At 63.2% G+C, this 230,686-nt stretch carries 212 protein-coding genes and 2 pseudogenes (2 of these 214 only partly in view); 94 read left to right on the top strand and 120 right to left on the bottom strand.

Annotated features, from left to right (window positions below):
* The 6 genes in view from M1D74_RS04355 to M1D74_RS04330 are tightly spaced (at most 10 nt apart) and all read right to left on the bottom strand, a layout consistent with a single transcriptional unit that may run on beyond the window.
* Nucleotides 1-485, bottom strand: partial view of a GntR family transcriptional regulator gene (locus M1D74_RS04355; protein WP_458116630.1) — the 5' portion only. Its footprint begins 256 nt before the window's first position; only the first 485 of its 741 coding nucleotides appear in the window; it begins with the start codon at nt 483-485; the stop codon falls past the left edge of the window.
* On the bottom strand, nt 451-2,091 hold the full coding sequence (locus M1D74_RS04350) for a dipeptide ABC transporter ATP-binding protein (protein WP_458116629.1): 1,641 nt from the start codon (nt 2,089-2,091) through the stop codon (nt 451-453). Before M1D74_RS04350 ends, M1D74_RS04355 begins: the two co-directional genes overlap by 35 nt.
* On the bottom strand, nt 2,075-3,895 hold the full coding sequence (locus M1D74_RS04345; protein ID WP_458116628.1) for a gamma-glutamyltransferase family protein: 1,821 nt from the start codon (nt 3,893-3,895) through the stop codon (nt 2,075-2,077). The genes M1D74_RS04350 and M1D74_RS04345 overlap by 17 nt, the downstream gene beginning before the upstream one ends.
* Before the next feature lie 10 nt (nt 3,896-3,905).
* Entirely contained in the window at nt 3,906-4,799 is an 894-nt protein-coding gene (locus M1D74_RS04340) for an ABC transporter permease (protein WP_458116627.1), read from the bottom strand.
* Between the two features lie 5 nt (nt 4,800-4,804).
* A complete protein-coding gene (locus M1D74_RS04335; RefSeq protein WP_458116626.1) occupies nt 4,805-5,758 on the bottom strand; it encodes an ABC transporter permease in 954 nt (317 codons plus the stop codon).
* A gap of 2 nt (nt 5,759-5,760) precedes the next feature.
* Nucleotides 5,761-7,428 (bottom strand): ABC transporter substrate-binding protein, encoded by a 1,668-nt coding sequence (locus tag M1D74_RS04330; RefSeq protein WP_458116625.1) that lies wholly within the window; start codon nt 7,426-7,428, stop codon nt 5,761-5,763.
* Nucleotides 7,429-7,587: 159 nt separating this feature from the next.
* Between M1D74_RS04330 and M1D74_RS04325 the strand changes: the two genes are divergently transcribed.
* Nucleotides 7,588-8,307: a YoaK family protein gene (locus tag M1D74_RS04325; protein ID WP_458116624.1), complete on the top strand. Its 720-nt coding sequence runs from the start codon at nt 7,588-7,590 to the stop codon at nt 8,305-8,307.
* A 10-nt stretch (nt 8,308-8,317) separates the two neighbouring features.
* Here M1D74_RS04325 and M1D74_RS04320 read toward each other — a convergent pair whose 3' ends face one another.
* On the bottom strand, nt 8,318-9,055 hold the full coding sequence (locus M1D74_RS04320; protein ID WP_458116623.1) for an ANTAR domain-containing protein: 738 nt from the start codon (nt 9,053-9,055) through the stop codon (nt 8,318-8,320).
* A gap of 154 nt (nt 9,056-9,209) precedes the next feature.
* On the opposite strand from M1D74_RS04320, the gene M1D74_RS04315 reads away from it, so the two are divergent.
* Nucleotides 9,210-9,449 (top strand): hypothetical protein, encoded by a 240-nt coding sequence (locus tag M1D74_RS04315; RefSeq protein WP_458116622.1) that lies wholly within the window; start codon nt 9,210-9,212, stop codon nt 9,447-9,449.
* Between the two features lie 3 nt (nt 9,450-9,452).
* On the top strand, nt 9,453-9,740 hold the full coding sequence (locus tag M1D74_RS04310) for a GNAT family N-acetyltransferase (RefSeq protein ID WP_458116621.1): 288 nt from the start codon (nt 9,453-9,455) through the stop codon (nt 9,738-9,740).
* A 48-nt stretch (nt 9,741-9,788) separates the two neighbouring features.
* On the opposite strand, the gene M1D74_RS04305 is transcribed toward M1D74_RS04310, so the two are convergent.
* The 3 genes from M1D74_RS04305 to M1D74_RS04295 all read right to left on the bottom strand — a co-directional run bounded on the left by M1D74_RS04305 (nt 9,789) and on the right by M1D74_RS04295 (nt 12,849).
* Nucleotides 9,789-10,382 (bottom strand): DnaJ family domain-containing protein, encoded by a 594-nt coding sequence (locus tag M1D74_RS04305; protein WP_458116620.1) that lies wholly within the window; start codon nt 10,380-10,382, stop codon nt 9,789-9,791.
* An 82-nt stretch (nt 10,383-10,464) separates the two neighbouring features.
* The gene (locus M1D74_RS04300; RefSeq protein WP_458116619.1) at nt 10,465-11,478 is read right to left on the bottom strand and encodes a GTP pyrophosphokinase; all 1,014 of its coding nucleotides are present in this window, start codon (nt 11,476-11,478) and stop codon (nt 10,465-10,467) included.
* Nucleotides 11,479-11,604: 126 nt separating this feature from the next.
* Nucleotides 11,605-12,849: a GmrSD restriction endonuclease domain-containing protein gene (locus M1D74_RS04295; RefSeq protein ID WP_458116618.1), complete on the bottom strand. Its 1,245-nt coding sequence runs from the start codon at nt 12,847-12,849 to the stop codon at nt 11,605-11,607.
* A 261-nt stretch (nt 12,850-13,110) separates the two neighbouring features.
* Between M1D74_RS04295 and M1D74_RS04290 the strand changes: the two genes are divergently transcribed.
* The 4 genes from M1D74_RS04290 to M1D74_RS04275 all read left to right on the top strand — a co-directional run bounded on the left by M1D74_RS04290 (nt 13,111) and on the right by M1D74_RS04275 (nt 16,022).
* Complete coding sequence (locus M1D74_RS04290) at nt 13,111-13,512, top strand: excalibur calcium-binding domain-containing protein (protein WP_458116617.1); 402 nt, start codon at nt 13,111-13,113, stop codon at nt 13,510-13,512.
* Nucleotides 13,513-13,533: 21 nt separating this feature from the next.
* Entirely contained in the window at nt 13,534-14,283 is a 750-nt protein-coding gene (locus M1D74_RS04285; protein WP_458116616.1) for a class F sortase, read from the top strand.
* Nucleotides 14,284-14,431: 148 nt separating this feature from the next.
* Nucleotides 14,432-15,280 carry an endonuclease/exonuclease/phosphatase family protein gene (locus M1D74_RS04280; RefSeq protein ID WP_309071128.1) on the top strand — a complete coding sequence of 283 codons (849 nt, stop codon included), beginning with the start codon at nt 14,432-14,434 and terminating at the stop codon, nt 15,278-15,280.
* A gap of 67 nt (nt 15,281-15,347) precedes the next feature.
* Complete coding sequence (locus M1D74_RS04275; RefSeq protein ID WP_458116615.1) at nt 15,348-16,022, top strand: NADPH-dependent F420 reductase; 675 nt, start codon at nt 15,348-15,350, stop codon at nt 16,020-16,022.
* A gap of 28 nt (nt 16,023-16,050) precedes the next feature.
* Here M1D74_RS04275 and M1D74_RS04270 read toward each other — a convergent pair whose 3' ends face one another.
* On the bottom strand, nt 16,051-16,842 hold the full coding sequence (locus M1D74_RS04270; protein ID WP_458116614.1) for a nitrilase-related carbon-nitrogen hydrolase: 792 nt from the start codon (nt 16,840-16,842) through the stop codon (nt 16,051-16,053).
* A gap of 113 nt (nt 16,843-16,955) precedes the next feature.
* Here M1D74_RS04270 and M1D74_RS04265 point away from each other — a divergent pair, with 113 nt between their 5' ends.
* From M1D74_RS04265 to M1D74_RS04250, 4 genes are read left to right on the top strand one after another with little or no spacing between them, the layout of a single operon-like run.
* Nucleotides 16,956-17,132, top strand: coding sequence for a hypothetical protein (locus M1D74_RS04265; protein WP_458116613.1), 177 nt, complete (start codon nt 16,956-16,958; stop codon nt 17,130-17,132).
* Complete coding sequence (locus M1D74_RS04260; RefSeq protein ID WP_458116612.1) at nt 17,129-18,592, top strand: purine-cytosine permease family protein; 1,464 nt, start codon at nt 17,129-17,131, stop codon at nt 18,590-18,592. The genes M1D74_RS04265 and M1D74_RS04260 overlap by 4 nt, the downstream gene beginning before the upstream one ends.
* A complete protein-coding gene (locus M1D74_RS04255; protein WP_458116611.1) occupies nt 18,589-19,683 on the top strand; it encodes an alcohol dehydrogenase catalytic domain-containing protein in 1,095 nt (364 codons plus the stop codon). Before M1D74_RS04260 ends, M1D74_RS04255 begins: the two co-directional genes overlap by 4 nt.
* 24 nt (nt 19,684-19,707) lie before the next feature.
* Nucleotides 19,708-20,373 carry a TetR/AcrR family transcriptional regulator gene (locus tag M1D74_RS04250; protein WP_458116610.1) on the top strand — a complete coding sequence of 222 codons (666 nt, stop codon included), beginning with the start codon at nt 19,708-19,710 and terminating at the stop codon, nt 20,371-20,373.
* A 43-nt stretch (nt 20,374-20,416) separates the two neighbouring features.
* On the opposite strand, the gene M1D74_RS04245 is transcribed toward M1D74_RS04250, so the two are convergent.
* Together M1D74_RS04245 and M1D74_RS04240 are read right to left on the bottom strand one after the other, a co-directional pair.
* On the bottom strand, nt 20,417-21,520 hold the full coding sequence (locus M1D74_RS04245; RefSeq protein ID WP_458116609.1) for a carboxylate-amine ligase: 1,104 nt from the start codon (nt 21,518-21,520) through the stop codon (nt 20,417-20,419).
* Between the two features lie 144 nt (nt 21,521-21,664).
* On the bottom strand, nt 21,665-22,918 hold the full coding sequence (locus M1D74_RS04240) for an MFS transporter (RefSeq protein ID WP_309071132.1): 1,254 nt from the start codon (nt 22,916-22,918) through the stop codon (nt 21,665-21,667).
* An 88-nt stretch (nt 22,919-23,006) separates the two neighbouring features.
* Here M1D74_RS04240 and M1D74_RS04235 point away from each other — a divergent pair, with 88 nt between their 5' ends.
* Entirely contained in the window at nt 23,007-23,462 is a 456-nt protein-coding gene (locus tag M1D74_RS04235; RefSeq protein ID WP_309124491.1) for a hypothetical protein, read from the top strand.
* Nucleotides 23,463-23,485: 23 nt separating this feature from the next.
* Entirely contained in the window at nt 23,486-23,740 is a 255-nt protein-coding gene (locus M1D74_RS04230) for a DUF3072 domain-containing protein (protein WP_309071134.1), read from the top strand.
* A gap of 72 nt (nt 23,741-23,812) precedes the next feature.
* Here M1D74_RS04230 and M1D74_RS04225 read toward each other — a convergent pair whose 3' ends face one another.
* Genes M1D74_RS04225 through M1D74_RS04190 form a run of 8 tightly spaced genes read right to left on the bottom strand, consistent with a single transcriptional unit; the run spans nt 23,813 to nt 36,343 of the window.
* On the bottom strand, nt 23,813-25,285 hold the full coding sequence (locus M1D74_RS04225) for a GH1 family beta-glucosidase (protein WP_458116608.1): 1,473 nt from the start codon (nt 25,283-25,285) through the stop codon (nt 23,813-23,815).
* Nucleotides 25,282-27,630, bottom strand: a complete 2,349-nt coding sequence (gene yicI, locus M1D74_RS04220; RefSeq protein WP_458116607.1) for an alpha-xylosidase — start codon at nt 27,628-27,630, stop codon at nt 25,282-25,284. The genes M1D74_RS04225 and yicI overlap by 4 nt, the downstream gene beginning before the upstream one ends.
* Nucleotides 27,627-30,023 (bottom strand): glycosyl hydrolase family 95 catalytic domain-containing protein, encoded by a 2,397-nt coding sequence (locus M1D74_RS04215; RefSeq protein ID WP_458116606.1) that lies wholly within the window; start codon nt 30,021-30,023, stop codon nt 27,627-27,629. The genes yicI and M1D74_RS04215 overlap by 4 nt, the downstream gene beginning before the upstream one ends.
* Entirely contained in the window at nt 30,024-30,950 is a 927-nt protein-coding gene (locus M1D74_RS04210) for a carbohydrate ABC transporter permease (protein WP_458116605.1), read from the bottom strand. It lies immediately after the preceding gene.
* A complete protein-coding gene (locus M1D74_RS04205) occupies nt 30,947-31,924 on the bottom strand; it encodes a carbohydrate ABC transporter permease (RefSeq protein WP_458116604.1) in 978 nt (325 codons plus the stop codon). The genes M1D74_RS04210 and M1D74_RS04205 overlap by 4 nt, the downstream gene beginning before the upstream one ends.
* On the bottom strand, nt 31,921-33,216 hold the full coding sequence (locus M1D74_RS04200; RefSeq protein WP_458116603.1) for an ABC transporter substrate-binding protein: 1,296 nt from the start codon (nt 33,214-33,216) through the stop codon (nt 31,921-31,923). Before M1D74_RS04200 ends, M1D74_RS04205 begins: the two co-directional genes overlap by 4 nt.
* Nucleotides 33,217-33,249: 33 nt before the next feature.
* Entirely contained in the window at nt 33,250-35,277 is a 2,028-nt protein-coding gene (locus tag M1D74_RS04195; protein ID WP_458116602.1) for a beta-galactosidase, read from the bottom strand.
* Nucleotides 35,278-35,311: 34 nt separating this feature from the next.
* Nucleotides 35,312-36,343, bottom strand: a complete 1,032-nt coding sequence (locus tag M1D74_RS04190; protein WP_458116601.1) for a LacI family DNA-binding transcriptional regulator — start codon at nt 36,341-36,343, stop codon at nt 35,312-35,314.
* Nucleotides 36,344-36,705: 362 nt separating this feature from the next.
* Between M1D74_RS04190 and M1D74_RS04185 the strand changes: the two genes are divergently transcribed.
* Both M1D74_RS04185 and M1D74_RS04180 read left to right on the top strand, forming a co-directional pair.
* Complete coding sequence (locus M1D74_RS04185) at nt 36,706-37,197, top strand: FBP domain-containing protein (protein ID WP_309072734.1); 492 nt, start codon at nt 36,706-36,708, stop codon at nt 37,195-37,197.
* A 26-nt stretch (nt 37,198-37,223) separates the two neighbouring features.
* Nucleotides 37,224-37,778, top strand: coding sequence for a hypothetical protein (locus M1D74_RS04180; RefSeq protein ID WP_458116600.1), 555 nt, complete (start codon nt 37,224-37,226; stop codon nt 37,776-37,778).
* Here the strand turns inward: M1D74_RS04180 and M1D74_RS04175 are convergent.
* The 5 genes from M1D74_RS04175 to M1D74_RS04155 all read right to left on the bottom strand — a co-directional run bounded on the left by M1D74_RS04175 (nt 37,775) and on the right by M1D74_RS04155 (nt 42,381).
* Nucleotides 37,775-38,767 carry a threonine ammonia-lyase gene (locus tag M1D74_RS04175; RefSeq protein ID WP_458116599.1) on the bottom strand — a complete coding sequence of 331 codons (993 nt, stop codon included), beginning with the start codon at nt 38,765-38,767 and terminating at the stop codon, nt 37,775-37,777. The two genes, M1D74_RS04180 and M1D74_RS04175, sit on opposite strands and share 4 nt — an antisense overlap.
* A gap of 50 nt (nt 38,768-38,817) precedes the next feature.
* A complete protein-coding gene (locus M1D74_RS04170; protein WP_458116598.1) occupies nt 38,818-39,792 on the bottom strand; it encodes an AEC family transporter in 975 nt (324 codons plus the stop codon).
* Nucleotides 39,793-39,844: 52 nt separating this feature from the next.
* Nucleotides 39,845-40,282, bottom strand: a complete 438-nt coding sequence (locus M1D74_RS04165; RefSeq protein ID WP_309124686.1) for a DoxX family protein — start codon at nt 40,280-40,282, stop codon at nt 39,845-39,847.
* Nucleotides 40,283-40,412: 130 nt separating this feature from the next.
* Nucleotides 40,413-41,804, bottom strand: a complete 1,392-nt coding sequence (locus M1D74_RS04160) for a DUF222 domain-containing protein (RefSeq protein WP_458116597.1) — start codon at nt 41,802-41,804, stop codon at nt 40,413-40,415.
* 100 nt (nt 41,805-41,904) lie between these two features.
* Nucleotides 41,905-42,381, bottom strand: coding sequence for a MarR family winged helix-turn-helix transcriptional regulator (locus tag M1D74_RS04155; RefSeq protein WP_458116596.1), 477 nt, complete (start codon nt 42,379-42,381; stop codon nt 41,905-41,907).
* 92 nt (nt 42,382-42,473) lie between these two features.
* Here M1D74_RS04155 and M1D74_RS04150 point away from each other — a divergent pair, with 92 nt between their 5' ends.
* The 8 genes from M1D74_RS04150 (at nt 42,474) to M1D74_RS04115 (ending at nt 50,956) form a co-directional block, all read left to right on the top strand.
* Complete coding sequence (locus tag M1D74_RS04150) at nt 42,474-43,049, top strand: NADPH-dependent F420 reductase (RefSeq protein WP_458116595.1); 576 nt, start codon at nt 42,474-42,476, stop codon at nt 43,047-43,049.
* A 128-nt stretch (nt 43,050-43,177) separates the two neighbouring features.
* Nucleotides 43,178-43,612, top strand: coding sequence for a DoxX family protein (locus tag M1D74_RS04145; protein WP_458116594.1), 435 nt, complete (start codon nt 43,178-43,180; stop codon nt 43,610-43,612).
* A 75-nt stretch (nt 43,613-43,687) separates the two neighbouring features.
* Nucleotides 43,688-44,584, top strand: coding sequence for an alpha/beta fold hydrolase (locus M1D74_RS04140; protein WP_458116593.1), 897 nt, complete (start codon nt 43,688-43,690; stop codon nt 44,582-44,584).
* Between the two features lie 94 nt (nt 44,585-44,678).
* The gene (locus tag M1D74_RS04135) at nt 44,679-45,437 is read left to right on the top strand and encodes a LamB/YcsF family protein (protein ID WP_309124662.1); all 759 of its coding nucleotides are present in this window, start codon (nt 44,679-44,681) and stop codon (nt 45,435-45,437) included.
* Nucleotides 45,434-47,089 (top strand): 5-oxoprolinase subunit B/C family protein, encoded by a 1,656-nt coding sequence (locus M1D74_RS04130; RefSeq protein ID WP_458116592.1) that lies wholly within the window; start codon nt 45,434-45,436, stop codon nt 47,087-47,089. The genes M1D74_RS04135 and M1D74_RS04130 overlap by 4 nt, the downstream gene beginning before the upstream one ends.
* Nucleotides 47,086-47,760, top strand: a complete 675-nt coding sequence (locus tag M1D74_RS04125) for a GntR family transcriptional regulator (protein WP_458116591.1) — start codon at nt 47,086-47,088, stop codon at nt 47,758-47,760. Before M1D74_RS04130 ends, M1D74_RS04125 begins: the two co-directional genes overlap by 4 nt.
* A 179-nt stretch (nt 47,761-47,939) precedes the next feature.
* On the top strand, nt 47,940-49,181 hold the full coding sequence (locus tag M1D74_RS04120; RefSeq protein WP_458116590.1) for a M14 family zinc carboxypeptidase: 1,242 nt from the start codon (nt 47,940-47,942) through the stop codon (nt 49,179-49,181).
* A 128-nt stretch (nt 49,182-49,309) separates the two neighbouring features.
* Nucleotides 49,310-50,956 carry an ABC-F family ATP-binding cassette domain-containing protein gene (locus M1D74_RS04115; RefSeq protein ID WP_458116589.1) on the top strand — a complete coding sequence of 549 codons (1,647 nt, stop codon included), beginning with the start codon at nt 49,310-49,312 and terminating at the stop codon, nt 50,954-50,956.
* Here M1D74_RS04115 and M1D74_RS04110 read toward each other — a convergent pair.
* From M1D74_RS04110 to M1D74_RS04080, 7 genes are all read right to left on the bottom strand, one after another.
* The gene (locus M1D74_RS04110) at nt 50,949-52,232 is read right to left on the bottom strand and encodes a sensor histidine kinase (protein ID WP_458116588.1); all 1,284 of its coding nucleotides are present in this window, start codon (nt 52,230-52,232) and stop codon (nt 50,949-50,951) included. The genes M1D74_RS04115 and M1D74_RS04110 overlap by 8 nt on opposite strands.
* Nucleotides 52,225-52,953: a response regulator transcription factor gene (locus tag M1D74_RS04105; RefSeq protein WP_458116587.1), complete on the bottom strand. Its 729-nt coding sequence runs from the start codon at nt 52,951-52,953 to the stop codon at nt 52,225-52,227. Before M1D74_RS04105 ends, M1D74_RS04110 begins: the two co-directional genes overlap by 8 nt.
* Nucleotides 52,954-52,961: 8 nt before the next feature.
* Nucleotides 52,962-53,357, bottom strand: a complete 396-nt coding sequence (locus M1D74_RS04100) for a hypothetical protein (RefSeq protein WP_458116586.1) — start codon at nt 53,355-53,357, stop codon at nt 52,962-52,964.
* Nucleotides 53,357-55,144, bottom strand: a complete 1,788-nt coding sequence (locus tag M1D74_RS04095; protein ID WP_458116585.1) for an Ig-like domain-containing protein — start codon at nt 55,142-55,144, stop codon at nt 53,357-53,359. The genes M1D74_RS04100 and M1D74_RS04095 overlap by 1 nt, the downstream gene beginning before the upstream one ends.
* Nucleotides 55,145-55,301: 157 nt before the next feature.
* On the bottom strand, nt 55,302-55,886 hold the full coding sequence (locus M1D74_RS04090) for a signal peptidase I (protein ID WP_309124542.1): 585 nt from the start codon (nt 55,884-55,886) through the stop codon (nt 55,302-55,304).
* A 107-nt stretch (nt 55,887-55,993) separates the two neighbouring features.
* Entirely contained in the window at nt 55,994-56,545 is a 552-nt protein-coding gene (locus tag M1D74_RS04085) for a TasA family protein (RefSeq protein ID WP_458116584.1), read from the bottom strand.
* Between the two features lie 206 nt (nt 56,546-56,751).
* Entirely contained in the window at nt 56,752-57,573 is an 822-nt protein-coding gene (locus M1D74_RS04080) for a phosphotransferase (protein ID WP_458116583.1), read from the bottom strand.
* A 107-nt stretch (nt 57,574-57,680) separates the two neighbouring features.
* Between M1D74_RS04080 and M1D74_RS04075 the strand changes: the two genes are divergently transcribed.
* Nucleotides 57,681-58,958 (top strand): class I SAM-dependent methyltransferase, encoded by a 1,278-nt coding sequence (locus M1D74_RS04075; protein WP_458116582.1) that lies wholly within the window; start codon nt 57,681-57,683, stop codon nt 58,956-58,958.
* A gap of 9 nt (nt 58,959-58,967) precedes the next feature.
* On the top strand, nt 58,968-60,212 hold the full coding sequence (locus tag M1D74_RS04070) for an amidohydrolase family protein (RefSeq protein WP_458116581.1): 1,245 nt from the start codon (nt 58,968-58,970) through the stop codon (nt 60,210-60,212).
* A gap of 32 nt (nt 60,213-60,244) precedes the next feature.
* On the opposite strand, the gene rlmN is transcribed toward M1D74_RS04070, so the two are convergent.
* Nucleotides 60,245-61,471 (bottom strand): 23S rRNA (adenine(2503)-C(2))-methyltransferase RlmN, encoded by a 1,227-nt coding sequence (gene rlmN / locus M1D74_RS04065; RefSeq protein WP_458116580.1) that lies wholly within the window; start codon nt 61,469-61,471, stop codon nt 60,245-60,247.
* A gap of 179 nt (nt 61,472-61,650) precedes the next feature.
* On the opposite strand from rlmN, the gene M1D74_RS04060 reads away from it, so the two are divergent.
* Nucleotides 61,651-63,087: a GAF domain-containing serine/threonine-protein kinase gene (locus M1D74_RS04060; RefSeq protein ID WP_458116579.1), complete on the top strand. Its 1,437-nt coding sequence runs from the start codon at nt 61,651-61,653 to the stop codon at nt 63,085-63,087.
* Nucleotides 63,088-63,100: 13 nt separating this feature from the next.
* Here the strand turns inward: M1D74_RS04060 and M1D74_RS04055 are convergent, their stop codons facing one another.
* From M1D74_RS04055 to M1D74_RS04035, 5 genes are all read right to left on the bottom strand, one after another.
* The gene (locus tag M1D74_RS04055) at nt 63,101-64,060 is read right to left on the bottom strand and encodes an IS481 family transposase (RefSeq protein ID WP_458117132.1); all 960 of its coding nucleotides are present in this window, start codon (nt 64,058-64,060) and stop codon (nt 63,101-63,103) included.
* Nucleotides 64,061-64,213: 153 nt separating this feature from the next.
* Nucleotides 64,214-64,993 (bottom strand): maleylpyruvate isomerase family mycothiol-dependent enzyme, encoded by a 780-nt coding sequence (locus M1D74_RS04050; protein WP_458116578.1) that lies wholly within the window; start codon nt 64,991-64,993, stop codon nt 64,214-64,216.
* A 29-nt stretch (nt 64,994-65,022) separates the two neighbouring features.
* Nucleotides 65,023-65,622 (bottom strand): TetR/AcrR family transcriptional regulator, encoded by a 600-nt coding sequence (locus tag M1D74_RS04045; RefSeq protein WP_458116577.1) that lies wholly within the window; start codon nt 65,620-65,622, stop codon nt 65,023-65,025.
* A 99-nt stretch (nt 65,623-65,721) separates the two neighbouring features.
* On the bottom strand, nt 65,722-66,927 hold the full coding sequence (locus M1D74_RS04040) for an MFS transporter (RefSeq protein WP_458116576.1): 1,206 nt from the start codon (nt 66,925-66,927) through the stop codon (nt 65,722-65,724).
* Entirely contained in the window at nt 66,924-67,811 is an 888-nt protein-coding gene (locus M1D74_RS04035) for a dihydrodipicolinate synthase family protein (protein ID WP_458116575.1), read from the bottom strand. Before M1D74_RS04035 ends, M1D74_RS04040 begins: the two co-directional genes overlap by 4 nt.
* A 135-nt stretch (nt 67,812-67,946) precedes the next feature.
* Between M1D74_RS04035 and pdxR the strand changes: the two genes are divergently transcribed.
* Nucleotides 67,947-69,335 carry a MocR-like pyridoxine biosynthesis transcription factor PdxR gene (pdxR, locus tag M1D74_RS04030; RefSeq protein WP_458116574.1) on the top strand — a complete coding sequence of 463 codons (1,389 nt, stop codon included), beginning with the start codon at nt 67,947-67,949 and terminating at the stop codon, nt 69,333-69,335.
* A 125-nt stretch (nt 69,336-69,460) separates the two neighbouring features.
* Here the strand turns inward: pdxR and M1D74_RS04025 are convergent, their stop codons facing one another.
* Nucleotides 69,461-71,263 carry a bifunctional metallophosphatase/5'-nucleotidase gene (locus M1D74_RS04025; RefSeq protein ID WP_458116573.1) on the bottom strand — a complete coding sequence of 601 codons (1,803 nt, stop codon included), beginning with the start codon at nt 71,261-71,263 and terminating at the stop codon, nt 69,461-69,463.
* Between the two features lie 266 nt (nt 71,264-71,529).
* Between M1D74_RS04025 and M1D74_RS04020 the strand changes: the two genes are divergently transcribed.
* The 3 genes from M1D74_RS04020 (at nt 71,530) to M1D74_RS04010 (ending at nt 73,867) form a co-directional block, all read left to right on the top strand.
* The gene (locus M1D74_RS04020; RefSeq protein ID WP_458116572.1) at nt 71,530-73,035 is read left to right on the top strand and encodes an MFS transporter; all 1,506 of its coding nucleotides are present in this window, start codon (nt 71,530-71,532) and stop codon (nt 73,033-73,035) included.
* Nucleotides 73,036-73,092: 57 nt separating this feature from the next.
* Complete coding sequence (locus tag M1D74_RS04015; RefSeq protein WP_458116571.1) at nt 73,093-73,464, top strand: UBP-type zinc finger domain-containing protein; 372 nt, start codon at nt 73,093-73,095, stop codon at nt 73,462-73,464.
* A 94-nt stretch (nt 73,465-73,558) separates the two neighbouring features.
* On the top strand, nt 73,559-73,867 hold the full coding sequence (locus M1D74_RS04010; RefSeq protein WP_458116570.1) for a hypothetical protein: 309 nt from the start codon (nt 73,559-73,561) through the stop codon (nt 73,865-73,867).
* A gap of 42 nt (nt 73,868-73,909) precedes the next feature.
* On the opposite strand, the gene M1D74_RS04005 is transcribed toward M1D74_RS04010, so the two are convergent.
* The 3 genes from M1D74_RS04005 to M1D74_RS03995 all read right to left on the bottom strand — a co-directional run bounded on the left by M1D74_RS04005 (nt 73,910) and on the right by M1D74_RS03995 (nt 78,690).
* Nucleotides 73,910-75,688: an N-acetylglutaminylglutamine amidotransferase gene (locus M1D74_RS04005; protein WP_458116569.1), complete on the bottom strand. Its 1,779-nt coding sequence runs from the start codon at nt 75,686-75,688 to the stop codon at nt 73,910-73,912.
* 274 nt (nt 75,689-75,962) lie between these two features.
* Complete coding sequence (locus tag M1D74_RS04000) at nt 75,963-76,802, bottom strand: gamma-glutamyl-gamma-aminobutyrate hydrolase family protein (RefSeq protein WP_458116568.1); 840 nt, start codon at nt 76,800-76,802, stop codon at nt 75,963-75,965.
* 190 nt (nt 76,803-76,992) lie between these two features.
* Complete coding sequence (locus tag M1D74_RS03995; RefSeq protein ID WP_458116567.1) at nt 76,993-78,690, bottom strand: ribonuclease J; 1,698 nt, start codon at nt 78,688-78,690, stop codon at nt 76,993-76,995.
* A 331-nt stretch (nt 78,691-79,021) separates the two neighbouring features.
* Between M1D74_RS03995 and M1D74_RS03990 the strand changes: the two genes are divergently transcribed.
* Nucleotides 79,022-80,578: an alanine/glycine:cation symporter family protein gene (locus tag M1D74_RS03990; protein WP_458116566.1), complete on the top strand. Its 1,557-nt coding sequence runs from the start codon at nt 79,022-79,024 to the stop codon at nt 80,576-80,578.
* A gap of 103 nt (nt 80,579-80,681) precedes the next feature.
* On the opposite strand, the gene M1D74_RS03985 is transcribed toward M1D74_RS03990, so the two are convergent.
* The 3 genes from M1D74_RS03985 to M1D74_RS03975 all read right to left on the bottom strand — a co-directional run bounded on the left by M1D74_RS03985 (nt 80,682) and on the right by M1D74_RS03975 (nt 83,453).
* Nucleotides 80,682-81,446, bottom strand: coding sequence for a class I SAM-dependent methyltransferase (locus M1D74_RS03985; RefSeq protein ID WP_458116565.1), 765 nt, complete (start codon nt 81,444-81,446; stop codon nt 80,682-80,684).
* Nucleotides 81,447-81,524: 78 nt separating this feature from the next.
* Complete coding sequence (locus M1D74_RS03980) at nt 81,525-81,893, bottom strand: DoxX family protein (RefSeq protein WP_458116564.1); 369 nt, start codon at nt 81,891-81,893, stop codon at nt 81,525-81,527.
* A gap of 87 nt (nt 81,894-81,980) precedes the next feature.
* Nucleotides 81,981-83,453, bottom strand: a complete 1,473-nt coding sequence (locus tag M1D74_RS03975; protein WP_458116563.1) for an MDR family MFS transporter — start codon at nt 83,451-83,453, stop codon at nt 81,981-81,983.
* A gap of 102 nt (nt 83,454-83,555) precedes the next feature.
* On the opposite strand from M1D74_RS03975, the gene M1D74_RS03970 reads away from it, so the two are divergent.
* Nucleotides 83,556-84,164: a TetR family transcriptional regulator gene (locus M1D74_RS03970; RefSeq protein ID WP_458116562.1), complete on the top strand. Its 609-nt coding sequence runs from the start codon at nt 83,556-83,558 to the stop codon at nt 84,162-84,164.
* A gap of 350 nt (nt 84,165-84,514) precedes the next feature.
* Here M1D74_RS03970 and M1D74_RS03965 read toward each other — a convergent pair whose 3' ends face one another.
* A complete protein-coding gene (locus tag M1D74_RS03965; RefSeq protein ID WP_458117217.1) occupies nt 84,515-84,655 on the bottom strand; it encodes a hypothetical protein in 141 nt (46 codons plus the stop codon).
* Between M1D74_RS03965 and M1D74_RS03960 the strand changes: the two genes are divergently transcribed.
* Complete coding sequence (locus tag M1D74_RS03960; RefSeq protein WP_458117131.1) at nt 84,611-84,838, top strand: HNH endonuclease signature motif containing protein; 228 nt, start codon at nt 84,611-84,613, stop codon at nt 84,836-84,838. The two genes, M1D74_RS03965 and M1D74_RS03960, sit on opposite strands and share 45 nt — an antisense overlap.
* A 91-nt stretch (nt 84,839-84,929) precedes the next feature.
* Here the strand turns inward: M1D74_RS03960 and M1D74_RS03955 are convergent, their stop codons facing one another.
* From M1D74_RS03955 to M1D74_RS03940, 4 genes are all read right to left on the bottom strand, one after another.
* Nucleotides 84,930-87,077 (bottom strand): GmrSD restriction endonuclease domain-containing protein, encoded by a 2,148-nt coding sequence (locus tag M1D74_RS03955; protein WP_458116561.1) that lies wholly within the window; start codon nt 87,075-87,077, stop codon nt 84,930-84,932.
* A gap of 67 nt (nt 87,078-87,144) precedes the next feature.
* Entirely contained in the window at nt 87,145-87,813 is a 669-nt protein-coding gene (locus M1D74_RS03950; protein WP_458116560.1) for a hypothetical protein, read from the bottom strand.
* Between the two features lie 101 nt (nt 87,814-87,914).
* Nucleotides 87,915-89,213, bottom strand: coding sequence for a glycosyltransferase (locus M1D74_RS03945; RefSeq protein WP_458116559.1), 1,299 nt, complete (start codon nt 89,211-89,213; stop codon nt 87,915-87,917).
* A gap of 405 nt (nt 89,214-89,618) precedes the next feature.
* Complete coding sequence (locus M1D74_RS03940; protein ID WP_458116558.1) at nt 89,619-91,181, bottom strand: amino acid permease; 1,563 nt, start codon at nt 91,179-91,181, stop codon at nt 89,619-89,621.
* 178 nt (nt 91,182-91,359) lie between these two features.
* Between M1D74_RS03940 and M1D74_RS03935 the strand changes: the two are divergent.
* The 4 genes and pseudogenes from M1D74_RS03935 to M1D74_RS03920 all read left to right on the top strand — a co-directional run.
* A pseudogene (locus M1D74_RS03935) lies at nt 91,360-92,342 on the top strand (FAD-dependent monooxygenase); the annotation flags it as partial.
* A gap of 66 nt (nt 92,343-92,408) precedes the next feature.
* Entirely contained in the window at nt 92,409-92,882 is a 474-nt protein-coding gene (locus M1D74_RS03930; protein WP_458117130.1) for an aromatic-ring hydroxylase C-terminal domain-containing protein, read from the top strand.
* A 407-nt stretch (nt 92,883-93,289) separates the two neighbouring features.
* The gene (locus M1D74_RS03925) at nt 93,290-94,282 is read left to right on the top strand and encodes a hypothetical protein (protein WP_458116557.1); all 993 of its coding nucleotides are present in this window, start codon (nt 93,290-93,292) and stop codon (nt 94,280-94,282) included.
* Nucleotides 94,257-95,735, top strand: coding sequence for a hypothetical protein (locus tag M1D74_RS03920; protein WP_458116556.1), 1,479 nt, complete (start codon nt 94,257-94,259; stop codon nt 95,733-95,735). The genes M1D74_RS03925 and M1D74_RS03920 overlap by 26 nt, the downstream gene beginning before the upstream one ends.
* A 325-nt stretch (nt 95,736-96,060) precedes the next feature.
* On the opposite strand, the gene M1D74_RS03915 is transcribed toward M1D74_RS03920, so the two are convergent.
* Nucleotides 96,061-97,017, bottom strand: coding sequence for an HNH endonuclease (locus M1D74_RS03915; RefSeq protein WP_458116555.1), 957 nt, complete (start codon nt 97,015-97,017; stop codon nt 96,061-96,063).
* A gap of 815 nt (nt 97,018-97,832) precedes the next feature.
* On the bottom strand, nt 97,833-98,072 hold the full coding sequence (locus tag M1D74_RS03910) for a helix-turn-helix transcriptional regulator (protein WP_458117129.1): 240 nt from the start codon (nt 98,070-98,072) through the stop codon (nt 97,833-97,835).
* A 62-nt stretch (nt 98,073-98,134) separates the two neighbouring features.
* On the opposite strand from M1D74_RS03910, the gene M1D74_RS03905 reads away from it, so the two are divergent.
* A complete protein-coding gene (locus M1D74_RS03905; protein WP_458116554.1) occupies nt 98,135-98,668 on the top strand; it encodes a hypothetical protein in 534 nt (177 codons plus the stop codon).
* 31 nt (nt 98,669-98,699) lie between these two features.
* On the opposite strand, the gene hsdR is transcribed toward M1D74_RS03905, so the two are convergent.
* The 3 genes from hsdR to M1D74_RS03890 form a co-directional block, all read right to left on the bottom strand.
* Entirely contained in the window at nt 98,700-101,021 is a 2,322-nt protein-coding gene (gene hsdR, locus M1D74_RS03900; protein WP_458116553.1) for an EcoAI/FtnUII family type I restriction enzme subunit R, read from the bottom strand.
* A gap of 15 nt (nt 101,022-101,036) precedes the next feature.
* Nucleotides 101,037-101,951 carry a restriction endonuclease subunit S gene (locus M1D74_RS03895; RefSeq protein ID WP_458116552.1) on the bottom strand — a complete coding sequence of 305 codons (915 nt, stop codon included), beginning with the start codon at nt 101,949-101,951 and terminating at the stop codon, nt 101,037-101,039.
* Nucleotides 101,952-102,157: 206 nt separating this feature from the next.
* Nucleotides 102,158-103,609, bottom strand: coding sequence for an N-6 DNA methylase (locus M1D74_RS03890; protein WP_458116551.1), 1,452 nt, complete (start codon nt 103,607-103,609; stop codon nt 102,158-102,160).
* Between the two features lie 171 nt (nt 103,610-103,780).
* Between M1D74_RS03890 and M1D74_RS03885 the strand changes: the two are divergent.
* Nucleotides 103,781-104,068 (top strand): annotated as a pseudogene (locus M1D74_RS03885) (integrase core domain-containing protein); the annotation flags it as partial.
* Here the strand turns inward: M1D74_RS03885 and M1D74_RS03880 are convergent.
* The 10 genes from M1D74_RS03880 to M1D74_RS03835 all read right to left on the bottom strand — a co-directional run bounded on the left by M1D74_RS03880 (nt 104,055) and on the right by M1D74_RS03835 (nt 115,109).
* Complete coding sequence (locus tag M1D74_RS03880) at nt 104,055-104,561, bottom strand: hypothetical protein (protein WP_458116550.1); 507 nt, start codon at nt 104,559-104,561, stop codon at nt 104,055-104,057. The pseudogene M1D74_RS03885 and the gene M1D74_RS03880 overlap by 14 nt on opposite strands.
* The gene (locus M1D74_RS03875; protein ID WP_458116549.1) at nt 104,554-104,784 is read right to left on the bottom strand and encodes a hypothetical protein; all 231 of its coding nucleotides are present in this window, start codon (nt 104,782-104,784) and stop codon (nt 104,554-104,556) included. The genes M1D74_RS03880 and M1D74_RS03875 overlap by 8 nt, the downstream gene beginning before the upstream one ends.
* A 192-nt stretch (nt 104,785-104,976) precedes the next feature.
* Nucleotides 104,977-106,464: a hypothetical protein gene (locus M1D74_RS03870; protein ID WP_458116548.1), complete on the bottom strand. Its 1,488-nt coding sequence runs from the start codon at nt 106,462-106,464 to the stop codon at nt 104,977-104,979.
* Nucleotides 106,465-106,596: 132 nt separating this feature from the next.
* On the bottom strand, nt 106,597-108,048 hold the full coding sequence (locus M1D74_RS03865) for a serine/threonine-protein kinase (protein WP_458116547.1): 1,452 nt from the start codon (nt 108,046-108,048) through the stop codon (nt 106,597-106,599).
* Nucleotides 108,049-108,895: 847 nt separating this feature from the next.
* Complete coding sequence (locus M1D74_RS03860) at nt 108,896-109,972, bottom strand: Gfo/Idh/MocA family protein (protein WP_458117128.1); 1,077 nt, start codon at nt 109,970-109,972, stop codon at nt 108,896-108,898.
* Complete coding sequence (locus tag M1D74_RS03855) at nt 109,972-110,751, bottom strand: ThuA domain-containing protein (protein WP_458116546.1); 780 nt, start codon at nt 110,749-110,751, stop codon at nt 109,972-109,974. Before M1D74_RS03855 ends, M1D74_RS03860 begins: the two co-directional genes overlap by 1 nt.
* Before the next feature lie 26 nt (nt 110,752-110,777).
* Entirely contained in the window at nt 110,778-111,530 is a 753-nt protein-coding gene (locus M1D74_RS03850) for a carbohydrate ABC transporter permease (protein ID WP_458117127.1), read from the bottom strand.
* Between the two features lie 121 nt (nt 111,531-111,651).
* The gene (locus M1D74_RS03845; protein ID WP_458117126.1) at nt 111,652-112,626 is read right to left on the bottom strand and encodes a carbohydrate ABC transporter permease; all 975 of its coding nucleotides are present in this window, start codon (nt 112,624-112,626) and stop codon (nt 111,652-111,654) included.
* A gap of 8 nt (nt 112,627-112,634) precedes the next feature.
* Nucleotides 112,635-113,867: a sugar ABC transporter substrate-binding protein gene (locus M1D74_RS03840; RefSeq protein ID WP_458116545.1), complete on the bottom strand. Its 1,233-nt coding sequence runs from the start codon at nt 113,865-113,867 to the stop codon at nt 112,635-112,637.
* 27 nt (nt 113,868-113,894) lie between these two features.
* A complete protein-coding gene (locus tag M1D74_RS03835; RefSeq protein WP_458116544.1) occupies nt 113,895-115,109 on the bottom strand; it encodes a Gfo/Idh/MocA family protein in 1,215 nt (404 codons plus the stop codon).
* A 196-nt stretch (nt 115,110-115,305) separates the two neighbouring features.
* On the opposite strand from M1D74_RS03835, the gene M1D74_RS03830 reads away from it, so the two are divergent.
* The gene (locus M1D74_RS03830; RefSeq protein ID WP_458116543.1) at nt 115,306-116,334 is read left to right on the top strand and encodes a LacI family DNA-binding transcriptional regulator; all 1,029 of its coding nucleotides are present in this window, start codon (nt 115,306-115,308) and stop codon (nt 116,332-116,334) included.
* Here the strand turns inward: M1D74_RS03830 and M1D74_RS03825 are convergent.
* Nucleotides 116,315-116,863, bottom strand: coding sequence for a hypothetical protein (locus tag M1D74_RS03825; protein ID WP_458116542.1), 549 nt, complete (start codon nt 116,861-116,863; stop codon nt 116,315-116,317). The two genes, M1D74_RS03830 and M1D74_RS03825, sit on opposite strands and share 20 nt — an antisense overlap.
* A gap of 9 nt (nt 116,864-116,872) precedes the next feature.
* Entirely contained in the window at nt 116,873-118,048 is a 1,176-nt protein-coding gene (locus M1D74_RS03820; RefSeq protein WP_458116541.1) for an MFS transporter, read from the bottom strand.
* Between the two features lie 55 nt (nt 118,049-118,103).
* Between M1D74_RS03820 and M1D74_RS03815 the strand changes: the two genes are divergently transcribed.
* The gene (locus M1D74_RS03815; protein ID WP_458116540.1) at nt 118,104-118,682 is read left to right on the top strand and encodes a TetR/AcrR family transcriptional regulator; all 579 of its coding nucleotides are present in this window, start codon (nt 118,104-118,106) and stop codon (nt 118,680-118,682) included.
* A gap of 99 nt (nt 118,683-118,781) precedes the next feature.
* Nucleotides 118,782-119,564, top strand: a complete 783-nt coding sequence (locus M1D74_RS03810) for an alpha/beta fold hydrolase (protein WP_458116539.1) — start codon at nt 118,782-118,784, stop codon at nt 119,562-119,564.
* A gap of 70 nt (nt 119,565-119,634) precedes the next feature.
* Here M1D74_RS03810 and M1D74_RS03805 read toward each other — a convergent pair whose 3' ends face one another.
* The 5 genes from M1D74_RS03805 to M1D74_RS03785 all read right to left on the bottom strand — a co-directional run bounded on the left by M1D74_RS03805 (nt 119,635) and on the right by M1D74_RS03785 (nt 124,493).
* The gene (locus M1D74_RS03805; RefSeq protein WP_458116538.1) at nt 119,635-120,813 is read right to left on the bottom strand and encodes an NAD(P)/FAD-dependent oxidoreductase; all 1,179 of its coding nucleotides are present in this window, start codon (nt 120,811-120,813) and stop codon (nt 119,635-119,637) included.
* Between the two features lie 79 nt (nt 120,814-120,892).
* Nucleotides 120,893-121,936 (bottom strand): Gfo/Idh/MocA family protein, encoded by a 1,044-nt coding sequence (locus M1D74_RS03800; protein ID WP_458116537.1) that lies wholly within the window; start codon nt 121,934-121,936, stop codon nt 120,893-120,895.
* Nucleotides 121,936-122,733, bottom strand: a complete 798-nt coding sequence (locus M1D74_RS03795; protein ID WP_458117125.1) for an amino acid ABC transporter ATP-binding protein — start codon at nt 122,731-122,733, stop codon at nt 121,936-121,938. Before M1D74_RS03795 ends, M1D74_RS03800 begins: the two co-directional genes overlap by 1 nt.
* Nucleotides 122,734-122,735: 2 nt before the next feature.
* Nucleotides 122,736-123,524: an amino acid ABC transporter permease gene (locus M1D74_RS03790; protein WP_309124703.1), complete on the bottom strand. Its 789-nt coding sequence runs from the start codon at nt 123,522-123,524 to the stop codon at nt 122,736-122,738.
* A gap of 111 nt (nt 123,525-123,635) precedes the next feature.
* A complete protein-coding gene (locus M1D74_RS03785; protein ID WP_458116536.1) occupies nt 123,636-124,493 on the bottom strand; it encodes an ABC transporter substrate-binding protein in 858 nt (285 codons plus the stop codon).
* A gap of 164 nt (nt 124,494-124,657) precedes the next feature.
* Here M1D74_RS03785 and M1D74_RS03780 point away from each other — a divergent pair, with 164 nt between their 5' ends.
* The 4 genes from M1D74_RS03780 to M1D74_RS03765 all read left to right on the top strand — a co-directional run bounded on the left by M1D74_RS03780 (nt 124,658) and on the right by M1D74_RS03765 (nt 128,876).
* Nucleotides 124,658-125,770, top strand: a complete 1,113-nt coding sequence (locus M1D74_RS03780; protein ID WP_458116535.1) for a LacI family DNA-binding transcriptional regulator — start codon at nt 124,658-124,660, stop codon at nt 125,768-125,770.
* Nucleotides 125,771-125,924: 154 nt separating this feature from the next.
* The gene (locus M1D74_RS03775) at nt 125,925-126,662 is read left to right on the top strand and encodes an alpha/beta fold hydrolase (RefSeq protein WP_458116534.1); all 738 of its coding nucleotides are present in this window, start codon (nt 125,925-125,927) and stop codon (nt 126,660-126,662) included.
* 35 nt (nt 126,663-126,697) lie between these two features.
* Nucleotides 126,698-127,054: a hypothetical protein gene (locus tag M1D74_RS03770; RefSeq protein ID WP_458116533.1), complete on the top strand. Its 357-nt coding sequence runs from the start codon at nt 126,698-126,700 to the stop codon at nt 127,052-127,054.
* Between the two features lie 136 nt (nt 127,055-127,190).
* Nucleotides 127,191-128,876 (top strand): metallophosphoesterase family protein, encoded by a 1,686-nt coding sequence (locus M1D74_RS03765; protein ID WP_458116532.1) that lies wholly within the window; start codon nt 127,191-127,193, stop codon nt 128,874-128,876.
* A gap of 78 nt (nt 128,877-128,954) precedes the next feature.
* Here the strand turns inward: M1D74_RS03765 and M1D74_RS03760 are convergent, their stop codons facing one another.
* Nucleotides 128,955-130,301 carry an MFS transporter gene (locus M1D74_RS03760; protein ID WP_458116531.1) on the bottom strand — a complete coding sequence of 449 codons (1,347 nt, stop codon included), beginning with the start codon at nt 130,299-130,301 and terminating at the stop codon, nt 128,955-128,957.
* Nucleotides 130,302-130,580: 279 nt separating this feature from the next.
* Between M1D74_RS03760 and M1D74_RS03755 the strand changes: the two genes are divergently transcribed.
* The gene (locus tag M1D74_RS03755; protein WP_458116530.1) at nt 130,581-131,840 is read left to right on the top strand and encodes a multidrug effflux MFS transporter; all 1,260 of its coding nucleotides are present in this window, start codon (nt 130,581-130,583) and stop codon (nt 131,838-131,840) included.
* A 48-nt stretch (nt 131,841-131,888) separates the two neighbouring features.
* Here the strand turns inward: M1D74_RS03755 and M1D74_RS03750 are convergent, their stop codons facing one another.
* Both M1D74_RS03750 and M1D74_RS03745 read right to left on the bottom strand, forming a co-directional pair.
* Nucleotides 131,889-133,301 carry an NAD-dependent succinate-semialdehyde dehydrogenase gene (locus M1D74_RS03750; protein ID WP_458116529.1) on the bottom strand — a complete coding sequence of 471 codons (1,413 nt, stop codon included), beginning with the start codon at nt 133,299-133,301 and terminating at the stop codon, nt 131,889-131,891.
* A 194-nt stretch (nt 133,302-133,495) separates the two neighbouring features.
* Complete coding sequence (locus M1D74_RS03745; RefSeq protein WP_458116528.1) at nt 133,496-133,858, bottom strand: hypothetical protein; 363 nt, start codon at nt 133,856-133,858, stop codon at nt 133,496-133,498.
* Between the two features lie 113 nt (nt 133,859-133,971).
* On the opposite strand from M1D74_RS03745, the gene M1D74_RS03740 reads away from it, so the two are divergent.
* The 6 genes from M1D74_RS03740 to M1D74_RS03715 all read left to right on the top strand — a co-directional run bounded on the left by M1D74_RS03740 (nt 133,972) and on the right by M1D74_RS03715 (nt 142,528).
* On the top strand, nt 133,972-134,673 hold the full coding sequence (locus tag M1D74_RS03740; protein ID WP_458116527.1) for an HAD family hydrolase: 702 nt from the start codon (nt 133,972-133,974) through the stop codon (nt 134,671-134,673).
* Nucleotides 134,670-135,443, top strand: coding sequence for a maleylpyruvate isomerase family mycothiol-dependent enzyme (locus M1D74_RS03735; protein ID WP_458116526.1), 774 nt, complete (start codon nt 134,670-134,672; stop codon nt 135,441-135,443). The genes M1D74_RS03740 and M1D74_RS03735 overlap by 4 nt, the downstream gene beginning before the upstream one ends.
* Nucleotides 135,444-135,465: 22 nt before the next feature.
* Nucleotides 135,466-136,578 carry an alcohol dehydrogenase catalytic domain-containing protein gene (locus tag M1D74_RS03730; protein ID WP_458116525.1) on the top strand — a complete coding sequence of 371 codons (1,113 nt, stop codon included), beginning with the start codon at nt 135,466-135,468 and terminating at the stop codon, nt 136,576-136,578.
* A gap of 54 nt (nt 136,579-136,632) precedes the next feature.
* A complete protein-coding gene (locus M1D74_RS03725; protein WP_309072722.1) occupies nt 136,633-137,367 on the top strand; it encodes an endonuclease/exonuclease/phosphatase family protein in 735 nt (244 codons plus the stop codon).
* Nucleotides 137,368-137,463: 96 nt separating this feature from the next.
* Nucleotides 137,464-140,979, top strand: coding sequence for a TM0106 family RecB-like putative nuclease (locus M1D74_RS03720; protein ID WP_458116524.1), 3,516 nt, complete (start codon nt 137,464-137,466; stop codon nt 140,977-140,979).
* A 136-nt stretch (nt 140,980-141,115) separates the two neighbouring features.
* Entirely contained in the window at nt 141,116-142,528 is a 1,413-nt protein-coding gene (locus M1D74_RS03715; RefSeq protein ID WP_458117124.1) for an MFS transporter, read from the top strand.
* Here M1D74_RS03715 and M1D74_RS03710 read toward each other — a convergent pair.
* Genes M1D74_RS03710 through M1D74_RS03695 form a run of 4 tightly spaced genes read right to left on the bottom strand, consistent with a single transcriptional unit; the run spans nt 142,525 to nt 147,217 of the window.
* Nucleotides 142,525-143,544: an ABC transporter permease gene (locus M1D74_RS03710; RefSeq protein ID WP_458116523.1), complete on the bottom strand. Its 1,020-nt coding sequence runs from the start codon at nt 143,542-143,544 to the stop codon at nt 142,525-142,527. The genes M1D74_RS03715 and M1D74_RS03710 overlap by 4 nt on opposite strands.
* A complete protein-coding gene (locus M1D74_RS03705; protein ID WP_458116522.1) occupies nt 143,541-144,560 on the bottom strand; it encodes an ABC transporter permease in 1,020 nt (339 codons plus the stop codon). Before M1D74_RS03705 ends, M1D74_RS03710 begins: the two co-directional genes overlap by 4 nt.
* Complete coding sequence (locus M1D74_RS03700; RefSeq protein ID WP_309071940.1) at nt 144,557-146,125, bottom strand: sugar ABC transporter ATP-binding protein; 1,569 nt, start codon at nt 146,123-146,125, stop codon at nt 144,557-144,559. Before M1D74_RS03700 ends, M1D74_RS03705 begins: the two co-directional genes overlap by 4 nt.
* Nucleotides 146,126-146,134: 9 nt before the next feature.
* Entirely contained in the window at nt 146,135-147,217 is a 1,083-nt protein-coding gene (locus M1D74_RS03695) for an ABC transporter substrate-binding protein (RefSeq protein ID WP_309071939.1), read from the bottom strand.
* Nucleotides 147,218-147,442: 225 nt separating this feature from the next.
* Here M1D74_RS03695 and M1D74_RS03690 point away from each other — a divergent pair, with 225 nt between their 5' ends.
* From M1D74_RS03690 to M1D74_RS03645, 10 genes are all read left to right on the top strand, one after another.
* Nucleotides 147,443-148,549 (top strand): Gfo/Idh/MocA family protein, encoded by a 1,107-nt coding sequence (locus M1D74_RS03690; RefSeq protein ID WP_458116521.1) that lies wholly within the window; start codon nt 147,443-147,445, stop codon nt 148,547-148,549.
* A 70-nt stretch (nt 148,550-148,619) separates the two neighbouring features.
* The gene (locus M1D74_RS03685; RefSeq protein ID WP_309071937.1) at nt 148,620-149,534 is read left to right on the top strand and encodes a sugar phosphate isomerase/epimerase family protein; all 915 of its coding nucleotides are present in this window, start codon (nt 148,620-148,622) and stop codon (nt 149,532-149,534) included.
* Between the two features lie 2 nt (nt 149,535-149,536).
* Nucleotides 149,537-150,298, top strand: coding sequence for an SDR family NAD(P)-dependent oxidoreductase (locus M1D74_RS03680; protein ID WP_309071936.1), 762 nt, complete (start codon nt 149,537-149,539; stop codon nt 150,296-150,298).
* A 10-nt stretch (nt 150,299-150,308) separates the two neighbouring features.
* On the top strand, nt 150,309-151,430 hold the full coding sequence (locus M1D74_RS03675) for an aldose 1-epimerase family protein (protein WP_309071935.1): 1,122 nt from the start codon (nt 150,309-150,311) through the stop codon (nt 151,428-151,430).
* Between the two features lie 99 nt (nt 151,431-151,529).
* On the top strand, nt 151,530-152,798 hold the full coding sequence (locus M1D74_RS03670; protein ID WP_309071934.1) for a CaiB/BaiF CoA transferase family protein: 1,269 nt from the start codon (nt 151,530-151,532) through the stop codon (nt 152,796-152,798).
* The gene (locus tag M1D74_RS03665; protein WP_309071933.1) at nt 152,795-153,949 is read left to right on the top strand and encodes a hypothetical protein; all 1,155 of its coding nucleotides are present in this window, start codon (nt 152,795-152,797) and stop codon (nt 153,947-153,949) included. Before M1D74_RS03670 ends, M1D74_RS03665 begins: the two co-directional genes overlap by 4 nt.
* Nucleotides 153,950-153,951: 2 nt before the next feature.
* Entirely contained in the window at nt 153,952-154,743 is a 792-nt protein-coding gene (locus tag M1D74_RS03660; protein ID WP_309071932.1) for an enoyl-CoA hydratase/isomerase family protein, read from the top strand.
* A gap of 54 nt (nt 154,744-154,797) precedes the next feature.
* Nucleotides 154,798-156,021, top strand: coding sequence for a fumarylacetoacetate hydrolase family protein (locus M1D74_RS03655; RefSeq protein WP_458116520.1), 1,224 nt, complete (start codon nt 154,798-154,800; stop codon nt 156,019-156,021).
* A complete protein-coding gene (locus tag M1D74_RS03650) occupies nt 156,018-157,133 on the top strand; it encodes a LacI family DNA-binding transcriptional regulator (RefSeq protein WP_458116519.1) in 1,116 nt (371 codons plus the stop codon). The genes M1D74_RS03655 and M1D74_RS03650 overlap by 4 nt, the downstream gene beginning before the upstream one ends.
* Before the next feature lie 48 nt (nt 157,134-157,181).
* On the top strand, nt 157,182-158,744 hold the full coding sequence (locus M1D74_RS03645) for an aldehyde dehydrogenase family protein (RefSeq protein ID WP_458116518.1): 1,563 nt from the start codon (nt 157,182-157,184) through the stop codon (nt 158,742-158,744).
* A 63-nt stretch (nt 158,745-158,807) separates the two neighbouring features.
* Here M1D74_RS03645 and M1D74_RS03640 read toward each other — a convergent pair whose 3' ends face one another.
* On the bottom strand, nt 158,808-159,458 hold the full coding sequence (locus M1D74_RS03640; RefSeq protein WP_309072384.1) for an SDR family oxidoreductase: 651 nt from the start codon (nt 159,456-159,458) through the stop codon (nt 158,808-158,810).
* Nucleotides 159,459-159,663: 205 nt separating this feature from the next.
* On the opposite strand from M1D74_RS03640, the gene M1D74_RS03635 reads away from it, so the two are divergent.
* Nucleotides 159,664-160,704, top strand: a complete 1,041-nt coding sequence (locus M1D74_RS03635; RefSeq protein WP_458116517.1) for a matrixin family metalloprotease — start codon at nt 159,664-159,666, stop codon at nt 160,702-160,704.
* 10 nt (nt 160,705-160,714) lie between these two features.
* Here M1D74_RS03635 and M1D74_RS03630 read toward each other — a convergent pair whose 3' ends face one another.
* Nucleotides 160,715-161,653 carry a LysR substrate-binding domain-containing protein gene (locus M1D74_RS03630; protein WP_458116516.1) on the bottom strand — a complete coding sequence of 313 codons (939 nt, stop codon included), beginning with the start codon at nt 161,651-161,653 and terminating at the stop codon, nt 160,715-160,717.
* A gap of 267 nt (nt 161,654-161,920) precedes the next feature.
* Here M1D74_RS03630 and M1D74_RS03625 point away from each other — a divergent pair, with 267 nt between their 5' ends.
* The 3 genes from M1D74_RS03625 (at nt 161,921) to M1D74_RS03615 (ending at nt 166,677) form a co-directional block, all read left to right on the top strand.
* Nucleotides 161,921-165,499 (top strand): proline dehydrogenase family protein, encoded by a 3,579-nt coding sequence (locus M1D74_RS03625; RefSeq protein WP_458116515.1) that lies wholly within the window; start codon nt 161,921-161,923, stop codon nt 165,497-165,499.
* A gap of 118 nt (nt 165,500-165,617) precedes the next feature.
* On the top strand, nt 165,618-165,881 hold the full coding sequence (locus tag M1D74_RS03620; protein ID WP_309123971.1) for a hypothetical protein: 264 nt from the start codon (nt 165,618-165,620) through the stop codon (nt 165,879-165,881).
* Nucleotides 165,882-166,014: 133 nt separating this feature from the next.
* A complete protein-coding gene (locus M1D74_RS03615; protein ID WP_458116514.1) occupies nt 166,015-166,677 on the top strand; it encodes a class I SAM-dependent methyltransferase in 663 nt (220 codons plus the stop codon).
* A gap of 41 nt (nt 166,678-166,718) precedes the next feature.
* Here M1D74_RS03615 and M1D74_RS03610 read toward each other — a convergent pair whose 3' ends face one another.
* The 5 genes from M1D74_RS03610 to aztB form a co-directional block, all read right to left on the bottom strand.
* The gene (locus M1D74_RS03610) at nt 166,719-167,717 is read right to left on the bottom strand and encodes a copper resistance D family protein (protein ID WP_458116513.1); all 999 of its coding nucleotides are present in this window, start codon (nt 167,715-167,717) and stop codon (nt 166,719-166,721) included.
* Nucleotides 167,718-167,881: 164 nt separating this feature from the next.
* Nucleotides 167,882-169,111, bottom strand: coding sequence for a zinc metallochaperone AztD (gene aztD, locus M1D74_RS03605; RefSeq protein WP_458116512.1), 1,230 nt, complete (start codon nt 169,109-169,111; stop codon nt 167,882-167,884).
* A 32-nt stretch (nt 169,112-169,143) separates the two neighbouring features.
* Complete coding sequence (gene aztC / locus M1D74_RS03600; RefSeq protein WP_458116511.1) at nt 169,144-170,064, bottom strand: zinc ABC transporter substrate-binding protein AztC; 921 nt, start codon at nt 170,062-170,064, stop codon at nt 169,144-169,146.
* Complete coding sequence (locus M1D74_RS03595) at nt 170,061-171,239, bottom strand: hypothetical protein (protein ID WP_458116510.1); 1,179 nt, start codon at nt 171,237-171,239, stop codon at nt 170,061-170,063. Before M1D74_RS03595 ends, aztC begins: the two co-directional genes overlap by 4 nt.
* A gap of 16 nt (nt 171,240-171,255) precedes the next feature.
* On the bottom strand, nt 171,256-172,134 hold the full coding sequence (gene aztB / locus M1D74_RS03590) for a zinc ABC transporter permease AztB (protein WP_458116509.1): 879 nt from the start codon (nt 172,132-172,134) through the stop codon (nt 171,256-171,258).
* 55 nt (nt 172,135-172,189) lie between these two features.
* Here aztB and aztA point away from each other — a divergent pair, with 55 nt between their 5' ends.
* The 3 genes from aztA to M1D74_RS03575 all read left to right on the top strand — a co-directional run bounded on the left by aztA (nt 172,190) and on the right by M1D74_RS03575 (nt 175,162).
* The gene (gene aztA, locus M1D74_RS03585; protein ID WP_458116508.1) at nt 172,190-172,894 is read left to right on the top strand and encodes a zinc ABC transporter ATP-binding protein AztA; all 705 of its coding nucleotides are present in this window, start codon (nt 172,190-172,192) and stop codon (nt 172,892-172,894) included.
* Complete coding sequence (locus M1D74_RS03580) at nt 172,891-173,427, top strand: GNAT family N-acetyltransferase (RefSeq protein ID WP_458116507.1); 537 nt, start codon at nt 172,891-172,893, stop codon at nt 173,425-173,427. The genes aztA and M1D74_RS03580 overlap by 4 nt, the downstream gene beginning before the upstream one ends.
* A gap of 190 nt (nt 173,428-173,617) precedes the next feature.
* The gene (locus M1D74_RS03575; protein ID WP_458116506.1) at nt 173,618-175,162 is read left to right on the top strand and encodes a DUF222 domain-containing protein; all 1,545 of its coding nucleotides are present in this window, start codon (nt 173,618-173,620) and stop codon (nt 175,160-175,162) included.
* Here M1D74_RS03575 and M1D74_RS03570 read toward each other — a convergent pair.
* Nucleotides 175,107-175,685 (bottom strand): helix-turn-helix domain-containing protein, encoded by a 579-nt coding sequence (locus M1D74_RS03570; protein WP_309124604.1) that lies wholly within the window; start codon nt 175,683-175,685, stop codon nt 175,107-175,109. The two genes, M1D74_RS03575 and M1D74_RS03570, sit on opposite strands and share 56 nt — an antisense overlap.
* Nucleotides 175,686-175,750: 65 nt before the next feature.
* Here M1D74_RS03570 and M1D74_RS03565 point away from each other — a divergent pair, with 65 nt between their 5' ends.
* Complete coding sequence (locus tag M1D74_RS03565; RefSeq protein WP_458116505.1) at nt 175,751-176,794, top strand: NAD(P)/FAD-dependent oxidoreductase; 1,044 nt, start codon at nt 175,751-175,753, stop codon at nt 176,792-176,794.
* Nucleotides 176,794-177,453: a class I SAM-dependent methyltransferase gene (locus M1D74_RS03560; protein ID WP_309072837.1), complete on the top strand. Its 660-nt coding sequence runs from the start codon at nt 176,794-176,796 to the stop codon at nt 177,451-177,453. Before M1D74_RS03565 ends, M1D74_RS03560 begins: the two co-directional genes overlap by 1 nt.
* Before the next feature lie 10 nt (nt 177,454-177,463).
* Here M1D74_RS03560 and M1D74_RS03555 read toward each other — a convergent pair whose 3' ends face one another.
* The 6 genes from M1D74_RS03555 to M1D74_RS03530 form a co-directional block, all read right to left on the bottom strand.
* Nucleotides 177,464-177,898 (bottom strand): SRPBCC family protein, encoded by a 435-nt coding sequence (locus M1D74_RS03555; protein ID WP_309072838.1) that lies wholly within the window; start codon nt 177,896-177,898, stop codon nt 177,464-177,466.
* 62 nt (nt 177,899-177,960) lie between these two features.
* Nucleotides 177,961-179,184: an NAD(P)/FAD-dependent oxidoreductase gene (locus M1D74_RS03550; RefSeq protein ID WP_458116504.1), complete on the bottom strand. Its 1,224-nt coding sequence runs from the start codon at nt 179,182-179,184 to the stop codon at nt 177,961-177,963.
* 67 nt (nt 179,185-179,251) lie between these two features.
* Nucleotides 179,252-179,572, bottom strand: coding sequence for a putative quinol monooxygenase (locus M1D74_RS03545; RefSeq protein WP_309072490.1), 321 nt, complete (start codon nt 179,570-179,572; stop codon nt 179,252-179,254).
* 74 nt (nt 179,573-179,646) lie between these two features.
* Nucleotides 179,647-180,321 (bottom strand): haloacid dehalogenase type II, encoded by a 675-nt coding sequence (locus M1D74_RS03540; RefSeq protein WP_458116503.1) that lies wholly within the window; start codon nt 180,319-180,321, stop codon nt 179,647-179,649.
* Nucleotides 180,322-180,465: 144 nt separating this feature from the next.
* Entirely contained in the window at nt 180,466-181,674 is a 1,209-nt protein-coding gene (locus M1D74_RS03535) for a glycerophosphodiester phosphodiesterase family protein (protein WP_309072492.1), read from the bottom strand.
* Nucleotides 181,675-181,796: 122 nt separating this feature from the next.
* Complete coding sequence (locus M1D74_RS03530; protein WP_458117123.1) at nt 181,797-182,531, bottom strand: glutamine amidotransferase; 735 nt, start codon at nt 182,529-182,531, stop codon at nt 181,797-181,799.
* Between the two features lie 138 nt (nt 182,532-182,669).
* Between M1D74_RS03530 and M1D74_RS03525 the strand changes: the two genes are divergently transcribed.
* The 3 genes from M1D74_RS03525 (at nt 182,670) to M1D74_RS03515 (ending at nt 185,285) form a co-directional block, all read left to right on the top strand.
* Nucleotides 182,670-183,209: a hypothetical protein gene (locus M1D74_RS03525; RefSeq protein WP_309072493.1), complete on the top strand. Its 540-nt coding sequence runs from the start codon at nt 182,670-182,672 to the stop codon at nt 183,207-183,209.
* 94 nt (nt 183,210-183,303) lie between these two features.
* Nucleotides 183,304-184,143, top strand: coding sequence for an SDR family oxidoreductase (locus tag M1D74_RS03520; protein WP_458116502.1), 840 nt, complete (start codon nt 183,304-183,306; stop codon nt 184,141-184,143).
* 77 nt (nt 184,144-184,220) lie between these two features.
* Nucleotides 184,221-185,285 carry a spore photoproduct lyase family protein gene (locus M1D74_RS03515; protein WP_458116501.1) on the top strand — a complete coding sequence of 355 codons (1,065 nt, stop codon included), beginning with the start codon at nt 184,221-184,223 and terminating at the stop codon, nt 185,283-185,285.
* 23 nt (nt 185,286-185,308) lie between these two features.
* On the opposite strand, the gene M1D74_RS03510 is transcribed toward M1D74_RS03515, so the two are convergent.
* Entirely contained in the window at nt 185,309-186,181 is an 873-nt protein-coding gene (locus tag M1D74_RS03510) for a serine/threonine-protein kinase (RefSeq protein WP_458116500.1), read from the bottom strand.
* On the bottom strand, nt 186,178-186,513 hold the full coding sequence (locus M1D74_RS03505) for a hypothetical protein (protein ID WP_458116499.1): 336 nt from the start codon (nt 186,511-186,513) through the stop codon (nt 186,178-186,180). Before M1D74_RS03505 ends, M1D74_RS03510 begins: the two co-directional genes overlap by 4 nt.
* A gap of 186 nt (nt 186,514-186,699) precedes the next feature.
* Here M1D74_RS03505 and M1D74_RS03500 point away from each other — a divergent pair, with 186 nt between their 5' ends.
* Both M1D74_RS03500 and M1D74_RS03495 read left to right on the top strand, forming a co-directional pair.
* A complete protein-coding gene (locus M1D74_RS03500; RefSeq protein WP_458116498.1) occupies nt 186,700-187,206 on the top strand; it encodes a MarR family winged helix-turn-helix transcriptional regulator in 507 nt (168 codons plus the stop codon).
* Nucleotides 187,207-187,314: 108 nt separating this feature from the next.
* Complete coding sequence (locus M1D74_RS03495) at nt 187,315-187,782, top strand: MarR family winged helix-turn-helix transcriptional regulator (RefSeq protein ID WP_458116497.1); 468 nt, start codon at nt 187,315-187,317, stop codon at nt 187,780-187,782.
* Here the strand turns inward: M1D74_RS03495 and M1D74_RS03490 are convergent, their stop codons facing one another.
* The 3 genes from M1D74_RS03490 to M1D74_RS03480 form a co-directional block, all read right to left on the bottom strand.
* Complete coding sequence (locus tag M1D74_RS03490; protein WP_458116496.1) at nt 187,783-188,079, bottom strand: hypothetical protein; 297 nt, start codon at nt 188,077-188,079, stop codon at nt 187,783-187,785. It abuts the gene before it with no gap.
* A 63-nt stretch (nt 188,080-188,142) separates the two neighbouring features.
* Nucleotides 188,143-188,601, bottom strand: a complete 459-nt coding sequence (locus M1D74_RS03485) for a DUF3817 domain-containing protein (protein WP_309072222.1) — start codon at nt 188,599-188,601, stop codon at nt 188,143-188,145.
* 37 nt (nt 188,602-188,638) lie between these two features.
* Nucleotides 188,639-189,556: an EamA family transporter gene (locus M1D74_RS03480; RefSeq protein ID WP_458116495.1), complete on the bottom strand. Its 918-nt coding sequence runs from the start codon at nt 189,554-189,556 to the stop codon at nt 188,639-188,641.
* A 58-nt stretch (nt 189,557-189,614) separates the two neighbouring features.
* On the opposite strand from M1D74_RS03480, the gene M1D74_RS03475 reads away from it, so the two are divergent.
* Nucleotides 189,615-190,103 carry a MarR family winged helix-turn-helix transcriptional regulator gene (locus M1D74_RS03475; protein ID WP_309072224.1) on the top strand — a complete coding sequence of 163 codons (489 nt, stop codon included), beginning with the start codon at nt 189,615-189,617 and terminating at the stop codon, nt 190,101-190,103.
* Here M1D74_RS03475 and M1D74_RS03470 read toward each other — a convergent pair.
* Entirely contained in the window at nt 190,100-190,627 is a 528-nt protein-coding gene (locus M1D74_RS03470; protein WP_458116494.1) for a DUF488 domain-containing protein, read from the bottom strand. The genes M1D74_RS03475 and M1D74_RS03470 overlap by 4 nt on opposite strands.
* A 38-nt stretch (nt 190,628-190,665) precedes the next feature.
* Between M1D74_RS03470 and M1D74_RS03465 the strand changes: the two genes are divergently transcribed.
* Together M1D74_RS03465 and M1D74_RS03460 are read left to right on the top strand one after the other, a co-directional pair.
* Nucleotides 190,666-193,914, top strand: coding sequence for a DEAD/DEAH box helicase (locus M1D74_RS03465; protein ID WP_458116493.1), 3,249 nt, complete (start codon nt 190,666-190,668; stop codon nt 193,912-193,914).
* A gap of 245 nt (nt 193,915-194,159) precedes the next feature.
* Nucleotides 194,160-195,623: a fibronectin type III domain-containing protein gene (locus M1D74_RS03460; RefSeq protein ID WP_458116492.1), complete on the top strand. Its 1,464-nt coding sequence runs from the start codon at nt 194,160-194,162 to the stop codon at nt 195,621-195,623.
* A 61-nt stretch (nt 195,624-195,684) separates the two neighbouring features.
* Here the strand turns inward: M1D74_RS03460 and M1D74_RS03455 are convergent, their stop codons facing one another.
* Nucleotides 195,685-196,290, bottom strand: coding sequence for a malonic semialdehyde reductase (locus tag M1D74_RS03455; RefSeq protein ID WP_458116491.1), 606 nt, complete (start codon nt 196,288-196,290; stop codon nt 195,685-195,687).
* A gap of 184 nt (nt 196,291-196,474) precedes the next feature.
* Between M1D74_RS03455 and M1D74_RS03450 the strand changes: the two genes are divergently transcribed.
* Nucleotides 196,475-197,143: a ThuA domain-containing protein gene (locus M1D74_RS03450; RefSeq protein WP_458116490.1), complete on the top strand. Its 669-nt coding sequence runs from the start codon at nt 196,475-196,477 to the stop codon at nt 197,141-197,143.
* 4 nt (nt 197,144-197,147) lie between these two features.
* Here the strand turns inward: M1D74_RS03450 and M1D74_RS03445 are convergent, their stop codons facing one another.
* Complete coding sequence (locus M1D74_RS03445) at nt 197,148-198,257, bottom strand: substrate-binding domain-containing protein (RefSeq protein ID WP_458116489.1); 1,110 nt, start codon at nt 198,255-198,257, stop codon at nt 197,148-197,150.
* 296 nt (nt 198,258-198,553) lie between these two features.
* On the opposite strand from M1D74_RS03445, the gene M1D74_RS03440 reads away from it, so the two are divergent.
* The 8 genes from M1D74_RS03440 to M1D74_RS03405 all read left to right on the top strand — a co-directional run bounded on the left by M1D74_RS03440 (nt 198,554) and on the right by M1D74_RS03405 (nt 209,592).
* The gene (locus tag M1D74_RS03440; RefSeq protein WP_458116488.1) at nt 198,554-201,490 is read left to right on the top strand and encodes a hypothetical protein; all 2,937 of its coding nucleotides are present in this window, start codon (nt 198,554-198,556) and stop codon (nt 201,488-201,490) included.
* Between the two features lie 140 nt (nt 201,491-201,630).
* Entirely contained in the window at nt 201,631-202,938 is a 1,308-nt protein-coding gene (locus tag M1D74_RS03435) for an ABC transporter substrate-binding protein (RefSeq protein ID WP_458116487.1), read from the top strand.
* A gap of 75 nt (nt 202,939-203,013) precedes the next feature.
* Nucleotides 203,014-203,940 (top strand): carbohydrate ABC transporter permease, encoded by a 927-nt coding sequence (locus M1D74_RS03430; protein WP_458116486.1) that lies wholly within the window; start codon nt 203,014-203,016, stop codon nt 203,938-203,940.
* Nucleotides 203,937-204,866 carry a carbohydrate ABC transporter permease gene (locus M1D74_RS03425; RefSeq protein WP_458116485.1) on the top strand — a complete coding sequence of 310 codons (930 nt, stop codon included), beginning with the start codon at nt 203,937-203,939 and terminating at the stop codon, nt 204,864-204,866. The genes M1D74_RS03430 and M1D74_RS03425 overlap by 4 nt, the downstream gene beginning before the upstream one ends.
* A gap of 2 nt (nt 204,867-204,868) precedes the next feature.
* The gene (locus M1D74_RS03420) at nt 204,869-205,879 is read left to right on the top strand and encodes a hydroxyacid dehydrogenase (RefSeq protein ID WP_458116484.1); all 1,011 of its coding nucleotides are present in this window, start codon (nt 204,869-204,871) and stop codon (nt 205,877-205,879) included.
* Nucleotides 205,880-205,909: 30 nt separating this feature from the next.
* The gene (locus M1D74_RS03415; RefSeq protein WP_458116483.1) at nt 205,910-207,706 is read left to right on the top strand and encodes a glycoside hydrolase family 35 protein; all 1,797 of its coding nucleotides are present in this window, start codon (nt 205,910-205,912) and stop codon (nt 207,704-207,706) included.
* A 10-nt stretch (nt 207,707-207,716) separates the two neighbouring features.
* Entirely contained in the window at nt 207,717-208,769 is a 1,053-nt protein-coding gene (locus tag M1D74_RS03410) for an ROK family protein (protein WP_458116482.1), read from the top strand.
* Nucleotides 208,770-208,821: 52 nt separating this feature from the next.
* On the top strand, nt 208,822-209,592 hold the full coding sequence (locus tag M1D74_RS03405) for a D-hexose-6-phosphate mutarotase (RefSeq protein ID WP_458116481.1): 771 nt from the start codon (nt 208,822-208,824) through the stop codon (nt 209,590-209,592).
* Here the strand turns inward: M1D74_RS03405 and M1D74_RS03400 are convergent.
* The 16 genes from M1D74_RS03400 to M1D74_RS03325 form a co-directional block, all read right to left on the bottom strand.
* Nucleotides 209,563-211,002 carry an ABC transporter ATP-binding protein gene (locus tag M1D74_RS03400; RefSeq protein ID WP_458116480.1) on the bottom strand — a complete coding sequence of 480 codons (1,440 nt, stop codon included), beginning with the start codon at nt 211,000-211,002 and terminating at the stop codon, nt 209,563-209,565. The genes M1D74_RS03405 and M1D74_RS03400 overlap by 30 nt on opposite strands.
* Nucleotides 210,999-211,754, bottom strand: coding sequence for an energy-coupling factor transporter transmembrane component T (locus M1D74_RS03395; RefSeq protein WP_458116479.1), 756 nt, complete (start codon nt 211,752-211,754; stop codon nt 210,999-211,001). Before M1D74_RS03395 ends, M1D74_RS03400 begins: the two co-directional genes overlap by 4 nt.
* A 3-nt stretch (nt 211,755-211,757) precedes the next feature.
* Entirely contained in the window at nt 211,758-212,615 is an 858-nt protein-coding gene (locus M1D74_RS03390) for an ECF transporter S component (protein WP_458116478.1), read from the bottom strand.
* 101 nt (nt 212,616-212,716) lie between these two features.
* Nucleotides 212,717-213,757: a nucleoside hydrolase gene (locus tag M1D74_RS03385; protein ID WP_458116477.1), complete on the bottom strand. Its 1,041-nt coding sequence runs from the start codon at nt 213,755-213,757 to the stop codon at nt 212,717-212,719.
* 207 nt (nt 213,758-213,964) lie between these two features.
* On the bottom strand, nt 213,965-214,723 hold the full coding sequence (locus tag M1D74_RS03380) for a triose-phosphate isomerase family protein (protein ID WP_458116476.1): 759 nt from the start codon (nt 214,721-214,723) through the stop codon (nt 213,965-213,967).
* Between the two features lie 4 nt (nt 214,724-214,727).
* A complete protein-coding gene (locus M1D74_RS03375; RefSeq protein WP_458116475.1) occupies nt 214,728-215,738 on the bottom strand; it encodes a 4-hydroxythreonine-4-phosphate dehydrogenase PdxA in 1,011 nt (336 codons plus the stop codon).
* A 5-nt stretch (nt 215,739-215,743) separates the two neighbouring features.
* Nucleotides 215,744-216,205, bottom strand: coding sequence for a ribose-5-phosphate isomerase (locus M1D74_RS03370; RefSeq protein WP_309070980.1), 462 nt, complete (start codon nt 216,203-216,205; stop codon nt 215,744-215,746).
* Nucleotides 216,202-217,935: a dihydroxyacetone kinase family protein gene (locus tag M1D74_RS03365; protein WP_458116474.1), complete on the bottom strand. Its 1,734-nt coding sequence runs from the start codon at nt 217,933-217,935 to the stop codon at nt 216,202-216,204. The genes M1D74_RS03370 and M1D74_RS03365 overlap by 4 nt, the downstream gene beginning before the upstream one ends.
* Nucleotides 217,932-218,927, bottom strand: a complete 996-nt coding sequence (locus M1D74_RS03360; RefSeq protein WP_458116473.1) for a sugar phosphate isomerase/epimerase family protein — start codon at nt 218,925-218,927, stop codon at nt 217,932-217,934. The genes M1D74_RS03365 and M1D74_RS03360 overlap by 4 nt, the downstream gene beginning before the upstream one ends.
* On the bottom strand, nt 218,920-220,425 hold the full coding sequence (locus M1D74_RS03355) for a tripartite tricarboxylate transporter permease (RefSeq protein ID WP_309070983.1): 1,506 nt from the start codon (nt 220,423-220,425) through the stop codon (nt 218,920-218,922). The genes M1D74_RS03360 and M1D74_RS03355 overlap by 8 nt, the downstream gene beginning before the upstream one ends.
* A 10-nt stretch (nt 220,426-220,435) precedes the next feature.
* Entirely contained in the window at nt 220,436-220,987 is a 552-nt protein-coding gene (locus M1D74_RS03350; protein ID WP_458116472.1) for a tripartite tricarboxylate transporter TctB family protein, read from the bottom strand.
* Entirely contained in the window at nt 220,987-221,961 is a 975-nt protein-coding gene (locus M1D74_RS03345; protein WP_309070985.1) for a tripartite tricarboxylate transporter substrate binding protein, read from the bottom strand. Before M1D74_RS03345 ends, M1D74_RS03350 begins: the two co-directional genes overlap by 1 nt.
* Before the next feature lie 168 nt (nt 221,962-222,129).
* A complete protein-coding gene (locus M1D74_RS03340) occupies nt 222,130-222,834 on the bottom strand; it encodes a GntR family transcriptional regulator (protein ID WP_309124052.1) in 705 nt (234 codons plus the stop codon).
* A 65-nt stretch (nt 222,835-222,899) separates the two neighbouring features.
* Nucleotides 222,900-223,157: a DUF1508 domain-containing protein gene (locus M1D74_RS03335; RefSeq protein WP_309070987.1), complete on the bottom strand. Its 258-nt coding sequence runs from the start codon at nt 223,155-223,157 to the stop codon at nt 222,900-222,902.
* A 63-nt stretch (nt 223,158-223,220) separates the two neighbouring features.
* A complete protein-coding gene (locus tag M1D74_RS03330) occupies nt 223,221-223,514 on the bottom strand; it encodes a DUF503 domain-containing protein (protein WP_309070988.1) in 294 nt (97 codons plus the stop codon).
* Nucleotides 223,515-223,520: 6 nt separating this feature from the next.
* Complete coding sequence (locus tag M1D74_RS03325) at nt 223,521-224,279, bottom strand: SDR family NAD(P)-dependent oxidoreductase (RefSeq protein WP_309070989.1); 759 nt, start codon at nt 224,277-224,279, stop codon at nt 223,521-223,523.
* 150 nt (nt 224,280-224,429) lie between these two features.
* On the opposite strand from M1D74_RS03325, the gene M1D74_RS03320 reads away from it, so the two are divergent.
* Together M1D74_RS03320 and fdhA are read left to right on the top strand one after the other, a co-directional pair.
* Nucleotides 224,430-224,888, top strand: coding sequence for a DUF4383 domain-containing protein (locus M1D74_RS03320; RefSeq protein ID WP_309070990.1), 459 nt, complete (start codon nt 224,430-224,432; stop codon nt 224,886-224,888).
* Between the two features lie 202 nt (nt 224,889-225,090).
* Nucleotides 225,091-226,308, top strand: coding sequence for a formaldehyde dehydrogenase, glutathione-independent (gene fdhA, locus M1D74_RS03315; RefSeq protein WP_309070991.1), 1,218 nt, complete (start codon nt 225,091-225,093; stop codon nt 226,306-226,308).
* A 73-nt stretch (nt 226,309-226,381) separates the two neighbouring features.
* Here fdhA and M1D74_RS03310 read toward each other — a convergent pair whose 3' ends face one another.
* Nucleotides 226,382-226,849, bottom strand: a complete 468-nt coding sequence (locus tag M1D74_RS03310; RefSeq protein WP_458116471.1) for an acyl-CoA thioesterase — start codon at nt 226,847-226,849, stop codon at nt 226,382-226,384.
* Nucleotides 226,850-227,172: 323 nt separating this feature from the next.
* Between M1D74_RS03310 and M1D74_RS03305 the strand changes: the two genes are divergently transcribed.
* The gene (locus M1D74_RS03305) at nt 227,173-227,853 is read left to right on the top strand and encodes a transglycosylase family protein (RefSeq protein ID WP_458116470.1); all 681 of its coding nucleotides are present in this window, start codon (nt 227,173-227,175) and stop codon (nt 227,851-227,853) included.
* An 88-nt stretch (nt 227,854-227,941) separates the two neighbouring features.
* On the opposite strand, the gene M1D74_RS03300 is transcribed toward M1D74_RS03305, so the two are convergent.
* Complete coding sequence (locus M1D74_RS03300; protein WP_458116469.1) at nt 227,942-230,335, bottom strand: Tex family protein; 2,394 nt, start codon at nt 230,333-230,335, stop codon at nt 227,942-227,944.
* A 172-nt stretch (nt 230,336-230,507) separates the two neighbouring features.
* Between M1D74_RS03300 and M1D74_RS03295 the strand changes: the two genes are divergently transcribed.
* Together M1D74_RS03295 and M1D74_RS03290 are read left to right on the top strand one after the other, a co-directional pair.
* On the top strand, nt 230,508-230,678 hold the full coding sequence (locus M1D74_RS03295; protein ID WP_458116468.1) for a maleylpyruvate isomerase N-terminal domain-containing protein: 171 nt from the start codon (nt 230,508-230,510) through the stop codon (nt 230,676-230,678).
* A gap of 5 nt (nt 230,679-230,683) precedes the next feature.
* A protein-coding gene (locus tag M1D74_RS03290) for a maleylpyruvate isomerase family mycothiol-dependent enzyme (protein ID WP_458116467.1) crosses the window boundary here: on the top strand, nt 230,684-230,686 show its beginning. 501 nt of this gene lie beyond the right edge of the window; only the first 3 of its 504 coding nucleotides appear in the window; its start codon is at nt 230,684-230,686; its stop codon lies off the right edge, out of view.

The following is a 230,686-nucleotide window of genomic DNA, read 5'->3' as shown; positions in this document are numbered from 1 at the left end:
ATGTTCAGTTCCGGCAGCAGTTCCAACCGGTTCTGCGCGACGGCGGCGTCCCCCTCATCGAGGATGCCCGCCAGCGCCTTCCGCGCCTGCCACCACTCCACGCTTGGAGCACCCGCGTTGAACTGCGATGCAGCCCGCCGGGCCGCCCGCCGGGCGGTAGCCGATTCGAGGGCTTCACGCACGAAGAAGAGGTCTTCGGCATCATCCACCGGAATTTTCGACACTGTTGATCCGGCGTAGGGCCTGGACTCGACGAAGCCCTCGGCCTCCAGCGCGCGCAGCGCCTCACGGACGGGCACCCGGGAGATGCCGTACTTGGTAGCAAGGGCTGTCTCCGTCACGCGCGTGCCGGGAGGCAGCGCTCCGAAGATGATGTCCCGGCGGATCTCGTCCTGGACGCGCTGCTTCGGCGGCGCGTCCTCGTCGTCGCTCCGCTGATGTGAGGAATTCTCAGGCTGCAAAGGCTGCCCCGGGAATGGCTCCAAGTAGCTCCTCGGTGTATTGGGCTTCGGGATGAAGGAACACTTTGTCCACGCTGCCCTCCTCGACTACCGCTCCGGACTTCATGACCAGCACGTTGTGGGCGATCTGACGGACAACCGCCAGGTCATGCGTGATGAACAGGTAGGTCAATCCCAGCCTATCCTGCAGGTCGGCCAGCAGGTTCAAGATCTGGTCCTGCACCAGCACGTCCAGGGCGGAGACCGCCTCGTCGCAGATGATGAGCTCCGGCTCCAGCGTGAGGGCACGTGCGATGGCCACACGCTGCCGCTGACCGCCGGACAACTCGTTCGGGCGCCGCTGAGCGACGGAGTGCGGCAGTGCCACCTGGTCGAGCAACTCGCCCACGCGCCGTCGTCGGCTGTGCTTGTCACCGACCTTGAAGATGCGCAACGGCTCATCGATCAAGCGCTCGATGCTGTGTGTCGGGTCAAGTGACCCATACGGGTCCTGAAAGACCGGCTGCACCATGCGGCGCAGCGCCCGCCGCTCGGCCCCGCGACTCGCAGTAATGCTCTTGCCGTCGATAAGTGCCTGGCCCGCTGTCGCCGTTTCGAGCCCGAGGATGATCCGCGCAACGGTGGTCTTTCCCGAACCTGATTCGCCGACGACGGCAGTGGTCGTCCCCCGGTTTACCGTGAAGGACACGTTGTCGACGGCGCGCACGGTACCGCCGCGCTGGCCGCGAAGGGTGAACTCCTTGCACAGGTCCTGGACCACCAGAATCGGTGTCGGGCCGGCAGGCAAGGCGGCATTCGATCCCGGTTCCTCCACCTGCAGAGCGGCGGTCACCGACGGAGCGGCCGCCACCAGCTTCCGGGTGTACTCCTCCTGCGGGTTCAGGAGGATCTCGTGCGGTGTGCCGACCTCGACGATCCGTCCCTCAGCCATCACGATGATGCGGTCGGTCCGGTCGGCAGCAAGCCCGAGGTCGTGTGTCACGAACAGCAACGACGTTCCGCGGGCGTCGACGAGTGTCTGCAGATGGTTGAGGATTTGCCGCTGCACCGTGACGTCGAGGGCCGACGTCGGCTCATCGGCGATCAGCAGGTCCGGCTCACCGGCGAGGGCGACGGCGATGAGTACGCGTTGGCGCATGCCGCCTGAGAACTCATGCGGGTACTGCCCGTAGCGGCGTTCGGCGTCGGGAATGCCGGCCTCCGCCATGAGTTCGATGGCCCGGCGCTTGATCTCCGTCCTTCCGCGCAGTCCGTTGCTCATCAGCGCATCGGCGATCTGCGATCCGACTTTCATGGAGGGGTTGAGGTTCGACATCGGATCCTGCGGCACCAGCCCGAGGCGCTTGCCGCGGATGGACCTCATATGAGCCTCCGAGGCGTTGGACAGTTCCACCTGCTCTCCGGTTCCGTCACCGAGCCGAATGGATCCGCCCGTGATGTGCCCGAGGCCCGGCAGCAAGCGCAGGACGGCGGCGATGGTCGTCGACTTGCCCGAGCCGGATTGGCCCACGATCGCCACCCGCTCGCCCTTCTTCAGATCGAAGCTGACGTTGTGCAGCACCGGCGTGCCGCCGAAGCTGACCTCGAGATTCCGGATGCTCAGAATCACTTCGTTAACGTCCTGCTGCATAGCCCTGTGCTCCTCGGGGATTGGCGGCGGCCATGAGGACGCCGGTGGTTGGGTCGCTCACAACAGAAGACAGGCGTCCCAGCGCCCAGTCCCCTGCACGCGTGATGACGTGGCCGCGCTGTTCGAGGTCGGTGATCACATCTTCGCCGAGCCTGTCCTCGACGACGGCGCCGCCGGGCTCCCAGGTGCGTGGGAAGAAGGAGCCGGGTATCGACGTCGTATGCAGCGACGGAGCGTCAATGGCCTGCTGCGGTGAATAGCCGCCCACGATGGTGCGGAGGATGTAGAGCAGCTGCCACTGGTCCTGCTGGTCGCCGCCGGGCGAACCGAGCGCAACAACCGGTTTGCCGTCCTTGAGGATGAGGGTCGGTGTCAGCGTGGTGCGGGGACGCTTGCCCGGTTCAAGGGATGACGGTGCACCTTCCTCGAGCCAGGTCATCTGCAGGCGGGAGCCCAGGCAGAAGCCCAGCTCCGGGATGGTGGGCGATGACTGCAGCCATCCGCCCGATGGGGTGGCGGACACCATGTTGCCCCACTGGTCGACGACGTCGATGTGGCAGGTGTCGCCGCGGGTCTCACCGTCGCGGGACACCGTGGGCTCCCCCACTCCCGCGAATCCGCCAGCGCCGGCGAGGGCAGGCGGGGTGTACTCGGTGCGCAGCGGCGGAGTGAACGGCGTGTGGCCCGGTACGGTGCCGGGACGGAACTCCGTCGATGCCCGATCGGTGATCAACGCCCGGCGCTGGGCGGAGTACTCCTCGGACAAAAGGTACTCCATGGGGACAGAAGCGTCGCCGTAGTACGCTTCACGGTCCGCGATCGCAAGCTTTTGGGCCTCAAGGATGGTGTGTGCGCCGAGTGCCGTCGACGGGTCCAGCCGGTCGTCGTCGAATCCGTCCAGGATCGCGAGCGTCTGCAGCAGGGCAGGGCCCTGACCCCAGGGACCGGTCTTGGCAATGGTGTAGCCGCGGAACTCGAGCGTGGTGGCTTCCTCGTAGCCGGCCTCGAAGGAGGCGAAGTCCTCGAGACTGATGACGCCTGCGTGGTCCTGTCCGGAGGAGTGCCGGTGGGGAGTCTGAACGAATTCGACCGCGGCCCGGGCAACGGACCCTTCGCGCCATTCCCGGCGGGCAGCATCAATGCGTTCCCCGCGGGACTGCGCCGCGTCACCGGCGGTACCCGCCGCCACCAGCCGGTCCAGCACTGCTGCGTAGGCCTCGTTCTTGACGATGTCACCCTCTGCAGGGATCGAGCCGTCCCGCATCCACAGGGCGGCCGACGTCGGCCAATGCTCGGTGAAGAGGTCCTTGACCGCATTGATGGTGGCGCCCACGCGACCCACGATGGGGTGCCCGTTCCGTGCGTACCCGATGGCGAAGGCCAGCACATCGCCCAGTTCCCACGTTCCGTGGTCGCGCAGCAGCAGGAGCCAGGCGTCCACGGCGGCGGGAACCGCGGCGGCGAGTGCACCTGCTCCCGGTACGAGTTCAAGGCCCTCGGACAGGTAGTGCTCCCGGGTCGCGGCGGCCGGTGCGGGTCCCTGCCCCATCAGCACCACGGGCTCGGAAGGGTTCTCGGCGGTTGCGAAGACGCCGGTCATGTCACCGCCGGGACCGTTGAGGTGCGGTTCGACAACGTGGAGCACGAAGGCACCCGCAACGGCGGCGTCGAACGCGTTGCCGCCGCGTTCCAGGACGGCCTGGGCTGACGCCGTTGCCAGCCAGTGGGTCGATGCCGTCATGCCGAAGCTGCCCTGCAGGGTGGGTCGCGTGGTGAAGGGATCCGGGGTTGTGAAGGAGGTCATGTAGGCCAATCTACTTTCGGCGGGTGTTGGTCGGGTCCAGGGCGTCGCGGAGAGCGTCCCCGAAGAGGTTGAAAGCCAGGCAAATCACGGCGATTCCGATGCCGGGGAAGATCGCGGCCGAGGGCGAGCGAAAGATGTACTGCTGGGCGTCGGAGAGCATGATTCCGAGGCTCGGCGTCGGCGGCTGGATGCCGAGGCCGAGGAAGGACAGCAGCGCTTCACCGATCACGGCAACCGGCATAATCACCGTGGCCTGCACGATGATCGCCGAGGTGGCGTTCGGCAGCACATGCTGGGCCATGATCCTCAGGCCGGAGGCGTCCATGGTCTTGGCGCCAAGCACGAAGTCGCTCTCCTTGATCCGCAGCGTCTCACCGCGGACCACGCGGATCATGGTCGGAATCTGCGCGATGCCCAGAGCGACGGCGGCGTTGGCCAGGCTCGGTCCGCTGATTGCGGCAAGGCCCACCGCAATGATCAGGAACGGGAACGCCAGGGTGACGTCAGTGAGCCGGGAGATGACGGCGTCAAACGCTTTCCAGTAGCCGGCCAGCAGGCCCAGCGGAGTGCCGATCAGCACTGCAAGCAGTACCGACAGCACACCGACCTGGAGCGAGGCCTGGATGCCGTACAGCATGCGCGAGAAGGTGTCGCGCCCCAGGTCGTCGGTGCCGAGGAGATACCCGACGGTGAACGGCTGCTGGAACGGGGTATCGAAATGAACCTCCGCCGGGTCGTACGGAGCGATCACCGGCGCCAGAACCGCGGCGAGGACGACGACGGCGAGCAGCACCGCTCCTGTCATGCCGAGGGGGTTGGAACGGAGCCTGCGCCAGACCCGGCCGCGGCCGGTGCCGAGTGTGGGCTCCGAGGTGTTGGCCGTCGTCGTGACGGTTTCGGTCATGGCCATCAGTTGCTTCCTCCGACTCGGATTTTCGGGTTGACCACGGAGTAGAGAATGTCCACGGCGAGGTTGATGACGATGTAGCTGAGGGTAATGATGAGGACCACTGCCTGGATAACGGGGTAGTCGCGGGTAAAGACTGCGTCGAGGGTGAGCTTGCCGAAGCCGGGAAGGGCGAAGATCCGTTCGGTGACCACGGCGCCGGAAATCAGTCCGCCCAGTTGCAGCCCCACTATGGTGACCACCACGATCAGCGAGTTCCGCAACCCGTAGCGGACCAGCACCCGCCCGCGGCCGAGGCCCTTGGCGCGGGCGGTCCGGACGTAGTCGGTGCTCATGGTCTCGATCATCGATGCCCGGGTCTGACGCATGATGACGGCCGCCAGCCCGGTGCCGAGGATGATCGCCGGCAGCGTCAGATAATAGAGGCCGCGTAGGGGTTCAGCCATGACGTCGACGTAGCCCGAGGCAGGGAACCAGCCCAGGAACACCGCCAGGTACAGGATTGCGAGGATGCCCAACCAGAAGTTCGGCACCGACAGGCCGATCAACGCGAAGCCGTTGGCCATCCACTCGGGCCACCGGCCGCGGTAGCGCTCGGCGATCACTCCGAAGACGATGCCGACGACAACGGCCACCACGATTGCGTAGGCCGAAAGCCAGAGGGTGACGGGGAGTGTGGTGGCAATCAGCTCAGTCACCGGTGTGCCGGTGCGGGTTGATTCGCCGAAGTCTCCGCGGAATAGGTTGCCGAGGAACGTGAAGTACTGGACAACCAGGGGCTGGTCGAGCCCCATTTCGGTGCGGATGGCGGCGACCTGTTCGGGCGTCGCTTCCTCGCCCGCCATGGCGAGTGCGGGGTCGCCGGGAAGCTGGCGGACGCCGATGAACACGACGACCGATGCGAGTACCAGGGTAAGCGCGGACTGCCAGAGCCGGGTGAACAGATAACGGCCCATGGTCAGTCCTCTTCCTTGATTTCCTGGGGATCCGCGAGGAACGCGGCGTTGCTCAGGTGAACCACTCCGTCTGCGAACGTCTCGATGCCGGCGATGTCCGTGGTGTACGCGGTCAGGCTGCGCTGCCGGTACAGGTAAATGAGCGGGTTGTCCTTTTGCAACTGCTCGACCACCTGGCCGTAGAGTTCGGCGCGCTCGCCGTCGTCGTTGACCTGGGCTGCGCTCTTGAGCAGCTGATCGACCTCCGGGTTGTTGTAGCCCGCGTAGTTGTTGCCTCCGCCGGTGGAGAGGAAGTTGAACATGTTGCCGTGCGGGTCGACGCGGCCGGACCAGCCGAGCTGGAGCATGTCGAAGTCACCGCGGGACTGCACGTCGAGGAGCGTGGAGTATTCGACCGGAAGGATCGTGAGCTTGAACCCTCCGTCGGCTACTGCCGCCTGCAACGCCTGCGCAAATCGCAGTGTGTCCGGGGTGTTGCTGACCTGCATCTCAATGGCATAGGGCGTTTCGATGCCGGCTTCCTCGAGGAGCGCCTTAGCGCCGTCGGGGTCATAGGGTGGGCAGTCTTCGCTGAGTTCCGAGCTGAACGGGCTGGTCGGTGAGATCGGCGAGCATGCGGGCTGGAACCAGCTGTTGAAGACTGTGTTCACCAGGGCTTCGCGGTCGATCGACATGGATAGCGCCATGCGGACGGCCGATTCCTGGGCCAGCGGAGTGTCGATCTCTCCGACCGGTTCTCCCACACCCTCGGTGTTGCCGAGGTTGATGGTCAGGCCCTGGTAGCCGAGGGAGCCCACCTGCAGTACGCCAACGCCGTCTTCCTGCATCAGGGCGTCAACGTCCTGCGGGGAAATCGTGTCGGCCACCTGTACGTCGCCGGAGCGGAGGTTGGCTGCGCGGATGTTCGCATCGGTGATGATCCGGTAGGTAATCGTGTCGAGATGGACGTTGTCGGCGTCGTAATAGAGGGGATCCCGCTCGACCTTGATGGAGGTCTGGGGCACGCGCTCGACGAACTTGAACGGGCCGACGCAGACGGGGTTGTCACCGAAGTTGTCACCTGTTTCCTTGAGCGCCTTGGGTGAAAGCATCATTCCGGCCCGGTCTGCCAGCGCAGCAGTGAGGGGCGCGAAGGGTGTCTCGTAGGTGATGCGGACGTGGGTATCGTCCACCGCCTCGATGCTGCTGATCGGCCCCAGCTCACTCTTGCGGGACGACTCCTCCAGCGTGAGGTGCCGCTCCAGCGTTGTTCGCACCGCCTCGGCATTGAACTCGGCTCCGTCGGCGAAGACAGCGTCTCCGCGGAGCGGGATAGTGACCGTCAGGCCGTCGTCGGACACTTTCGGAAGCTCCGTCGCCAACTGCGGAACGAGCTTGCCCTCAGCGTCGATGTCGTAGAGCTTCTGGCACATCGTCTGCATGACGTAGCGCGTATAGAGAGAGGACGAGGTGGTCGGGTCCAGACGGTCGGGTTCGGCCGACAGCGCCATCACCAGGTCACCGCCCTCCCGGACCTCGCGGTCTCCGATCGGGAGGGAGGTGATCTCTTCGCGTTCCGGGGCCGGTTCCAGTGCCTGAATCGGTTGGCAGGCGGTGGCCGCAAGGACGACGACGGCGCCCGCCGCTGCGGTATGGAGCAACCTTGTGCCGAGCTGGCTGCTGGTTTTCATGCAAATCCTCTGGTCGAGTCACGGCTTTGTGCGTCGGTGAACTGTGTTCGATCCTTCAAGTTCTGTAAGGATTGAATACAATTGCCTGAACGAGCCTAAGCTTCGTATACATTCATTACAAGATTGTTTCCGATTTTTTTGAGTGCGAAGGGACCCCGCATGGCAGCCACCCGGCTCACCACTGACCGCCTGCATCTGACGCTGATGCTGATGCTCACCTTTTCCACCGGTGTCATCGACGCGGTGGGCTACCTCGGGCTCGACAGGGTCTTCACGGGGAACATGACGGGCAACGTGGTGCTTCTCGGCATGGCGGTCGCCGGGGGAGATGACCTTCCCGTGCTTCGGCCGGCCCTGGCGCTCATCTTCTTCATGGTCGGCGCGATACTTGCCGGACGGTTGTTGCGCACGGCCCCTGAGGGATGGTCGGGGCGAACCTCGCTGGCTTTCGGTGTTGTGGCCGCGGGCGCCGCGGCGCTTGCCGTCGTCGTCGGCGTGGTCGATGTCCATGCCGACGAGACACTCGGCAGTGTGATCACGTCCGGGCTGGCCGCGGTGATGGGCATTCAGGCAGCCACAGCAAAGCGGCTGAAGGTCGCGGAAATTACCACCGTCGTCGTAACCTCGACAATCACGGGCCTGGCCTCCGATTCCCGGCTCGCGGGAGGCAAGGGGAAGTTCTGGGCCCGGCGGGCGCTGGCCATTCTTCTGATCGGCCTGGGCGCCGTAGCGGGCGGATTCGCCCTACTGATCGACCTGTGGGTAGGGATCTCGATCTCCGCCGGCCTATCGGCGGTCGTGACCGTTCTCGGCCATCTTCGATACCGGCAGGATCGGGAGACTGAAGTGAAGAAGGAACCGGCCGCCGTAGCGCGCTAGCGGCGGAATCCTAGGCGTCGAAGTGCGTGCTGGGACTCTTCTGGTTCACGGATTCCACCACGGCGGCCGCGACGTCGTGAAGTTTGACGTTCCGGGCGCTCGACGCTGCCTTGAGGATGTTTATGGCCTCGTCCTGGCTGCAGCGGTTCTGGCCCATGACGATCCCCACGGCAAGGTCGATGGTTGTTCGGGTTTCCATCGCCGCAGTGAGGTTCGCGCGGTGGTCCATGAGGCCCGCGATTTTAACGGCGAGCCGAAGGGAGTTCGACGCGTTGGCTGCAAAGCCCTCGGCTGCTTCAATCACCTCGGGCGTGAAAACCATCGGTTTCTCGCAGTACAAGTCGAGTCCAGCGTCGGCGTTGTCGGTCAGGAGGATCGGTACGCCGAGGGTTGACCGGATGCCGAACTGTTCGATCGCCTTCCTGTAGTCGCCGAAGCGGTCCTCCATTTCATAATCCTGGATCACCACGGTGTAGTGCTCGCGGGCCGCTCGTAGGCAGGGGCCGTCGTCGAACGCGTACTGGACTTCATCCATGTTCCGCGCCTGCTCGCTGCTGCTGGCGACGGTTGCGGCACGTCTGGGACGCAGCAGGGTCACCGCGGAGAACATTTGGGTGCCGGTGACTTCGCTGAGCTCACGGGAAGCAATCTCGACCATTCCATTCAGGAAGACATCAATCTCTTCGCTGTTGAGGATCAGGTCCTGCAATTTGCTGCGAACCGAATGCTCGCCGATATCACTGCTCATACTCAAACCGCCCCTGTACTTGTGCTGCCATTGCCCAACCACCTCACGAAGATTACGATCAATCCTCCTCTGACAGGATGAGCGGGTTGTGGCGCCACGTCCACCCCCGTAGCCTGAAGGTGAAAAACAGTCTACTTACTATTGGAGATCAGCTGTGGACATCAGCGACATCAAGTGGAACGACCAGGCGCGCGAGAAGATTCTTTCGGATGCGGACAAGGCGCTGCAGGAAGCTGTGAAAGAGGCGGCGGCCTCGCACTCCGGGAGCGACCGGGACAAAGTGTACAAATTCCTGTTCGAGAAGCTTCAGCCGCAGTTCATCGATTTCGAGCCGGGACCGGATCTCAGCAAATACGCTGATGCTGTGGCCAACGGCGAACTGTCCGCGGAGTAGCACGTGGCCCCTGGGGCAACGGTATCCAATAATTCGGACGCTGCACGGTACGAGGTGAGTCTCGACGGTGCACCTGCCGGCTTCGCCGCGTACCGTCTCCGCGACACCCGGGTGATCTTCACCCATACCGAAGTGGATTCGGCGTTTGAAGGCCATGGCCTCGGCAGCACCCTCGCTCGAGGCGCCCTCGATGATGTCCGGGAACGCGGACTTCGGGCAGTGCCGCTGTGTCCGTTCATCGCCGCCTATATCGAGCGGCACCCTGAGTATCAGGATCTTGTAGCCGGTTAGGCGCGGCCGACCCGTGGTGCCGGCCGCTCAACAGCCATCAGGCGTCAGTTATCCGGAACGACGACGGCGCCACCACGGTGCGCGCTTCGGCTCTTCCTGCGGGGCGGCCTCCTCCGCGGCCCTGGCTGTCCGCTCCGCCCGGCGTTGGCGCCAGCGTTCGAGCTCCTGTTCGACGTCCCGGGTCTTCGTCACCACGGGCGGGCCACCGAGGAGTTGCCGGCGTGCGTCGATAACCTGCCGGTTGAAGTCCTCGAGGATCTCGCGGGCCCGGCTTTCCATGTATTGCTTATCCAGTGTGTCGTCGAGTTCGGCATCTTCCTTTTTGAGCCGGAACGGAGCCGGCGCCAGCCCGGAGAGCTTCTCCCGTTCGATCAAGCCTTTGACCCACCAGTCCGGGTCGTGGGACTCGCCGAGGTTGGGGATGGGCTTGCCGGCGTACTTCAGATTGTCGAAGTCGCCGCGCGCGGTGGCCTGGCGAATCTCGAAGTCGGCCTTGGCAGCGAAGTCCGTGATCGGTGATTCGTCATCTTCGTCGTCGTCCACCTGCTCAATGGCCTCAGCGGCACTGCTTCCGGAACGACGGGCGGCACGGACCTCGGACAGGCGCTCAAGGCGCCGTGCACGCTCGCTTCTGTAGTTCACTGCTGACCCCGCTTTCACCGCGCATTCCTGCGTATCCCTTAAGTATTCCGAGAGTTCAAAGGGCTGGGCAAGGGCGCTGTGGTCAGTCCCGGAAACGGCGCAGGCGGTGCGTCAACTTGCCGCGCCTGTTGCGATCGTGGCCGAGCGCCTGGGTTTTCTCGATGTGTTCCTCGCCGAACCGCACGAGTAGAAGGTCGTCCGCCGCACGGACATGGCCGGGAGCGAACTTGTACTGGATCTTGCTGGCGACAGCGTCCCAGTCGGCAGAAGCGATGAAATCCGACGCCTGTGCAACTGTCGTGATTCCGTGGATAGCCATCAGTTCGCGCAACCATTCGTACTGTTCGACGCGGCTGCGGGGGTTGTTCGGGAGTGCCTGTTCCAGGATGCGCTCAAGGGCCTCTCCCGTGAGCTCGATCGGCAGCAATTCTTTCGACTCCGCGGGGTTGGCCTTCTCGGCCGCGACGACGTTGCTGATGGTGCTGAACTGGTTGTCGGCCAGCTCGATCAGCCCGGAGGCAAGTGTGAAGGCTCGATTGACTTCCGGCGGCACGGGTCCTGCGCTCTTGTAGCGGATGTCGTGTTCAAACTCGGCCCAGGCGTGCTGAAGGATGGTTCGGAACTGGACCTCGAACCGTTCACCGATGTGGTTGCGACAGCCATTCGGAGCGGCCTGCTCGGTGATCCTGAGAACCAGGTGCTGCCCCGAGTATCCAAACTCGCCTTTTTCACGCTGCTCAGCGGTTTTGTCGACGTGAATGATTACCTCGAACGAGTTGCTGAGTGCTCTGATGGCCCGCTCGACGTCGAGCTGGAGGAAGGTGATCACCCGGACACCGATGACGTCGTCAATGGCGTCCAGCCCGGCCGGGTACTTGGGCGAGCCGTCAGAATTGAGGCGGCGAAGTTTCTGCTCGAGCGACTGGTGGTCCTTCACGCGGTACTCGATGGCGTGATAGTTGAGGCCGTCGTCGTCCAACCGGGCTGCGATCGCGTCCTGAATGGCGTTTGCAGCGGCCCGCTTCTGGTGCTGGGCAGCGGCGTATTCATCGAGCCACTGATCGACGAGCTGATCATGGCCGGGATTCGGAACCATGGGCGCCGTGCCTCCCCCCAGGTGTCGGTAATGCTCCAACACTAGCCGCGCGATGTGTCATCCGGGTGTCTATGTCCCCTCCGAATCAGCCGACGACGCGGGCACGTGGTCACCGCCCCGGTTGCACTACTCGCAGCCCACGCCGTCGCCGTCTCCATCAAGATGGGGTCCGTAGCCGGGCTGACCGATCAACACCGGTGCGGCACCGGCGGCGCGCGCAGCCGTGCAGTTCGGGTACGGAGCAACAGCAGGGGCCGGTGCAGGAGCCGGCACAGGAGCCGGTACAGGCGCAGGGGCTGGTGCAGGGGCGGGGGCGGGGGCGGGGGCTGGGGCCTCTTCCACCGTCGGCTGAGATTCCGGAATCGGTTCCGGTGACGGCTGGTTTGTGGGAGCCAGCAAACCTGGGCAGCCGGACAGTACGTGAGACATGGCGTCGTGTTCGGCCTGAGTGACCCACAGCTTGTAGGTGGCTTTCACGGAGACTTGCCGGGCAACGTACTCACACCGGAAGGACCGGTTGGGCGGCAGCCAGGTGGCGGCATCGCCGGCACCCTTCTGCTGGTTGGTGGGACCGTCAGTCGCCTGCAGATTCAAAGGGTCGTTGGCGAAGGCGACGCGCTGTTCGAATGAGAGCTGCTGCGCTCCCTTCTGCCATGCGTCAGCCAGAGCAACGACGTGGTCGATCTGAACGTCACTGCTGGTGTCCTCGCCCCGGAGGAAGGGGATGGTGGTGTTGGTGTAGGGGTCATCGAGCGTGCCGGAGCGTACTTTGCAGGGCACCGAATTGGTGTGGACGATGTCCCGGAGGTCGCGGTTCAGCATGTCGTTGCGGGTGTCGCAGCCATTGCGGTCGACGTCGAGCCAGGCCTGACCGAACTGGTCGCGGTCGTAACCGGTTTTCGGTGCGCGGCCCTTGATGGGAAGCGTTTCCAGCAGAGCAAGTGCTTCGGCGCCGTACGCCGGCTGGTCGCTCGGGGGCGTCGGCTCCCCGGACGCGACCGTGACGTCACCGCCATCCGGAGGTGCCACGTCGGGCTCCGCTGAGGTGGTCGGAGACGGCGAAACACGAGGTGTTGCGGTTGCCTCGGGCGAAGGCGCTGGGGAGGCGCCTTCGTTCTGCTCGGCCGCGGCTGTCGGTACGGTCTCTTCGCTGGTGGGCTGGAGCGATCCACCGACGATCAGTGCGACGACGCTCGCTCCCGCGACGATGGCGCCCGCTTTGCGGCCAGCCAGGCGTGCCCAGGAAGAACGTCCGGTGAGGACTGTGTACAGGCCGGTGAACAGAGCCAACATGCCTGCCATGACCAGGGCACCGCTGACGCCGTTCGAAATCAGCCCGACGACGATAAGAAACAGCCCGAATCCCACCATGACCAGCGTTGACTTGGAAGCTTTACCCCGGGTCAGTGCTGATTGGGGATTCTGGGCAGGCGGAAGCAACGAAGGATTCAAGCGGGTCCCCACAAGTACGAGTAATGGTTGAACCATCTTATCCGGGGCTGATAGCACGAGTGCTGGAGAAAATACAGTCTTTGGATAAACCTGTGGATATCCTTGACGGCTAATAAGCCGGCTGATTACCCTCATGTGACCCGCGTCTCATCACTCGCGGTATCACCATGAGGGGAAATCATGAACAAGAAAACAGCAGGACTAGCAGTAGCGGCCGCGGCCGGCTTTGTGGCACTCTCGGCGACACCGGCGTCGGCGGGCCATTTTCCGTTTCCGAACTGCGACGCAGCAGCGGCTCTCGGGGTGTACAACATTCCGATCGGCACTCCCGGGTATGCGGCCCACCTCGATTCGGACAGCGACGGCGTTGGTTGTGAAAGTGCCACCGTCGCTTACAACCCGAACCTGGTGGTCGATCACCCGACCACCCCGCCCCAGGTCCCCACGGTTCCCGTCGGCGGTGCCGCAACCGGCGTGGAGGTGACACAGCAGGACAACACGGCAGCTCTTGCTCTCGGGGGCGGGTTCGTCCTGGCCATGGTGGCCGGCGGCGCCTACGTGGTCCGTCGTCGTTCGGTGTAGTGACCGGATACTCTCCTATCCATGACTAGCCGCTTCCGGGACCGTTGCGGCAGCCTGCTGGCTGCTGCAGCGGTCCCCCTCTTGCTCGTTACCGGGTGTGCTCCGACGAGCCCTTCCAGTGTCCCTGAGGGTCAGCCGACCTTCACCGTCGCGCCCTCTTCGCCGTCGGCAGCCAAGCCCGCTGCGCCACCCGCACCCAGCCCCAGCGATGCCCCAGCCGAGCCGCGACCGGCTGCCGGCGCCGCGTCAACGACACCGGCTCTGCCCTCCCCCGAGCCTGCGTCTGCCCCTCCAGTTGAGGCGACGCCGCAGGTCTTCGACCGTTCCCTGCCCGTGACGCTCAACATCCCAGCGCATGGCGTCCAGTCCGGTCTGCTGTATGTGGGACTCCAGCCTGATGGAACCCTCGAGGTGCCTCCGGGACATCCCGGCGCGCCTGCAGCCTGGTACCGCATCTCCCCCACGCCGGGCGAAACCGGGCCTTCCGTTTTCCTTGGCCATGTGAATGCAAGCGACGGCGGTCCTGGCGTCTTCGCCTGGATCAAGCAGCTTACTCCCGGGGACACCGTCGAGATCACGCGTGAGGACGGCACGGTGGCGGTCTTCGCCGTCGAACGCGGTGAACAGTACTCAAAGCACGCCTTCCCCACGCAAGCGGTCTACGGCAATACGGAGGGTCCGGAACTCCGGCTCATCACCTGTGACGGCTACGATCCAGCCACCGGCACCTTCAACGACAACTACGTGGTTTACGCGAAGATCGTCGCGTAAACGGATTCCTCCTTCTTCACCCGCACTTTGCGAGAACGACGGCGGCAGGTCACCTAAGCCGCCTAGCGTCACGTGGGGCGCGACACCCAAACGGTCAAGCGCCTGCTGCCGCTATCGGCAGCATCGAATCGCTACCGAGGAGAAATCCATGTTCAAGAAATTACTGTCCGTTTGCACTGCCGCCGTGCTGGCCGGCGGGATCGGGGCTGCTCCCGCTGCAGCGGCGCCGGAAGACACCGACGTGCGAGTGATGTCCTTCAACATCCATCACGGCGCCGATCCCGCAGACAATCTGGATCTCGAGCGCATCGCCGGGGTCATCGAGGACTCCGGTGCCGAAATCATCGGACTCCAGGAAGTGGACAACCACTGGTCCTCGCGAAGCGACTTCCAGGATCAGGCAGCCATCCTGGCCGAGCGTCTCGACATGCACTATGTGTACGGCGCGAACCTCGACCGCGCGCCCGCCGACGGACAGACCGAACGCCGCCAGTACGGGACGGCCATCCTGAGCGAATATCCCATCCTCAGCTCCGAGAACCACCTGCTGACCAGCATCCCGTACCCCGAGCGGCCCACCGAGCAACGCGGGCTGCTGGAAGCCGTCGTCAACGTGAAGGGGAACCACATCAGCTTCTACAACACCCACCTCGACCATCAGCGCAGCGAGCAGCGCCAGTCGCAGGTCAAGGAAATCCTGGCCATCGCCGGAGAATCGCAGCGGCCCGCCGTGCTGGTCGGTGACCTGAATGCCGTACCGGGCGCACCGGAAATGAACGACATCCTGACGCAGTTCACCGATGTCTTCGCAGCGCTGGGGCAGGATGAGGACTTCACCTACCCCGTTGAGAACCCAAACCGCCGTATCGACTACATCCTGACCAAGGGCGACATCGAGGCTCGCTTCGCCGAGGTCATCGACACGAACTCATCAGATCACCTGCCGGTCCTTGCTGACCTCGAGATCAGCAAGACACCCAACGGCCTGAACCGCTAGGTACCCGCCGGGGCGCCAGCGACAGCCCGGTCAGGAATACCCGGCGAAGTTTCCTGTTGTACGGGCCATGGGAACTATAGGAGATACAGGCGTTCAAACCATCGGTTTCATCGGCAGCGGTCACATCGGTTCGCAGCTCGCGCGGCTTGCAATCCGGAACGGCTACGACGTCGTTCTGAGCAATTCGCGCGGGCCCGAAACCCTCGTTGACCTGGTCGAGGAGTTGGGCGATCGCGCCCGGGCGGCAAGCCCGGCCGAGGCCGCGGAGGCGGGTGACGTCGTCGTCGTGAGTGTTCCGCTCAAGGCAATCGATGCGGTGCCGGCCGCTCCCCTCAACGGCAAGACCGTCATCGATACCAACAACTACTATCCGGAGCGGGACGGGCAGATTCCGGAATTGGATGACGAAACGACCACGACGAGCGAGCTGCTGCAGGATCGGCTGCCGGGAGCGCAGGTTGTGAAAGCGTTCAACAACATCTATGCGGCCCACCTCACGAGCAAGTCGGCGTCGCAGGGCACTCCCGGCCGCCGGGCGCTCCCCATCGCAGGGAATGACGACGGCGCGAAGCGCACCGTGGGCGCGCTCATCGACCTGTTCGGGTTCGACGTTGTCGACGCCGGTCCACTGGCAGAGGGGTGGCGCTTCCAGCGGGACACACCTGTTTACGGCCCGGAGTACGACGCCGAGAAGGTGCGCGAAGGGTTAGCGCAGGCAAAGCGCTACGCAGAGATGCAGTAGTGAGGGGCGCCGTTATAGGTCGTCGCCGTCAGAGGTCGTCGCGAAAGTCCCTGAGGTAGGTGTTGATGCGGCGAGCGCGTTGCACCTCGGCGGAATCGAAGTGAGCGAACAGCATCGATTCCCCGCGCTCAGCCTGCGCCAGGACATTGCCATGCGGGCCTGAAATACAACTCAGCCCAGTGAAATCCGGGCCCGCATGGTTGGCGTATGCAATGAAGATCCCGTTCTCCATCGCCCGGCACGGCACCATGAGCGTGGAGATTCGATCGGCGTTGTACGTCCGGTTCGCCGGCAGCCCATCAACGTCTCCCGTTGTCGGTACCGCGGTGGGAATCAAAAGTGCCTCGGCTCCCCGTCGGGCGGCGCCCCGAACGAATTCGGGAAACTCGACGTCGTAGCAGATGCCAAGCGCAACGCGCAGGCCGGCATACTCGACGACCTCCGGCGCAGCTGAGCCGGGCATGAAAACCGACCGTTCCTCCTCGCCGAACAGATAGGACTTTCGATACCGGGTTTTTTCGGTGCCCTCAGCGTCGAAGAAGGAGGCACTGATGAAGCGCCGATCCGAGTCCCGGTCAACTGTGGAAGCGACCAGTGCAAGGTTGGTGTTGCCCGCTATTTCCGCCAGCTCGGCGCGGATGGCCTCGCCGTCCGTATCGAACACCTGGGCGGGTGCATAGCCGGTCGAGAACAACTCCGGCGTGACCAGAATGTCCGCGCCTTCGGCACGCGCACTGGATGCTGCTGCTGCCAACCGCTGCAGGTTTCCCGGAAGGTCTCCCGCCACGCCAACGGCCTGCCACGCTGCGATTTTCACCACTTGCGCCTCCCTAGGTCTTGTTCCCCTGCCCGCCCGTCTGTTGACAGGGCCCCATCTTAGGCACAAAATTCTTGCAGAAACCGAAAGGTATTCGGTTATGTGGCAAGGAGGCCATGATGAATCGTGATGCCGATCTGGTGCAGGAAGAACTGCACCGGCGCATTGAGACAATCAGGACAAGCGAGGCAGGTGACCCTGAACGCCGCGCACTGACCAACCGTGAACTGCTTGTCTACGTCGGCACGACGGTGCTGATCTGCCTCGTCGGAGTTCTGGTGATGGCGCTGTGAAGGGTTCAAAAAGCACTGCGGTCGAAGAGGTCGAACACGCTAACACCTTCGGCTCCCTGCCGCTCCTGAAGTCGGAACGTGTCTGGAACGCAACTGATTTCAGCTGGGTGAACGTCGCACTCGCCATTGCCACGTGGGCTTTCCTGGTCGGTGGCGCTACTGCATCCTTCGTTGGTTTCCAGCAGGGCGTTGCGGCGATGATCATCGGCAACGCAATCGGCCTGTGTTTCATGGTCCTGGCGAGCACCGTCGCCAGCCAGCGCTACGGCGTGGAGCAGTACACCATCCTTCGGCCCGTATTCGGCGTCGTTGGTGTTGGAATCCTGGTGTTCACAGTCGTCCTGATCACCGAGATGGGCTGGTCTTCCCTCCTCGGCATCATGGTTGGACGCGCCACCACCCAGGTGGCGAACGTTGCGACCGGTGCGGAGTTCGGTGAGTACGGCGTAATGGTCATCCTTGGCGCTCTCCTTGCCATTGCCGTGGCCTGGTTGATTTTGTCCCGCGGCCCGGTGACCATCGGCAAGCTCAACAAGTACATCGGACCCGGCCTGCTGGTGATCACCGCCTTGCTCATGGTCTTCCTCGTGCTCAACACGTCCTGGGCCACGCTCCTCAACGCGGCGCCGCTGGCCCCCTTCGAGGACCCGCAACTGAACTTCGCCATCGCCGTCGAATTCAATGTCGGCGTCGGTGTTTCCTGGTATCCGGTCATGGGGTCGCTGGCACGAATGACAAACTCGCCCCGCGCAGCGATCTGGCCTGCGTACGGCGGGCTGCTCATCGCCACTCTGCTGGCACAGATTGTCGGAATGGGCGCTGCCCTGACTCTCGGCGACTCCGATCCCACGGTCTGGATGATTCCCTTCGGCGGGCCGTTGCTCGGAGCTTTCATCCTCCTGTTCATTTGCTTCGCCAACATCACCAGCATGTCCTCGATCGTCTACTCCACGGTGCTTGCCCTGCGTCAATCGAGCGGCAAACTACTGCGGGGGCTGCATTGGAAGTGGCTGTGTGCGGGTTTCTTCGTGCTGCCCGCGATCCTGGCTTTCTTCCCCCAGTTCATGTACGAGCGCTTTGTCCTCTTCGTAACTCTGAGCGGCGCGTTCCTGGCGGCCATGTGCGGCGCGATCATCGCCGATTACTTCATCCTCCGGAAGCAGCGCATCGATTTGGCTGACCTGTACGCCCCGGGATCCAGCAGCGCCTACCACCTTCCAGGGGGTGTCAACTGGGCAGGCATGGGCGCCGTCGTCCTCGGCGCGGCTTTCTACCTCTGGCTCTACAACCCGATCACCCTTGAGACCCAGCCGGCATTCAATGTCATCACGGCCTCGCTTCCCGCAGCCGTCGTCGGCGGGCTGGTCCACTGGATTCTCGCGACCATCCTCTACAAGAGGCGCGGTCTGGGCGGATTCGACGCCGGTGAACCCATTACTTCGAAAGGAACCACCAAGTGAGCCTGCTGTCCCGTGCCGCCCTCCACCGCAGCGGACCGGACCTGGAGATCCGGAAAGTAGAAGTGGCCACGCCCGGTCCGGGAACGGTGCTGGTGCGTCTGGGCGCTTCGGGCGTCTGCGGTTCCGACCGGCACGTGCTTGACGGTGAGTGGGAATTGCCCTCCCCCACCGTCATGGGACACGAAGGCGCCGGTGTTGTCGAGGCAATCGGCGACGGGGTACAGGACGTTCAGGTCGGGGACCATGTGGTGCTCAGTTGGTTCTACCCGTGCCGGCACTGCACCGCCTGCCTCTCGGGACGGGCGTTCGTCTGCACCGGCAGCCGCTCCGAAGAATGCCTGCTGCCCGACGGGACCACACCCCTTTCCCTTGACGGTGAACAGGTCTACCCGTATCTCGCCGTGGGATCCATGAGCGAATACACGGTGGTGCCGGAATCGGCTGCCGTGAAGATCCCCTCCGAGGTTCCCTTCGACGTCGCCTCCCTTCTCGGTTGTTCCGTTGCCACGGGCGTGGGTGCGGTCGTCAACGATGCCGCAGTCTCTCCCGGCAGTTCCGCAGTCGTCATCGGGGCCGGCGGCGTGGGGCTCTCGATCATCATGGGACTCAAGCTCGCCGGTGCCCACCCCATCATCGCCTTGGACCTGAGCGAGGAGAAGCTGGAACTGGCAGCGCGGCTCGGTGCCACACACACCGTGACATCCAGCGCCGACACGGAGCAGGAGATCCGCCGGATCACCAACGGCGGCGCGGACTTCGCTTTCGAAGCAATCGGCAGGAAACAGACGATTGAATCGCTTCCCGGCCTGCTGGTGCGCGGCGGCACTGCCGTTCTCGTCGGGCTCCCACCGGCTGGCCAGGAAATCAGCTTCGACGGCCTCGCGTTGGCTGAAGGAGGAATTCGGATCATCGGTTCCAACTATGGCTCCACTGTGCCCGGCCGGGACTTCCCACGGTTGGCTGCGCTGTATCTCGCAGGCAAGCTGCCGGTGGACGAGCTGATCTCTGACCGCATCCGTCTCGAGGAGATCAACGAGGCTTTCGATGCGATGCGCCGTGGAGAACGTGCCCGCAGTGTCGTTGTTTTCTAGCTTCAAGCCAACTGGGGGAATTCTGTGGTTCGGCCGACCAGCCCACTTCTGACATCCCGAAAGATTCACCGGGCTGCGCTCGATCTGTTCGACGAGCAACGTGGATTTTCGATTCCCCGGCTGGCCAAGAAGCTCGGCGTCAGTCCGTCCTCCCTTTATCACCACGTGAAGGGAGGACGGACCGAGATCATCAAGGGCATCCGGTCGCTGATCAGCCAGGATGCGACTAACCGTGGTGATTTCCCTCCCGGTGAGGGGACGTGGCAGGAGCAGGTTCGCCGTTGGGCGGTCAACTATCGCGATGCCATGCAGCGGCACCCCATGGCGATTCCTGCCCTGGTGGGAGAACCGGTCGACGACGAAGCAACGCTTGATATCTATGAGAGTCTTGCGCAGGTCCTCACGTCTGCCGGCTTTGAAGGTCGCGCCCTGCTCGGTGGACTCGCACTCGTTGATGTCCTGGTTCTTGGCGCGGCCATTGACGCCGCTTCGCCGGAGCCACTGTGGTTTGCCTCCGCCGCGCGCCACCCGGCGCTGACCAAGGTGCTCGCCGTTCAACACACCGGACGCCGCCAGGATATTGCGTTCGAGTTAGGCCTGGAAGCGGCAATCGTGAAACTCGAAGCGATGCTGGCCACCTCAACCGGGATTGCGTCGGATCCGCAGTCAGCCCCTCTGGCTCCTGCGTGATCGGTCTTCGGAATCGGTGTTCCTTGCTCTGAATCCGAGCGCGCTACGCAGACATGGCATAGCCGGCGCCCGGGCCGGCACTGGTGAGGAAGACCGCGTCGGAGATCACTGCTCCAAGGCTTCCGGTGCGGGCGTAGACGGTCCGCTGACGGTGGCAACCCGTCCCTCGCAGAAGGGTTTGGCGGAGGAGGGACTCAACCACGAGTTCCTCCTCCTGCTCTTCCAGCACTGGCCGGACGTACTCGAACAGACTGCGGGCGACCTGCCGCGCGTCAAGGAGGACGTTCAGTTGCGGGTCCAGCAAGTCGCCGCTGAGGCCGAAGCGGCTTGCCCGCCAGGCTGCCAGGCGCAGTTGCGCAGCGGGCATGGGAATTGGCGCTATCCCACGTGCCCATTCCCTCGCTGCTGTTTCCACCAGCGCCCGGGTGAGTGCGGCCTGCAGCACAGCGTCATCCGGCTGAAGGCAGACGTCCGCGACCCGCACCTCCACTGTGGGGTGGCGGACGCTGAGCCGGGCGTCGAAGTAGATCTGGCCCTCGTCGATCGGTACGCCGGTTGCGAGCAGGTCTTCGACGAGGTCATGGTATGCCGCCGCCGATCCGAAGGTCTCGTACACCCCTGCAGTGGGCCAGCGGCTCCAGGCCTGGCTCCGATAGCTCGCGTAGCCTGAGTCCTCGCTGTTCCAGAAGGGCGAGTTGGTGCTGAGGGCGGACAGCACCGGGAGCCAGACCCGAATGCGGTCGAGGACGCCCACCCCCTCCTCATCGGATTCCACTCCGACGTGAACGTGGCAGCCGCATGTCAGCTGATCACGGAGGGTGGTGCCGAACCGCTCCTGCATCTGCAGGTAGCGTGGATCGCCAGTGAGCGATGTGCTGGTGATGGTCGGGGAGGTTGCCAGAGCGGCGATCCGGACGCCCGCCCGCGATGCGGCTTCGTTGGCGAGCGTGCGGCAGCGCAGAATGTCCGCGCTGAGCTCTGCAAGTGATGTCTGCGGGGCGGTACCCGTCTCTATCTGTTCCTGCTTGCATTCCCGCGTGACCACGCCACCGCGGGCGGCGAGGAAAACGGCGTCGGCTGCTGGTTCAGGGGACAGCGACCGGGGATCGATCAGGAGGAATTCTTCCTCGACTCCGAAAGTCCGCATAGGGACCACCAATCTAGACCCGTTGTGATGAGAAGAACGTGGCTCTTTGCTGAACTAGTGTCAGGATAAGGAGTCGGCAGCATGCTGATCAATAGTCGGTGGTGGGACTTCTCTTGAGGCGGACAGCTCTTCAGGCACGGGTCCTCAGGCTGACACAGGGCGCGCGGTGCGCATCGTCGTCGAACCGGCGACAATCAGGAGCACCAGTAGCCCTGCCGACCAGGCAAGCCCCGAATACCCGACCATCGCCAGCACCAGTCCGGCGGCCGCTCCTCCGACGGCGCCGGCCAGGTTCATGGCGAGGTCGGTTCGGCCCTGAATCCGTGCGCGTGCCGCGCCGGTGACCAGGTCGGCCACGAGCGCTGAACCGGAGACCGTGGATGCGCTCCAGCCCAGGCCGAGGACGATCAGTCCTACTGTGACCATCACAGGGTTGTCTTCTCCCAGCGCGACGACAACGAGCGAGATCGCGAACAACCCCTGCCCTAGCAGGATGGTGCCCACCCGGCCGGCCTTATCACTCAGCCACCCGAATAGAGGGGACAACGCGTACATGCCGGCGATGTGCAGGCTGATGGTCAGTCCGACGATCGTCAGTGTGACGCCGTGGTTCACCAGGTGCACCGGTGTCATGGACATGACCGACACCATCACCGCATGGCTGATCGCGATCGCTCCGATAGCGAAGATGAGCGCTCCCCTGCCTCGAACCACCCCCGGGATGTCGTCCTTGGGATCCCGCGGCACGGACCTGCTGATGAGATAGGGGTCCGGGCGCAACGCCACCAGGTAAACCGCAGCTGCCGCGACCTGTGCGCAGACGGCGATGAGGAAGGGACCGGTCAGGTTCGGCATGCCGAGGGTTTCGGCGATCACCTCGCCGGGGCCGATCAGGTTTGGGCCGAGCACGGCTCCGACGGTGGTGAACCAGACAACGAGGGACAGGTCACGGCCTCGATGCTCCGAACTCGCTATATCGGTGGCGGCGAAGCGGGACTGGAGGTTGACGGCAACACCGACACCGAGCAGCGCAAAGGCCAGGAGCAGCAGCGGGAAGGATTCAAGCGCGGCTGCGGCGATGACCGTGAGGGACCCGGTTGCCGCGATGAAGGCCCCGGTCGACAGCGCCGCCCTGCGCCCCAGCCGCTGGGCAAGGCGTGCCAATGGGATGGCACTTGCTGCGGCGCCGAGGGTACTGAGCGTGGCGGCAGCTCCGGACAGTGCTTCAGACCCGGAAATCTCGGCCGCCATGACAGCGCCGATTGAGAGGACCGACCCCATGCCAATGCCGCCAAGGATTTGAGCGGCAATGAGGACCCGCACAGTGCGGCGTTGAATGGCAGGGAGGTTCGCCGTCGTCGTACTGTCGCCGACGGGAGTCCTACTTAAGGAGGGCATGAATTCAGGGTATTCGCGTGACGCACAAGGGTATAGAGCGAGGGGACGATCTGCCCATGGGAAGCTCCTGCTGTATATGGTAAGCAGTATGACTATCTCAGATTCGGACGGGCCGGACAGCAATCACCAGCGGCCTGCATCGGCCTCGGACAAGACAGTGGAAGCGCTCGGGAAACTCTCGGAAGCGCTTGAAGTAGTGGAGCACGCGCGGGGGCTCCTGTATGGATTCCACCGGTTGACGGGAACGGCGGATCTCGCCTTGGGTGAGGCGGTTGAGCTGCTTCGGGAGGCGGGACATGATGCGCTCGCCGACGAGGTGGATCTTGACGTGTTGGGCAGGAACGTCATCGAGGGCCGCTGGACGTTCCAGATCGTCGAGGACTATGACGATCATTACTACGCCGCGTTCAAGGCGCTCGAAAAGCGTGCCAGAGACGAGCTCGTCGACGGCAAGCGCCACCTCTTTGAGGCAGAAATGAAGGAGGACCGCCGAACGCACGGTCGTAAGCATCACGAGGCGCTGCCTCCAGAAGCCAGCAAGTAAGTTCACTAGCAAAGGAGCACACTATGTCTGATGAGACTTTGGGAAGCCCGACGCCGGAGCCCCAGGGCGGTTTCGCGCGTGACCCTGAGGACTGGGTCACCGGTGACGAGCCGATGACCGACGCGCAACGCAGTTATCTGGACACCCTCGCACGGGAGGCCGGCGAGGAAATTCCAGCTGACATCACCAAGGCCCAGGCATCGGAGCACATCGACCGGCTGCAGAAGTCGAGCGGCCGGGTGTCCGGTGGATCGGATGAGGCGCAGACCGGCGGCTAGGTCTGAAAGACAGCGAAGGAGGGCCAGTTCACACCATGAACTGGCCCTCCTTCTCTTAGTCCAACCCCTGCGCTAGCCGACCGGCGGGATACGGCGTTCCTGGATCAACTGTGCGTACCACTGCGAGCTGTCCTTGGGCGTCCGCTCAAGGGTGTCGTAGTCGACGTGCACAATGCCAAAGCGCTTGGAGTAGCCGTAGCCCCACTCGAAGTTGTCCATCAGCGACCAGACCTGGTAGCCGCGCAGGTCCACTCCGCGGGCCATCGCGCGGTGCGCGGCGGTGAAGTGGCGCCGCAGGTAGTCGATGCGGTCCACGTCCTGAACCCGTCGGGCGCCGTCAGCGTTGACTTCCACAGTGTCCTGGAAAGCGGCACCATTCTCGGTGACCATCAGGGGCAGCTCGGGCCAGCCTTCGTGCAGTGACACCAGGAGGTCCTCGAGTCCGGACGGGTCGATGTTCCACCCCATCTCCGTGTAGGGACCGGGCTGCTGGAGAAACTCGATCATGTCCGCACCCGGCCACGCAGTGCCGGCTGACGGCTTGTGACCGTCGGCGTTTTCCTTGTCGCCCTCGCCGTCCCACAAACGCACACGGGTGGTCGAGTAGTAGTTGACCCCCAGCAGGTCGAGGGGCTGATGGATCAGCTCGAGGTCGCCGTCCTGAATGAAAGACCAATCGGTGATCGCCGCGGTGTCTTCGAGGACATCCTCGGGGTAGGTGCCGTTCAACAGCGGGTCCAGGAAAAGCCGGTTGGCGAGGCCGTCGACGCGGCGTACGGCCTCGGGGCCGGTCTCGCCATCGGGGCGGAACACATGCAGGTTGAGGGTGACGGCGAGGTCCGGATCATTGGTCACAACTTCCCGAAGGGCGGACACCGCCAGGCCGTGAGCCAGGTTGAGGTGGTGCACCGCGGCGAGCGCAGCGGCCGGTTCTGTGCGGCCCGGGGCGTGGGCGCCCGAGCCGTAGCCGAGGTAGGCGCTGCACCACGGCTCGTTCAATGTGGTCCACAGCGCGACCCGGTCACCGAGGCGTTCACCGACGATGCGCGCGTAGTCGCCGAAGGCGAGGGCTGTTGCGCGGTTGGTCCAGCCGCCGTCGTCCTCCAGTGCCTGCGGAAGATCCCAGTGATAGAGCGTGACGATCGGTTTGATGTCGCGGGCGAGGAGACCGTCCACCAGCCGTTCGTAGAAGGCAAGTCCGGCTTCGTTGGCCGGGCCGCGTCCGGTGGGCTGGATCCGGGGCCAGGCGATGGAGAAGCGGTAGGACTCCAGGCCGAGGTCCTTCATGAGGTCAAGGTCGGAGTCGAGCCGGTTGTAGTGGTCGCAGGCCACATCGCCGGTGTCACCGTTCCAGACCTTGCCCTCGGTGTGGCTGAAGGTGTCCCAGATCGAGGGCCCGCGGCCGTCGGCGTCGTGGGCTCCCTCGATTTGGTAGGAGGCAGTGGCTGAACCGAAGACGAACCCCGATGGGAATTCGAGGCCGGTGTCGCGGTAGTCGGGGCTTCCCGCGACGTGGGTGCGTGTCTCTTCGAGATGCTGGGTCATGGCGTGAGGACTGCCTTTCCGTTGATGGACGTGAGGGTGGTTCCATTCGGCGCAAGTCGCGCGCGGAACGGTTCATTACTGCTGCTGGTAACTGTGACCGTGCCGTCCGTGCCGTCCGCGCGTTCGATCGTGAAGGTGAGGTCCTCACCGAGCGGATTGGTCACCCGCACGGTGTCCGAGCGCAGCTCGCCGGGGTACACCGTGACCAGCGGATCGACGGCGTAGTCGTAGTCGGGGCGGTCCTTTCGGGACCCGGTGACCAGCACGCTGCCCTCACGGACCCACAGCGGGATGCTGTTGAAGTCGTGTCGTTCAGCACGCCAGGAGCCGCCGGTTGCAAGCTCCCCCGTCAGGTAGTTCGTCCAGGTTCCGGCCGGGAGGTAGTACGCGACGTCACCGGTGTCGCTGAAGACGGGAGCGACGAGCAGGCTGTCGCCGATCATGTACTGGCGGTCGAGGTAGTCCACCGCAGGATCGTCGGTGAATTCCAGTTGGAGCGGCCGCATGAAAGGAAGCCCGTCTTCATGCGCCTGCTGACCCACCGCGTAGAAGTAGGGCATGAGCTGCATCTTCAGGTGGGCGAACTGACGCGTGATGTCGACGGCGCTCAAGCCCTCCGGTTCGTCCCCCGTATCGAACGCCCAAGGGACGCGGTAGCTCGTGGACCCGTGGAGCCGGGAGTGGCTGGAGAGAAGCCCGAAGGCCACCCACCGTTTGAACACGGCGGGGTCCGGGTTACCTTCAAATCCGCCGATGTCGTGGCTCCAGAACCCGAATCCGCTGAGAGCCAGTGACAGGCCGCCGCGCAGCGTCTCGGCCATGGACTCGAACGACGACGAGTTGTCACCTCCCCAATGCACCGGCATCTGCTGCCCGCCGGCTGTGGCAGAACGGGCGAAGAGGACGGCGTTGCCCTTGCCGTGCTGCTCCTCAAGGACTTCGAACACGGCCTTGTTGTAGAGCTGCGTGTACCAGTTGTGCATGGCCGGGGCCGATGAGCCGTCATGCCAGACAACCTCGGTGGGGATGCGCTCGCCGAAGTCGGTTTTGATCGAATCCACGCCCTGGCCGATCAGGTGGCGCAGCTTGTCCTGGTACCACGCGGTGGCGTCCGGGTTGGTGAAGTCCACCAGCCCCATCCCTGCCTGCCACATGTCCCACTGCCACACGTCGCCGTCGGGCTTCCGGACGAGGTAACCGGCCTCCGATGCTTCCTCGAACAGGGCGGAGCGCTGCGCGATGTACGGGTTGATCCACGCGCTAATGCGCAGCTCCTTCTCGTGCAGGCGTTTGAGCATGAGCTCAGGATCCGGAAAGACCCGTTCGTCCCACTCGAAGTCGGTCCAGTTGAACTCGCGCATCCAAAAGCAGTCGAAGTGGAACACGCTTAGCGGCACGTCCCGTTCGGCCATGCCGTCGACGAAGTGGTTGACGGTTGCCTCGTCGTAGTCGGTGGTGAAGCTGGTGCTGAGCCACAGTCCGTAGGACCACGCCGGCACGCGGGCCGGCCGTCCGGTCAGCTCGGTGTAGCGGCGGAGGATTTCGCCCATGGTGGGCCCGTAAATGACGAAGTACTCGAGCGACTCCCCTGCGACCGAGAACTGCACCTCCTCAACCGACTCCGAACCCACCTCGAAGGACACGTGTTCCGGGTGGTTGACGAACACCCCATACCCGCGGTTGGTGAGGTAGAACGGGATGCTCTTGTACGACTGCTCGCTCGCGGTGCCGCCGTCGGCGTTCCAGACGTCGACGGTCTGGCCGTTCTTGGTTAGCGGGCCGAAGCGCTCCCCCAGTCCGTAGACCAACTCCCCGACGCCGAGGGACAGCTTTGCATGCAGGTACGACGACGACGGCGGCCGCCCGGTCGCGCTCACCCCGGTGGGACCCACCGGTTCGACCGACACCGATGCATCAGTGCCCAGCGTGACGTACCCGATGGACTTCTTTCCGCTCTTCGTGAGGGTGCGGCCATCGGCCTGGAAGGTGAGATTCCATGGGGCGCCGGGAGCGATGTGTGCCTGCAGGGGTCCGGCTTCGAGAACGCCGCCGGAGGAGTCGGCACTGGCCGTTCCAATGCCTGCTTGGGCACCGACGAGGTCGAATCCCCCGAAGCCTGACGCGCCGCGGTGGTGTTCGACCTTCACACCGACCACGCCCTCCAGGGGACTGGACAGCGTGACGGTGAGCATTGCCCGGTTCAGGGTGTCGCCGCGCCGGGTGATGACCCGGGTCGGCGCAGAAACGGTGAGGCGCCCGTCTCCGGCTTCGATGTCGTAGGCCTCCTGCGCGTAGAGCGCGTCGACGCCGGGACGTGTCTCCCAGAATCCGTCGGTGAATTTCACGTGTTCTCCTGCTGTGTTGTTGAAAAGTCGAGCGCGCCGCTTGCCGGGTTCGGACGGACGATGGTGACGTGGCCATACAAGAGCTCCACCGGCGCAACGTCCTCACCGAGCGCAATCAGCCGTTCGCCGGCGGCGTCGGCTCGCCGCGGAGACAGCCGTGCTTCGGTCAACCGGCCGTCCTGCCACTCAAGGTCCACAGTGATTCCCGGCCGGGCGATGAGGCCATGTACGCTGCCGCTCCCCAACTCGCCTGGAATGGCCGGCAGCAGCCGGATGACGCCGGAGTGACTCTGCACGAGCACCTCCGCAAGTGCGCCCACGAATCCCAGGTTCCCGTCGATCTGGAACGGTGGATGGGCGGCGAAGAAGTTGTCATAGAGCCCGCCGGCGTGTGGGCCATTCGCTACGTCCGCCGGACGGAACATCAGTCGAAGCAGATCCGCGACCTTCCCGCTCTGTCCCAGCCGCGCACGAAGGCAGATTTTCCAGATTAGGGACCAACCGGTGGAGTCGTCCCCACGACGGTCCAAAGAGAGGTTGAGCGCGTCGGAGAGTTCCGGCGTCGGGCCGTTGCCGGGGTAGGCGAAGAACAGGTGGGAGAGGTGTCGGTGCGTCGGCTCGGCTTCTTTCTCCTCTTCGCCCCATTCGAGGATCCTGCCCTCCCCACCTATTGCCGGTGGTGCAATGCGTGGGAGCGCCTGGCTGATCTCTGTCGAGATCGGGTGATCTGCCTGCCCTACCAGCGGTGCCAGCGCTAGCACCGTCTGGAAAAGCTCGGTGATGAGCGTCCGGTCCATGCCGGTGGAGATTCCGACGGCGGTTCTACCCTGGGCGCTGATGTAGCAGTTCTCCGGCGACGTGGAGGGGCTGGTTTGAAGGTGCTCGCCGCCGTCGTCAATCAGCCAGTCGCAGGCGAATTCCGCGGCACCGACGGCCAACGTCCACAGCCGGTGCGTGAACTCGGCGGTGGCCGAGCCGAAGCGGCGCTGCTCGTCGAGCTGCCGGACAAGCCATGGTCCTGCCATCGGCCACTGGGACCAACTCGCGTGACCTGCCGTCGGTGAGCTGAAGGCCCAGGCATCGGTGTTGTGATGCGCTACCCAACCGCGTGCACCGTACAGGGTGCCGGCGGTGCTCCGGCCACTTTCGGCCAGCGCTTCCGCGAGGTCCAGGAGCGGCTCGTGGCATTCAAAAAGAGCCGCCGCCTCAACGCCCCAGTAGTTCATCTGAGCATTGATGTTGAGCGTGTAGTTCGAGGACCACGGAGGACGCATGTCTTCGTTCCAGATTCCCTGCAGCGTAGCCGGAAGGGTGCCCGGGCGGGAGGAGGCGACCAGCAGGTAGCGACCGTAGTTGAAGAGCAGGGAAACCAGTGCTGGATCGGCGGCCAGAACTCCGTCCGGGTGTGCGTTGGCTTCGCGCAGCCGGACGTCGGTAGGCACGCCCTCGCGATTGGGCAGGGCGCGGGGGCCCGTGTCCAGGCTGAGCGCAACACGGTCGAACAGTTTCCGGTGGGCGGCGGCGTGTTCGTGGACCAACACGTCCCAGCCGGTCGAGACCGCCGTGTGTGCACGGCGGCGTGCCGCTTCGGCACAGCTTGCAGCGGACCCTTCCGGTTGCCGGCCGATGCCGGCGAAGGTGGTGTCAGTCGCGACCACCAGCAGCAGCCCGGTAACGCCGTGGAAGACGGTGGCTTCCCCGCTCGTGTGAGCGTCGCCGTCGTGCTGGTACGTCAGGCACAGCGCCCCCTCAAGGGGCGTGACGCCGTCGACGTTCTCCTGCAGAGCCGGTTCGCGCGGTTCGTGGCCGGGGGCTACGTCGGCGGGCAGCTTCAGTTCCAGTACGACGCCGTCGCGCCCCTGGGTACGCCCCGTTTCGTACAGCGGCGTGGACAGGGAGACGGTGATGTCCACCGGCGCAGCGGACCGTATCCGGTGGACCAGCACTCCCGCAGCGGCGCTGATGAACGTATCCTGCTCGATGAGCCCCGCGGTTCCCCGGGCGCTGGTCCGGTGGGTAGCGTCGCCGAAGCTGAGCCCGCGCTCCTGCAGGGTGGCGTCGTCGGGCGTACTGATGAGGACGTCAGCGAAGGGCAGGTAGGCCTGTGAATAACCGGCCTGCAGTTGCTCCAGGCTTCGCTCGGCCTCCACCGGCCTGCCATCGACTATGGCTTCGCGGGCATCGGCGAGCGCCCGGGCGGCAGCTTCTGCCGACACCCGGCCCCGCCGGTGCTCGCTCGCTGGGCTGCCGGACCAGGCAGTGCTGTCATTGAGTTGCAGCCGCAGCGTTGGGCCGTCGGCAAGCACCATCGCCCCCAGCCGGCCGTTGCCGAGAGGCAAGCCGTCCACCCACGTTGCCGCGGGCTGCGTGTAGAAGAGATCGTTCACCGGCATCTAGAAGCGGACACCGCCTGCTGCCAGACCTGCACGCCAGAAGCGCTGCAGCGACACGAACACCACGATGATGGGGATGATCGAGACGAGCGCCCCGATGACCACCAGGGTCTGGAGACCCGGGATGGTGATCGCAGCCTGACTCCACCCGCTGAGCCCGACCGTGACCGGCATGAGCCGGGCGTCGCTGATGACCAGGAGCGGGAGCATGAAGTTGTTCCAGCTGCCGATGAACGCGAAGAGCATGATCGTCACCCCACCGGGGCTGAGGAGTTTCAGCGCAATGGAGAAGAACGCCCGCCATTCGCTGGCGCCGTCCAGCCGGGCCGCTTCGAGGAGCTCCTGCGGAACGGACGACTGCGCGTAGACGTAGGCAAGCAGGACCCCGAACGGGTAGGCGAGGCTTGGGATCAGCACACCCCAGATGGTGTTGTTCAACCCGATTTCCACGAGGAGCAGGTACGTGGGCTGGGCGAGTACGGTCTGCGGGATCAGCATGCTGCCGAGAACTGCGGCCAGTACGACGCCGCGCCCCCGGAAACGGTACATCGCCAGTGCGTAGCCCGAGATGAGGCAGATGAACGTCATCAGTATGGACCCGATTCCGGAGTAGATGAGCGAGTTGCCCATCCAGCGCCAGAAAATGCCGTTGTCGTACTCGGTCAATGCGCTGAGATTCGACAGCAGGTTGGAGTCCGCGAACCAGAAGCCCGGCGTGGAAAAGAGGTCTGAGGTGCTCTTGGTGGCAGCGACGAGGAGCCAGTAGACGGGTACCAGGAAGTACAGGGTCGTGGCGCCCATGAAGATCCAGGCGGCGATCCTCGCAGCACGGCTGGGGCGTTCCCCCTCGGCGTGGACCGGGGAACGGCCGCGGAGACTGACCTTTTCCGGTGCTGAGGGCGGGGCAAGAACGGGTACTTGCGTCATTGCGCACTACCTCTCTTCCGATTGGACAGGACCGAGACAATCACCGAGAGGACAAAGGTCACGATGCCGATGATGATCGCCATCGCGGATCCGAGGTTGATGTCACCGCCGAGTGTTGTCGCGGAGAACACCGCCATGTTGGGTGTGTAGCTGCCGGAGATGTTGGAGGTGACGGAGCGCATGGTCATCGGCTCGTTGAAGAGCTGCAGCGTCCCGATCACCGAGAAAAGAGTGGTGAGGATCAGTGCCGGCAGGATCATCGGGATCTTGATCTGCAGCGCCATGCGCAGTTCGCTTGCCCCGTCGATGCGGGCGGCTTCATACATTTCTCTCGGAACCGTCTGAAGCGAGGAGAACAGGATGATCATGTTCACGCCGACCACCGACCACACTGCAACGTTCGCGAGTGACCACAGGACGGTGCCGGGCGCCAGAAAGTCGACGGGCACGCCGATGCTGGCCAGCCCTTCGACGATGGGACTGACCTTCGGTTGGTACAGGAACCCCCAGATGAGCGCAGCAACCACTGACGGAACCGCGTAGGGAAGGAACACGCTCAGTTGGAAGAAGCGCTTCCACCGCACCGCGGCAGAGTCGAAGAGCAGGGCAAGGATCAGCGAGAAGCCCAACATGACGGGGACCTGGACGACGCCGAACAGCAGCACCCGCCCGAAGCTTTCCACGAAAGCTGCGTTCGAGAATGCGAGGGCGTAGTTGTCGAACCAGACGAACTGCTGCTCGCCACCCCCGCCGAAGCCCAGTCCGCTCCGCTGTGTCTGGAAGAAGCTGGTGTAGAGCGCGACGATGATCGGCAGCACCAGGAACACGAGGAACAGGATGATGAAGGGGGCGAGGAAGACATACGGGGCCACCCGTACCCCGCCGCCGCCCTTACGACGACGACGGCGGGATGGGCGGGCAGCAGCGTCGGTTGCACTCTCGTTGCGTACGGTCGCGGCTACGGAACTGCTCATTTGACGCTCAGACCCATATCCGTGAGGTCCTGAACGGTGGATTCCTGAACCTGCGAAAGTGCTTCAGCGAAGGTCATGTCACCGTTGGCAACCTGGGCGAAAGCGTCCTTCAGAGCGTCCTGGGTCAGGTCGTAGCTGGGTCCCTCAACCCAGGAGTTGGGTACCTTGGTGGCAGCGTCAGCGAATACCTCGTTGATGACCTGCCCGCCGAAGTACTCCTCCTCGGTAAGGAGCGACTCGCTCTCCAGCCCGGCAACCGCGGACGGGAAGAGTCCGCCTTCGCTGATGAGGATCTCGAGTGCTTCCGGCGACGTGTTGAGCCACGTGGTGAATTCCACTGCCTGTTCGACGTGCTCAGTTCCTTCGGGGATGACATCGACGCTTCCCCCGGTGTCACCGGCTGTGTCGAGCCCGTCGAAGGTCGGCGACGGAGCGACGGCCCACTTGCCTGCGAGGTCGCCGGCGCTCTCTTCGAGGAGTCCGGGGAACCAGGCGGCGTAGTTGATGGTTGCTATGCTGCCGGTGTTGACCTCGGCCCAGTATTCGGGCGTCCACATGTCAACGACCTTCACGAGATCTTCATCGAGAAGGGTCTGCCACACCTCGGCGACCTCCTGGCTGGCCTCGCCATCGACGTCGACAGCCCAGGAGTCGTCCTCGATGTTGTACCAGGTGCCCTCGTTCTGCCAGACCGTTTCGACCCACAAACCCGTCTCATTCGGGGAGAACTGCGCGATGTGCAGGTCAGGGTCGGCTTCTTTCAGGGCGCGGGCGGCTTCGAGGTACTCGTCCCAGGTGGTGGGAACCTCGACGCCGTGCTGCTCGAACAGATCGGTGCGGTACATCAGACCGGTGGGTCCGGAGTCCTGCGGAATGGCGTAAACGCCGTCGTTGTAGGAGACGCCCTGCCAGGAGCTGGCGGTGAACTGCTCCTCGAGTCCTTCCGTGTGCTCGCTGATGTCGGTGAGCCTGTTGTTGATGATGTGCCCTGGCAGGGAGTGAACGGACATCTGCACGACGTCGGGCGCGGTGCCGGCGTCGATCGCGGCAGGCACCTTGGCGCCGTCGTCGCCTGTCATCCGGAAGAAGTCGATCTGGGTCTCCGGGTTTTCCTCGTTCCAGAGTTCGACGGCGGTTTCAAGCCCGGGTGCCCAGCCCCAGAACTCCAGTGTCACGGGCCCGGACTCCGCCGGTGCGTCACCGTCGGAGGAGCAGGCGGCGAGCAGTAGCGCTGATGCTGCAGTGAGAGCGAGGGCCGAGAGCGCGCCCCGCCGTTTGAGAGTGTGTGCCATCGTTGGCATCCTTTCGTCGGTGTTTTGTGTAGCTCAGATGGTGGTGTGCGGTTCGCGCACGATAAAGGCGGCGCCCGGTCCCAGGGTGGTTGGTCCGTTCACCTCGGAGTCGGTGAGGAGGTTGTGGCCGCTGACGTCAACGTCGACGGCCTCCCCCGTGTGGTTGAGCAGGAACAGGTATGCGGAGTCCCCGGCGTAGCGGCGTACCGCCTCGATACCGTAGCCTGCGGCGGGGTGTTCCGGGGAAACACCGGCGTCGTCGAGAATGCGGCGAAGGTGCGTGCCCAGTGCGTCTTCGCCGAGCCGGGTGGCGAAGTAGTGGGCTGTGCCGTTGTTGTACTCCCGCTTCGTGATGGCGGGACGACCGGTGAGCGGGTATTCAGTGAACTCAGCGATGCTGGTAGCGCCCCTCAGCTCGACGGTCTCCGCCCAGCAGTCGGCGGTGGATCCGTCGCTGAGTTTGAGCGCGGTTTCGGCGAGTTGCGGGTAGTGCTCCTCGACTCGGATACCGAGCAGATCGGCAAATGCTCCGGTGAAGCCGCCAGGGCGCACGTTCAGGTTCTCGTCAGCGCTTCCCGAGAAGTACCAGATCGCGGTGTGCCCGCCCTCGGCCACGAACTGGCGCAGAGCGCCAGCCTCAGCATCCGAGGCGGCCAGCTTCGAGGGAACCAGGACAAGATTGTAACGACTGAGGTCCTGGTCAAGGCGAACGAAGTCGGCGTTGATGCCAAGCAGCCAGAGCGCGCGATGCACAGACTTCACAGCAGGCAGGAATGCGACATCGCCGGATGGCAGTGCGCGGGTCTCGGTGGACCACCAGGCATCCGCGTCCCACACGATGGCGACCCGGTTCCGGTTAACACGCTGCCCGGCAGCCGGCGGTTCGGCCAGTTCCTCCAGCGCTGTCAGCGTTGTGCCCAGCTGGACGATCTCGCGGAATGTCCGGGAGTCTTCGCCGACGTGCGGGACCATGGGCGAGTGGAAGAACTCGGCGCCGGCGCGTGGTGACCGCCACTGGAAGAACAGGGAACCGGTGGATCCGCGCGCCAGGTACTGCAGCGTGTTGAACAGCAGCTTGCCGGGCTCGCGGGCGAGGATGCGTCCCTGCCCGTAGTTGTAGACCATGGTGGTGGCCTGCTCCATGAGGACCCAGGGTCGGCCGCCGTTGAAGGAGCGGGCGAGGTCACTGCCGAAGGCTACCTGAATGTCACCTTCGACGCCCGTTGTATCCGGGTAGTGGTCGACGGAGACGTCGTCGATCTCGGCAGCGAAATCCCACTGGTCGTAGTGGTTCCAGCTCGGAAGCATGAAGTTGGTGGTGACGGGGACGTCCGCGCGGACGCTTCGCACAATCTCAACCTGCTCACGGAGGCAGTCCCGCAACAGGTCGGCGGAGAATCGCTTGAAGTCGAGCAGGTGTGAGGGGTTCGGCAGGTACTGGGTGGCCTGAGGAGCGAAGATTTCGTCCCATTCGCCGTAGCCCTGGGACCAGAACGCTGTATTCCATGTTGTGTTCAGCTGCGCAAGACTGCCGTACTTGCCGCGGAGCCATTCGCGGAAAGCTGTATCGGTTTCCGGTCCGTAGGACACGGTTCCGTACTCGTTGTGGAGGTGCCACATCGTCAGTGCCGGGTGGGAGGAGTACCGCTCAGCAAGGGCTGAAGTCACCCGTCTGGCAGCCTCCCGGTAAGCGGGTGCGGCGGGGTTGTAGGTGTCGCGGCTGCCGTGGACCAGCCGGACTCCATCCGCCGTGACGGGTAGCGCTTCAGGGTGCGCCAGCGAGAACCATGGCGGCGGCGAGGCAGTAGGGGTGGCGAGGACGACGCCGATGCCGTTCTCCGCCATCAGGTCCATGATGCGGTCCAGCCATCCGAACTCATAGTCGCCTTCGCGTGGTTCGATCGAGGACCAGGAGAAAACCCCGATGGTCACGCGGTTCACATGGGCTTCACGCATGAGCCGGACGTCCTCAAGCCACACCGACTCAGGCCACTGTTCGGGGTTGTAGTCGCCTCCGTACACGAGTTGATTCGGCTGTCGAAACGTTTCGCTAGCTGGCATGGAGCAGGCCTCCTTCAGGGGCAGCGGGAATGGTCTAGTTCAGCGCTGAGATGGCGGGGTGTGTTGGCTCAGCGATCGAGCCGCGGGAGATGTAGCGCGGTGCGACGAGTTCCACGTGTGGTTCGGGTGCGCCGTCGAGAGCTTCCATCACCAGAGCCACCGCGCGGTCGCAGGAGTCTGCGGCGACGAGCGGAATGACATCGAGCGCGGGGTGGAAGGACGAGGTGTCAAAGCTGGAGCAGGCTGAAATGATGGACAGGTCGCCAGGGATCGAACGGCCGCTGTCCGCGATGTACGTCAGCGCCCGCGACTGGATGGACTCTTCGCAGTGCATTACGACGGCGCTTACCCCCGCCTTCGGATCGAGTACCTCGTCGACGGCCCGGCGCACGTCTGCGTCACTGCTGCCAGGCATGGCGAAGGTGCTCTGCAGACCGCGTTCGGATGCGTACTCGACGAATGCATTGCGGAACCGGTGCGGGAAGTTTGAGCCGCGTTCGTAGGCGGCTTGCGGGTGGCCGAGCAGAGCGATCGACCGGTGTCCGGCAGCAGCGAGCTGGTCGATCGACAGCCGCGCTGCGGCGGCGAAGTCGAGATCCACACAGGTAAGGCCGCTGGCCTCTCCTGGAACGCCGACGACGACGGACGGAACCGCAAGGTCCCGCACCAGCGCGAGGCGCTCATCATCGATGGAAACGTCGAGGAGGATGACTCCGTCGACGAGACGACTGGACGTTACACGCCGCAGACCGTTTGTTGCCTCATCTTCGGTGAGCAGCAGGATGTCATAGTCATAGCGACGGGCGGCGGTTGCGACCGCCAACACGAATGCCATGTGTGCGGGTGCGTAGGTGTCGACGCGCAATGGAGCACTCAGCGCGAGGATTCGTGTGCGTGCGCCGGCCAACATGCGGCCTGCTGCGTTGGGCAGATATCCGAGTTCCTGTACGGCGTCGACAATCCGCCGTCGTGCATCTTCGCTGACTGTCCGCTTGCCGCTGAGAGCGTAGGACACGGTACTGATGGACACGCCGGCGACGCGGGCGACGTCGTGGATGTTGGCCATCAGGACTCCTATGTCGGATTGCGGGAGAGCGAAAGATACTGCTCCGGGATAGCGTCGAAACGTTTAGCGAAACGCTTCGACAAACTCTACGGCCGCGGAATGTGATGTGCAATACCCTGCCGGAGTTTTGTTCGGACTTGGTTCACCGCGGCGCCCTTTGCGAGAATGCAACGGCAGGAACAACCGATCTAGGGGAATGGACATGCTGCTCACCATCACGGTTTGCGCTGCCACGGAAAGCGAGGCGGCCGCTTCGGCCTGCTGTGAGGAAGGCTTCTAGTCCTCCCCCTGCTTGACTGTTCGGGGGTCGAGGGCTGCATCTACATGCCCCTTCTCACTACCTCCTGCAAAGGCGATCCCTCATGCACCCCATCAGCGACCGCGAAATCCGGTCATCATTCATCAACGCCTCCCGATCCGAAACGGCCAAGCTCAACCTCCCGCCGCACTTTGAAACGCTCGACTGGAACAACCTCGACTTCCTCGGGTGGCGTGACGAGAAGATGCCGCTTCGTGCGTATCTCGTTCTTCCGACGGAACGCGGACTCACCGGCATTCTCTTGCGCGCACCCGAAGGCGGAGCGAAGAAGAACCGGTCGGTTCTCTGCGAGATGTGCCGCGACGTCTTCTCAAAGGAAGACGTATTCCTCTGGGTTGCGAAGCGTGCCGGCCAGGCCGGCCGTAATGGAAACACCGTAGGCACGCTCATCTGTGCTGACTTCATCTGTTCTGCGAACGTACGGAAAGCACCGCCGGCGAACGAGATCAACCCTGATCCCGCCGTCGTCGTGAAGCGTCAGATAGAGGAACTCAACCTCCGGATCCGCAAGTTCCTCGCGCGGGTGGCGGAATAGTCGGTGGCGCGTGGAAGGATTTTGGAATGGCAACGAATTCCAGAATTGCACCGATTGAGCGCGCTACCAACCGATCGTGGGAGGCCTGGCTTGCATTCATGGACGCCTCCGATGCGGCTGGCTTGAGCCATAAGGACATCGCGTCCAAGGTGCACCAGGAGCTTGAGGGCACCATGGAGCAGGCCGGCTGGTGGGCCCAATCGGTTGCGGTCGCCTACGAGCATCACATCGGGCGGCGCATCCCCGGCCAACGTTCCGACGGCACCTTTCAGCTGAGTGTGAGCAGGTCCACCGCGCTCAGGCTCGAGGAGCTGATGGCTCGGTGGTCGGATTTCGCATCCACCAGTTCCCCTGTGCAGGAGCTTCTGGCTGAAGCTGCACGGGTCAGCGGAACCGACCGCCGGATGACCTGGCGCGCGAAGGCTGCGGACGGTTCGTCTGTGGTCGTGACCAGCGAGTTGAAGAAGAACGGCACCGCGTCGATCGTTGCGACACAAATGGGGCTTCCCACACCCGAAGCGAACGATGCCGCGCGGCAGCAGTGGGTGGAAGTGCTCACCGACTTCCTGCAGCGGCTCTAGCCGGTCTGCTGCAATATCTTCGCCAGAAGGGCGGGATCAACCGATCCGCCGGAGACGACGGCGGCCACCGTGCCGCCGTCGTTCTGGCTGGAAACGAGGTCGTGCATCCAGGCTGCGGTAGCGACTGCACCGGACGGCTCCACCACAAGCCTGCCGGCGAGGGTGAGGTGCCGCATTGCAGCGAAGATCTGTTCTTCGGTGACGGTGATGATGTCATCCACGTAGCGCTTCACATGTTCCCACGGGTGTACGCCGAGGGCCGGGGTGCGTAAGCCGTCGGCGATGGTGCGGTAGGTCAGGTCCTGCTCCCACGTGATGCGCCGGCCTTCACGGAAGCTTTCGGCGGCGTCAGCTGCCAGCTCGGGTTCGACACCGACTACGCGGGCTTCAGGCTTGAGTGCTTTCACCGCCGTCGCTATACCGGAGATAAGCCCGCCGCCGGAGATCGGGACGAGGACGGTGTCGACGTCGGGCAGTTGTTGCACGATCTCGAGGCCGACTGTCCCCTGTCCGGCGATGATGCGTGGGTCGTCGTAGGGCGGAATGTGAATATACCCGTGCTGGGCTACGAGTTCGTGGGCTCGGACGTCGCGCAGACGGGACGGCACTACCTGGACTTCGGCGCCGAGTGCGCGGACGGCGTCGATCTTTGTCCGTGGAGCTGCCTCGGGCATCACGATGATCGCTCGCAGACCGAGTCGGTGTGCGACCCAGGCCACGGCCCGGGCGTGGTTGCCGGAGGATTGGGCGACGATACCGTGTTCGCGAGCCTGGTCGAGCACTTGGGCGATGGTGTTGTAGGCGCCGCGCAGTTTGAAGGCGCTGGTGGGTTGCAGGGACTCGGCCTTGCAGTGGAGAAGGTCATCCGGGCGTCGCGGGTGTGGCAGCTGGATGATCGGCGTTCGGAGAACCAGGTCGCTGATGCGTTCCGCGGCGGCTTCAATATCGCCGAGGGTGACGAGAATGGTCTCAGCTGCTTTACTGGTCACCTTCACTGGCATCCATGAGCTGATCCTAGCGACCTCCGTCCTTCACGTCCCTACAGCAGGACCGCCAGTGCGATGAGGATCCAGGCTGGCAGGGCTATCCCGGACAGGACAGTCTGAGCGGCGGTGATCTGTGCCATGAGGGCGGCGTCGCCTCCGAGTCGTCGGGCGAAGACGTAGGAACTGGTGGCGGTCGGGAGTGCCTGGAAGACTACGCAGACGACGGCGGCCGGTCCGCTGAATCCGATGAGCAGACACAGTCCCAGTGTTGCGGCGGGCACCGGAAGGAAGCGCAACAGGATGGCGGCCAGGACCGGCCGGAGGGATTCACGTGGGAAGAGTCGTCCGTGGAGGCCGGCGCCGACGCAGATGAGCCCAATCGGCAGGGCGGCTCCGCCAAGCAGCCCCAAAACAGCTGCGAGAAGCTGTACGACGCCCGCCGGTATCGGCATCTCGAGGACGTTGGAGACTGCTGGTACTGACCCGATCAGGTTTGCGGCGAGACCGATAAGGCAGGCCAGGATGAGCGGGTTGAGGAACACGGCGCGGAGTAGGGCCCTCCCCCGCAGTTTGTGGTGTCCATGATGTGCGAGTGCGACAGTCGATGCTAGGTTCACCAGTGGTATCAGGACTGCGGTAGCGAGGGCAGCGATGGCGATGCCGTCGGAGCCGAAGAGGGCCGCTGCCGTCGTAACTCCGATGTACGTGTTGAAGCGGACGATGCCTTGAAAGACAGAGGTGAAGGCCGGACCATTCTGGCCGGATGCGGGGCGGCGCAGTCCGTAGGCGAGCAGCGATGAGAACAGCGCGGATGATGCCAACACCAGGACGATTGGACCTGGTTCGAGAAGGGCGAAGTCGGCTTCGGCCAGGCCGGTGACGAGCAGGGATGGGAGGAGTACGAAGTAGACGAGCTTTTCGAGTCCCGACCAGAAGTCGGCGGCCGTGATGAATGTGTGCCGGAAGATAGAACCCATCCCGATGAGGATGACCGCGCCCACGAGCGCGATGACCACGCTTAGGTCCACGACGCCACGTCCGATCGTGGTGTCGTCGGGATGCCGTCAATGGCGTTGGTGGTCACTTGGTTGAGCGTAGCAACTGTCGGTCGCGCCAGGCACCGGTAGACCAGAGCGCCCACAGCACAAGCACGGGCTGAAAGAAGAGGCGGATGAACCTGGCTCGGTCGGTCGTCAGGCCAAAGGCATCAACGCCCTCTACGTACTGGGCAATATTGCCGGGAAAGATCACAAGGAAGAAGGCCGCTGCCAGCCAGCCGACAAGAACCCTGCGCCGCTTTAGGACGATCAGCGCTACCCCGAGGGCCAGTTCGATGACACCGGAACCCACAACGACGGCGTCGGCATCCAGCGGAAGCCAGGAGGGAACCTGTGCGGTGAACTCCGAACGCGCAACAGTGAGGTGGGCCGTTCCCGCCGTGATGAGGAACAGCCCCAGGAGGACTCGCGCAAGGGACCGGCCGATCGATGTCCGGGGTTCATTTCCGTTAGCCGCCACCTGGCTTAGCGTAGCGGGCAAGGCACGCTTGCTGGCTTAGCGTAGCGGGCAAGGCACGCTTGCTGGCTTAGCGTAGCGGGCAAGGCACGCTTGATCCTCGTCCAGAATGCGCGCAGCACACTTCGAAATCTCAGAACGGTGGCGGCACCTGTGCACGGTGAACGAACGGTTCGGGCAGCGTCATGTAGGTCTTCCCAGCGAACGATGTGGAAAGCATCGTGCCCTCGTGTGGTTGACTGTGCCTCCAGAAGCCCATCGTCTTGAACATGTGGTGCTTCTTGCACAGGGCAGCAAGGTTGGCGGCACGGGTTTCTCCACCCTGCGACCAGGGAATCGTGTGGTCGATCTCGCATGCCGAAGCCACCCGACTACACCCCGGATGCCGACACGTCTTGTCCCGCACCCTCACCCAATCCTGCAGGTCCTTCGGCGGCTTGTACCTGGTCCTGCCAACTGACATCACCGCTCCGCTTTCCGGATGAGTGAGTAACCGGGTGAACGACGGCGCATGTCCGGCCAATTTCCGCGCGGTGTCCGCATCGATCGGCCCATAGCCGTCCAGCTCGGCAGGTTCGTCTCCCCCGAGCAGAGTCATCACCGGCACAGTGACGAAGACACTTGCCACAACGCCCCGGTAGCCCTGAACCGCTGATCCGGACCCTGCCGCAGGAAGGGGCACCGAACTCGCACCAGATACAGTGCATGGGCCACATTCGGCGGTGGTCGGATCTGAAGTACAGGTATGCGTCAGCAGGTCCGCAAAGACATCTGCGCGCAACTGGCTGAGCGTGCGCTGCTCCTCAGGTGATTGCAGGGCTCTCGCCGTAGCGTCGAGGCGATGTGCAATGCCGTATGCGGTCTCGGCCGGCAGATAGGCGCTGAGCCAGGCCATTCCGTCGCGATCAGGGTCAACTGTCACGGCACGCTCACGAACCTTCTTCTCCCGGCGCACAGCCAGCGCCTCCGGATGCAGCTTCTCGCGCAGCCGACGGGCACGATTAGCCAACTTAGCGACGGTCGTCCCCCGAGCAATCCCGAGCAATTGCTCTTCAAAGTCCGGTATCTCTTCCTCGGGGACGCCGCAGCACTCCTGCGCCACCGCTATTGCGTGCCTGCGCGAGATCCTGCCAAGCTGGAGCGCCTCTACTGTGGCAGGGAAGAAGTTCACCAACAGCTTCGACTGCTCGATGAGCCGCCCGGCGGAACCATCCGGAATGTGCAGCACCGCACCGATCTCCGCTGCCGCAACAGTTTCTGCGTACTCCTCTGCGACGGGACCCCCATAACCCTGCTCAAGAAGCGACCTGACGGAAAGTTCCGAGATGCGGGTCAACAGCTTGGCTTCCTGCGCGTCAACCCATGAACGCAAGGATGCAAGTTCACCCAGACACTCCAGCGATGCCTCGAGGTCACGATTGGTGACGGGGAAGTGCGACAGCTGGCCCGCTAACGGACCCATCACTGAATCCGACGCCCACAGCGCCGTCTCCTCCGAGACCCAACTGGCTCGATTCCCCGTCATGGATCCATTCGATCATCCGGGTCTGACATTTCTGCGCGGTCAACAGACACCCTGCGTGGTCGACAAACACTTCGCGTCGAACGCAGGGACGCGGCAGGAGCTAGCGCGCCGAAGCGAACATTTTCCCCTCAGGATCAAGTTTCTTGAGCAGTTGGGCAGCAATGTCAGACAGCTGCGAAACCTGCTCGGGAGTGAGCTGATCGAACACCAGGCTCCGCACATTCTCGACATGGCCGGGTGCTGACTTCACTACCTTGTCCCATCCCGCCCCCGTGAGCGTAACGTTCTTGGCCCGGCGGTCTTCACTGCATTCGCTTCGTTCCACGAGTGTCTTCTTCTCCAACCCGGTCAGCACACGGGATATCCGCGGCAGCGTTGCGTTGGTCATGGACGCCAGACTCGTAATGCGCAACGTTCGGTTGGGAGCTTCAGAAAGAGAGGCCAACACAAAGTACTCGAAGTGCGTGAGGTCCTCGTCCCGCACCAACTGCCCGTCCAATGCTGCGGGCAGCAACTCCAGGACGGCCGCAGTGCGAGTCCATACTGCCTGTTCGTCTTTACTGAGCCATCGCGTCATATCGTCATTCTATACGAATACTTGCATGTACAACTAACCGCTGCTACCGTTTTAGTTGTACCCACAAGTGATTCATCCCAAAGGAGCTCCACATGACCTCGTTCACCATCTTCGGCAAGGGCAATATGGGCGGCGCTATCGCAGGCGTTGTTGCAGCAGGCGGCTCATCCGTCGAGCACATTGACACTTCCAGCAACGGCGCAACCGTCAACGGCGACGTCGTCGTTCTTGCTGTCCCCTACCCGGCACTCAAGGACATCGTGGCCCAGTACGGCGAGCAGCTCGCCGGCAAGATCGTCGTCGACATCACCAACCCGCTGAACTTCGAAACCTTCGATTCGCTCGTGGTCCCTGCAGAAAGCTCCGCCGCCGCGGAACTGGCGTCAGCACTCCCATCGTCAAAGGTTCTCAAGGCCTTCAATACCAACTTCGCCGCAACCCTCGGCTCCAAGTCCGTCGGCCAGAACCAGACCACCGTCTTCATTGCCGGTGACGACACCGACGCCAAGAACACCCTCGCCGACGCCGTCAAAGCCGGAGGAGTGGACGCAGTCGACGCCGGCTCCCTCGCCCGCGCACGCGAACTCGAAGGCCTCGGCTTCCTGCAGCTCACCCTCGCCGCCGGCGAAAAGACCCAGTGGACCACCGGCTTCGCCCTCGTCCGCTAATTCACCACAAGTACGACGCCGGCACACGGCTTGCGCCGGCGTCCTAAGTTTCAGCGCCTCCCGGCGCCTGCCGCGCAGACATGCCCCACCCGCTCACGACAGCACCCCGAGACCCAGAAACGGATCCCATGAACAACACCGCATTGACCACCACTGCCCGCACCATACTTCGCGTCGTCGTCGGTTTCCTCTTCGCCGCGCACGGCTGGCAGAAGTACAACGAGTGGACCATCGCCGGCACCACCGCCGCCTTCGGCGACATGGGCATCCCCATGGCCGAAATCGCCGCTCCCCTGATCGCCACCCTTGAACTGGTTGGCGGCATTGCCCTGATCCTGGGCCTCCTCACCCGCCCGGTCGCTGCCCTCCTGACCCTCGACATGCTTGGCGCGCTGATCCTGGTGCACCTTTCCGCGGGTGTCTTCGTGGCGGACGGCGGTTATGAACTGGTGCTGCTGCTCGGCGCCGCAGCACTGGCCCTTGCGCTGGTCGGCCCAGGACGCGCCTCCGCCGACTATGCCCTGTTCGGTCGCCGGAACTCGCGGGTGAGCGCACTCGCCTGACAACTGCGTGAAGGAAAAGGGAGGGAGCACACCCGGCTCCCTCCCTTTTTCGTGCTCTCACGCCTAGCATGAGTCATGGCTGACGTAGCCCAGGTTCCTCATCCGATCGACGGCGTCGAACACCACTTCGTGCAGCTTCCGGGGCTGCGCATGCATGTGGCGGAAGCTGGACGCGGAGATCCCGTGCTCTTGCTCCACGGATTCCCACAGCACTGGTGGGAATGGCGAGAGGTGATCCCCGAACTCTCCGCGCACTACCGCGTAATCTGCCCCGACCTGCGCGGCGCGGGCTGGACCGATGCACCGCCGGACGGCTACACCCGGGATCAACTGCTGGCCGACGTCGTCAATCTCCTTGACGCGCTGGAACTGGACCGGGTTCATCTGATCGCGCACGACTGGGGAGCCCTTCTCGGTTTCCAGCTCTGCCTGCAACATCCCGAGCGGGTACGGAGCTTCCTGTCCCTGGCAGTTCCCCATCCCTACATGCGATTCAACCGTCGCATGATCCCCTCCCTGCTCAACACCTGGTACCAGCTGCCGATCGTTGCGCCCGGCATCGGTCCTCGTGCATTGAGTGACGGAAATCAGTGGCTGCCGCGCACACTTCTGCGAACTGCCGCCGCCAAGCTGAAGGTCTCGAGTGACAGCGATGTCGAATACTTCCTGGCACCCCTTCGCGATCGAGCTCAGGGACGGGCGGGGTCACAGCTGTACCGGCACTTCATTCAGCCGCAAGCCAAGGCGATCATGACCGGCGCGTACCGAAATCAGCGACTGACCACACCAACGCATCTGCTGGTGGGAGCCGCCGATCCCCTTGTGAAGGAACACTTCCTGGGCGGCTTCGAAGAATATGCCGACGACCTGACGACCGAAACCGTCGACCGCGCCGGCCATTGGATCCCCGAAGAACGTCCCGACGTCGTCATCCAGAGAGCGCTGGAGTTATTCGCCGGAAACAAGTCATAGGGATTCATGACGAGACCCCACCGAAATCGACATTGTTGAACAATCCGCGGAACTTGGGCATCCTGAAGGAAGACCACCTGAGACGAGGATGACCATGGCTTTCATCGACCTCAACAGCGACGTCGGCGAGTCCTTCGGCAACTGGATGATGGGCGACGACGCCGCGATCTTCCGATCCGTCTCCAGCGCCAACGTGGCGTGCGGCTTCCACGCCGGTGACCCCTCGACCATCGCGCAGACCTGCCGCGACGCCGTCGCAGCCGGTGTCGCGATCGGGGCCCACGTCGGGTACCGGGACCTCGCCGGCTTCGGACGCCGCTTCATCGACTGCTCCCCCACCGAACTGGCCGACGACGTCCTCTACCAAATCGGTGCGCTCGACGCGATCGCCCGCGCAGCCGGCGGAACCATCCGGTACGTCAAGCCGCACGGCGCGCTCTACAACACAATCGTCACCCACGAGGTTCAGGCGAAGGCCGTGGTCGACGCCGTCAAGGCCTTCGGCGGGGATCTTCCGATGCTGCTCCTTCCGGGCTCCGTGGCGCTCCATATGGCCGAAGCTGCGGGCCTCCGCGGAGTTTCCGAAGCCTTCGCCGACCGTGCCTACAACCCCGACGGCACCCTTGTCTCCCGCCGCGAACCCGGCGCCGTCCTCCAGGACGAAGACACCGTCGCCGCCAACATGGTCCGCCTCGCCACCGAAGGCACGATCGTGGCCCGTGACGGGTCAACCATCCGCACCACCGCTGAAAGCATCTGTCTCCACGGCGATACCGACGGGGCGGTCGCCATGGCCGCGGCCGTCCGGCGCGAATTGGAAGCCGCCGGCGTCGGTATCCGGAGTTTTGTGTGAGTCCTGGCATCCCCCCGAAGGACATCAGATGGGCCGGGCCGCGGGCCCTGCTGATCGAACTTGATTCACTCGATGCCGTGCTCGCCGTTCACGCCCAACTGGTCGAGCACCCGCTGGCCGGGCAGGTCGATGTCCTTGCCGCTGCACGGACAGTCCTCGCTGTCTTCGCCTCACATACCGCTGCCCGAGCCGCCCGCGACGCCGTCGCAGCACTGGATGCAACGCCATCGAAGCACGCGCTGGCCTCGCAGGATCCCGTTCGGATCGACGTGGTGTACGACGGCGATGATCTCGTCGAGGTCGGTCGACTCACCGGTCTGGGTGCCGAGGGCGTCATCAGGGCGCACACCGGCCAACTCTGGAGCGCGGCGTTCGGCGGTTTCGCGCCCGGTTTCGCGTACCTGGTCGGCGAGAAAGAGTCGCTCAACGTTCCCCGCCGCACCAGTCCACGCACCGCTGTACCAGCCGGCTCCGTTGCTTTGGCCGGCAACTTTTCGGCTGTTTATCCGCGCCGCTCTCCCGGCGGTTGGCAGCTGATCGGCCGGACCGCCGCCCGAATGTGGGATCTCGATCGCGACCAGCCTGCCCTCCTGCGCCCCGGCAACACCGTGCGGTATGTAGCGGTACGGGAGGTGATCGAACTTCCGGACACCTCCGCAACGCACGACGTCGGCGCCTCCCGCCTTGCCGTCGGATCGCCGGCGCTGGAGGTGCTCACCCCGGGTCCGCAGTCGCTTATTCAGGACCTCGGCCGACCCGGGCTGGGTGACCTCGGTGTCCCGTCATCCGGCGCCGTCGATGCCGTGAGCGCCCGTCAGGCCAACCGCCTGGCAGGCAATGAAGCCACGGATGCCGTCATCGAATGCGTTCTCGGCGGACTGGCCGTCCAGGCGCACGGCGAACTCACGGTCGCGCTGGCCGGCGCCCCGGTGCCGGCACGCGTTGACGGCCAGCACGGCGAGCGTGCCGCTCCAATGTACGCACCCTTCGCCCTTCACGACGGCGAGACCCTCCGCCTCAGCTTGCCGGAGACAGGACTGCGCACCTATGTCGCGGTCCGCGGCGGCATCACCGTTCCGGCCGTGCTCGGAAGCCGTGCGACTGACATTATGTCGGGCATCGGTCCTGCACCCCTGACACAGGGGACCCTGTTACCGGTGGGCGAAGCTCCGCACGGACACATCGTCGGCACGCCCGAGCCTCCGGCCCTGCCCCTCGAACTGCTCCGGGCCGACGGCAAGGAAACCAACCGCAACGAACCGGTCGAATTGCGCATCACCGCCGGACCTCGCGAGGACTGGTTCACCCCCGAGTCCCGGGCCGCCCTGACCACCCAGCGGTGGACTGTCACCGCAGAGTCCAACCGGATCGGCATGCGGCTCGGAACTGACGACGACGGCACATCCCTCCAGCGGGCAATTACCGACGAACTTCCCAGCGAAGGCGTCGCGGCAGGGTCGCTGCAGGTGCCGCCGTCGGGCCTTCCCGTCCTGTTCCTCTCCGACCATCCGGTGACGGGCGGGTATCCGGTGATCGGCGTCGTCGTACCGGAGGATCTGCCGATTGCGGCGCAACTGCCACCCGGCACGACGGTGCGATTCATCGAGAGCGCTGTGGAGGGCTCTGCTGCAGAGGACGGCCGCTCCGCATGAGCACCGGGCGCGAGGATTCGGCTGGACACGCGCACACGACGGCATGGATAGCCTCGGTGCTCCGGTCCCGGATTGCGGCGGGACAGTTGGCGCCAGGGGCGAAACTGTCGGAGGAGTCGTTGTCGGCGTCACTTGGGGTATCGCGAAACACGTTGAGGCAGGCGTTCACCACACTGGCGGGCGAATCGATCGTGACACGCATCCCGAACCGGGGCGTCTTCGTGGCGTCGCCGGGTGTGGAGGAGGTGCGCGAGATCTACCGGGTCAGGCGGGTGATTGAACCTGCGGCTGTGCTGTGGGCCAGGCCGTCAGCTGAGGAACTGGACGTGCTGGAGGCGATTGCCCTTCGGGCAAAGGCAGCCCGGGAGGCTGGGGCAGTTCCCGACATGGCCAACGCGAACCAGGCATTCCACGAGGCAGTCGTGGGACTGACCGGAAGCAGATCGCTGCGCGAGCTGATGGACCGTGTGCTTGCTGAGATGCGGCTGGTCTTCCACGCGATGGCTTCGGCACCGGACTTTCACACGCACTACGTGGACCGCAATGCGCAGCTGGTGGAACGGCTTCGCGCGGGTGAGAACGAAGTGGCCGCAGCTGAACTGCGCACCTACCTCAACGTTGCCGAAGCAGAGTTGCTGGAGTATCTGGAGGGCACTCAGGCCAACGCCTAGTCGATAATGCTCAGTCGCGGTCGCTCTCGGCGCGGACACATCGGGCGACAATATCGTTCGCTTTGCGAATTAGCTAGAGGTCACATCTTTTTGAGCCCCAATTCCGTCGAATCATTCATCGGCTACTTAATCGGTTAGAAGATCAGCGTGTTCGAACCACTCGACCTTTGGAGTTGACCGTGACCCAATCCCCTCGTAAGCCATACAGGTTCTTCGGCGCTATCGGTGCCGGTGCCATGCTCTGCTCGCTGATCGTCGCCAGCCCGGCCAGCGCCGCTCCCGGCGACGTCAACACACCCGGACAGGGAACCTGCAAGACCTTCGACGACCCGCAGTTCACGGGTTGGACCAGCTACGCAGAACTCGGTGCTGAACTGCAACGAATCGAGGACACCAGCAAGGGGCGGGTGCAGGTCGATGTCGCCGGTCAATCCGCGCTCGGCCGCAATCTGTACACCGCCCGGGTCGGAACCGGCGATCGCGTACTGCTCGTTCAGAGTGCTCTGCACGGCAACGAACGGACAGGGACAGAGGCCCTCTTGAGCATCCTGAAGAAACTCGGCACCAGCAGCGATCCGGCAACCAAGCGGGCCCTTGAGAACGTCACGCTGGTCGCCATGCCAATGGCCAACCCTGACGGCGGCGAGCTGAACCGTCGAATCAGCGTGATCTCCTGGGACGACGTCGAACGTCTGCACCCGCAGCTGGAAGGTTCGAACCGGGCCTGGTACCACCAGCTGAGCGGCGACGGGATCGCGCTGCCGGGCTTCGACCTGAACCGGGACTTCAACGCCGACCTCAACTATGTCCCGCAGCCGGGCGACCTGCCCGGCAACTCGAAGGACGCAGGGTTCTATCTGGCGCCGGAATCGCAAACGATCCGGGATGTCTATGTCGGTCTGCAGGAGGAGTTCGGCGAAGTCGACGCAGTCGTCGACATCCATCACATGGGTCCGTGCAACGTGCAGACCGGAGGCGAGCAGGACGGCCGGCACATTTCGGTGGCGCTCGACTATCCGCCTCTGGGTGTCAACGACGGCGCAGCATACAAAGAGGACTGGCCTCTCCTGGACCAGGACAAGTCCCGGCGCTACGCCCTCGCGGTAGCCGACGGCATCAAGGAGAGCTACGGGTCCCAGTCACCAATAGCAGCCGTGGGACGCTATCTCCATCCGGAACAGCGCGAGTACGCGGGCCAGGGCCGCTCAGCGTTCGCGCTCAATGGATCCGCCACCGTCCTGTTTGAAGTCAGGGGCCAACAGGACGACCTCGGCCAGAAGATGAAGGGCATGCTCGTCCAGACCGTACAGACCGGCGTCGAATCCCTCATCCATTCCATGGCAACAGGTGAGGTTGACTCCCTCAATGGAGACGAGTTCTTCGACTACCCGGATTACGGGTGGGACGTCGCCTCGGACTGAAGCGGCGCAGCAGGCTAACTGCGTGTGAAGCCGACGGCATCGGTGGGAACGGCTAACGCTTCCCACCGGTGCCGCTCGCCGTTCCGCACAGCGTCTGTGAGGCGCGGGCGTTCTCCTACACTGAATCAATGACTGCAACCCTCGTGGCCAAGGCGCTTTCCGGCGGCCACGCCCATCGCACCCTCTTCTCGAACCTCGACCTGACGGTTACCCAGGGAGACGTCGTCGGCGTGGTGGGTGCCAACGGTGCAGGCAAATCAACGCTGCTCAGGCTCCTCGCCGGGGTCGACGAGCCACTCGCCGGCACCGTGATGGCAGCGCCGAAGGACGCCTTCATCGGCTGGCTTCCGCAGGAACACGAGCGCACTCCCGGTGAAACCGTCGAGCAGTACATTGCGCGCCGAACCGGTGCCACCGCCGCAACACTGGCGATGGAGCAGGCAGCAGAGCAACTCGGAACGGCCGTCAAGGGCGCTGATGACCGGTACGCCGCGGCGCTGGAGCACTGGCTCGCGTCCGGCGCCGCCGATTTGGAGGATCGGCTCCCGGCGGTACTGGCCGACGTCGCACACGGCGTCGCTCCGGACGCACTGGTCACAGGGCTCTCCGGCGGGCAGCTTGCGCGGGTTGCCCTGGCCGCGCTGCTGCTGAGCCGATTCGACGTGGTCCTCCTTGATGAGCCCACCAATGACCTCGACCTCGACGGGCTCGCCCGTCTCGAGGCCTTCATGCGCAATCTGCGCGGAGGGGCCGTGCTCGTCTCGCATGACCGTGAGTTCCTGGCTCGCTGCGTCACCACGGTTGTGGAGCTCGATCTCGCACAGAACCAGGTCGCCGTGTACGACGGCGGTTACGACGCCTACCTCGAAGAACGCGCCGTCGCCAAGCGGCATGCCCGCGAAGCCTACGAGGAGTACGCGGAGAAGAAGCAGGACCTGGTGTCGCGTGCGCGCACCCAGCGCGAGTGGAGCTCGCAGGGCGTCCGAAACGCCATGAAGAAGAACCCGGACAACGACAAGATCCGCCGGCGGGCCAGCGTGGAATCGTCCGAGAAGCAGGCACAAAAAGTCCGCCAGATGGAATCACGGATCGCGCGCCTGGACGAAGTGCAGGAGCCGCGCAAGGAGTGGCAGCTGCAGTTCAGTATCGGGTCCGCTCCCCGCTCAAGCTCGGTCGTCGCGACGCTCAACAGCGCTGTGGCGAGGCAGGGTGACTTCACGCTGGGACCGGTGTCGGTCCAGCTCAACGCCGGTGAGCGCATCGGAATCACCGGTCCGAACGGCGCCGGCAAATCGACGCTGCTGCGTCTGCTCCTGGGCCATCAAGCGCCCGACGACGGCGCTGCCTCCCTGGGCGCCAACGTCGCCATAGGTGAGATCGACCAGGCGCGCGGGCAGCTTGGCGAGGACCAGACTCTCGCGGCCGCCTTCGAGGCAGCCGTACCTGACCTCGCGCAGGCCGAAGTGCGCACGCTGCTCGCCAAGTTCGGGCTCAAGGCTGACCAGACCGGCGCGCTCGTCGCCAGGCTCTCCCCCGGCGAGCGCACCCGGGCGGGGCTCGCGCTGCTGCAGGCCCGCGGCGTGAACCTGCTGGTGCTCGATGAACCGACCAACCACCTGGACCTTCCGGCGATCGAGCAGCTTGAGGAGGCCCTCGAGGATTACACGGGCGCTCTCCTGCTGGTCACCCATGACCGCCGGATGCTCGAGAACGTTCGCCTGGATGCACGGTGGGAGGTCGACGGCGGACAAGTCCGGGTGGGTTTGGCTAGCTGAGCTCCGCGTGGTTGAGCTCGCGCTTCGGCAGCATCAGGTTGAACGTTGTCCGTTCCTCCGAACCCAGCACCAGGTGGCCGCCGATTGCCTCCGCCAGCTCCGACGCGACGGCAAGGCCGATCCCTTCGCCGCTCGAAGCTGAATCGGAGCTCGAACCGGAGCGTGAACGCTCACTGACCCGCCGCGTGAAGATGCTGTTCCCGTGAGGCCGGACGCCGTCATCACTCACGGCGAGATTGAGGTGGGTTCCGGCGTCGGATGCTTCCACCCGGATGGTTCCTTCGCCGTGGTTGATGGCGTTCTCGATGAGGACGTCGAGGATCTGGTTCACCGGGCCGGGATTGATGACGGCGGGCAGGGTTCCGTCGTCACTCACGATCTCCCGTCCCAGGGCGTCAATCTGCCGCTGCCAGCGTGCAGCCGCCTTCGCCGTCACAGTGCCCAGATTGACCTCGCGCGCGGCGGTCAGGCGCTGGCCGCGGGCCAGCTCGAGCAGCTCGCTCACTGCTGTGGACAGCCGGTCGATCTCACCGAGTGAATGGGTCAGTTGCGCGGCGACCGTCGGCGGGGTTTCCTTCCAGAGCGACAAGTCCTCCAACTCCAGACGCAGCGCTGTGATCGGGGTCCGCAATTGGTGCGAGGCGTTGGCAGCGAACTCCCGCTCGCGCCGGACCAGCTCGGACAGCGCCTGGGAGCTGGTGTAGAGGGCAGCGCCGATCTCCTGCGCTTCAGGAATGTTGTAGTTCTTGTCTTCGAGGTCGAACTTCCCGTTGCCCAGCTGTTCCGCGTCGACGGCGAGTTCCTGGAATGGCCGCGACAACAGCCGGGCGAGGATGAATCCGGCCAGCGCCGATGCAAGGATCAGCACCACACCGATGATCACCACGGGCATCACCGCAGCTGCTACGCGGTCCGCCACGATGTTTCCGGACCGCTCCAGCGTCACCGTGGAGCCGTCGTCGAGCCCGCGGGTGACACTGATGTCATCGTGGTGACCGGTGAGAGCGGGACCGGCCGATGCGATCACGTCGTCGGCTGCATCCCGGTACTCTATGCGCTCCCCGGGCTGCAGCAGCCCTGCAAGATACGTATCTGATATTGTCCCCCCGGCTGTCAGGTCGGGCAGCACGCCGGCGAGCAACTCGGTAGAGCGTTCGATCTTTCGCTGTTCCGACTCAAGCGCCTGGTCCGCGACGATGTAGGCACGCGGCACGCCATAGAGGGCAACGACGGCGACGGCGAGGCCCACGAACGCTGCAATCAGCCGTTCACGCATCCTCCGCGCCGTCCTCGAGCCGGAAGCCGACCCCGCGTACGGTCACTACCTGCGCTGTGCCGCCGGAGTCGTCGAGCTTCTGGCGTAACCGGCCGATCGTGACGTCGAGGGTTTTCGTGGAACCAAACCAGTTCTGGTCCCAGACCTCGTCCATCAGCCGCTCCCGGGTGACCACCGCTCCCCTGTCCTGCTCAAGCAGGGACAGCACGTCGAACTCCTTCGCGGTGAGCGGGAGTTCGGCATCGTTGGAGAAGGCCCGGCGTGACTGCCGGTCGACCCGGAGGGCCGGCGCGGCGACGGCTGACGCGGGGACCGGCACCGGAACTGGCCTCGAATCAGACTGACTTACGGATGAGGCAGTGCGGCGCAGCAGGGCACGTGCGCGTGCCAGAAGTTCAGCCAGGCCGAAGGGCTTCGCCATATAGTCGTCGGCTCCGACGTCGAGACCAACCACCCGGTCAATCTCGCCGCCGCGGGCAGTCAGGATGAGGATGCCGCCGTTGTAGCCGGCTTCGCGTACGCGCCGGCACACCTCCAGGCCCTCGATGTCGGGAAGACCGAGGTCAAGGACGATCAGGTCGAACGGTTCCTGCTCGACGAGCGCGATGCCGGGAAGGCCCTCAGCGACCCGCCGGACCTCGTAGCTCTCCCGCTCGAAGGTGCGGATCAGCGGGAGGGCAATGCCGTCGTCGTCCTCAACCAGCAGTATCCTGTGCCCCATTCCTGGAATCATACCGGTGCCTCACCGCCCGCCTGGGCGTAGTTGGAGAAGAAGCGCGGAAGGAGCATGGCCAGGACCAGCAGTGCGACTGCCAGTGAGATGGCGCTGAGGATCGCGCTCACTCCGGACCATGGGTTCAGTGCCGAACCGGGAAGCCCAAGGGTCAGCGACAGGGCATGCCCGACGACGGTGGAGCCGGCGATCATCGCGAGTCCGAACCGGGACTCGAAGCAGTTGTCGCGCCACAGCTTGGCGCTGCCGAGGATGCCGAAGAAGGACGCAAGGAACAGCAGCAGGGACAGGTACGGTGCGTCACTCAGGTACTGCGCTCCGGTGACGGCCTGCACCGCGGCCAGGGTCAGCGACGTAAGAGCCAGCACTCGTGGTCGGGGAAGTCGCAGCATCAGAAGTCCCGATCCAACGTTCCGGACTCCGTTACCGGGGCCGTGGAGGTGGGATTGCCCAGCAGGTCGGTGACGGCTCCGTTGGGCGTCCAGATCAGAGAGCCTGCTGTGGTCACATTGCGGAGGCCGCTGCCGTTGGCAGGAGCGCCGAGCGTGACAGTGACGACCGTGCGTACTGTTCCGTTCACGGTGACAGTGGAGGCGGTCATGGTGGCAGCGAAGTTCACGGTCTTGCCGGCACGGACGAAGTCCTGGCGCAGGTTCACCACTCCCAGATTCACCATGCTGCCCGTACGCAGGATGTCCATGGTGTCACCGGTTGCGCTGTCTGCTGCGCGTGCTGTCACGGCGAGGGGTGCACCGTTCCAGCCGGGCGTGATGGAGGCAAGGTTGACCTGCTGGCTGTAGGTATAGGTCAGGGTGTCACCGGCTTCCAGACGGCCCGCAGTGGTTGATCCGTTGGCGCTCTGGATGTCGTAACCACGCAGCGGCATGTTGTCGACTCGGCGGGAAGCAACGACGGCGGAGATGGTCTCCTTGGTGGTTCCGTCCACCATCACGGCACGGAAGTCATAGGGGCCGTTGGCCGTCTTCGTGGTATCCCAGCTGCAGCTGTAAGGGGCTGCCGTAAGGGTGCACAGGGTGGTCCAGGTCGCAGTGCCGGCCGGCGCACTCTGGATCCGGACCGACGTCACACCGGCGGTCGACGCCGCGTTGGCCGTGAGCGTTACGGTGCCGGTCAGGAAGGCGCCCGGATCTTCGAGTGAGACGGAGGAGACCGTGTTGTCGATGAGCCGGTTTGTAATGGCGGCCGAGATCGTGCTGTTGCCGGCGAGGTCCACGGCGACGGCTCGGAAGCTGTAGGTGCCGTCGATGATTCGCGCCGTGTCGTAGCGGCATGAGAAGGGCGTGGAGGTAAGGGTGCAAAGGGTGTTCCAGGTTGTGCTGCCTGCGGCGGCGTACTGGATGGTCACCTGGGCAACTCCGGAGTTCGCGTCCGTTGCGGTAGCAGCGAAGGTGCGGAAGCCGCTCAGTGGTGTGCCCGGATCGGTCATGGTTACGGCAGGCGCCGCATTGTCTACGAGGACGTCGGCGATGACTGCGGAGTAGGTGGTGGAGGAGCCCGCGACGGCGACGGCCCGGAGGTCGTAGTAGTCGTTCGTGAAGGTGGATGTTGCCCAGGAGCAGTTGTAGGGGGCGACGAGATTAGAGCACAACGTCTTCCACTGGCCCGTTCCCGCAACGGTGTACTCGATACGAACGGAGTAGACGGTCAAGCCGGCATTCACGAGCGTAGCGGTGAGGTTCACTGTCCCGCGGACCACCTCGCCCGGGTTGGAGAGGGTCACCATGAAGTTGTTGGCGACGGTTGTGGAGACCGAATCCGACGTGGTCGAGTAACCGGAGTTGTCGGTAGCGATCGCACGGAGGGTGTAGCCGCCGTCGGGCACGGTGCCGGACTTGGTATTCCAGGAACACGAGTAGGGCGCGGTGGTGTCAGTGCAGAGCGGAACCCAGGAGCTACCGCCTGCAGCAAGCGACTGAATGGTGACGCTGGCAATACCGGTTTCGGCATCGGATGCGTTCGCAGAGATAGTGACGGTGTCCTTAATCGGTGAGCCGGGATTGACCAGGCTGACGGTCGGCGGGGTCCAGTCAGCCGCTGCACGCACGGTGCCGGTGTTGCTGGTCTTCGAGGTGAACGCCGCGGTGGAGAAAGCCGGCATGTCGAAAGCTACGAGAGCAGCAAGGAGCGCCATCAGGGCGATCACCGTGCGTGCTTTCATGACTGGCTTCCTCTCGGGGCTTTCCTTTCCTTCAACAGTAGGAAAAGGCCTTCAACAGGGATGCAACAGGCGGCAGGAGCCTGTTCCACAATTTGGTAACAGACGCACGAATGCCCTCCCGGGACGGCGGGAGGGCATTCATGACGGTTGAGGGTGATCAGGCGGTAACCTGGGCCGGCGCAGCGCTTTCCGAACTTTGGTTCTTGGGTTCCCGAAGCACCCGGGTCACCTCGAACAGACTCAGGAGCGCGATGGCGCCGGCCGGGACGCCGATGATGATCATCCGAAGGTCCCTGTCCGCCAGGGCGATGAACGCCCAGCCCACGTAGGGAACAGCCGCCTCAAAGCGTGCCTGCGTGGGCGCCTGAAGCTGGAAGGTCCAGGTGTCGGCAGCCGCATTGGCATCACCGCGGGTCCGGAAAACCGGGCCTGATTCAGATGCCTCTATCGAATCAATGCGGTGCGTGACCAGCTCGTTGAGTCCAGAGTCCGACGGCGGCATGTAGGTGATGATGTCCCCCACCTTCAGGTCGCTGACCGGTACTGCCCGTTCGAACACGAGGGATCCGCGCTCGAACGTCCCTGACATTGAACCGCCCGTGATGACGTACCGCTCGAAGCCCATCAGGCCCGGCAGGAGGAAGAGCGCGGCCAGGGCGAAGCCGACGACGGCAGCCACGTTGGTGGCGATCCGACCGACAGTGCGGAGCACACTGCGGCGGGGTGCTTCGGTGCTGCTCATCGTGATCCCTTCCGTGTTTGTTCAGGGGCTTGACGGTTCAGAGGACGTGCTGGTTTGGGGGTGCGGGGACCGTTGGGGAGACGCATCCCCGCACCCGGTCTGGAAGGCTACTGGTTGGTGGTGGTCGCAGCAGTCTGGACAGCATCCCAGGTGTAGGTAGCGGTGGCGGTCTTGCCCTGCTCCTCGTTGCCGGCGGTCTGGGCCAGGTTGGTGCTGAAGGTGTAGGTGCGTGCCTCGCCTGCAGCGAAGGTTCCCAGGTCTGCCGTTCCGAGCGTGGCGAACGTTCCGGTCCAGACGGGGGCGGTGACGCCGTTCTGGGTGATGGTGAGCTTGAGGTTCGCCGGGGTGGTGAAGCCGTTGGTGGCGGTTTCCTTCAGGGTGAAGGTGGAGGGCAGCGTACCGGTGTTGGTGATGGTGACGGTGCCGTTGAGGGTATCGCCCGGCTTCAGGTTGCCCAGGTTGAAGATCGCGGCGTTGGCCTTCGAGTTGCTCTGGGTGAGTGTGCCGGTGGTGTAGGCGTTGGCCTCATTGACGCTGGTCGAAACGAAGCTGGCACCCGAGCCCACGGTCAGGGCTGCAGCGGCGAAGAGGCCGGCGATCGGGAGCAGCAGACGGCGGCTGCGTGAAGCGGACTTGGCGGCGGTGGCGGTGCTGTTCATGGGGTGCTCCTGAGACGCTTTGAGGGGTGGCTTGCTATGACCTCAACGTTATGGAGCGCCGCGGAACAGACCGGTAACAGGTAGTGCTCAGGAGTTCCACGAATTGGGAACAAGTTCCTGGGATGCTGCGGAGGCGGGTGTTACCTGGTGGAAACCGCGGTTTCCGTCACCGTGTTCTCGGCGGTTTTGAACCTCCCAGCTCGGGCTTACGCGTTCTTGAGCTGCTCACGATGCCAGTCGTTGGCGGTGAGGATGTCGTTGTGCAGTTCACGTAACCAGTCCGGGTCGTTCGGCTTGTCGCCGTCGTCGAGCATCTCCTGCCCGGCAGCCACGCGGCGGGCCGAGTACTGACGGGCGTACTCGGGGACCGTTGCTTCCTCCGCCTCGGTGAAGTCCCGTCGTGACCGGTAGCCGGCGAGGAACTCGGCGTACAGCAACGGCTCTGGCCTGTCACCTTCGTCTCCGCGCAGCGCGCGGGTAGCGAGGGCAACGTCTTCCGCTGCTGTGCCGGGACGGGACTCATCGAGGTCGAAGACGGAAACGCCGTCGGGAGTGAACCGGAGGTTGTCCAGCTCGAAGTCGCCGTGGATTGTGACGCCGTCGGGGCCTCCCGCAATTTCGTGGAAGAGGGCGAGCGCGTGTCCCCAGGTCCGGGCTTGGTCAGGGGTGAGCGATAGAACTGCCAGGGCGTCACCGGGTGCTTCGTTGACGAGCATCGCGGCCATCGGGCCGAAGGAAGTGTCCACTGTAGGGATCAGCTCGCCCGACTCAGCGGGCAGCGGGCGCGCAATCCAGAGGCCGTCGACCGACGGGAAGTCATTGGCGAGCTCGGCGCCGGCCCGCAGTCGGGATGCTGCCGCTGTTCCCGCCGGTATGAAGCGCAGAAAACGTCGCGGATCGCCAGGAATCACGAAGACGTGGCTGGCACTGGACCTCCACCATCGGGCGCTGTTGGGGTCAAGGCCCCATGCGTGCGCCACCTGATCGGCGACGGGCGAGCGCCAGTCGGCATCGACAGAGTCCTTCATACGACGGATTTGGCTAAGCGGCATCATCACCGCTCATCTTTGCATGCGTGGACTTCCCGCCCGATGACCTCTGGTCCTTGGGCGGGAATCGGAGTACATAAGGAACCATGGCGAAGAACAAGGGAGTAGCACCCAGGTTGGCTGAGGCCCTGGGGATCATTCTGGGGACCGATGAAATTCCGTTGCGGCTTCAGGCCTGGGACGGGTCGGAGGCGGGGCCGGCTGATGCGCCAATCATCGAGTTCCGTTCCCGGCGGGGCCTGCGCCGGATGCTGTGGTGCCCAAACCAACTCGGCCTCAGCCGCGCCTACGTGGCCGGAGATATCGATGGGCCCGGTGACCTGTTCGAAAGTTTCTCCGTGTTGAGTTCCGTGGGCAAATTCGCCGAGCTGAAGGCGTTCCGGCCTCCAACCCTCGGCGAGCGCTGGAAGCTCCTGCAGACCGCCGTCCGGGTCGGCGCGATTGGGCTTCCACCGGCGCCCCCACCGGAGGAAGTGGACGTCACGCGGACGGGCCGCATGCATTCAAAGAAGCGCGACGCCGCCGCTATATCCCACCATTACGACGTCGGCAACGACTTCTACGCGCTCGTCCTCGGTCCGTCGATGGTGTACTCCTGCGCGGTGTGGGAGGACGAGAACACCGGCCTGGACGCTGCCCAGGAAGCGAAGCTGGATTTGGTCTGCCGGAAGCTGGGCCTGCAGCCGGGAATGCGTGTCCTCGACGTGGGGTGCGGTTGGGGCAGCTTCGCGCTCCATGCCGCGCAGAATTACGGCGTCGACGTCGTGGGTATCACCCTCTCCCGCGAGCAGGCGACTCTCGCGCAGAAGCGGGCTGCCGACGTCGGGCTTTCAGAACGGATTGAAATCCGCGTACAGGATTACCGGGATCTTGACGACGGCCCGTTCGACGCCATCAGCTCGATCGGCATGGCGGAGCACGTGGGGCGAGAACAGATCGGGCATTACGCCTCAAGGCTGTACGGCCTGCTGCGTCCCGGCGGGAAGCTGCTCAACCACGCGATCTCGTGGAACGCCGGCGAGATGCCGCCGGACCCGGACTCCTTCATTCCCCGTTATGTCTTCCCCGACGGTGAAATGCTCAGCCTCACGGTGATGATGGGCGCTCTGGAATCCGCCGGGTTTGAAGTGCTCGACGTCGAAGCGCTGCGCCGACACTATGGGCTCACCCTGCGCGCGTGGGTGCACAACCTCGAGGAGAACTGGGACGAGGCAGTGCGGCTCACGAGTGAGGGCCGGGCCCGGGTGTGGCGCCTGTACATGGCGTCGAGCGCCCTCGGATTCGAGCGTGGGCTGAACGGCGTGAACCAGATACTGGTGCAGCGCCCGGGCGGTGAGGACCCGCCGCTGCGTCGCAATTACTAGAGTGGGCGAATGACTTCACCTTTCACTGTGTTCCGGAACGGCCACGTTTTTGACGGCGAACGCTTCCTTCCCGGACAAACGGACATTGTCTTCAGCGGCAACAGCATCGCAGCAGTGGGCGCGGGGGCCGGCGACTCACCGAATTACGCCGACGCCACGGTGGTCGACTGCACCGGGCGAACGGTGCTGCCCGGGATGATCGACCTGCACATCCACGCGACCACCTCCAACCCGGGTTCGATCCAGGGCGTAGCCGAACCCTTCTCGCTCCAGTTCTACGAGTCCGTGCGCAACCTGGAAGCCACGCTGCGGGCCGGCATCACCACCGTTCGCGATGCCGGCGGGGCTGACCTTGGCGCCAAAGTGGCTGTAGAAAGCGGCCTGGTGAAGGGTCCGCGCCTTCGGCTTGCCATCAGCATCATGTCCCAGACCGGAGGGCACGGGGACTTCTGGCTGCCGTCCGGCATCGACTCCCCCGCCCTCGGACCGCATCCCGGCCGGCCGAGCGGAATCGCCGACGGCGTCGAGGAAGTCCGTAAGGTCACCCGGCAGCTGCTGCGCGCCGGCGCCGACCAGATCAAGATCTGTTCGACCGGCGGTGTGCTCTCCCCCACCACCGATCCGCGGCACTCGCAGTTCACCGCTGCGGAGATTGCGGTCATCGTTGAAGAAGCAGAGCTGCAGGGCAAGTACGTCATGTCCCACGCCCACGGCACAGCGGGTGTCATCAATGCTCTGCGTGCCGGAGTGCGAACCATCGAGCACGGCATCTACCTCGACGACGAGGCAATCCAGCTGTTCCTCGACACCAACGCCTATCTGGTGCCGACGCTGTCCGCGCCACAGGCGGTCATCCGCAAGGGCGAAACCGGGACCAGCGGCCTGCCGCCGCAGGTGATCGACAAGGCTCGCCGTGTTGCCGAGGACCATCACCGATCCGTGGCACGGGCCGTCGAAGCCGGCGTCCGGATTGCGATGGGCACCGATTCCGGAGTGGGCGCGCATGGCGAGAACCTCGGCGAACTCTCCCTGATGGCGGACGCGGGCATGAGTCTGGAACAGGTACTGGCTGCCACCACCTCCGTTGCCGGCGAACTCATCACCCCCGAGCACTCGGTGGGCAGGCTTGCACCGGACTATCTCGCCGACGCCGTGGTTCTGGAGGGTCTGCTGGAATCAGCTGACCAGCTTCCCCGGCTGCGGTCCATGATCGCGCAGGTCTACAAGGAGGGCGAACTGCAGTTCCCGGCCTGACGGCGACGGATGGCGCCTTCGAACGGGCGGACCTAGTCTGCGGCAGCGAGCTGGCCGCAGGCGCCGTCGATCTCCTTGCCGCGGGTGTCACGCAGTGTGCAAGGTACTCCTGCGGCTCGGAGCCGCGCGATGAACTCCTGCTCCACCGGCTTGTCCGAGGCGGTCCAGATGGAGCCGGGAGTCGGGTTGAGCGGGATCGGGTTCACATGCACCCAGCCGCGGCCGCGCTGGTTCAGCTTCTTACCCAGCAGGTCTGCGCGCCAAGGGTGGTCGTTCATGTCCTTAATGAGGGCATACTCGATGCTGACCCGGCGACCTGTCTTGCGGTAATAGTCATAGGCCGCGTCGAGCGCCTCGTCCACCTTCCAGCGGTTGTTGACAGGAATCAATTCGTCGCGGAGTTCGTCGTCGGGAGCGTGCAGGGACAGCGCGAAGGTAACCGGAAGGTCCTCGTCCGCAAGCTTGCGGATAGCGGGAACGAGGCCAACCGTGGAGACTGTGATGTTCCTGCCGGACATGCCCAGGCCCTCGGGTGAGACGTCCACGAAGCGGTGGAGGGCGGCTATCACGCGTTTGTAGTTGGCCAGCGGCTCACCCATGCCCATGAAGACGACGTTGGTAACCCGCTCGTCGTCGTGCTCTTTCGGGCCCAGCTCACCGGCCGCTATCGAGCGGTTCGCAGCGATGACCTGGTCGACGATCTCCGCGGTGGACATGTTGCGAGTCAGTCCGGCCTGACCGGTGGCGCAGAAGGGGCAGTTCATCCCGCAGCCGGCCTGCGATGAGACGCAGAGAGTGATGCGCCCGGGATAGCGCATCAGCACGGACTCAACCAGCGCCCCGTCGAACAAACGCCAGAGGAACTTGATGGTGTCCCCCTTGTCGGTGCGGAGGCTGCGCACCTTGGTCAGCAGCGGCGGGAACATCTGGGAAACGAGCTCCTCACGGCCGGCCTTGGGCAGATCGCTCATGGCTTGCGGGTCCGTGGTGCAGTGCTGGAAGTAGTGCGTGGAGAGCTGCTTCGCCCGGAACGTAGGCAGGCCAAGCTCCTTCAGTTTCGCTGCGCGCTCGGCCAGGGTCAGATCGGCCAGATGTGTCGGCGGCTGCTTCACCCGCGGAGAGGCGAACTGGAGCAGCGGCCGGCCCTCGACAGTACGCGCCTGCTCCCAGCCCTCAGCGGTCGGGCGGATCTGCGGACGGATGCTCTCGGCGGGTTCGTCGCCCTTTCTGCGGGCGACGGGCGTTTCCGAGGGCGTCATGTGGGAAGTCATCCTTCTCATCATCCCATGCCGGTTTTACTTTCGGAATTGAGGAACTATCATGCCGATCTCACCTCACCCGGCCTGCGGCCGAGCCCACCGTGTCTAACCACTTCTGCTCGCAGCAACCTCCGGGCTGGCGGGCCGCAGTCGTTCGGCGTCGTCCCAGTAGAATGGCCATGGTCGTTCTAAGCACCGAACCTTCAACCGGTCAGCGAAAAGGCCTGCCAGGAGAGGAAATCATGGTCGAGGTGGCTACGGACAGGGCGCCCGAGGCTCTCTTTGGCGGACGGTACCGGCTGCTCGAACGAATCGGGTCCGGAGCGAAAGGCACTGTTCACCGTGCCCGGGATGAGTTTCTCGGCCGCGACGTGGCGATCAAGATCCTCCCTACCGACGTGCTCAACGAGGATCAACAGAAGCGCAACGATGACGAGGTCAAGGTACTGGCGCGGCTGAACCATCACAGCCTGGTAGGACTGCTCGACGCCGGCTCTGATCTGAGCGACCCGGATTCACCCCTGGTCTACCTGGTGATGGAGCTGGTTCGCGGTCGCGACCTACGGCACCGCCTCGCAGAAGGAACCTTGCAGTTACGCCACAGCGCGCAGATCGGCTGCGACCTTGCCGAGGGGCTGGACTACATCCACAGCCAGTCAGTGGTGCACCGGGATATCAAGCCGGCCAACGTGATGCTCTTCGACTATGGCACCAAGGACGCCCGCCTGCGTGCCAAGCTGGCCGACTTCGGGATTGCCGCCCTGGCAGGTACCAAGGGCGACGACGCCAGCGCCCTGACGGGGACCGTCGCATACATGAGTCCCGAGCAGGTCAAGGGCGAGCCGCTCCAACCCGCGAGCGACATCTATTCACTGGGTCTCGTGCTGCTCCAGTGCATCACGGGCAAACTGGAGTTTCCCGGTCCGGCGGTGGAGAGCGCCGTCGTCAGGCTTTTCCGGAATCCTGAGATTCCGGCGGGCCTGGATCCGCAATGGTCGGCCCTGTTGACCGCCATGACCTCTACGGATCCGGCCGAGAGGCCCTCCGCCCGTGAGGTCTCGAAGGCGTTGTACGAGCAGACCTTCGCGGGCCGTTCACGGCGCAAGCTAGGCGGTTCTTTGCTGCCTGAGAACGAGGAGCAGCGGCTGGCGGCGGTCCGCCGCTACAACATTCTCGACACGCCACCGGATGGCGCGTTCGACCGTGTCACTTCCCTTGCTGCGCGGATCTTCTCCGTACCGACGGCGATCGTCAGCGTGGTGGACCATGACCGGATCTGGTTCAAGTCCCACTATGGGACCGACGTGGAGCAGCTCGACCGGGACCCGGGACTGTGCGCGTCGGCCATCCTTCAAAACGACCCGTGGGTCATCGAGGACGCCGAGACCGACCCGCGGGCGTTGAGCAATCCACTGGTTGCCGGCGAGTTCGGCCTGAAGTTCTATGCCGGCGTTCCGCTGCGGACCCGCGACGGCTTCAACCTTGGTACCCTCTGCATCCTCGATACGGAGTCCCGGGAGTTCACCCCTGAAGAGACCGCCATACTGGAGGACCTGGCTGGGATCGTGATGAACGACCTGGAGCTCCGGCTCGAGAGCCGCAGCGCGCGGGCCTAGATGTACCCGGCCATCAGGTTGGTGTCAGTCGGCTGATCGGGGGTTTGCCTCCGAGTGCGCTGTGGCTGCGTTCAGTGTTGTAGTGCTCGAGCCATGGCGCAAGTGCTGCTGTTCGTTGGTCGTTGCTGGTGTAGGCCTGGCGGTAGGCCCATTCGGTGGCCAGGGTGCGGTTCAGTCTTTCGACCTTGCCGTTCTGCCATGGGCAGTGGGGCCTGATGAACTTTTGGGTGATGCCGTGCTCAGTGCATAGCGCCTGCAGGGAGTACCGGTAGGCCCAGGCGTTGTTGTCGGTCATCAGCCGCTCGATACGGGTGATCCCGTGAGCTGCGAAGTAGGTGATCGCGCGTTCGAGGAAGCCCGCGCAGCTGGAGCCCTTCTCATTTGGCAGGACCTCGCTGTAGGCCAGGCGGGAGTGATCATCGACTAGGGAGTGGATGTAGTCGTATCCGGGTCCGTTGATACGGGCGCGTGGAATCGTGCGGCCGTGAGCGCGCCAGCCTCCGCCGTCGGGGATCCGGCCGAGCTTCTTGACGTCCATGTGGACCAATTCGCCGGGCCGGGTGCGCTCGTAGCGGATCGCTGTGGACTTCGACGAGCGAATGAGATCGCCGGTCATCGGGTCGCACTCGCACAGGCGGGGCATTCCGTGCCGGCGCAGTATTCGGGAGACCGTCCTGGCCGGGACTCCGATCTTCGGCCCGAGCAGGTCCGGGCCCTGCCGGTGTTCGGCCCGTGCAGCCAGAACCTTCTGCTCGACCTCGGGCACGGTCCGGGTGGGCATCGTGTGTGGCCGCGAAGACCGGGTCTCCAGACCGGCCTCGCCCTCGGCCTCGTACCGGAGGATCCAGGTTCTGACGCATTTGCGAGAGATGCCCATCGCCGCGGCGATGTGGGCCTGCTTCCATCCGGTCTGGTGTCGCTCGATGATCAGTTTGCGGCCATGGACAGTCAGACGGGCGTTACGGTGGAACACGAGAACCTCCGAGTTGGAGTGGGCCTTAGACAAGCCACATCACACTCGGAGGTTCTCCTTCGTTCAACCAGACTCGCCGTTACCAACGTCCTGGCCGGGTACACCTAGCGCTGAGGCGTCCTCGGCGGGGTTAACGACGGCGGGGTTAACGACCTAGAACGGGATGACGGTACGCAGCAGTCCTTCCCCCTGTGCGCGTCCGGAGAGAGTGCGGCAGAATTCGATCGCATCAAGCTCGATCTCCTCGCCGCCGTCGCCCTCGCTCCAGGTGCCTCCTGCAGGACCGGTGAGGTGTAACCGGTAGGGCCGGTCGTGCCTGCCTGCCCACTCGCGGACAACGTCGTCGACGATGACACCGTCATGATCCTGTGTGAGGACCAGTTCGTTTCCGGTGGCGCGACTGAGGTCGATGCGGTGCATCCATGGGTCACGGGTGAGGACAACGTCCATCAGGTAGCCGATGGTCCACCACTCACTCATCGTCTCGATCGACTGCTCCTCCGGAAGCCGCCGGTTGCGAATGAAGGCGGGCATCCGGCGTCGTGCGCGGGCAGCCTTTGGCCCGATCCGACGCAACTCTGCGATGAGTTCTTCCGGCGTCCTTGCTGCGCGCTCGGAAACCTGTAGCCCGGTGAGCGCGTCGATCTGCGCGGCACCTGTCCGCTTCACGGCGTTGCCGGCTTTCACGGTCTGCCGGGCAAGCTCCCACGGAGCGGAAGCCATCGCGGCCATGCCGCAGATGTGCGCGACCATGGCCCGGACGTCCCACCCCGGGCACTCAGTGGGCAGCGTCCATTGGTCCGGCGAAAAGCCGACGACGGCGTCGGCCACCCGTGCGTATTCGTCGCGTGCCAGCCGCATGGCTACGGAGCGCTCGATTGCGATGCGGCGTGGGTGCTTCTTGCTTCCGATCTCGGTGGTTTCGGTGATCATGACGGTGTTCCCTGGTACTAAGGCAGTGGTTATGAAGGCAGGTCCAGGCCGTCGACGTACATGTCGACAGCCCGGTCCAGCAGTTTCTCCCAGCGGTTTCCGCCGGGGTCGTTGGCCAGTTGGGCGTCGATGAGCCCTCCCAGCAGCGCGGTGTAGAGGTCGATGTCTTCCTGCCGGCTCAGTCCGTAGGGTACGAGTTCCTCGCGGAACCGCTCCAGCGCCTGGACGGAGGGGGCATACGACTCGGGTGAAGGCTCGAAACCTTGAATGGTGCGTTGGTTCATCAGCTGGAAGCGAGCAATGTCGCTGACGCAAAACTCGAAGAAGGTCCGGGTGTTCCACTTGAGGAACTCGCGCAGGGATAGGTCGTCTGTGCTGGGAAGGTTGGCGTTCATGTGTTCGACGCAGTCGCGCCACGCCTGGCCGAACATGGCGTCGAAGATGGCGTTTCGGGATTCGAAGTGGGTATAGAGCGACGGCGCCCGCATGCCCACGCGTGCCGCGACCTCCCGCAGGGTCACGGCGGCCAGTCCGTCCTCGCGGGCGATGGACCAGGCGGCATTGACGATCTCCCGGCGGGAAGCCTCACGCCGTTCGGCCAGCCTATCGCGAGTAGGATTTCCTAACACAGTTAGGATTATCCTCCTGAACTTACCAAGGTGTCAATGGCCTCTGCCGACCAGAATCCGCCATTCCTCCGGGCCGGGCCTGTGACACGCTTCAAGGCGTCATTCAGAAACTTTCACAGAGAGCCGTGTGCTTGTTCTACGGTCCAGCACTGACGCACAGACGGCGGCAGCGATGACGGCCACCGCCAGCAACAACGGCAGCTGGGTCGCATGCACGACGACGGCACCAGCCGCTGCAGTTCCTGCAGAACCGGCAGTGATCTTCAAAGCTCCCACCCAGACGAACACCTGGCCTCGCGCCTCCGGGGGCGCGTACTCGCTGCGGGCGGCCAGCGTTGCGGCGAAGAAGTACGAGTTCAGGATCCCGGCCAGCGAGTAGGTCACCACCGCAGCAGGAAAACTCCCGGCGAGTGCCGCAGCGGCGAGGGTTGCAGCAACGCCGGCCGCGAGCCACGTCATCAGCCGGTCGGCGTCGCCGCGCATGGGGCGAACCATCACTCCCGCTGAACCCACCAAACCGCCCAATCCATAGGCTGCGGCGAGGACGCCTGCTGCTGCAGGTTCGACGGCGAAATCGGCTGTGGAAGCCACAGCCGTGATGGGCAGCACCGCAACGGAGAGCGCCACGATAACGGTCAGATAGAGGGTCCGACGCAAAGGCCCCCTCGAGAACATCATGACCAGTGTCCGTACCGGCCTGGGTACCTCCGACGCGGCGGCAGCAGGCGGTGAATACGGCAAGAGTCTGACTACTGCTGCTGCGGCAAAGGTGGCCGCAGCGAGAACCAACGCTGCCGTCGCAGGTCCGGACCACGCCGACAATGCGGCCACCAGGGCAGGCCCGATTGTTCCCGCGATACCGTACGTGGCGACATCCCAACCCTGGGCGCGGCGCTGGCTCGACAGCTCCGGGCCGGCTATGGCGGGCAGCCTACTGCTGATACCTCCGGTCAGCAACGGCCCAACCAGTCCGGATGCAACCAGCAAAACTGCCGGCACCACAGGCCAAGTCACCGGATAGAGCAGCACCGCCGCGGCGAGCGTGGCGCCGTGAACCATACAGGCGAGCGCGATGACGGACCTGCCGTCGCGGGCACTGTCCAGGCGTCGGGCAACGAAGGGGCCCAGAAGATGCGGAGCGGTGATGCAGGCGCCCAGAAGGCCCGCCAACCAAGCCGGTGCCCCGCTCGCTGTGACCAGGAGGACGACGGCGATCACGGCGCCCCCGTCTGCGCTGCGGGCCAGCGTGGCCGCGAGAACGTAACGGGCAAGTGCCGTCGATCGAGCGTGCGACGCCGGCTTCATCCCTTGAGTCCGCACCGACGCACCGCCTCCGCCACCTCCTGGCGTCCGGCACTATTCAGGCCGCGCAGCGGCAACGGCAGACCCGACGAAGCGATCAGGCCGAGCTCCTCGGCGATCGCCGCAGTGACGCGGAGACTGCCGTACCTGCGGAAGAGGTCCCATACCGGCTCAAGCTCCGCCGACAGCTCCCGCGCCGTAGCGTCACTCCCGCCAAGCGAATGGGCTGTGATCGCTCTGGCCGTCCGCGGAAGGACTCCTGCGAGGACCGAGTACCAGATGTCACACCCGGCGATCAGTGATTCAGCCGCCGCCCAGTCGCCGCTGACACCTATCGATAGGCGTTCGGGCAGCAGCGCCCGCAACTCCCTGACCCGCTCGGATTCGTGCCCGGACTGCGGAGGCGGGATTTTGATGGAGGCAATCAACGGAAGCTCGGCAGTGCTCGCATACAGCTCATCGGAGAAGGTGAAGCCCGTAGTGCCCGGGTTGTCGTAGACGACGACGGGCACCGAAGACGCCGCGCAGACGTCCTTGTAAAGTCCGTACACCTCCGCATCTGTCAGCCGTTGGTAGGACACCGGTGCTACCAGCAACGCCGAAGCTCCCGCTGCCTGAGCATCGTCAACGTGCCACAGCACATCCCGTGTGCGGACGGCACCCACCCCGGCGATGACCGGAACTGCGCCAGCCGCGTCAATAGCGGTCTCGAGCACGGACCGCCGTTCGGCCCGGGATAGGTACGCATAGTTCCCGGTCGACCCCAGGACACCAAGGGAGTCCACCCCGGCGGTGGCAGCACGTGACACAATCGCGGCCACAGCTTCCAGATCGACACGGTCATCGACCATGGGAGTGAGGGGAAAAGCGCAGAGACCGTTGAACATCAGCTCTTCTTTCGTTGTGCATCCGCGCCCGCCGAAGCATAGGCGGCCGCGTTGACCTGCAGTGCCGTGTTCATAGTGTCAGTGCACTTGGTCCTACACTAGGTCCAACATGAGTCAAGTTCGGAGGTCCAATTGATGGAGTCCGAGCTGCCGATCGTCCTGGAGAGGAGCGCAGGCGGCCCGTTGGCTGCCCAGCTGAGTGATCAGTTGCGTCAGGCCATTCTGGCTGGGCTGCTCAGGCCTGACCACAAGCTTCCTGCTACACGTCGGCTGGCCGCTGAGCTTGGCATCTCACGGGGCGTTGCGGTCCGGGCCTTTGAGCAATTGACCGGTGAAGGGTTCCTCGAGAGTTCCGGCGCCGGTGGAACCCGGGTAGTGATCCGGCCGGACGTGCAGCATCCCGTCCGCGAGGAACGCTTGGCCGCGCCCGTCAAGGACAGCAGCCCGATCATTGACCTCACCCCCGGCCGCCCTTCCGGAACACCGTTCAGCGACCGCGAGTGGCACACCGCCTGGCGGAAGGCGGTCTCCAAACCGCCGCCCACGCAGCTGCCGCCACCTCTGGGAATCGACGTCCTGCGTCAGGCGGTAGCCCGTCACCTCGCGGCAGCTCGGGGGCTGGCAGTCGAACCGGACGATGTCATCATCACCGCAGGAACCAGCGATGCCCTGCACCTCATCGTCGCAGCCCTCCGCGACGGCCGCGGGAGCCCGCGGATCCTCGTCGAAGATCCGGGGTACCCAACGGCTCGGCGGGTCATGGCAGCGGTAGGTGCCGTAGTGGAAACACTTCCCGTCGATGAAGACGGACTAAGGGTGCGGCAGTTGGCCACCCTCGGCCGATCGCCGGACGCTGTCTTGATTACCCCGAGCCATCAGTATCCTCTGGGCGGGCGGATGCCGGTTCAGGAACGGCTGGACCTTCTGAGCTGGGCAGCACAGCATGGGGTGCTCCTGATCGAAGACGACTACGACAGCGAATTCCGCCACCGCCGCATGCCCTTGCCGGCTGCCGCTTCGCTTCCGTCTACGGCTGATGTTGCCCTCATGGGGACGTTCTCGAAGTCGCTCAGCCCATGGCTGAGATGCGGCTACCTCGTGGTCCGCGGGGAATCTGGCCGTGCGATCAAAGCGATGCGTGAATGCCTCGATACTCCGGTCCCCGGCATCATGCAGTCTGCCCTCGCTCACTACATCGAGGCCGGGGGCCTCTCACGGCACATCACCCGCGCCCGCCGCGAGTACGCACACCGCAGGTCGATGTTGCTGGAACGTCTGGGAACCCGTCCCGATGTTCGCCTCGCTGCCCTCGACGGCGGGCTTCATGCTGTGGTGCGTCTGCGATGCAAGGACGCCACTGTACTGACGAAGGAGGCCCTACGGCGAGGGGTCCGGGTGGCCACCCTAGGGGCCTACTATGCCAACCGTGAACCTGAGAACGGGTTGGTGATCGGTTACGGCGCACCCAGCGACCTGCAACTCGCCAAGGCTCTTGACATCATTGTGGAACTGCTCCGCGAATGAGCCTTGGCGTGGGCCATTTCGGGATTGCGTGTTCCTGCCTCAGAAACGCAGCAGGGCACGGACTTTTCGGTCCGTGCCCTGCTGCTTGAGGTGCCGTCGCCGGCTCCGGAGGTAACGCCGTCGTACTAGTTGAAGACCGGCTCGCCCTCGCGGGTGAGCTTCCAGTTCTCCTCGTAGAAGTCGGCCGGGTTGATGCTGCCCTCGGCGATCAGGTAGTCGATGAGCAATTGGCGGATCTCGGTGGTCTGGTTGACGAGCACCGGAGCAATAGCGATGTGCGGGAAGTTGCCGCCGCCGGACTGCCGGTAGTTGTTCGTCGCCACGGCGAAGCGCTGGTCGGCTTCAACCGGTGCGCCGTTGTAGCTGAGGTTGACGATCCGCTCCCCTACAGGCTTGCTGATATCGATGTCGTAGGAGACGCCGGACAGCATGTCGTAGTTGTAGTCGGGCGTGCCGCCGGCGTTGGTCAGCGTGGCGGGGTCGACCGGGGCACCGGGTGCGGTCTGGTTGAAGTACTTCGCCGAGTACTCGAGGTAGTCCTTGATCTGTGCACCGGTCATCTCGACACCGAACAGCGTGTTCGGGAAGACGTACAGGCCGGCCATGTCCCGGATGGTTACGGGGCCTTCTGGGATGACGGCTGCCCGGTTGAACGGCGCAACCAGCGACAGGACGGGAAGGTCAGCGTTGGGAGTGCCCTCGAGTGCCTGATCCACGGCATCAGCCTGCACCTTGTTCACGAAGTCCATCACGGCGGTGTCGCGGAAGCGCGAGTCGGCTGCCGACATGGTCTCCGTGGCGGTCCCGATCGCGGTGTTCACGTAGTCGATGGTGCGCTGGTGCTGGTCAGCAACGAGCCCGGAGATCTCCGGGTCGGCGGGGACCGTGTTGGCGTTGAGCAGCTCAGCGTTGGCGGAGGTGACGTCCCACTGGCCGCGGACCTTGGTCAGCTCGAAGTCCATGACGGACAGCCGCTGACCCCACTGCTTGGGTTCCGTGAGGAGTACCTGCTCGCCGGTCTCCTTGTTGGTCACGAACTGCTCCGCGATTTCGCGGTGCTCGTGTCCGGCGAGGATGGCGTCGATGCCGGGAACCTGCTCGGCGATCAGCGTCGACGCATTCTCGACGGGCAGTTCCCCGCCGTAGGACGAGGTGCCCGACGGGCCCGAGTGGGAGCTGACGACGACGACGTCCGCACCCTCGGCCTTCATCTCGGGGACATACTTCCTGGCCTGCTCGACCATGTCGAGGAAGCGCAGTTCACCTTCGACGTTGTTCTTGTCCCAGATGGCGCTGCCCGGAGTGGTGAGGCCGAGGATGCCGACCCTAATGGGCTTCTGGCCCTTGAGCTTGATGGTCTCGATGACGTAGGGCGTGAACGCTTCGTCGCCGGTCTCCCAATCCACGACGTTGGCTCCGAGAACCGGGAATTCCGCCTGCTTCTGGAAGGTGTTGAGCAGTGGGAGCCCGTAGTTGAACTCGTGGTTGCCGAGGGTCATGGCGTCGTAGCCGAGGGTATTCATCGCGGCAGCCATCGGGTGGATCTCGCCGGTCTCGGTGACGGGCTCAACGTTGGCGAAGTAGTCGGTGAGTGCCGAGCCCTGGAGGGTGTCACCGTTGTCGATGAGGAGGGTCGACTCCTCACCACGGTCCGCCCGAACCTGCTTGACCAGGCTCGAGATCTTGGCGAGGCCGATGTCGTTCTTGCCGGCGTCGTCGTACTCCGTGTTTGTGAAGTAATCGAAGTTCTCGATGTAGCCGTGGAGGTCGCTGGTGCCCAGAACGGTGATGTCGACCGTCTTGTCGCTGGCGCCCTTTGCTCCGCCTGGCGCGGCTGTGGCTGCGGGTGCGAGTCCGAGTGCTGCGACGCAGCCGAGGGCGACCGCCGCAATGGCGCGGCGATGTCCCCTGATGAAACTTTCTGACACGTGAATTCAGCTCCTGTCGTGATGCGGTATCGACAGGCTATGTGCCACCGGTGACAATTTGGTGACGTGAGGCACCTATCCGGGTGAACAGTGCCGGCCACACGGTAACCACAGGCAATCCCCGGCTGGCAGCGACGCCAACATCCTCAACGGGCGCATGCCGCTCATCTCGTGATGTAACCGCTGAATTCAGTCGCGTTGTTGCATGCGCCGTGGTTTCCTGAAGAACGAGACAACCCGACGGAGGAACATTGAGTGGTGCGGGTATGAGCGAGATCCGGATGAAGACCGCATCGGGCCGGTGGATCCTGCTTGCAACGGTCCTCGGATCGGGTATCGCGGGCATCGATGCGACCGTAGTGAACATCGCTCTGCCAACGATCGGAGCGGACCTCAGCACCGATTTCGCGGCCCTGCAGTGGACGGTCACCGGCTACACGCTGACCCTCGCGTCGTTCATCCTGCTCGGTGGGTCCCTGGGGGACCGGTACGGACGCCGCCGGATCTTCATCATTGGAGTTGTTTGGTTCGCGGTCGCATCCCTGCTGTGCGGTGTCGCGCCGGACGCTGGCCTGCTGATTGCTGCGCGCGCCCTGCAGGGTGTGGGCGGTGCACTGCTGACGCCGGGCAGTCTTGCCATCATTCAGGCCAGTTTCTCGGGCGAGGATCGAGCCCGTGCGATCGGCGCCTGGTCCGGGCTGGGCGGGGTCGCCACGGCCATCGGGCCGTTCCTCGGCGGCTGGCTTGTTGAGAGCGTTTCCTGGCGCTGGGTTTTCCTGATCAACGTGCCGATCGCCGCCGCCGTCGTGTGGATCGCGGCACGGCACGTGCCGGAGACGCGTAACGCCGAGGCGGCCGGTCGACTCGACGTCACGGGAGCCGTCCTTGGTGCGTTGGCTCTCGCGGGTACCACCTACGCACTCATCGAAGCGCCCGCGCACGGCTTATGGACGCCGGCGGTCCTTGGTTCCGGCAGTCTCGGCATCGTCGCCGCGGCGCTCTTCCTCCTCGTGGAGTCGCGCACAGCACATCCGATGCTTCCCCTACGCATTTTTGCGAACCGGCAGTTCAGCGCAACGAACGGCGTCACCTTCCTGATCTACGCGGTGTTCGGTGGCATCTTCTTCCTCCTCGTCGTACACCTGCAGGTGGTGGCCGACTTCAGCCCGGTCGCCTCTGGGGTCGCGATGCTTCCGATCACTGCGCTGATGCTCGTCCTCTCCTCCCGCGCCGGCGCCCTGAGCGCCCGGATCGGGCCGCGGATCCCGATGACGGTCGGTCCCCTGCTCTGCAGCGTCGCCCTGGTGCTGATGCTGCACATCGACCAGGACGCCTCTTATCTTCTCGACGTCCTACCACCCGTGATCGTCCTCGGACTCGGACTGTCGCTCTTGGTGGCGCCCCTGACGGCGACTGCACTCTCCTCCATACCCGAGCACCAGGCGGGCCTGGCGTCGGGCGTGAACAACGCCGTCGCACGTGCGGCGGGGCTGATGGCCATCGCCGTCCTGCCCGCTGCTGTAGGCCTCACCGGCGACGCGTACAGCGACCCGGTGCAGTTCGGGACCGGATTCGACGCCGCCTGCTTAATCGGTGCGGTCGTGTTGGTACTGGGCGGCCTCCTCGCCGCCGTCACTATCCGCGATCCTGGATTCGCGCCCTCGATCACGGGTGGTGCCGGCCGCCGTCCCGCCGGGACGGTGCACCCCGCGCACTGCGCGGTGGACGGACCCCCAGCGGCTCCCGGTGCGCTCAAAGAATCGCTCAGGTAAACGCGGCCGGGGATTCCTGACTCAGAAGTCCTGCAACTCGCGCCACTACAGCCCCTAATGAGAGGATCCGGTGTCATGACCCACATCAATAGGGAAGTCCCGCCCAGCGGTTCAGGTTGCGTCGAGTGCGACCAGATCGGCTCTTGGTGGGTACATCTTCGGCGGTGTGCGGCGTGTGGTCACGTGGGTTGCTGCAACGACTCACTCAACCGGCATGCGACAGCCCATGCCACGGAGACCGGCCACGCCTTGATTCAAAGCTTTGAGCCTGGAGAGGACTGGTTCTGGGACTACCGCACTTCTCAATTCGTTGACGGCCCCGTCCTCGCACCACCCCACAGTCACCCGGATGATCAAGCAGCACCGGGGCCAGCCGACCGCCTACCAGCCGATTGGCTGTTGGTACTTCATTCGCGTCGGGACGATTAGCACGGTGAGGCCAACCGTTCCAACGGATCGGTTGACATGCCCGCCGAATCAGGGACGATCAGAGGTACATATCGGCTGGGCAGCGGAGGACACCATGACAACGAACGACATGGCAACGAACGACGACGGCGTGAACGTCCCCATCCAGGTCGAGTTGGTGCCCGAGGGCGCGACGGACTCAGCCTCGCGAATCCCCGGTGCGGTGGCGGCGGCCGCGATCGCACCCAGCGCGGCACTCGCCTTCTTCGCAGCCGACGACGGCGCCACCTCCGTCTATAGTGACCCCGCCGCTCTGCGCGCCGGCGACTCCGGCCAGACGTACACCGGGGTCGCCGAGCCCGGGCCCGAGGCCTCCTACGCAGGCTCCCTCGACGCTACCGGTGCCGACGGCGGCGGCGAGTAAGCGGACTAATGTGGGCACCACCCAGGTCCTCGATCACGGACCTCAGCCCACACCGTGGCTCTGGAGCCACATCTCCAGGAGCGCCACCTGCCACAACACATTGCTGTTCACGGGGGTGCGGCGTTCATTGGGATCGGCCAGCACCCCTTCGACGAAGTCGGACTGGAACAACCCGCGCTGTTTGGCTTCGGGGGCGTGGAGTGCGTCCCGGACCATGGTCAGGAACGGCTCCTCCAGGTGCCGCAGCGCAGGGACGGGGAAGTATCCCTTGGGTCGGTCCACCACTTCCCTCGGCAGCAGCCGCCTGCCCAGATCCTTGAGGATGCCCTTTCCGCCCTGCGACGCCTTGAACTCAGGCGGGCAGGCGGCGGCAAGTTCCACGAGGTCATGGTCGAGGAACGGGACACGGGCTTCAATGCCGCACGCCATGGACATGTTGTCGAGCCGCTTGACCGGATCGTCGACCATGAGCAGGTGCGTGTCCAGCCTCAGCACTCCGTCCAGCGCCGAATCGGCTCCCGGCTGTGAGAGGTTTTCGGCCAAAAGCTCACGACTGAAGTCCCGTCCTGACCACCACTCGGGCTCCAGCACTCCGGCGAGCTCCTCGTTGCTGTGATCCACGAACGCTGCCGTAAACGCGTCGAGCGCATACGGTCGCGGCACTGAGGCCAGTGGCTGATGGTAACCGTAGCCCGCAAAGACTTCATCCGCTCCCTGACCGCACTGCACCACCTTGAGGTGCCGGGACACGGTTTCGGAGAGCAGATGGAACGCGGTGACATCGTGGCTGGCCATGGGTTCGGACATGGCGGCGACGGCGGCGGGGATGGAGGGAGCGAAATCCGACGTGCTGAGGTGGATCCGCTCGTGCCGGGTCCCGAAGGTCTCCGCGACCCGGTCTGAGTACACGAATTCGTCACCCTCATCCCCGCCCGCACCGTCAAAGCCGATGCTGAAGGTGGAAAGCCCGTGCTGGCCTTCCTCGGCGAGCAACGCCACCAGCAGGCTCGAATCCAGTCCGCCGGACAGAAGGACTCCAACGGGCACATCGGCGACCATCCGCCGTCGTACTGCCACCCGCAGTCTCTCCGCCACGGCGTCCTGCCAATCCTCCGCTGACCAGCCAGCGTGCTGCTCCTTGCGGGTGTACGTGGGCTTCCAGTACTCGTGGTCCTGCCAGGAGCCGTCCGGACGGACGGTGCGAATGGTCGCCGCGGGAACCTTCTGCACCCCCGTGAGGATGGTCCGCGGGGCGGGAACAATGGAGTGCCAGCTGAGGTAATTGTGCAGCGCAACCTCGTCCACGGAGCAATCCACGCCGCCCGCTGCGAGAAGCGCCGGCAGTGTTGAGGCGAACCGCATCCGCCCCTGCAGGTTCGCCACGTAGAGGGGTTTGATGCCCAGCCGGTCCCGGACCAGGAGCACCTCACGTCGCCGCGGATCAGCGATCGCAATGGCAAACATCCCGACGAGGTGGTGCACGAAGTCGCGGCCCCATTTCCGGTATGCCTTGAGGATCACCTCGGTATCGGAAGTGGACCGGAACGTGAACTTCGGCTCCAGTTGACTGCGCAACTCCTTGTAGTTGTAGATGCAGCCGTTGAACGTGACCGCTACGCCGCCGTCGTCCTCCATGGGCTGTGCACCCGTCTCGGAAAGGTCGATGATGCTCAGGCGCTGATGACCCAGCGCCACCCAGCCTGCATCCCAGGTACCCCTGCCGTCCGGACCACGGGACGTCATGGCGTTCATCATGTCCAGGACCGGTTCTCTGGACGCACGTCTGCCGTGAAAGGCTATTTCGCCGGCGATTCCGCACATTTGTTGGCTCCTCCCTTCCTGACAGTCCGCTCATGCAGCGATGTACTGGGAAGGGCGATCTGGTCCGTCGTGACCTGACCTGATGGAGAGTGATAGTCGAGTCGGGTTCGATTGGCCACAGTGTGCTCCTCGGTAGGACCGTGGGCCATTGCTTAACCGCTAGGACTAGGACTATATGGTAAGCCTGCTTAGTTATTATCGGCAAGCAACGCCTGAACCTGCAGGGGTGCCGGGCATGCTTGCAGGGCTGTTTCCGCTGGTGCGGGCGGCTCTGTTACCGGGCAGGCGCCTCATCAGAGGTGAGGGACGGCAGCGCGTCCAGTGCTGCGGTGAGTTCGGTTGCCGCGGACGATGGCGCAGCCGGGACCAGCCTGGACAGGAACTTCCCGCGGGCTGCTTCAATGAATCCACGGAACAGGCCGAACTCCTCCGGAAGCTCCTCCGGGTGCCACTGCACACCCACCGTGAACAGGTTGGCTGGGTACTCGATGGCCTCGACCACCTGGTCGTCGCTCCAGGCCACGGCCACGAGCCCGTCGCCCAGCTTGTCCACCGCCTGATGATGGGCCACCGGGACGGCTTCGAGACGCGGGCCGATGCACCGGGCCAGAATCGATTCCGGCCGCACCTCCACGGGAATGAGGTTAAACCGGTAGCCGCCGAGCTGATACTGCCCGTTGCCGACCACGTCCGGAAGGTGCTGGTGCAGGGTGCCGCCCAGGGTGACGTTCAGCAACTGCTCCCCACGACAGATGCAGAGCAGGGGGACGTCCTGGCGCAGCGCTTCACGGATGAGCGCCTGCTCCCAAGCGTCGCGTTCCGGTCGCGGCGGGTCCGTCTTCTCATGCCGGTCCTGGCCGTAGAGGGCAGGGTCCACGTCCCAGCCTCCGGTGATGACCAGACCATCGAGCCTGCTGATCAGGTGTTCGATGACCCCTGTGGCAACCGACTGCGGCGGCAGGAGGACCGGAATGCCACCGACCTCTGTAATGGGCGTCAGGTAGGACTCCGGGAGGAACGCCGCATTCACCGTGCCGCAGCCATCGGTGCCTGCCTCTTCCAGGTAGGTGGTGAGTCCGATGAGGGGTTGCAGTAAGGTGTCTGCGGTTTCCATGGGGGTCCTTCCGGGTAAATCTCCGCTTCAATTTTAGGGCCCGGAAAGCTGTGGAATGTTTCGTCGGCGTCAAGATCAATAGTCAGTTCGGCCACACCATTTCGCTCGTCATGGCGAACCGATCCTGACCCGCCTTACTGCCGGTTCGATGATCGGCAGCAAGGCGGTAAGCCAGTATGGAGCGGACGAACTAGGCGTCGACGATGATGACCGTGATTACGGGCTTCCGTCGCAGTGACCGGTCCGACCAACGCAGCAGATCCTCAGCGATGGCACGCTCAGCCTCAGGCCCGGTCTTCTGCCCCTTCAGGTGGGAGAGTGTCTTCTCGACAACCGCCGTCGCCTTGTCCAGATCGGCGTCCGACGGTGCAAAGCCGACGGGGAAGAACTCGGGGTCCTCCTCGAGCTTGCCGGTGTCCGGGTTCACGATGGCCAGCACCGTCAGGGCGCCGTCCTCAGCGAGGCGGATGCGGTCCTGCAGAGACTCCTCGGTTGCGGCACCGGCCACCATGTTCTCGACGTACACGTAGTCAGCGGTGACCTTGCCGGACACGCGCGCGACGCCGTCCTTGAGGTCCACCGTTGTGCCGTCCTCGACGATGAGCGCCTGCTTCGGGTTCACACCCGTCCGGACAGCCAGCTCGGCGTTCGCCTTGAGGTGGCGGTGCTCGCCGTGGACCGGCATCACGTTGCGAGGGCGCACGAGGTTGTAGCAGTAGACGAGCTCGCCGGCGCTGGCGTGACCGGACACGTGGACCTTGGCATTGCCCTTGTGCACCACGTTGGCGCCGAGCTTCGTGAGGTCGTTGATGAGCCGGTAGATCGAGGTCTCGTTGCCCGGGATGAGCGAGCTGGCCAGCAGAACGGTGTCGCCCTGGGTCAGGTCGATCATGTGGTCCTGGCTCGCCATGCGCGCCAAGGCAGCCATCGGCTCACCCTGCGAGCCGGTGCAGATCAGCACGGCCTTGGTCGGGGCCATCTTGTCGAGTTCCTTGAAGTCCACGAGCAGGCCGCGCGGCACGTTCAGGTAGCCGAGTTCGCGCGCCGTCTTCATGTTGCGGACCATCGAGCGGCCGACGAAGGCCACCTTCCGCCCGTACAGGTGGGCGGCGTCGATGACCTGCTGGATGCGGTGGATGTGGCTGGCGAAGCTGGAGACGATGATCCGGCGCGGTGCGGTGCGGAAGACCTCGTCGATCGCCGGCGCGAGGTCCTGTTCGGAGATCTGGAAACCGGGCACGTCGGCGTTGGTGGAGTCGGGCAGGAACAGGTCTACGCCCTCCTCACCGAGGCGGGCGAAACCGGCAAGGTCGGTAATCCGGCCGTCGAGCGGGAACTGGTCCATCTTGAAGTCGCCGGTGGCCAGGACAAGTCCGGCACTGGTGCGGATTGCCACCGCCAGCCCGTCGGGGATGGAGTGGTTGACGGCCAGGAACTCAAGATCGAACGGCCCGAACTTCTTCCGATCGCCCTCCTTGACCTGCACGGTCTTGGCGGTGATTCGGTGTTCCTGCAGCTTGGTCTTGATGAACGCCAGCGTCAGCTTCGCGGAGATGATGGGGATGTCGGCGCGCTCACGCAGCAGGTATGGCACAGCGCCGATGTGGTCCTCGTGGCCGTGGGTCAGCACCAGCCCGACGATGTCATCCAGACGGTCCCGCAGGTAGGAGAAGTCCGGCAGGATCAGGTCTACTCCGGGGTGGTGTTCCTCCGGGAAGAGGACGCCGCAGTCGACGATGAGCAGCTTGCCGCCGAACTCGAAGACGGTCATGTTGCGCCCGATCTCCTCCAGGCCGCCCAGCGCGACAATGCGCATGGCGCCGCGATCGAGCTTGGGCGGGGTCTGGTCCGCGCGTGAGGTGGAGTGGTGGCGTGAAGTCCTGGTCATGGGATCCGATCTCTATGTCGGGCGGGAACCCGGAGCTCAAATACCGGCGGTAAGGTGCTTCGTGGCGTGGACGCCCTGCTGAGCCGCTGACGCGCGCTGCTAACAGCACTGGCGGAACGGCATTACTTTGTACCGACTTTATCAGCGCAAGGCAGTAAACGACGACGGCGGCAGCCGCCCTGCCGGAAGCGCCCCGGCAACCGCCAAATGGACGAACACCGATATTTCGTGAGAACCTTCACAGGTTTTGGTGTGGTGCACGCCACTGCGTCCATCGACGTCGTGCACCACCAAGCGCATACCCACGCTCTCACAGAAGGAACTCACACACATGAGCGGTGTCTTATCAGCCATCAATGGCGTCATCTGGAGCGACTTCCTCGTTTACCTCTGCCTCGCCACCGGCGTCTACTTCTCCGTTCGTTCGCGCTTCCTGCAGGTGCGGCACATCAAGGGAATGGTCCACCAGCTGCTTCACGGTCAGAAGTCCGACTCCGGCGTCTCCTCGTTCCAGGCCCTGGCAATGTCACTGTCCGGCCGCGTTGGAACCGGCAACGTCGCCGGCGTCGCTACCGCCGTCGCTTTCGGCGGTCCGGGTGCCCTCTTTTGGATGTGGATGATGGCCTTCCTCGGGGCGTCGACCTCCTTCATCGAGTCGACCCTCGGCCAGATCTACAAGACCAAGGACCCGCTGACGGGTGAGTACCGCGGCGGCCCGGCCTACTACTTCTCCCGTGCCCTTGCCCATACCAAGGGTGCCCGCATCTTCAAGGGCTACGGCTACGTCTTCGCTGCCGTGACCGTCCTGGCCTGCGGGGCACTGATGCCGGGTGTTCAGGCCAACTCCATGGCCACCGCCATCAACGGGGCCTGGACCCTGCCGCCGTGGACAGTCGCCGTCGGCTCCGTCATCCTGCTGGCGTTCGTCATCATCGGCGGCGTCAAGCGCATCGCCAGCGTCGCATCGTTCGTGGTGCCGTTCATGGCCGTCGGGTACATCGTGCTCGCCCTGATCGTCGTGTTCGTCAACGCCGCGCAGCTGCCGGAGATCATCGCGCTGGTGTTCCGCAGTGCGCTGGGCATGGATTCCGCCCTGGGCGCCGTCGTCGGACTGGCCGTGATGTGGGGCGTGAAACGCGGTGTCTACTCCAACGAAGCCGGCCAGGGAACGGGTCCGCACTCCGCGGCCGCCGCTGAGGTGTCGCACCCGGCGAAGCAGGGTCTGGTTCAGGCCTTCGCCGTGTACATCGACACGCTGTTCGTGTGCTCGGCTACAGGGTTCCTGATCCTTTCGACGGGCGCGTACCGCGTCTTCTCCGGAGGCACCGAGGACGGCGACGTCCTGGTGGAGGGCGGCCTGCTGTCGGCGACTGCCGCCGTCGGTCCCCAGTACGTGCAGACCGGATTCGACTCCGTGTTCCCCGGCTTCGGCGCCTCGTTCATCGCGATCACGCTGATCTTCTTCTGCCTCACCACCGTCATCGCCTACTACTACATGGCCGAGACCAACCTGCGCTTCCTGGTGGGCAACTCGTCCAACAGGCTAATCCCGGGACTCCGGGTCAGCGTCGGGCGTGCAACCACGATGGCGCTGCAGGTGGCGATCCTCATCGCCGTCGCGTACGGCAGCGTGAACACGGCCGCCGATGCGTGGCTGATGGGCGACATCGGCGTGGGGCTGATGGCGTGGCTGAACATCATCGGCATCCTGATCCTGCAGAAGCCCGCATTCCAGGCGCTCAAGGACTTCGAACGGCAGCAGAAGCTCGGTCTCGACCCGGTCTTCGACCCGAAGCCGCTGGGCATCGTCGGGGCCACCTTCTGGGAGTCCTACCAGCCCGCCGGCCGGGAACGGGACAACCGCGAGAAGGAATCCGCGCGGAGCTAGCACCTTCTCCGCACAGGCATTAAGAAGAACGACGACGGCGCTCGCATCAGCGGGCGCCGTCGTCGTTCTGTGGGTGGAGTGTCCGCGACGCTGGCTCGCGCTTTCAAGCCCTCGCGAGCATGATCGGCTGGTAATAGCCGGTGACGTCGGGGATGAGCCACTCGAGTCCGGTGAATCCGGCCTCCACCAGCAGGTTTTCGAGCTCCGCGCGCAGCAGTGCACGGTAGCGGGTCCTGCTCGAGCGGGCCCGCCATGACCCGACCGCCTCCTCACTGAGCATGAATAGCTCAATGTCGACGTACGCCGCGTCGGGTGACCATTGCCAGGCCTGACCTGAGCCATGCCGTGAGCCGGCTTCCCCGTGGACGGCAATCGGCACCCCGTCTGGTCGAGTGCGCCTCAACGCGTCATAGTCTCGGAGGGAGACGAGCAACAGCCCGGCCGGTCGCAAGCACGCACGGAGACTGCGCAAGGCAGCTTCCAGGTGCTCGTCAGTCAGCAGGTGCGGTAGTGCGTTGTCGCAGGAAATGGCCATGTCGAAGCTTCCTTCGACGTGGTCGCGAACGTCCCGGATGTCGCAAACCGTGAAGTCGACGTCGATTCCCCGCCCGGCCGCCTCCGCCCGGGCACGATCAATTGCCGCAGAGCTCACGTCGGTCGCCGTCACCGCGTACCCGAGCGACACCAAGGGCAGGGCCTGGGTACCGATGCCGCACGTGCAATCCAACAGACGCCCCGCGAGGATCCCCCGCTGCGCGAGAACATCGGTTATGACTCGCCCATGCTCCAGCGCCGCGGCCCACCAATCATCGAAGAGCAGATGGTACTCAGCTGCGAGGGCGTCGTAGAACTCCTCCGGAGTAGCCATGTCTTTGCGACCTCACCTTCTGAGTCGGCGCGATCCACGCCCGTCCCGCATCAGGCCCTGTTTCCTCGTGAAACGGACTTACAAAGCCCACTCCGTGGCACGCCCCCATGCCACGAAGACCGCGAGCAGCAGAACCGCGATGTTGATGGCGAAGCCCTTCTCACCGCGCGAGATGTGGAAGGCAATGGACAGCGCCATGATGAGCGCCAGTCCGATGGCGGCTGCCGGGATGAGGAACGTAGCGAAGCGGAAGATGCCGGGAAGGATCAGGCCCAGCGCACCCAGGATCTCGAACGTTCCGGCGGTGCGGGCGTAGCCCGGTTTGTCCGCCGCCCAGGTGAGCCCGTGCGACACCAGATTCTCTATCGGTTGAAAGGCTTTCGAGATACCGGCGGCGAGGAAGAACGCGGCGAGGGCACCGGCAACAATCCACAGCGCAATATTCATGACTTCTCCTCGTGAAGCCCCGACAGGGTAAGCATGCTCTCGATTCGTCGGTTTGGCTATGGATTTCCGGTGCCCTCGGCGAGCTATCTAGCGGCGGGCGCCGTCGTCGTTCTTCACCGGGCGGACGAACAGCGAAAGCACCACCGCGACGACGGCCAGCACACCGCCGACGGCGAACGCAACCTGCGCGCCGGACGCCTGCGCCGGACCTTCCGCCGCTCCCCCGGCCGATGCGGTGGCGGCGCCGATGGTGAGGGCTGCGACGAGGATCGCCGTTCCCGCTGCGCCGGCGAGTTGCTGCAACGTGTTCAGGCTGGCGCTGCCGTGGCCGTAGAGGTTGCGGGGCAGGGCGCTGAGTGCCGCGGTCATGAGCGGGGTCATGAGCATCGCGAGGCCGAGCGAGAACACCCCGTACATCGCGCCCACGGCCACCAGCGAGGTGTCCGGGTTCAGGGTGGAGAGCGCCCATTGGCCGCCGGCCACCAGCAGCGCGCCGGGGACCACCAGCGGGCGGGGACCAACGGCGTCGTACACGCGGCCGACAATCGGCGAAGCGATGCCCTGAAGCAGACCGCCCGGCAGGAGCAGCAGGCCGGTGGTGAGGACACTCGCGCCGAGGCCGTTCTGCAGGTAGATCGGGAGGACGGTGACCGTGCCGATCATGGTCGCGAAGGCGATCATCAGCAGCGCAACGGAGACGCGGAAGTTGTGGACACTGAAGGGGCGCAGATCCAGCAGGGCGGAGTCGGAGGCGCGCTGCAGGCGCAGTTGACGGCGGACGAACACGGCGAGCGCGACAACCCCGGCCACCAACGCTGCGACCGGCAGCCATGCGCCGTCGAGGACCGCGTCGATCGACGCCAGCGCGTACACAAGCCCCCCGAAACCGACCGCAGACAGCGCCACGGAGAGTGCGTCGAGCGGGGCCTTGCGGGTATCGCCGGCCTTCCTCAGGAGCACCAGGCCGAGGACGAAGACGACGGCGATCACCGGGAGCATGAGTCCGAAGATCCAGCGCCAGCCGAGCGAGGCGACGACGACGCCGGACAACGTCGGCCCGATGGCGGGCGCCACCGAGATGACGACCGAGTTGAGGCCCATGACGGTGCCGCGGTGGGCGGGCGCGACCGAGGTGAGCGTGGTGGTCATCAGCAGCGGCAGGATGATGGCGGTACCGCCGGCCTGGATGACGCGTGCGATGAGGATGACGCCGAAGGTCGGTGCGACGGCGGCAAGCAGGGTCCCGGCGATGAACAGCAGGAGCGCCGCGGTGAAGAGCGTGCGCGTGGTGAAGCGCTGCAGGAGGAATCCGGTGGTGGGGATGACCACGGCCATGGTGAGGAGGAATCCGGTGGTGAGCCACTGCACGGTGGTGGCGGTGACGGAGAATTCCTGCATGAGGTTGGGCAGGGCGACGCCCACCACGGTCTCGTTCAGGATCATCACGAACGCGGACAGCGCGAGCACCGCGATGATCGGCGCAACACGCGTGGGTGCTTGGGGTTCGAAGGCGGGTGCCGGGTGTGTGGACTGGTCCTCGTGGACTGTGGAGGGCGGCATGAGCTACCTGTTTCTGATCGAAGGGTCGCTCGATAGTGTCACATTGTGACAGTTCGTCATAGGCTGACAGAAGCGGATGTGGGCAGTTTCATAGGAGGACAGATGAACGACGACGGCGCTCTCTCCTTACGCGCACGACGGCGGCTGGACACCGAGCGTGAGATCCACCGGGCTGCGCTCGAGCTGTTCGAGGAACAGGGCATCCAGGCGACGACGGTTCAGCAGATCGCCGACCGGGCTGGTGTCTCGTCGAGGACGTTCTTCCGGTACTTCACACGGAAGGAGCATGCGGCACTGCCCGGGCAGCACCGGATGCTGGCGGGTGTGCGGGCGTTCGAGACGTCCGCGTCCAAACCCCGGGACCTGTTGCGGGACATCGAAGCGATGGCCGAATCCGTCATGCGTCTTGAGAACGGCGAGGACCTCGCCGAGCATGGCCGGGTGATACGCATCCTAGGGAAGGATCCGGAACTCCTCGCCTCGGCTGCCGCTCAGGATCAGGTGCTGGCCGGCGAGCTGCGAGCCCGGATCACGTCGCAGCTCGGGGATAGGGCTGATTCGCTGAACCTGCTGCTGCTGACCGAGGTGGCGGTTGCGGTGTGGCGGGCGTCGTGGGCCCGCTGGGGTGAACTCGCGGCGGACGGTAAGGCGTACGACCCGGTGGAGGTATATCGGGAGACCCGGGCGGAGTTGCGGCGGGCGGTCGGGTAGCTGACTGATCCGAGATGTGACGATGCGGTTTCCGCCTGCGTGCTTCAATTGTTGCTGACAACATGGGGGAGATTTCATATGTGCGGTGTTGAACGATGATGGAGCTCGGTCGGATCTACTGGTCTCGGAAGGCTCTGAAACTGAGCTACTCAGTAGTCGTTCTGTGGCTCGCGTGGTCCCTTATCAGTCCGCTCCTCAGTGGTTCACTGCTTTCAGCGCCACCCTCAGTCGCTACGGGAGTCTCTGCTGCATCGGACGTTCTGCTTTCCCTGGGTCAGCAACTGCTGGGAGCAATTGCGCTCCCTGGCCTCATCCTCGTTGGGCTCGGGATCACTGCGGCGGTTATTACTTCACGCGATGCCCGACGTCGAGATCCAGTTCGTCGCTTCACGAAGCAGCAGCGGCGCGAAGGCATGGCTCGCGCGGACGGGCAGTGTGAGCTGGGCATGGGCGCTCGCCGCTGTTCCCGACCGGCCGAACACGGCGATCACTTCTACCCGTGGTCGAAGGGTGGGTCGACCAGCCTGCAGAACTTTGTCGCAGCATGCAGCAGGTGCAACCGATCGAAGGGAGCCCGGATCCCGTCACCGAGCGCTCAGCGGAGAATAGAAAGGCGACGGCTGGCCGCCGGTCTCGAGTCCTCGCAAGCACTTGTGGGACAGCGTTCGCCGTAACCTCCCCCGGACCCGCCGGGTGTTGAACCTCCGTCTCAAGGGACCCACCAGCGCGCTCACAGCTGCCCGCAATGGCCTTGCACGATAAGCCCTACACCGCCTCGACAACTTCGCCGCCCATAGCGAGGGACTCAACGAACTCCTGTCTCAGGTCGCTCATGGATCGATCGCCCTCTACATCGACGAGCCAAAACCACCAACCGGCTTCAGACTGAGATCCTGTGATCGCTTTCGCCGCGGCGCTCAACGTGTCATAGCGACGATCACCGACAAAGAGAGACCCATCTTCACTCACCTGGCAAGGCTTTCCCCGATGAGCCTGCACCCTCGCAAATAGAGTCTGTCCTGGATGCACCAGACCCGCGCTAACCAAATCCGCTACATCAACTCGAGGGGTGGCACGCTCGATCGAAGCGGCGACCTTGCCGCCATGTCCGGCAGGGACTGGCCATATCTCCAATATGTCCGCGATCATCCTTTCTGTCCGCTCGACAATGAAATCCTCAGTCCAGCCGTGGGCACCGAGATCAACCACTTCCCGCGTCAGAAGCAGCGAAGTATTCCTGCGAAGCTCCTCGTACTTACCCCGCTCCCCTTGCCATGGACCGTTAGATACCCTGCTATTGAGCGCCTGAGTGAGCAACGTCAGGTTCCCGAGGGTATGGACCAAGCTGTCACGCCGATTCGACTGGTCCTCCCCGAGGGCGACTGGCCAGTTAAGCGCCCAGTCCTGAGGCATCACATGTTCGATCGTTGTAGTACCTCGAATGACCGGTTGTTCATGCATGGGCCGACCACCAGTCCAACCACGGCGATGGTCTTCGATGGCTTCCAGAAGCATCCTCAGGCGCCCCCTCCTAAAGCGCTTGTATATGGGCATGTCGGTAAGCTCGCGGCGGACTTCCGCGTCTCCAGGCCAATAATCATTTGGCCCGTCCTGATTCGCAAAGTACTGCTCAGTTGAATCGCCAACAGTGTCCCGAGGCTGCTGACTTAAATGATTCAGGAGGTCCACTAGGATGCGGTTATACGCCTTGGTGCTGGCTCGGACGCAAGTTCGCCGGATAAGCCAACTCTCAACCGTCGCCAAGCACTTATCTCGCTGGTCGGTGGGGACACGTTGTCGGTTAGGGTCCTCAAGCCACAGAACAAGCGGTTTCACAACCTCCGATTCCAGCGTCGACGTCCGATAGATGAACAATTCCAACCGGTTAAGTACATTCGTCGAGCTCCAGGACCGCTCCGTGAACGAACGATAAATCTCGGCATTTCGTTTGATTCTGGGCAGCAGAGAATCAATGGGCTCGTCGTTGTCCGACACATGGCGTTTGAACTGAGCGAATACCTCTTTCGCCGTTACGTCCCGTAATGACTGAGCAATCAACCATTGGTTAAGGAACAGAGAACTTCTGCTGTAGGTGACACGGCCGGATGCAATCTCACTCTCCCAAAAAGGCGTTTCGAAGGCCTCCCAATACTTGTGATATGCCTGCTCAGCCTGTGCCGGCGCAGCATCGAGTCGCTGAAAAACGAAGTTCTTTATAAGATCTGCTGCGGTCAGCGGAGTGCCTCGAGCGTTCAACGTCTCGAATATCTCTTGGGCATCCTCATCCGCTTGGAGCTCGATCACGACGATCTGTAACTGGTTGCTGACAGTTTCTACTAGCGCCTGTGCTCGTTTCTCCAGACCGGGACCAGAGAGCCATTCCTCCGCAGACTTGGAGAAGAACTCATGGGCGGCGACCATGCGAGAACCGGCATGGGTCAACTTCGCATGCTCGACTGGCGCCACAGCCAACATGACTTCGTTGAACGCTGAACGATCTCGGTTCGTGGGCCAGACCTTATATCGGTCCTCGGGGTGGGCTGTGAAATGCTCAGGGTTCTCCACCAAATCCTGAACCTGCCGGGCGATGCTATCGAAGCCGGCTAGACGTACCTGCTCGTAGACCGCGCTCATCATAAGCTGCATAGTCGTCAGCCGTTGCTGTCCATCAATGATTGTGCGAATAGGAAGTGTGCCTATGGTTCCCATTTGTTGCTGCACCACAACTGCGCCCAAGAAGTGAGGCGCTTGAGGTTCAAAATTCACCCGTCGTTCCGCCAGCCGTTGAACATCCTCCCATAATGGTCTCCATTGACCCTCCTTATTCCATACGTAGGGCCGCTGAAAAAGTGGCACCATCAATCGCTGGGGCTGATAAAAGACCTCGCGGGGCGTTTTCACCTGAGTGAGCAAGTTCAGGAACCTTTCAAGATGTGAATTGGGCGGGCTCGTGGCCCAGCGGGCGATTATGATCTGATTACTACACAATGCTTTCCGTCATAGGTGATGGCGCTTTTCGCCTTCGCTCGTAGGCCCAGATCGCATGGTCCAGCTCGATCGGGTTCACCTTCAGTTTTTCACTTGCCGCGATAACGACCCGACGGGTTTCCTCAGCACCCGTCTTGCGGCCAAGAGCGCGCCCTACAAATCGCTGTATCCAGGTGTCCGCCTTGACACCGGGCTTACCTAGCAGCATTCCGAAGTACTCCCAGGTGACGTGTCCTAGCCCATGCACTGACGTGTAAGCACGTTTATGTATCGAATCTTTTGGGTCAAGCTGATCCGCATGCCGCACGCCTACGTGGACCAAGTTGTGCGCGGCTTCTGCGATGGCAGAGGCTTTTGTCCTACCACTTATGCGTTGGTTATTCAGAACTATCTGCAGATCTGGCTCTGCAACTTTGGACAGCCGTGCAAGGTCGTCCGGCTTCGACTCACCCACATGGTCGGAGTACCTTCGGACGGCCGCTCTTACGCCGTTCTCTTCTGAACCGTAGTTTGCTTGGATGGACAGGACTGCATCGGTAAGCGCTGCTTCAATCTGCCCTTTCCTTCCTCCGGCCCAGGATTTCCACTCCTCTCGCGGCAGCTCAGCGGTCAATTGGTCGAGCAATCTTTGCAGATCGTTATCCTTCACGGCTTCCCCCATCTCTCGTCCTCGAGAAGGCGTCGTTGCCCCCTTTCACCTTACTCACAGGATCTGGGACACGAGGGCTACCCCGCGCAAATCGCTCCTGCTCGTCCAGCGCGTCATCCCGCCGGTTTCAATTCCTCCATGAGATCTACTAGCGCGTCCACTCCACGGGAGCCCTTGATGGCAGCACCGATACGCTGCGCGTGTTGCCGGTAGGACGGGTCGGCGAGGACCTTGCGCACGGCCTTCGCGACATCGTCGGGCTTGGCACGGTTGGTGCGCAGGTTGATGCCGGTCCCCGACCACGCAACCCGTGCCGTCACTTCGGCTTTCTCCTCCGACTGACCTGCAACCACCAACGGGACCCCGTGACGCAGGGCGAACTGCACTCCCCCGTACCCACCATTCGTGACGACGACGCTGGTCTTGGGTAGGAGCTCGTCGTACGGGAGATAGGAGGAGACTCGGACGTTGGCGGGCAACGGTCCGGTGAGCGTGTCTTCCGGCCGACCTCCGGTGCTGACAACGACAAGCACGTCATCGTTCGCGAGTCCGTCGATCGTGGGACGGATGAGGTCGTTGTAGTCGCGGTTGGCTACGGTGCCCTGGGTGACGTGGACGACCGGTCGCCCTGAATCGAGGTCTCCCCACCACTCGGGCAGCACCAGGTCGGCAGTATCCTTGCCTCCGCCCTGCGACACCGGGCCGACGAAGTGGACGTGATCGGGAAGGTCGGAGCGTGGGTACTCGAACTCGGGAACGCCGAACTGAACGAGGATGTCCGCATGCCGCGGCCAATTCATGAAGAAGCCTGGGAAGGGTTTGCCTGTTGCGTCTCGTGCAACTTGGTCCGCGTACTTCTGCACCGGCCCGAAGATGACCTTCTCGGCCACTCCTTTGAGCACGGCATTCCGGACGCGGCCGACTGGTCCACGCATCGGAGGTATGCCGAGGCCGAAGGGTGCCGTATCCCGGCTGGCAAGGCTGAGGGGTACGATGCCGCAATTGATAACGGTCGGACGCTGAGCCCGTGGCGTGTTGAGCAGCAGAGCTGCGCCCATGAAGAGCGCCTCGGAAAGCACCGCGTCGGTGGGCGTTTCTGCAATGGCGGCCTGCACGGCGTCGTACTGGTGTTTACCGGGGCGCATGAAGATGTTGGTGAGGTCGTATCGGATCCCAGCCGGGCCTTTGAGCCCGACCTTTCCGGGAAACTCTTCGTCCTGTTTGGTTTCGTCGAAGTCGGCCTCGGGTGGCAGCGGCAGGAAGGTGGCACCGGAGGCGGCCACGCGGTCGGCGAAGCGTTGGCCGGTGAGGAAGCGGACCGAGTGGCCGCGGTTCACGAGGCCGGCGGCTACCGCGAGCATCGGGACAACATGCCCGGTGACGGGGCAAGAACAAACAAGTACCGATGCCATGACGGGCTCCTGATCAGGTGAATGCGTGCTTCCCAGTAACCACCCGGCGCCTTGGAGTTTTCTGGTTAGACGGCTCCCCCGAAGTACACCTCGACCTCGTGTACGAGTCCGTCGTGTACGCGGGTGGCTTCGACGTTGCGATAGGTGCGTCCGACGACGATGTACTCGTATCTGTGCAGCACGACGCCGTCGACCTCGACGATCTGCAGGGTTGTAGCCGGTACCTCGAAGTGGTCCGCCGTGGGGAAGCAGCGTCCAGCCAGGTGTCACGGTCGAGGTGGTCGTCCTGCGGGCTAGTGAAGGTGAAGTCGTCCGCCGCCAGTGACAGGGCGAGGCGTTCGTCCTGCTCGCGGTATGCACGCATGAATTCGAGGACTGCCTCCTACGGCGTACGAGTCATGTGAGCTACCGGTCGTCGTCGACCGGTGAAACGCCCGCTCCCCCGAGTCCGACGTCGGTCCGGCGCTGCTGCTCCGGCATTCCTGTGTTGTAGCCAGGACCACCGGTGACCATGATGCTGCGCTTCCGCGAGTACAGGAAGTACACCGCGATGCCGATGGCCATCCAGACGAAGAACCGGAGCCAGGTGCCGCCGGTGAGGTTCAGCATGAGGAAGAAGCACAGCGCGATGGCGATGATCGGCAGCACGGGCACGAAGGGAACCCGGAAGGACCGCTTCAGGTCAGGACGGGTACGACGCAGGATGATCACGCCAAGCGCCACCAGCATGAACGCAAACAAGGTCCCAATGTTGACCAGCTCCGCCAGCGTGGACAGCGGCACGAAGGTGGCAATGATCGCGATGATGATGCCCGCGAGTAGCGTGAACCGGTAGGGCGTCCCGAACTTCGGATGCACAGCGCCCAGCGCCGGCGGCAGCAGCCGGTCTCGGCTCATCGCGAAGCCCACTCGAGTCTGGCCGAGCAGCAGGATCATGGCGACGACGATCAGGCCGATACACGCTCCGATCGCCACCACGTTGCCCATCCAGGTGACGCCGACCGCGGTGAAGGCTGTGGCCAGCGGGGCGCCGTCGGCCGGATCGATGTCGGAGTAGGGGCGGATCCCGGTGATGATCAGCGAGACAGCCATGTAGAGCACGGTGACGATGGCGAGCGACCCCAGGATGCCGATCGGCAGGTCACGCTGCGGGTTGCGGGTCTCCTCGGCGGTGGTGGCGATGACGTCGAACCCGATGAACGCGAAGAACACCAGAGCCGCCGCCGCAAACACACCGCCCAGCCCGTACACCGTGGGCTCGAGCCGGAAGAGCGTCTCCACCAGCGGGATGTCCAGCGCGCCGGCTTCGGAAGGGGCAGTGCCCTCGCTCGGCGGAATGAACGGCGACCAATTGGCGACATTGATGAAGAACAGGCCGACGATGATCACCAACAGCACCACGGCGACCTTGATCGCGGTGACAACTTGGTTGATGCGGCTGGAGAGCTTGATGCCGGTCATGAGCACGACCGTCAGCCCAAGAATCAGCAGCCCGGCCGGCAGGTTCATCACTCCGGTGTCGACGGACGCGACGGCTTCAGGGATCGCGAACGGGGTGTCCTGCAGCACCACGCCGAGGTACTGACTGAACGACGTCGCCAGCGCAGCGGACCCAACAGTGAACTCCAGCACGAGATCCCAGCCGATGACGAAGGCCACCAGCTCGCCGAGCGTCGCGAACGAAAACGTATAGGCGCTGCCGGCCACGGGGACCGTCGAGGCTAGCTCGGCGTAGCAAATCGCGCTCAGCCCAGCGACAACGCCGGCGATAAGGAAGGAAATTGCGACGGCGGGACCTGCGTTTGCGCCGGCCGCCTGCCCTGTGAGCACGAAGATTCCGGCACCGACACACACGCCGATGCCGAAGACGATGAGGTCCAGCGCGCCGAGGCTCTTCTTGAGCTGGTGTCCCGGCTCCTCGGTGTCGCGGATGGACTGCTCGATGGATTTGGTGCGGAACACACTCATGGCCTGACCCCTTGCTCTGGGACTGTGACTGCTCTCACTTACGTCTGGCTTGAGCACGATTCTATGCCCGTCAACGGGACTTACAACCGGTGGGTGAAAGGGAGATACGGAGCGTGTGCGCTGGTCCTTCCATTTCCAATGTACTGCTGACGAGGGGGTTTGCGGCAAGACCCCCGTCATGCGCCACACTGGCTCGGACGTGCCCAAGTTGATGCATCGGATTGCACGAAGAGGTGAGGTTGAAATGGCTGACGTAGTCATCGCCGGGGGTGGCCCCACAGGAACGATGCTCGCCGGCGAACTGGCCCTGGCAGGCGTGGATGCGGTGATCATCGAACGCCGCCCGACGTCGGAACTGATGGGCTCCCGTGCCGGCGGCTTCCACTCGCGAACGATTGAGATCCTCGACCAGCGCGGCATCGTCGACCGGTTCCTCGCCGAGGGCCAGCCCGTCCAGGCTGCCTTCTTCGGAACCACGATGCTGGACATGAGCGACTTCCCTACCCGCCACCCGTACACGCTCGGTCTGTGGCAGAACCACATCGAGCGGATCCTGGCCGGCTGGATCGAGGAACTCGGAGTGCCGGTCCGTCGCGGACTGAAAGTGACCGGCTTCGCCCAGGATGACGACGGCGTCGACGTTCAACTCAGCAACGGCGAACACCTGCGCGCACGGTACCTAGTCGGCGCCGACGGCGGCGAAGCACAGTGCGCAAGGCAGCAGGCATTGAGTTTCCCGGCTGGGACGCAACGAGGAGCAGCCTGATCGCTGAAGCCGAGGTCACCGAGGAGACACCGCCCGGCATGCGCATCGACGAGGTCGGCGTCCACGGCCTCCACCTCATGGAAGACGGGCGAACCACCCGCATAGTCGTCACCGAGAAGCACCTGGGACCGGCGACCGAACCCACCCTTACCGACCTTTCCATAGCGCTGACCGACACCTACGACACCGACTTCGGCATCCACTCCCCGACCTGGATCTCACGGTTCACCGACGCCACCCGCCAAGCCGCCGCCTACCGCAGCGGCCGAGTCCTGCTGGCGGGCGACGCCGCGCACATCCACTCGCCGTCGGGCGGGCAGGGTATTGGGCTCGGGATCCAGGACGCCGTGAACCTCGGTTGGAAGCTCGCGCAGGTCATCAAGGGCATCGCACCGGACAGTCTGCTGGACACCTACCACTCCGAGCGGCACCCCGCCGGAGCGCGGGCCCTCAAGCACACGATGGCGCAGGCACTCATGCAGAAGGCTGACCCGCGTGTCAGCGCGCTGGCCGACACGGTCGCCGACCTGCTGACCATCGACGAAGCGCGGAAGCGAATGGCAGGACTCATCTCCGGACTGGACGTGCACTACGACCTCGCTGACGAGCACCCGCTCCTCGGTCGCCGCATGCCCGACCTCGACATCGTCACTACCAATGGCCCGCGTCGCGTATTCGCTCTCCTGCACCATGCCCGTCCAGTACTCCTCAACCTTGGCGAGCCTGGCAGCATCGATCTGGGTCCGTGGAGCGACCGGATCCAGTTGGTTGATGCAAAGTACGACGGCGAGTGGCACCTTCCGGTGATCGGTGCGGTCAGCGCTCCTTCCGCCATGCTAATCCGTCCCGATGGGCATGTCGCGTGGGCAGGAGACGGAACTCAAGCGGGATTGATAGACGCGTTGACCCAGTGGTTCGGGCCGCTATCGCACTAGCGGGCGCCCCGCCGCAGCATGCTGATACTGCAGCCGTAGCACCTCTCCCGCGAACGACTCAGTCGCCGCCGCACCCTTCAGGTCCGGCGTCGCGATCATCGGCGAGCGCCGGCTCGACGCGGCGGTTAGCCACTTGGCCGCCGATCCTCCCCCAGATACTCGAGCATCATCGCCGCAGCCCAAAGCGCTCCTACCGGACGGGCAACGCCCTTGCCCGCGATTTCCGGGGCAACCGGGTGCTCTAGAGCCCGGACCGCGTCGGCGCGGCCTCGTTCCGACCGAACCTGACGGTCACGCACACGTTCGCAGTGACCCTCAGCTGAACTGTGGGCTGGCTTGTAAGCGTTGTCACCTGCAATAGCTACTCTTTCCTGGGAGAGTAAACGGTAACGGGGTAGGGATATCGAATGGCCGAGCAATTCGACGTGAGCAATGCCAAAGAGGGCATCGGCAGGGCTCTGCGAGGCGCTTCCACGCGCATCGTCGAGCAGGCTGAAAGCGTCAAGCAGACTGCCAAAGACGCTAGGGAAGCCGCCAGAGACAAAGTCGAAAAACTGGCTGCGAAGACCGCGGACCCCTATGAGGAGGTCATAGCCGAGTACAACGCTGCGTACACCGCCATGAGCGACAGGGGAGATACACTCCTGCGCCAGCGCGAACGGTCGGCGGATCTGATCGAGCTCGTCGAGCTGCTGGTGAATAGCATCGCTAACACGCCGAAGTCGTTCGACACCTCCTTGGGTGAAGTTGGCGCTCACAAAGCCCAGTTCTTGGATGCAGAGGAGTTCGCACGTAAGGATCTTGAAGCTGCGAGACATTCTGCAGCTGGCGCCGGTGCCGGATTCGCGACGGGAGCTACAGTAGCGAGCGTTGCACCCACGGCTGCCATGTGGGTCGCGACCACGTTTGGCTCTGCATCCACTGGCACCGCGATTTCCACTCTCTCTGGAGCTGCCGCGAGCAACGCCGCTCTCGCCTGGCTTGGCGGCGGCGCCCTCGCCGCGGGAGGTGGAGGTACCGCTGCTGGCGGCGCTTTGCTCGCACTAGCTGGCCCTATCGGATGGACTGTCGCAGGAGCTTCCCTCCTTGCTTCGATCGCACTTTTCTCGAAGAGCAAGTTGGAGACTCGGGCTACGAAACAGCAAGAGCTGGCCGACGTGAAGCGGAACATCGCGTCGGTCGAGACCAGCGACGCTCAAATCGGCCATCTCCTTCAGAAGACCACCGCACTGCGCGACGAGCTGAGAAACTCCTATGTTGGAGCGTTGCCATGCTTCGGCGCTGACTTCCGTTCGCTCTCGACTTCCCAGCAGGACAGCCTGGCAGTCCTCGTAAACAACACGAAGTCATGCGCGGCCCTGCTATCCACTCGTATTGAGCAAGGCACATCTGGTGAATGACCTCAGGGAACTCATCAAGAGCAACCAAGAGCAGGCTGTCGCTTCCTGGCTCAACTACCTCAATCAGGTTCGAATTGACCAGCTATTGAGCTCGTTAAGACAGCAGGACGTAAACCTCCTGCGCGCCCTCACCAGTATCGATGAAGCCGTCAGAAAGATCGACTTCGAGGTGGTCACCTCCAATCGCGGGGGGCAGCACGGCATGCACGGCTTCATAGCCGAAATTGCGGAGGTGGGCATTGGCAACGCTCGCAAACAGATCCTCGGCCAGGAGCCTGTCTACCAGTGGGTCAACGACAACGGACCGGTGGACCTCATCCGCGGCGGCGTGGACATCCAGCAGAAGTTTGTCGCCTCGGGGGGTCGCTTCTCACTGGGAGCAATCACCGAGCACCTGCAGAAGTACCCCGACTATGTGAAGAACGGCGGGAGGTACCAGATTCCCCGTGATCACTTCGAGTTGATTGAGAGGCTGCACTCCATGCCACCGGAGGAAGCAGGGAAATTATTGTCGCGCAGCGGCGACGGACCGTCCTTCACGGACTGGCGACGCATTGACGCGTTCTTCCAGCAGGGTTCGATCGACCTTGAATCACTCGAGCCTTCGGCTCTTGAGTACCGTCAGGTTCAGAAGGGTGCCTACGAATCGACCATGGCAGCCGAGGAGAACTCCCTTCGTTCCACAAACCAGTCCTTGCGTGACAACGCCTATCAAGAAAGTTTGCCGACCCTGCAAGAAGCGACGTCGGCCACCCTAACAGCCGCTGCAGTCGAGGGCGGGACAGCTTTGGTGCTGGCCTTGGTTGCTAAGAAGCGGGAAGGAAAGCAGCTTCGAGAGTTTAGTCAGCAGGACTGGCTCGACATTGCAGGTGAAGCTGGCCTGAGCTTCGGCAAAGGCGGAGTGCGAGGTGCCAGCATCTATGCGTTGACGAACTTCACGGCCACGTCCGCAGCAGTCGCAAGCTCAATCGTCACCGCGTCCTTCGGCATCGCAGAGCAGGCGAACAAGCTCCGCCGCGGAGAAATCGACGAGCTCGAGTTCATTGAAAACTCGGAGCTCCTCTCTTTGGAGACCGCCGTCAGCGCACTGTCCTCCTACGTCGGCCAAGCGCTCATCCCCGTTCCCGTGCTCGGCGCCGTGATTGGAAACACTATCGGCACCATCATGTACAAGACGGTCGCAACGTCTCTCTCGAAGAGAGAGGCCGAGCTAATCGAGCGTTACGTAGACGAGCAACGCGTCCTCGACGAGCAGTTTGCCGCCGAGCACCAGGAACTCATAGACAAGCTCGATGAGGGGATGTCCAACTATCTCGGATTGCTTGAACGAGCTTTCTCACCCGACTCGCAGATCGCACTCCTTGGATCAGCCGAACTCGCACGACAACTCGGTGTCCCCGCGGGCGAGATTCTGGACTCTGAGGAGAAGATGCGCCTCTATTTCCTCGACTGATCCTTCGAGTAGTAACTGTCCACTCGGCGCGGCCCCCGCTAGACGTTAGCTGGCCTTCATGACCGCCGAGAGTGGGAAACCGCTCTGGAAGATCACGAGAAAGGTCGAGGAAGGGCGCCATCTCTGTCGGAAGACGCGTGTGCCGACGTCGTCGGCATCGCCCGACGCCCCTTCTTCGAAGGCATGTACGGTGCCGTCCAATCCCAGCTAGCAGGGCAGAATCTATGCAGTCGGCGGGCGACCGCCTGCAGCTAGCAAATGCTCGACACGTAGATCATTAGCTGCGGGCAAGCTCCCCCTAATTTCATCTAATAGCATCGTCCGACTACCCAGCCTCTCTGAAACGCTCGTACGCTTGCTCCAGCAGATCCGTCCTCGGCAGATCAGCGTTCCTGATCGGCACATTCATCAACTTCTTGCTGTGCCGCTCCTTCAATCCGTACTGAAGCATGGGGCCATCGATCTCGTCCAGAAGGTCCGCCCTTATCTCCACCACATGGTCCGGGCGAATCCCAAGAATGTTAGCGTCGAACGCTGCATGATGGATCTTGCACATGGCGAGCCCATTGACGACCGAGGCGATTCCTTCTTCATCAGCGTCGGCGACAATGTGTGCCGCATCTAGCAACTCCCGATGCTTCAGGTTGCAGACCGTACATCTCGTGTCATAGGCCCGCATGACATCCGCTCGGAAGAGCCCTTGATGGAGTCGGGTCTTCACCTGTTGGTTCCGGTATCGCCGCTCAAAATGCATAGGGAACTCGATTTCAAGCGGTGACCCACCCACATTCGCTCGCATTGGATCCAAGTCGACTACAAATTGGCGCTGTTGTGGTTCCTCCTCTAGGAGAAAGACTGGGAAAACCGGTAGATACCAGCCAGTGCGAACGGCGAAGAACCAAATCATCGGAAGGCTGTGCTCCTGCGCCCATCGCAGCGCTCGGTTATCCGCGTGATTCGGGTCGTCGCCCTGCCATTTATAGCGGAAGAGCCCATCCGGCCCTGTGTCGTCATCGTATGGGCGCGCCTTGCCCGGAGCCCGGTAGGTCGTGCTGAACGACAAGGCAGCGTCCAACTGCCGCGGTTTCCAAATGCCCTTATACCGGTCGCGCAATTTCACCGGCTGCCCTTCGAAAGTGAAATCTTCGAAGTCGCGCCAATGGAGGGCATCGCGACCGTCGTTGGTTCTCATCGCCAACCAGGCCATAGCGGCTTGCCGGAGGCGTGCGTCGAATGAAGAAGTCTGCGGTGTGACCCCGAAGTGCTCCGGCTGTGCGTTCATCTGTTCAGGATATGCTTCGTCACCTGGTCGTCAGAGCGCAAGTACCGATAAGTTCGAATAGGCCATAACGGAAGCACCGGTTGGTGCGCGTTGGGTGGGTGAAAAGCCTCGATCATCTCACCGAACGCTTGGCGGCGTGCCGGTGGCGATTGTTGGTGAGAATCGGGCGCCCACCATGTCCGTTCCACCGAAGCCTTACAAGATACGCCATCGATGGCACCTGAGAACGATGCTTGAAAAACTTCAAGCCAGAGGCCTGCTCACCTGGACTTGGGTGCACGAGAACAGTCGAGCGAAGTACGCAATCCGAGAACCGGGCCGGGCCGGCCCCCAGTGAGGTTAGACACCAAACAAGCGGAAATTTTGACTCAGACGTCTAACCAATCCGGAACACATCGTTTGGATACCCGTTCCAACGGAATACGGAGGCGAAAAGGAATGGCTTGCAACGAAGAGGCGCATCGAATTCATGGAAGCGGGCGATCTACCTAAGCCCTAGGGAAGCCCAGTGAGAATGCCTGCCTCATCTCCCGCGCTAGAGTCAAGAAGCCGGGGTGACGGTGACGGTGGCGCGGTGTGATACGACCTCCCGATGATGGAGCCGGCCCAGTCCCTTGTGGGTTCGACGTCACCTTCTACTTCTATTTCTTCCCGTCCCAGCAGACCGTTCCGGATGAAGCCAGTTCACGTCCGGCGGCAGGAATGCCCTGTACCGGATCTGGATGGTTACGCCTGCGATCACAGTCTCTGAACTATCTAGGGGCTGCACTTCCATCCCGACAAAAGTCGTTAGCCTAAGTGGGCTGTATCGGAGCCTAGCCTGCGTCGCTAATGTCTTCCGGCTTGGTGCTCTGCAGGTTCTTTGCGGCCTGCTCGTACATGCGCTGAATGTATTCTTCGAGCTTCACTCGCTCCACACGCCATTGACCACGACCGCCCACCTGAATCGCCGGCAGATCTCCGCTCTTCACGAGTGCATACGTCTGAGAAATGCTGATACTCAACTCATCAGCGACATCAGTGAGTTTAAGGAAGCGGGGAGATTCAGGCACAATATCTACCCTACTAAGCTCAACACATGCGGCATTTGTCGGACACGGAAGGGACCGATCGTCCAATGCTCGACGCCACTACCGATCCATCAACGCCGTTCTCTCCTGATTGGGTCAACATCGGAGTAGGAGTTGCCAGCATATTTGTTGCTGCATCCATCTCCTTGCTGGTTGCGTACCTTCAGCACCGCCGCCATGTGCTTCATGAGGCCCGAGTGGAAGTGGCGATCATGTTGACCCAGCATCGCCGAATCTTGAGAGCGTTCCGGCCGATTGCGTTCACGTTCAGTCAGCAGCAGAACCTGAGTTGGGAACACGGAGATTACGTTGAGGCCAACAAGATAGCATCCGTCATCGAACCCATGATCGATGCAATGGTGGGTCACGCCGTGACGATTAACATGATCGCACCGAAGAGTTGGCATGTGGCCGCTCGGCAACTGGTCGAAGCTCACGAAAAGCTGTTAGGAGGGATTCGTCAATTGTGTAGCGCCTACGATTTGGGGTTGAACACTAATGACCTCACCGCCAAAATACCTGATCTTCGAAAGGAGGTCATCTCCTGGCAACGGGTCCTCCTGAAGAAAGCTGGCGGCTAACTCCCGCCCTCTTCTTCGAACATATTCTCTTTTAGGCCACTTCTGGTGGATCATACAGTCCCTTTTGAAAATCGATGAACAACCTTCTGATCTGCTCCACGCCCCCAAGCACTCGTACGCCGTCCGTGATGGTTTGGTATTTGAGCTCCAAGAGTGGGCCGAGCTTCTGCAAGCTCAATTCATCCACGCCCGAACGAATGTAACTAGAAACTAGGAAATCGACGAAGTCACTCTGGGCCGCGTTCATCGTATCGATCCGGCTTAGCTGGGATTCGTTCACTCGTTCTTCTCTAGTGCGCAAAGGAATCGCAAAGGCAATAAATTCCAAAACATCTAACAAATCGCAATCTTCTGCACCAATCGCACTCTGCATAGAAGTTAGATCCTGCGAGCTGAAACCGGCCCTCGACAGGCGCTCCCGCAGGGCTTGTCGCGTGTCAGGATCACCCCAGGCTGCCCTCAGAGTCTTTTCATCAATCAGGAGGCCAGGCAGCTTCAGAGTTTCGAACAATCGCGCAATGAATTCTTCGATACTGATGGGAAGCCCGTCCGGGCCTACGAACATAGTTGAAGTTAGGTGCTTGAAGGAACGAGCCTTTCCGTCTCGAAGCTTGATCTCAACCTTCCGGGACCGCTCTGAACTCTCCTCGCAATCTTCCCTCTCCCCATCCATGGGGGTGCGACGTTGGGGTGCCCGGCCACTCATCTCATCACTGGTCGGGAGCGGTTCACCGTCCCATGTTGGATCCCTGAAGAGCTGGTGTGCGTTCACAAAGTCATAGACTGTGAAGAAGTCCTTACCTCGGTACAACCTGGTTCCTCTGCCCATGATTTGTTTGAACTCGATCATGTCGGTCACGGGTCGCAGAAGCACGATGTTCCGGACGTTCCTTGCGTCAACCCCAGTCGAAAGCTTCTTTGAAGTCGTCAGTATGGTTGGCACGGTGCGCTCGTTGTCTTGGAATTGTCGGAGGTAAATCTCACCGATCAGACCATCGTCGGCAGTGACTCGGTGACAATAGTCAGGATCACTGCTGCTTTTGATTTGGTTCACGAGGTCCCGAATGATCAAGGCATGCTCCTGTGAGGCGCAAAACACAATGGTCTTCTGGTTTTGATCAATCTCAGACATGAAAAGACGGACGCGATACTCCTCCCGCTCACGAATGAAGATCAAGCGATTGAAATCGCTTTCGTCATAGGTTCTGCCTAACGTCACCTCGCCTTCGATGACCATGTCACCAGGCACATAAACGTACTCGTCAATGGTGCTTTGGTACCGCCGTATGCGGTACGGCGTCAAGAAGCCGTCCTGTATCCCTTCCTTCAGTGAGTAAGAATATACCGGATCACCAAAATACCGGTAGGTATCTCCATTCAGCTTCCGCAGTGGAGTAGCGGTCAAGCCTAGCTGAACCGCGGATGCAAAATGGTCGAGAATAGCTCGCCAAGAGCTCTCGTCGCTTGCTCCTCCACGATGGCATTCATCCACGATGATGAAATCAAAAAAATCAGACGGATATGCGCCGAAATTTGGTCGCTCACCGCCCTCCGCCATGAAGGTCTGGAAAATCGTGAAGAAGACCGATCCATTCGTCGGGACCCGACCGCGCTTGACGATATCCTTGGGCGTGATTCGAACCATGGCATCTTCGGGGAATTGTGAAAACGCATTGAACGCCTGATCAGCGAGGATATTGCGATCGGCTAGAAACAGTATGCGAGGTCGGCGGTTTTCGTTGCCGTTCACGTTCCATCTGCTGTGATACAGCTTCCAAGCGACCTGGAAAGCGATAAAAGTTTTGCCGGTTCCCGTCGCCAGGGTGAGTAAGATGCGCTTGCGATCCATCGCTATGGAATCTAGAACACGCTCGACTGCTAATTCCTGATAGTAACGAGGAGTTTGGACTCCTCCCGAGGCATTACCGGGGAGTGCAGCGAAGCGGTTTCTCCACTCGTTAGCGCTTGGGAAAAGCCGTTCCCACAGCTCTTGAGGAGTGGGTATACCCTGTACCAATCCTTCGCGTCCGGTCTCCATGTCTATCTCATAGATTTTCTGGCCGTTGGTGGAATAGGCGAAGCGCGCACATAACTTCGACGCATAGACCTTGGCTTGCGCCACGCCTTCGGTCACAGGAAGATCCCAACGCTTGGCCTCTATGACTGCCAACTTTCGACCGCGATACCTCAGTACATAGTCTGCGATAGTAGGCTCTGCGGTGCCGCCGCCGCCTTGAATGCGGCCAGGAGCGATGACCTCGCGTCTAACTTGTGAATCTTCAACTACACCCCACCCAGCCATTCGGATGGCTGGATCGATGAACTCTGCTCGCGTCTCGGCCTCATTCTTCATCGCAGACCCCACATCCTAGTTACGCCCTGTAAACGCCTGCTCCAGCACTGAAGTCTGAAGATCATCGAGCGACTTCAGACGTCCTTGGTAGTGCAACTGCAAATCTCTCGCATAGCCTTGAACGCTATCCAAATAGGAAACTACATCTTTCTGCACCTCCAACTCCACTGCGGGAAGCTGAAAGCTCCTCAACGCGGTCAGCGAGACCGTCTTCTGAGCCGTGCCCGTAGCCGACCGTCTGGCTTGCTCACGGACGCCGGGAGAAAGTAGCGCATAATATAGCCAGCGCGGCAGAACAGATTCATTGGGACGTATCAGGCCAATGTGCCTTTGGAAGCAGAACTCCATATCGGATTCTACTAAAACTGGTATCCCAAAAGATCCCGTTACCGTATAAAGGAGGTCGTTCTTTTTCGGCCGACGATTCTCACGGAGGGAGTCAAAGTAGGCTCTTGGCACGCGGAAACCCTTGTCTAAGTCAATGGTCCCCGCGTCCTTATCGATATTGGAAATCGTAATGAAAGGAACACCGGTCGTAGCCTTCGGCGGAGGCGAGTGATCGCCATCTGTAATCGACTCGGCACAGGTCGACAGAGCCTTAAGATGCGGAACATTGGGTGGAAAGGTCGAAGCTAAAACAGCCTCGAATAGAGTGCGCGCGAGCTCTACATTTTTCTCGACATTCGTCCTTATAGCACCCAGATAGGTGAAGAACTCGTCCAATTTTGCAACGATGCGCTCCTGCTCGGCTAGATCAGGATAGACGATAGTTACTTCCATTAAGGCTCTGTAGTGCCGGGCGTATCCTAATGAAGCCGGCCGACGAAGCAGCAGTTGGTAGTACAGGAACTTCGGCACGAGGAAATCTTTCGCGTCAAGGACCTTGACGCCCTCGGCACCTGTCACAAAGTCGAAGTCAACGTACTTCAATGTCCGCGTATGGTCGCCAAACACAACCACTGGACGCCCAAAGGAAGAGACATCCTCTTGCAGATCCCAGTATCCATTTATAGTTTCCTTCTCCTGCGAGACTATAGGGAAACGTCCGGACGATAAGAATTGTCGGCGAGGTATATTCGCCGTCGAGGGAACCTTCCGCAGGCAATTCTTAACAACCTCGGAGCGCCAGACACCGGTCACAGCAATGCCCGTATGAGCGACAGTGTCTCAGCGTTCTCGGCATCGAGGCGAAACATCTCATCGATAATACCCTGGGGAGACATCGTGGGCGCGACAAGTGGAAGATGCGGATTAGTCACCGACAAATTGAAGGAACTAGGATTAAGATCGGCAGCATCAACGGACCACGATTTTGGTCCAACTGAGAAGGTACGCTGGAGACTAACGAACTCTTCCATGTCGCCGTAGGTAAGTGGATATGTCTTTCCTAAATTACGACCAGGATCACATTCGTAAAACCATATTCTCTTGGTTGACGCCCCTTTCTCGAAAAAGAGAACTACGGTTTTAACACCTGTACCAGGAAAGGCTCCCGCCGGCATTAATAGGACCGTGTGGAGATTGCAACTACTCAGCAGTAGCTTTCGCAGTGCAACCGAAGCACCGTCTTGGGTGGACAAGAAGGTGTTCTTGATTACAACACCCGCTTTCCCTCCGGCCCGCAACCGCTTGATGAAGTGTTGGAGAAATAAGTACGCCGTCTCGCTCGTCTTTATATCGAAGTTGTGTTGAACTTCAGCGCGTTCGCGTCCCCCGAACGGCGGATTTGCAAGAATGACATCATAGCGATCTGCGTCCTGCAGATCATTCAGGCTCTCGCTCAGCGTATTGGTTCGTACGATGTTGGGCGTTTCTATACCGTGAAGGATCATGTTCATCACGCCGATGATGAACGCAAGTGATTTCTTTTCTTTGCCAAAGAAGGTGTTTTTTTCAAGTTGCTGAACCTCATCGGTCGTCAGCTCAGGCGACTTCATGTGTTCATACGCCTCAATGAGGAAGCCGGCCGACCCTACCGCACCGTCATATACCGTCTGGCCAAGCTGCGGATTGACGACTTCCACTATGGCTCGGATTAGCGGGCGAGGCGTGTAGTACTCACCACCATTGCGGCCCGCGTTGCCCATCCGTTGTATTTTTCCCTCATAGAGATGAGACATCTCGTCTTTCTCAGCGTTCGAACTGAAGTGCAACTCATCAACTCTGTCAAGGATTTCGCGCAGATTGTACCCACTTTGAACTTTATTTCGTAATTCCGTGAAGATAGTTCCTATCTTGTACTCGATAGTGTCTGCGCTCCTCGCCGAGGAGAGAAACCCTGCAAGCTGCGGAAATAGCTGTTCATTCACGAACTCGACTAGGTCATCGCCCGTCATCGCTTGCTGATGATCGATGGAACCGCTGGCGGTCTTAGGAACAGCCCAACTCTGCCATCGCATCGAGGGTTCAAGGATCGGCTTGTACTCCGCGGACGTGAGACTCGCTTCCAATGCACGTTCTTCTTCTAAGTCGTCCAAGTACTTCAAGAAAAGGATCCAGGAAGTTTGCTCAACATAGTCAAGCTCGTTCCCGCACCCGGCGTCCTTTCGCAGGACGTCGTCAACGTAGTCGAAAGCTGCCTCGAACAAATGCCACTCCAATACTCACCGTACGACGCTCAGCCGTTCAAACCCTGCCCGTAGCGCGTCCACGTGTTTGCCACTGAGCATCCGCCAATCCTAGCGGCTTCACGCGCTCTCGCTCTCGCTCTCGCGATGCAGTGTTCCTCCCTCCAGACCGAAATATCCTCGACTTCTGCTGGGTTCCGGTCACGGCGCTTCGTGGAATCACTGCGCCATCATGGCCCGACCGGATCGATGGGCAGGGTCGGCGCGTGCGCGGACAACGCCGCCATGGAATGGTTCTTTTCGCTGCTGCAGAAGAACGTCCTGAACCGTCAACGCTGGCTCACCCTGCAGGACCTGCGCCTGGCCATTACGACCTGGATCGAGCGGTCCTACCACCGCCGGCGACGGCAACGGCAACTGGGGAAACTCACACCCATCGAATATGAAACAATCAATCGGTCCGCGCTCATAGCGGCCTAAAAACCCCGAGTTCAACATAGCCGGGGCAGTCCCGATGATCGCCGCGAAACGAAGCGTAGAATCCCAGGTTGACGGCTACGTCGATTGCCATGTGCTCGATCTTGTAGATAACGCCAGAAAGACAAGCGAATGTCGATCCCACTGCTGCGAAAATAGCTGCAATGCGTCTCGCCGCGAAGAGAATGATTACCCAGCGTCTCCTTTTACGGGTGATTCTGAATCCGCCATCGATCAAGACTACAATCAACAGAACCGGAAATACCGGAACGAGCAGGCCTGCCGTATCAATGGTGATGTGCATGTAGCCGAATCTCCTTCTGTCATTCCACCAGGTGAGGCACCAGGCGATCAAGCCGAACAAGGACAAGCTGATCGGAAGCCGGATCGTCCATGAGTAGTCCGCGTCGCTTAATCCGCGCAGCGGACCGACCACTACCGTAGCCAGCAGCAAGGCAGCTACCGCGAGGGCTGCGAGCATCACGGAATCATGCATCGAATCCCTCCACAGCTTTCGGCAGTACCATGAGGTTGGTTGCGTCGAAGCTCAGCTCGTCACGGAACGCCGAAACACTGACGCCGTCCAGCTCAACGTAGGCGCGCATGATGTTGAGCGGAGCGCTCTTTGAAGGAACCCTCACCCAAAACTCACCGCCGAGCAGGGAGTTCAACCGGACGTTCCACATTGGAACACCTGCACGGTTTTGTGATCTGTTCATTAGAACCCTTGCGGGTCCAGGCACTGTAGGACAGAGCGACCGTTGGACCGAGGTGCCCGATGCCGTTTGACAACACGAGAGGCTTCAAGCGCCTCCTTTCAAGGATGGCCTGCGAGAGGAAGACCAGAGCCGATTTGGCTCCACCCAGAAACATGCGTAGACGATCTGGCTACGGCTGCACAGCGACGAGGACTAGCCGATCAGGTTCCCGAAACGCTTCCTCAGAAGGGAAAAGCGGTTGTCATAAACCAGACCCCCAGCTCTGTCCGCCTCAATCTCCGCGACCAGAGCCGCAATATCCTCGTCATCGAGTGCGAGAACAAAGCCATGCCCGTCAGAAGCGACATTTCTGCACCGATCCAACAGCTTGGGCTTGTTCTCTAAGCGCCGACACGTCAAAAAAGCAACTTCCCCACGGTGGGGTGATAAGCGCATAGCCACCTGATCTACTTCTGCGTTACCGATTTCTTTCGAATAGTTTTTGCACTCCACGACGATCGTCGCGGCCTTGTAATTCAGGCTCAGCCACCGGAAGAAGCCCGTACCCGCTACGTTGTCGTAAGTGATGTCAATGCGCTTCAGGCCACCGTGGAGATGCTTCTCGATATGTTCGTTTCCCAAAGATGTATCAAAAAGCGCGCTGAGCAATTTTGCGATGGTCCGGTGATATAACGTAGCCCCAGCGCTGCCTGGGCTGATTGAATTCAGCTCACCGATGAGCGCACCAAAATCGACCATTGGCGTTCCCAGGGCTTCAACAAAGGTCTCCACGCCCATTGGTGACAAAGCTTTATCACGCAGCGCAGCTCTGTAATCATCGAGGGCTGTCGGATGCCTTAAGGTGTTTTTGACAGCATCGGGCTTCGTGTTCCCCAACCTGCGATCCAACTCCGTACGATTCACCCGACGTCGGCCGTTCTTCAACACGCGCACAAGAGCGGATCCGGGGTCGTTCAGTTCCTCCTGCTCGAAGTAGGGACGCAGATAACCTCTGTAGTACTCCCCCCGGTCAACCGTGGTCTTCACTCGGACGACAGATTTGGGCACGAGAAGCAGTTTGTGTGTCCCAGGGCGAGGCAGGTTGACGAGCGCACTCGGGTTCCACTCCCGCGACAACTCGTTCCAAGTTGCACCGCTGTACTGGCTTTCCAACGGAATCTCATGGAACTCAGCCATCTGTTGCGTGTAGTCAATCAGATGCGCGCGAATCACGCAGGTCGTTATGTCACTGATGATGTCGCGGCCGATACCTTCGATGAACAAGACCGAATCTTCCAAGTCTTGAAGAAGGCCCGAGGTAACGGCCTTGCTTTGAGAGAGAGCTTCCACCAGCTTGTCGCTGTTCTTTTGATGCCCCAAGCCCCGACCGCGACTCGGACCTTCGCTGATCCCGAGATGAGTTTCATTCGGCTCGACCAGTGGATGGACTAACGCGTTGACGCGTGAGCGATCACCAGCACCTATGGCAACAAGCAGTTCATCGAAGAACGTAACGAGGGAATCCCTGCAAGCACGTCCCCACTCCCCTTCCTGCACGCGTATTGCGGAGGGGTCTATGAAGACGGGAACGTCCTCCGAAACGTCGACGTCTACAAAGTCCAGCTCACCTTGTGTCGCGTCGAGGTCGTAGTACTCCGAAACCCGCACTTTTCCCCCAGTCTTGAGAAGCAGATGTTTCATCGTAGCTAAAGCGCACGATTCTCCTTCTGCGATCAACGTATCACCGCCACCAGCGGCAGACGGGGTCTACCAGTCGTCGCTGGAATGGTGAATCAGGGGTGGTCGTTCAATGAGTGATCTAACCCAGAACGTTCACGCCTCACGCCAGGATTTTTCCGCCCGAACGATGTCCGGGCGGACATCTTGCGTTAGCTTGCCCTCCGAAGCCTGAGCGAACCAGAGCGCCCATCGGTCGATGAACTCGTCCAAATCATCTGCGTCAACCAGGGTGAAGGGCCATGCAACGAGGTATTGCCCGGTTCGGCGTACGGCCATGGTTGCTTCCCGGGATTCGAACGCTGCGTCGAAGGGAACGTCTCGGTGGGTCGGTACCAAACCGCCATTCTGAATAAAAGCCGTCTCGTACCAATGGAAATTCCCTGCTTCTTTGGCATCGGAATACCAAAGCGCGTGAGAGCGACCGACGTGTCCCGTGATTCCGGGTCCCTGCCAAACTCTTATGCTGGCACGGGCAAGCACGGAGAACGGGTCGCCCTCCTCTGCAAGAAGGTAGGAGTTTTGCCCGGCCATTGGAGAGAAATCGATAGTGGCTGACGCCAGAGCGAGCTGCCACGCCCCAAGGTCCTTTTCTCTAACCTGAACACGCGGGGCCAGCCCGACTAAACGCTCCAACATCTCCTGAGAGATACGAGCCAGTTTCTCCTGCGCAAATTGGAGATGCTCCTGCCTTATCTTCTCCTCTTCGGCCTCCTTTAGCGCGGCCATCTCAGCCAAGTCCAGCGCCTGCGTATAGGCCTGATCTGCCTCGCCAAGAGCCAATGCTCCTGCCGATAACGTTGCGGCTACGCTGGGCTCCAATTTGTCACGGAATTGCGCAGCCGTTAGTCGAAGATTAGGCGCCTTCTTCAAACAGTCGAGTATGGCCCAGTCCAATCGTTTGGGGGCACCAGTTGTCGACGGGGTCTCGTTCAGATGTCCTTGGTATATCTCCTGAGAGCTACCGGTGAAGGGTAAGTGCCCTGCCACCATTTCATAGGCCACAACACCTAGGGCGTACATATCGCTCCTGCTAGACGCGCGCCCACCCCTCCACAACTCGGGCGCGGTGTACTCCTCGCTTCCGTAACCCTTATGCGTTTGAGTGCCGGTTGCAGCATCGGCATATCGGGCGATGCCGAAGTCACAGAGGCACCATTTCCCGTCGATCAGCAGGATATTCTCTGGCTTTATATCACGATGCACAATCTTGCTCTCAAGATCGATGAGGGCATCCGCCACGTCGACCAGTACGTCAAGGGCTATTTTTTCCGGAAGGGGACCCGAGTACTCGTCGAGCAAGGATCCCAACGAGCGCTCGGCCAGCGGCATCGATACAATCCAGTGATCCTCGTCCTCGCCGATCCCGGTCACGTGCACGACGTTTCTCGCTTGGTCGGGGATCTCCAGCAATAGCTCTCGAGGAGTGCCTTTCGCTTTCGGGATGAATTTGACGGCGCCGTCCAACTCGCCCTGCGAAGCGCTATAAACCTTGCCAAAACCTCCGCGCCCGATCTCGTTACCTAACACCCATTCGCCGTCGCTCAACGCGACAGTTCTTCCTACAAACAAAAATTTCCCCCTATCACCAGCGCCAGCCTTCCTCAACTGCCAGCATAGTGGGCGTCAGAGGACCGCGACCGAATCAGATACTCGCTTTGTCGGACCCTTGGCTCGCGCGGTGGGACGTTCCGCACATGCGTTTCTGTCGAAGCTTGACTGGTATGCCCTGCCACAATGCCGACGGTGCCGACGTCGCATGGGTGCACGTCTTTTTGACGATACGGCGTCGTGCGCGCTATTCGCGTATCCGATACACGCGTAGGAGGAAGAAGGATGCTTAGAACTCCGTGCTAGGGGTGCTCGCACTGTTCCTCAATATGGCGGCCAGTAGGCGGAGTTCGGCTAGCTTGGTTCCCCCATATGGCTTGGGCGGCTCGCGCCCTCCCCACGCAGAGACGGCGTCTCATAAGACCGCAATCACGAGGAATGAGCATCGGACGACCTCTACACCAAGTCGCAGCAGCTCAGCCCGTACCAGTGTTTCCCGACCCTGGGTTGCGATAGGAGGGCTTGAAGTGAGAGCGCGTCGGGGTCCTTCACGACGACTGCTCTAGGCTCAGTTCATTTGCAGGATGTTCAGACGCTGAAGCCTCCGCTGTTCTTTCCGCTTAGTCCGGTTCCGCCCCCATACAGCATCCTACGGCTCTTGCCGATGGTCGTTCCGTTTCAGCAATATAGCCGTGCAAGAACAACCATAGTGATACTTCGGCTAGCCCGCCGCAAATTCCTCCTCTGTATCGGATGCAACCCCTCCTGCTTTATTCGATTGCGTCCGGAGCATGCCTAGGAGGTGTGCGTTATTAGGCGTTCTTCACTGTCTCTCGCCGAACCCCTAGCCCTCCAGCACCGCCCGCACATCCGCACGGCGCTCTGTGGCCACTGCGACCCGATGCGCTTCCTCCATCACGTCCTCGATCAGCACCCGCTGGCCGGTTGACGCTGACTGCACCGCTGCTTCCACCATCGCAAGACTCAACACATTCGAATGCACCTCCCCCGACGGCACCTCACCGGACCGCAACGCCGCAACGAACTCCACCAGCGCGCCTGCGATCTCCTCCTCATGGGACACCGCAGGAACCGAAGCAGCACCGGACAGCAACTCGGCAACCGGTGCCCGGGCACCATCCCATGCGGCAGTCCCGCCGGCACCGTTCACCCGCCAGGACCCGTTCCAGGACGTCTCCAAACCATCCGCACACCAACTTCCCGTGTACACGTACCGGGTGCCGCCGCTCATCTGGAACACCGCGGTGGCGGCGGCAGCGCCGTCGTACCAGCTCCACGACGGATTGAACTCCTCGCAATACACCGACACCGGATCCTGGTCCAGCAGGAAGCGCACCGCATCGAACTGGTGGATCGCCATGTCCACCAGCAGCACATGCGCCATCTCCTCCCGGAACCCACCGAAGTGCGGGGCCTTGAAGAACTCCGTCGTCACCACCCCGATGTCACCGAGCTGACCGGTCATCGCCTTCAGCTGCGTGAGCCCCTGGAAATACCGGCGGGACTGGCTGATCATCAGCAACTGCCCGCTCACCTCCGCCGCAGCCGCCAACGACAACCCCTCGGCCACCGTCGGAGCCACCGGTTTCTCACACAGCACCGGCAACCCGGCGAACATCGCCTCCACATTCACCGGATGATGCGCCACCGGCACCGTCACGTTCACCACGGCGTGCGCACCGGTCGCCGCCGCCACCTCGGACACCGAGGTGCCCAAGGCGACGTCCCGCAGCCCGAACTCCTCGACCGCGGCCTGCGCGGCACCCAGGTTCAGGTCCACCAGGCCGACCAGTTCGACGTCGTCGTTCGCTTGCAGGGTGCGGATCCAGGCCTTGCCCATCCCACCGGCACCCACCTGCACCACGCGCAGCGGGGTGGCTTCAACAGTCTTGAAGGTGATCAATTGTGCATCGCTCCCTGGTAGCCGTGACCGGTGTAGAAGTCCTCGGTCTCGTAGCGCAGCAGCACCGGGTCGGTGCGCTCGGGCCGCAGCGTCCGGGCCCACTCCACACCGTTGGCGATCACGCGGCGCACGTCCTTGTGGTGGTAGACCGGGTAGTCCTGGTCGCCCGGGCTGAAGAAGAAAATTTTCCCGAAGCCGCGCTTGAACGTGCAGCCGCTGCGGAACACTTCTCCCCCGCTGAAGGTGCTGAGGAAGATCAGCTCGTCCGGCGCGGGGATGTCGAAGAACTCCCCGTACATCTCCTGCTCGTCAATGATGAACGGGTGCGGCACGCCCTGTGCGATCGGGTGCGCCGGGTTCACGGTCCACACGATCTCGCGGTCGCGTTCCGACCGCCACCGCAGCGTGCACGAGGTGCCCATCAACTTCCCGAAGATCTTCGACCAGTGTCCCGAGTGCAGCACCACCAGCCCCATCCCCGCAAGCACGTGCCGGTGGACGCGCTCGACGACGTCGTCCGCCACCTCCCCATGCGCGGCATGCCCCCACCACACCAGCACGTCGGTGTTCTCGAGGACGTCCTCGGTGAGGCCGTGCTCGGGGTCGTCGAGGGTGGCGGTGGAAACGACAGCGCGCCCACCGAGGTTCTCCTCGATGCCCTCACGGATGGTGTTGTGCATGCCGTCGGGGTAGATGGCGCGGACTTCGGGCTGTTCCTGCTCGTGGCGGTTCTCGCCCCAGACGAGGACGCGCACGGTGTCGTTACTGGTGGTCATGGTCTTCTCACTTTCGATAGCAGCGTTTACTTGACGGCCCCGCCGGTGGCACCGGCCGCAATGTATTTCTGGGCCAGGATCAGCAGCGCGATCGCCGGCAGGGAGGACAGGACGGCGGTGGCCATGACGGCACTCCAGTTGGACACCTGCGTGCCCAGGTACTGATAGATGCCCAGGGTCACCGGCCGCACCTCGTCGGTGGTGGTGAGGGTCAGCGCGAACAGGAAGTCGCTCCAGGAGAACAGGAACGCGAACAGGCCCGCGGTGATCAGCGAGTTCCGGCTGATCGGCAGCACAATCGAGACGAACGCGCGGACCAGCCCGGCGCCGTCGACCCTCGCGGCCTCCACGATCGACGTCGGAATACCGATCATGAACGCCCGCATGATGAGGATGACAAACGGGATGGCGTGCGTGGCGTCGGCGAGGATCAGGCCGGGGATGCTGTTGAGCAGCCCGAGGTCGTTGTACGCCGCGTACAGCGCATTCGCGATCACGATGCCCGGAATCATCTGCGAGATCAGGATCGCCAGCAGCGCGATATTCACCCAGCGGAACCGGAACTGCGCCAACGCGTACGCCGCCGGTGCCGCCACCAGCAGGCTGAACACCACGGTCCCCAACGAGACGATCAGGCTGGTGACGAGGTTCGGCCCCTGCTCGACAATGGCCCGGGTGTACCCGTCGAAGCTCGGATTCCACGGGAAGAAGTCCGCGGTCAGTGTGTTGCCGGAGGGCTGCAGCGACGCGTTCACCATCCAGTAGACGGGGAACAGCATCACGGCCAGAAACAGGATCCCCAACGCGGTGTACCCGGCGGAGCGGGTGCGTTCCTTGCCTGCGTTGCGTTGTGCCGGAACGGGTACGACGGCGGTGTCTACAGTAGTCACGGTTGTCCCCTTACTCGTCGACTGCGCGCCGGTTGGCACGGAGGTAGATGACGGCGAACACCAGCGAGATGAAGATCAGGATGTTGCTGAACGCGGCACCCACCCCGAACTCGAAGTTGATGAACGACTCCTGGTACGACCGGATGGACAGCGTCTGCGTCGCATTCGCCGGCCCGCCGTTGGTGAGGCCCAGGATGATGTCCAGCACCTTGATCGTGTAGACGACGCCGAGCACCAGCACCACGCTGATCACCGGCTTCAGGTTCGGCAGCGTGATGTGCCGGAGAGCTTTCCACCCGGTGGCGCCGTCCAGCGCGCCCGCCTCGTACAGCTCGTCCGGGATGTCCTGCAGACCCCCATAGAGAATGGTCACGTTGAACGGAATGCCCACCCAGATATTCACCAGTACGACGGCGAGCAACGCCACCGCCGGGCTGGTCAGCCACGGCACGGGCTGGACTCCGAAAGTCGCGAGGAACTGGTTGAGGATGCCGGAGTCCTGCTCGAGGATGGACCGCCAGGTGGCACTCGAAACGATCAGCGGCAGCAGCCACGGCAGCAGGAACATCGAGCGCAGGAAGTTGCTCAGCGGGAAGCGCCGCTTGAAGTAGCAGGCCAGCGCCAGCCCGATGATGAACTGCCCGGCGATCGACCCGAGAGTGAACAGCGCCGTGTTGGTCATCGACGGCCAGAACAGGTTGCTGCTCAGCACCGCCTGGTAGTTCGCGAGCCCTACCCAGGGCGCTTCTCCGGTGAAGAAGGTCTTGGTGGTGTACTCCTGCAGGCTCATGGTGATGTTCTTGACCACCGGATAGCCGAAGAACAGCACCAGGTACAAGGCTGCCGGCGCCACGAACAGGAGGCGGGTGACGTTCTCGCGGGAGAACCGGCGCGGTGCGCGGACGGGAGGCGGGGCCCCCGCGGGGGAGGCTGCCGCCGTCGTCGTCGTCGTAGCAGTGTTGGTGCCTGCTGTGTCTGTCCGCATCATTGCAGTTATCCCGCCGACGCCTGTTCGAAGGCTTCGGCCGGCTCGGCCTTGCCGGTCAGTGCGAGCTGGATGGCGTTGTAGATGACGGTGGCGGCCTCGGGCCATTCCTCGCCGAGCTGGCCGGTGCGCGAGCGGGCGTTGGCGACCTGCTCGGTGAAGGACTCCATCTCGGGGACCTTGGCGACGTACTCTTCGGCGAGCGCGGTCTTGGTGGGGACGGTGTAGCGGGCTTCGGCGAGGGCGAGCTGGTTCTCGTCATTGCTCATGCACTCGACAAACTCAGCCGACTTGGCCTGCTTGGCGTCGTCTCCGGTGACGGGGACGGTCCAGACCTCACCGCCGAGCGGTGCGATGGAGGTTTGGCCCTCTTCGTTGACGGGGATCTGCACGGAGGCGAACTTCACGTCCGGGTTCTCCTGGAGGGCCGGGATCTGCCACGGGCCGTTGACCATCATGGCGGCCTTGCCCGCGACAAACTGGTCCTTCACGTCGGCCTGCGACCAGTTGATGACGGCCTCCGACGCGGAGCCGCTGCTGATGAGGTCCTTCCACAGCGCGAGGGCGTCGGCGACTTCGGGGGTGGTGAGATCGGTTTCCTCGCCGCCGTTGGACCACATGAACGGCAGGAATTGCCAGCTGCCCTCGTACGTGGCGATGGCGGAGAACGCGATGCCGTACTGGTCACCCTGCGTGAGCTTCTCGGCGGCGGCCTTGAGTTCGTCCCACGTGGTCGGGGGTTCGACGCCGGCGGCCTCCAGCAGCTCGGGGTTGTAGAAGATGCCGAGGGTGTTGGCGGTCGGTGCGAGCCCGTAAACCTCGCCCTCGTACGTGGCAGCTTCCAGCATTCCCTGCGCGAAACCGGAGGTGTCGACGTCGTAATCGCTCAGCGGGGAGAGCCCGCTGGTGGCGGCGACCTCCTGAACATCGGGATTGTCGAGCATGAGGACGTCGGGCATGGTCCGGGACGACGCACGCTGCAGCACCTTCTGGATGAGGTCCTTGCCGGGAACGGTCTCGCGTTCGATGGTGACATCGAGCTCCGTGGCGCAGCGGTCGATGGCTTCCTGGACGAGCGTCTTGTCCGGCTCGTTGTTGTAGTAGTCGACGACGGTGAGGGACTCGACGTCCGCGCCCGCCCCTGCGGCCGCACCGCCTCCTCCACCCCCGCCGCATGCCGTCAGGGCGAGCGGTGCGATGGCGGTCATGGCAGCCAGCGTGGTCAGTTTCCGGTTTTTCATGGGGCTCCTTTGCCTTGCGGGAGTGTTCTAGTGGACGGGGTTGAGGTGTTTGGTTGACGGGATGCTCTGCCAGGCGGCGTTCTGGGCTGCGCTGGCTTCGACGGCGGCGAGGATTTGTTGGATCTGCAGCCCGTCTGCGAAGGACGGTTCGGGCCGGGTGCCGGTGGCGATGCCGCGCGCGAAGTCGGCGATCTGGTGGATGAAGGTGGACTCGTAGCCCAGTCCATGGCCGGGCGGCCACCAGGCGCCGGCGTACGGGTGGTCAGGTTCGGTGACGAGGATGCGGCGGAAGCCCTCGCTCGCGGCGGGCTGGGTGTTGTCGTAGAGCTCGAGCTCATTGAGGCGTTCGAAGTCGAAGGCAAAGGCGCCCTTCGACCCGTTGACCTCAATACGGAGCGCGTTCTTCCGGCCGGTCGCGAATCGGGTGGCTTCGAAGGTGGCGAGTGCACCGCCGTCGGTGCGGGCGAGGATGACTGCCGCGTCATCGACGGTGACCTCGCCGCGTTCGGTGGTGCCGCCGTCGTTCTCGGTGCCGCTTTGTGCACTCAGTCCAGAGGACGACGACGGTAGCGGCCGGGTGGGTACGAACGTTTCGGTGAGCGCGCTGACGCCGGTGAGGGTGTGGCCGGTGATGTGCTGTGCGAGGTCGATGATGTGGGCTCCTATGTCACCGAGGGCGCCGGAGCCGGCCTGTTCGCGGTCGAGGCGCCAGACGAGTGGGAAGTCCTTGTCGGTGATCCAGTCCTGCAGGTAGGTGGCGCGGATGTGGCGGATGGTGCCAATGCGGCCGTCGTCGACAAGCTGCTTCGCGTAGGCCAGCGCCGGAGTGCGGCGGTAGCTGAAGCCGACCATCGCGTGTATGCCGTTGGCGGCTGCACGTTCAGCGGCGTCGGTCATGGCCTGGGCGTCGTCGACGGTGTTGGCGAGCGGCTTTTCGCAGAGGACGTGCTTGCCGGCGTTGAGGGCGGCGATGGCGATCGGAGCGTGGAGCTTGCCGGGAGTGCAGATGTCGACGACGTCGATGTCCGGGTCCTGGATGACGGTGCGCCAGTCGGTCTCGACGCGTTCGATGCCGAACTTCCGGGCGAACTCTGTGGCGGCGTGGTTGTTGCGGCCGCAGACGACGGCGAGTTGCGGCGTTGTGCCGAGGTCGAAGAACCGGGGTGCCGTGGTCCAGGCCTGTGCGTGGATCGAGCCCATGAACGAGTAGCCGATGATGGCGACTCTCAGTGACTTGGGCATGAAGCAGCTCCTTCCTCATTGAATGTGCTGTGTTGTGCTTGAATGCTGGAGCAGTTCAGTAAAACGCTTAACTCTCAGGCTTGGAAACGAGTGTTCCGCGTTACGCCCGTGCTTGTCAAGGGAAAATTTAAACGCTTTACTGAAGGGGTGACCGGCCCGGGGTCCGGTGCATCTTCGAACTAGAAGGACGTTGTCTATGGCCACCATGCAGGACGTTGCACGGCATGCAAACGTCTCCATCGCGACGGTGTCCTTCACCATCAACAACACTAAGCCGGTCTCCCCCGCAACCCGTGCCAAGGTCGAAGCGGCCATGCGTGAACTGGGCTTTAGGCGCAATGCGGTGGGCCGCGCGCTGGCAAGCAAACGTACGCGGATCATCGCGCTGCTGTTCCCCGCGCTGCAGCATTCCTTCAGCGGAACCGTCGTGCAGTTCTTCACCAGCGCCGCGGCCGCCGCCCGCGAGCTCGGCTACAACCTGGTGCTGTGGCCCATCAGCAACGAGCCCGGGCAGACGACGGAGCTGACGTCGTCCGGGCTGGTGGACGGGGTGATCCTGATGGAGGTCCCGCTCGACGACCCGCGTGTGGTGGAGCTGATTGATTCTGGCACTCCCTTCGCACTGATCGGACGCACGCGGGAACCCGACGCACTGACCTACGTGGACATCAACTTCGAGGACACCCTCATGGAGGCGGTGCGGCACCTGACCGCGCTGGGGCATAAGCAGATCACCCTGCTGGATGACGCCGTCGGAAGTCGTGGACTGGACTCGTTCGGTCCGGTGAGCCGTTCGCGGGAGAGTTTCGAGGCAGAGATGCGCCGCCAGGGGCTAGAGCCCACTGCCTTCACGTGCGAGGCGGCGCCGGCGGCGGGCAAGGCAGCTGCGGCTGAACTGTTGCGCGACTTCCCGGGAACTACTGCCGTCATCATCCAGAACGAGCTCGCGGCGACGGGATTTGTCAGCGGTTTGCGGCATGCGGGGGTCGAGATTCCGCGGGACTTATCGGTGCTGTCGGTCGGATCGTCGGCGGAAATGGCTGCGATGGCGGATCCTGAGCTGACCGTCATGTCCTCCCCCAGTATTGAGCTGGGCCGGATGGGTGTGGAGGCGTTGATCGACCAGCTCGATGGGCGTGCGACGGAGCTCCGGCAGGAACTGGTGATGTGCCGGCTGGAGGGGGGGAAGTCGACGGGGCCGGCGCCTAGGGCTTCTTCTCGGTAAGGAGTCCGTCTACCCACGCGGGGCTCGCGCGGTTCAACCGACGGTCGAGCGCAACCCGGAGCCGGGCGGCTTCATGCCGCACCCGCTCAGCCTCTTCGCTTTTCTCGACCCGCACCCCGCGGGGCTGCTGCTGGGCTCCGTCGGGCTCGAGCCCTTCCCGCCAGGCGGCGTCGAGAAGCAGCAGTTCCTCGCTCGTCAGCCACTCCGGTTCGCTGAGCACCCGGACCATGGCGATTCCCGCTGCTTTCCGGTTGAGGTCGGTGGAGAAGGCGGCGTCGAGCGCCCACTGGACACGCTCCCACCACTGGGCCTTCTGGTCGGCGAGCGCTCGCTGCTCGAGTTCCAGCCGGTCAGCCTGTGCCTCTTGCTCGAGCACCCGCTGCGAGTGCCGCAGGCTCCGCCACCCGATGATCCCGGTGATGACCGCAGCCAAGAGAGCGACGAGCGGACCCAGAGCGCCGACGATCTGCCACCATTCGGCACCGTTGGATTGCTCGATAATCACGCGTACTGGCTGAGGAGGCACCATGCGCTAATCCTAGAGAGCGCGGTCCCGCGAGGGGACGGACCCGCCAACCGGAGCCGGTGCTGCCGGGCGGCGGAGCGCCGGAATAAGGCTCAGGCCGGCAATTCCAGCCGCCACCACAAACGCTGTTCCGGAGTTGGTGGCGTTCAGCAGCACCCCAATAAGTGCTGCCCCCGCCGCCTGACCGAGCGCAAGCGTGATGAACAGCGCCGCCGTCCCCGCAGCAGCGGAATCAGGGAGCGCATCGGTTGCCCAGGCGATCAGGACGCCGCTCAGCGCTACATAGCTGGCACCGAAGCAAGCGCCCGCCGTGAAAACCGCCAGGTCATTGCCCGGCAGCACACCAAGAACGAGCGTCGCGGCTCCCATCAGCACAGCCGTCATTGTCCATGCTTTCCGAATCCCCCATCTGATCACCAGATCACCGGAGAAAGCTCCCGCTATGCCGGCGGCACCCATACAAACCCAGAAGACTGTTGCTGCGGAATCACTCAACTGTCCCTCGGATGTGACCAGCGACCTGCCGAACGTCCAGACTGCGGCACTGGCTGCACCGGCGAGCAGCGCCGCCACCGAAGCTGTGCGCAGCGGTTTTAGTCCGCTCAACCGCAACGCAGGGCGCTGGCCTGCCGCCGTCGTCGTCCTTGTCCGCCTGCTGGTGCCCAGCACCGCGATGGCGGCGCCGATGTTGAGCGCGGCGATGATCCACCAGGCGGTGCGCCACTGATCGGTCAGAAGCAGCGCGAGCGGCCCGGCGACCACCACACCGAACCCTGTGCCCGAATTAACCACTGCCTGCACGCGGGCTGAGGCGCCGGTACTCACCGATTGCTCGACGAGGGTGACCAACCCGGGAGACGCGAAACCCGCGCCGGCGCCGGCGAGCAGCATACTGGCCGCCAGAACAACCGCAGACCCTGAACATGCGACGCCGGTACTACCGACGGCAGCGACGCCGCCGGCAAGCGCAACCGTCAACCGCGGAGACGCAGCCAATCGGTAAGCCGCGCCCGCAGCCAGGCAGTAGGAGACAAAGCTGCCGCTGGAGATAGTGCCCGTCAGCGTGGGCGTAAGTGCAAATGACTGCTCGAAGGCAGGCGCAAACAGTCCGTAGCCAAAGCGTGCCAGGCCGTAGGTGGCAGCGATGAGGGCGGTAGCGCTCATGACGAAGGGCAGAGATGTGCGCACCGAACCTCCAAAGTAGAACCGTCGTTATAGTAGAACCAACGTTATAGTTGGACGCATGCGAACGCAATCACCACGAGGAACCGCACGGGAGCGGTTGCTCGATGCCGCAGATGAGCTGTTCTACCTCGGCGGAATTTCCGCCACCGGTGTCGATGACGTCCTGGCCAGAGCGGAGGTCTCCGTTGCAACGCTCTACGCACACTTCGGAAGCAAGGACGGGTTACTGGAAGCCAGCCTGCAACGGCGGCTGGACACCTGGAAGCTCTGCTGGGATGACGCGATCGCCGCGGCCGACTCGGATTCGGGACGGTTGCTCGCGGTCTTCGACGCGCTGGCACTCTTCCGCGAGCGGCAATGGAACTCCCGCTGGTGCGCTTTCCTCTCCACAGCGGTCGAGGTTCCGCCATCGAAGGCCGGTGTGGCCCAGCTCGTGAAAGCTGACACCACCCTGCTGACTGAACGCCTGCAGCTCCTCTCCGAACCCATCGCCGGACCTGACGCCGACAGGTTGGCCGCAGCCATCCTGCTCATCTATAACGGGACTCTGGCAAGCTTTCTCCGCGGCAGCCCCGAAGACCCAATAGCTCATGCACGCGACGCCGCCAGCCTGGTCGTGGGCACGTATGTGCACTGATTGCCGAGGAGTCGCGGGCAACAGAGCCGTCCGGTGACGCAACGAACCAGGCTGGGACACCTCACCGCGGAACGCGGGGAACGGAAGGAAACAAACCGTATGTTGAACACCGAACGAAGCGGCTCCGGAAGACCACTCGTACTCGTCCACGGACTCGCGTCCAGCATCCGCAATTGGGACCCCGTCCTTCCTTTGCTTCAGCAGCAGCGCGAGGTTATCGCCGTCGACCTCCCGGGTTTCGGCAAGAGCGACCCGCTCCCAGGTGAGGTCACCATCGCGACCCTGACGGACGCCGTCGAACGCTTCCTTCGCGACGAGAACCTGCCGGACGTGGACATCGTGGGCAGCTCGATGGGCGCACGTCTGGTTGTCGAAATGGCGCGCCGCGGCCATGCCGGGAACGCCGTCGCGCTCGATCCCGGCGGATTCTGGAACGACACCCAGGTCCGCGTCTTCAACAGCACGATCACCGCGTCCATCGCACTCGTCCGCCGGATCCAGCCGGCCCTTCCGTCGCTGGTGAAACAGGCCGCCGGCCGCACAGCGCTCCTCGCGCAGTTCTCTTATGCCCCCTGGAAACTGGACCCCGACCTCGTCCTCACCGAGCTCCGCGGATTCGCCGCCTCCCCGAGTCTCGATGCGGCACGCCGCTCGCTCGCGCACGGACCCCGGCAGGAGGGCGCCACGCAGGGCAGCCTGAAGGGCAAGCTCGCGTTCGGCTGGGGCAGGCAGGACAGGGTCACGCCGCTGAGCGAGGCCGCCGTCGCAATGTCGCTTTACCCCGACGCCACCCTCCACGTCTTCGAGGACTGCGGACACTTCCCCCATTGGGACCAGCCGGAGGAGACCGCGCGCTTCATCCTCGAGTCGACGGGCGGCTAAGCAGACGATTAAGCGAACACCGCACAGTCCGGGAAGTGGTGGAGGCGCTGTCCACCACTTCCCGGGTTCGCTAACTCTGGACGGGTGCCCAGGCACCCGTACTCACGGCTTCTGGCGTGGTGGTGTCGGTGTCGAAGCGATCCAGGCGGAAGGACTTCAGGACCGGAGACGGGGTGCCGGTGAGGATTTCCTCCGCGAGCAGTTCACCGAGAATCAGCCCGAGCGTCGCCCCCGAGTGGGTGAACATCATGTGCAGTCCCGCGATTGTCGGCACGGGGCCCACCACAGGTTCGCCGTCGCCGGGAATGGGCTTCAGTCCTGCTCCCACTCGTTGCGCGGTCAGCTTGGGGTTTCCGGCGAGCACCTTCGATGCCTCGTCCAGCAAGCCCTGCACGGACTCCTCGGGAACCGTGATCGACCCGTCGTCCCCCACGATCACCGACTGCTCCGCCCAGTCGGCGTCGAGCACGAGCCTTCCGTCGGGCGTGGGCCGTACCGCAACGCGGGGGGTGTTCAGTACGGTGCTGACCTTGACATCAACCGGATCCGTGAACAGCACGAAGGCGGCGGGAGTAGCGTCCGGAACGGTTACGCCCAGGGCAGCGAGCTGCGCTGGAACGTCACCGCCGGTGGCCAGCACCACGCGATCGGCGGCAAGGCGCGTCCCGTCGCCGAGGATGACGCCGACTGCGGTGCCGTCCTGGACGTCCACCCGCACATCGCCGGCGTGCTCCATGATGGTTGCACCATGAGCCACCGCATCAGCCACGAGAGCCGGGATGAAGTCCGGCATATTGACCCAGCCTTCGCCGGGGTTGTAGATCGCGCCTTCCTCGGCCACCGCGTCGGCATCTACGTCGGGGGCCACCTGTGCCACGTCGACACGGTCGACCCAGAGGGAGTTATAGCCGGTGGAACGCTCGAAGTCGAAGGTGTCGCGGAAGGTTTCTCCGGGGCCGGCCCACTTCAGGGCACCGTCGAACCGGATGTAGTCGCCGCTCTCCGGGTGGCGCGCACACCAGGTGCGGTAGCGGTCAATGGCGAGCATCCGTAGGTAGTGGTAATCCGCTGAGCGGGCACCCGATGAGTTCAGCCATGCAATCGAGCGGCTCGAGGCCCCGCTTGCCAGAGACCCGGCAGTGACGAGGGTTACTTGCGCGCCGCCCCGTGCGAGGTGCATGGAGGTCGAAGCGCCGAGGATGCCGCCACCGATGACGGCGACGTGGTTGGCTGGAGCTTTGGAGGACATGGTTCTCCCTTTCTGAGGTGTTCGCGGGCAGTTAGCTGCGCCAGGCGGCGTTGAGTCGTATCGCCCGAATCAGCCCGCGCTAGGCAAATGCGTGGATTTTCTCGATGGTTCGAAGGACTTCAAGGGATTGGGCCGGATCGACCGGCAAGCTGCCCTCACCGCGTAGTGCGGCCGCGAGAATTGAATAGAACTGGGGGTAGGCCCCGGTTTCAGGGGGAACGCTGACGGTGGAGCCGTCGATCCCAAGAACGCCCCAAGCGTCCTTGGGTTCCACGCCATACAACGGATCCAACGGAGACATGCCGCCGGCGAGGGCAGGTTCCTGGTGGTCCAGTCCCCACTTGGTGTAGCCGGCCGTGGAACCCAGGACGTGGAATCGCGGGCCAACTTGCGCTGCCATGCCGTTCATCCACAGCCTGGACCTGACGCCGGAGGCGTGTCGAAGTGACACGAAGGCCTCAGTGTCAGCCCCGTCCTGATGCGCGCCATGGTTCGCCATCTCGCCGTAGCTCTCTGCGATCTCTCCGAACAGTTGGACGGCCTGGTCGATCAGGTGGGCGCCGAGGTCGTGGAGGATTCCGCCACCCTCCGTCAGCGAAGCTGAATCTCGCCAGTTGCCGAAGCCTTCCGGCCGCCACCATTCAAAGCGGGACTCAAAGCTGCGCACTTCACCCAGTGCGCCTTCCCGCACTAGCTTTGCCAGCGTCAGAAAGTCCGCGTCCCACCGGCGGTTCTGGAACACCGTGAGCTGAACGCCCGCTTCGATCGACTGCGAGATAAGGGCCTCGCCCTGAGCCGACGTCGGGACGAACGGCTTGTCCACCACAACATGAAGGCCGCGGGCCATCGCTGCCGATGCCAGGTCGAAATGGGTCAGCGGCGGGGTGCCAAGGATCACCAGGTCCAGATCGTCAGCAAAGGCGAACAAGGCTTCCGGTGTTGGAACGATCCGCGCCTGCGGGTAGAGCCTGGCCGCTTCCGCAGCGCGGGCTGGGTCCGCCGTGACGATGAAGTCCAGCGAGTAGCTGGAATCTGCCGCGATGAGCGGTGCGTGGAAAACTTTCCCGGAGATGCCGAAGCCTATGACTGCGGTGCGTAGAGGTGGGTCTGCTATTCGTCGCATCAGAGCACTTCCGAGAGAAAGCGTTGCAGGCGTTCGCTCTTGGGATTGTCAAAGATGTCGGCAGGAGTGCCGGCCTCGACGACTTCACCCTCGTCCATGAAGACGACCTGGTCAGCGACCTTCCGGGCGAAGCCCATCTCGTGTGTCACCACGACCATGGTCATGCCCCGCTTGGCGAGCGAAGCCATCAGGGTGAGGACACCTTTGACAAGTTCCGGATCCAGGGCGCTGGTGGCCTCGTCGAAGAGCATTACCTCCGGTTCCATGGCGAGAGCACGGGCGATCGCGACGCGCTGCTGCTGGCCACCGGAAAGATCCCGGGGGCGGTGGTCGGCGCGTTCGGCGAGCCCAACTTCAGCGAGGCGCCGGCTTGCCCGCTCACGTGCCTCTTTTTTGGACATCTTCTTGACGCTCCACAGGGCAAGGGCCACGTTTTCCAGCGCGGTGTGGTCCGGGAAAAGGTTGAAGTGCTGGAACACCATCCCGATCCGGCTGCGCAGGGTGTCGGGGTTGACCTCCAGCGCGCTTTCTCCTGCCAGGAGTACATCTCCGCTCTTGGGTTCATGAAGTCTGTTCACGCCACGAAGCAGAGTGGACTTCCCGGAGCCCGACGGTCCGATGATGCAGGTGGTGGTGCCCGGAGCAACGGTGAGGCTGACGTTGCGGAGTACTTCGATGTCCCCGTACGCCATGGTCAGGTTCCTGAGTTCCAGGCTGGAGCCGTGGAACGTCTCGATATCCGGTGCGGCCGGCTGAGCTAGAGCTGTGTTGCCGGCGCTGCCCTTGGTGCGGTTCATGTTCATGTGTTGCTCCCAGAGGTGAGCGGCGAGGCCGCGTCGAGTTCATTGACTTCCTTGAGGCCGCTGGTGGGCGGTGCCGCGCGGCGGCGGCCGGTGCGGAACCTGGCATCGAAGTAGTTCACCAGATGGGTAAGAGGAACGGTGATGATCAGGTAGAAGATGCCGGCCATGACGAGCGGGGAGAGGTTTCCGGTGAGCACAGCGGCGTCCTGGCCTACGCGGAAGAGCTCGCGCTCACTGACCAACAGGCCGAGGAAATAGACCAGGGAGGAGTCCTTGACGATGGCGATGAACTGGTTCACGAGCGCCGGCAGCACGCGGCGGATGCCCTGGGGTATGACCACGAGAGCCATGGATTTGCCGTAGCTCATGCCCAGAGCCCGGCAAGCCTCGCCCTGGCCCTTGTCCACGCTCTGGATGCCTGCGCGGAAGATCTCACCGATGTAGGCGCTGGCGATCAGGCTCAACGCGATGATGCCCAGCGGGTACGGCGAGGGGCCAAAGATCGACTGGCTCAGCCGCGCGAAACCCTGACCGATCAGCAGGATGGTCAAAATGGCCGGCAGGCCTCGGAACAGGTCCGTGTAGATGCGGGCCGGGATACGCAGCCATTTTGAGGGTGATATGCCCATGACGGCCACGATCATGCCGAGCACGAGGCCGATGATCGTCGCAGCGATGGAGATGATGAGGGTGTTGATCAGGCCCACCGTCAGAAGCTGGGGCAGGACTTCAACCATCGCCTCAAGGTCGAAGAAGGTGCGGATAATGGTGTCGAACCAGTCCATGGTTACTCTCAGACGTAGTTAGCTTGTTAGTCCCGGGCGGACCGCGAACTGACGGTCCGCCCGGTCATTCGATAGCCGGCAGGACATGCCGGCGTTCAGTGTCGGTGACCGCTACTTGCCCGACGCAGCTGTCTGCTCTGCTTTGGGCAGGTACTGCTCGGGCATCGGGGAACCCGGGAACCACTTCTCGTAAAGCGTCTTCCAGGTGCCGTCCTCCATGGCCTCGGCCAGGGCCTCGTTCAGGGCTTCCTTCAACGCGGTCTTGTCCTTCCCCAGAGCGAAACCTGCCGGGGCATCAAAGGAGGGAATATCAGCAGCGCTGACCAGCCCGTGCTGCTCCTGGTATTCCTTCGCCGCCTCGTAGTCCAGGAAGTGCGCATCGGCCGAGCCGCTGTTGACCGCTGAGATCGCCGAGTTGTTGTCCGGGAAGCGGACCAGGTCCGTGGAGGTGAAGTTCTTCACCGCATACGCTTCCTGAAGGCTCCCCTGCACCACGCCCAGACGCTTGCCGGCAAGACCCTCCACGTCCGTCACTCCGGATTCCTTGCTGGTAAGAACGGTGAGGTAACCGGCGAGGTAGCCTTCGGAGAAGTCAACGGTTTGCTTACGCTCTTCCGTGATGCCGATCGCCGCCACGCCGACATCGAACTGTCCGTTTGCCACCGCCGGCAGGATTGCCGAGAAATCCTGCCCGGTGAAAACTACTTCGTCGATACCCGCACGCTTGGCCACGTCCGTGAAGAGCTCCACATCAAAGCCCGTGAAGTTTCCCTCAGCGTCCGTGAAGGTGTAGGGCTTCGCGTCCCCCAGGCTCGCCACCCGGACGGTGCCGGGCTCGATCAGGTCGTAAGGATTGTCGGTCGAGGAGGATGTCGACGTAGCAGACCCGCCGCAGCCGGTGAGTGCCAGGAGCGTCGCAACAACACCCGCGAGGATGCCCCCCGAGCGGAAGTTCAGTCGTGTTTTCACTGTGTTGTCCAATCATGAAAGCCGAGGGCTTCGAGAGAAGTTTCTAGATGATCCCTTGTTGAGTCCGGTCTCAGTCGCTATGGTTGAGACCGGACTCACAATGGGTTGCTGAAAAATGTAACCTATGACACACGGGCCGTCAAGGGGCGCGGAGAAAGGCCGATATGAGCAGTAACAATTCGCGGCGACGTGAAACGACAGTCGCTGATGTTGCCAAGGCAGCGCAGGTATCCAAAGCGCAGGCAGCACGTGCGCTGGGAAACTACGGCGCCGTCAGCGATGACGTCCGGGAGCGCGTGCTTGCGGCTGCTGAGGAGCTTTCCTACCGTCCGAATGAACTAGCCCGCAGCATGAACACAGGGAAATCTCACACCATTGGCATTGTGGTCGGCGATATCGAGAACCCGCATTTCGGCCTGGCCACCCGCGGAATCACGGACACCGCCAAGAAAAGCGGTTACAACGTCATCCTCGTCAACACGGATGAGGAAAGGGAAGCGGAAGTTGCCGCTGTCCAGGTGTTGCTGGACAAGCGGGTGGATGGACTGATCGTGGCTCCTGCGTCCTCAACGGAAACGGAGCATCTGCGGAGCGTTCATGATTCAGGCCGCCCCCTGGTCCTGCTTGACCGCAGGGCCGAGGGCTTTCCAGGTGAAACAGTCGCCGTAGACATGACAGATATTTCCTACGAGGCCACCAGACATCTGCTCGACTCAGGTCACCGCAGGATCGCATTCATTTCCACTCTCAAGACGAATCTTCCGTTCGACGAGAATTTCCAGCTGGAGTCCTCGCAAATCTCTGAACGCCTCACTGGCATGCGGCGCGCTCTTCTGGAAGATGGGTTGGACCTCCCTCGGGACCTGGTGCGGCTCAATGCCGGCGACGCGGAATCTGTCCAGAAGATCACGCGCGAAGTTCTCTCCCTGCCGGACCCGGCCACGGCGGTCGTAGCATCCGACGGTCTCATCGGCCTCAGCGTCGTGGAAGCTATCCAGGGCCTCGGTCTGTCCATCCCTGAGGACGTTTCATTCCTCATGTACGACGATTTCGCCTGGACCCGTCTCACCACCCCGCCCCTCACGGTCATAGCCCAGCCCGTGTACGACATGGGAGTAGCCGCCGCCAGTGCGCTGATCCGACAGATCGAGGGTCGAAGGACCGGGGACGCTATCCCCGTCCTCACGGCCCGGTTGATCAAGAGGGGATCTGTCGGGTCGCGTCGGCCGGAGGAAACTGGACGCTTCGTCCTCGAGTCGACGGGCGAGCGAGCGTAACGAAACCCAGAATGACGACGGCGGCACCCCGCCCAGCCAGCCGGGAGTCAGAGCGCTAGGGAAGGAACGCGAGCTCATCAAGGACCTCGGTCCTGCACCGCTGCGCTGATCCTGCATGGTGTCTGGCTCCACCGGCTCTGCAAACATGGACGGCATGCACGTAAACACCTTCGGATCCGCCGGCAATTCCCCCGTCCTGCTGCTCCACGGCGGCGGCGTGGCCGGCTGGATGTGGGACTCGCTGCGCCGGGACCTGGAACCGGAGCACTATGTCCTGGTTCCCGACCTGCCCGGTCATGGCGCGAGTGCCGGGCAGCCTTACCGGTCGCACGGCCAGACCGTACAGTCGCTCGTCGAGATACTGACCCGTGAGGTTCAGCGACCGGTGCGCGTCGTTGGGTTCTCGATGGGTGCGCAGCTGACTGTCCAACTCGCCTCCTCCCATCCCGAACTTGTGGCCGGGGTGCTGGTGGTCAGCGCGCAGGCGAAGGCAATGCCGTTCACCCAGCTCACCCTTCAGGCGCTTGCCCTCGCCTCACCCCTCGCACGACGGCGATGGTTCGCACGGCTGCAAGCTCGGGAACTCTTCGTTCCCCCGGAATTGATGGAGCAGTACATCCGCACCAGCGCGGGTATCTCCCGATCGACCTTGGTGGGTTCGGTGGGCGACAATCTGCGTTTCCAGCTCCCCGATGGATGGTCGAAGTTCCCCGGCCAGGCCCTGGTCATGGTCGGAGAGCGCGAACGGTCGCTCATGCGCCGTTCGGCCGAGACTCTTTCCGCTGCCCTTCCCGGCTGCGAGCTCGAGGTCGTCGAAGGCTGTGGCCACGGGATTCCGTTCCAGCGACCGGAATGGTTCGGTCGGCGCGTGAGCGACTGGTTGGCGGCCTGAACGGCCGCCTCTCCGACTCCCCTTAAGCTATTCGAATGGAATTCCTCCGCAGCCTGCTTCTCGTCCTGCACTTCGTCGGCCTCGCCGCCATCCTTGGCGGCGTCATCGCCCAGATCCGCAGCATGCGCACGAATCGGGCCGTCGTCACTCCCGGCATCATGCACGGCAGCTGGCTGCAATTGGTCACCGGACTCGGACTCGTCGGAGTGATTGAAGCCGCTGACCTTGGAGAAGTGGACAACCTCAAAATCGGAGTAAAGCTCCTGGTGATGGTCGCCGTCGTCGTGCTGGCCTTCATCAACCGCACAAAGGACGCAGTGCCGTCCGCAATCCTGGGCACCATCGGTGGACTGACGCTGCTCAACATCATCATCGCGGTGTTCTGGCGCTAGGCACCCCGCCTTCTGAATCGAAGTTCGCCCGGACGACGACGGCCGTTCAGCAAAGCTTCCCCCTACCGCTGTCTGCGGTTCCGGCCCGGCGCCTAGCTTCGAGCATGTTCACCTTCCTTCACGAAAGGCCCTACCTATGCTCGGGACTCCCCCGCGCCGTGCGCTTGCTGGCGCACTGGCGATCGCCGTCGTCGTACCGCTGACCGTCGGCACCACTTCCATCGCTGCGGCAGCGCCGGACGGTTCTGCCCATAAGGCCCAGCCGGTCAACACCACGTCGACCGACGGTGTTCTGTACCGGCAGAACTTCAACGGCCTCGCCAGGAACCTCCAGGCGCGCTCAAGCGACCCGGACATTGTGGAGGGCACCGTGGGCTTCACCCACACCGGTCCCAAGGGCTGGAGCGTCGAGAACGACGAGAGCATGGCGAATAACGGTGTCGAGGAGTGGCGCGGCTGGTCCTTCACCACACGCGACTTCTGGGTAGATGCCGAGGACCAGATGCGGAACCGCTTCGCCCGGGCGGACAACGTGGTGGCCGTTGCCGATTCGGACGAGTTCGCCGACCGTAACAACACAGACCACACCTTCAGCACCACACTGGTCTCTGACGAGGTCAAGGTGAAGGGGCACTCCGCCGTCGAGCTCAGCTTCGATTCGCACTACCGCGGATGGGCCGGCCAGTCGGCCACCGTTACCGTCGAATTCGACGGTGACGGCGAGCAGACCGAGATCCTCCGCTACGACAGCAGCACGGTCGAGGACAACTACGACGGATCGGTTCTCAACGCCACCGAGACCGTCACGATCGATGTTCCGGAAGGTGCAAAGAACGCGACCGTCCGCTGGAACTTCGAGGCCGAAGCGAACAGCTGGTACTGGGCCATCGACTCGGTCTCCGTCCGCGAAGTCCTGCCCGCAGCGCAGGAACCGACGAGCGCGTGGGTTGTCAGCGACATCCAGGGGCACCCCGGCGATCTGGCCCACGCGTTCCAGGACCTTGCTGTCGCTCGTCCGGATGCCGCCGGTCTGCTCATGGTCGGAGACATCGTCTCCACCGGCACGGAAGCGCAATGGGATGACATTTACACGGTAATGGACGACGCCGAACCGGTCCTCCCGGGAACCGTCGCCGCCGCGATCGGTAATCACGAAAGCTACGCGAATGAGTCATTCGAGACCCTGCGGGACCGCTTCCTTGCCTTTGCTGAGCGTGACCGCGTCTGGGGTGAATACGTCCTCGAAGGCAATGGTGGAGAGGTGCCCGTCCTTGTGCTGGGTCAGGAGGAGCCGCCGCAGCCGGAAGTGCCCATGTCGGCTGAGCAGATCGAGTGGTTCAAGCAACGACTGGCGTACTGGACGAAGCAGAACAAGCAGATCCTGGTGATCTCGCATTTCCCCCTGGGCGATACAGCGTCTGCGTCGTGGATCCCCTGGTACCACGAGCACTACGAGCACAACGACCTGCTCACCGGCATCCTGGGTGACTACCCGAACGCCGTCATGCTCAACGGCCACACCCACTACCCGTTCGAACTCGGCGACTGGGCCGTCCAGCGGCGTACCGACGGCGGCCACCCCGACGGCTTCTGGGCAGTGAACACCGGCGCGATCCAGGTCGAGTGGGACGCCCGCGGCGAGAACACCGAAGGCATCACCGAGATTGTCACCCGCGATATCAACCGCGGCCTGACCATCGACGTCTTTCCTGATCGCATGGTCATCGACGCACGTGACTTCGGCGTAGCTGGTACCAACGGCACCAACGAAGTGAACGACGTCGTCCGCTCAGTCACTATCCCGAATCCGCTGACGAAGTAGCCAGGCCAGACAGAAGGGGCGGCACCGAACTGGACTGGTCCAGATTGATGCCGCCCCTTCGTCGCGCTTACTCCCCTGTTAGCTTTCGAGGTCCTCGAGTGACTTGCTCCTGGTGTCCGGAGACAGCAGAGCGGCGACCGCCGCTACGACGCAGATACCGAACGTGGTCAGCCCGATGACCATCGGGACGTTCGACGAGCCGGGAGGAGCAATCGCGGTGAAGATGCTCGGGAAGAACGACGCAATCATGAGCCCGACGTTCTGCGACACCGCGAAACCGGTGACCCGAATGCGCATCGGGAACTGTTCCTGGAAGAAGGTGGCGAAGGTGGCGTTCCACATCTGGAAGAAGAGCCCCTGCACGATCACCACGCAGACGAACACCAGGAACAGGCTCCTCTGATCGATGGCCCACAGGTATCCACCTGCCAGCAGACCACCACCGAGTCCGCCAACGATCATGAGTGTTCGTCGACCGATCCTGTCAGACAACCCGCCGAAAACCGGGATGGTGAGTACAGCGACCACGTTCGCCACCAGGGTCACCCACAGGAACTGATCACTCGAGAAACCGATGCCGTAGCCATCCTGGGTCGCGTAGGAAACGCCGAAGATGAGCGTCGCCATCCCGATGACGTTGGTGAACGTCATGATCACGCAGCGAATGACCACCCACGGGTAGGTGCGCAGCAGCTCGAACAGCGGGAACCTACGCTTCGTTTCGGCTTTTTCAGCCTGTGCCTGATATGCCGGAGGCTCCTCGACGCGACGGCGAATGTAGTAACCGGCAAGAATCACGAAGGCACTCAGCAGGAACGGGATTCGCCACCCCCAGCCCTCGAACTGATCATCGGGGAGGATAGCGGCAAGCGAGAGCAGGACGCCCGTCGCCAGAATGGAACCGACCTGCGTTCCCTGCAGGCTGAAGCTCGCGAAGAACCCACGCCGGGCATCGGGCGAGTGCTCGACAATCATCGCACTGGCTCCGCCGAGCTCACCTGCAACAGCGAACCCCTGGACCAGGCGGAGGAGCACCAACAGGACCGGTGCGAGTAGGCCGACCTGACCGTAGGTGGGCAAAAGCCCGACGGCGAAGGTTGCGAAACCCATCAGAAGCATCGCAAAGACGAGCACCTGCTTGCGGCCGTGCCTGTCTCCGTATGCGCCGAGGACAACCGCACCGACCGGACGTGCGACATATCCCACTGCGTAGGTCGCGAGCGAAGCGATGATCCCTACGGTGGGATTTTCGGATGGGAAGAAGAGGGCCGGGAAGATCAGGGTCGCGGCGAGTCCGTACAACGCGAAGTCGTAATACTCAAGTGCGCTGCCGATCCAACCGCTCATCGCGGCCTTCCGCGGATCCCTCTGTCCGGCACTCGCTTCGCGGACCGGGCTGAATTCCCCGGTGGGCGTTCTACTCATTGCTGATATTCCTTCGTCGCCATTGGCAAGGAGCCGGAGTTATCTCGTTCCGGCCTGTTCTTCGTGATCGAGGCGTCAACACCGCGGAGACGAAAACCACGTAGTGTGAATCCTCACATTGAATCGATTCACGAGCATAGGGGGCGCTTCTGCCTCACGTCAAAGTCAACCGCTCGTGCCAGGGGAGTTTCTGCGGGTCTTTGGCTGGAGGTCCCTGTACCAAGTGCAACTCCACCCAGTAGAATCAGTCGGAAAGCGCTATCCAAGGGAAGGTCCTCCGTGAAACAAGCGCGCCCCTCCTCCGCGTTGGCGGAGTCGGATAGCCCACCTGTAGGTCGCCAGCCGCGCATTCTGCTGGTCTTCGCCGCGCTCGCCATGTTGCAGGCGATCTGGCCGCTCACCATGGACCTGTACCTGCCTGCCTTCCCTGCCATTCGCAGGGAGTTCGGCTCACCCGAGTCGGCCGTGCAGCTGACCCTGACGGCGGCGTTCATCGGCATGGGAATCGGCCAGCTGACTTCCGGCCCGGTATCCGATGCCGTCGGGCGCGCCCGGCCACTCGCGGCGATGATCGTCGTCTACAGCGTGGCAACGGCGTCGTGCGCTTTGGCGCCCTCAATGGAGTGGCTGATCGCCAGCAGGGCGTTCCAGGGCATGGGGTCAGCGGCGTGCGCTGTCATCGCGCTTGCGATTGTTCGCGACCTCTACACGGGCAAGCAGCTGATGATCATCCTTGCGCGCCTTGCCATCGTGTCAGGCGTCTTCGTTGTCGGCTCTCCTGCCCTCGGCGCACAGCTGATGGAACTTGTGGGATGGCGCGGACTTTTCTGGGTGCTGCTTGCTTACGGACTCGTACTGCTCTGCGTTGCGGGTGCAATCCTGATGCGCAACGAAACCAACCCTCTCGAGCGTCGGCTGCAACGGAAGGGCGTGCGGCTGAGCGACGACTACCGCAGCCTGCTTGCCGACGGACAGTTCCGCTCCGTTGCGCTGGCCGGCGGATTGTTGTTCTCCGCCATGATGTCCTTCATGGCCGGAAGCGCCTTCCTCATTCAGGAGTTTTACGGTCTGAGCCCTACCGGGTACGCCCTCCTGTTCGGTGCCCAGGGCGCACTAATGGTGATTGGTGCGCAGATCGGCGGCTTCATCGCCCGGCGTGGGTCCCCGGTCCTGGTGGTCCGGATTGGAGCCGTTGCGCTCGTCTCAGCCGCAACGATCCTGTTAGTGAGCCTCACCAGCGCACCGCAGGCGGGCATCTGGGGACTGATGGCACCCATCATGCTCTTCACGACATCGTTCGGACTGACGACTCCAGCGCTGCAGGCCACGGCGCTGGAGCACCACGGTCTCCGCGCCGGTACCGCCGCCTCCCTGCTGGGCGCATCGAACATGACCGGCGCGGCGATCATCGCGCCGGTCACCGGAGCTTTCGGGTTGTCCTCCCCGGTGCCCACTGCCGTCGTTATGCTCTGCTGCGCGGTTGGAGCGGCAGTGCTCCTGCTGACCGGGGTTCGCGACAAACCTTCGACCGACGCCTGACGACGACGACGGCGCCAACCGGTGCCGCCGCCGTCTCACTTCCCCGAATTATTCGGCGATGTAGAGCAGCCGCTTGTTGACGAACTCGTCCATGCCCAGAGGCCCGAGTTCACGGCCGAAGCCCGAGCGCTTCACTCCGCCGAACGGCAGATCCGCAGCCTCACCGACTCCGTTCACGTTCGCCATGCCGACGTTCAACTGCTGAGCGATAGCCCGCGCGCGTTCTTCGTCAGTGCTGAACACAGCGCCGCCTAATCCGTACGGGGTGTCGTTCGCCAGCGTCAGGGCTTCCTCGTCCGAAGACACCTTGTAGACGACGGCGACTGGACCGAAGAGCTCCTCGTGCCACGCGCGCATCTCCGGAGTGACGCCCGTGAGCACTGCCGGGGCGAAATAGGCAGTGCCGTCGTCGGACAGTTCACCGCCGGCATGCAGGGTAGCGCCCTTATTGACGGCGTCGCGCAGTTGTTCGTACAGGGACTCCGCCGCACCCCGGGATGACAGCGGGGCGTAGGTGCCGGGCGCTTCCTCGGCCGGGTTGCCGGGCTTGAGGTCCCGCGCCTTCTCGGCAAGCTCGGCGACGAAATCCTCGAAGATGTCTTCCATGACGATCATGCGCTTGTTGGAGTTGCACGCCTGGCCGGTGTTTTCCAGCCGGGTTGCCCATGCTGCGGCCGCGGAAGCCTTCACATCAACGCTGTCCAGCACCACGTAGGGGTCCGAACCTCCGAGCTCGAGCACGGCCTTCTTCAGATTGGCTCCGGCGAGCGCGCCGATCACCGCCCCTGCCCGTTCGGATCCGGTCAGGGAGACCCCCTGGACGCGGTTGTCGGCAATGATGTCGGCGATCTGATCATGGGTGGCGAAGACGTTGACGTACGCACCGGCGGGCAGGCCTGCGTCCTTCATGATCTGCTCGATGGCCAGAGCCGATCGTGGGCAGCTTTCAGCGTGCTTGAGCACGATGGTGTTGCCCAGCACCAGGTTCGGTGCCGCGAAGCGGGCAACCTGGTAGTAGGGGTAGTTCCACGGCATGATGCCCAGCAGCGCACCAACGGGGCGCTTCTGGATGACCGCCTTGCCACCGCCGATGGGGTTGATCGGCTGGTCAGCGGCCAGGGACGGCCCCTCCGTGGCGAAGTAGCCGAAGATGTCGGTGCAGAACTCCACCTCGCCCTTGGCTTCGGAGAGAGGCTTGCCCATTTCCCTGGTGATGGTCGCGGCGAGCTCGTCCGCCCGCTCCGTAAATAGTTCACCGATCCGCTTCACGACCTGTGCACGCTCTTCGATCGGCACTTCCCGCCAGGCAAGGAAGGCATTGTGGGCGGCGGCCAGTGCGTCCTGGATCTGCTCATCCGTGGCGCTGGGGAATTCCTCCTCGACCTCACCGGTGGCCGGATTCAGGACCCGATACGACTGGGGTCCGGCGGAAGAAGCCTTTTGCTTCACGTCAGCGGTCATTGCTCATCGTCCTCTTCTTTGATTGGTATGGGCTTCGTAAGACCAGATAGACCATCAGGATACCGAGGTTCGAGAGCAACTTTGAGCGGTCCCGGGCCCGACGCCGGGTGGTGGTGACGCCGCGCAACGGGAGCTGTGCCCGGGACGGCTCCCGTCGTCGTGATCGGTGTCGTGATCGGTGTCGTGATCAGCGTTTAGACGCTCATTCCGCTTTGGAACGCAGTCGAGAACGTGGCCGCGAAGAACATGACCCACCCGATGATCAGGAGGATGCTCAGCACGCCCAGGATGATGGCGACCCAGCCCAGCAGACGTCCGCCGGCTGCAGGCTCGCCCATGCGTTCGGCCTTGTTGGCGTTGCTGATTGCCAGGGGTCCGAAGACGAACCAGAACAGGAACATCCCCAGCACTCCGTAAGCCAGGGAGAGCTGGGCAGCGCGCTTGCCCTCGTAGTCCGACCCGGCGTAACTCATTCCCGCGGGCCGGCGGGTGCCGGGTGCGGCGAAGGGCTGCTCGCTGGGGTACGGGGCGCGGGATTGGCTCGAGTAACTCGACATGGGTATTCCTTCTGAGACAAGGTGGATAGTCCGGGATCCTGTTGGTGAGTTACCGCCGGTGCGCCCGTGATGCAGCACATACTATTCCACCAAGACTCACCGAGGCGGACACTATGACAGAACAGCACGACGGCGGCGTACGCGGCGTCCTTTTCGACGTCGACGGCACTCTCGTTGACTCCAACTACCTGCATGCAATCGCGTGGTGGCAGGCGTTCCGGCGCTTTAGCCACGACGTGCCGATGGCAACCATCCACCGCACCATCGGGATGGGCGGAGTGACGCTCATCGAGCACCTCATCGGTGCTGACCGGAACACCGATCAGGACGAAGCCCTCGAGGACACCCACGCGGCGCTCTTCTCCGCCCAGTGGCCGTCCCTGCGGGCCTTCGACGGCGCCCGCGACCTGCTAAAGCACTGCGCGGACGCGGGTCTCGCCGTCGTTCTCGCGACGTCAGCGTCCGATGAGGAGCTGGAGGTCCTCCAAAAGGTGATCGATGCCGATGATGCGCTGAGCGGTGCAACCACCGCAACAGATACCGGAGTCAGCAAGCCCTCCCCCGACATCCTTGAGGCGGCGCTGCGCGTCGGTGACCTCAAACCCGAGGATGCGGTCTTCGTCGGTGATGCCGTCTGGGACGTGCAGGCAGCGAACAAACTGGGCCTGCCTACCATCGCCGTCACCACGGGCGGCACCAGCGAAGCCGAACTGCGCGACGCCGGCGCTGCCTACGTATTCGAGAACGTCCGCGACCTGCTGAACGCGATCATCGCCGGTGAGGTTCCGGAGCTGCCGAAAGGATCCAACCGGTGAGCCCCGACTATCCCTACGCGCTCGGCCTGAAGCAGTACCGCGGGTACCTGGCCAAGGATTTCGCCCGGATGCTGGAACTGACCAGGTCCGCGCAGGACGGTGGCTCGTTGTCAGCGCCGGTGCCGTCCTGCCCCGGCTGGGACGTCCAGGAGCTGATGCGCCATACCGCCCTCCTGTACCTGCAGAAGGCCGAGGTTATCCGCACCGGTGTGAAGCCCACCGGCCGCTGGATACCCGAGCCGGTGCTGGCGCTGGATCCGGCGGCGCAACTCGAGCTCGGGTACGGCCGGCTGGTCGAGGAGTTCGATTCCCATCAGCCATCCGACCCTGCCGAGTCGTGGATGCCCGACGATCAGACGGTGGGGTTCTGGATCCGCCGTCTCACCCATGAGACGGCTGTCCACCGCTACGACATCGAAACCGCCGTCGACGACGGCCGACCGATCGAATTCGAACTCGCCGTCGACGGCATCGACGAGGTTCTCACCGTCATGTTCCAGCGCGGGCGGTCGGCCGCAGGGTCCGAACCCAACCCGGACAACGTGACCGGAAGCGTGGTGATCGAGGGCGGCGGAACTCGTTGGTTCGTCGGCTTGTTGCCGCACGACATCGAGGTCGCGCGCGAAGCCGGGGACGAGCCCGACGCCACTGTCAGCGGTGATCCCTCGGACGTTCTGCTATGGCTATGGGGGCGTGGCCCGCTCCCTGCCGAAATGACCCGCCAGCCGGCGGCAGCAGAATTACGACGGCGTCTGGCCGCCACCACCTGAACCCTCCAACCGAAGGTAGTCAATGAAAATCACCGGAGCAGTCCTTGAAGAGATCGGCCGTTCCCGTCCCTTCGCAGATTCACGCCCCATCAGCGTGAGCGAGGTGGAGCTGGATCCGCCCGGCCCCGGCGAGATCCTGGTCCGCATCGAGGCGGCCGGGCTGTGCCATTCGGATCTGTCCGTAGTGGACGGCAACCGCGTCCGACCTGTCCCCATGCTGTTGGGGCACGAAGCAGCCGGCAGGGTCGAGCAACTCGGCGACGGTGTCACCGACCTCACCGTCGGCGACCGCGTGGTCATGGCTTTCCTGCCCCGCTGCGGTGAATGCCGGAACTGCCGGACCGACGGGAAGCTCCCCTGCAGCGTTGGTTCCGCATCGAACAACGCCGGCGTTCTGCTCGACGACGGCCAGCGGCTCCACCGCGACGGCGAGGCAGTCAAACATCATCTGGGGGTATCCGGCTTCGCAACCCACGCCGTGGTCAACCGGAAGTCGGTGGTCAGACTAGACGACGACGTCCCGCCCGAGATCGCCGCCGTCCTCGGTTGCGCCGTGCTCACCGGAGGCGGCGCCGTCATCAATACCGGCCAGCCGCAGGACGGGGACACGGTGGTGGTCGTGGGGCTGGGCGGCGTCGGAATGGCCGCGCTCATCACCGCGCTTTCACTCGGCAAGGGTGACGTCATCGGCGTCGATGCGGTCCCGGAGAAGCTGGAGTCCGCGCGGGAACTGGGGGCCAACGCCGTTTACACGCCGCAGGAGGCTCTCGAGAACGGGCTGAAGGCCGCCGTCGTTATTGAAGCTGCCGGCAACGCGCGGGCGTTCGAGACCGCGGTGCAGCTCACCGACGTCGGCGGTATCACCGTCACGGTGGGCCTTCCCTCCCCGGACGCGCGGGCGTCGATTGCGCCCCTCGGTATCACCGCCGAAGCGCGAACGATCGTGGGCAGCTACCTCGGTTCCGCGGTGCCGGAACGGGACATTCCGCGGTACGCGCAGCTCTGGCGGGAGGGAAAGCTCCCTGTGGAAGCACTGATCTCCTCGCACATTGCTCTGGAGGATATCAACGAGGCGATGGATCAGCTGGCCGACGGCAAAGCGATTCGGCAGGTCATCATCTTCGATGGCGCCTGAGAGTGTTTAGACTGAACCTGCTTCTGCCGTCCCCCACCGAAGGAGTGCGTCCTGATACGCGCAATCAGCTACAACCTCCGAGAGCATAAAGCGCGTGGAGAACTCGAAGCCCTAGCTCAGGACTACGAGGTGGATCTGCTATGCCTGCAGGAGTGCGACGCATCGGACCTGCCCGACGTCGTTGGCGGCCTCCAGTTGGCAACCGCCACCAAGGAAAACCGCCTGGGGCTGGCGCTCTATTACCGGCGAAGTCGTTTCGACATGGTCCGGGCGGATGCATTCTCCCTGAAGAAGTCGTTGCACGACCGGGTGCTCACCCCCGCACACGAGCGCCTCATCGGGGTGAAGCTGCTTGACCTGGAAACCGACCACACCCTGGTGGCAGGATCGTTCCATGCCGCTCCCCTGACCGCGTCGAATTCGTTGCGCCGGCACCAGATCAACGCAGCACACATCGAATTGCTGGGCATGGGCAAGAGCATCGCTACGTTGATGGTCGGCGACTTCAACTATCCGTTCTTCACCCGGAACCTCACCGCCCGCATGAACGAGTCCGGCTATGACCTGTCGCTCAGCGACAAGCGGACCTACACCCGCGGCATGTTCTTCCGCGGGCACTTCGACTTCGCGACCTCGCGCGGTCTTGATATCCAGAAGGTCGAGACCCTCCCGCGCGGGGCGTCGGATCACCTGCCCATCCTGGTCCTGGCGGACTACCGGAACGGAAATGACGACGACGGCGAGGGCGACGGCAAGGGGCACGATGCAGCACCGAAGTCCGTCGGGTAGTCGCTACAGCAACTCCTGAACCGCCGCACGAATCTGCTTCCCCGATTGTCAGTGGCACGTGATTCGATGGAATGAAACCACAGTCACGGAGACCTCATGTTCCTGCTCGATCCGCCAGTTGCGAATACTCAACCCGATCTCGTCTTCTCAGCCACTGACCTGGTCAACGCGTCGGTCTGCGAATACCGCACGCTGCGCGTGCTCGATGAGAAGCTGGGCCGCGCGGAGAAGCCGGCGTTTGACGCCGATGAGATGCTTGAGCGCACCGCCCAACTCGGCGACGTCCATGAGCGGAGAATCCTTGACGGGTTCGTTGCGGAATACGGCGAGTGGGATCCTGAGCGGAAAACGGGCGTCTACGACGTCGTTCCCGCCGCCGGCATGGAGCGTCCGCTCTTGCTCGCGAAGCACGCGGAATCCATCGAAGCGTTGAGAAGCGGCGCCGACGTCGTCTTTCAGGCAGCCTTCTTCGACGGCCAGTTTCACGGTCGTTCGGATTTCCTCGTCAAGGTTGATGGCGCGTATGCGGTCTGGGACACCAAGCTCGCCCGGCACGCGAAAGTTGGTGCGCTGCTGCAACTCGCTGCGTATGGAGATCAGCTGCTGAAGGCGGGAATTGAGCCCGCACCCCTGGTAACCCTGGTGCTCGGCAACAATCAACACAGTAATCACCGGCTGGCTGACCTGTTGCCGGTGTACCGCGAGCGCCGGGATCGCTTCCTCGACCTCGTCGAGAACCACCGCAGCAAGCCGGAGCCGGTGTTGTGGGGCGACGAAACCCACACGGCCTGCGGGCGCTGTGAGTATTGCCAGCTGATGGTGGCGGCAACCCGGGATCTCCTGCTGGTTGGGCGGATGAGCACCGCTCGGCGTGCGAAACTCCATAAGGACGGCATCTACACCATCGACGATCTTGCGGCGATGGACGTCGCCGAGGACAACGAGAGCCTGCTCGCGCTGCGTGACCAGGCCCGTATGCAGCTCGGTGTGGCGGACACCGACGGCAGTGTCGATTACCCGGACAAGTACGGCGAGCGGCAGACGCTGAGCTACCGGGTGCTGGCCGAGAACACTCTCGGCAACCTCCCGGAGCCTGATAAGGGGGACATCTTCTTCGATTTCGAGGGCGACCCGCTGTGGCAGGACCCGCAGAGCGGCCGCTGGGGCCTCGAGTACCTCTTTGGAGTGGTGGAGAATCCTCCGGCTTCCGGCGCTGAGCCTCCCTTCGTGCCTTTCTGGGCGCATGACCGCGCCCAGGAACGTCAGGCCTTCGCGAGCTTCCTCGATTACGTGGCCGAGCGCCGTCGTCGTTATCCCAACATGCACATCTACCACTACGCCGCGTACGAGAAGACGGCGCTGCGTAACCTGTCATTGATACACCTCATCGGCGAGGAAGCGGTAGATACGCTGCTGCGGGATGGAGTGCTGGTCGACCTCTACGAGACCGTGCGCGCCAGCCTGCGCATCTCGGACCGCTCCTACAGCATCAAAAAACTCGAGCCGCTCTACATGGGCAGTAACCTGCGCTCAGGGGACGTGACCGACGCCGGTGCCTCTGTGGTGGCCTACGCACAGTACTGCGAGGCGCGCGATTCCGGGGATAGCGAGCGCGCTGCCGACATCCTCACGGGAATCAGCGACTACAACCGGTACGACTGCCTGTCCACCCTTGAGCTGCGGAATTGGCTGCTGGGCCTGGCCGGTGAGCGCGGCATTGCGTTGGCGCAGCCTCAGGAGCCGAAGGTCGACACGTCGGACCCACCGTCGCCCGAGGAGCAGGTACTGCTCGATTACGTGGCTTCACTGCCCACGAGCCGTGTCCTGACGAAGGATGAACAGGCGATCGCCATGGTGGCCGCCGCAGTCGGTTATCACCGCCGGGAGGACAAGCAGTTCTGGTGGGAGCACTTTGATCGGCTGGGCTCCCCCGTCGACGACTGGTCGGACACACGGGACGTGTTCATCGTTCGGCACGCCACGGTTGTGCAGGACTGGGAAAAGCCCAATTCCCGCAGCAACCCGGTGCGTGTGGTGGACCTGTGCGGCATCTCGTCGGAAGGCTCGGAGTTCAAACCGGGAAGCAAATGGTTCCGCATGTACGGTGAGCCGCTTCCCGAGGGTCTGGAGCCGTTCGACGGCAAGGTCGACGGACGCGAGGGCTGGTTCGGCACCGAAATCGTCGATTCCTATGCTGACCGGGACGGCGAGCACCTGGTCATTCGCGAGAAGCTCAAGCGTGGCGGCGAGCACTACGCGCAGACGCCGATGGCCTTGACCCCGGACCAGCCGATCTCCACCAAGTCGATTCGAGCGGCGCTGGCCGAACTGGCGAGGGAGGTGGGTGCCGATCTTCCCGAGCTGCCCCGGACGCCGGGCCTAGAGATTCTCCGAAAGGCGCATCCCACGCTGACGGGCGTAGCGAGCCTTCCCGAGGTGGTTGACCACGAGTACGCCACCGCTATTACTGCGGCCGTCGAAGCGCTTGACCGCTCCTACCTCGCCGTCCAGGGTCCACCCGGCACCGGAAAGACGTACGTCGGGTCCCATGTGATCTGTGCGCTCGTGTCACGGGGTTGGAAGGTCGGCGTTGTGGCTCAGTCTCACGCCGTCGTCGAGCACATGCTCGAGGCCGCCCTCACAGCAGGTGTACCGGCACATCGGGTCGCGAAAAAGACCAGCAACCCCGATGCGCCGTGGACCTATAAGACTGACGATGACGTCGCCACGCTCCTTGATGGATCGGACGGGGCACTTGTCGGCGGCACAGCGTGGACGATGACCGGGAGCAAGGTGCCTCCGGGTTCACTCGACTTGCTGGTGATCGACGAGGCGGGCCAGTTCTCCCTCGCGAATACGTTGGCGGTGTCGCGGGCAACCAAGCGGCTGCTGCTTCTGGGAGACCCGCAGCAGTTGCCCCAGGTGACCCAGGCGAACCATCCGGAACCGGTCGACGAATCAGCGCTCGGCTGGCTCTCGCAGGGAAGCGCGACGCTGAACCCCGAACTCGGCTACTTCCTTGCCGACAGTTGGCGAATGCACCCTGACCTGTGCCGGGCGGTCTCCCGACTTTCGTACGACGACAAACTTGAGAGCGCCGTTATCGCGACCAAGCGGGTGCTGGACGGAGTCGCGGCCGGTGTCGAATGCGTCCTGATTGAGCATCGAGGGAACGCGAGTGCTTCCTCCGAGGAGGCCGAGGAGGTGGTTCGGCAAGTCCAGAAGCACATTGGGTTGCGCTGGGACGATGCCGTCCACGAGCCTCGGCCTCTCACCGACGCTGACGTGTTGGTGGTCGCCGCGTACAACGCGCAGGTTCAGATGATTCGGCGGAAACTCAAAGATGCCGGTTTGCAGGGCACACGAGTCGGGACGGTGGACAAGTTCCAGGGCCAGGAGGCTCCTGTGGTCATCGTGTCGATGGCTTGCTCCGCTGCATCCGAAGCGCCGCGCGGAATTCACTTCCTGCTCAACCGCAACAGAATCAACGTCGCAATCTCGCGCGGTCAGTGGCGTGCAATCCTTGTGCGCTCCCCCGGGCTGACACAACATATGCCGGCCCGCCCGGAGCACCTCGAGGAACTCGGAGCGTTCATCGGTCTGTGCTCATAGTGAGGCCGGGAAGCCCGTGTGCTTCGTTTCACTTGCCGCCTCGTTGAATTGCCATACCCCCGGGGGGTAAGGTTTCGGAGTGGGATACCCCTAGGGGGTATTTCTACCGCTTCGTAAAGGATTCCCCGTGACCGTAATGACAAGCCAGCGCACCGCACTGATCCCACTGCTGGTGATCGCTACTGCCCAGCTGATGTTGGTGCTTGATGACTCGATCGTGAACATCGCGTTGCCGAGCATTCAGGACGAACTTGGGATCGACTCCGTCAATCTCCCCTGGGTCGTCAACGCCTACATCCTCGCGTTCGGCGCGCTACTCCTGCTCGGAGGGCGCATGGGTGATGTGTGGGGGCGCCGCCGCACGCTGCAGGTGGGTATCGGCGTCTTCGTCGCTGCATCCTTCGCCGGTGGACTCGGACAGGACGCCATGATGCTAATTGCCGCCCGCGCGGTTCAGGGTATTGGCGCGGCTTTGGCGGCGCCCAACGCGCTGGCGCTGATCACAACTACTTTCCCTGACCGGAAGACCCGCGATACTGCGTTGGCCCTCTACGGAGCCATGTCGGGACTCGGCATTGTCATCGGCCTGCTTCTTGGCGGGTTACTCACGGGAACCCTTGGCTGGCGATGGGTGTTCTTCATTAATGTTCCGATCGGTCTCCTCGTCCTGCTCGGCAGCCGGACTCTCGTCAGCGCTGATAGCCATGGCGGCCGGCTCGGCGCCACTGGAGCACTGCTCGGCACTGGCGGGATGGTTGCCCTCGTTTACGCCATCACCCGATTAGGTGAGGAGGGATTGGGGGACCCCACAGCCTTCCTGCTCATCGGCGCAGCTGCCGTGCTGATTGCGGTGTTCATCTTCAACCAGTCTCGGAGCAGGAGTCCGTTGGTGCCATTGAGCCTGTTCCGCGACCGGAACCGCTCGGGGGCGTATGCGAGCATGCTTTTGTTGGCAATCGGCCCCATGGGAACGTTCTTCGTCGTCACTCTCTACTTCCAGAACGTCCTGGGCTTCGGACCCCTTCAGACCGGCGCGGCATGGCTGCCATTCGCCGGGGGTCTGGTGCTCGGTGCCGGTGCGGCTCCGAAGCTTCTGCTTCGGTTCGCGCCCCGGATCATTGCGGGTGTTGGTGCCCTGCTCAGTGCCTCAGCGGCACTCTGGTTCTCCGTGATAACCGTTAAAGCCAACTACTGGCTGCACCTGGCTCCCGCGATGTTCATCCTCGCCCTGGGGTTCGGGCTCGGCGTCATCGCCCTGACCCAGGCTGCTGTCTACCGGGTCGATCCCGACAAGGCCGGAATCGCGTCCGCGCTGCTCAATTCTGCTCAGCAGATTGGCGTCGCCCTTGGTCTGGCGGTACTTGCCGGCGTCTCCGCCACGGTCACTGCGACGGCGCACCTCGATTCCATGGGCACAGGTGAGGCTCTAGTTGTCGGGTACAGCGCCTCACTCACCGTCGCCGCTGGTGTTCTCGCTCTCGCCGCGGTTCTCGCCCTCACGACGCTCAGCGCAGGATCAACAGCTGAACAGGAACCAACACTGCGCTAACCCCTCCCCTGGCGCCCGTACAGCGAGATGACTACGAGGATGATGACCCCGTAGATGAGCTGCTGAATGTTCGCGCCTAGGTTCAGCACGGTGACCAGCGTGGACACCTGGGCCAGTACCAGTGCGCCGCCCACTGTACCGACCACTGATCCGCGTCCGCCGAAGATCGAGGCGCCGCCAACCACCACCGCCGCGACTGACGACAACAGATACCCGGCGCCCATGGTTGCCGACGCCTGCTGGTAATAACCGACGATCACGATGCCTGCGAAAGCAGCGAGGACTCCACTGAGTACATAGCCACCAACCCGGATGCGGTCCACCGGAAGTCCTCCAAGCCGCGCAGCTTCTGCCGCGGAGCCGACGACGAAGAGCGACCGACCCCACCCTGTGAAGCTGAGCAGCAGTTGCAGCACAACCATCAGCGCGACCCCCAACGGAAGCACCGCCGCCATTTCGAGCCCCAGAAATGAAACCTTTGCCGAGGTGATCGCAACGATGAATTCGGGGATTGCCGTCAGTTCCGAGAAGTTGAATACCAGCAGTATGACTCCGAAGAGCAATCCGTTCATCGCAATGGTGGTGACGATCGGAGTCAGTCCAAGCTTCGACACGACGATCCCGTTGAAGAATCCAATGACGGCGCCTGTCGCGAGTGCCCCCACGAAGGCACCAGCAGGGCCCAACGGTCCCACCAGCCCCAGGAAGGACAGCGCGGAGAACCCGATGGTATTGGGCACCGACAGGTCGATGCCGGCCTGAATGACAGCGATTGTCTGACCGAATGATGCGATCGCAAGGATGATCGCGAACGTAGCCGTTCCGATGAGTGACTCGACAGTGATGAGATTCGGCCTGATGACACCGCCGACAGCGAATAGCACCAGGAAGGCGAGGAGCGGCCATACGCTGCGGGGAACGAGAGAGGCAGCCTGCTTGATTGATGCCCGTCCCCGAAGCTTTCCCTGCGGCGTCTCGACCGATGGGTTGTTGGGTGGCGCGGCGCTCACGGTCATGCTCGTGCTCCCTTCACAGCGAAAGCGATCTTGCTCCAGATGACAGGCAGCCCGACAACCGTGAAGATGATGAGCGCACTGATGACGTATTGCCAGTAGGAATTGATTCCGGCGAAGAAGAGCAGGTTACCGATCAGCCCGAGGGTGCATGCAGCAAGCACTGTACCGATGATGCTGCCCCTTCCCCCGGTGAACGCTGCACCCGCCAAAGCAACTGCGGCGATCGAGCTGAGGAGGTAGGCATCTCCGCTTCGGGGGTCACCGGTAACTGTGGAAGCAGCCAGCATCATTGCACCGACGGATGTCACCATTCCGGCTAGCCCGAAAGCGATCAGTTTGGTGAGCCGCGCGTTGAGGCCGGCCGCCCTCACGCTCTCCATGTTGGAGCCGACCCCGTAGATATGCCTGCCCAGTGCAGTTCGTTGCAGCAGCAGCCACAGAAGGACTGCAACGATCGCGAGGTAGACCAGGGAGACGGGAAGGAACGGGACGAGTTCCCCGCTTGTAGCCAGGTAGATTTCCTTGGTCAGTCCGCCGCCCGGCCGGTCCAGCACCTCACTTGCCAGGGACCCGAAGATGAACGCACTCGCCAGAGTTACGGCTATGGCGGGCAGCCCTCCGTAGGCAACCAGAAGTCCGTTGAAAAGGCCGCAGCCGAGCCCGACGCCGAGCGACAGGAGGATTGCGACAGGTGGTGGGACCGCCTCGAGCTGGGTTGCGAACACAACGTTGCACAGGCTCATGATTGCGCCGATGGAGATGTCGATCCCGCCGACCAGTACTACGATGAGCTGCCCCAGGGCTACCAGAGCCAGAGGCACAACGAGATTCGCTGCGGTTTGCAGTTGGAACCGGGTGAGCAGCTCGGGGTTGATGATTACGTAGACGAGAAGAAACACGATGAAGGCCGATACCGGCGCGATCGCTCCTTCTCGACGCAACCGGACCATGCCAACCCCGGAACGCAGGCGCGTCGGGGCCGGCGCGGAAGCCGAAGAGGATGCAAGGACGCTCATGCGGCTGCCCTCAGTCCCATGGCGGCGCCAACCACGGCATCGCCCGTGAGTCGTTCGCCCTCCAGCTCGTCAATAACCGCGCCCTGGTAAAGCACAACGACCCGATGGCATACGTGCACGAGTTCCTCCACTTCAGTTGAAAACCACAGGACACCCACGCCCTGCTTCGCCAGATCGACGATGGCCGCATACAATTCCTGCTTTGCACGTACGTCTATGCCGCGGGTCGGATCGTGCAGGAGGATGACCGTGCGCGAGCGGTCCATCCAGCGGCCGAAGACCAGTTTCTGCTGGTTCCCGCCCGAGAGGGAACCAGCGGCCTCTTTGGGCCCGCGTGTCCGCACCGACAGTGCGTCGAGGATGCCGCTTATCCACCCTCGCTCGCGGGAGAGGAGTGGCCGCCCGCCAAGCTGATAGGCCTTGAACCAGGGAACGAGGAGGTTTTCCCCCACGCTCATCTCGAGCGCGAGGCCCTCCTTCTTTCGATCCTCGGGCACGTAGCCAACCCCATATCGGACCGAGCGCACGGGCGTAGTGCCCGAGATTGTGCGGCCAGCAATCGTCCAGGAATCAGCGGTGGCCGGAGCCGCCCCGAACAGGGCCCGAAGCAATTCAGCCTGACCGTGGCCCTGCAGTCCGCCGACTCCCAGGATCTCCCCGGCCCCGATGGAAAGGCCAATGCCGTGTACCCCATCCGATTTGAGATTAGAGACGGAGAGGGCGACGTCGTCGGTGATTCGAGGTGGCGGATCCGGGAAGAATCGTGCGGCTTCCCGCCCCGCCATAAGCGAAACTAGCTCGTCATCCGTCCATCCGCCACGGACAAACTCCCCCGCGACCTTCCCGTCACGAAGCACCGCTCCGCGATCGGCGATCTCGGCGATCTCGCCCAACCGGTGCGAGACGTAGATGACGCTACCGCCCTCGGCCGTAAGCTCGCGGATGCGCTGAAAAAGCCAAGCAACCCCCGGTGGAGTGAGCGCAGACGAGGCCTCGTCGAGGATGAGCAGTTCCGGCCCGCCGGCCAGCGCACGTGCTATCTCCACCAACTGCCGGTCAGCTAGCGACAAAGAACCCACCGTCGCCCGGGGATCGATATGTGGCAGGTCCAGCGTTCCAAGAAGTTCTGCGGCAGCTGCCACCGACTTCTTCTGGGAGAACCGGTGATGCGGCGCACCGTCGGGCAGGCTGAGGTTCTCCGCTACAGTCCAGTCCGCCACCAGGGCAAGTTCCTGAAAGGCACACCGCACGCCGGACTGACGCGACTTTTTGACGCTGCCGGAGATCAGCGGCTCACCATTGACAGCAATGCTGCCGGACGTTGGCGCGACGGCACCGGCAAGCATCTTCGCCACGGTACTCTTCCCTGCCCCATTTTCACCGACAAGGGCGAGTACCTCGCCCTTGTTGCACTGAAAGCTCACGCCCTGCACAGCATGAACAGGGCCGTAGCTCTTGACGAGGTTTGTAGCCACGAGGAGGGCCTCCGGCCGTGCTGGGCGCTCTCCCTCCGGCTGGAAGGGGATCTGCGCAGGGCCGGCAGTGCCAAGTTGTGCGTCAGTCACTGCGATCTCCTAGGATCCGGAGTAGTACTGCATGACGTCCTCGAGCTTGAGTTCCAGGCCCGGGAAGTCGTAACCAAGCTGGAAGTTGCTCGGCTTGTCATCCAGGCAGTAGTCCGCGGCGTTCTCGTTGGTGATCTCCAGCGGCGGGAAGAATTGCTGCTTCTCGATCTCCTCGCCTTCAAGGAGCTTCACCGCCTGCTCAAGACCCTTCGCGTAGATGGATGGTTGGCCAAAGACCATGTTCCCGGTCAGGCCCTCGCCGTCGTGCTCCACCAGGGCACAAGCTTCGCCGTTATAGCCCGAGCCTCCCACAACCGGAACAAATGGCATGCCGGCTGACGCGAAGGCTTCAGGCACGCCCTGCCCACCGGTCAGGAAGGAGTAGACCCCGCCGATATCCGGATTGGACCGCAGGATCTTCGACATCGACTCCTGCGCCGTCGCCTCGTTCCAGCCGTTGGTGTCCTGTGCGGCGATGGTTGCACCGCCCTTCTCAAGGGTCTCGACGACTCCGGGCATCGACCCTTCATTCAGCGGTACTCCCGCGAGTCCCTCAAGCACTGCAATCTTCTTGTTGTCGCCGAGGTTTTCCAGCAGCCATTCAGCGCCGATGGTTCCGGCGGTCGCCCAGTCGGTGGACACAACGTAGACGTCGTCGCTTTCGTAGGGGCCACCGTTGGCGATTACTGGAATGCCCTGTGCTGATGCCTGCGTGATGGCCGCATCCGCACCGCTCGACGATGCAGGATCGAAGAGAATCAGATCAACTCCGTCGGCGATAAGGTTCTGCATTGCAGCGTTCTGCTGCGCAGCATCGTTGTCGTTGGTCCGAACGATCTTGAGTTCGACCTTGTCCTTGTATTCGGGTGAGTTGGCGAGGGCCTGCAGTGATGCAAGACCCATCTCGCGCCAGGCCTGCCCACCGAGGGGCTGTTCGAATCCAATGACGAACTTTTCATCTCCGCCGGTGTCAGGAGCACCACTCGAGTTCGCCGGTGCGCTGGTGCAGCCTGCAACGAGGATGATGGCCGAGGCGGCTGCGGTGAGGCCCGCTGCCTTACTGAGGGAGGTGCCGAGCTGTGTTCTAGCCATGATTTCTCCTTTGAAGTCTGGGTTTCCATCTGCGTCAACCTGCATTGAATGCTGCTTACCCTCAGGACGGAACGGGCGTTGACGGGATGTACTCAGCGACACTAGCTTAATATTGTTAGCGCTACCAGTAGCGCTATCACTAATTCTTGATATGGTGTGAAAACGAGCTTCACCGATCCACCCAGTCCTGAAACAGGTCGTCGCAACGACGCGAATGGAGTACTAGTGAGCAGCACAACCATGGCGGCAGAGCAGTCCCAGCTGTCTCCGAACGTCGAAATCCGCAGCCGCGGTTCCAACGTCGGCTGCATCGGAGCCGGCATGATCATGTCGGACGTTCACCTGGAGGCGTACCGCCAGGCAGCGTTCCCGGTAGTAGCCATCGCCTCACGTACCGAGGCAAAGGCGCGGGAGGTCGCTGCTCGTTACGACATCCCGACCGTTCATTCGACGCCCGAGGACCTCATCGACGATGCCGCGGTCGAAATCCTCGACATCGCCTACCCGCCGGATCAGCAGCCGGCTCTCATCCGGCGGGCGCTCGCAGCGCCACATATCAAGGCAGTACTCGCGCAGAAGCCCTTGGCGCTGGACCTCGATGAGGCAGTAGCGCTGCGTGACGAGGCAGCGGCGGCCGGAAAGATCCTTTCGGTCAACCAGAACATGCGGTACGACCAGTCCATTCGAGTCCTCCACCAGCTTCTTGAGCGGGGAGAGCTCGGTGAGCCCGTCCTTGCCACCATTGAAATGCGCGCGATTCCGCATTGGCAGGGGTTCCTTGAGAACTACGACCGCCTCACGCTCGCCAACATGAGCGTCCATCACCTGGATGCGCTACGGTTCCTCTTCGGTGAACCCACCGAAATAATGACGGTTGCGCGTGAGGATCCGCGGACCAGCTTCGAGCACGAAGACGGCATCGTGGTGTCCACCCTTCGATTCCCCAACAATCTCCTGGCCGTATCCATGGAGGATGTGTGGAGCGGACCCCGTGAGGAGGGTTTCGACTCCGATATCTACATCAAGTGGCGGGTCGAGGGAACACGTGGGGTTGCACAGGGAACGATCGGCTGGCCCACGGGCGAACCGTCAACCCTTACCTACGCGTCCGCGTTGACCACCGGTGGTGAATGGGTCACCCCCGAATGGGAAACCCACTGGTTCCCGCACGCCTTTATCGGCGTAATGGAACAGGTGCAGTACGCCGTCGAAACCGGCACCCACCCCGAGCTCTCCGTCGCGGACAACGTCAAGACCATGGCCCTGATCGAGGCCGGCTACCGGTCCATCGCCGAACATCGGCCGGTCTTCCTCAACGAGTTCAACCTCTGATCACACAGCAAACCCACCAGAGCACTTCCGTTTCTATTTCAATTCCCACACTCAAAGGAGCAATGGCGCCATGATTCAAGTAGGTATCTTCACGGGGTACTTCCCCTACGAGCTCGAGACGACCGCGAAGACCATCCGCGATCTCGGCTTCAATACAGTGCAGCTGGACCTGCACTTCAAGGACCTGGACCTCTCAGCCGGCCAGATCACGAAGGAAAAGGCGAAGCGCGTCAGTGACACTTTCCGCGATAACGACCTGCCCATCTGTGCCATCTCCGGTTACACAAACATCGTTCATCCAGATCCGGAGCACCGGAAAGCGAACGTCGAGTACCTGAAGGAGATTCTCCGCAACGCCCGTTCGTTCGGCACCCCATACGTCATCAGCGAATCGGGCACGTTCAATCCTGACAGTGAGTGGGACCACCACCCCCACAACCGGTCGGAGGACGGATACGAGCAGGTACGGGACGTCCTCGCGGATCTTGCCCAGACCGCCTACGATCACGGAGCCACGTTCCTGCTGGAGACCTACGTCAACAACGTGATCGGTTCAGTCCGTGAGACTGTCCGCGTATTCAACGATATTCGGACTCCCGGCCTGGAACTTTTGATGGACCCGACGAACTACTTCGACGGCACCAATATCGACAGCATGGATGCGGTCCTGAACGAGGTGTTCGACACCCTGGGCGACCGGGTAAGAATCGCCCACGCGAAAGACGTCAAGCGGGCCGGTGAGGACAAGAGCGAGAAGCACGCGGACATCGGTGACGAGAACGCCCTTGCCTCCCACACCTTCCGCGGTGTGGGCGAGATCGAACTGCCCGCTGCGGGCCTGGGGTCGCTCAACTACGACCTCTACCTACAGCGGCTCGCCGAGCGCAACCCCAACGTTCCGCTCATCATCGAGCACCTTGATGAGTCCGACGTTCCGCGCGCCAAGCAGTTCATCGTCGAAACCCTCAAGAAGTACGGAATCTGAGGATGGCGGGAGACGGCGTGCTGCACGAACGGGTTGCGGTGGTTACGGGGGCGGGAGGCGCGTTGGGCCGCGCCACAGCCCTTCGTCTCGGAGCGGACGGCTTTGCTGTCGGCGTATTGGGACGCAAGAGCGTCGAGCTTGAAGAAACAGCCCTTCAGCTCGAAGCAGCGTCGGTGCCGGTTCGCATACTCGAGGTCGACCTGCGGGATTCCGATGCCATCGAAACCGCCCTCACCACCACGAACGAGACGTTCGGCCCGGTCGAAGCACTTGTGAACAACGCTGCGATTTATCCCAGCACGCCGTTTCTCGACATTCCGCTGTCCGAATACGACGACGTTGTGACAGTCAACCAGCGAGCGTACTTCTACGCCGCCCAGGTCGCGGCGCGCGGGATGGTCGAACGGCGATCCGGTGCGATTGTCAACGTCGGGTCGATCACTTGGCATGGCGGCTGGTCCAACCTCGCAAGCTACGTATCGACCAAAGGCGCGGCCGTTTCGCTGACCCGAGCGCTTGCCCGCGAGCTGGGCGAATTTGGTGTCCGGGTGAACGCGGTCTCGCCTGGGGCCTTCCCCACGAAGGCAGAGGAAATCCAGGGCGACGCCGGCGAGTATTCCGCGCACGTCCTGGCGCACCAGTCGCTGAAACGCCGTGGCCGGGACGCAGAACTCGCCGCGGTCATCTCCTTCCTGCTCGGACCGGACGCATCGTTCGTCACCGGGCAGACAATCAACGTCGACGGCGGATGGATCATGGAATGAGGATGCCCGCATGAACATTTTTGGCAGAGAAGTATCGAGGGTAGAGCTCGCAGAGCGCACCGGGGATCTGTCAGCAGTGGCTGGAATTCGCCAGGTCGTGCTGGACAACGGCGTGGAGCGAGGAGTACGGGCGATCGACCTTCGCACCGCCGCGGGCCTCGAGATCGAAGTACTCGTTGACCGCGCTTTCGACCTGGGCTCGGCACGGTATCGCGGCGTGCCGCTGGGTTGGCGCTCAGGAAACGGCTTCCGGCACCCCGGCCTGCATGAACACAATGACGAGGGCGGTCTCTCCTGGCTCCGCGCACTCGACGGGCTGCTCGTGAGCGGCGGGTTGGACCACACACTGTTCGGCGGTGAAGTCGATGCCACGGGCTACGCCTACCCGCCCAAACAGAAGGTCTCACACGGCCTGCACGGCCGCCTGACAGCAATACCGGCCCGCCTGCTGGAAGCGCGTGAGGTCATCTCGGACGACGGGGCCTCCGTCCTTCGGGTAGTAGGCGAGGTAGTTCAAGCCACCTCCTTCGGCGAACACCTGCGCCTGACCCGCAGTATCGAAGTGGACTTCGACGGCCGCGAGATCCGGCTGCACGATGTCGTGGACAATCTCGGATTCGAGCGAACACCGCACATGTTCCTCTACCACCTGAACTTCGGCTGGCCGTTGGTCGACGAGGGCACCGAATTTGTGGCCGCTATCGACTCGACTCTGTGGGCCTCCGATTCCGTTTCGTCCCAGGCGGTCTCCTACCGGAAACTCCCCCAGCCCCAGAAAGGCTTCGTTGAGCAGGTATTCGAGCACGAACTCATTGCCGATGACACGGGCCGTCATCGTGTTGCACTGCTCGCGGCTGACAGCGGTTTTGGCGTCGAGGTGTCCTGGGAAGCAGCAGGGATGCCGCACTTCTTCGAGTGGCAGAACCTGCGCAGCGGTCAATACGCCATCGGTTTGGAGCCCTCCACGCATCATGTGAGTGGCGACGCAGCGGCCCGCGATGACGGCTCGATGATCTGGCTCGAGCACGGAGAATCCCGTGACTACCGCACCACCATCCGCGTCCTCGAGGGTGAGAACGCTGTGGATTCAGTGCGCAGCACCATCCGAGCGGTTGGCGACCAACCCGAGTAGTCCACCGCCGGCACTGAATATAACTTCACACCCAGGGACGCACCGTCGATCTCCGATTGACCGACGGATGCTTGGCCCCCCCGAAATAGAGGAAGCACAATGAGTAACCCAATAGACGACGATGCGCCGGAAGTGCTTTCGGGTATCCGTGTGCTCGACTGCTCAATCGCCATGGCAGGACCCTTCGCCGCACAGCGACTGGGCGATCTCGGCGCTGACGTGATCAAAGTCGAGCCAACCACCGGAGAATGGCAGCGCCATGCCGCGGCCGGTGGAGCAACAGGAAACCGAATCAACGTTTCATTCCTGTCGCTTAATCGGAACAAGCGTTCCATTGCGGTGGATCTGAAATCGCTTGAGGGCAAGGACATCATCTACGACCTCGTCAAGACGTCCGACGTGTTTCTCCAGAACTACCGGCCCGGCGTTGCAGCCCGACTGGGTGTGGACTACGAAACGATCAAGGCAATCAATCCGGGCATCATCTACGTGTCGATCTCCGGCTACGGCGAGGACGGCCCCTACCGGAACCGGCCCGGGCAGGACCTGCTGCTCCAGGCGATGAGCGGTGCAATGCTCTCCGCGGGCCGCCACGGCGAACCTCCAGCAGCGGCGGGTCAGTACCTCGTCGACGCCGTGACGGCGTCAACTGCCTTCGAGGGGGTACTGGCCGCCCTCTTCCACCGTGAGCGCACAGGTGAAGGCCAACTGGTTTCGGTCAACATGCTCGATGCGATCACCACCTTGCAGATGCAGGAACTGTCGGTCTTCACGGTGGGGAAGGTTCCGCAGACACGTGGTGCACAGCCCCACGCTCACGTCTACATCCGGGCACCCTACGGCACCTTCTCGACGTCGGACGGTTTCATAGCGCTTGCCATGCCGGACCTTCACCTTCTGGGAGATGTCATCGGTGAGCCTTCTTTCCTGGGGATGGACTCCGAGACCGACAGTTGGACCAGCCGCGACGAAATCTTCGAAAAGACGGCCGCGCGCCTCATTACCCGCACCAGCGCCGAGTGGCTCGAGCTTCTCAGCGCCGTGGGCATTTGGGCCGGCCCCGTCTACGACTACCAGGATCTGATTGATGATGAACAGATCGCGCACAACGGCACCTTCATCGAGTACGAGCACCCCACCGAGGGTCTGGTCAAAACTCCAGGATTCCCCTACCGGCTGTCCGCGACGCCTCCGCGGATTCACCGGGGCGCTCCGGTCGCCGGCGAACACACGCTGGAGATCCTCACTGAACTGGGCATGGCAGAGACCCGCGCGGCCGAACTGATCGATGCCGGTGTTGTAGCCGAGGACGGACCTGTCAGCGCGGGCCAGTCCCCCGTTTCAACCGTGGGCCGAGGGTCGGCGTGAACACCTATCGAGGCATCACGTGGGACCACCCCCGCGGCAAAAATGCACTCCTGGCCGCCGCGCGGGAAGAGCAGCGCCGCGACACCGGGTTCCGCCTCGAGTGGTCAGCGCATTCCCTTGAAGGCTTCGAGTCGCACCCTGTCGATGATCTGGCCAGGAGGTACGACCTCATCGTCCTTGACCATCCGCACTTGGGTGAGGCAGTCGAGCATCAATCCCTGACTCCCCTGGACACGGTGTTCGGACTGGAACGTCTCGAGCAGTGGTCCCGCCAGGCCGTCGGACCCACCTTTGACTCGTACTACCTGAACGGGCACCAGTGGGCGCTTCCGCTCGATGCTGCAACCCAGGTTGCAGTGCGCAAACCTGACCGCGTACCGGACGCTCCGGTTACCTGGAACGACGTCGAGGACATCTCGACCAAGGTTCCGACAGCCCTCTCGCTTGCCGGACCGCATGCGTTTCTGACCTTTGCCTCCATCTGCGCCGCCTACGGTGCACCACTGAGGGACGCCTACGGGGCTGACGCGGGCGACTCGATGACTGAACTGGTAGCGGATGACACGGCCATCCCCGTCCTGGAACTCATGCGGTCAATTAGCTCGCGCGCTCCAGAGGGTTCACTCACCCAGAACCCGATCAGCCTGCTCCAACGCATGACCGACACCGACGACATTGCGTTCTGTCCGCTCGTGTACGGCTACGTCAATTACTCGTCTCCGTCCCTGCGCTTCTCGGATGCCCCCAGCGCCGTCGCTGGCGGTCGCCACGGATCGACCATCGGAGGCACCGGACTCGCCATCAGTGCGCGCACCCAAGTTACCCCTGCACTCATCAGACATGTCGAGTGGCTGATGAGCGCCAGCACTCAGCGCAGTTTCATTCCCCAGCATGACGGCCAGCCGTCCAGCCGGGGTGCTTGGGTGGACGATGAGGTCAATCGTGCATCTGATGGTTTCTACCGCTCCACTCTCGCCACGATCGAAGACTCCTGGGTACGGCCCCGGTTCCCGGGCTACATCTCCTTCCAGTCGAGCGCTTCAGCAATCATTCGGGCGGTGGTCGCCGGGCATGAGCGTGCGGAAAGCGGCCTCGCCAGCCTGCGCGCCGGGTTCGTCAACGCGCTGCCCGTAACCACAGAAAGGGTCTGACCATGCTGTCCCCCATCGAGCTGGAAACCGAGGAGATCATTGTCGATCGCTCGGACTACGTCGCCACCATCACGCTGAACCGCCCACAGAAGCTCAATTCAGTCACGCAGGATATGTCGGACTCGCTGGTCGCGGTGGCCGAATGGGCCAATGAGAGCGATGAAGTGCGCGTTATCATCCTGACCGGAGCCGGAGGACGATCCTTCTGCGCCGGGTCTGACATCCGGCAGTTGGACAAGTACGCCACGCCCTGGGATTTCCGGAATCGCGCGGACTACTGTGATGCGCTTCGCCTCCTGCGCAAGCCTGTCATTGCGGCGGTCAATGGATACGCGTTTGGCGGAGGCCTGGAGACAGCCATGTCCTGCGACATACGGATTGCTTCAACAGCGGCGTCCTTCGCTGCCCCCGAGGTCAAACTCGGATGGATCGGAGGAGGCGGGATGAGTACGTTCCTGGCACATTCGGTGGGATCGAGTAACGCCGCGCTCATGCTGATGACGGGCGAACCGATCGACGCCCAGCAGGCGCTGGCCTGGGGCCTCGTCTCCGAGGTGGTCGACCCTGATGCCCTGCTCCCCCGAGCGGCCGAAATCGCCGCGATCATCGCATCACGTCCGCCGATCGCTGTAGAAACAGCCAAGGCGAACCTGCGCGCCGCGTACAACCTGCCGCAGGACCAGGCAATCGCGTATGAGCGGGATCTGCAAACGATCACTTTCGCGACCGAGGATGCGAACGAGGGCCGCGCTGCCTTCGCCGAGAAACGGCAGGGAAATTTCCGACGCCGGTGAACCAGTCCCAGACACCCCGCACCTAACACCATGCCAGAGCAGATACACGGAGACATGATGAGCATTAAGAAAACAACCGGCAGTAACAATGCGCTGAAGCGGCCGGGTACATCATTCCTTGGTGCAGCCAGCCGGACGCTGCCCGAGGACGGGTACGCGGGAACACTTGTCGGTCGGGTCTGGGATCCGGCGGTAGCGGGCCCCTCTCCTGTCATCCTCCTTGAGGACGGCGTCTTCGATCTGTCAGCTTCCTTCCCAACTGTCAGCGAGCTTTCCGAGCACCCTGATCCAGTTGCCGCTGCACGTGCTGCCGCGGGGGCACGACTCGGTGGCCTTGATGAGATCTACGAGAACACCGTTGCCCGTTCCGGTTCGGGACCGCGTTTCCTCGCGCCGGTTGACCTGCAGACGCTCCGGGCAGCAGGCGTCACCTTCGCAGTCTCCATGATCGAGCGGGTCATCGAGGAGCGCGTACGTGGAGACATCGAAGCCGCAGCCAGGATGCGCGAGAAGATTCTGGCGGAAATAGGCACCGATCTCCACGAGATGCGTCCGGGTTCTGCAGAGGCCGCGGGGCTCAAGAGCTATCTCGTAGCGGAAGGGCTCTGGAGCCAGTACCTCGAAGTGGGAATCGGCCCTGATGCCGAAATCTTCACCAAAGGACCAACGCTCTCTGCCATCGGCACGGCGGCCCAGGTGGGAATCCTCTCCACATCGTTGTGGAACAACCCCGAGCCCGAGGTCGCAATCATTATCGATTCACGGGGACGCGTCGTGGGCAGCACCCTGGCCAACGATGTGAACCTCCGGGACGTGGAAGGCAGAAGCGCGCTCCTGCTGCCCAAGGCCAAGGACAACAACGCATCCTGTGCCCTGGGACCCTTCATCCGGCTCTTCGATGACTCATTCGACCTGGACTCCGTCCGGCAGATGCAGGTGAACCTCGAGATTGATGGTCCTGACGGCTTCCACCTTGATGGAACGTCGGAAATGGCGCAGATAAGCCGCGACCCGCTGGACCTCGTGGGGCAGCTCATCGGCCCACAACACCAGTACCCGGACGGCGCGGTGCTGATGCTGGGAACAATGTTCGCGCCCATTGTCGACCGGGATACCAAGGACCACGGGTTCACCCATAAACGGGGCGATGTGGTTAGGATCTCTTCCCGCGAACTCGGTACGCTTGTCAATTACGTCGAGGAGAGCGAGAGGTGCGAGCCGTGGGAGTTCGGAATCGGCTCTCTGATGCGCAATCTCGCCAGCCGGAACCTGCTGTGACCAACACAGGAACGTCGGCAGCCATAGACGCTCAATCTGATGCAGATCGGGCCGACGCCGAGGGGTCGGCAAGCGAAGCCGGCAACCACCGGCAGACGCGGCGCTCAACCAACACGGTGACGCTGTCGGATGTTGCCCTTCATGCGGGCGTATCGCCCCAGACTGTCTCCCGTTCCATCCGTTCTCCGGAGCTGGTCTCGAAGTTCACCCTCGAACGGGTGCGGCAGTCCATCGAGGCCACTGGTTATGTGCCGAACCTCGCAGCGAGCAATCTCGCGTCGAACCGCAGCATGACGGTCGCAGCGATCATCCCGGCCATCTCGGCGTCGGTGTTCGCGGATGCGCTGCACGGGCTCGACGAAGTCCTCGCCCCAGCGGGATACCAGCTGTTCATCGGTTCCACCGACTACCGTCCGTCCCACGAGGAAGAACTTGTGAGGGCGTTCCTAGGACGCCGACCAGACGGCATTTTCATTGTGGGCACCGACCATTCACCCGTGACTGCTCATCTGCTTCGGGAATCACAGGTTCCCATCGTCGAAGCCTGGGACTTGACCGAGAATCCCATTGACAGCCTCGTCGGATTCTCGAACGGCGATGCCCTACAGGCCATCGTCGACTTCACTGCTCAGCGAGGTTACAGGCATCCTACTTTCGCTGGTTCATTCCAGAGCGGCGACTTTCGTGCCGTTGCCCGTAAAGCCAGTTTTGAAGACGCGGTGCGAAGGTTATATCCGGACGAACCGATACGAGTGGTGGATTCGGGGGGTTCGAAGGTTGACTTCGAATCGGGTCGGCAACTCCTGGACGTGACGCTCCGAGTACACCCCGAGACAGATGTCCTGATGTTCGCCAGCGACGTCTTTGCGGCCGGTGCCATCCTCGAATGTGCGCGCCGTGGCATCAGAGTTCCCGATGACATCGCCATCACCGGTTTCGGTGATTTCGAGATCGCTCGGCACCTGGTGCCCACGCTCACTACGGTCGCTGTGCCCAACCGTGAAATCGGGACCACCGCAGGTCAACTGCTTCTCGGACGCATGATGAACAAGTCTTCGCTCACAAGGAAAGTTGATCTCGGATTTTCCGTTGTTGCTCGTGAAAGCGCCTGAGCCACGCCGCGACGTCGCCGTCCTCCCTCCTCTGACAAGGACTATTGAATGTTGAAGACCACCAATCCCCGCACGGGTGTTAGCGCTACAGTCAACCGCCAGCCATCGACTCGGACCGATGTGGAGGCTGCCGCTGAGCAGGCCGAGATAGCTTGGCGCGAGCTCATGCGGCGAGGACGCGCCTTCCGGGCGGAACTACTGGAAGCAATCGCCACATACGTCGAGGAAGCGCGCGAGGGCCTCATCACTACTGCTGATTCTGAAACAGGGCTCGGGACCGCCCGCCTCAATAGCGAGGTGAGTCGCTCAGTCTTTCAGTTCAGGCTTTTCGCGGAAGCTGTCCGGGAAGGCAGCTATCTCGAAGCGATGATCGACTCCGCCGGTCGGACGCCTCTAGGAGACGCGTCGGATGTCCGGCGCATGTTGGTATCCATCGGGCCGGTTGCCGTCTTTGGATCGAGCAATTTTCCTTTCGCTTTCTCGGTCCTGGGCGGTGACACCGCATCGGCCATCGCCGCTGGCTCGTCCGTCGTAATCAAGGCCCACGGTTCTCATCTTTTGACGTCGCAGCTTTCGCTGGACGTGCTGCAGCAGGCTGCCCATGCAGTCAATGCACCCGAGGGGACTTTTGGTGCCGTCTTCGGTCAGGAAGCAGGGCTGGCTCTGGTCAAGCATCCGGCAATCAAGGCGGCCAGCTTTACCGGCTCGCTCTTCGCGGCGGAGTCCCTGCAGCGCGCGATCAACACCAGGCCGGACCCGATTCCGTTCTTCGGGGAGCTCTCGAGCGTCAATCCGCTGATTGTGAGCGAAGGTGCAGCGAAAACTCGGGGTGCAGACATCGCATCCAACTTGTTCGCCTCCTTCACCGGGTCTGCCGGCCAGCTCTGCACCAAACCTGGCATTGCGTTTGTTCCGGAGGGTCCCCAAGGACAACTGCTCGTAGATTCCCTGACGCAACTCACCCAGCAAGCCCCTTCACAGGTTCTTCTGAATGACCGAATTCGGACTTCTTTTGCCGAGATCTCAGAAGGGCTTGTGCGCGCGGGGGCAACCCCGCTCGCAGGCATGCAGGATGCCGCCAGGAGCAGGCATGAAGAACCCGCGGAAGAACCTTCCGGTGCTTTCAGCGTCGCTCCGGCTCTGTTGGAGACCCGAGCGTCAATCTTGAGTGCCGACCTTGCCGAGGAGTGCTTTGGCCCGCTCATCGTTATAGTCCGCTATACCTCACTCGATGAAGTCGCTGAGGCGTTCACGCACATCCCGAAGTCGCTGACAGCTACCCTGCACTTTGAAGAAGACGAGGACGATGTGCTGTCCCGGCTGCTTCCCACCCTGCAGGACAACGCGGGGCGGATTGTCTTCAACGGCTACCCGACGGGCGTTCGCGTTACCTGGGCTCAACATCATGGTGGTTCGTGGCCATCCACCAACTCACAGCACACATCGGTGGGCGTAACCGCTGTGCGGCGTTTCCTTCGTCCAGTGGCCTGGCAGAACGCTCCCGCAGCAGCGCTGCCCAAGGAACTGCGCGACGATTTCACAGCAATCCCCCGGCGTGTCAATGGGGTCCTTGCCCTTTCGGAGAAGGTGACGGTCCTCTCGGGCACGTGAAACACCGCTGCCCCCGCACCGAAACAGTGCGAGGGCAGCGGACGAGCAACGACGACGACGGCGCTAAACCACCTCGAGCGCCTCCGCAATCGGCGTCTCGCCAGTGTTGAACTGGATGAACTTCCCCACCGTCCCGGGGTTGCTCAGCACGGCCGCAGCGACCTGAGCCACGTCCTCACGCGCAACCGAATCCTGCTGCGGCTCGCTCGAAACCTCGATCGACCCCTTGCCCGGATCGGTCGTGAGCGCGCCCGGACCGAGAATCGTCCACGCCAGATCCGTTCCGCGCAGGTACTCGTCCGCAGCTGCCTTCGCCTCTGCATAGTGGAAGAACCCGGTATCCTCGGGCACGCCGTGATCCTTCCGCGCACCGATGTAAGAGACCATCACGTACCGGTCAACGCCGGCTTCCTTCGCCGCATCCATCGAACGAATCGCCGCATCCCGATCGATCGCATAGGTATCCTCCGGGCTGCTTCCGGCAGCCCCAGCCGACCACACCACTGCGTCATGCCCACGCACGACGTCGGCCAGCTCGCCGACCGACAGCTGCGTTACATCCGCGACGACGGGCTTGCCGCCCGTTTCTTCCACGTCGCCGGCATGATCCGGGTTGCGGATGATCGAACTCACCTCATGACCGGCACCGGAAAGGATCCGGGACAGGTGCAGCGCCACCTTTCCGTGGCCTCCAATAATGGCAACTCGTGACATGACCGCTCCTTCTCGTTGTGGATGTCCTGTTCGGCCCAACACCGAAGACCGGCTTGTCATTCCACCACCGGTGAGAAGACGACGACGAAGGCTGAGCTCGGCACTCAGCTTTCGGGCAGGATTGCCGCAATTGCGGGCATCTGGCGGTGCTCGTCCAGGAAGCTGTTTCTAGGGATAGAGGCAGACGGGAAAGAAGCACACCATCATGGGGGTACTGGACCGCGAGTGGTTCCAGAGAGACGATGCGACGCCATCGAAGGGACGAACGCCGAACCGAGAGCGGTCGTCGTCGGAATCAGCGCAGGAAGGATTGCGCCAATCACCTTCAGGACGCGTCCCGGAGTGGGCGCTCGAAGAAGCGCTCAACCAACAGCTCCGCTCCTACGCGGCTGAAACCAACGGACGACGACGGAACCGCGACCGGGTAACGCGCCGTCGTCGTCCGCGCTCATCCGCTTTCAAGCTCCGTCTGCGCACCGCTGCGCTGGTCGCTTGTGTTGCTGCGCTTTATCTTTCGCCCTCGTTCCTCGAACGCGCGGTCCTTCCAGACCTGACTCCCCACCTGCCGTGGTCGAATGTCCCCCCTCGCGGAGTGGAGGCAGCAGATGCCCCACTGGGGACGCCCCCGCCATCGACCGGGTCCGCACAGTACGCGTTGTTTCCCTACGAAGACCTGGGGCAGGAATTCGTCGCCTATGACCCGTGCCGTCCAGTTCACTATGTGGTCCGCCCTGACTTCGCACCTGCGGGTACAGACGGAATCGTCCAGGAAGCGGTCGCCGAAGTTGCTGCAGCGACGGGTCTGACATTCGTTTTCGATGGTCCGACCGGTGAAGCGCCCAGCCCCGGCCACCGCGACCCCTATCAGCCCGAACTGTACGGCGAGCGCTGGGTGCCTGTGCTCATCACGTGGACGAGTCCCGCAGAAGTGCCCGAACTTGCCGGTGACGTAGCTGGCCTGGGAGGCAGCGAGATCGCGCAGCGGCCGGGGAAGCCGCTTGTCTACGTCGCCGGTCAGACGATGCTCGACGCACCGGACATGACGCTGATGCTTCAGTACCCGGGTGGGCGGGAGCAGGTGAAAGCGATCGTGATCCACGAGCTTGCGCATGTGCTCGGACTCGACCATGTCGACGACCCGACGCAGCTGATGTACGGCGAGAACACCGGTCAGCTCCAACTCGCCGACGGCGACCGCGCCGGTCTTGCGAAGCTGGGAGCCGGCCACTGCGTTCCTGAGCTCTAGGCCGGTACCCCTAAGTACCGGACTTCCCCGGCGCGTCCAGGCCCAGCGCTGCCGCTTCGGCGGTCAGAGCTTCGCGGATAGCTGCAATAGCCGGATCACCCGCACTCGACCGACGGGCCGCGGTGAAGATCGTGCGCCGTGGTCGGCCAGGCAGCTCCACCAGGCGGGAGCGCTGTTCCCGCTGCGCCCAGACCAGTTGCGGGAGCAACGCCACGGCATTGCCGGACTCGACCAGCCGCACATGCGTCTGCAGGTCCGCGCTCTCAAAACGTACGTCCGGTTCAAACCCGGCGAGGCGGCATTGCTGCTCGGCCCAGTGCCGTGAGGCAGCGCCATGGGGTTCCATCACCCACGGAAGCCCTCCGGCGTCCTGCAGGGAACCGACCCGGTGAAAGTCTTCCGGTGCCCCAGCAAGGTCGGTGGGGACGGCAAGCTGAATTTCGTCGCGGGTCAATGGGTCGCGGTCCAGCGTCTCGTAGTGCTGAGCGGCGTGTCCGGGATACTGTTCGGCAACCACCAGGTCGAAATTGCGCGCCCACGTCTCTCGCAGAGCCGTCTCCGGTTCGTGCTGCACCATCTTCACCTGAACCAATGGATGCCTTTCGCGGAGGGTGCGCAGCATGTTGGGGATCAGGGCAAGCGCCGCGGTCTGAAAGACGGCCAGGCGGACCGTCCCGGACACTATGGGCCTCGTGACGGCCAGAGCTGCTTCCGCTCGCTCGAGACCATCGAGCAACTCCTCGGCATATTCCACCAGCACCATGGCGTGCGCGGTGAGCTGCAGACGCCGCCCGCTCTTGCGGAACAGCGCTACTTTTGCCTCGCGCTCGAGCAGCGATAGCTGCTGGGACACTGACGACGGGCTATACCGCAAAGCCGCTGCTACTTCAGCGATGGTTCCGCGGATGCTGAGTTCCCGCAGTAGCCGCAACCTATGGATATCCAGCACGTCAACGACCGTTCACTTTTGATGAAGATTACCCGTCGGAAAAGGTAACTTTTCCTTAACTTCCCTCAGCCCCATACTGAAAGTCAAGCCCCTGAACAATCGGCCAAAGTCGGCAGACGGACTGGGGACTGCTCCGGGATCTTTCGCAGCACGACAGCTCCCGAACGCGCTTCACCAAGGACCGAGCCTGAGCGGCGAGGTCAACCCCTGAACCTCAATGCCCTCAGCCCGGCCCTGCGCCGAAACACCACCCCCGAGGAGTACCGTATGACCGCTGTAACAGGCATCAGCACCGAGCTTGTCCGCCCCAGTGACCTCGCTGAGGAAGTGGTGGCGTTGGTTCGCCATTGGCTGGCTGAGGGAGCCAAATTCCCGGTTGACGCCGCCGCCGCTCAGCTGGCCGGGGTGCTGAAGGACCCGCACGGTCTCGAGTTCACGGTGGGCTTCGTCGACGGCGTCATCCGTCCCGAGGACAAGTCCGTTGCTGCCCGGAACCTGAAGACGCTGGCTCCCAAGGTCCCGTCCTTCCTGCCCTGGTACATGAAGTCGGCAGTCGCCGTCGGCGGGAACCTGGCGCCGGTGATCCCCGGCGTCGTCATTCCTGTTGCACGCAAGGTATTGCGTGAGATGGTGGGCCACCTCATCGTGGATGCCACCGATGCCAAGCTCGGCCGGTCGATCTCCAAGATCCGGCGCGAAGGTATCCGCCTCAACGTGAACCTCCTCGGCGAGGCGATCCTCGGCGAGAATGAGGCATCCCGCCGCCTCGAGGGCACCCACAAGCTCCTCGCCCGCGAGGACGTGGATTACGTCTCCATCAAGGTTTCCTCCACAGTAGCCCCGCACAACCACTGGGCTTTCGACGAAGCCGTCACCCACATCGTGGAGACGCTCTCACCGCTGTTCCGCCTCGCCGCGTCATCCTCACCCCGCAAGTTCATCAACCTGGACATGGAGGAATACAAGGACCTCGACCTGACCGTCGCCGTCTTCACCCGCCTGCTCGAGAAGCCTGAGTTCCACAACCTCGAAGCCGGCATCGTCCTCCAGACCTATCTGCCGGATGCACTCGGCGCCATGATGGGCCTCCAGGAATGGGCAGCAGCCCGGACCGCAAACGGCGGCGCACCGATCAAGGTCCGCGTCGTGAAGGGCGCCAACCTACCGATGGAACAGGTCGACGCCGACCTGCACGGCTGGCCGCTGGCGACCTGGGGCACCAAGCAGGACTCCGACACCTCCTATAAGGCGGTCATCAATTACTCGCTGACCCCGGAGCGCATCGGTAACGTCCGCATCGGTGTTGCCGGTCACAACCTGTTCGACATCGCCCTCGCCCACCTCCTGGGCAAGGCACGTGGCATCACCTCGGGCATCGAGTTCGAGATGCTTCTCGGCATGGCCACCGGCCAGGCCGAAGCGGTAAAGCGCGACGTCGGTTCCCTCCTCCTCTACACTCCGGTAGTCCACCCTGCCGAGTTCGACGTCGCTATCGCCTATCTGATCCGCCGCCTCGAAGAGGGTGCCAGCCAGGAAAACTTCATGTCAGCAGTGTTCGAACTGGACAAGAACGAAGCGCTTTTCGAGCGCGAGAAGCAGCGCTTTCTCGCCTCGCTGGCCGCGCTCACCGACACGGTTCCCGGGCCGAACCGGGTTCAGGACCGCAGCCGCTTTGACGCCGACACCGCCCTTGCCGAGGTAACCGCTCAGGCGGACCTCGAGACAGGCGCACCCGGTTACGGCGGACCCACTGCCGGCTTCACCAACACCCCCGATACCGACCCCGATCTGCCCGCGAACCGGGCCTGGGGCCGCGCAATCCTCGACCGCGTTCCTTCCTCCACCCTTGGCGAGGCAACAGCGGATACCCACGAGCTCAGCACCAGCGATCAGCTCGAGGCCGTCGTCGAGAAAGCACTCACCCGTGGTACCGCCTGGGGATCCCTGACCGGTGCCGAGCGCGCCGCGGTCCTCCACCGCGCGGGCGTCCGTCTTGAGGCACACCGTGCGCAACTGCTGGAAGTCATGGCATCCGAGTGCGGCAAGACCCTCGACCAGGGTGATCCTGAGGTCTCCGAGGCCATCGACTTCGCCCACTACTACGCCGAACTGGCCAAGGAACTGGACAGCGTGGACGGGGCCAAGTTCATCCCGTCGAAGCTGACCGTGGTCACGCCGCCCTGGAACTTCCCCGTCGCCATCCCGGCCGGTTCCGTCCTCGCAGCGCTGGCCGCCGGATCCGCGGTCATCATCAAGCCGGCCCGCCAGGCCCGCCGTTCCGGTGCCGTCATGGTCGAGGCACTCTGGGAGGCCTTCGACGAAGCGGGAATCGACCGCGACGTTCTGCAGTACGTCCAGCTGTCCGAGCGTGAGCTGGGCACCGCACTGGTGTCCCATCCCGCCGTCGACCGGCTCATCCTCACCGGCGGCTACGAGACCGCCGAACTGTTCCGCTCCTTCCGCAAGGATCTGCCTCTCCTGGCCGAGACCAGCGGCAAGAACGCCATCATCGTCACCCCGAGCGCCGATCTGGACCTCGCAGCACGCGATGTCGTGCAGTCTGCTTTCGGCCACGCCGGGCAAAAGTGCTCGGCAGCGTCACTGGTCATCCTCGTGGGATCGGTTGCCACCTCGCGCCGCTTCAACCAGCAGCTGAAGGACGCCGCGCAGTCCCTGAACGTCGGCTACCCCGTAGACCCGCGCACCCAGATGGGGCCGATCATCGAACCTGCCAACGGCAAACTGCTCGGTGGGCTCACCACACTCGGTGACGGCGAGTCCTGGGTCCTCGAACCCAAGCAGCTTGATGACTCAGGCAAACTCTGGAGCCCGGGGGTGCGCACCGGCGTCCAGCGCGGCAGCGAGTACCACAAGACCGAATACTTCGGCCCAATCCTTGGCATCATGACCGCTGAAACGCTCGAAGAAGCCGTCAGCCTGGTCAACGAGATCGACTACGGCCTCACCTCCGGCCTGCACTCGCTGGACCCGAAGGAACTGAAGTACTGGCTCGACAACGTCCAGGCCGGCAACCTTTACATCAACCGTGGCATCACCGGAGCGATCGTGCGCCGTCAGCCCTTCGGCGGATGGAAGAAGTCCGCGGTCGGCGCCGGCACCAAGGCCGGTGGCCCGAATTACCTGGTGGGCCTCGGTGAGTGGAAGGACACCCCGGTCCGGGCGGTCACCGAAGCCCCGCTGTCCGCTCCGGCCCGGAAGTTCCTCACCGCAGCCGCCGACGCCGTCAGCACCGGCGACATCACTCCGGCTGATCGGGCATGGCTCGAATCGGCACTGGCTTCCGACGCCGTCGCCTGGCAGACCGAGTTCGGCGCAGCCCGCGACGTCTCCGGACTCCACGCTGAACGGAATGTCTTCCGCTACCGGCCGCTTCCGGTCACCATTCGCTATGAAGCAGCGACGTCCGGGCACGGCGTGGCCGAACTGCTCCGCGTAGCCTCAGCGGGTGTGACCGCCTGGAACGGACGGCCCGAACTCAATGCGCTGACCGTCAGCACGGCAGAGGCGCTTCCCGAGGCTGCCGCACACGCCCTTCGGGAGTCAGGCATTGTTGTGGTGGCCGAAAACGCTGAAGCCTGGGCCGCTCGCGTCAAGGGTTACGCAGGGAAGACGGGCCCGGAGTCGGGGGTTCGCATCCGCCTGATCGGCGCTTCCGTCGCCGAGACAGCCGAGGCCGCCGACGGCAAGCCGGACGTCGCCCTCTACGCGAACGACGTCGTCGCCGCCGGCCGCGTGGAACTGCTCCCCTTCCTGCGTGAGCAGGCTGTGTCCATCACAGCGCACCGGTTCGGCACCCCGAACAACCTCACCGAAAATCTCATCTAGTACAAAGCAACACGGGCCGGGTCTGTTCATTCGCACAGCGGGTGAACAGACCCGGCGGCGTAGAGTTAAACCCATAATTTCAACCCGCCCGAAACCGACAACGAGGTCAGAATCAGCGATGAAGAAGCACAACCCACACCATCCCGAGCAGGGAAAAAACACCCACACAACCCGTCAGGCCCGGACCGGGGAACACTGCCCCCTCGACGGCTGGTGGGCACCTGCCGACAGCAAAGCAGACCAGCGCTACATCGGGCGGGGGAATGTCCTCCCGGCCTATGACGGGGACAGCGTCACCTGGACACTCGTCGCCACCAGGTCCGGTTCGCGGCAACCGAAATATGCCCTCCCCGGGGCAGGAGCCTTCATTGATAATTTCTAAGGCGCGCACATTCGGCGCCCCCGTTCGGAAGCCTCTCCGGCACGCCTGCGAAGACGGGTGCTACTTCTGCAGCGGCCCCGAAACCGACTGATCTCCCCTTGACGGCGTGGTCCCGCGGTTCCACAGTTGGTCCGTGACCGTTCCCGATCCGGAGACTGAGCGGGGTCCCGCCGGACTGCAGCACCCCCGTTTCGCCCGCGCGTATGCCAGGGCAGTCGAGGGTATGAACAGCAGAGGAGGGACGGAGCACCGTCGTGCCCTGCTGACCGGCTTGAGCGGCTACGTGATCGAGATCGGTGCCGGTGAGGGGTCCAACTTCGAGCACTATCCGGCGACGGTCACCGAGGTTCTGGCTGTGGAGCCCGACGATCACCTCAGGGAACTGGCCCGGCGTCGAACCTCTTCCGCACCGGTCCCTGTCCGGTTGGTCGCCGGAACCGCGGAGCACATCCCCGCTGCCGGTTACAGCGCCGATGCGGTGGTTACCAGCCTCGTCCTATGCAGCGTCGCGGATCAGGGGGCAGCTCTTGCGGAGGCGCGCAGGGTGCTGCGTCCCGGAGGGGTTCTGGCCTTCTACGAGCACGTCCGGTCCGACCGGAAATTTCTGGCTGCTGTCGAGGACCTGCTGACGCCGCTCTGGCAACGGGCTGCCGGCGGCTGCCACCCGAACAGGGACACTCTGCAGTCGATCACCGCCGCCGGCTTCAAAATCCGGGACAACGAGCGGTTCGGTTTCTCCGTCCAGCCCCTGGCGCCGCCGGTGGCGCACATCTTGGGCCACGCCGTCGCGCCCTGAAGTGGCAGTCCGTTCGGAAACGCAGTCTCGGTGGGGCAGCGCTATGCAGGCACAGGCGGCTGCAGCGCCACCAGGGCAACTGCCAAACCGTACGCGACGCCCATGATTACCAGTTCACCGGTGGCAAGTTTTCCGAAGTCAGCTCGACTGAACGTGTTTCCGTCGAGCAGCCGACGCCGGTGCATGGCCCCGAATGTGATCAGCAAACCCAGCACCAGCACCTTCAGAAGCAGAACCAGCCCATAGGACGACGACGCCAGGGTCGCCAGATCGGGTACGCGCACCAGTGCGCTCATCACGCCGCTCAGTGCTACCACCGTCGCGCAGATCAGGGCGATCCGGCTGAACCGGCGCACGGTCAGGTGCAGAAGGTTGCTTCGAATCAACGCCAACCAGGCGAGACCTCCCAGTCCGCCGACCCACAACGACGCCGCGGCGATATGCCCGGTCATACTGAACATCGCCAGGCCGTGCCCCGACTCGGAGGCGGCGTGCCCGCCGAGGGCCAGCGTCGTCGTGCCCGCTACCGCGAGGAAGAGCGCCATGCGCAGCGCGGTAAGCGTCCGCGCCATCGTTCCGATGACGGCGCTGGCGAGAAGGAATGCGATCTGCGCGATAAGCGCCCGCCCCGAGGCCAGCTGATCCAGGAAAAGACCGAAGTCGGAGAATCCAGCCTGCAAAGGACCGGCGCCCAGCACATCGAAGTAGGTCAACAGCAGCAGCACGCCACAGGCGACGACGGCGGCAAGCGCAGCTGTGCTCCCTCGCCTGCCCAGCCTCTCGGCTTCCGGCGAGAGTTCGTCGCCGCGTGCGCCCCCCGGCAGGAGCACTCCAACGCAGAGGAGCGCGATGGTGACCAGGCTCGTGAGGTGCACCAGCGCGCGGGCGAGCGGCAGGGTCCAGCCCACCCAGCCGTCCGGCATGCCGTCGTCGAGCACTGCCACCGCGGCAAGCGGAATCAGCGTGACCAGGAGGGATGCCGCGGCAAGCTGGCCAAGGAACCCCCAGGAAGGCACGTTGCGCTGTTTCGCGCTGCGCATGTTCGTGCTGGGCGAGCTGCGCGGAAACACGTGCATGGCTGCCTTCCGCGGTAGGGAACAAGTCGGTACAGCGATCCTAAGCCAGCTTTGGACCGGTATGCACAGCAGGACCCCGCCGCTGACCGTTCGTTCCGCGACGGGGTCCTGCTGCCCTGCTAGTCAGATCATCCGGTGACGGCGGTCAGCTCGTTCGGAGTCTGCTCCAGCTCACCGGTTCCGGTGATTTCCCCGGATTCAACGTCAACAGCATGGATGGTGTTGGTTGACGGATCGGTGATGTAGGCCGTGTGGTCCTGGACGAAGATCGTCGGGCGCGGCTGCTGCCACTCCAGCGGTTCCTCCCACGCCTCGATGACCGGGAAGCTGTTGGTGATCTCCGCGGTCTCCGGGTCGATCACGTGCAGCGATCCGTCCGTCCCCAGCACGAGTGCTTCCCCGTGCGGGCCACGGGCGAGGGAGCGGAAGCTGTAGCTGGTGCCGAGGTCAACCTGCGTGAGTTCCTTGGTTTCGGTGTTGATCAGCGAAATCTGTTCGGGGCGCTCAAGTTCGGCGTCGGGATCCTGCTTGTAGTCGCCGAGTGTGATGACCGATTCCTCGGAGCCGGCCTGGTTGCCGATGCGCCCGTACTCCGTCGGGCTGTCCAGCTTGGTGATCTCGCCGTCGCTGTAAATCAGAACGCCGGTCTCGCAGCCGATGACCACTGCCTCACCTGCCGCGGTGGCCTCACCGTGAACACCCGGGCAGTCCTCGTTACGGGCGATTTCCTCACCGTTCTCGTCGAAGACGACGATGCCGGGGCGCTCCTCGTCGTTGCCGAGGGTCTGCACCATTTCCCCGGTGGAGAGCTCGACGGCGACACCGTGGTGTGCCTCCTCCGAGGCGTGGGTTTCCACCTCGGGCTGGCCCTCGGCGAGGTCTTCGCTCTCGAAGACGGTGATTTCGCCGGTGCCGTCGCTGAAAAGGATGGTCTTGCCGCCGTGGCGGACTACGTGACCGGGCTTTGTTGTGGGGAACACGATATCGGTCATCGCCGGTTCCTCCGCGTAGGAGGTGTCACCCTCGCTCCAGACGCCCGTATCAAGGACTTCGAACCCGGCCGCCGTCGAAATGATGACGTGGCGTCCGTCACCGGCCGGGTTGATCCGGTTGAAGCCTTCCATCGGGAAGTCGCCGAGCACCTCGAAGGTTTCGCCGTCGAGGACCTGCACGCCGCCGTCGTAGGTGGTGACTACGCGCGGGGTGGCCTCGGCAGCAGTTGCTGCGGAGTCGGTGCTGGGCGTGCCTTCGGTTTCACCTGCGGTGCGTTCTCCGGCATTGGTGCCGCAGCCGGTGAGTACGAGGCCGGAGACGGCGAGCGCCGTCACCAGGCGTGCGGGTTTTGAGCGGTGATGCATGAGTATTTCCCTTCGGTTGGATGGTGTGCAGTTCATGAAAGTGCGCTGGTGATGCGTTCGGTGTTGGCGCGCATCATGTCGAGGTAGGTCTGGGCCCCGGAGCCTTCCGTGCCGAGGGACTCGGTGAAGAGCGGAACCACGGCGATGTCGGTCCCGGCTTCCGCGGCGAGGACCTCGGCGAGGCGTTCGGGTTGTGAGGAGTCGGCGAAGATTGCGACGACGCCGGCTTCCCGGATCTTCCCCGTCAGGTCATCGAGGTCAGATGAGCTGGGCGAGGCGAGCGTTGTGCCGCTCGGGATAACCGCACCGATCACGTCGAAGCCGAACCGCTGGGCCAGGTACCCGAAGACGTGGTGGTTGGTGATGAGCTTCCGCCGGTCCTCGGGGATCGCTGCGAAACTGTCTTCCATCGCCGTCTCGAGCTCCTTCAATTCCGCCACATAGGCGGCCGCCTGATCCCGGACCGCCTCCTCGTTGACGTCGTCTACGTGCTCGACGATCCCGTCGGCGATCGCCTCCGTCGCCTGCGCCACCCGGCCTGGGTCTGTCCAGAAGTGAGGGTCGTCCGCGCCCTCGGTGCTGCCGTCGTCGTCGTAAGTGAAGGAGATCGGCTCGATGGCGTCCATGGCGGCGATGGTGGGCACACCCTGGGCGGTGGCCGTCTCGACGTGGTTGAGGACGCCCTCCTCAAGCCCCGCGCCATTGTGAATGATGAGGTCCGCGTTCTCGATCTGTGCCGCCTGCTGCGCCGAGATCCCAAAGGAGTGCGGATCGGCGTTCGATTCCATCAGTACGACGACGTCGGCTTTATCCCCGATGACGTTGCCGGTGATGTCGCCGAGGATGTTGGTGGTGACGACGACGGTTGGAGTGTCGGCCGCCGCGGCCGAGCATCCGCTCAACCCGGCCGTGAGGGCAAGGGCCGCTGCGGCGACCTTCAGTGCGCGCTTCACAGCCCGGTCTCCAGAAGGAAGTCGACGGCCGGGACGTCGAAGGTTCGGGCTACGCGGAGGTTATCGGCGTAGTCGATCTCGTACACGGTCGACGACGCCGGGTCGCTGACGTAAGCGCGGGAGGTGTCGATGCGGAGTTGCGGTATCTGGTCCGTATCGGCGTCGAGCAATTCGACGGAGGTGATGATCTCCCCCGAGGCGGGGTCCAGGGAAAGCAGCGAACCGTCGGTACCAATCGCCAGCACCCGCTGACTGTCACCCACGGCCGCAGCGGTGACTGCAGCGACCGGGGTTGCGAGAAGGGTCCAGGTACGATCTGAGGCGTCGAGGTGCCAGACTCCGTCATCACCGGCCGGGCCGGCGAGTTCAGTGGAGCCCGGGCGGTGTTCGAGGGTCACAACCGGGTCCGCCGCACCGGAAGGGTATGGGATGTGCTCAGCGGTGAACGCGCCGTCGTTCTCGGTGAACAGCAGGGCACCATCGGTGCAGGAGAAGACGACGCCGACGCGCGTCTGTGCATGTGAGCTCAGTCCAGGGCAGCTTTCCTTTGCGAGGACTGTCTGGTCCTGAGAGTCGCGGACCTCGACGCCGTCGGGCTCCTTCGACCCTGTTTCGGCGGTGCTTGCCAGGAAAGATCCCTTGAACGGGACGACGACGCCGCCGTCGTGAGGGCTGGTGGTAATGCGTCCCGTTTCGGTGGTCTCACCCGCGTCCATGTCCTTAACGCTGTAGAGCGAAGCGAAACCCTCCGAATCGGAGAACACAGCGACCGTCGAGCCATCCCCCGCGACTGATCCCGGATCGGGGATTTCAATGGTGCCTACCGGCTTTGGCTGGGTGCTGTAGTAGTGCTTGTGATCACCATGTGGCACCGTCCAGGCGCCTGTGTCGAACACCTCCACCGTGTCACCGCTGGAGATGAAGGCGTAGCGCACGTCGAGGTGAACCGCATCGACCGGGCCAAAAGTGCCGGCATCGGCCTTTTCCTCCGTGAGCAGCGAGAGCAACTGGGCCTCGCCGGTTTCGCGGTCAAAGGTGAGCAGCCCGGTCTGCGGTTCAGCGTTTTCCTGTGCTCCCTCGATGTAGCCGTGAGGGGTGGCTTCAGCGGTGGGCGCGGTGCCGGCGTCGGGCGTGTTGTGGGTGCCACAGGCTGTGAGCAACAGCGGAAGGCCCAACAGTAGGAGTGGGACTTTAGGGGTGGAGCGGTGCACTGGAGAGGAGTTCCGTTTCTCGTGAAGGGGAGGGTGTCGGCGCCGTTCGCGGAATGAGCGCGGAGGCAAGTGCCGAAATGAAGTAGGACAGCGCTGCCACGAGCGCGATGGTGGCTCCGGCTGCGGTGGAGGCGTACCAGGAGATCCACAGGCCCGCGATGACGCTGGCTGATCCGATTGCGGCGCCGAGCACCATGACGGCGCGTATGGATTTGGCCCACACCAGCGCTGCGGCCGGTGGAGCGATGAGCAGTCCGAACACCAGCAGCGTTCCGACCACCTGGAAGGATGCGGCCACCGCGAGGGTGATCAGGCAGAGCAGGATGAAGTGGGTAAGGCGTGGATGCAAGCCCAGGCTCGCTGCCTTCTGCGGGTTGAACGCCACGGCGGTGAAAGCACGGTGATTGATGGCTGCCGCTGCCAGGACTACGACTCCGACAATCGTGAGCACCAGGATGTCGTCAGTCCCGACAGCGAGGACGTCACCGAACAGGGTTCCCGTCAGGTCCACAGCAAAAGATCCCGCTGACGACACCAGGATCACTCCCAGCGACAGCATCACGACAAACAGCAGCCCGATCGCCGTGTCCTGCGAGACGCGTCGATTGCGTGTGATGACGGAGACCCCAGCGGCTGTCGCCGCTGCGCTGACCGCTGCTCCGACGATCAGGTTGCCGCCCAGAAGAGAGGCGATCGCGATACCCGGAAGCAATCCGTGCGCCATTGCGTCTCCAAGGAATGCCATGCCGCGCACCACTACCCAGGTGCCCACCACCGCACAGGAGACTGCAACCAGCACGCCGCCAATAACTGCACGCTGCACGAAGGACGCGCTCAGGGGCTCGAATAACCATTCCATCGTGATTCATCCTATATTGATAATGAGAATGATTCGCAAATCGAGGAAGAAGCCCGTGGCAACAGTGATTTTGAGCGACATCAGTTACGCCTATCCGGACAGACCGGCTCTCAGCGGAGTGTCGCTCACATTCGAACGCGGCGTACACACGGTCATAACGGGTACCAACGGGTCCGGAAAGTCCACCATGCTTGCCCTGGCCGCAGGCGTACTGAGGCCACAGTCTGGTTCGGTGCTCTTGACCACAAGCCTCCGTCCCGCGTTCGTCATCCAGCACACCCGCACCTCGGAAGTCCTCCCCTGCACCGTTCGCCAGGCGGTCGAGATGGGGCGATGGCCGCACCGGCGGGCACTTCTACCGCTGCGTCCGCGTGATCGCCAGGTCGCCCTTTCATCGATGGAGCGGATGGGGATCGCGGATTTGGCAGGGAGGCAACTCACCGAACTGTCCGGGGGTCAGCGTCAGCGGGCACTGATTGCTCAGGGGCTGGCCCAGGAATCGGACGTGCTCATGCTCGATGAGCCCACAGCCGGACTCGACCGCGCGGCACACGAACTGATTCGCGCAGCCATCGGCGAAGAACTGCAGCGGGGCGTGACGGTGATTGAGTCAAGCCACCATCCCGAGGACATCGATCGGGCAGAGCGTGTAGTCACCCTCGCGGGCGGTCGCGTCGTCGCGGATACGGGTTCACCGGGTTCATCGCTTTCATCATCGTTGTCGGCACGAACGCCGATCAGCGTTACCCTGACTTCGTGACCGTTGTTATTGACCATGCCACCGCGAACGACGCCGGCCCGCTAGCTACGCTGGCCGCCATCACCTTCCCACTGGCCTGCCCACCGACCTCCCGACCTGAGGACATTGCGCACTTCATTGCTACAGAGTTGTCCGAGGAGCGATTCACGCAGCACATTGCGGATCCCGACAAGATCCTGCTGTGTCTTCGTGAAGACGGGCACCTCCTCGCCTGGAGCATGCTGGTCAAGGACCTCCCGAAGGACGAGCAGGTTCGGTCCTCACTTTCGATCTTTCCGACGATCGAGCTGAGCAAGTTCTATGTGCATCCCTCCCAGCATGGGCAAGGGTCCGCGGCGCGCCTGATGGAAGCGTCGCTGGAGATCGCATCGAAGGGAACCGACGCCCAGGGCATCTGGCTCGGCACCAATGACCGCAACGCCCGGGCGGTGCGCTTCTACGAGAAGCACGGGTTCACGCGCGTGGGCGCCAAGACCTTTCAGCTGGGCAGCGGCGTCGAGACCGACTTCGTGCTGGAGCGTGCCCTCCGTTAGGTGGAGCACCCGTTAGGCCAAACCTGCTTCAGGTACGAATAACGGCTCATTCGGCTCGGGATGACGACGGCGGCTGCGGCGGCTCGAAGAAGGACTGTGCTCACAGGCTGTGGATAGATCCTCTATCACCACTCCTCCACATTGGCGGTATTCCATCGCGAATAGTACACAGCTTCGATAAAATTTACGTATGGCCGTCGCACTATTTGAACGTCAGGAGGAAGACTCCTCCCTCCTACCTGCAGTGCATTCCGACCTGCTGTCCTTCGCTCAGCACTTCCAATCGAGCTACCTGACGCTGAGCCAGGCAGAAGTTGCGACGACTCTCGTAGCGGTCGAGCGAGTGTCCAGGATCGTCGACCATCTCCAGACGCTGGCAGCCCGCGCCGCCGAGGACCATCAGCTCGAAGCGATGAACGCTCGAGAAAGCTACAAGAGCACGTCTGAGTATCTGCGGGTAAGAATCGGTATCAGCCGTGCCGAAGCGAATCGACGTTTGCGGCTGGGACAGGACGTGGTGCCCGCTATACCCGGACCAGGGGCACCGGCCGAAGCTCCGATGGCCACCCTGGCCACAGCAACCAGTGCTGGAACAATCAGCAGCCGTGCAGCAACAGTGATCCGGGATGCGGTTCACCGGGTACGAACAGTGGCAACTCCGGGTCAGCTGGACGCCATGGAAGCGCATCTGACGAACCAAGCCATCGAGTCGGACGAGGACATCCTGAGGGTACTGGCGCGACGCTGGGAGAGCGTGATCGATCAGGACGGCCAGGAACCGACCGAGAAGACGCTTCGAGCCAGGCAAGGCGTGTTCCTCAAGGGACGGCGTCATGGCCTCCACTTCATGGAGATCGGTGCCACGGATGAGCAGTTCGAGCATCTTGTCACCGTGATGAACACCGCCACCAACCCCCGAGTCAGTGGCACACCCCCGTTTGGAACCCAGCCGCAGGGCGGGTCCCGTCCGGATGGTTCCACGGGCTCGGCCAAGCGGGAATCGCTGAACACCGGCGGCGATTCGGTGCTCGAGTACCCTACGCGAGCGCAGGAATTGCTCGACGGCCTGGTCTCGGCATGCCAAATTGCACTCTCCGGCGATGGCCTCCCAGCAACCGGCGGCCACCGCCCGCAGGTGATGGTGACCATCAACTACCGCGATCTCCTCAGCGATCTGGGGCATGACGGTCATTCCGTTTTCGCCCAACAGATCGGCGCTCGAAGCATCCGGAAGCTGGCATGCGACGCGGATATCCTGCCCCTAGTACTCGGCGGAAAGGGTCAGGTCCTCGACATAGGGCGCGCCCAACGCCTCTTTCCACCGCATATGCGCCGAGCGCTGGTTGCACGCGACAAGGGTTGCTCATTCCCCGACTGCACAACCCCCGCAACCTGGTGCGAAGCCCACCACATCATCCCCTGGGCGGCGGGTGGGTCCACCAATATCAGCGACGGCGACTTACTCTGCTCGCGGCATCACCACGTGATCCATGAGGGGAATTGGGCTGTCGAATCGATCTACGGAATTCCCTGGTTCAGACCGCCGGCATACCTCGATCCCAAGAGAACCTTGAGACGGAACAGATACTGGCAGGTGGAGGACGCCGTTCATGAACAACTCGCCCGCGGAACCTCCGCACAGCCCAATCTTGAGAGGGCTTCTGCACGCATGCAGGGCGCTAGGTGCTCTTCGCCCGAAGGTGCAACCGCTCCCCCTGCCGTCCGAAAAGGCTGAGAAACTCCACGGGATGCCTGTCTGCCTTCCCGAACCAGTGCGGCACACGGGTATCGAACTCCGCTGCTTCACCGGCCGGGAGCACAAGGTCAAGTTCGCCGAGCACCATACGCAGGTTTCCGTTCAACACATACAGCCACTCATATCCCTCATGGACCTGGGGATCCGGCTCTTCCATCGGCATATCCGCGTGCATCACATGCTTGTAGGCCTGGATGCCGCCCGGTCGGCGGGTCAACGGCACCACTGTCATGCGCCCCGACTCGATGGGACGGAGATGTACACGCGGATCACCGGTAGTCGGCGCTCCAACCAATTCATCGAGCGGGACCTGATGTGCCTGCGCCAACGGAAGCAACAACTCCAGATTTGGCTTCCGTTGCCCAGACTCCAGCCGGGACAACGTGCTCACAGAGATTCCAGTCGATTCCGACAACGACTGCAACGTCACATCCCGTTTCACCCGGAGCGCCCGAAGACGTGGACCAACCGCCGCCAGAGCCTCGCCAATTTCGTCACTCATTGCTCCAGTTTGCCATTCCAGCAAGGTTTCTTGCTACCTATTGCGAACGGTTCCAGACTGAAGACATGACATCTGAACTGAACCCATTCGACGTCGTCGTCATCGGCGGCGGCGCAGCAGGCCTCAGCGCGGCGCTCATGCTGGGGCGCACACGCCGCAGCGTGGCAGTCGTCGACGCAGGCCAGCCACGCAACTCCCCCGCCGCAGGCGTACACGGTTTCCTCACGCGGGAAGGCATGAATCCGCTCGATCTCGTGGCGGCCGGCCGGGCCGATGTGGAGAGCTACGGCGGCATCATCGTCCCCGGAACGGCTGTCGACGTCGTCCCCACCGGCGATGCCTTGCACCGATTCCGCACCACCCTGGATGACGGTACAGTGCTGCTTTCGCGCAGGCTTCTCCTGACCACCGGGTTGACCGACGTGCTGCCGGAGATTCCCGGACTCCGCGAACGATGGGGTCAGGAAGTGCTGCATTGCCCCTTCTGCCACGGCTGGGAGGTCCGCGACCAACACATCGGTATTCTCGGCACCAGCCCCATGTCGGGTCACCAGGCCTTGCTGTTCCGCCAGTGGAGCAGCAACATCACCCTCTTCCTCAATGACACCGTAGAGCCCACCGAGGAAGAGTGGGAGCAGCTGGCTGCCCGCGGCGTGACGGTGGTGGACGGTGCAGTAGCGCGCGTCCTGAACGAGAACGACGGCGGGCGGCTGAGCGGCGTCAAACTCGCCGACGGGCACGTGGTGTCTTTAGAGGCTCTTGCCGTCGGGCCGCGGTTCGTGGCCAACACCGGCATCTTCTCCAGCCTCGGGCTGACCCCGGTTCAGCACCCCATGGGCGTCGGCGAACACCTCGCCGTGGACGAGATGGGTGCAACCGAGGTCGACGGTGTGTGGGCAGCGGGGAATGTGGCAAACCTGATGCTGCAGGTCTTGCCGGCCGCTGCTTCAGGATCGATGAGTGCGGTTGCCATCAACAATCACCTCATGGCCGAGGAACTGCAGCAGGACCTCGCTGACTATCGTGCTTCATCGAACCGGCCCTCTCCCGATTCTCTCTCTTCCGTGCCCGCCCGCGGAGAGAGCAGGATAGGAGCGGAGGTTTCCTGATGCATGCACACCACCATCACCACGAGCACGAACCACGCGCGTTCGACGAAGCGTTCTGGAACGCCCGGTACGGCGAAAAGACCCGCATCTGGAGCGGTCGGCCCAATCCCCAGCTCGTGGCGGAGACCGGGGGCCTGACTCCCGGTACCGCGCTCGACGTCGGCTGCGGGGAGGGTGCGGACGCGCTATGGCTTGCCGAACGCGGTTGGGACGTGACCGGCGTCGACATCTCCACCGTTGCGCTGGCCCGCGCTGCGGAGCACGAGCAGCAGCAGCGCAAACCCGGCACCCGGCCGGTCCGCTGGGAACACCACGACTTCACGCAGTGGCAACCGCCGGCACAGGCGTTCGACCTGGTCACCGCACAATACATGCACCTGCCGACCGTGCAGCGCGAGCCGCTGTTCCGGAACCTGGCAGAAGCCGTCGCACCCGGAGGCACCCTGCTGATTGTGGGGCATGACCCGTCGGACATGCAGAGTGAGGCAGCCCGTCCCAACCTCCCCGACCTTTACTTCACAGGGAAGGACATCGCGGACATGCTCGGCGAGGGTTGGGAGCACGCGGTGATCGAGTCACGCCCGCGGGAAACCAGCGGCCCCGATGGCGCGACACTCGCCGTGGCTGATGCCATTTACCGGGGCCGCCGCCGCAGCTGAGGAGCTTCCGTCAGGAGACGACGAGCGCTTCCAGGTCGTCGAAGAATGCCTGGTAGCCCGCTGCCGTCTGCTCGCGCTGTTCCTCGGAAAACTCGGGGGCTTCCTGCACGAGCGTCATCTGGGTTCGGCCGTCCACATCGGCGAAGGTGACATGGATCGGAGCTCCGGGGTCGGTACCGGGCCGGTCCGTCATCGTCAGGGCGAGCCGCTCGGGCGGAGTCACCTCGGTGTACTCGCCTTCCCAGTTGATTGTGTTGCCGTCGGGAAGCTCCATCACTGCACGCCAGCTGCCACCGGGCCGGACGTCGAGCACCAGGGAGTCAAGCGGCACGTTCACCTGCGAGCTGCCGAACCAGACAGCAAAGTCTGCGGGGTCGGTCCATGCCGCGAAGACGCGTTCCCTCGGTGCAGCGAAGGTGCGGGTGACGGTGATCTGGTGAGACATGCGGGTCCTCTCCTGAGTGCGGTGGTGGAGCCAGGGTTATGCAGCTGGTTGCGCTGGATATCCTACGCGCGGCCCTTCAAAATGGCGTACCAGTACAGCCGCATGAACCCGTACCGTTCCACGAGCCAGGTCAGGCGCTTCTCTTTGGCGAGGCCTTTCCAGCCGGGAACAGATGGCTTGGGCGCCAGGGTGTCATCGAATTCGGCAAGCACCACTGTAGAGCGGGTGACGGTGAAAGGACAGGCGCCGTAACCGTTGTACTTCTGGCTTGGCTCGCTGCCCTTGAGCACAGATTTCAGGTTCTTCGCCAGGACCTTGGTCTGCTGGCGCAGCGCCGCGCCCGACTTCGAGTTCGGCGTCCCGGCGGCGTCACCGAGCGACCATACCTCCGGGTGGGTGATGTGTCGGAGGGTCTTCTTGTCGACGGCGACAAAACCGTCGTCGTCGGCCAGACCGGTGGAGCGAATCCAGTCCGGAGCGGACTGCGGCGGGCAGGCATGCAGAATGTCGTACTCAATCTGCTCCTCCGAGCCTCCGGCCGTGTCACGGAGTGTGGCAACACGGTTCTCTGCGTCCACCGAGACGAGTTCGGTTGTGCAGCGCAGTTCGATGCCATATTCGGCGATCTTGCGGTTCAGTTCCTCATCGACCACCTCGACGCCGTAAACGGTCTTTGTGGGAACGGCGAGGATGACGCGGATGTTGTCGAGAACGCCCTGCGAGCGCCAGTAGTCGCACGCCAGGTACATCGGTTTCTGCGCGGCACCGCCGCAGGTGACGGGACCGTCCGGCATGGTGAAGACAGCGGTGCCGGAGCGCATCCCGCTCAGCAGCCGCCAGGCCTTCACAGCGAGATCGAAGCTGTAGTTGGTCGCACCGTAGGGCGAATCGTAGGCTGCCTGCAGCCCCGGGATCCCCTCCCAGTTCTTCTGAATACCAGGGCAGACCACGAGGTGTTCGTAGGTGAGAGTACGCCCGGAAGCGAGGACGACCGTCTTCCCCGCGGGGTCGATGGACGTCGCAGCATCACGGTGCCAGGTAATTCCCTTCGGCATCACGGACTCCTGCGAGCGGACAGCCAGCTCCGCCTTCCCCGTGCCCCCTGCGATATGGGAGAAAAAGGGCTGGTACTGGTGCTGTTCGGTAGGGTCGACGACGGCGATCCCCTTGACCTTGTAGCGCTTCAGCCGTGCCGCAAGGGAGATGCCGGCGTTTCCGCCCCCGATGATGAGCACCGCGTGATGCGAAGCTGACTCTCCCTGTGTGTCGTCCTTGCTCTGCGCCATGAGGCTCCTTGGTCGAGATGGTGCTGCACTGATTCGACCCTACCGGCATTGCTCCGCGGGCGAGGGATCAGTCGACGGTCATCTCTCCCATGCGGTTCCAGCCATTGGCTGAAATCTTCTCGCTGATGATCTGCGGAGTTTCAACGAGAGCTTGCGGCATGTCCTGTATTGCCTGCTTGAAGTGTTCACTGTTCACGTGGTCACCGGCAGCGTCATCCTCGAATGCCTCCACCAGAACAAACTCGTTCGGGTTGTCGACGCTGCGTGACCAGTCGAACCAGAGGTTGCCCGGCTCCGCGCGGGTGGCCTCGGTGAACTCGCGCGTGAGGTCTATCCAACGGTCGCTCCAGTCAGGCTTCACGTTGAATTTGACGACGATGAAAATCATGCGGGTGCCTTTCGTTCGAGGGTTCCTGAACCATGCTATTCATTCGGCGGCAATCCGGGTCCACCCGGACGCACCTACATCTCGCGCAGCCGCTTCGCGAGCTCGGCAAGAGTCCGCGCCTCGATATCGGGTTTGTCGAAATACCCGGGGTAATCCACACCGGACCGATTGATCCACGCCGTCCGTAACCCAGCACGCTGCGCACCGTGGATGTCCCAGGGATGTACGGCCACCAACAGCAACTCCTGCGGCTGCCGACCGAGTTCAGCAGCTGCATACTCGTAAGCCTCGAGTGCCGGCTTCCACCGGGCGGCATCCGCGACGGTCAGAAGGCGGGCGAAGTAACCGCGGATTCCAGCTTGCTGAAAAAGCCGATCCGCCACCGACGTCGCACCATTGCTCAGGGTGACCAACTCGGCGAACTCTGCGAGAGCTTCTACGCCGGAGACGACGTCGTCGTGAACGGACAGCGACGTAAGTGCGCCCATGATGTTTTCCACTGCGGCCGTTTGGTCCCCGGCGCCCAGTGCATCGCCACACATACGTTGAAGGCTATCCTTGGCGAGGTCAGCGAAACCGGGATTTTCACCTGTGACGGTAAGGGCGAAACCGTCACGCAGAATCCCGCCGAACCAGACACGCGCATAAAGCGCCGGCAACCCTTCTGCCTCGAACGCGTCAGCGAGCGAGCTCAGATCGGATAAGGTCTCGTTCACGTCAAAGACGATGGTCCGAGGTCGGTTGATCATGGTGCAACCTTCTCAGGAGACTCTTCCGCAGGACAGCCCTGCTCACTCATTGAGGAAGCACACAGCGCCTGATCTCCGGGAGTCCCGGGGACCAGGCGCTGTGCACGAGCTATTCCGATAGGCGCGCGCCAGTAGAAGAACGCGTTAGTTCGCGAAAACGTCCTGCAGGCGCGGGCCGATCCAGAGGGCAACCGAGTCTCCGCCGTTGTTCAGGACCGAAGCGGTACCCCCGTTGTAGTAGGCCTCGGGCGAGTTGGTACCCGGCCCCGTGTAGACACGAAGCTCGGCACCCGGTGCCAGTACGTAGCCGTCGCCGACGGAGAGGATGTTGTTCGCCGCATCCCGGATGATGGCGCCGCTCACGTCGACGCTTGCCGTTGAGGTATTGCGCAGCAGCACGTACTCGCCGTTCTCGGGCTGGACGTCGTCTCCGGCGGGGTTGTTGATGGAATCGGCAATCTCGACGCCTGCTCCCGGGAAGACCGCCTGTCCCTTGAGGAAGCGTTCGTTCTGGATAGGAAAGTCGGTGGTGACGGCGTCCACGCCCAGGTCCAGTGAGTACTGCACAGCCTCCGGCGAGTTCACCGTGTACACGCCGAGGATCAGGCCGGCGCCCTTCACGTCCGCGACATTCTGCTCCGTCAGCGTCCGATAGTTGGTGCCAACCGAGTCCGCGAAGGTTGCCCAGGACTCCACAACCGCCCGGGCAGGCACCACGCTGGTGAGCTGCTGCAGCTCGATCTCCGGAGCAATCTCCGCGAAGCGCCGGTTGGATGCCTCGTCGAATCCGATGACCTGGATCTTGTCCGCCGCGACCAGCTGGGCCCACTTCCGATCGGTGCGGAGCTCATCGGCAACGACCTGTTCGATGCCGGGCGAGTTCACCGGGGACTTGATCTCGATATAGACGCCGGTCTTCACGGTCGCCACCTCAGCCGCCGCATCCAGGTGAGGGATGCGCTCGCCCACATACTTCTCACCGAAGTAGGAGCCGGCGTCGAGCTGCTGCAGTTCAGCCCATGTGAACGAGGTGATCGGGTCGTTCTCACGGCCGGGGAACACCTCTTCGACGTTCGTGGTGCGCGCAGGGGTGTTGTCGTGGAAGAGGAACGGAACGCCGTCGGCGCTGAGCTGCACGTCAATTTCGAAGAAGTCGGCACCGGAGGCACGCCCGTCCTTGAACGCTGCGACGGTGTTCTCCGGCGCTGTGCCGGCGGCTCCGCGGTGCCCGATGAGGATTGGAGCGTCGCTGTCCTGCTGGGCGGGCACAGCGTGCGCGACGGCGGTGGGTGCGGTGACGAGCGCCAGTCCCGCAACTGCGGTGGCGATGGTTCTGGTCAGGCGAGAAGCCATAAGGTTCGGGTCCCTTTCGGATGAGTGAGTAAATCCCCCACCCGATGCTTCATGGCGCTGGAAACCGTCCGGTCAACGCCGGGTGAACTCCGAGTGAAAGCGACACCTGCCGCCTCAAAGGGTTAGTGGCGGGCGTAACGCCGGACGAAATTGTTGAGGATCAGCGGCGGCAAACTCACCTGCGACGACCTCGCACGTACGATAACGGTGTCGGCCTGATCCGGCGGGAAATACCCGGCATGGCGGTAGATGCGGATACGCTGCACGAGGCCTTCCACGTCCAGTTCGGGGTGAAACTGCGTGGCGTACAGATTCTGCCTAACCCGGAACATCTGCACGGGGCACGACGCCGACGACGCCAGCAGGACCGCATGCCCAGGCAGCGTCGTACACGCCTCCTTGTGTCCAACGAACGCATCGAAGCGCGGCGGGAGGCCGGCCAGCAACGGGTCCGCTGCGCCGTCGTCAGTGACTGTGATCTCCACCGGCCCAATAGGTTCTGCGAAGGTGCGGTCGATCACCGCGCCCTGATGGCGGCCAAGGGTCCCGACGCCGTAACAGGCACCGAAGAAGGGGAAATCCGCGTCAACCACGCGGTCGAGCAGCTCACGGAGCTCCCTCTCAACGCGATGTTGGACGGGCGACTTCGTGTCCTCCGGGTCGGAGGAATTGAACGGGCTTCCGCCCACGAGAATCCCGGAGTAGTCCTCCAGCCGCAGCTCGGGCAACGGCTCCTGTTCCACCCTGAGCCGATGGAGGTCCGACGGCGCCAGGCCGGTGAAACGGAGGAAGCTGCGGTATTCGCCCTCAGCCGCCTCGTCCTCGGCGCGGGTGCCTAAAAGCAGGAACGGTAGCACCCACCGATCGTACTGCCCAACAGATTTTTCCACCGACCACTCGCAAAATGCTAAGCATGCTGATAGAAATTAAGAGGAGCCGTTACAGAATTGCTTTTTTCGATGATCACGGCAACACCCAAGTCTAAGGAGAGCATCATGGCAGGAAACACGCTTGTACGATCCCTTCACGATCTCAGTGCTGCGGCTTGGTTCGGCGGATCGCTCATGGGCGCCGTCGGCCTGAACGGGGCAGCAGCCGAAGCGAAGGACCCCACGGAACGCACCCGGCTTTCCACCGTTGGCTGGGCACGCTGGACTCCGGTGCAGATCGCAGCGTTCGGCGCCCACGCGGTCGGCGGCATTGGACTCATCGCTGCCAACAAGGGCCGCCTGGCCGGGCAGCCCGGTGCAGTAGCGAACACCGTGATCAAGTCTGCCATCACGGTTATCGGCATGACCGCTTCCCTGTACTCCGGCATGCTCGGCAAGAAGGTCGGCGAGTTGAGCCAGCACGGTGCCGTTGGTGCAACTGAGCCCAAGCCGGGTGCACCGGAGGAACTGGCGAAGGCGCAGAAGCAGCTGAAGACCCTCCAGTGGATTCTGCCGGCCCTCAGCGGCGCAGTGATTGTGCTTGGCGCTCAGCAGGGCGAGCAGCAGCGTCCCAAGAACGTGCTCAGCGGACTCTTCAACCGCTAAGCAGCCAGGAGTTGGGCCCGTCGTTTCCCCCAGAACGACGGGCCTCTTCGGTTAACACAGGACAGGAAAAGCAACGGTAGGAGTAGAGGAAATCATGGGCCAGCCAGCACAGCAGCAAGACGTACCCGGTGTTCAGTCGGAGATGGACCCGACGCCAGACTGCGGTGAGGAAAGCTACAAGGGCAGCGGCAAACTGACGGGCAAGGCAGCAGTCATCACTGGCGGTGACAGCGGCATTGGCCGCGCCGTCGCCATCGCCTTCGCTCGGGAGGGCGCCGATGTCCTTATTTCCTACCTCAGCGAAGACGACGACGCCGAAGAAACCGCCCGATACATCGAAGACGCAGGCCGCAGGGCCGTCACTGTCCGCGGAGACCTGTCAGATCCGCAGCATTGCCGGGACATCATCGCTCTGGCTGTCCAGGAGTTCGGCAAGGTTGACGTCCTCGTCAGCAATGCCGCATACCAGATGAGCCATGAGAGCCTCGACGAGATCAGCGACGAAGAGTGGGAGTACACCTTCAAGGTGAACGTGTCGGCCCTGTTCCACCTGGTCAAAGCAGCACTGCCGCACATGGCGCCGGGGTCCTCGATCATCGGCAGCTCGTCGGTCAATTCGGACATGCCGAGCCCGCAGCTGGCCCCCTATGCCGCAACGAAGGCAGCAATCGCTAACTTCTCCGCGAGTCTTGCCCAGATGCTCGGCGACAAGGGAATCCGGGTCAACAGTGTGGCGCCCGGACCCATCTGGACTCCGCTCATCCCAGCGACCATGCCGCCGGAGAAAGTGGAGCAATTCGGTGACGACACTCCCCTGGGCCGCGCCGGTCAGCCGGCGGAGCTAGCCCCCGCCTACGTCCTGCTGGCGTCCGACGACGGCAGCTACATGTCAGGCGCGCGGATCGCCGTCACCGGCGGCCGGCCCATCCTGTAGAACCGGTTCCGCCTCAAGCGAAGATGCCGTGGGCATAACTGCCCACGGCATCTTCCGCGTTTTGGAAGAATTGGTACATGGAATTCAACCGGCTGCTGCAGATCAACCGCATCTATGCCCAGCCTGCAGCCCTGGAGCTGCCCCGCGGCAAGCAGATCGTGGAGCGGTGGCCGGACGCCGACGTCGTGCTGGTTGATAACCACTGGAACATCCCGGAAGTCCACGGCGACGAAACCAACGTACCCCGCTGGTCGCGGATCAAGACCGAGGCACTGGTTCTCGGGGTGAAGAAGGCCCTGACCGTCAAGCCGAACGGCAGGTCCGCCGACTTCATCGCACCCTCAACCGCCAACGGTTGCGCCATGGCGTGCGCCTACTGTTATGTGCCCAGGCACAAGGGATACAGCAATCCTGTGACGGTGTTCGCCAACATCGATCAGATCGCCGGGACGCTCGAGCGGCACGCCACCCGGCAGGGAATGAAGCTGGAACCGAACCAGTGTGACCCGGAGCTCTGGGTGTACGACATCGGCGAGAACAGCGACTGCTCCGTCGACGCCTTGATCAGCGACAACGTCGAGGACCTGGTGACGCTCTTCCGGGACCTCCCCACGGCCAAGCTGTCCTTTGCGACCAAGTACGTGAATCCCGCAATGCTTGGGTGGGATCACGGCGGGCACACCCGGGTGCGGTTCTCCCTTATGCCTGCGGACCTTGCGAAGTCGATCGACGTCCGTACGTCTCCGGTGGCCGAGCGTATGGCAGCGATCAACGATTTTGTCGCTGCCGGGTACGAGGTGCACGTGAACTTCTCCCCCGTCATCGTCACTGACACCTGGCTCGAAGACTGGGAGCAACTGCTGCACCAGCTCGACGCAACGCTGACCCCGGCGGCGAAGGCCCAGCTCGCCGCCGAGGTCATCTTCCTGACCCACAACGAACGGCTGCACGAGGTCAACCTGGGGTGGCACCCGCAGGCCGAGAAAGTGCTGTGGCGGCCGGATCTCCAGGAAGCGAAGGTGTCGTCAAACGGTTTCACCAACGTCCGGTACCGTTCCGGCACAAAAGGCCGTTACGTACGGGAGCTGACCGCGCTGATCGAACGGATCACGCCGTACTGCCGCATCCGCTACGCGTTCTGACCGGCGGGCGGGCGAACCGAAGGCTAGACCGCCAGGGCCAGTGCGTTTCCGTTGCGCCTTACGGGTACATACTGACCGGGAGCGGTCAACATCTCCAGTGCTTCAGCCGGTGTGGGACGGAGCGCCGGGTCCATCGCCGTCAGGGCCCTGATCAGGTCCTTCCAGGAAGCCGGAACGTGATCGGGAATGACGGGATTGCGCAGGGTCCTGGCCACCAGGGACTCAATCGTCGGGAGGCTGAATGCCCGCGAGCCACTAAGGCATTCGAGCAGGACAAGGCCGAGGGAATACATATCGCTCGCACTGCCGACACCGCTGCCGCGCGCCTGCTCCGGGCTCATGTAGAGGACGGTGCCCTGCGAGGAAGCATCGTCGTCGCACTGTCTGCCGCGCGCCGCTGTCCCGAAGTCCACAAGCTTCGGCTGAGGAGACGGCGATCCGCCGGCGGTGAGCGCAATCATGATGTTTGACGGCTTGATGTCCCGGTGCACGATTCCGGCGGAATGCAGCGTTTGCAGCGCACGAAACATTCCGTACGCCCAGGCAGTCACGTCGACGTTGTGGGGAGTTGTGCGGCAGAGAATGTCACGGAGGTTCAGCCCGGGAATCAGCTCCTGCACAAGGTAGGCAACCTGGTCGGGCTTTCCCTGGTGTGCCACACCGGAACCCAGCACCCGCGCGATATACGGGGAATCCACGGATCCCTGGAAGTCGGCTTCTGAGGTGAAGGAGTGCCCGGGATTCCGTGCAAGTTTGACCGCTACGTTGGAGAAGGTCTCGAGATCAGTTGCCGACCACAACGTGCCGGTTGCGCCCGAACCGATCCGCTGCCTGAGTTGCCAGCGTCCGGCCAGTACTTGTTTATCGAAGGGAGAAGAGCTCTTGAGCGTGCTCACTTCCAGCTGCGCTCAGATCTAGCCGCCCATAGCAGCGTGGCGACGTCTTCTTTCGTCATCCCTGCCGACTCAGCGATCACCTCGACGGAGCAACCGTCCGACGCCGCACTTTCCACAGCATCCGCGAGCACGGACCGGGCGCGGTCCAACTCCCACTCGAGGCTTTCAACGGCTCCGGCAGCAGCTACCAGTCGCTCTGTATCCGTCGCTCCGTCGTCGAGCAGCGGACCATTCACTCCTCCGAAACTCCAGAGGTCATCGACCAGCGCCGACGGCGCGGCCGGCGGAACCGAGGATAGGGTCACGAGCGATTTGCGGGCGACTGTAGACATCGGCTGCTCCATATCGGTAGGCAAGATAGTAGCTAGTTCAACTAGTTATATATGACCTTAGCTTGAGCTGTCCACGATGAGAAACCGGAAATATTCGCCTCATCTTGAGATGCTGCCGAAAAGCTCAGACGGCCTTGAGTTTGTCTAGGTGGCCTAGCATGTAGGCGAGCGATAAACTAAGAGACTATGGAAACCGCAACAAGTCCGGACGGCGCAGGCTATTGGTACGTCGATCAGGAAAAACCCGGAAGCGTGGACGTGCTGAACGCACTGCGCGCATACCGGGCTGCGGAAGCCGAGATGCGCCGTCGGACACGTGACTCCATGAAAATGAACGAGACCGATCTTCTGGCCATCCGGTACGCAATGCGGGCACATAAAGCCGGGCACTGCATCAGCCCGAAGGATCTGTCACGCATGCTCAACATTTCGACGGCGTCCACCACCGGCTTGATTGACCGCCTCGTTGCGAGCGGACATCTCCTCCGTCGGCCGCACCCCACAGACCGCCGGTCCGTCGAAATTGTGCCGACCGACAGTGCGGACAGCGAGGTTCGTCAAACCCTGGGAGACATGCACAAGCGGATGCTTGAAGTCGCCGAATCACTCAACCCCGAGGAGGCATTGCATGTCACGCGGTTCCTCCAGCGCATGACTTGGGCTGTCGAACAAGACGACAGCCCGCATCATTAGGTCCCGCCGCCACTCCAGACCAACTCACACCGAGTGTGGAAGCCCGGTTTTCCGTTTTACCCGCTCACACAAGGATTCGTTGCTCAGCAACCGAAAGAGACAAACACCATGGATATCGCGCAGTGGCCTACGAACCGGCTCCTCAACACGGCCGCCCGACTCAGCGCCAATCGCGAAAATGAACAGTTGCGCAGACTCGGGACAACGCACGCTGGGCTACTGACACTTCGCGTGCTCGGCAGAACCAGATCCATCACCCAGGTGGAGCTGGCGCGTGAACTCCGAGTACAGGCGCAGACCATCGGCAAGCTCCTTGAGCGGCTGGAAACCCGAGGACTGATCCTCCGGACCAGAAGCGACGACGACCGCCGGGTCTTCTACGTAAACCTCACCGCTGAAGGCGAGGCCATACTGCAGCGGGCTGAGGACATGGAGGAGGAACAGGCACAGGCGACGGGACGATCGGACTCCATTCTCCGTGAGGAACTCATCGCGCACATCAGGGAACTGGGCGGATTTCCGCACTCCTCCGAGGAGCGTCCGAACCTGCGAATGATCTCAAGCGACCAGTTGTAGTCAGCCCGCGAGCAAGCCCTGGCAGCCACCCGCGGTGGCGTCGAAGGTGCGAGCCTCAAACAACCTCGCGTCCAGCTCCTCCAGGTCCCGGACAGCAGCAGAGATAAGACGCTGCGCGTGATTTGGATCCCTGATCGTCTCGCAGGCCTGCTGTACGTCAAGCAGGGTACGAGCCAGCTCAACACGAACCCGCTCAAGCTCGCGGATCCGGCGGGAGGACCCCCTCAGCTCGTCGGCGATGCCGAATGAACCGTCGTACCGGACTGCAGGCTGGGGACTGATTGAAGATTGAAGCACACAAGAATGGTAAGCACGCTTGCTATCTGCGGGCAAACCGCCATTCCGTTGACTTCGATCCTGTCAGCCAACCTGCACGGGCGGGCCAACGATGAGCAGCGCCGTGAAGACCACACTGACGCCAACAACGGCAACCAGAACCGCAGCCAGCGGATTCCGCAGCACCCACGCCTGTACGTTCTCCACGGGGCCGGTCGGCTGCTCCTTTCCGGCCGCAAGGCGCCAACCGCCGTCGAGCTTTCCGCGGCGTTCCAGCTGCCAGTCAAAAAGTACTGTCGCGAACGGGACCACGCCGGCAACCAGCCCCAGGATTCCCGTGCCCGCGCTCCACCGCTGGTTGACCCACACGAACGCGGTGCTCACCAGGTACGCCAGGAAGACGAAACCGTGCAGCGCTCCGCCGATGGAAACCAACACATCGGTTGTCTCTGACACGTACTTCAGGAACATGCCTGCGAGGAGAAGGGCCCAGGTGATCGCCTCCGCGACAGCAACACTGCGGAAGAGGGAACGAGGGCTCATGGGTATCTCCTGGTCAATCGGGGGCGGTCCTTCAAATCTATCGCAGTGCCGGCAACACCCGGGCCCCTGCCGATTGATCGACGCCGGCCGCCGAGGCATCCCGGGCACTGCTTGGGCGTCGCGAGCCCACCGCGACCACCAGGATCGATCCGATGACCAGCAGCCCACCCAGGCCCTGCAATGGTGAAAGCCGCTCCCCCATTACCAATCCACCCAAAAGCGTGGCGACCACTGGGCTCAGCAGCCCCAGAAAGGACGGCGCCGTAACCGGCAGTCGCTGGATGCCGCGGAACCACAGGGCGTAGGCAACGGCCGTACCCATAACCGCGAGATAGGCGTAGCCGGCGAGGTTCGCGGCGGACAGCACCGGCGGTAGACCTTCCATCGCCAGCATCACCGGAATCAGGACGATACCGCCCCCGAGCAGCTGCCATGCCGTCATGGTGAGCGGTTTCTCCGCCTGTCCCCACTTCTTGGCGAGCACAACCCCTGCAGCCATGGACCCTGCGCCACCGAGTGCTGCGAGCACGCCGACGAGGTCGAGCCGTGCCTGTGATTGGAGTACCAGGAGGGCGACACCGGCTGCGCCTGCAATGCCGGAGAGGATAACGGCCAGCGACAACCGCTCTTTGAGGATCCACGTTGCAAGACCTGCCACGATGAGCGGCTGCACCGCCCCCACCGTGGCGGCCACGCCGCCGGGCAACCGGTAGGCAGCGACGAAGAGCAGGGCGAAAAACACCCCGATATTGAGCCCTCCGAGTACCAGCGATTTCCACCACCAGGATCCGCGCGGCAGGCGCCGCACCACGAGCAGGAGCAGGAGCCCAGCGGGCACTGCCCTCAGGACTGCTGCGGTCAGGGGCAGGCCGGAGGGAAGGAGAGCAACCGTGACCAGATAGGTGCTCCCCCACACTGCGGGCGCCATTGCGGTGATCAGAAGGGTCCAGCTCATTTTGCTAAGCACTTAGCTAATATAGCTAAGTGCTTAGTGATCTGTCTAGAGTGGTCACATGAATGACCACGTCGATGAGATCGTGCAACAGTGGCGGACCGAAAGGCCGGATCTCGACGTATCGCCCATGCACGTCGTGGGGCGGCTATCGCGGGTCACCCAGCAGGTGGACCGCCGGCTTGAGGAGAACTTCGCGAGACACGGGCTCGATGCGGGGTCCTTCGACGTCCTTGCCACGCTCCGGCGGAACGGTGCCCCTTTCAGGCTGAGCCCGAAAGAGCTCGCGGCAAGCGCAATGATCACCTCGAGCGCCGTCGCGCAGCGCCTGAACCGGTTGGAGGAACGAGGGCTGATCAGCCGTGCAAAAAGCAGCGTGGACGGACGCGGAACGGAAGTGACACTGACCGCCAAGGGTCGGGAGACGGTCGACGCCACCCTCCCCGCACATCTGGCAACCGAGCACGAACTGCTTGCCGGTCTCACCGCGAACGAGCTCCACACGCTGGCGACGCTGCTCAAAAAGCTCGGAACAGGGGTCGGCGCCTAGTTCTGCACATCCCAGAACACGCGGGAGCCGAGGATTCGGGCGCCATCGGACGGTTCGTGCCGTGTCAAGCGGCCGTCGTGCATCAGATGGTGGACCTCGAATCCATGCAACAGGACCAGTACATCCGCGACGATACGCCGGTGACAGCGCCACCACACGCTTTCGCTGCACATCATCGCAGTGGGATTCTCAGCTGCAACCGCCCGCAACTCCGTCAGCGCTGCCTCGAACTCAGACGTGCGGGTGTAGGCAGCGTAGGCGCGAAACTGCGCTACGCGCCACCATGAATCCGTCTCCGGCTCGCCCGCAGCCTGGCGACGCCGTCCGCCCAGGTCCTCGAACCACCTGTAGTCGATCCCGCCTGACGGCAACCACGCCTCCAACGCTTCCTTGCGCGTATCGAGGTTCCGGCGGCTACCGGGGAAACGGCGGACATCCGCCAGTGCTTTCACCCCTGCGCCCTTGAGTAACGCGCTGAATTCGTCCCGGTTCGCTGTCCCATGTCCGACGGTCATCAGTCGCATGAATCCAGTCTGTCAGTAGCGCGTGAGAGCATGAATTCATGCCCGCAAGCCCTTTCCCCATGATCGATGTCACAGACATCATTCGCATGGTGGGAGGAGCCGCATTCCAGCGCGGCCAAGGGTATGCCAAGGACTCGCTCGTTCAGGGGCTCACTTTCGAACCCGATTCCAGGATCCTTCAGGCTCGGGTGATGGGAGGTTCTCCCGCGCCTTATCGCACGCAGCTGTATCTGGCGCTGAAGGGCGACGGCCGGTACCACCTGCGCGACAGTGTGTGCTCCTGCCCGGTGGGACTGGACTGCAAACATGTTGCAGCCGTCGCGCTTCGATCCAACATGGAAAATCTGCGCGCCAATCAAGAGCTGACGGCACCGCCGTCGTCATCCCGTCCCGCAGGCTGGCAGGAGTCCCTCTCGGGCCTGCTCTCCGCCCGCGAAGACGACGACGTCGCGTTGGCCGCGGTCCCGCCCGCCGCCATGGGTCTGCAGTTCGAACTCCGCCCCACCACCGGCCCCACCGGGAACCACCGGCGTGGCTACCGCGGTTACAAGCTAGGCGTGCGTCCCGTGATTCAGAATGCGAAGGGGAACTGGGTCAAGAACAATCTGGCGTGGGGCAACATCAGCTACCAGACGTACGGGCTGAAACTCGATCCTGATCAGCACCGCTGGTTCGCCCAGTTCCCGGCGCTGCATCGTGGTACCGGAGTCACGTACTTCGGCAACAACGACTCGTGGCTCTACCTTGATGATTTCAGCAACCCGCTGTTGTGGCAGCTGCTGCAGGAAGCACAGCGGTTGGGCATCGCCTTCGTTGGGACGAAGAAGAGCGTCACTGTGCAGCTTGCCTCCCAGGCGGTGCTGCTGCTGGACGCCACCACCGTCGACAACGCCATCCAGTTGTGCCCTGCCATCAACATCGACGGTGAGAATCACCCGCCGGATTCGGCGCACGTCATCGCCAACCACGGCGTCTACACCGCGTCCGAGGACGGCGTCATCACCTTGGCGCCGACCACGCGGAAACTCACCGACCATAACCGGGAGCTCCTCGAACGCACCCGACCCGTCCGCATTCCGGAGGCAGAGAAGCAGGAGTTTCTCGCCGGCTTCTATCCGCGGCTCATCCAGTCGATCGACGTAGTGAGCAGCGATGGCTCGGTCACCTTCCCGGAGATCATCCCGCCGGTGCTCGTGCTCACCGCCACCTTCGGCGAGGATGAGCTCGATCTCCGCTGGGACTGGGCGTACCAGACGGGTAGCACAGAGACCCGTAAGCCGCTGAAAGCCGGAAAAGAGGACGACGGCTACCGCGATGCCGGTGCAGAAACCACCGCACTGCAGGCGGCACGGGAAGCCCTTGGTGGGCGCATGGTGAAGGACCGCGTCTACACCGGCATGGAGATGGTGGATTTCACGGAAACTGTCCTTCCTCGCCTCGAGCGCCTTGATGCCGTCCGCGTGGACGTTGTAGGGAACAAGCCGACGTTCGAGGAACTGACCGAAACGCCGCAGCTCCTTATCACCACCGTGGATACCGAAGACCGGGACTGGTTCGATCTCGGCGTACTGGTCACCGTGCAGGGCCGGAAAATCCCGTTCGATCACATCTTCACAGCACTGGCCAAGGGTTCCAACCGGATCAAGCTGGTGGACAACAGCTACCTTTCCCTGAACCAGCCCATCTTCGATCAGCTCCGGGAGCTCATCGACGAAGCGCGGATGCTCAACGAGTGGGAAACGGGCCTGCGGATCAGCCGCTACCAGGCCGGGTTGTGGGCTGAGTTCGAGGATCTCGCGGAGGAGACCGAGCAGGCACAGGCATGGCGCGCGGCTGTCAACGGCCTGCTGGAACTGACTGAGGTGCAGCAGACCCCGCTTCCCGACGGGCTCCAGGCAACCCTGCGGCCGTACCAGGTGGACGGCTTCAACTGGTTGGCTTTCCTCTGGAACCATGGCCTCGGCGGTGTACTTGCCGATGACATGGGTCTCGGCAAGACCCTGCAGACTCTGGCCTTACTGACCCACGCCAAGGAGCACGGCGAGCAGCGCCCCTTCCTGGTGGTTGCACCGACTTCCGTCGTGCCCAACTGGATCGCGGAGGCGCAGCGCTTCGCCCCCGGCCTCGCCGTCCGCGGTATCGCGGACACGCAGGCAAAGAGCGGCACGCCGATCGCCGAGCAGGTGGAGGGCGCCGACGTCGTCATTACCTCCTACGCACTGTTTCGACTGGACAATGATGCCTACGGCAAGGAGGAATGGGCAGGTCTCATCCTGGATGAGGCGCAGTTCGTGAAGAATCACACGGCGAAGGTCCATCGATGTGCCAAAGACCTGGATGCACCGTTCAAGCTCGCAATCACTGGCACTCCCATGGAGAACAACCTGATGGAGCTGTGGGCGATGTTCAATATCACCGCTCCGGGGTTGTTCCCGTCGTCTCGTGCGTTCACTGAGGAGTACCGGACGCCCATCGAGAAACAGGGCAGCACCGAACGCCTGCAGCGGCTGCGACGCCGCATTCGTCCCCTGATGATGCGGCGGACCAAGGAAGCCGTGGCGTCGGACCTCCCGGCCAAGCAGGAGCAGGTCCTGGCGGTGGAACTGCATCCACGGCACCGAAAGATTTACCAGACACATCTGCAGCGGGAGCGTCAGAAGCTGCTCGGCCTGATCGAGGACCTCGACCGGAACCGGATGATCGTGTTCCGCTCGCTCACGCTGTTGAGGATGCTCAGCCTCGATGCATCACTGGTTGAGCCCGAGTATGAGGGCGTTCCGTCGGCGAAGCTGGACGTCCTGTTCGAGCAGTTGGAGGACGTTCTCGCAGAGGGCCACCGTGCCCTGGTGTTCAGCCAGTTCACGTCCTACCTCAAGCTCGCGGCCGCACGGCTGGAGCAGCAGGGCGTCGAGTTCGCATACCTCGACGGCTCCACCCGGAAGCGGGGCGAGGTCATTGATTCCTTCAAGAACGGTTCTGCGCCTGTGTTCCTGATCAGCCTCAAGGCCGGTGGATTCGGACTAAACCTGACCGAGGCTGACTACTGCTTCCTGCTTGATCCGTGGTGGAATCCGGCCAGCGAATCGCAGGCGGTTGACCGGACGCACCGGATCGGCCAGACGAAGAACGTGATGGTTTACCGGATGGTCTCCACTGACACAATCGAGGAGAAGGTGATGAAGCTGAAGGAGCAGAAGGCCAAGCTGTTCAGCTCAGTGATGGACGACGACGCCGTCTTCAGCTCAGCACTCACCGCGGATGACATCAAGGAGCTGCTGGCTGGTTGATCATCGTGCTTTCGCGCCCGCTGTCGACCCCCGGTTGAGGGGGCGTGAAGTTATCTTCAAACCTTCTGCGCGCATGGCCTATGCAACCCGAGAAGCAGTAGGGTACGTTTCATCTCACGGGCGCCCGTCAGCTCGATACAGTTGCGGTACGAATGGTCTCACTTATCAGGGATGCCTTTGCTGGATAGACGGAACAGGGACGGCTCCCTCCCTAGGGTCATCAGACGCCGAAGTGAGGAGTTGACGTGCTCAACCACAGGAAATGTTCGGCCGTAGCGGCCATTATGCTGGGCGCCCTGCTGCCCGGGATGATCATCACAACACCGGCAGCAGCTGCCGTCTCCGTCGACAGGGCGGAGATCGATGGTTCAAACTTGCGCATCGAGGGAACCGCTCTTGCCTCCCGCGACATCAGCGTGGATAACGTGGTGATGGGCCGCAGCGATGGCTCCGGCGAGTTCCGCATCGAGCGTGAAGGTTACACGGCGCCTGCGGATTGCACGGTGGACCTGCGGGACGGCTCAGCCACGGTGACCACCAGAACCCTGTCGGGATGCCCAGTGACGCAACCGCCGACCTCGGATATCACCGCTCCCAGCACACCCACCAACCTCACCGCAGCACTTTCGGGCACCACCGCGACCCTCACGTGGACGGCCAGCAGCGATAACGTAGGCGTGACCGGGTATCGCATCACCCGAAACGGAACTCTCCTGACGGGCACTACCACTGGCACGTCCTTCTCCGATACGGGCCTCGCGCAGGGAACCTACACCTATACGGTGGCGGCCGTGGACGCCGCAGGCAACACCTCAGGCGCGAGCAACAGCGCATCGGTAACGGTTCCTGCACCTACGTCGGACACCACTGCGCCGAGTACGCCCGCCAACTTGACGGCCACCCTCTCGGGCAGCACCGCAGACCTGGCCTGGCCTGCCAGCACGGACGATGTGGGAGTCACGGGGTACCAAGTGACACGCAACGGCGTCATGATCCTCACTGTGCTCAACACCTCGTATAACGAAACCAACCTCAACCCCGGAACCTACACCTACACAGTGGCTGCGGTGGACGGTGCAGGCAATGTATCAACGGCCAGCAACAGTGCAACGGTGACGGTGCCGGAACCACCGGCAACGGACACCACGGCTCCCTCGGTCCCCACCGACTTGGTCACGACCGTGGTTGCCTCCACGGTCAGCCTCAGTTGGGGAGCCAGCACAGACGACACCGGGGTGGCCGGCTACCGGGTCAGCCGGAATGGCGCTGTCGTGGGTACTTCGACTTCGGCTGGCTTCACTGACTCCGGCCTCGCAGCAGGCACCTACACCTACGCGGTGGTTGCTTTCGATGCCGCTGGGAACACGTCCGCCGCTTCCAACAGCGCTTCTGCCACCGTTGCAGACTCCGGGCAACTGGCTTTCCTCACCCCTTCGGAAATGCCTGATGCCACGGTCGGGCAGGCTTATTTGGGTTACATCGTGTGCAGCGATCCGGCGGGCCCGTCCGAGTTCAAGTTCAAGTTGGTCTCCGGCAGCGTTCCCAGCGGAACGCGCTTCGTCAAGAACACCCTTGAGAACAGGCCTGAAGCCAGGGTCACCGGCACTCCCACGAGCGCTGGAACATTCACCTTTACCGTAGAGGTCGAGGAAGAAAACACCGGCGCGACGGCACGCAGGACTTTCACCATCAGGGTGCTGCCGGCATAGCGCGAGCGAGCTGGGAAAACGCCGTTTCCCCAGCGCTCCTCGAGAAGAGCTTCGCTTCGGCTCAGACGGTGCGGACGACGTCGTCGTACGCGAACTTGGGCTTCGCGTCGCCCCATGCTTCGTCCCCCGGCTGACCGATATTCACCACAAGGAAGCTCTTCTGGTCTCCGGCCGGGAAGAAGGCCTCGTCGATTGCGCCGAAGTCTGCGCCGGTCATGGGTCCGGCAGCAAATCCAAGTGAACGAACGGCGAGGATGAAGTAACCGGCCTGAAGGTGCGCATTGTTATTGCCGGTGTCGGCTGCCAATGCGGGATTGGCCTCGTACATGGCCTTCGGAGCGTTGTAGCCGGGGAGGAAGCTGTCCCAGTGCCCGGCCCAATCCGTGTCATAACTGAGGATAGCCACAAGGGGTGCACCGGCAGTCTTGGCACGGTTGCCCGGCATCAGCGCGTCGACGAGCTTGGCTCGAGCATCAGCCGAGCGAACATAGGTTACGCGTAACGGCTGTGAGTTGAAGGCGGTAGGACCGAACTTGGTGAGCTCGTAGATGGCCTGGGCCTGCTCCTCGGTTACTTCTCCCGTGAAAGAGTTGGCCGTGCGGGCCTTGGTGAAAATGGCGTCGACCGCGGCCGGATCGATAATTGCTTCTTCGTATGCAATGGTCATATCGGCGTACCTCTCGCTTCATTCCCGTTCTGCCGGGAGTGCTGTGTGCTTCTTCAGTTGCAACTACAAGTACTTGTCAGGGCATCCCCATCGTGACGTGAGACTGGCCACACCCCCCGCCGCTTCCCGATAGGCTGTTTGTCATTTCCTGACGCACACACCTGCTCTCGACGGAAGCGATCCCATGACAACCGCATTGTTACTCAGCGGCACCGGCCGGTATTCCGACCCCTGGCACCCGTTCACCGAAACCTCCGACGCAGTCGCCGATTTTCTGCGTTCTTTAGAGATCTCCGTTGAACTGGCGGCAGATGTGGACGCAGCGCTTGAGTCGCTCCAGGACGAGGCAGCCTGGCCTGACCTGCTGGTGGTCAATGTGGGCCTCCCCCGGGACGGTGCTGCATCGCCTGGAACCGACGCGGCACAGGCGGGCCTGGAGGCATGGGTTTCCGGCGGACGGCCGCTGCTCGCTCTGCATTCCAGCTCGACCAGCTTCGTGGACTGCGATTCCTGGGAACAGGCCCTTGGAGGCCGGTGGGTTCGGGGCGTGTCCATGCATCCGGCGTACGGATCGGCACACATTCTCCTCGAGGGGTCCTTCCCCGTGGGTGTCCCCAATTTCACCGTCGACGACGAACGTTACTCCTGGCTGCGAACCTCGCCGGACGTCGTGGTTCATGCCCGCCACAAACACGAAAGCCACCTCCATCCGCTGATGTGGTCTCTGGAACGGAAGGTGGATTCGGGCACGGCAAGGACTTTCTATGACGCCCTCGGTCACGACGCCGCATCTTACAAGTCGCCCGAACGCCGGCAACTTCTCGAACGTGCAGTGAATTGGCTCCTTGCGTAAGGAGTCACTCTGGTGACGTCCGTTCGCCTCCGCTTCGGGGGCCGGATGTCGACTGTCGGACGTGCAAACGCGGGACCAGTTCCACGTGCTCAGTTGGTAATCTCTCGGCAGCGGGCCTTGCTTGGTTTCCGAACCCGCCCTCCTTGATACGCGTCAACACCCGCTGCACGGCGCGGTAGCCAACTGCATGCTTGGAAGGGGCGAGGGCGGTGAGCGGTATATCGGCAACACCGGCGATCACGTCGTCATACCCAATGAGCGACACATCTCCAGGGATTTCAATTCCCGCGTCTTCGAGCCACATGATGCAGCGCACAGCCAACTGGTCATTGTGCACAAACAGGGCTGTTGCGCCGTCCTTGACGGCGCGAAGGAGGTCTTCGGCGGCATCATCTGAACCGGGCGTGCCTTCACGGATAACGGCAACAGTCTTCAGCCCTGCTGCATCTGCGGCATCCTTGAAACCGGAAAGAACCTGCGGCGAGTTTGGTCCGGAGATGATGAGACAAGCCACCTGCCGGTGACCGAGCTCAGAGAGGTGGCGGACAGCCAAAGCCGCGCCGATCCGGTGAGAGGAACTGATCGAATCCAGCACGGCGGCTTCTCCGATCGCGCATACCGGCCGCTCGACCAGAACCACCGGCGGTTCGAGCGAGACGAGCCATTGCTGTTGCTCGCTGTCAAGTTGTCCGCTCTCGAAATCGGGAGTAGGAGCGATGATCAGACCGTCAATGCCTTTGGCGATGAGCCGCTGCACCTGATGGACCTCGATCGCGCGGTCATAGTCTGAAACTCCGAGCACCAGCTTTGCCCCGGCTGCTGCCGCGGCTGCCTTCGCACCGGTGATGATGCCGTCGTAGTAGTAGGTGCTGTGAGGCAGAACCAAGCCGATAGTGGCCCCTGAACTCGACGTCAGGGGCAGCGGCTCGCGTGTGGGCGCCACTGCCCCATGGGTACGCTGCACCAGCCCCTGAGCAGCAAGTTCCTCAACATCACGGCGCAGAGTTACCGCAGAGACATTCAGCCGTTCAGCCAACTGCTTGGCGCTCTGGGCGCCTTCATGCTCAACGATGTGCAGTATCGACTGACGGCGCTCGGTAACGCTCCGACCCATGCTCAGAACCTCAACTTCCGCGTTGAATGATCGATCAATTCGATCGTCTGGTCATAAGCGTAGCGCTCTTCACCCTTCGAGAACAGCACTAGAGGTGGGGGCATCGAACCAGATACGAGCGGTCGTGCCGCAGCGCACCCAAGCAAAAATGATCATTCGATCACTACGCATTGATCTGCGCATCCGGGCAGTTGTAATCTGCAGCAGTCCAATGTGACCGATCGCACATTACGCCCGCCGCCCCCTCTCCCGCATGCACAGAGCTGAGTCGGCACTCCAAGAGAGAAGAATCAATCATGAGATCCACCATGTCGAACTCGAGACGCATCGGGGCAGCTGCCACCCTTCTCGCGCTTACCCTCGCCTTTCTCGTTCCCCTCACATGGACACATAATGCTTCCGAAGCTACGCAGGAGCCTCCTGTAAACCTTGTCCTGAATGGGGGCTTCGAGGCATACGGGAATACGCTGCCGGATTCATGGGGACGCTGGGCCCCCGCCGGGACCGGCTCAGTAACCAAGGTGCCTGGGCACACGGGAGACAGCGCGGTCCGGATTACGACCGATACGCAGGCAAGCCGACTCGCGTTGGTGCAGGACATCAGCGTCCCTGCCGGTGGCGGCACCTACTCCATCGACTTTTCTACTTCCAGAACTGGCATCAGTGGAACAGGCAAGGCCGGCATCAGGGTCGACGTCGTGGACGGGTCCAGGGGGTCGACATTCTTCGGTAGCAACACTTCAACATCAGGATGGATTCACAGTTCCGGGTTGTTCGTCGTCCCCAGCGACGCAAGAAGGGTGCGACTCCACGTTTTCAATGACTCAGTCAAGGGCACGATGGACGTCGATGACATCGTCGTCTCGAAGTCTGATGCCACCAGCGCATTGAGGGCTGAGATCACCGCGGCTGGGGACATTGGTTTGACCTGGTCATCCTTGTCTTCAAACGCGACGGTCAGCAGCTATGACATCTACCGTGGTGCTGCCGGTTCTCCAGTCACACCCGAGCGGGAGAACCTGATCCGGTCCGTCCCGGCAAGCCTGCAACGCGTTACCGATCAGGAATGGGAACCTGCAACCAGCTACACCTACCTTGTTGTGGGACGCGACGCCTTAGGGGCGGAAGTGGCGAAAACCAACGAAGTTGCGATTCGTAGCGCCTCCGCTGATGACACCGCCACCAGCTATGTATCGGCCTCCGCTACGCCTGAGGGCGTGCACATCGGCTGGCGTGCAGCCAGTGACGCCGCATTGCCGCTGACGGCCGTGGCACATACGGAGCCCGTGACCAGCTCCACTGTTTCTGCCGCTCACACGATCGGAACTGATCTGGCCCGGTTCGGCGGGATCACGACGTCCGACCCCGCGGCTTACGTAGGAATCGTTGATGCGAGGGGCTCGGTCATTGCCTCCGCATCTCGCACGTCCGCAGCACACCCTCGGATCGGCCTCAATGATGAGATCCTTGGCAAAATCGACAGATTGATTGAAACACCGGGCACACCCCAGGACGCGTGGAAAACGATCAAGACCCGCGTTGACACCGGCCAGGCAGCCTTCGGGTCCTCCCCCGACCGCTATGCACGGGAAGCAGCCTTCGTCTATCAGGTCACCGGGGACCCGCAGTACGCGTCCCTGGCGTTTGACGCGTTCGTCACTGCAGCGAAATCCACACCGTTCACGGCCCAACAGGAACTCAACACCGCCAATCCGGTCTCTTCGCTCGCGGTCACGTACGACTGGGCTTACAACGGCTGGAATGAGGCGCAGCGCAGCTTCGCTGTTGATTACTTCGAACGGACCGCCGTGTTCTTCGAATTTGCCAGCCATCCCAACATCATCCTTCCCGACAAGGCGAGCAACTGGGTTGGAGTAGTGCGGGGTGCTGAACTCGCCCAGCACCTGGCGGTCCGCGGTGATGCCGACTATGGACTGCGGGAAGCTCGCATCGGCAATCTGATTGACGAGGTGCGCCAGCATCTGGACGCTGCCAACACGGAAGGTGGCTGGTTCCAGGAAGGCCTGGACTATCTTGACTACACAAACATGATCGCGCTGCCCGGCATTCTCGGCACCTTCGACGCAGGGATCGATGCCCTCGAACCGTCCTGGTCGCGGCCAGATACCGCGAACCTGCTCCTTCATACGGTTTCTCTTCGCCAGCCATCGAGCAAGCTGCAATGGGGCGTGGGAGGCGGAGCCGGAGCTGCGGCCTTCCCCCTCTACCTCGAACGGGCAAAATCCGGAGAACTTGGAAGCTTGATCGAACTCTTCGAACGGACCCAGGGACACCGCGCAACCAGCAAGTGGTACTCACCCGGATACATCACCCAGGCTTTCATTGACTGGCCTGAGTCCCTTTCCGAGGACGAACAGTACGAAGCAGATAAGGTCTACCCCGCCATTCTCGATGACGAAGCGGGCTCCTACTCGTTCCGGAACCGCTTGTTCAATGAGGACGACGTACTGCTCCAACTCAACAACCGCAACCATAATCACCTTGGCTGGTCCGGGTATGACGCGCTGGGTGTTTCGCTCATGAGCCACGATGTCACGTGGGCTGGTCAACCCGGGAAGTCCCAGTCCTCTGCAGCCCAGTACTCGCGTGTCCTCGTGGACAACAAGCCGACTCAGGCTGTCGGCCACGGTCAAACTCTCGCCTCCACACCGTATGCAGGCCAGGGCGGGGGGTATGTGTCACTCGACAGCAGCGGTAACTTCCAGGTTTCACACGCGGCCCGGGAAGTCGCCGTTGACATGACGGACCGGGGTGCCACCGAGACATTGATCGCGTTCCACGACAGCTTCAGCGACAGCATCACTCACGACTGGTCCTGGCAACTCGCACCGGAAGCCGGCGTGACGGTGGAATCCCACACGGTCGGTGACACCATCGAGTTCACGTTCAGGAAGGGTGACTCATGGTTGCGCGGCTGGCTGAACAATGCTGAGGGAGCTACGGCCACCCATTCGGATGGCTCCTTCCGGCTGACCCGCTCGGGCACCTCAGCCACATTCGACGTCGTGCTTGCGATGGGAAGCGGCGCCGAGATACCGACCGCGCGGGCAACGGGTTCGACCCTGTCCGTTCTTGGCACAACGTTCGACTTGAACGACTTGAGTGCCTATGAGCCCGGACGCGCGATTTATCAGGCTTGCCAGGCGAGCGCGAAGTCGGCGTCCGCACGCCCCGCTGTGGCATGCCGCACAGAGTCCGGCGCGCGTAACTGATCCATCCCGGTATGAATGTCCGGTCGCGTTTTCTTTCGTTTCTTTCGAATGAAGACCGTAACGCTCGTTTCTTCTTGACTGCTCACACACTTCTCGCTCATCATTGTGAGTGGGGCCACATCTACAAAGGAGTTAGAACAATGCGCACCAGTCGTCACTCTCGCATGCGGATCGCCGTCGTCGGCATGCTCACCGCCTCCCTTCTGGCGGGATGCGCTTCAGGCGAATCAAATACTTCCCCGGCCGAAGCCGAGGGACCAGTCGAAATCACCTTCTCATCCTGGCTCAAAGGTTCCGAGCAGGTCGTCGAGGCCTACAACGAGGCACAGGACGAAGTCGAAGTCACCTTCCAGTCGGTGGCCAGCGGAGCGGACAATTACCCGCAGCTGACCAACCAGGTCGCAGCGGGTAACGCGCCTGACGTTGTCACCGTCGAGTACCCCCGTGTCGCCGAAATGGCCAGCCAGGGAGTATTGAAGGACATCAGTGCTGAAGTCGGCGACCTTGTGGCGGACAGCTTCCCCGCTTCCATTCAGTCCCTGGTGAATTTCGGCGGATCGACCTGGTCCGTACCCCTGGATGCAGGCGTTCTGATGTTTTTCTACCGCGCCGATCTCTTTGAGCAGTACGGCATCGAGGTGCCAACCACGTGGGAGGAATACAAGGCGGCCGCCGAGGAGGTAGCAGCTGAGAACCCGGACGTCAGGATCGGCGCAAGCATCATCGGTGACCCGGCTCTTTATGCCGCTCACGCCTGGCAGAACGGCGCCCAGTGGGGAGCTCTGGATGGAGACTCCTGGGCGGTGAACATCGAGAGCGAAGAAACTCGCGCTGCCATGGAAGTACACCAGGAACTCGCGGACGAAAAGCTCGTGTGGACAGAAGATGCGCCTGTACTCCAGGAGAAGCAAGCCGCAGGTGAACTTCTCTCGGTAGTCAGCGGCTCGTGGTACGGAGCAGGTCTGCAGGACACGTTCGCTGATCAAACCGGTAAGTGGCAGGTGGCACCCCTGCCTGCTTACACATCGGAGCCCGCTACCGGCATGTATGGCGGCTCTACCTTCGGCATCTCGCAGAACAGCGAAAAGGTTGAGGCCGGAATGGAGTTCATCAAGTGGATGACCACAACGCCTGAGGGCATCGAAGCTCGCATCGGCGGAGGAAAGTCGACCGTCTTCCCTGTCAACGAGGAAGCACGCTCCGCAGCCGCCGAAGCCTTTGATCCTGAGTTCTTCGGCGGACAGGACTTCTACCAGGTAGCTGCCGACGGTCTCGAATCCATCCCGGAAGGATGGGTATGGACCCCGGCCACTGCAACCACCTTCGCCACCTTGGGCGACCTGAGTGGTCAGGTCAAGGCCGGCACGCAGAAGCTCCCTGAGATCTTCGCACCGGCGCAGCAAGCGACAGTGGAAGACCTGAAGAACCGCGGGATCTCCGTAAAGTAACCACCCGTCCTGCCGCGGATGCGAATCCGCGGCAGGATAGGCACTCTTTCCAGTGCCAGCTCGAAGGGAAATACCATGACAGGCGCCAGCATTCCAGGCCGCACCTCTGTCTCACGCCGCCCGATCCGTCGGTCTACGCGGACCGCCATTCTGTTCCTAGCACCCTTTTTCCTGCTCTTCTTCGGTTTCACGATCACGCCGATCGTCTACTCGGGCTTTCTCAGCCTCTTCACGGAGAAGTCGAGCGGCCTCGGGCTGGGGGGAGCAGTCAAATCTTTCGCCGGTATGTCGAACTATGCTCGCGCCTTTCAGGATCAGGCTTTCCTGGCCGGGTTCGGCAATATTGCCCTCTACTGCCTGATTTACATCCCACTGATGATCGGGATCGCGCTGGTCGTAGCCTTGCTGCTTGACTCGGCATCGGCGCGCGGTAAATCGTTCTTCCGGCTGGCGTTTTACATGCCCACCATCGTCCCGGGCCTGATCGCGGCGATCATCTGGGTGTACCTTTACACCCCCGGAGTAAGCCCCCTGGTCGATGTCTTCCAGTCGACGGGCGCCGAGTGGGACATGGGAAGCCGCCTGGCAGCCCTGCTTTCGCTGTCCAACATCAGCATCTGGCTGCATACCGGATACAACGTCATTCTGTTCTACGCCGCCCTGCAGGCCGTACCGGCAGAAGTCCTCGAGGCGGCGAAGGTCGATGGTGCCGGTCCGATCAGGACGGCTTTCGCCATCAAGGCCCGGATGATCATCGGCGCCGTCAGCGTGGCGACTCTTTTCACCCTGGTAGGCGCGCTGCAGCTCTTCGCCGAGGTACTCCCGCTGAGGGCGCGCGCGACTGCAATCGACAGCACGTGGACACCCAACATGTTCATCTACCAGACGGCGTTTGAACAGCACGACTTCGGCTACGCAGCGGCCACGGCACTCCTCTTCGCCGTGTTCATCGGCACCCTCTCGTGGGTAGTCACCAAGATCGGATCAAAGGCAAGCTCATGACGAACACCGCACTCGCCGCGACTGTCAACGAGTCATCGGCCCCGCTCACTGTAGGGCAACGGCTTCGACGCCGTTCCAGCAGGCCCAAGGGTTCACCCTGGTTCTCGAAACTGGCAGTGAACATCTTCCTCATCGGGTTCGGCCTTTACACCCTGTTGCCACTGACCTGGTTGCTCATCGCAGCGACCAAGAGCACGTCGGACCTGTATGGAACGCCCGGCTTCTCCTTCGCCGAGTTCAACCTCTTCCAGAACCTCGGCGAGTTGTTCGCCTGGGGCGACGGCGCGTTTGTCCGGTGGATGCTGAACACGGCCGCCTACGCCGGGCTGGGTGCTTGTTGCTCAGTGACCGTATCGTTCCTCGCGGGTTATGCGTTCGACAAGTTCGAATTCCCCGGCAAGGAGCGGTGGTTCGGGTTCGTCCTGGTGGGTGTACTGGTTCCGGCTGCCGTCACCACTATGCCGTTGTATCTCCTCGCCTCCAACATCGGCTTGGTCAACACCTTCTGGGGCGTCTTCCTCCCTCAAATCGCGAGCCCGTTCGGCGTCTATCTGGCCCGTATCTTCAGTGCCAGCTATGTCCCGTCGGAGTTGATTGAAGCCGCCCGCCTGGACGGGGCGGGTGAGGTTCGGATCTTCCTCACCGTCGTCGCACCGCTGATGGTGCCCGGCATCGTCACCTTACTCCTGATGTCATTCAGCGCTATCTGGAACAACTTCTTCCTCCCGCTTGTGATGCTGAGCGACTCAGACCTCTACCCAGTTGCCCTTGGCCTCTACTCCTGGAACGGCAGGACCCTGGCCGACCCTGAGTACGCCCAACTCGTTGTCATTGGATCACTCGTCGCCATCCTTCCCGTCATCGCCCTCTTCATCTCCCTGCAGAGGTTCTGGAAAGCCGGCATCGGATCAGGAGCATTGAAATAGAAATGAACCAGCCCGTGTCCCAGTCACCCCGCCCTCAAGCCGTCCTTGCCATGGACGAAGGGCTACCGGAAAGGCTGTTCACGCCCGCGGCGCTCCGGGATCTCAGGAACCTCGTGGATCTGCAACCGGACCTGCTCACCAACGCGAACGCGGCAGAATATCCGCTCCGTGACGTTGAGTTGGTCATCGGTGGTTGGGGTTGCCCTGTCCTCAACGAAAGGCTTCTCGACCGGATGCCTGACCTGAAAGCCATGATCTACACCGCAGGCTCCGTGAAGGAATTCGCCACGGACGCGCTTTTCGACCGCGGGATTACCGTTACTTCGGGCGCAGACACCAATGCGCTTCCGGTGGCCGAATACACGTTGGCGATGATTCTTCTGTCCGGTAAGCGCGTGCTGGAACTAGCCAGGGGTTACAGACGCAGCCGGGAGTACCGCCCGTTCACCGTAGAACCGCAGCGCTGGGGAAACCACGGGCTCAAAGTCGGCATCGTCGGTGCCTCACGTATCGGCCGGAGGGTTATCGATCTGCTCGCACCCTTTGACGTCGAGGTTGTCTTCTATGATCCGTTCGTTCCGGAAAACCTCAACGGCGCACGCTCCGTCAGCCTGTATGAGCTTCTGAAGACCAGCGACATCGTCAGTCTTCACGCGCCCGAGGTCCCTGAAACATTCCACATGATCGACGAACTGACCCTGTCACTGATGCAGGACGGTGCAACCCTGATCAACACAGCCCGCGGAAGCCTGGTGGACACAGCCGCGCTGACAGCCGAGCTCAGGTCCGGGCGCCTTCATGCCGTCATCGACGTCACGGATCCAGACCCGCTCCCGGAGGATTCTCCCCTCTTTGACGCGCCGAACCTTGTGCTTACCCCGCACATTGCGGGGTCCCAAGGCAATGAGCTGCACCGACTCGGGGAAGCTGCCCTGGCCGAAGTTTCGCGATTCGTCACAGGCATCCCACTCCTGAACCAAGTCAAAGCAGAAATCCTTTCCCGCACCGCCTGACAGCCATCAGGCTCAGTCTGAAGGAAACCCGTGTCCCATCCCATCCTGAGCTACCGGAACTCCCAACTGCTCCGGTCCGGCGAGCCCCACCGGATCCTCGCTGGCGCTATTCACTATTTCCGGGTGCATCCCCACCAGTGGCGTGACCGCCTCCTCAAGCTGCAGGCAATGGGCGCCAACACTGTGGACACCTATGTGGCGTGGAATTTCCATCAGCCCAAGAAGGACCAGGAAGCAGACTTCACCGGTTGGCGGGACCTGGGCGCCTTCATAGACCTCGCCGGGGATATCGGCCTTGACGTCATCATCCGTCCGGGACCCTTCATCTGCGCTGAGTGGGACAACGGAGGGTTGCCCGCCTGGTTGACAGGAATCCCCGGTATTGGTCTGCGTTGCATGGATGAAATCTTCACAGGCGCGGTTGAACTCTGGTTTGATCAGCTCCTGCCGGTCATTGTGCCGCGGCAGGCTTCCCACGATGGTCCCGTCGTCGCTGTCCAGATTGAGAACGAGTACGGCAGCTATGGTGACGATCGGAAGTACCTGCAGTGGAACAAACTGGCCCTCGAGCAGAGGGGCATCTCGGAGTTGATGTTCACAGCCGACGGCGGAACGGACTACTTTCTGGACGGCGGAGCGCTGGAAGGCACGTGGGCTGCGGCTACCCTCGGCAGCCGCGGAGACGAAGCAGTGGAAACTTGGCGGCGGCGCCGACCGGGCGAGCCATTCTTCAATGTGGAGTTCTGGGGAGGCTGGTTCGACCACTGGGGCGAGGAAACCCACCATGTCCGCGACGTCACGGAAACCTGCGTCGAGGTGCGGAAGATCCTGGATCTGGAAGGCTCCATCTGTCTCTATATGGCCCACGGCGGAACCAACTTCGGGCTCTTTTCCGGCGCCAATCATGACGGCTCGAAACTGCAGCCGACCACCACCAGTTACGACTCGGACGCCCCTATCGCCGAGAACGGTGCCCTGACCGAGAAATACCACGCCCTACGCGCTGAGTTCTTCCGAGCCCAAGGCATAATAGACCCGCCGCCGTTGCCTGCACATTTGACGGAACCCCCACCGGTGCTTCCTGCGCAGTCGCTACGGGTAGAGGCTGGCCGGCCGCTGCTTCCACTCCTCCGCTCGGCGTCCCGTCCCGTTGAGAACGTTCGGCCCCTGTCGTTCGAACGGCTCGGACTCGACGCCGGGATGGTCCTCTACTCGGCTCACCCGACCCTTCCGGGCAGGCCCGACGAATCGGTGGAAACTCCCCTGCGCATCCTGGGGTTGGCAGACCGCGCCTACATCTGGGTTGACGGTGCTTTCTCCGGAACCCTCGATGACCACAATGCCGCTGAAGGACTGATGGTCACCGGGAATGGCTCACCGGTGCACCTGGAGATCCTCGTGGAGAATCGAGGCCGTATCAACTACGGCCCGCTGATCGGCCAAGGAAAAGGAATCCTCGATGGTGTCCTGATCAATCAGCGCCGCACGTTCAACTGGTCCCACACGGTGATCCCCCTCGCCGATTGGAAAGCATCCGAGTTGCGAGACCTTGCATCGACAACCTTCCAGGTCGATGTTCCGGCAGACACCTTCCTGGCGCTGCCGGGCTTCGGTGCAGGGTTCGTGTGGGTCAACGGCTTCCTTCTGGGTCGCTACCAGGAAGAGGGACCCCAGAAGACCCTCTACATACCCGCACCCCTCCTGCACGCAGGCACCAACCACCTCCATGTGCTGGAGCTCCTCCGATCCGGCACCCGGTGTCAACTGCTCACGCAGCCTGATCTGGGGGTACCAAGCGTGGGGAAAATCCTCGCAGCGGAACTGTAGGAAGGGCTCCGTGCGCACAGCAACAATGACGCAGTCCGGCCATATTCCGCGCCGACAGGATGTGGTTCTCGCCCTGGATATCGGTGGAACGACGCTGAAAGGCGCCGTGGTGGATGCACGAGGCCGCACGCTGATCACCGAGACAGTTCCAACGGGCATCGCCGGAGCCGGCATCACCCGCCGGGTGCAGGCAATTCTCAACGCGCTGCTGATCGAGTCCCTCCGACACGGGCTTCATCCCATCGGGATTGGAGTGGCGACTCCCGGAGTGGTGAATTCTTCTTCCGGGACTGTGGAATACGCCTCCTCGTTAGGGTGGACCAACGTGCCCATCGTGCACGTGCTGTCCACTGCGCTCGGTCTCCCCGTCCACGTCAGCCATGACGTCCGGGCCGCAGGAGTGGCGGAAGCGAATCTTCTGCCAGCAGGATCGAGCCTGAATTCTGTCTTCATTGCGATCGGCACAGGAGTCGGAGCTGCGCTCATCACGGACGGCGCAGTGTTGACCGGAGCCTCCTACTCGGGCGGCGAGCTTGGGCATATCCCGGTCATCGCCGACGGTGAGAAGTGCACCTGCGGACAACACGGCTGCCTGGAAGTGTATTTCTCGGGCGCCGGCCTGGTCCGCCGGTATCGCAGCAATGGAGGTGACCCAGCGAGAACCGCCGCTGACATCGCCGCCGGTCGAGCGGGCGACGCCGGCTCACGAGTTTGGGACGAAGGCCTCCGAGCGCTTGCCCTGTCACTGACCACCGTCAGCCTGCTGCTCGATCCGGAAACAATCCTCATCGGAGGCGGACTCTCCGAAGCGGGCGATCGCCTTCTGGTGCCGCTCGAACAACGCGTGTCGTCAATGCTGTCCTGGCGCCGCCCGCCTGCCCTGCGCCGATCACTTCTCGGGCCTCGAGCTGGACAAATCGGCGCAGCGATCCTCGGTTTTCAGGCGGCCGGTGTGCAGGACCCACAGTCAGGATGGACCACCGACGACCTGACCGCCAACGCGCCGTTGACCCTTGGACCCGGTGCCCGTCAGGAACTATCCCTCGCCCTTCTCAATGGATGAGGGGGGAGGGTCTCCTTCTTTCAAAACGTACGGGCCCGCAGGCACTGCAGAGGTGTTCTTCCGTGGAGCCCAGATCGTCGAGTGGACGCCGAAGGGACAGGCTCCCGTCCTCTGGCGCGGCTCGCGCCTTCCACTTCCCGATACAGGTCCGGTCCGCGGCGGTATTCCTATCTGCCTGCCCTGGTTTGGAGGAACAGCTGCGCCCCGTCACGGCTTTGGACGCCTGGTGCCCTGGCAACTGACCCGCGTCGAGCATGCCCCGGACAGAATCGCCCTTACGTTCCAGCTGGTCTACCGGCCAACGGTGGCGAACATGTCGTGGCCACACTCCTTCGTGGCTCGCTTCCAAGCGACATTCGGTGAAACGCTTGCCATGACGCTTCAAGTGACCCATCTAGGTGATGCACCCGCCCAGTACGAACCGGCGCTCCATCCCTATATCCGAGTTGGCGACGTCACCCGCATCCGGATCTCGGGCCTTGAAGGTGCCGCGTTCACAGATGCAACTGAAACTGCTCAGGGAACACCGGAGCTGGCCTTCGACCAGCGGGGAATTGACCGGATCTATCAGTGTTCGACGCCGGTCACAGTCCATGACGATGCCAATCACAGGGACATCGTCATCGAGAGTCCTAGTGCAGGAAGCAGGATCATCTGGAATCCGGGATCTGCAGGTTCCCGTGCTGTACCGGACTTGGGGGAGCATGACTGGCAATCATTCCTGTGCATTGAGCCGGGCAACATCCGTGAGAATGCGATCACCCTGATCCCGGGGGAACAGCACTCATTCACGTCAACGATCAGGGTTGTTCCCCGAACCTGAACCAAGCGTGATCATGCGATGACAAACTGCGCGAGCGAAGGCCTCGTCATGGGTTGCCATCAGGAGGGTGCCTCCGTTGCAGGTGTGACGTCGGATGAGCCGGGCCAGGACCTCGAGCCCGCGTACATCCAACCCCACCGTCGGTTCATCGAGCACCCAGATGTCCGGTGCCGCAACGATCAGCGACGCCAACGCAAGAAGCCGCCGGTCCCGGAAACACAGATCGTGCGGATGCGCGTCCGATTGGTTCCACAGTCCGACGTCGTCGAGTGCTTCCATCGCGGCCTGTCTGCACTCCTTCGCTGGCTTGCCGGCTGCACGCGCACCGTAGGACACCTCCCGCAGCACCGTGCGCTCGAACAGCTGTTGGTCGGTGTCCTGGAAAAGGTAACCGACGCTGGCAGCGAGGGCTCCGGTTGTCCGACCGCGTATGTCTTCTCCCTGCACGCGGACTGTGCCGGCGGAGGGCCTCAATAACCCATTCAGGTGCTGGAGCAGCGTGGACTTCCCCGATCCGTTGGGGCCAAGCACCGCGACCGCCTCGCCACGGCGAACCGCGAGGTTCTCTCTCGAGAGAACCGTTTCCCCGCCATAGCTGAAAGAGAGGTCGCGGAGCTGGACGGCCGGCGTCCCGCCGATTCCGGAAAGCTCGCCCACGGGCTTCAGACGTGACGCCAAGGCTTCGACGTTATTCGCGTGCTCCCCCTCAGTGTCAGAACCTTCAGCCAGGACAGTCCCGCCCGCCAGCACCATGACCCGGACCCCGGAAGCCACCTCACGCGGGCACGTCGGCTCGAACTGCAGGACAGTTGTTCCGCTCTGCGTCAACTCCTCCAGCAGCCGCTCAAGGCTCTGCCACCCAGCTGCGTCGAGCCCCTTGAACGGCTCGTCAAGCACCAGAAGCCCCGGTTCGCCTACGACGGCGGCCGCAATACACACCCGCTGCAGCTCACCTCCCGACAGCCGCCGTGGATCCCGATCGAGCAGGCCCGTCAATCCGAGGCGCTCCGCCGTCAAGGCCACGAGCAGGTGCATCTGCTCCGCCGGCACACCCCGGTTGGCAAGCCCGAAGGCAATTTCCTCGGCCACCGTCGAGCAGACCATGGACAGCTGGGCGTGTGCCCGCTGCCCCACGAACCCGACGTGGGAAGCCCACGCCGCAGGATCTACCCGGGGGTCCGCGTCCGAACCCTCAAACACCAGGCGTTCGCCGGCCAGCGTCAGGGAGCCGACGAAGCGTTGCCCCTGGCCGGCATCGAACTGCCCCGCGACCAGCCGCGCGAGCGAGCTCTTCCCGGAACCGGACGCACCTACAACCAGCACCCTCTCCCCCGCTGCAAGGGTGAGAGAAATGTCAGCGAGCCCAGCGCCGTCGTCGTACGTGAAGGTGCGCACCTCAACGGAAATCACGCAGGCCTCCCCACGTACCACCACAGGGTGAAGATGACGACGGCGCCCAGCAGCACCCAGCGCACGGTGCGTTGGGCGGCAGTGTCGGTATCCGCGCGGTAACTGGTGCGTCGCCCGGTCCCAGCGAAGCCGCGCGCTTCCAGGGCGCGCGACCGGTCGGCGGCATCCATCAACAGTCCGGCGATGAGCGGCCGCCCCACCATCACCAGGGCTTGAAACTTGGAGACCGGGTTGCGCGTTACCACAAGCCCGCGCGCTTGTTGAGCCCTGGTGATGTGGGATGCGCGCTCCGACACCAGCGGAGCAAGTCCGAGGGCGGCGCCGAGCACGAACACGAGCTTCCGGTTCCATCCGCGATGGGTCAGGGTGCTCAGCAACTCGGAGACATCCAGCGATAACGCTGCGGTGAGGAGCAGCCCAGCGAAGGCGGCCACACGAAGACCCATCGACAGGGCGTACTGCAGACCCTCCATGGTGACCTCAGCAGGGCCTAGAGACAGCAGCACTGTCTCCCCCTCGGGATACACAAGCCCGTGGAGGAGCAAAAGAAAGAGCAGCATCGGCCCCACCACCACTCCGAACGCGACGATAATCCGCCCTGCCCGCCCGGACGTCGCCGCAACGGGCACAACCACCAGGAGAAGAACTGCGAGTGAAAAACGCCAGTCATCGACCACCAGAACCAGAACAACCAGCAGTCCCGCGATGGTCAGTTCGGTGAGGGGGTTCCAGATTCGGCGGCGACACCGCACCTGCTAATCCCTTCCAGCAGGGCTCTCGTCCGGAACGCCGGCCAGGTCGGGCGAGGCGATGGGCGTAGGCCGGCCGAGCAGCACCCGGTGGCGGCGCACAAAGCCGAAAGCATCCCGGGTCCGGCGGGGCAACGCGTACACAACCAGCGCCACCACCGTGAAGATGATGAGTTTGTCGATCGTGTCGGAGGTCAACCCCTGCTTGGTCGCCGCGACCAGCAGCGTGTCCCCCATGGCGCGGAACGCCGCGACAATGGCGTTGGTACCCATGGTCCCGGCTGCACCGAACATGAACGCGGCAACAGGAGCAGCAAGCAACCCGCCGACGACGCCGGTCAGCAACCCTGCGACCGGCACCAGGTAGATGCGGCGAAACATGCCCCAGCGGGCGGCCAGGCCTGCCAGCACGCCGATTGCAGCGGAACCTGCGGCGAACGGCAGTGCGAAGGGATTGAACAGACCCCAGATCGCATTGCTCAGCACACCTGTTGCGGCGCCCGCAGCGGGGCCGGCGAGTACCGCGACCAGAACAGTGCCGAGGGCGTCGAGGTAGATCGGTAGTCCGAGACTGCCTGCGAGCTGCCCGAACGAGATATTGAGGGCGATTCCGAGCGGCATCAGCACAACGGCCTGCGTGCTCAGCCCGGGCAGGATCCCGGCCACCAGCAGCGCACCGCCGCCAAGGAAGCCTAGGAGAGTGATCAGCCCGGCAGGCGAGCCCGCTCCCCCGGCAATTTCAGCGGGCTGGACCAGAACCAGGTAGAGGTAGGTGGCCGCGACGAGGACGGCACCGATCGTCAGGAGCATCCAGCGCGACGACGGCGCCGCGGACTGGGAGGAAAGCGTCAGGGAAGAGTTCATGGCGGTCCTTACGCACGAGAGAGCATTGACTCAAGGAGCGCACCTCATGTCACCTCGGCGCAGGCCTGCGTATCCGCCGGCAGCTCACCAGTGTACCGGGATCAGGCGGCGCTCGCTCTCCGGGCAACAGCGGCGATCCGCGAGATCATGAGGTCAAAGACCTCGTCCGGGTGATTTCCGGTGACCACCCGGGCGTTCGGCGGTAGTTTGCGGAAGCCCGCGAAGTCGCCCACGGTCTGGGCGAACGTCAACGCCGACTCGGTTTCGACGTCGACATGGGCCTCCCGTGCGGTGAAGCGGGCTTCTCCGGTTGCGACCATTGCGGCGAAGAGATCATGCAGGTGGGCGATGTAGCCCTGGTTGTAGAGCCGGTGAAACTCCATGTAGAAGCGGAGCGCATCGGAAAGAAACGCGATCACCGGGTTTGGCGAGGCGCTCCTCAACCCGTCGTCGTCGTTGGTGGACAGCAGCTCGGCAGGAACTCCCGCGGCGGCCGCCAATCTGTCGATGTGTTCAGGGCGGCACTCGATGCGCTCTGTGGTCTCAAGCGCGCAGACGATGGGCAGCTTCTCCACCGGCACGCCCCCGTACGCCGCATAGACCTCCCGGGCTGCATGAGGATCGACGTGGGTGTTCCATTCCGCGACGGGCGTGGTGTTTCCCTGGTAGTTGAAAGAACCTCCCATGATTACGAGACCCTTCAGCAGGCGAGGAAGTTCAGGTTCCTGCCGGATCGCGAGGGCCAGGTTGGTGAGAGGGCCAGTGACCAACCCGGTGAGCTCGCCGGGATAAGCCCGCGCCGCCTCCACCCAGAGATCGACGCCTGAGCGGCTGGAGACTGACCGTCGAGTAGGAGGCAACACTGCATAACCAAGCCCTTGATCGCCATGGGTTTCCTCGGTGGTGACCAGCGGAATCTCCAGCGGGACTTCCCGTGCGATCGCGACCTCTACATTGTGAACCCCTGCCAGCTCCAGCAAAGCGAGGGTGTTCGCGGCAACCTGCTGCGCGGAGACGTTACCCGCCGTGCAGGTAATCCCCTCAATCCGCACGTCCGGCACGCCCAGCAGGTAAAGGAGGGCGACGGCGTCGTCGATCCCGGTGTCGACATCGAGGAGGAGACGCGTGGGGTGGGCAGTCATGCCTTCACGGTAGCAACGCAAACACGCACGCTTAAACGCCACGGGCTCTTGGAGGTCCGGACCCTCAAAGTGTCCGGACCCTTAAATGTATGGTGCCGGCAGCCGCACGAATGGGGGATGCGTGCGGGTGCCGGCACTTGCGCACCGGTTTGGGGGAAACCGGAGCATAACAACTGTACTAATATTCGGCCGTCAATGGAAGTGGGCTTACTGTCCCGCCTCAGCGAGGATGAGCTCGAGGTTTCGCGCATCATGGGCGAAGCGGCCCAGGAAGAGGCCGTCCACCTCGGGCTGGAGGCGCGGTAGCAGACCCGGACCGGCGCTTCCGCCGTAGATGACGGTGATCCCTTCGGGCAGCTCCGCCTTCATCCGGGCCACCACTCCCCGCACGTGTTCGGCACCGGCCGGCTCGGCTGCACCGATGGCCCACACCGGTTCGTAGGCGAGGACGGGAACCGGACCGGTGGCGCTGACGCCCGCCGTTGCAACCTGCTCAAGGCAGAACTGCGCGGCATCCACCATGGACGTCCGCTCGAGCTCGCCGACGCACAACAGCGGCGTGATGCCGTTCCGCTGCGCCGCTGCCACCTTCGCGGCGGTCACGCCGTCATCCTCACCGAAGTACCGGCGTCGTTCTGCGTGTCCGAGCTCGACGAGCTCCACACCCATCTCGGCGAGGAAAGCCGGGCTGACCTCACCGGTCAGGGCGCCGGAGTCCTGGTCGCTGGCGTTCTGCGCCCCGACCTTCACGGGAGTACCCCGCGTCAGCCGGAGCGCAGTTTCAAGCACGGGGAACGACGGCGCCACGAACAGTTCCACCCGCCCGTCCTGTACCGCGGGGCTCGCCTGGGCAATGCGCACCACCTCTCCAAGCCAGGCACAGGACGCGGCGTAGCCGAGGTACATCTTGGTACTGATGCCGATAGTGACCGGCCGTCCCGACCGCGCCGATGGCTCCTCAGACAAGGGTTCAGACAAGGGTCTTCGACGCCCGTAAACGCGAACCGATCGCCGCTGCCAGCTCGAACGCGTGCTCAGTCGCTCCGAGGTTCGCGATGTTCTTCCCCACGATGTCGAATGCGGTGCCGTGCGCCGGCGTCGCAATCACAATCGGCAGGCCGCCCTGGATGGTGACGCCGCGGTCGAAGCCAATGAGCTTCATCGCGATCTGGCCCTGGTCGTGGTACATGGTGACGACGCCGTCGAAGTCGCCCCGCTTGGCCGCAAGGAACACGGTGTCGGACGGGAACGGGCCCTGGGCGTTGATTCCCTCCGCTACCGCGTCGGCGATACCCGGAGCGATCTGGTCAATCTCTTCCCGGCCGAAGTTGCCGTTCTCACCGGCGTGCGGGTTCAGCGCGCAGACTGCAACCCGTGGGGATGCGAGGCCGGAGTCGGACAGAACGCCGTGCAACAGGCGGATGGCGGCAGTGACGTTCTCCGGGGTGATGCGCTCGGCTACCTCGCTGATCGGGATATGCGAGGTAACCCGGGCGGTCCACAGCCCGGGAAGGACATTGAGTTCGCTGGTGGTGCCGGTGTAGTTGAGCTCCTTGGCGAACCAGCGCAGTTCGTCCTCTTCATTCATGCCGCCCAGCTTGAGGCTGGTCTTGTTCAGCGGCGTGAAGAGGATGGCCTCCACCTTGCCCTCGTTGGCGAGTGCGACGGCGCGGCGCAGCTGGTGCATGGTGCGCTCCCCTGCCGCCTGGGACACCTCGCGGACCGTGATGGGCTCGGCGGGAGCCGAGTTGTCATCGAGCAGCACGGCGAACCCGGGAGCGGGCTCATCAGCAAGGGGTACGGTGACGCCGGCTGCTGCGGCTGCAGCTTCAACCTCGGCACGATCAGCCAGCACGTAGACCTCAGCGACCTGCGTGGTCTCGGGCTTTGCGAGCAGCTTGACGGCCAGTTCCGGGCCGACGCCGGCCGGATCACCGAGGGTCAGGGCAATACGGGGGCGGTTCTGAACTTCTGCAGTCATGGGGATCAGTCTTTCTCGTAGGAGCAGATGGCGTCGACCTTGCCGGCTGACGCGGACTGGGGATCAAACGTATAGCCAACCCATTCGCGGGCGAGCCTGCGGGCAAGCTCGAGCCCGATGACCCGTTGGCCCATGGTGAGGATCTGCGCGTTGTTGCTCAGCACCAGGCGCTCGACGGAGAAGCTGTCGTGCGCCGTGCCGGCACGTACGCCCTTGACCTTGTTGGCGGCAATAGCGACGCCCAGTCCGGTGCCGCAGATCAACAGGGCGCGGTCAGCGTCGCCCGACTGGATCTTGCGTGCGGCGTCGACGGCAATGTGCGGGTAATCGGTATTTTCACTTCCGGTGATACCGACGTCGATCACCTCACCGACCCGCTCGTCTGCCTGGAGATCCGCCTTGAGGGCGTCCTTGTATTCGAGTCCGGCGCTGTCGCATCCGACGACGATCCGTAGTTTCTCGCTCATGAGAGTACGTCTTCCTTCCTTGCAGAATCCTTATGTGCTGCCCCGACCGTGGCCACCACCATCGCGAGGGACACGGCCCCCGCATCCGGATGCCCGAGGCTTTTCTCAGCAAGAGGCCGTGCCCTGCCCATTCGGGGGCGGAGATTGGCTGTCTCCGCTGCCGCTGCTTCGGCGCGGGAAGCCGCGGTATCCCAGGCCTCTCCAAGGTCGGTGCCGGCGTCGACCGCGTTCCGCAGGGTTTCGGCGAAGGGAATGAGCGCGTCGAGCATGGTCTTGTCGCCCAGTTGAGCCTTCCCGAGCGAAACCATCGCCTCGAGCGCGGCATCAACCGCGGCAGCGACTGCCTGCGGAGTGAGGGATTCCTCGTCCTGCAGCACCCGTCCGACTGCCGTGATGGCCGCACCCCAGAGGGCTCCGGACGTGCCGCCTGCTTTCTCGGCCCAGGCGGCACCGGCTTCGCGGAGCAGCCTGCCCACGCCGTGCCCGGCATCCTGCGAGACCGCTGCGGCAGCCGCCGCTCCCTCAGCCCCGCGTGCCATGCCGATGCCATGGTCTCCGTCACCGGCGATGGCGTCCAACCGCCCGAGGTCGTGCTCGGCTTCGGTGAGCATGGTGCTGACCAGCCCGAGCAGGCGCGCGGCAGCCGGCGCCGCCTCGTGCTGCCACTGCCCCTCGTCGGAGAAGAGCTCCTCCTCGTCGAGATTCGCGACGTCGTTGGTGTCCAGTTCCGCACTGATGGCACCCTTGCGGTAGGCGGGCGTATTGGCCGGAGCGGCCCACCAGCGTTCCAGTTCGTCGTCGAGCCAGAAGAAGGTCAGCGAGAGGCCGGACATGTCCAGGCTCGTGACGAGCTCTCCACACTCCGGTTCGACGATGGTGAGCCCTTCGCGCTCCAGCAAGCTGGAGACTTTCCCGAAGAGAACGAACAGCTCCTCGTACTTGACCACCCCCAGACCGTTCAGGATGATGCTCAGGCGGGTGCCGGCGTCGTGCGGCTTGTCCGCCAGCAGACGGGTGACCAGCAGCTCGGCGAGTTCATCCGCCGTCGGCAGTACCGCCTCGGAAATGCCGGGTTCGCCGTGGATGCCCAGCCCAATGGACATGGTTCCTTCAACCACGGTGAAGAGCGGCTCATCCGCACCTGGCAAAGTGCAGCCCGCGAACGCGACGCCCAGCGAACGGGTTCGGGCGTTGGTCCGCTGTGCAAGTTCCTCGACCTCATCCAGGGTGAGTCCTGCCTCAGCGGCCGCTCCGGCGACCTTGAAGACCGTGAGATCACCGGCAATACCGCGCCGCTTCGTCATCTCATCCTGCGGTGCGCTCGCGATGTCATCGGTCACGACGACGGTGCGCACATCGATCCCCTCGGACCGAAGCTGCTCCTGGGCGAGGCCGAAGTGCAGCACGTCGCCCGCATAGTTGCCGTAACTCAGGAGCACGCCGCCGCCGCGGTGAGTGGCGCGGGATACCCGGCGGATCTGCGACGCCGAGGGAGAGGCAAAGATGTTTCCGCACACTGAGCCGCTGGCCAGGCCGGGACCTACCAAGCCGGCGAATGCGGGATAGTGGCCGGATCCGCCGCCCACGACGAGCGATACCTGTCCATCCTTCATGGCCGTGGCGCGGACAACTCCGCCGTCAACACGCCGGACGTACTGGCGGTTCGCCGCAACGAAGCCGGTGAGCATGTCCTCGGCGAAGGTTGCTGCGTCTGAACGTAACGCGGTCATGATGCGACCTCCTGGATAGTGCGCTTGGATCGGTCCGGGGCGGTGGCTGGTGTGCGAACCTCCGGGAGCAGACTCTGCAGGTAGCGCCGGTTGGTGGCGCTCACACCGAGTCCGTCGCCGCCGTAGTGCTCGCAGCAGAAGACGCCGTTGAAGCCAAGGGCCAGCGCCTCGCGGATTGCGGTGCGGTAGTTGATGAATCCGTATTCGAGCGGCGCCGGGGCCGAAGTGACGAGGCCGGTCTCCGGATTCTCGTCCCGGAAATAGTTCTTGACCTGCCAGTAGTTGGCGTACGGGAGGGTCTTGCGGAGCATCTCCTGCCAGTCCTCGATGGGGCGGTGCAGCCTGACGAGGTTCCCGATGTCCGGGTTGAGACCTACGTTGTCCAGCCCGATGTCCTCGATGAGCTGGACGGCGCTGTCCGCGGTTCCGAGGAACGTGTCCTCGTACAGCTCGAGCGAGACAACCATCCCGTATTCGGCAGCGTGCCGGCCGATCTCCCGGAAACGTTCGACGGCGAGGTTCCAGACCTCACGGTCTTCCAGTGGGTCGGCGGCGCCCTTCGCGGTCCAGAACCAGAGGCGCTCACGCTGCTCCTGCGTCAGGGGCTGGTGCAGTCCCAGTGACAGGGTTCCGGTTCCCAGTGCGACGGCGGACTCGATGCTCGTGTGCACATACTCAAGGTTCGCTTCGCCGGACTGCGGATCGATGACGCTCGTGCGAACGATGGACAGCGCGGGGGCGCTGAGGTCCGCTTCGGTGAGCGTGTCGCGGAACTCGGTCAGACGACGGGCGCTGAGGTTTCCCGGCTTGAGCCAGCTGTCGGTGAGGTCCACGCAGTCGAATCCGACCTCGCGCACCTGCCGAAGGGTGTCCAGCCAGACGTCTGCCGACGCGTCCTGGACGGAGGTTCCGTCAGGGAGGGTTCCGGGAAACTGCAGCAGGGCAGCGGCGATCGGCCAGTCCGATCGCGTGTACCCGTTATTTTCATACATGGGTGAGCCCTTTGCTCTTGTTGCGCTGGGAGCGCCGGATGCCGCCGATGATGGTGGGGCCGACCGCGAGCAGCAGCGCAAAGATGAGGATGGAGACGGCGATCGGGCTCTGGAAGAGGATGCCGAAGTTACCCTGGCCGAGGGCCGAGGTCTGGACGAGTGACTTCTCGAACAGCGGGCCGAGCACGAGGCCCAGCACCAGTGGAGCGATGGGAAGGTCCAGTTCCTTCATGAAGAAGCCGATAATGCCGAAGATCACCACGAGCCACACGCTGAACATGTTGTTGCTCACCGAGTAGGCGCCAATGAGGCTGGTCAGGACGATGATCGGGTACAGGTAGGCGTAGGGGATCCGCAGCATCTGTGCGAACACCGGAGCCAACGGCAGGTTCAGGACCAGCAGCATGACGTTGCCGATGAAGAACGAGACCAACAGGCCCCACACGAGCGTGGGCTGCTGTTCGAAGAGCAGCGGGCCGGGCTGGAGTCCGTAGATCGTGAACGCACCGAGCAGGACGGCGGTGGTACCGCCGCCGGGGATGCCCAGGGCGAGCGTGGGCACGAAGTTGGCGTTGGCTGCCGCATTGTTGGCGCTTTCCGGGGAAGCGACGCCTTCGATGGCTCCCTTGCCGAAGTTCTCCTTGTTTTTGGAGAGACGCTTCTCGATGCCGTAGGACATGAAGGAGGCGAGGGTCGATCCGGCACCCGGCAGGCAGCCGAGCAGGAAGCCGATGAAGCTGCCGCGGATGATCGAGGGTCCTGACTTTGTCAGTTCTTTGCGGCTGATGACCATGTCCTTGAACCGCGCCTTGATAGGCGCTGCGGCTCCGACACGGATCTGGTGCAGTACTTCGCCCAGTGCGAAGAGACCGATCATCACTTCAACGAAGGGGATTCCGCCCAGCAGGTTGACGTTCCCGAACGTGAAGCGTGCGTCGCTGAAGCCCGAAGCCACACCGACGGTGGAGATCAGCAATCCAGCGGCGGCCATCATGAGGCCCTTGCGCATGGATCCACCGGCGAAGCTCACCACGGTGATCAAACCGAGGATCATGATGGCCAGGTTCTCGACCGGACCGAAGTTGAGCGCGAACTGTGCGAATGGCGGAGCGAGGGCCATCAGCAGCGCCAGCGAGATGATCGCTGCAATGAAGGAACCGATTGCGGCGATAGCGAGGGCTGCGCCGGCTCGTCCGTTCCTCGCCATCTGATAGCCGTCCAGCGTTGTGACAACGCTCGCGGCTTCACCCGGTGTGGAGATCAGGACAGACGTGATGGTTCCGCCATACTGCGCACCGTAGTAGATGCCAGCCAGCATGATCAGCGCCGTTACCGGCTCCATTCCGAGGGTAAGCGGAATGAGGATGGCAACACCCGTGGTGGATCCGAGCCCGGGCATGAGCCCGATCACGGTGCCGACGAGAACGCCGACGAAGCACCAGAGGAGGTTTTCGACTGTGAGGGCTGTTGAAAAGCCCAGCATGAGGTTTTCCCACATAGCGTTCCTCCTAGATTCCGAGGATGCCGGTAGGCAGCGGCACGCGCAGGAACAAGACGAAGATTCCGTACGCAGCAGCCAGGGCTATGGCGCTCACAAGGATGGATGGCAGGAGCCGGCGCCGTTCGACGACTACTGCGATGACAACGAGCATGAGGGCGAAGGCGACGACGAATCCGAGAACCGGTACCAGCAGCACGGTGGCCAGGATGATCCCGATAACCATGAGCAGCATGCGGTCGCGCTGCTTGCCGGAGCGCCCGTAGATATCGCGATCGCTCTCCGGTTCCGCAACCGGTTCAAGAGTTTCGGCGGCTTCGATGTGGACGGTCTCGAGTAGCGTCGATTCCTTCTCCGAGTTCCGAAGGGAGCCAACGACGTCGAGCAGTGCGAAGAGGGCCATGGCACCTCCAACGAGGACGGGCAGGAAGCCCGCGGCGATCCGCCCGTCCTCGATGAAGCCGTAGCCGAAGCCACCGATGACGGCGGCGATGCCGAGGAACGCAATGATCAGGCTCGCCACCGCCTTGCGGAGGTTGGCGCCGGTGATGGTGGAAGTCATTACTCGCCCAGCACTGCCGTCAGGTCGGCGTTGTTGCCTTCGAGGTAGGTGACGAAGTCGTCGCCGTAGGAGGCATTGGCCTGCATGAGGTTCTCCTCGATGTAGGTCGTGTAGGCCTCGGACTTCTCAAATTCCTTGGCCGCATCGATCCAGTACTGCTTGGCCTCCTCGGAAATCCCTCCGGGTGCAATAAGGCCGCGGAACTGCGCGAAGGCAACATCGATGCCCTGCTCTGCAGCGGTCGGGATGTCGGCGAGTGCCTCATACTCGTAGCGTTCCTCGGCAACAGCGCAGAGGGGCTTCAGGCTGCCGGCCTCGAGCTGTCCCAGGACCTCGCCCGGGTTGACGGAGATGACGTCGACCTGACCGCCCAGGAGGCCGGTCACCACTTCACTGCCTGATTCAAAGGGGACGCGGTCGAACTCGACGCCGGTCTCCTGCTCGATGAGCGTGAAGACAATCTCGTCGAGGCTGGTAGCTCCGGAGACGGCGGCGATCACGCGGCCGTCTTTTGCTGCTTCCACAACATCGGAGCAGCTTTCGAACGGTGAGTCCGGGGCCACAGTGACGACGGTGTAGTCGTCGCCGAGCTTCATGATGGGTGTGAAGCTCTCGTACGTGAATTCGACGTCCTGCGTGATGGGCAGCGCGAGCATCGCGGTTTCTGTGGCCAGCAGGTGGTTACCGTTACCCTGTTCAGCCAGGAACTGCGAGTAGCCCACAGCGCCGGATCCACCTTCGCGGTTGACGGTGTTGATGTTGACGCCGGTGATTTCTTCAAGGCCACTGGCGATGGCGCGACCGGAGAGGTCGCTTCCGCCGCCTGCACCGAACGGCACTGTCATGGTCACGTCGCCCGTGGGTTCGAAGCTGCCATCGGCTGCTTCGCCCGCCTGGCTTGCTGAACCGCAGGCCGACAGGGCAAGGGCTCCCGTGGCGAGAAGGCCTGTGAGCTGGAGCTTCCTGTTGAACATCCGTTATCTCCTTTGATAAATGTGCGCCTCGGACGGCTTACGAGTCGTTTCGCGTGGGCCCGATCGAATCGTAGATAAAAAATCCTATTGGATCTACGAAGAGTGTGACATATGGAACAGCTACATGCAATGGAGGGTGAATTGATGACGCGGCGGCGGCGAGTGAGCCTAGTTCTCCTCGGCGAGAGCCCGCTTCTGGGCGCCCCGAATGTGCCGGTCCATCGCTTCGGAAGCAGCCGATCCATCCCCGCGTTCGAAGGCCTGGAGGATCTCCGCGTGCTCGGCAATAGCCAGGCTCATGTCATCCGACCCGTGACGGGCGGACTGCCTCAACCTGTGCGTATGGGTACTTGCCATCTGGGCCATCTGCTGAAGGAAGCGGTTACCGCAGTGGCGCAGGATGGTCTCGTGAAAATTCCAATCCGCCTCAAAATAGCGGCGGTACTCCCCCAGCCGGGATTGGCTGTCAGCGTTGCGAAACCCCTCCGCCGCGCTCTGGTGCTGATCATGCGCCTCACGGAGCTCAGCCACCAGTTCATGATGGGCAGACGCCGCCCGTGTCGCCGCCGCCACCTCGACGACGAGTCGGGCATCGAACAGCTCCCTCATCTGCTGGACGCTGAGTGGGGGTGCTACGCGATAGCCCTTGAGCGCGGCGCGACTGACCAACCCCGTGTGTTCGAGCTGAACGAGAGCTTCCCGGATAGGGGTGGGAGAAACTTCGAGACGGCGGGAAAGGGAGTCGATGCCGAGTGGAGCACCGGGTTCGAATTCACCGGCCAACAGCATCTCGAGCAAGATGTCATAGACCCCGTCACGGAGAGCCCTGCGGGACAACGGTGAGGGGGACGAGACGCTACTTTGGGCCTTCATACCTCCGAGTCTACCCGAGCCGGGCAAAATCCTACATGATGTAGGATTCAATGCCTCGCGTGAAGTCAGGCAGACAGCCGGCCTTTTGCAACGGGATGGACAGGGTGCTCCTTGCGGGCCTGCTGCTTGCGCGACTCATCCTTGCGGGTATGGTCCATCACGGGACCGGTCCCGGCGATTTCGCGAATAACGTCGATGCCCTCGATAGCCGCCTGCTTCGTCGGAAAGTAAGCAGAGACCGCGACAAGGGTGCCGTCCTCGGCCATTAGCTTGAGCCGGTACCCATGATCATGGGCGTCAACCAGCTTGAAGAATCCAGACACGCTCTTACCTCCCTGTAAGTACGCCTCAACATTCCCATGGTAGTAAGCCCGCTTGCGATCTGGTTAGTCATCGCCGGTCACAATTCGGCGACGGGCACTCAACAGTTCAAGCTCCGGTCTGCCTGCGACAAACCGCTCCACGGCATCGAGCACGTCGACCACGTGCCTGCGGTCGCCGGAAACCAGCCCCACTCCCACCGTCGCGCGGCGATGCAGGTCCTGCGAATCCACCTCCGCGACCGACACATCGAAGCGCCGCCGCACCTCCGCCACCAGCGGCCGGACCAGTGAGCGCTTCCCTTTCAGGGAGTGCACGTCCCCCAACAGGAGATCGAACTCGACAGTCCCTACCCACACGTCAGGTCACCTGCCGCGGGAGGCAAGGGCCGCCACCAACGACGACGGCGCATTCCTCGCCACGAACGCCAGCACCTTGTAGCGCTTGCTGGGGATGGACACCGCCTTCCCTGCCGCAAGGTCCTTCAGCGCTTCCCGGACAACGTCCTTCGCCTGCAGCCACATCCACGGCGGTACGGACGCCTTGTCCATCCCCATCCGGTCGTGAAACTCCGTATGAACAAATCCTGGACACAGTGCCATTACCGTAATGCCCCGCTTGCGGTACGCGAAGTTCGCCCACCTGCTGAAGTTGATCATGGCTGCCTTCAGCGCACTGTAGGTGCCCCTCGGCGTGAACCCGGCGACGCTCGCCACGTTGATAATCCGTCCGGATCCGCGTGCCAGCATGCCCTGAAGGGCGGCGTGGCTGAGAGCCAGCGGAACGGTGAGGTGGATGGCGGCATGATTCAATTCGTCCTCAAGCCGGTTTTCCTCGAAGGATTTGGCCAGCCCATAGCCGGCATTGTTCACCAGGGTGGAAACTGGCTCCGCATCGTCCCGCAGCCTGTCGAGAACGCGGCGCAGGCCGTCGTCGTCGTGCAGGTCAGCCACCAGCACCTCAACCGGAACACCGAAGCGTGAGCGCAGCGCTGCTGCTTTCTCCTCCAGCCGGGAGGAATTCCTCGCCACCAGGACCACCCCCGCACCCCGCGCCGCGAACTGCTCCGCGAACTCGGCCCCGAGTCCGGCCGTCGCACCCGTGATCATCACCCTGTCAGCCATCGTTTTCCCTTATCAGGTGGGTATTCGAGCAGTAAAATGAGAGTGCTGGTCGAGCGCGGTTTGCGCTCCTCCAACGGCGGTGCATGCGGTGCGCCTCTCCTGACGTCTCGCGGCACAGCGAAGAGTCATATTCACACACTAGGAGGGGAGATGACTACCGCATCACACCACGCACATGATTTCCATGTGACGCGCGACCACGTTCGCAGCGCCTCGATGGGGATGGGAGTAGTTTTCCTGCTGATGGGGATCCTCGGGCTCATCCCGGGAATCACCGCACAATACGATTCCATGGCTTTCGCATCCGGTTCCGAGGCGATGCTCCTGGGCGCGTTCCAGGTGTCCGTCCTGCTCAATCTGGTGTACCTGGCCATGGGAGCCGCCGGAGTCTGGATGAGCCGCGGAGTGCTATCGGCTCGCAACTTCCTGATCGGGAGCGGCGTCGTCCTGCTCATCATGTGGCTGTACGGACTGATTGTCGGTGATTCTGCAGCCAACGTCCTGTCCACGAATGCCTCAACGAACTGGCTGAATCTAATCCTCGGCATCATCGCCGTCGGTCTGGGTGCAGCTTATTCGATGCGGCACCGCGGAAGCCGGGCCATCTAACAACTCAGCTCCATGAATCATGCCCCACCGGGAGACCGGCGGGGCATAATTTTGTACGAGTGGAATATTTATCAAACCGGTATCATCGCCGGCCTGCCCGCCCTAGACTGACCGCGAGGCCACACTGCTGACGCTCGGGTCGGTCACGGCCTTGTGAAGGGACGTTCGACGACGAACGTCCACCAATCTGAGAGGGAGCACCATGTCAGGAAACAGGGCTGTGGCCTATAAGGGCCCCGGCAAGGTTGAAGTCATCGATACCGACTACCCGACGTTCGAGCTGCAAGACGGACCGGGAGTCAATCCAGCCAATGTCGGTCGGAAAGTCAATCACGGAGTCATCCTCAAGACTGTGGCCACCAACATCTGCGGGTCGGACCAGCACATGGTCCGCGGACGCACCACAGCGCCGTCGGACCTTGTCCTCGGACACGAAATAACCGGCGAGGTGGTCGAGGTCGGAAGCGATGTCGAGTTCATCAAGAAGGGCGACATCTGCTCGGTTCCGTTCAACATCTCGTGCGGCCGCTGCCGGAACTGCAAGGAGCGCAAGACCGGCATCTGCCTCAACGTCAACCCCGACCGGCCCGGCAGCGCCTATGGCTATGTGGACATGGGCGGCTGGGTGGGTGGCCAGGCCGAGTACGTGCTCGTCCCCTATGCCGACTGGAATCTGCTGAAGTTCCCGGATCGGGATCAGGCGCTGGAGAAGATCCTGGACCTGACCATGCTCTCCGACATCTTCCCGACCGGCTACCACGGCGTGTACACGGCCGGAGTCACCACCGGCTCAACCGTCTACATTGCCGGTGCTGGGCCGGTTGGGCTGGCCGCGGCGCTGTCCGCGCATCTGCTGGGTGCTGCCGTCGTCATCGTAGGTGATCTCAATGAGGAGCGGTTGGCGCAGGCACGCACCTTTGGCTGCGAGACGGTGGACGTCTCCAAAGGTGACCCCAAGGACCAGATCGAGCAGATTCTCGGAGTACCGGAAGTGGACTGCGGCGTAGACGCGGTCGGATTCGAGGCACGCGGTCACGGCAAGGACGCCTCGCACGAGGCTCCCGCGACGGTACTCAACTCGTTGATGGGCATCACCGCTGCTGGTGGCGCATTGGGCATTCCGGGATTGTACGTCACCGGCGACCCGGGCGGCATCGACGAGGCGGCGAAGGTCGGATCGCTCTCGATCTCCCTGGGTACCGGATGGGCCAAGTCCCTGTCCTTCACCACCGGACAGTGCCCGGTCATGCGGTACAACCGTCAGCTGATGATGGCGATCCTGCATGACAAGGCGCATATCGCAAAGGCTGTGAACGCCAAGCCGATTCCGCTGGATCAGGCGCCGCAGGGCTATGAGGAGTTCGACAAGGGCGCTGCCACCAAGTACGTGCTGAACCCGAACGGCTACATCGCCGCCTGAGGTTGCCGCCCCGTCGAGTTGGCACGACACGCCCCTCATCCCCCAAGGGGGTGTGTCCTGCCGACTCATGGGTCTATCCGAAGAGGCCCTTGCCCTCGAACGGGGCCAGCCGCTGCTTCTGCTCAGGAGAGAGCCGCAGCAGCGATCCTGAATCGCCGTCAACAAAGGCCAGCGTGGTGTGGGCTTTCACGCACACCCGGTCCGTAACGGGGTCAAAAAGGCGGTAGGCAATGTCCAGGCTGGCGGCTTTGATACCGGCGATCCACACCTGAACCTTCAGCGGCACGTTCCGGTAGTCGAGCGTCGCCGTGTATCTGATGCGGTGCTCCACAACAAGCGCCTGCACCCCGGTGGCCACCGAGGAGAACAGGTCAACGGGCGGGGTTTCCCCCGGCGCTCCTGTTCCTCCGGGCGGCCCGAACGCATGAATGCGCGCCTCCTCAAGCAACCGCACCACCTCGACGTTGTTGATGTGCCCATAGGCGTCCATGTCTCCCCATCTCATCGGGATCTCACAGGTGATCGTCTGGTGCGCGTCCATCCCTATGTTCTACAGTGGTCGACAGGGCTTCAGCCACTCGAAAACGAGAAGCGCACGGGCGTCCTTCGTCAAGCACCGAAACATCTCGATTTGGCAACGATTCGAAAACCCTCTACGGTGGGACGGAACCCCCTTTCGGGAAATCACAAAGCAGACGGTGTTTCTACCGCTGCCACATAATGCCCTGGTGCTGCCCCTCCACCGCACGTTGCTCGTCCGGCAGACACCACAGACAAGACCACTGATCAGTCAAGGGTGAGCAACGGCGCAAAGATGTCCGGGGACGGAACGAGTGCAGGTGGCCTTTTGGAGCATCGAATCCCATGAAGAATCAGAAACTCAGCCTTAACGCGCGCCGCGGCCTTGCAGCGGCAGCCCTTGTTGGTGTCGGTCTCGGTGCCTCCGCTGGTGCAGCCAACGCTGCTCCTGCCAGCACCTGGGACGCCCTCGCACAGTGCGAAAGCGGCGGAAACTGGGGCATCAACACCGGTAACGGCTTCTCCGGCGGCCTGCAGTTCACCCCGCAGACCTGGGCCGGTTTCGGTGGACAGGGAGCCCCGCAGGATGCCAGCCGTGCAGAGCAGATCGCCGTTGCTGAGCGCGTTCTTGCCGGCCAGGGTTGGGGCGCATGGCCCGCATGCTCGGCCAAGCTCGGCCTGACCGCCGGCGCCAACCCTACTCCGATCCCGGCTGCTCCCGCACCGGCCCCGGTGCAGGTCCAGTCCCAGCAGGTTGAGGTGCAGGCTCCGGTTCAGGTCCAGGCACCCGTTGTTGAGGCACCCGTCGTTGAGGCGCCCGTTGTGGAGGCCGCTGCAGCTCCCGCTGCTCCTGCCGTTGCGCTCTCGGGCGACACCTACACCATCCAGTCCGGCGACACCCTCAGCACCATTTCTGAGAAGCTCGGCATCGAGGGCGGCTGGCAGGCACTGTACCAGGCCAACGCTGACACCCTCATCCACGCCGACCTCATCTTCACCGGTGACGTTCTGCAGCTGCCTGCCTAAGGCAACAGCTAACGCTCAAGAACCCCGCAACACGTTGTTGCGGGGTTCTTTTGCGTCTGTGGGTCCCCTTGGGGGACTTGTGACCGGTCTAGCGCGGCGGGACCAGTCCTGCAGCACGCAGTGCCTCCGCCATTGCGCTGTTCGCAGGAGCCGGAGCAGCCTTTCCGCCCTGCTTTTGGGCACCCTGCTTTTGGGCTCCCGGCTTCTGGGCGCCCGGCTTGGAACTTCCTCCCGGCGTGGAGCTTCCGCCTTGACCGCCGGACGAACGACGACGGCGGTCCTCCCCTCCCCCGGTTCGTGCCTCCCGCGCGGGCTTGGGTCCACGAGGCGTGGCGTCGTCGTTCAGTTTCAGGCTGAGCGAGATCCGCTTCCGGTCAGGATCCGCTTCCAACACTTTCACCTTCACGACCTGGCCGGACTTCACGACCTCGTGGGGATCGCTGACGAAGCGGTCGGCCATGGCCGATACGTGTACCAACCCGTCCTGGTGCACTCCGACGTCGACAAAGGCGCCGAAGGCTGCCACGTTGGTCACCACGCCGTCGATGATCATGCCCGGACGCAAGTCCGAGATCTTCTCGACGTCAGCGAAGGACGCCGTGACGAACGCCGGCCGCGGATCCCTGCCCGGCTTCTCCAGTTCAGAAAGAATGTCCTGCAGTGTGGGCAGGCCAACGGTGTCATCGACGTACTGGGCGAGGTTCAGCGACCGGAGTGAGCCGCCGGCGTCGTGCACCATGCGTCGTGCCACGGGATACGCTTCCGGGTGCACGCTGGAGGCATCCAGCGGCTCATCGCCGTTAGGGATGCGAAGGAAGCCGGCGCACTGCTCGAAAGCCTTCGCGCCGAGCCTCGGCACCTTCAGAAGGTCGGCCCGGCGGGCGAAAGGTCCATTGGCGTCCCGGTGGGCAACAATATTCTCGCTGAGCAGGGTTCCGACGCCGGCCACCCGAGTGAGCAACGACGGTGACGCCGTATTGACGTCCACGCCGACCGCATTCACGCAGTCCTCGATGACGGCATCGAGTGAGCACTCCAGCTTTGCAGGGCTGACGTCGTGCTGGTACTGGCCGACACCGATGGACTTCGGGTCGATCTTCACCAGTTCGGCCAGGGGATCCTGCAGCCGCCGGGCAATGGACACCGCCCCGCGCAGGGACACGTCGAGGCCCGGCAGCTCCGCTGAAGCCAGCGCTGACGCCGAGTACACGGATGCCCCGGCTTCGGACACCACGAGCTTGTGCAGGGTTCGCCCCGGCAGGAGCGAGATCAGTTCCGACGCAAGCTTGTCCGTCTCCCGCGAGGCGGTGCCGTTGCCGATTGCGATGAGTTCGACGTCGTGCCCGGTCACCATGCGCGACAACGTGGCAAGTGCGTCGTCCCACTTTTTCGCCGGTGCATGCGGGTAGATCGTTGCGGTCTCCAGAACCTTGCCGGTTCCGTCGACGACGGCCACCTTGACGCCGGTCCGCAAGCCCGGATCGAGCCCGATCGTGGTGCGGCTGCCCGCGGGCGCCGCGAGCAGCACGTCCCGGAGGTTGGCGGCAAAAACGCGTACTGCCTCGGTCTCGGCCTCCACGAAGAGCCTGACGCGCAGGTCGATCGACAATTTCGCGAGAAGGCGGCGCCACGCCTGTTGAACAGTGGCCATCAGCCAGGCGTCAGCCGGCCGACCCTGGTCGGTCACACCGAGGAAGGCCGCCACTGCGTTCTCGAAACGACGACGGGCACGCAGTGCCGACTCTGCATCCGTGGTGTCCGCCTCGGTAAGCGTGAGCTGCAGAACACCCTCCTTCTCACCGCGCAGGAGCGCCAACACGCGGTGCGACGGCATCGCGGACGGCGCCTGCGTGAAGTCGAAGTAGTCGGCGAACTTCTGGCCCTCGGCCTCCTTGCCCTGAACAACCTGCGAGGTCAGCCGTCCCTGCTTCCAGAGGCGCTCCCGCAGGTCGGCCAGCAGATCTGCGTCCTGCCCGGCACGTTCGACGAGCAGTGCGCGCGCTCCCGCGAGGGCGTCGTCGGCGGTGGGCACGGCCTCATTCAGGTAGCGGCCTGCCTCGGCTATCGGGTCGAGGAAGGGATCGGCCAGCAGCGCGTCGGCGAGCGGTTCCAGCCCCGCTTCGCGTGCGATCTGCGCTTTGGTGCGCCGCTTGGTCTTGAACGGCAGATAGATGTCCTCCAGCCGAGCTTTGGTGGTGGCGCTGACGACGGCGGCGCGGAGTTCATCGGTGAGCTTGCCCTGGGCTTCGATCGATTCGAGCACGGCCGCGCGTCGGTCCTCCAACTCACGCAGGTAGCGCAACCGTTCCTCCAGCTCGCGCAGCTGGGCGTCGTCGAGCGTCCCGGTGACTTCCTTGCGGTAGCGAGCGATGAACGGGACTGTCGATCCGCCGTCGAGCAGTTCGACGGCGGCCTTGACCTGCCACTGCTGAACGCCGAGCTCGGCAGCGAGTTGTTCGAAGATGGTTGTAGGGGTACTCATTGGTGCACTCACGCCTGCCATTGTGGCATCGACCGCCGACAACGAGGGAATGCGGCTGCAGCCGTTAAGGCGGGCATAGCGAACCACCGATGATTTCCCAGCGTGAGCTGCGTCTGCTCTATGAAGGCGGGACAAGCGACGGAAGCAGCACACACAGCGTGGAGGATGAGGGATGACAAGCAACTGGGACACAGTCCACCGTGAACGCCGCATGCTCGCTGAGGATTTGGCTCTACTGTCCGAACAACAGTGGGCTACCGCTTCCCTGTGTGAGGGCGGGGACATCCACGACGTCGTTGCTCACCTGACAGGGTCTGCGAAGACCACGCGGCGCAGCTTCTAGTCTCGTTG

The organism is Arthrobacter sp. D2-10 (assembly GCF_054161285.1).
Note: the sequence above shows the minus strand (reverse complement) of the source record. Positions and strands in the feature narration are given on the sequence as shown.

Coding starts and splice junctions, on each gene's coding strand:
- M1D74_RS04350 (WP_458116629.1), bottom strand. CDS start 2,091: ATGCAGCAGGACGTTAACGAAGTGATTCTGAGCATCCGGAATCTCGAG.
- M1D74_RS04345 (WP_458116628.1), bottom strand. CDS start 3,895: ATGACCTCCTTCACAACCCCGGATCCCTTCACCACGCGACCCACCCTG.
- M1D74_RS04340 (WP_458116627.1), bottom strand. CDS start 4,799: ATGACCGAAACCGTCACGACGACGGCCAACACCTCGGAGCCCACACTC.
- M1D74_RS04335 (WP_458116626.1), bottom strand. CDS start 5,758: ATGGGCCGTTATCTGTTCACCCGGCTCTGGCAGTCCGCGCTTACCCTG.
- M1D74_RS04330 (WP_458116625.1), bottom strand. CDS start 7,428: ATGAAAACCAGCAGCCAGCTCGGCACAAGGTTGCTCCATACCGCAGCG.
- M1D74_RS04325 (WP_458116624.1), top strand. CDS start 7,588: ATGGCAGCCACCCGGCTCACCACTGACCGCCTGCATCTGACGCTGATG.
- M1D74_RS04320 (WP_458116623.1), bottom strand. CDS start 9,055: ATGAGCAGTGATATCGGCGAGCATTCGGTTCGCAGCAAATTGCAGGAC.
- M1D74_RS04300 (WP_458116619.1), bottom strand. CDS start 11,478: ATGGTTCCGAATCCCGGCCATGATCAGCTCGTCGATCAGTGGCTCGAT.
- M1D74_RS04295 (WP_458116618.1), bottom strand. CDS start 12,849: ATGGTGGGATTCGGGCTGTTTCTTATCGTCGTCGGGCTGATTTCGAAC.
- M1D74_RS04290 (WP_458116617.1), top strand. CDS start 13,111: ATGAACAAGAAAACAGCAGGACTAGCAGTAGCGGCCGCGGCCGGCTTT.
- M1D74_RS04285 (WP_458116616.1), top strand. CDS start 13,534: ATGACTAGCCGCTTCCGGGACCGTTGCGGCAGCCTGCTGGCTGCTGCA.
- M1D74_RS04280 (WP_309071128.1), top strand. CDS start 14,432: ATGTTCAAGAAATTACTGTCCGTTTGCACTGCCGCCGTGCTGGCCGGC.
- M1D74_RS04275 (WP_458116615.1), top strand. CDS start 15,348: ATGGGAACTATAGGAGATACAGGCGTTCAAACCATCGGTTTCATCGGC.
- M1D74_RS04265 (WP_458116613.1), top strand. CDS start 16,956: ATGATGAATCGTGATGCCGATCTGGTGCAGGAAGAACTGCACCGGCGC.
- M1D74_RS04245 (WP_458116609.1), bottom strand. CDS start 21,520: ATGCGGACTTTCGGAGTCGAGGAAGAATTCCTCCTGATCGATCCCCGG.
- M1D74_RS04240 (WP_309071132.1), bottom strand. CDS start 22,918: ATGCCCTCCTTAAGTAGGACTCCCGTCGGCGACAGTACGACGACGGCG.
- M1D74_RS04235 (WP_309124491.1), top strand. CDS start 23,007: ATGACTATCTCAGATTCGGACGGGCCGGACAGCAATCACCAGCGGCCT.
- M1D74_RS04230 (WP_309071134.1), top strand. CDS start 23,486: ATGTCTGATGAGACTTTGGGAAGCCCGACGCCGGAGCCCCAGGGCGGT.
- M1D74_RS04225 (WP_458116608.1), bottom strand. CDS start 25,285: ATGACCCAGCATCTCGAAGAGACACGCACCCACGTCGCGGGAAGCCCC.
- M1D74_RS04215 (WP_458116606.1), bottom strand. CDS start 30,023: ATGCCGGTGAACGATCTCTTCTACACGCAGCCCGCGGCAACGTGGGTG.
- M1D74_RS04210 (WP_458116605.1), bottom strand. CDS start 30,950: ATGACGCAAGTACCCGTTCTTGCCCCGCCCTCAGCACCGGAAAAGGTC.
- M1D74_RS04205 (WP_458116604.1), bottom strand. CDS start 31,924: ATGAGCAGTTCCGTAGCCGCGACCGTACGCAACGAGAGTGCAACCGAC.
- M1D74_RS04200 (WP_458116603.1), bottom strand. CDS start 33,216: ATGGCACACACTCTCAAACGGCGGGGCGCGCTCTCGGCCCTCGCTCTC.
- M1D74_RS04195 (WP_458116602.1), bottom strand. CDS start 35,277: ATGCCAGCTAGCGAAACGTTTCGACAGCCGAATCAACTCGTGTACGGA.
- M1D74_RS04190 (WP_458116601.1), bottom strand. CDS start 36,343: ATGGCCAACATCCACGACGTCGCCCGCGTCGCCGGCGTGTCCATCAGT.
- M1D74_RS04185 (WP_309072734.1), top strand. CDS start 36,706: ATGCACCCCATCAGCGACCGCGAAATCCGGTCATCATTCATCAACGCC.
- M1D74_RS04180 (WP_458116600.1), top strand. CDS start 37,224: ATGGCAACGAATTCCAGAATTGCACCGATTGAGCGCGCTACCAACCGA.
- M1D74_RS04160 (WP_458116597.1), bottom strand. CDS start 41,804: ATGACGGGGAATCGAGCCAGTTGGGTCTCGGAGGAGACGGCGCTGTGG.
- M1D74_RS04155 (WP_458116596.1), bottom strand. CDS start 42,381: ATGACGCGATGGCTCAGTAAAGACGAACAGGCAGTATGGACTCGCACT.
- M1D74_RS04150 (WP_458116595.1), top strand. CDS start 42,474: ATGACCTCGTTCACCATCTTCGGCAAGGGCAATATGGGCGGCGCTATC.
- M1D74_RS04145 (WP_458116594.1), top strand. CDS start 43,178: ATGAACAACACCGCATTGACCACCACTGCCCGCACCATACTTCGCGTC.
- M1D74_RS04140 (WP_458116593.1), top strand. CDS start 43,688: ATGGCTGACGTAGCCCAGGTTCCTCATCCGATCGACGGCGTCGAACAC.
- M1D74_RS04135 (WP_309124662.1), top strand. CDS start 44,679: ATGGCTTTCATCGACCTCAACAGCGACGTCGGCGAGTCCTTCGGCAAC.
- M1D74_RS04125 (WP_458116591.1), top strand. CDS start 47,086: ATGAGCACCGGGCGCGAGGATTCGGCTGGACACGCGCACACGACGGCA.
- M1D74_RS04115 (WP_458116589.1), top strand. CDS start 49,310: ATGACTGCAACCCTCGTGGCCAAGGCGCTTTCCGGCGGCCACGCCCAT.
- M1D74_RS04110 (WP_458116588.1), bottom strand. CDS start 52,232: ATGCGTGAACGGCTGATTGCAGCGTTCGTGGGCCTCGCCGTCGCCGTC.
- M1D74_RS04105 (WP_458116587.1), bottom strand. CDS start 52,953: ATGGGGCACAGGATACTGCTGGTTGAGGACGACGACGGCATTGCCCTC.
- M1D74_RS04100 (WP_458116586.1), bottom strand. CDS start 53,357: ATGCTGCGACTTCCCCGACCACGAGTGCTGGCTCTTACGTCGCTGACC.
- M1D74_RS04095 (WP_458116585.1), bottom strand. CDS start 55,144: ATGAAAGCACGCACGGTGATCGCCCTGATGGCGCTCCTTGCTGCTCTC.
- M1D74_RS04090 (WP_309124542.1), bottom strand. CDS start 55,886: ATGAGCAGCACCGAAGCACCCCGCCGCAGTGTGCTCCGCACTGTCGGT.
- M1D74_RS04085 (WP_458116584.1), bottom strand. CDS start 56,545: ATGAACAGCACCGCCACCGCCGCCAAGTCCGCTTCACGCAGCCGCCGT.
- M1D74_RS04080 (WP_458116583.1), bottom strand. CDS start 57,573: ATGAAGGACTCTGTCGATGCCGACTGGCGCTCGCCCGTCGCCGATCAG.
- M1D74_RS04075 (WP_458116582.1), top strand. CDS start 57,681: ATGGCGAAGAACAAGGGAGTAGCACCCAGGTTGGCTGAGGCCCTGGGG.
- M1D74_RS04070 (WP_458116581.1), top strand. CDS start 58,968: ATGACTTCACCTTTCACTGTGTTCCGGAACGGCCACGTTTTTGACGGC.
- rlmN (WP_458116580.1), bottom strand. CDS start 61,471: ATGACGCCCTCGGAAACGCCCGTCGCCCGCAGAAAGGGCGACGAACCC.
- M1D74_RS04060 (WP_458116579.1), top strand. CDS start 61,651: ATGGTCGTTCTAAGCACCGAACCTTCAACCGGTCAGCGAAAAGGCCTG.
- M1D74_RS04050 (WP_458116578.1), bottom strand. CDS start 64,993: ATGATCACCGAAACCACCGAGATCGGAAGCAAGAAGCACCCACGCCGC.
- M1D74_RS04040 (WP_458116576.1), bottom strand. CDS start 66,927: ATGAAGCCGGCGTCGCACGCTCGATCGACGGCACTTGCCCGTTACGTT.
- M1D74_RS04035 (WP_458116575.1), bottom strand. CDS start 67,811: ATGTTCAACGGTCTCTGCGCTTTTCCCCTCACTCCCATGGTCGATGAC.
- pdxR (WP_458116574.1), top strand. CDS start 67,947: ATGGAGTCCGAGCTGCCGATCGTCCTGGAGAGGAGCGCAGGCGGCCCG.
- M1D74_RS04020 (WP_458116572.1), top strand. CDS start 71,530: ATGAGCGAGATCCGGATGAAGACCGCATCGGGCCGGTGGATCCTGCTT.
- M1D74_RS04015 (WP_458116571.1), top strand. CDS start 73,093: ATGAGAGGATCCGGTGTCATGACCCACATCAATAGGGAAGTCCCGCCC.
- M1D74_RS04010 (WP_458116570.1), top strand. CDS start 73,559: ATGACAACGAACGACATGGCAACGAACGACGACGGCGTGAACGTCCCC.
- M1D74_RS04005 (WP_458116569.1), bottom strand. CDS start 75,688: ATGTGCGGAATCGCCGGCGAAATAGCCTTTCACGGCAGACGTGCGTCC.
- M1D74_RS04000 (WP_458116568.1), bottom strand. CDS start 76,802: ATGGAAACCGCAGACACCTTACTGCAACCCCTCATCGGACTCACCACC.
- M1D74_RS03995 (WP_458116567.1), bottom strand. CDS start 78,690: ATGACCAGGACTTCACGCCACCACTCCACCTCACGCGCGGACCAGACC.
- M1D74_RS03990 (WP_458116566.1), top strand. CDS start 79,022: ATGAGCGGTGTCTTATCAGCCATCAATGGCGTCATCTGGAGCGACTTC.
- M1D74_RS03985 (WP_458116565.1), bottom strand. CDS start 81,446: ATGGCTACTCCGGAGGAGTTCTACGACGCCCTCGCAGCTGAGTACCAT.
- M1D74_RS03980 (WP_458116564.1), bottom strand. CDS start 81,893: ATGAATATTGCGCTGTGGATTGTTGCCGGTGCCCTCGCCGCGTTCTTC.
- M1D74_RS03975 (WP_458116563.1), bottom strand. CDS start 83,453: ATGCCGCCCTCCACAGTCCACGAGGACCAGTCCACACACCCGGCACCC.
- M1D74_RS03970 (WP_458116562.1), top strand. CDS start 83,556: ATGAACGACGACGGCGCTCTCTCCTTACGCGCACGACGGCGGCTGGAC.
- M1D74_RS03960 (WP_458117131.1), top strand. CDS start 84,611: ATGGGCGCTCGCCGCTGTTCCCGACCGGCCGAACACGGCGATCACTTC.
- M1D74_RS03950 (WP_458116560.1), bottom strand. CDS start 87,813: ATGGGGGAAGCCGTGAAGGATAACGATCTGCAAAGATTGCTCGACCAA.
- M1D74_RS03945 (WP_458116559.1), bottom strand. CDS start 89,213: ATGGCATCGGTACTTGTTTGTTCTTGCCCCGTCACCGGGCATGTTGTC.
- M1D74_RS03940 (WP_458116558.1), bottom strand. CDS start 91,181: ATGAGTGTGTTCCGCACCAAATCCATCGAGCAGTCCATCCGCGACACC.
- M1D74_RS03930 (WP_458117130.1), top strand. CDS start 92,409: ATGGCGCAGGCACTCATGCAGAAGGCTGACCCGCGTGTCAGCGCGCTG.
- M1D74_RS03925 (WP_458116557.1), top strand. CDS start 93,290: ATGGCCGAGCAATTCGACGTGAGCAATGCCAAAGAGGGCATCGGCAGG.
- M1D74_RS03915 (WP_458116555.1), bottom strand. CDS start 97,017: ATGAACGCACAGCCGGAGCACTTCGGGGTCACACCGCAGACTTCTTCA.
- M1D74_RS03905 (WP_458116554.1), top strand. CDS start 98,135: ATGCTCGACGCCACTACCGATCCATCAACGCCGTTCTCTCCTGATTGG.
- hsdR (WP_458116553.1), bottom strand. CDS start 101,021: ATGAAGAATGAGGCCGAGACGCGAGCAGAGTTCATCGATCCAGCCATC.
- M1D74_RS03880 (WP_458116550.1), bottom strand. CDS start 104,561: ATGCATGATTCCGTGATGCTCGCAGCCCTCGCGGTAGCTGCCTTGCTG.
- M1D74_RS03875 (WP_458116549.1), bottom strand. CDS start 104,784: ATGAACAGATCACAAAACCGTGCAGGTGTTCCAATGTGGAACGTCCGG.
- M1D74_RS03870 (WP_458116548.1), bottom strand. CDS start 106,464: ATGAAACATCTGCTTCTCAAGACTGGGGGAAAAGTGCGGGTTTCGGAG.
- M1D74_RS03855 (WP_458116546.1), bottom strand. CDS start 110,751: ATGACCACCAGTAACGACACCGTGCGCGTCCTCGTCTGGGGCGAGAAC.
- M1D74_RS03850 (WP_458117127.1), bottom strand. CDS start 111,530: ATGCTGTTCCCCGTCTACTGGATGGTGAACGCGTCGCTGCAGCCCTCC.
- M1D74_RS03845 (WP_458117126.1), bottom strand. CDS start 112,626: ATGCGGACAGACACAGCAGGCACCAACACTGCTACGACGACGACGACG.
- M1D74_RS03840 (WP_458116545.1), bottom strand. CDS start 113,867: ATGAAAAACCGGAAACTGACCACGCTGGCTGCCATGACCGCCATCGCA.
- M1D74_RS03835 (WP_458116544.1), bottom strand. CDS start 115,109: ATGCCCAAGTCACTGAGAGTCGCCATCATCGGCTACTCGTTCATGGGC.
- M1D74_RS03830 (WP_458116543.1), top strand. CDS start 115,306: ATGGCCACCATGCAGGACGTTGCACGGCATGCAAACGTCTCCATCGCG.
- M1D74_RS03825 (WP_458116542.1), bottom strand. CDS start 116,863: ATGGTGCCTCCTCAGCCAGTACGCGTGATTATCGAGCAATCCAACGGT.
- M1D74_RS03815 (WP_458116540.1), top strand. CDS start 118,104: ATGCGAACGCAATCACCACGAGGAACCGCACGGGAGCGGTTGCTCGAT.
- M1D74_RS03810 (WP_458116539.1), top strand. CDS start 118,782: ATGTTGAACACCGAACGAAGCGGCTCCGGAAGACCACTCGTACTCGTC.
- M1D74_RS03805 (WP_458116538.1), bottom strand. CDS start 120,813: ATGTCCTCCAAAGCTCCAGCCAACCACGTCGCCGTCATCGGTGGCGGC.
- M1D74_RS03800 (WP_458116537.1), bottom strand. CDS start 121,936: ATGCGACGAATAGCAGACCCACCTCTACGCACCGCAGTCATAGGCTTC.
- M1D74_RS03795 (WP_458117125.1), bottom strand. CDS start 122,733: ATGAACCGCACCAAGGGCAGCGCCGGCAACACAGCTCTAGCTCAGCCG.
- M1D74_RS03790 (WP_309124703.1), bottom strand. CDS start 123,524: ATGGACTGGTTCGACACCATTATCCGCACCTTCTTCGACCTTGAGGCG.
- M1D74_RS03780 (WP_458116535.1), top strand. CDS start 124,658: ATGAGCAGTAACAATTCGCGGCGACGTGAAACGACAGTCGCTGATGTT.
- M1D74_RS03775 (WP_458116534.1), top strand. CDS start 125,925: ATGCACGTAAACACCTTCGGATCCGCCGGCAATTCCCCCGTCCTGCTG.
- M1D74_RS03770 (WP_458116533.1), top strand. CDS start 126,698: ATGGAATTCCTCCGCAGCCTGCTTCTCGTCCTGCACTTCGTCGGCCTC.
- M1D74_RS03765 (WP_458116532.1), top strand. CDS start 127,191: ATGCTCGGGACTCCCCCGCGCCGTGCGCTTGCTGGCGCACTGGCGATC.
- M1D74_RS03760 (WP_458116531.1), bottom strand. CDS start 130,301: ATGAGTAGAACGCCCACCGGGGAATTCAGCCCGGTCCGCGAAGCGAGT.
- M1D74_RS03750 (WP_458116529.1), bottom strand. CDS start 133,301: ATGACCGCTGACGTGAAGCAAAAGGCTTCTTCCGCCGGACCCCAGTCG.
- M1D74_RS03745 (WP_458116528.1), bottom strand. CDS start 133,858: ATGTCGAGTTACTCGAGCCAATCCCGCGCCCCGTACCCCAGCGAGCAG.
- M1D74_RS03740 (WP_458116527.1), top strand. CDS start 133,972: ATGACAGAACAGCACGACGGCGGCGTACGCGGCGTCCTTTTCGACGTC.
- M1D74_RS03730 (WP_458116525.1), top strand. CDS start 135,466: ATGAAAATCACCGGAGCAGTCCTTGAAGAGATCGGCCGTTCCCGTCCC.
- M1D74_RS03720 (WP_458116524.1), top strand. CDS start 137,464: ATGTTCCTGCTCGATCCGCCAGTTGCGAATACTCAACCCGATCTCGTC.
- M1D74_RS03715 (WP_458117124.1), top strand. CDS start 141,116: ATGACAAGCCAGCGCACCGCACTGATCCCACTGCTGGTGATCGCTACT.
- M1D74_RS03710 (WP_458116523.1), bottom strand. CDS start 143,544: ATGACCGTGAGCGCCGCGCCACCCAACAACCCATCGGTCGAGACGCCG.
- M1D74_RS03705 (WP_458116522.1), bottom strand. CDS start 144,560: ATGAGCGTCCTTGCATCCTCTTCGGCTTCCGCGCCGGCCCCGACGCGC.
- M1D74_RS03695 (WP_309071939.1), bottom strand. CDS start 147,217: ATGGCTAGAACACAGCTCGGCACCTCCCTCAGTAAGGCAGCGGGCCTC.
- M1D74_RS03685 (WP_309071937.1), top strand. CDS start 148,620: ATGATTCAAGTAGGTATCTTCACGGGGTACTTCCCCTACGAGCTCGAG.
- M1D74_RS03680 (WP_309071936.1), top strand. CDS start 149,537: ATGGCGGGAGACGGCGTGCTGCACGAACGGGTTGCGGTGGTTACGGGG.
- M1D74_RS03675 (WP_309071935.1), top strand. CDS start 150,309: ATGAACATTTTTGGCAGAGAAGTATCGAGGGTAGAGCTCGCAGAGCGC.
- M1D74_RS03670 (WP_309071934.1), top strand. CDS start 151,530: ATGAGTAACCCAATAGACGACGATGCGCCGGAAGTGCTTTCGGGTATC.
- M1D74_RS03660 (WP_309071932.1), top strand. CDS start 153,952: ATGCTGTCCCCCATCGAGCTGGAAACCGAGGAGATCATTGTCGATCGC.
- M1D74_RS03655 (WP_458116520.1), top strand. CDS start 154,798: ATGATGAGCATTAAGAAAACAACCGGCAGTAACAATGCGCTGAAGCGG.
- M1D74_RS03645 (WP_458116518.1), top strand. CDS start 157,182: ATGTTGAAGACCACCAATCCCCGCACGGGTGTTAGCGCTACAGTCAAC.
- M1D74_RS03640 (WP_309072384.1), bottom strand. CDS start 159,458: ATGTCACGAGTTGCCATTATTGGAGGCCACGGAAAGGTGGCGCTGCAC.
- M1D74_RS03635 (WP_458116517.1), top strand. CDS start 159,664: ATGGGGGTACTGGACCGCGAGTGGTTCCAGAGAGACGATGCGACGCCA.
- M1D74_RS03625 (WP_458116515.1), top strand. CDS start 161,921: ATGACCGCTGTAACAGGCATCAGCACCGAGCTTGTCCGCCCCAGTGAC.
- M1D74_RS03620 (WP_309123971.1), top strand. CDS start 165,618: ATGAAGAAGCACAACCCACACCATCCCGAGCAGGGAAAAAACACCCAC.
- M1D74_RS03610 (WP_458116513.1), bottom strand. CDS start 167,717: ATGCGCAGCGCGAAACAGCGCAACGTGCCTTCCTGGGGGTTCCTTGGC.
- aztD (WP_458116512.1), bottom strand. CDS start 169,111: ATGCATCACCGCTCAAAACCCGCACGCCTGGTGACGGCGCTCGCCGTC.
- aztB (WP_458116509.1), bottom strand. CDS start 172,134: ATGGAATGGTTATTCGAGCCCCTGAGCGCGTCCTTCGTGCAGCGTGCA.
- M1D74_RS03575 (WP_458116506.1), top strand. CDS start 173,618: ATGGCCGTCGCACTATTTGAACGTCAGGAGGAAGACTCCTCCCTCCTA.
- M1D74_RS03570 (WP_309124604.1), bottom strand. CDS start 175,685: ATGAGTGACGAAATTGGCGAGGCTCTGGCGGCGGTTGGTCCACGTCTT.
- M1D74_RS03565 (WP_458116505.1), top strand. CDS start 175,751: ATGACATCTGAACTGAACCCATTCGACGTCGTCGTCATCGGCGGCGGC.
- M1D74_RS03560 (WP_309072837.1), top strand. CDS start 176,794: ATGCATGCACACCACCATCACCACGAGCACGAACCACGCGCGTTCGAC.
- M1D74_RS03555 (WP_309072838.1), bottom strand. CDS start 177,898: ATGTCTCACCAGATCACCGTCACCCGCACCTTCGCTGCACCGAGGGAA.
- M1D74_RS03550 (WP_458116504.1), bottom strand. CDS start 179,184: ATGGCGCAGAGCAAGGACGACACACAGGGAGAGTCAGCTTCGCATCAC.
- M1D74_RS03545 (WP_309072490.1), bottom strand. CDS start 179,572: ATGATTTTCATCGTCGTCAAATTCAACGTGAAGCCTGACTGGAGCGAC.
- M1D74_RS03540 (WP_458116503.1), bottom strand. CDS start 180,321: ATGATCAACCGACCTCGGACCATCGTCTTTGACGTGAACGAGACCTTA.
- M1D74_RS03535 (WP_309072492.1), bottom strand. CDS start 181,674: ATGGCTTCTCGCCTGACCAGAACCATCGCCACCGCAGTTGCGGGACTG.
- M1D74_RS03525 (WP_309072493.1), top strand. CDS start 182,670: ATGGCAGGAAACACGCTTGTACGATCCCTTCACGATCTCAGTGCTGCG.
- M1D74_RS03520 (WP_458116502.1), top strand. CDS start 183,304: ATGGGCCAGCCAGCACAGCAGCAAGACGTACCCGGTGTTCAGTCGGAG.
- M1D74_RS03515 (WP_458116501.1), top strand. CDS start 184,221: ATGGAATTCAACCGGCTGCTGCAGATCAACCGCATCTATGCCCAGCCT.
- M1D74_RS03505 (WP_458116499.1), bottom strand. CDS start 186,513: ATGTCTACAGTCGCCCGCAAATCGCTCGTGACCCTATCCTCGGTTCCG.
- M1D74_RS03500 (WP_458116498.1), top strand. CDS start 186,700: ATGGAAACCGCAACAAGTCCGGACGGCGCAGGCTATTGGTACGTCGAT.
- M1D74_RS03495 (WP_458116497.1), top strand. CDS start 187,315: ATGGATATCGCGCAGTGGCCTACGAACCGGCTCCTCAACACGGCCGCC.
- M1D74_RS03485 (WP_309072222.1), bottom strand. CDS start 188,601: ATGAGCCCTCGTTCCCTCTTCCGCAGTGTTGCTGTCGCGGAGGCGATC.
- M1D74_RS03480 (WP_458116495.1), bottom strand. CDS start 189,556: ATGAGCTGGACCCTTCTGATCACCGCAATGGCGCCCGCAGTGTGGGGG.
- M1D74_RS03475 (WP_309072224.1), top strand. CDS start 189,615: ATGAATGACCACGTCGATGAGATCGTGCAACAGTGGCGGACCGAAAGG.
- M1D74_RS03470 (WP_458116494.1), bottom strand. CDS start 190,627: ATGCGACTGATGACCGTCGGACATGGGACAGCGAACCGGGACGAATTC.
- M1D74_RS03465 (WP_458116493.1), top strand. CDS start 190,666: ATGCCCGCAAGCCCTTTCCCCATGATCGATGTCACAGACATCATTCGC.
- M1D74_RS03455 (WP_458116491.1), bottom strand. CDS start 196,290: ATGACCATTGCATACGAAGAAGCAATTATCGATCCGGCCGCGGTCGAC.
- M1D74_RS03450 (WP_458116490.1), top strand. CDS start 196,475: ATGACAACCGCATTGTTACTCAGCGGCACCGGCCGGTATTCCGACCCC.
- M1D74_RS03445 (WP_458116489.1), bottom strand. CDS start 198,257: ATGGGTCGGAGCGTTACCGAGCGCCGTCAGTCGATACTGCACATCGTT.
- M1D74_RS03440 (WP_458116488.1), top strand. CDS start 198,554: ATGAGATCCACCATGTCGAACTCGAGACGCATCGGGGCAGCTGCCACC.
- M1D74_RS03435 (WP_458116487.1), top strand. CDS start 201,631: ATGCGCACCAGTCGTCACTCTCGCATGCGGATCGCCGTCGTCGGCATG.
- M1D74_RS03430 (WP_458116486.1), top strand. CDS start 203,014: ATGACAGGCGCCAGCATTCCAGGCCGCACCTCTGTCTCACGCCGCCCG.
- M1D74_RS03425 (WP_458116485.1), top strand. CDS start 203,937: ATGACGAACACCGCACTCGCCGCGACTGTCAACGAGTCATCGGCCCCG.
- M1D74_RS03420 (WP_458116484.1), top strand. CDS start 204,869: ATGAACCAGCCCGTGTCCCAGTCACCCCGCCCTCAAGCCGTCCTTGCC.
- M1D74_RS03390 (WP_458116478.1), bottom strand. CDS start 212,615: ATGAACTCTTCCCTGACGCTTTCCTCCCAGTCCGCGGCGCCGTCGTCG.
- M1D74_RS03385 (WP_458116477.1), bottom strand. CDS start 213,757: ATGACTGCCCACCCCACGCGTCTCCTCCTCGATGTCGACACCGGGATC.
- M1D74_RS03375 (WP_458116475.1), bottom strand. CDS start 215,738: ATGACTGCAGAAGTTCAGAACCGCCCCCGTATTGCCCTGACCCTCGGT.
- M1D74_RS03370 (WP_309070980.1), bottom strand. CDS start 216,205: ATGAGCGAGAAACTACGGATCGTCGTCGGATGCGACAGCGCCGGACTC.
- M1D74_RS03365 (WP_458116474.1), bottom strand. CDS start 217,935: ATGACCGCGTTACGTTCAGACGCAGCAACCTTCGCCGAGGACATGCTC.
- M1D74_RS03360 (WP_458116473.1), bottom strand. CDS start 218,927: ATGTATGAAAATAACGGGTACACGCGATCGGACTGGCCGATCGCCGCT.
- M1D74_RS03355 (WP_309070983.1), bottom strand. CDS start 220,425: ATGTGGGAAAACCTCATGCTGGGCTTTTCAACAGCCCTCACAGTCGAA.
- M1D74_RS03350 (WP_458116472.1), bottom strand. CDS start 220,987: ATGACTTCCACCATCACCGGCGCCAACCTCCGCAAGGCGGTGGCGAGC.
- M1D74_RS03345 (WP_309070985.1), bottom strand. CDS start 221,961: ATGTTCAACAGGAAGCTCCAGCTCACAGGCCTTCTCGCCACGGGAGCC.
- M1D74_RS03340 (WP_309124052.1), bottom strand. CDS start 222,834: ATGAAGGCCCAAAGTAGCGTCTCGTCCCCCTCACCGTTGTCCCGCAGG.
- M1D74_RS03325 (WP_309070989.1), bottom strand. CDS start 224,279: ATGGCTGACAGGGTGATGATCACGGGTGCGACGGCCGGACTCGGGGCC.
- M1D74_RS03320 (WP_309070990.1), top strand. CDS start 224,430: ATGACTACCGCATCACACCACGCACATGATTTCCATGTGACGCGCGAC.
- fdhA (WP_309070991.1), top strand. CDS start 225,091: ATGTCAGGAAACAGGGCTGTGGCCTATAAGGGCCCCGGCAAGGTTGAA.
- M1D74_RS03310 (WP_458116471.1), bottom strand. CDS start 226,849: ATGGACGCGCACCAGACGATCACCTGTGAGATCCCGATGAGATGGGGA.
- M1D74_RS03305 (WP_458116470.1), top strand. CDS start 227,173: ATGAAGAATCAGAAACTCAGCCTTAACGCGCGCCGCGGCCTTGCAGCG.
- M1D74_RS03300 (WP_458116469.1), bottom strand. CDS start 230,335: ATGAGTACCCCTACAACCATCTTCGAACAACTCGCTGCCGAGCTCGGC.
- M1D74_RS03295 (WP_458116468.1), top strand. CDS start 230,508: ATGACAAGCAACTGGGACACAGTCCACCGTGAACGCCGCATGCTCGCT.